The sequence below is a fragment of the Mesorhizobium sp. B3-1-9 genome, assembly GCF_006439595.1.
GTDB lineage: Bacteria > Pseudomonadota > Alphaproteobacteria > Rhizobiales > Rhizobiaceae > Mesorhizobium.
The window spans coordinates 171,596-402,281 of the sequence record NZ_VFTJ01000004.1; the positions used below are offsets into that span (position 1 = coordinate 171,596).

197 protein-coding genes, 3 tRNA genes and 7 pseudogenes (2 of these 207 cut by a window edge) are annotated in these 230,686 nt (G+C 63.4%); 117 read left to right on the top strand and 90 right to left on the bottom strand.

All coding sequences use genetic code 11. The annotated features are described in order from the left end of the window. The 6 genes from FJW07_RS09330 to FJW07_RS09355 form a co-directional block, all read left to right on the top strand. A protein-coding gene (locus FJW07_RS09330) for an FAD-dependent oxidoreductase (RefSeq protein ID WP_140855968.1) crosses the window boundary here: on the top strand, window positions 1-794 show its 3' end. Its footprint begins 1,672 nt before the window's first position; only the last 794 of its 2,466 coding nucleotides appear in the window; the start codon falls outside the window, past its left edge; it ends in the stop codon at window positions 792-794. 14 nt (window positions 795-808) lie between these two features. Continuing rightward, on the top strand, window positions 809-2,371 hold the full coding sequence (locus FJW07_RS09335) for a trimethylamine methyltransferase family protein (RefSeq protein ID WP_140654063.1): 1,563 nt from the start codon (window positions 809-811) through the stop codon (window positions 2,369-2,371). Between the two features lie 155 nt (window positions 2,372-2,526). Further along, window positions 2,527-3,492 (top strand): glycine betaine ABC transporter substrate-binding protein, encoded by a 966-nt coding sequence (locus FJW07_RS09340; RefSeq protein ID WP_181167159.1) that lies wholly within the window; start codon window positions 2,527-2,529, stop codon window positions 3,490-3,492. A gap of 106 nt (window positions 3,493-3,598) precedes the next feature. Then, a complete protein-coding gene (locus FJW07_RS09345) occupies window positions 3,599-4,633 on the top strand; it encodes a betaine/proline/choline family ABC transporter ATP-binding protein (RefSeq protein WP_140856231.1) in 1,035 nt (344 codons plus the stop codon). Continuing rightward, on the top strand, window positions 4,630-6,150 hold the full coding sequence (locus FJW07_RS09350) for an ABC transporter permease subunit (protein ID WP_210239867.1): 1,521 nt from the start codon (window positions 4,630-4,632) through the stop codon (window positions 6,148-6,150). The genes FJW07_RS09345 and FJW07_RS09350 overlap by 4 nt, the downstream gene beginning before the upstream one ends. A gap of 159 nt (window positions 6,151-6,309) precedes the next feature. Beyond that, window positions 6,310-7,257 (top strand): IS630 family transposase, encoded by a 948-nt coding sequence (locus FJW07_RS09355; protein ID WP_140855972.1) that lies wholly within the window; start codon window positions 6,310-6,312, stop codon window positions 7,255-7,257. Between the two features lie 6 nt (window positions 7,258-7,263). Here the strand turns inward: FJW07_RS09355 and glnQ are convergent. Further along, window positions 7,264-7,491: pseudogene (glnQ, locus tag FJW07_RS09360) on the bottom strand (glutamine ABC transporter ATP-binding protein GlnQ); the annotation flags it as partial. 4 nt (window positions 7,492-7,495) lie between these two features. Here glnQ and FJW07_RS09365 point away from each other — a divergent pair. Then, window positions 7,496-7,882: pseudogene (locus FJW07_RS09365) on the top strand (amino acid synthesis family protein); the annotation flags it as partial. Between the two features lie 282 nt (window positions 7,883-8,164). On the opposite strand, the gene guaA reads toward FJW07_RS09365, so the two are convergent. From guaA to FJW07_RS09385, 4 genes are all read right to left on the bottom strand, one after another. Continuing rightward, window positions 8,165-9,730 carry a glutamine-hydrolyzing GMP synthase gene (gene guaA, locus FJW07_RS09370; RefSeq protein ID WP_140855974.1) on the bottom strand — a complete coding sequence of 522 codons (1,566 nt, stop codon included), beginning with the start codon at window positions 9,728-9,730 and terminating at the stop codon, window positions 8,165-8,167. Window positions 9,731-9,800: 70 nt separating this feature from the next. Then, window positions 9,801-10,439 (bottom strand): 5'-methylthioadenosine/S-adenosylhomocysteine nucleosidase, encoded by a 639-nt coding sequence (locus tag FJW07_RS09375; RefSeq protein WP_140643946.1) that lies wholly within the window; start codon window positions 10,437-10,439, stop codon window positions 9,801-9,803. A 3-nt stretch (window positions 10,440-10,442) separates the two neighbouring features. Further along, on the bottom strand, window positions 10,443-10,904 hold the full coding sequence (locus FJW07_RS09380) for a PaaI family thioesterase (protein ID WP_140643944.1): 462 nt from the start codon (window positions 10,902-10,904) through the stop codon (window positions 10,443-10,445). Window positions 10,905-10,997: 93 nt separating this feature from the next. Then, window positions 10,998-12,287, bottom strand: a complete 1,290-nt coding sequence (locus tag FJW07_RS09385; protein WP_140855976.1) for an RsmB/NOP family class I SAM-dependent RNA methyltransferase — start codon at window positions 12,285-12,287, stop codon at window positions 10,998-11,000. 331 nt (window positions 12,288-12,618) lie between these two features. Between FJW07_RS09385 and FJW07_RS09390 the strand changes: the two genes are divergently transcribed. After that, window positions 12,619-13,296, top strand: coding sequence for an MIP family channel protein (locus tag FJW07_RS09390; protein WP_140643940.1), 678 nt, complete (start codon window positions 12,619-12,621; stop codon window positions 13,294-13,296). Between the two features lie 67 nt (window positions 13,297-13,363). Here FJW07_RS09390 and katG read toward each other — a convergent pair whose 3' ends face one another. Continuing rightward, the gene (gene katG, locus FJW07_RS09395) at window positions 13,364-15,577 is read right to left on the bottom strand and encodes a catalase/peroxidase HPI (RefSeq protein WP_140855978.1); all 2,214 of its coding nucleotides are present in this window, start codon (window positions 15,575-15,577) and stop codon (window positions 13,364-13,366) included. A gap of 174 nt (window positions 15,578-15,751) precedes the next feature. On the opposite strand from katG, the gene FJW07_RS09400 reads away from it, so the two are divergent. Beyond that, a complete protein-coding gene (locus FJW07_RS09400; RefSeq protein WP_140855980.1) occupies window positions 15,752-16,660 on the top strand; it encodes a hydrogen peroxide-inducible genes activator in 909 nt (302 codons plus the stop codon). 54 nt (window positions 16,661-16,714) lie between these two features. Here the strand turns inward: FJW07_RS09400 and FJW07_RS09405 are convergent, their stop codons facing one another. The 6 genes from FJW07_RS09405 to hisS form a co-directional block, all read right to left on the bottom strand. Then, on the bottom strand, window positions 16,715-17,782 hold the full coding sequence (locus FJW07_RS09405) for a calcium:proton antiporter (RefSeq protein WP_246680730.1): 1,068 nt from the start codon (window positions 17,780-17,782) through the stop codon (window positions 16,715-16,717). A gap of 130 nt (window positions 17,783-17,912) precedes the next feature. Beyond that, window positions 17,913-18,536 (bottom strand): poly-gamma-glutamate hydrolase family protein, encoded by a 624-nt coding sequence (locus FJW07_RS09410; protein ID WP_140855984.1) that lies wholly within the window; start codon window positions 18,534-18,536, stop codon window positions 17,913-17,915. A gap of 10 nt (window positions 18,537-18,546) precedes the next feature. Further along, window positions 18,547-20,313 (bottom strand): AMP-binding protein, encoded by a 1,767-nt coding sequence (locus tag FJW07_RS09415; RefSeq protein WP_140855986.1) that lies wholly within the window; start codon window positions 20,311-20,313, stop codon window positions 18,547-18,549. A 133-nt stretch (window positions 20,314-20,446) separates the two neighbouring features. Then, window positions 20,447-21,145 (bottom strand): ATP phosphoribosyltransferase, encoded by a 699-nt coding sequence (hisG, locus tag FJW07_RS09420; RefSeq protein ID WP_140855988.1) that lies wholly within the window; start codon window positions 21,143-21,145, stop codon window positions 20,447-20,449. Beyond that, window positions 21,142-22,260 carry an ATP phosphoribosyltransferase regulatory subunit gene (locus tag FJW07_RS09425; protein ID WP_140654038.1) on the bottom strand — a complete coding sequence of 373 codons (1,119 nt, stop codon included), beginning with the start codon at window positions 22,258-22,260 and terminating at the stop codon, window positions 21,142-21,144. The genes hisG and FJW07_RS09425 overlap by 4 nt, the downstream gene beginning before the upstream one ends. Window positions 22,261-22,438: 178 nt before the next feature. Further along, entirely contained in the window at window positions 22,439-24,034 is a 1,596-nt protein-coding gene (gene hisS / locus FJW07_RS09435; RefSeq protein WP_140855990.1) for a histidine--tRNA ligase, read from the bottom strand. 215 nt (window positions 24,035-24,249) lie between these two features. On the opposite strand from hisS, the gene FJW07_RS09440 reads away from it, so the two are divergent. Together FJW07_RS09440 and FJW07_RS09445 are read left to right on the top strand one after the other, a co-directional pair. After that, entirely contained in the window at window positions 24,250-24,477 is a 228-nt protein-coding gene (locus FJW07_RS09440) for a hypothetical protein (RefSeq protein WP_140654032.1), read from the top strand. 27 nt (window positions 24,478-24,504) lie between these two features. Further along, complete coding sequence (locus FJW07_RS09445) at window positions 24,505-24,888, top strand: hypothetical protein (RefSeq protein WP_140855992.1); 384 nt, start codon at window positions 24,505-24,507, stop codon at window positions 24,886-24,888. A gap of 40 nt (window positions 24,889-24,928) precedes the next feature. Here FJW07_RS09445 and FJW07_RS09450 read toward each other — a convergent pair whose 3' ends face one another. Further along, a complete protein-coding gene (locus FJW07_RS09450) occupies window positions 24,929-25,567 on the bottom strand; it encodes a DNA-3-methyladenine glycosylase I (RefSeq protein ID WP_140782637.1) in 639 nt (212 codons plus the stop codon). Window positions 25,568-25,776: 209 nt separating this feature from the next. Here FJW07_RS09450 and FJW07_RS09455 point away from each other — a divergent pair, with 209 nt between their 5' ends. Further along, window positions 25,777-26,517 (top strand): L,D-transpeptidase, encoded by a 741-nt coding sequence (locus FJW07_RS09455; RefSeq protein ID WP_140654028.1) that lies wholly within the window; start codon window positions 25,777-25,779, stop codon window positions 26,515-26,517. Window positions 26,518-26,890: 373 nt separating this feature from the next. Beyond that, window positions 26,891-27,811 carry a bifunctional 5,10-methylenetetrahydrofolate dehydrogenase/5,10-methenyltetrahydrofolate cyclohydrolase gene (locus tag FJW07_RS09460; protein ID WP_140782639.1) on the top strand — a complete coding sequence of 307 codons (921 nt, stop codon included), beginning with the start codon at window positions 26,891-26,893 and terminating at the stop codon, window positions 27,809-27,811. Here the strand turns inward: FJW07_RS09460 and glcF are convergent, their stop codons facing one another. The 4 genes from glcF to FJW07_RS09485 form a co-directional block, all read right to left on the bottom strand. Then, entirely contained in the window at window positions 27,812-29,137 is a 1,326-nt protein-coding gene (gene glcF / locus FJW07_RS09465) for a glycolate oxidase subunit GlcF (RefSeq protein ID WP_140643911.1), read from the bottom strand. Window positions 29,138-29,146: 9 nt separating this feature from the next. Further along, window positions 29,147-30,352, bottom strand: a complete 1,206-nt coding sequence (gene glcE / locus FJW07_RS09470; protein WP_140855994.1) for a glycolate oxidase subunit GlcE — start codon at window positions 30,350-30,352, stop codon at window positions 29,147-29,149. Between the two features lie 280 nt (window positions 30,353-30,632). Beyond that, on the bottom strand, window positions 30,633-32,129 hold the full coding sequence (locus FJW07_RS09480) for an FAD-linked oxidase C-terminal domain-containing protein (protein WP_140643904.1): 1,497 nt from the start codon (window positions 32,127-32,129) through the stop codon (window positions 30,633-30,635). 162 nt (window positions 32,130-32,291) lie between these two features. After that, window positions 32,292-33,614, bottom strand: a complete 1,323-nt coding sequence (locus FJW07_RS09485) for a DUF3422 family protein (protein WP_140855996.1) — start codon at window positions 33,612-33,614, stop codon at window positions 32,292-32,294. A 208-nt stretch (window positions 33,615-33,822) separates the two neighbouring features. On the opposite strand from FJW07_RS09485, the gene FJW07_RS09490 reads away from it, so the two are divergent. The 3 genes from FJW07_RS09490 (at window position 33,823) to FJW07_RS09500 (ending at window position 36,665) form a co-directional block, all read left to right on the top strand. Continuing rightward, on the top strand, window positions 33,823-34,626 hold the full coding sequence (locus FJW07_RS09490) for an FCD domain-containing protein (protein ID WP_140855998.1): 804 nt from the start codon (window positions 33,823-33,825) through the stop codon (window positions 34,624-34,626). 21 nt (window positions 34,627-34,647) lie between these two features. Continuing rightward, on the top strand, window positions 34,648-35,784 hold the full coding sequence (locus FJW07_RS09495; protein WP_140709099.1) for an alpha-hydroxy acid oxidase: 1,137 nt from the start codon (window positions 34,648-34,650) through the stop codon (window positions 35,782-35,784). 113 nt (window positions 35,785-35,897) lie between these two features. Then, window positions 35,898-36,665 (top strand): metallophosphoesterase, encoded by a 768-nt coding sequence (locus FJW07_RS09500; RefSeq protein ID WP_140856000.1) that lies wholly within the window; start codon window positions 35,898-35,900, stop codon window positions 36,663-36,665. A gap of 41 nt (window positions 36,666-36,706) precedes the next feature. On the opposite strand, the gene FJW07_RS32265 is transcribed toward FJW07_RS09500, so the two are convergent. Then, window positions 36,707-36,838 (bottom strand): hypothetical protein, encoded by a 132-nt coding sequence (locus FJW07_RS32265; RefSeq protein WP_263481599.1) that lies wholly within the window; start codon window positions 36,836-36,838, stop codon window positions 36,707-36,709. Window positions 36,839-37,130: 292 nt separating this feature from the next. Continuing rightward, window positions 37,131-37,829 carry a type 1 glutamine amidotransferase gene (locus tag FJW07_RS09510; RefSeq protein WP_140856002.1) on the bottom strand — a complete coding sequence of 233 codons (699 nt, stop codon included), beginning with the start codon at window positions 37,827-37,829 and terminating at the stop codon, window positions 37,131-37,133. Between the two features lie 85 nt (window positions 37,830-37,914). Between FJW07_RS09510 and FJW07_RS09515 the strand changes: the two genes are divergently transcribed. After that, window positions 37,915-38,550 (top strand): hypothetical protein, encoded by a 636-nt coding sequence (locus FJW07_RS09515; RefSeq protein WP_140856004.1) that lies wholly within the window; start codon window positions 37,915-37,917, stop codon window positions 38,548-38,550. A gap of 6 nt (window positions 38,551-38,556) precedes the next feature. On the opposite strand, the gene FJW07_RS09520 is transcribed toward FJW07_RS09515, so the two are convergent. Next, the gene (locus tag FJW07_RS09520) at window positions 38,557-38,952 is read right to left on the bottom strand and encodes a GFA family protein (protein WP_140643890.1); all 396 of its coding nucleotides are present in this window, start codon (window positions 38,950-38,952) and stop codon (window positions 38,557-38,559) included. Window positions 38,953-39,090: 138 nt separating this feature from the next. Here FJW07_RS09520 and FJW07_RS09525 point away from each other — a divergent pair, with 138 nt between their 5' ends. From FJW07_RS09525 to FJW07_RS09535, 3 genes are all read left to right on the top strand, one after another. After that, window positions 39,091-39,825, top strand: a complete 735-nt coding sequence (locus FJW07_RS09525; RefSeq protein WP_140856006.1) for a 16S rRNA (uracil(1498)-N(3))-methyltransferase — start codon at window positions 39,091-39,093, stop codon at window positions 39,823-39,825. Between the two features lie 206 nt (window positions 39,826-40,031). Beyond that, entirely contained in the window at window positions 40,032-41,405 is a 1,374-nt protein-coding gene (locus FJW07_RS09530; RefSeq protein WP_140709091.1) for a glutamate--cysteine ligase, read from the top strand. Window positions 41,406-41,507: 102 nt separating this feature from the next. Next, window positions 41,508-42,545: a DUF937 domain-containing protein gene (locus tag FJW07_RS09535; RefSeq protein ID WP_140856008.1), complete on the top strand. Its 1,038-nt coding sequence runs from the start codon at window positions 41,508-41,510 to the stop codon at window positions 42,543-42,545. Window positions 42,546-42,958: 413 nt separating this feature from the next. On the opposite strand, the gene FJW07_RS09540 is transcribed toward FJW07_RS09535, so the two are convergent. Next, window positions 42,959-43,183, bottom strand: coding sequence for a DUF1127 domain-containing protein (locus tag FJW07_RS09540; protein WP_246680719.1), 225 nt, complete (start codon window positions 43,181-43,183; stop codon window positions 42,959-42,961). Window positions 43,184-43,421: 238 nt separating this feature from the next. On the opposite strand from FJW07_RS09540, the gene FJW07_RS09545 reads away from it, so the two are divergent. Further along, entirely contained in the window at window positions 43,422-44,378 is a 957-nt protein-coding gene (locus FJW07_RS09545; RefSeq protein WP_140643877.1) for a LysR substrate-binding domain-containing protein, read from the top strand. Window positions 44,379-44,380: 2 nt separating this feature from the next. Here the strand turns inward: FJW07_RS09545 and FJW07_RS09550 are convergent, their stop codons facing one another. After that, the gene (locus FJW07_RS09550) at window positions 44,381-46,591 is read right to left on the bottom strand and encodes an EAL domain-containing protein (protein ID WP_140856010.1); all 2,211 of its coding nucleotides are present in this window, start codon (window positions 46,589-46,591) and stop codon (window positions 44,381-44,383) included. A gap of 119 nt (window positions 46,592-46,710) precedes the next feature. Between FJW07_RS09550 and xseA the strand changes: the two genes are divergently transcribed. After that, window positions 46,711-48,276 (top strand): exodeoxyribonuclease VII large subunit, encoded by a 1,566-nt coding sequence (gene xseA, locus FJW07_RS09555; RefSeq protein ID WP_140856012.1) that lies wholly within the window; start codon window positions 46,711-46,713, stop codon window positions 48,274-48,276. Between the two features lie 84 nt (window positions 48,277-48,360). Further along, window positions 48,361-48,561, top strand: a pseudogene (locus tag FJW07_RS09560) (P1 family peptidase); the annotation flags it as partial. A 111-nt stretch (window positions 48,562-48,672) separates the two neighbouring features. Here the strand turns inward: FJW07_RS09560 and FJW07_RS09565 are convergent. Continuing rightward, window positions 48,673-48,924, bottom strand: coding sequence for a DUF768 domain-containing protein (locus FJW07_RS09565; RefSeq protein ID WP_140856014.1), 252 nt, complete (start codon window positions 48,922-48,924; stop codon window positions 48,673-48,675). Between the two features lie 362 nt (window positions 48,925-49,286). Next, window positions 49,287-49,958 (bottom strand): FCD domain-containing protein, encoded by a 672-nt coding sequence (locus tag FJW07_RS09570; protein WP_140709083.1) that lies wholly within the window; start codon window positions 49,956-49,958, stop codon window positions 49,287-49,289. A gap of 224 nt (window positions 49,959-50,182) precedes the next feature. Here FJW07_RS09570 and FJW07_RS09575 point away from each other — a divergent pair, with 224 nt between their 5' ends. The 11 genes from FJW07_RS09575 to FJW07_RS09625 all read left to right on the top strand — a co-directional run bounded on the left by FJW07_RS09575 (window position 50,183) and on the right by FJW07_RS09625 (window position 64,112). After that, the gene (locus FJW07_RS09575; protein ID WP_140856016.1) at window positions 50,183-51,061 is read left to right on the top strand and encodes a fumarylacetoacetate hydrolase family protein; all 879 of its coding nucleotides are present in this window, start codon (window positions 50,183-50,185) and stop codon (window positions 51,059-51,061) included. Further along, the gene (locus FJW07_RS09580; RefSeq protein ID WP_140856018.1) at window positions 51,058-51,837 is read left to right on the top strand and encodes an alpha/beta fold hydrolase; all 780 of its coding nucleotides are present in this window, start codon (window positions 51,058-51,060) and stop codon (window positions 51,835-51,837) included. Before FJW07_RS09575 ends, FJW07_RS09580 begins: the two co-directional genes overlap by 4 nt. A gap of 52 nt (window positions 51,838-51,889) precedes the next feature. Beyond that, window positions 51,890-53,230: an amidohydrolase family protein gene (locus FJW07_RS09585; protein WP_140856020.1), complete on the top strand. Its 1,341-nt coding sequence runs from the start codon at window positions 51,890-51,892 to the stop codon at window positions 53,228-53,230. 44 nt (window positions 53,231-53,274) lie between these two features. After that, a complete protein-coding gene (locus tag FJW07_RS09590) occupies window positions 53,275-54,276 on the top strand; it encodes a branched-chain amino acid ABC transporter permease (RefSeq protein ID WP_181181582.1) in 1,002 nt (333 codons plus the stop codon). Then, entirely contained in the window at window positions 54,273-55,301 is a 1,029-nt protein-coding gene (locus tag FJW07_RS09595; protein ID WP_140782655.1) for a branched-chain amino acid ABC transporter permease, read from the top strand. Before FJW07_RS09590 ends, FJW07_RS09595 begins: the two co-directional genes overlap by 4 nt. 51 nt (window positions 55,302-55,352) lie before the next feature. Then, window positions 55,353-56,594, top strand: coding sequence for an ABC transporter substrate-binding protein (locus tag FJW07_RS09600; RefSeq protein ID WP_140653990.1), 1,242 nt, complete (start codon window positions 55,353-55,355; stop codon window positions 56,592-56,594). Between the two features lie 24 nt (window positions 56,595-56,618). Continuing rightward, a complete protein-coding gene (locus FJW07_RS09605; RefSeq protein WP_140856023.1) occupies window positions 56,619-57,404 on the top strand; it encodes an ABC transporter ATP-binding protein in 786 nt (261 codons plus the stop codon). After that, entirely contained in the window at window positions 57,397-59,616 is a 2,220-nt protein-coding gene (locus FJW07_RS09610) for an ABC transporter permease (protein WP_140856025.1), read from the top strand. Before FJW07_RS09605 ends, FJW07_RS09610 begins: the two co-directional genes overlap by 8 nt. Window positions 59,617-59,705: 89 nt before the next feature. Then, window positions 59,706-61,892, top strand: a complete 2,187-nt coding sequence (locus FJW07_RS09615; RefSeq protein ID WP_140856027.1) for a flotillin family protein — start codon at window positions 59,706-59,708, stop codon at window positions 61,890-61,892. A gap of 237 nt (window positions 61,893-62,129) precedes the next feature. After that, window positions 62,130-62,567: an SRPBCC family protein gene (locus FJW07_RS09620; RefSeq protein ID WP_140856029.1), complete on the top strand. Its 438-nt coding sequence runs from the start codon at window positions 62,130-62,132 to the stop codon at window positions 62,565-62,567. A 9-nt stretch (window positions 62,568-62,576) separates the two neighbouring features. Further along, window positions 62,577-64,112: an SRPBCC family protein gene (locus FJW07_RS09625; protein WP_140856031.1), complete on the top strand. Its 1,536-nt coding sequence runs from the start codon at window positions 62,577-62,579 to the stop codon at window positions 64,110-64,112. A gap of 409 nt (window positions 64,113-64,521) precedes the next feature. On the opposite strand, the gene FJW07_RS09630 is transcribed toward FJW07_RS09625, so the two are convergent. The 11 genes from FJW07_RS09630 to FJW07_RS09680 form a co-directional block, all read right to left on the bottom strand. Beyond that, window positions 64,522-66,402, bottom strand: coding sequence for a hypothetical protein (locus FJW07_RS09630; protein WP_140856033.1), 1,881 nt, complete (start codon window positions 66,400-66,402; stop codon window positions 64,522-64,524). After that, window positions 66,399-66,734, bottom strand: coding sequence for a putative quinol monooxygenase (locus FJW07_RS09635; RefSeq protein WP_226891957.1), 336 nt, complete (start codon window positions 66,732-66,734; stop codon window positions 66,399-66,401). The genes FJW07_RS09630 and FJW07_RS09635 overlap by 4 nt, the downstream gene beginning before the upstream one ends. Beyond that, window positions 66,731-67,792: a Gfo/Idh/MocA family oxidoreductase gene (locus FJW07_RS09640; protein ID WP_140856035.1), complete on the bottom strand. Its 1,062-nt coding sequence runs from the start codon at window positions 67,790-67,792 to the stop codon at window positions 66,731-66,733. The genes FJW07_RS09635 and FJW07_RS09640 overlap by 4 nt, the downstream gene beginning before the upstream one ends. Window positions 67,793-67,796: 4 nt before the next feature. Beyond that, window positions 67,797-68,651 carry a fumarylacetoacetate hydrolase family protein gene (locus tag FJW07_RS09645; protein ID WP_140856037.1) on the bottom strand — a complete coding sequence of 285 codons (855 nt, stop codon included), beginning with the start codon at window positions 68,649-68,651 and terminating at the stop codon, window positions 67,797-67,799. Beyond that, window positions 68,648-69,670 carry a zinc-binding alcohol dehydrogenase family protein gene (locus FJW07_RS09650; protein WP_246680720.1) on the bottom strand — a complete coding sequence of 341 codons (1,023 nt, stop codon included), beginning with the start codon at window positions 69,668-69,670 and terminating at the stop codon, window positions 68,648-68,650. Before FJW07_RS09650 ends, FJW07_RS09645 begins: the two co-directional genes overlap by 4 nt. After that, entirely contained in the window at window positions 69,667-70,482 is an 816-nt protein-coding gene (locus FJW07_RS09655) for an MBL fold metallo-hydrolase (RefSeq protein ID WP_140856039.1), read from the bottom strand. The genes FJW07_RS09650 and FJW07_RS09655 overlap by 4 nt, the downstream gene beginning before the upstream one ends. A 4-nt stretch (window positions 70,483-70,486) precedes the next feature. After that, window positions 70,487-71,695 (bottom strand): cytochrome P450, encoded by a 1,209-nt coding sequence (locus FJW07_RS09660; protein ID WP_140856041.1) that lies wholly within the window; start codon window positions 71,693-71,695, stop codon window positions 70,487-70,489. Window positions 71,696-71,790: 95 nt separating this feature from the next. Beyond that, window positions 71,791-72,810, bottom strand: coding sequence for a substrate-binding domain-containing protein (locus FJW07_RS09665; protein WP_140709047.1), 1,020 nt, complete (start codon window positions 72,808-72,810; stop codon window positions 71,791-71,793). 83 nt (window positions 72,811-72,893) lie between these two features. Beyond that, a complete protein-coding gene (locus tag FJW07_RS09670; RefSeq protein ID WP_140856042.1) occupies window positions 72,894-73,913 on the bottom strand; it encodes an ABC transporter permease in 1,020 nt (339 codons plus the stop codon). Further along, window positions 73,910-75,436: a sugar ABC transporter ATP-binding protein gene (locus FJW07_RS09675; RefSeq protein ID WP_140856044.1), complete on the bottom strand. Its 1,527-nt coding sequence runs from the start codon at window positions 75,434-75,436 to the stop codon at window positions 73,910-73,912. Before FJW07_RS09675 ends, FJW07_RS09670 begins: the two co-directional genes overlap by 4 nt. A gap of 37 nt (window positions 75,437-75,473) precedes the next feature. Then, on the bottom strand, window positions 75,474-76,409 hold the full coding sequence (locus tag FJW07_RS09680) for a 2-dehydropantoate 2-reductase (RefSeq protein WP_140856046.1): 936 nt from the start codon (window positions 76,407-76,409) through the stop codon (window positions 75,474-75,476). A gap of 184 nt (window positions 76,410-76,593) precedes the next feature. Here FJW07_RS09680 and nanR point away from each other — a divergent pair, with 184 nt between their 5' ends. From nanR to otnC, 3 genes are read left to right on the top strand one after another with little or no spacing between them, the layout of a single operon-like run. Next, window positions 76,594-77,307, top strand: coding sequence for a transcriptional regulator NanR (gene nanR / locus FJW07_RS09685; RefSeq protein ID WP_140653964.1), 714 nt, complete (start codon window positions 76,594-76,596; stop codon window positions 77,305-77,307). Between the two features lie 5 nt (window positions 77,308-77,312). After that, a complete protein-coding gene (gene otnK, locus FJW07_RS09690) occupies window positions 77,313-78,563 on the top strand; it encodes a 3-oxo-tetronate kinase (RefSeq protein ID WP_140856047.1) in 1,251 nt (416 codons plus the stop codon). After that, window positions 78,563-79,201: a 3-oxo-tetronate 4-phosphate decarboxylase gene (gene otnC, locus FJW07_RS09695; protein WP_140856049.1), complete on the top strand. Its 639-nt coding sequence runs from the start codon at window positions 78,563-78,565 to the stop codon at window positions 79,199-79,201. The genes otnK and otnC overlap by 1 nt, the downstream gene beginning before the upstream one ends. Before the next feature lie 115 nt (window positions 79,202-79,316). Here the strand turns inward: otnC and FJW07_RS09700 are convergent, their stop codons facing one another. After that, on the bottom strand, window positions 79,317-79,976 hold the full coding sequence (locus FJW07_RS09700) for a TetR/AcrR family transcriptional regulator (protein ID WP_246680721.1): 660 nt from the start codon (window positions 79,974-79,976) through the stop codon (window positions 79,317-79,319). 240 nt (window positions 79,977-80,216) lie between these two features. Between FJW07_RS09700 and FJW07_RS09705 the strand changes: the two genes are divergently transcribed. From FJW07_RS09705 to FJW07_RS09735, 7 genes are all read left to right on the top strand, one after another. After that, window positions 80,217-81,329 carry a sugar ABC transporter substrate-binding protein gene (locus FJW07_RS09705; protein ID WP_140782675.1) on the top strand — a complete coding sequence of 371 codons (1,113 nt, stop codon included), beginning with the start codon at window positions 80,217-80,219 and terminating at the stop codon, window positions 81,327-81,329. A 74-nt stretch (window positions 81,330-81,403) separates the two neighbouring features. After that, a complete protein-coding gene (locus FJW07_RS09710) occupies window positions 81,404-82,369 on the top strand; it encodes an ABC transporter permease (protein WP_140653956.1) in 966 nt (321 codons plus the stop codon). Window positions 82,370-82,376: 7 nt separating this feature from the next. Next, on the top strand, window positions 82,377-83,882 hold the full coding sequence (locus FJW07_RS09715; RefSeq protein ID WP_140856053.1) for a sugar ABC transporter ATP-binding protein: 1,506 nt from the start codon (window positions 82,377-82,379) through the stop codon (window positions 83,880-83,882). Between the two features lie 8 nt (window positions 83,883-83,890). Beyond that, complete coding sequence (locus FJW07_RS09720; RefSeq protein ID WP_140643808.1) at window positions 83,891-84,832, top strand: ABC transporter permease; 942 nt, start codon at window positions 83,891-83,893, stop codon at window positions 84,830-84,832. A 17-nt stretch (window positions 84,833-84,849) separates the two neighbouring features. Continuing rightward, window positions 84,850-85,872 (top strand): alcohol dehydrogenase catalytic domain-containing protein, encoded by a 1,023-nt coding sequence (locus FJW07_RS09725; RefSeq protein ID WP_281405329.1) that lies wholly within the window; start codon window positions 84,850-84,852, stop codon window positions 85,870-85,872. 65 nt (window positions 85,873-85,937) lie between these two features. Beyond that, window positions 85,938-87,434, top strand: coding sequence for an aldehyde dehydrogenase family protein (locus FJW07_RS09730; protein WP_140856057.1), 1,497 nt, complete (start codon window positions 85,938-85,940; stop codon window positions 87,432-87,434). Next, entirely contained in the window at window positions 87,434-89,038 is a 1,605-nt protein-coding gene (locus FJW07_RS09735) for a GMC family oxidoreductase N-terminal domain-containing protein (RefSeq protein WP_140856059.1), read from the top strand. The genes FJW07_RS09730 and FJW07_RS09735 overlap by 1 nt, the downstream gene beginning before the upstream one ends. A 46-nt stretch (window positions 89,039-89,084) precedes the next feature. Here the strand turns inward: FJW07_RS09735 and FJW07_RS09740 are convergent, their stop codons facing one another. Beyond that, on the bottom strand, window positions 89,085-89,906 hold the full coding sequence (locus FJW07_RS09740; RefSeq protein WP_140856061.1) for an aldo/keto reductase: 822 nt from the start codon (window positions 89,904-89,906) through the stop codon (window positions 89,085-89,087). A 112-nt stretch (window positions 89,907-90,018) separates the two neighbouring features. Here FJW07_RS09740 and FJW07_RS09745 point away from each other — a divergent pair, with 112 nt between their 5' ends. Further along, window positions 90,019-91,590 (top strand): acyl CoA:acetate/3-ketoacid CoA transferase, encoded by a 1,572-nt coding sequence (locus FJW07_RS09745; protein WP_140856063.1) that lies wholly within the window; start codon window positions 90,019-90,021, stop codon window positions 91,588-91,590. After that, entirely contained in the window at window positions 91,587-92,357 is a 771-nt protein-coding gene (locus tag FJW07_RS09750) for an enoyl-CoA hydratase/isomerase family protein (protein ID WP_140856065.1), read from the top strand. The genes FJW07_RS09745 and FJW07_RS09750 overlap by 4 nt, the downstream gene beginning before the upstream one ends. Before the next feature lie 214 nt (window positions 92,358-92,571). Here FJW07_RS09750 and FJW07_RS09755 read toward each other — a convergent pair whose 3' ends face one another. From FJW07_RS09755 to FJW07_RS09770, 4 genes are read right to left on the bottom strand one after another with little or no spacing between them, the layout of a single operon-like run. Then, window positions 92,572-93,432 (bottom strand): sugar phosphate isomerase/epimerase family protein, encoded by an 861-nt coding sequence (locus tag FJW07_RS09755; RefSeq protein ID WP_140856067.1) that lies wholly within the window; start codon window positions 93,430-93,432, stop codon window positions 92,572-92,574. A gap of 8 nt (window positions 93,433-93,440) precedes the next feature. Beyond that, complete coding sequence (locus FJW07_RS09760; RefSeq protein WP_140856069.1) at window positions 93,441-94,589, bottom strand: dihydrodipicolinate synthase family protein; 1,149 nt, start codon at window positions 94,587-94,589, stop codon at window positions 93,441-93,443. A 24-nt stretch (window positions 94,590-94,613) separates the two neighbouring features. Next, window positions 94,614-95,396 carry a 3-ketoacyl-ACP reductase gene (locus tag FJW07_RS09765; RefSeq protein WP_140653938.1) on the bottom strand — a complete coding sequence of 261 codons (783 nt, stop codon included), beginning with the start codon at window positions 95,394-95,396 and terminating at the stop codon, window positions 94,614-94,616. Next, window positions 95,393-96,538 carry an acyl-CoA dehydrogenase family protein gene (locus FJW07_RS09770; protein WP_140643787.1) on the bottom strand — a complete coding sequence of 382 codons (1,146 nt, stop codon included), beginning with the start codon at window positions 96,536-96,538 and terminating at the stop codon, window positions 95,393-95,395. Before FJW07_RS09770 ends, FJW07_RS09765 begins: the two co-directional genes overlap by 4 nt. A gap of 161 nt (window positions 96,539-96,699) precedes the next feature. Between FJW07_RS09770 and FJW07_RS09775 the strand changes: the two genes are divergently transcribed. From FJW07_RS09775 to FJW07_RS09795, 5 genes are all read left to right on the top strand, one after another. Continuing rightward, a complete protein-coding gene (locus FJW07_RS09775; protein WP_140653935.1) occupies window positions 96,700-97,716 on the top strand; it encodes an aldo/keto reductase in 1,017 nt (338 codons plus the stop codon). Then, window positions 97,713-98,192 carry a MaoC family dehydratase gene (locus tag FJW07_RS09780; protein WP_140782686.1) on the top strand — a complete coding sequence of 160 codons (480 nt, stop codon included), beginning with the start codon at window positions 97,713-97,715 and terminating at the stop codon, window positions 98,190-98,192. Before FJW07_RS09775 ends, FJW07_RS09780 begins: the two co-directional genes overlap by 4 nt. A gap of 379 nt (window positions 98,193-98,571) precedes the next feature. Next, window positions 98,572-98,964 (top strand): hypothetical protein, encoded by a 393-nt coding sequence (locus FJW07_RS09785; RefSeq protein ID WP_140782687.1) that lies wholly within the window; start codon window positions 98,572-98,574, stop codon window positions 98,962-98,964. 402 nt (window positions 98,965-99,366) lie between these two features. Continuing rightward, entirely contained in the window at window positions 99,367-100,071 is a 705-nt protein-coding gene (locus FJW07_RS09790; RefSeq protein ID WP_140782688.1) for a Crp/Fnr family transcriptional regulator, read from the top strand. A 369-nt stretch (window positions 100,072-100,440) separates the two neighbouring features. After that, entirely contained in the window at window positions 100,441-101,151 is a 711-nt protein-coding gene (locus FJW07_RS09795; RefSeq protein ID WP_226891962.1) for a response regulator transcription factor, read from the top strand. Window positions 101,152-101,252: 101 nt separating this feature from the next. Here the strand turns inward: FJW07_RS09795 and FJW07_RS32030 are convergent. From FJW07_RS32030 to FJW07_RS32035, 4 genes and pseudogenes are all read right to left on the bottom strand, one after another. Continuing rightward, window positions 101,253-101,384 (bottom strand): annotated as a pseudogene (locus FJW07_RS32030) (IS630 family transposase); the annotation flags it as partial. Window positions 101,385-101,436: 52 nt separating this feature from the next. Continuing rightward, window positions 101,437-101,694, bottom strand: a complete 258-nt coding sequence (locus FJW07_RS09800; protein ID WP_181167072.1) for a hypothetical protein — start codon at window positions 101,692-101,694, stop codon at window positions 101,437-101,439. Between the two features lie 257 nt (window positions 101,695-101,951). Further along, window positions 101,952-102,767, bottom strand: a complete 816-nt coding sequence (locus tag FJW07_RS09805) for a response regulator transcription factor (protein WP_140856071.1) — start codon at window positions 102,765-102,767, stop codon at window positions 101,952-101,954. Window positions 102,768-102,988: 221 nt separating this feature from the next. Further along, window positions 102,989-103,096, bottom strand: a pseudogene (locus FJW07_RS32035) (SDR family NAD-dependent epimerase/dehydratase); the annotation flags it as partial. A gap of 276 nt (window positions 103,097-103,372) precedes the next feature. Here FJW07_RS32035 and FJW07_RS09810 point away from each other — a divergent pair. From FJW07_RS09810 to FJW07_RS09845, 8 genes are all read left to right on the top strand, one after another. Next, window positions 103,373-105,220 (top strand): polysaccharide biosynthesis/export family protein, encoded by a 1,848-nt coding sequence (locus FJW07_RS09810; protein ID WP_140856073.1) that lies wholly within the window; start codon window positions 103,373-103,375, stop codon window positions 105,218-105,220. 192 nt (window positions 105,221-105,412) lie between these two features. Next, complete coding sequence (locus tag FJW07_RS09815) at window positions 105,413-106,675, top strand: GNAT family N-acetyltransferase (protein WP_246680724.1); 1,263 nt, start codon at window positions 105,413-105,415, stop codon at window positions 106,673-106,675. 121 nt (window positions 106,676-106,796) lie between these two features. After that, a tRNA-Asn gene (locus FJW07_RS09820) sits at window positions 106,797-106,881 on the top strand. A gap of 615 nt (window positions 106,882-107,496) precedes the next feature. Next, a complete protein-coding gene (locus tag FJW07_RS09825) occupies window positions 107,497-108,108 on the top strand; it encodes a 4'-phosphopantetheinyl transferase superfamily protein (protein ID WP_246680725.1) in 612 nt (203 codons plus the stop codon). Between the two features lie 92 nt (window positions 108,109-108,200). Further along, the gene (locus FJW07_RS09830; protein WP_140856077.1) at window positions 108,201-109,229 is read left to right on the top strand and encodes a thioesterase domain-containing protein; all 1,029 of its coding nucleotides are present in this window, start codon (window positions 108,201-108,203) and stop codon (window positions 109,227-109,229) included. A 35-nt stretch (window positions 109,230-109,264) separates the two neighbouring features. After that, window positions 109,265-111,286 carry a non-ribosomal peptide synthetase gene (locus FJW07_RS09835; protein ID WP_140856079.1) on the top strand — a complete coding sequence of 674 codons (2,022 nt, stop codon included), beginning with the start codon at window positions 109,265-109,267 and terminating at the stop codon, window positions 111,284-111,286. Between the two features lie 70 nt (window positions 111,287-111,356). Then, window positions 111,357-112,535: an acyl-CoA dehydrogenase family protein gene (locus tag FJW07_RS09840; protein WP_140856081.1), complete on the top strand. Its 1,179-nt coding sequence runs from the start codon at window positions 111,357-111,359 to the stop codon at window positions 112,533-112,535. A 406-nt stretch (window positions 112,536-112,941) separates the two neighbouring features. Beyond that, window positions 112,942-114,036 carry an IS4 family transposase gene (locus tag FJW07_RS09845; RefSeq protein WP_140856083.1) on the top strand — a complete coding sequence of 365 codons (1,095 nt, stop codon included), beginning with the start codon at window positions 112,942-112,944 and terminating at the stop codon, window positions 114,034-114,036. A gap of 96 nt (window positions 114,037-114,132) precedes the next feature. On the opposite strand, the gene FJW07_RS09850 is transcribed toward FJW07_RS09845, so the two are convergent. Then, window positions 114,133-114,978 carry a glycoside hydrolase family 16 protein gene (locus FJW07_RS09850; RefSeq protein ID WP_181167090.1) on the bottom strand — a complete coding sequence of 282 codons (846 nt, stop codon included), beginning with the start codon at window positions 114,976-114,978 and terminating at the stop codon, window positions 114,133-114,135. 619 nt (window positions 114,979-115,597) lie between these two features. Here FJW07_RS09850 and FJW07_RS32040 point away from each other — a divergent pair. After that, window positions 115,598-116,234, top strand: a pseudogene (locus FJW07_RS32040) (FkbM family methyltransferase). 239 nt (window positions 116,235-116,473) lie between these two features. On the opposite strand, the gene FJW07_RS31695 reads toward FJW07_RS32040, so the two are convergent. The 8 genes from FJW07_RS31695 to FJW07_RS09895 all read right to left on the bottom strand — a co-directional run bounded on the left by FJW07_RS31695 (window position 116,474) and on the right by FJW07_RS09895 (window position 126,279). Continuing rightward, window positions 116,474-116,638, bottom strand: a complete 165-nt coding sequence (locus FJW07_RS31695) for a hypothetical protein (protein WP_181175553.1) — start codon at window positions 116,636-116,638, stop codon at window positions 116,474-116,476. A 32-nt stretch (window positions 116,639-116,670) separates the two neighbouring features. Further along, window positions 116,671-118,008, bottom strand: coding sequence for a hypothetical protein (locus FJW07_RS09865; RefSeq protein WP_140659332.1), 1,338 nt, complete (start codon window positions 118,006-118,008; stop codon window positions 116,671-116,673). Between the two features lie 2 nt (window positions 118,009-118,010). After that, window positions 118,011-119,273 carry a glycosyltransferase family 4 protein gene (locus tag FJW07_RS09870; protein WP_140856087.1) on the bottom strand — a complete coding sequence of 421 codons (1,263 nt, stop codon included), beginning with the start codon at window positions 119,271-119,273 and terminating at the stop codon, window positions 118,011-118,013. Between the two features lie 15 nt (window positions 119,274-119,288). Further along, window positions 119,289-120,044, bottom strand: a complete 756-nt coding sequence (locus FJW07_RS09875) for a DUF1616 domain-containing protein (RefSeq protein WP_140856089.1) — start codon at window positions 120,042-120,044, stop codon at window positions 119,289-119,291. Next, window positions 120,031-122,007, bottom strand: coding sequence for a hypothetical protein (locus FJW07_RS09880; protein ID WP_140856091.1), 1,977 nt, complete (start codon window positions 122,005-122,007; stop codon window positions 120,031-120,033). Before FJW07_RS09880 ends, FJW07_RS09875 begins: the two co-directional genes overlap by 14 nt. Continuing rightward, window positions 122,007-123,152, bottom strand: coding sequence for a glycosyltransferase family 4 protein (locus FJW07_RS09885; protein ID WP_140659328.1), 1,146 nt, complete (start codon window positions 123,150-123,152; stop codon window positions 122,007-122,009). The genes FJW07_RS09880 and FJW07_RS09885 overlap by 1 nt, the downstream gene beginning before the upstream one ends. A 5-nt stretch (window positions 123,153-123,157) precedes the next feature. Next, window positions 123,158-123,958 carry a glycosyltransferase family 2 protein gene (locus FJW07_RS09890; RefSeq protein ID WP_140709935.1) on the bottom strand — a complete coding sequence of 267 codons (801 nt, stop codon included), beginning with the start codon at window positions 123,956-123,958 and terminating at the stop codon, window positions 123,158-123,160. A 623-nt stretch (window positions 123,959-124,581) separates the two neighbouring features. Then, window positions 124,582-126,279: a hypothetical protein gene (locus tag FJW07_RS09895; protein WP_140856093.1), complete on the bottom strand. Its 1,698-nt coding sequence runs from the start codon at window positions 126,277-126,279 to the stop codon at window positions 124,582-124,584. A gap of 81 nt (window positions 126,280-126,360) precedes the next feature. Here FJW07_RS09895 and FJW07_RS32365 point away from each other — a divergent pair, with 81 nt between their 5' ends. The 13 genes and pseudogenes from FJW07_RS32365 (at window position 126,361) to FJW07_RS09965 (ending at window position 146,086) form a co-directional block, all read left to right on the top strand. Beyond that, window positions 126,361-126,648 (top strand): hypothetical protein, encoded by a 288-nt coding sequence (locus FJW07_RS32365; protein ID WP_140856095.1) that lies wholly within the window; start codon window positions 126,361-126,363, stop codon window positions 126,646-126,648. Next, entirely contained in the window at window positions 126,649-127,806 is a 1,158-nt protein-coding gene (locus FJW07_RS09905) for a glycosyltransferase (protein WP_140856096.1), read from the top strand. It abuts the gene before it with no gap. A gap of 48 nt (window positions 127,807-127,854) precedes the next feature. After that, entirely contained in the window at window positions 127,855-129,423 is a 1,569-nt protein-coding gene (locus FJW07_RS09910; protein WP_210239868.1) for a GMC family oxidoreductase, read from the top strand. Between the two features lie 7 nt (window positions 129,424-129,430). Beyond that, window positions 129,431-130,330, top strand: coding sequence for an NAD(P)-dependent oxidoreductase (locus FJW07_RS09915; protein ID WP_140856100.1), 900 nt, complete (start codon window positions 129,431-129,433; stop codon window positions 130,328-130,330). 374 nt (window positions 130,331-130,704) lie between these two features. Next, complete coding sequence (locus FJW07_RS09920; RefSeq protein ID WP_210239449.1) at window positions 130,705-131,682, top strand: NAD-dependent epimerase/dehydratase family protein; 978 nt, start codon at window positions 130,705-130,707, stop codon at window positions 131,680-131,682. After that, complete coding sequence (locus FJW07_RS09925; protein ID WP_181182603.1) at window positions 131,682-133,607, top strand: HAD-IIIA family hydrolase; 1,926 nt, start codon at window positions 131,682-131,684, stop codon at window positions 133,605-133,607. The genes FJW07_RS09920 and FJW07_RS09925 overlap by 1 nt, the downstream gene beginning before the upstream one ends. Continuing rightward, the gene (locus tag FJW07_RS09930) at window positions 133,604-134,605 is read left to right on the top strand and encodes a GHMP kinase (protein WP_140659320.1); all 1,002 of its coding nucleotides are present in this window, start codon (window positions 133,604-133,606) and stop codon (window positions 134,603-134,605) included. Before FJW07_RS09925 ends, FJW07_RS09930 begins: the two co-directional genes overlap by 4 nt. Continuing rightward, the gene (locus tag FJW07_RS09935) at window positions 134,602-135,306 is read left to right on the top strand and encodes an SIS domain-containing protein (protein ID WP_140643725.1); all 705 of its coding nucleotides are present in this window, start codon (window positions 134,602-134,604) and stop codon (window positions 135,304-135,306) included. Before FJW07_RS09930 ends, FJW07_RS09935 begins: the two co-directional genes overlap by 4 nt. Window positions 135,307-136,715: 1,409 nt before the next feature. Beyond that, window positions 136,716-139,139: a glycoside hydrolase family 16 protein gene (locus tag FJW07_RS09945; protein WP_140856103.1), complete on the top strand. Its 2,424-nt coding sequence runs from the start codon at window positions 136,716-136,718 to the stop codon at window positions 139,137-139,139. 105 nt (window positions 139,140-139,244) lie between these two features. Then, window positions 139,245-141,887 (top strand): type I secretion system permease/ATPase, encoded by a 2,643-nt coding sequence (locus FJW07_RS09950; protein WP_181182604.1) that lies wholly within the window; start codon window positions 139,245-139,247, stop codon window positions 141,885-141,887. Then, window positions 141,874-143,298: an HlyD family type I secretion periplasmic adaptor subunit gene (locus FJW07_RS09955; protein WP_140856105.1), complete on the top strand. Its 1,425-nt coding sequence runs from the start codon at window positions 141,874-141,876 to the stop codon at window positions 143,296-143,298. The genes FJW07_RS09950 and FJW07_RS09955 overlap by 14 nt, the downstream gene beginning before the upstream one ends. A 156-nt stretch (window positions 143,299-143,454) precedes the next feature. Beyond that, window positions 143,455-143,730: pseudogene (locus FJW07_RS09960) on the top strand (phosphomannomutase/phosphoglucomutase); the annotation flags it as partial. Window positions 143,731-143,785: 55 nt separating this feature from the next. After that, complete coding sequence (locus FJW07_RS09965) at window positions 143,786-146,086, top strand: AGE family epimerase/isomerase (RefSeq protein ID WP_140856109.1); 2,301 nt, start codon at window positions 143,786-143,788, stop codon at window positions 146,084-146,086. Between the two features lie 733 nt (window positions 146,087-146,819). Here the strand turns inward: FJW07_RS09965 and FJW07_RS09970 are convergent. Both FJW07_RS09970 and FJW07_RS09975 read right to left on the bottom strand, forming a co-directional pair. Next, window positions 146,820-146,896, bottom strand: a tRNA-His gene (locus FJW07_RS09970). Window positions 146,897-147,235: 339 nt separating this feature from the next. Continuing rightward, window positions 147,236-147,700: a phasin gene (locus tag FJW07_RS09975; RefSeq protein ID WP_140709953.1), complete on the bottom strand. Its 465-nt coding sequence runs from the start codon at window positions 147,698-147,700 to the stop codon at window positions 147,236-147,238. 261 nt (window positions 147,701-147,961) lie between these two features. Here FJW07_RS09975 and FJW07_RS09980 point away from each other — a divergent pair, with 261 nt between their 5' ends. Further along, on the top strand, window positions 147,962-152,032 hold the full coding sequence (locus tag FJW07_RS09980; RefSeq protein WP_140856111.1) for a PAS domain S-box protein: 4,071 nt from the start codon (window positions 147,962-147,964) through the stop codon (window positions 152,030-152,032). Window positions 152,033-152,280: 248 nt separating this feature from the next. On the opposite strand, the gene FJW07_RS09985 is transcribed toward FJW07_RS09980, so the two are convergent. Next, on the bottom strand, window positions 152,281-154,239 hold the full coding sequence (locus FJW07_RS09985) for an acetoacetate--CoA ligase (protein ID WP_140856112.1): 1,959 nt from the start codon (window positions 154,237-154,239) through the stop codon (window positions 152,281-152,283). A gap of 266 nt (window positions 154,240-154,505) precedes the next feature. On the opposite strand from FJW07_RS09985, the gene FJW07_RS09990 reads away from it, so the two are divergent. Further along, window positions 154,506-156,383 carry an AsmA family protein gene (locus FJW07_RS09990; protein ID WP_140856114.1) on the top strand — a complete coding sequence of 626 codons (1,878 nt, stop codon included), beginning with the start codon at window positions 154,506-154,508 and terminating at the stop codon, window positions 156,381-156,383. A 34-nt stretch (window positions 156,384-156,417) separates the two neighbouring features. Here the strand turns inward: FJW07_RS09990 and FJW07_RS09995 are convergent, their stop codons facing one another. From FJW07_RS09995 to FJW07_RS10020, 6 genes are all read right to left on the bottom strand, one after another. Then, a complete protein-coding gene (locus FJW07_RS09995) occupies window positions 156,418-157,236 on the bottom strand; it encodes an ABC transporter permease subunit (protein ID WP_140643701.1) in 819 nt (272 codons plus the stop codon). Continuing rightward, the gene (locus FJW07_RS10000) at window positions 157,233-158,195 is read right to left on the bottom strand and encodes an ABC transporter permease subunit (protein ID WP_140856116.1); all 963 of its coding nucleotides are present in this window, start codon (window positions 158,193-158,195) and stop codon (window positions 157,233-157,235) included. The genes FJW07_RS09995 and FJW07_RS10000 overlap by 4 nt, the downstream gene beginning before the upstream one ends. A 9-nt stretch (window positions 158,196-158,204) precedes the next feature. Continuing rightward, window positions 158,205-159,344 carry an ABC transporter ATP-binding protein gene (locus FJW07_RS10005; RefSeq protein WP_140655377.1) on the bottom strand — a complete coding sequence of 380 codons (1,140 nt, stop codon included), beginning with the start codon at window positions 159,342-159,344 and terminating at the stop codon, window positions 158,205-158,207. Window positions 159,345-159,424: 80 nt separating this feature from the next. Continuing rightward, window positions 159,425-160,522, bottom strand: coding sequence for a polyamine ABC transporter substrate-binding protein (locus tag FJW07_RS10010; RefSeq protein WP_140655374.1), 1,098 nt, complete (start codon window positions 160,520-160,522; stop codon window positions 159,425-159,427). 337 nt (window positions 160,523-160,859) lie between these two features. Next, entirely contained in the window at window positions 160,860-161,840 is a 981-nt protein-coding gene (locus FJW07_RS10015; protein WP_140643692.1) for a DMT family transporter, read from the bottom strand. 210 nt (window positions 161,841-162,050) lie between these two features. Further along, entirely contained in the window at window positions 162,051-163,493 is a 1,443-nt protein-coding gene (locus tag FJW07_RS10020; RefSeq protein WP_140856117.1) for an XRE family transcriptional regulator, read from the bottom strand. Window positions 163,494-163,745: 252 nt separating this feature from the next. On the opposite strand from FJW07_RS10020, the gene aceA reads away from it, so the two are divergent. From aceA to FJW07_RS10035, 3 genes are all read left to right on the top strand, one after another. Further along, complete coding sequence (gene aceA / locus FJW07_RS10025; RefSeq protein ID WP_140856119.1) at window positions 163,746-165,035, top strand: isocitrate lyase; 1,290 nt, start codon at window positions 163,746-163,748, stop codon at window positions 165,033-165,035. A 54-nt stretch (window positions 165,036-165,089) separates the two neighbouring features. Next, window positions 165,090-165,332, top strand: coding sequence for a hypothetical protein (locus FJW07_RS10030; RefSeq protein WP_027168360.1), 243 nt, complete (start codon window positions 165,090-165,092; stop codon window positions 165,330-165,332). A gap of 290 nt (window positions 165,333-165,622) precedes the next feature. Next, window positions 165,623-166,006 (top strand): response regulator, encoded by a 384-nt coding sequence (locus FJW07_RS10035; protein WP_140655498.1) that lies wholly within the window; start codon window positions 165,623-165,625, stop codon window positions 166,004-166,006. A gap of 17 nt (window positions 166,007-166,023) precedes the next feature. Here FJW07_RS10035 and FJW07_RS10040 read toward each other — a convergent pair whose 3' ends face one another. Further along, on the bottom strand, window positions 166,024-166,731 hold the full coding sequence (locus tag FJW07_RS10040) for an HAD family hydrolase (RefSeq protein WP_140856121.1): 708 nt from the start codon (window positions 166,729-166,731) through the stop codon (window positions 166,024-166,026). Between the two features lie 242 nt (window positions 166,732-166,973). Here FJW07_RS10040 and FJW07_RS10045 point away from each other — a divergent pair, with 242 nt between their 5' ends. The 3 genes from FJW07_RS10045 (at window position 166,974) to FJW07_RS10055 (ending at window position 170,842) form a co-directional block, all read left to right on the top strand. Then, the gene (locus FJW07_RS10045; RefSeq protein WP_140647700.1) at window positions 166,974-168,407 is read left to right on the top strand and encodes a glutamine synthetase family protein; all 1,434 of its coding nucleotides are present in this window, start codon (window positions 166,974-166,976) and stop codon (window positions 168,405-168,407) included. 10 nt (window positions 168,408-168,417) lie between these two features. Further along, window positions 168,418-169,704 (top strand): FAD-binding oxidoreductase, encoded by a 1,287-nt coding sequence (locus FJW07_RS10050; protein ID WP_140856122.1) that lies wholly within the window; start codon window positions 168,418-168,420, stop codon window positions 169,702-169,704. 247 nt (window positions 169,705-169,951) lie between these two features. Further along, window positions 169,952-170,842: an SH3 domain-containing protein gene (locus tag FJW07_RS10055; RefSeq protein ID WP_140856124.1), complete on the top strand. Its 891-nt coding sequence runs from the start codon at window positions 169,952-169,954 to the stop codon at window positions 170,840-170,842. On the opposite strand, the gene FJW07_RS10060 is transcribed toward FJW07_RS10055, so the two are convergent. Together FJW07_RS10060 and FJW07_RS10065 are read right to left on the bottom strand one after the other, a co-directional pair. Beyond that, window positions 170,826-172,103: a Mur ligase family protein gene (locus FJW07_RS10060; RefSeq protein WP_348640180.1), complete on the bottom strand. Its 1,278-nt coding sequence runs from the start codon at window positions 172,101-172,103 to the stop codon at window positions 170,826-170,828. The genes FJW07_RS10055 and FJW07_RS10060 overlap by 17 nt on opposite strands. 147 nt (window positions 172,104-172,250) lie before the next feature. Further along, on the bottom strand, window positions 172,251-172,997 hold the full coding sequence (locus FJW07_RS10065) for an SDR family oxidoreductase (RefSeq protein ID WP_140856126.1): 747 nt from the start codon (window positions 172,995-172,997) through the stop codon (window positions 172,251-172,253). Window positions 172,998-173,302: 305 nt separating this feature from the next. Between FJW07_RS10065 and zwf the strand changes: the two genes are divergently transcribed. The 20 genes from zwf (at window position 173,303) to FJW07_RS10165 (ending at window position 196,512) form a co-directional block, all read left to right on the top strand. Beyond that, the gene (gene zwf, locus FJW07_RS10070; RefSeq protein WP_140856127.1) at window positions 173,303-174,772 is read left to right on the top strand and encodes a glucose-6-phosphate dehydrogenase; all 1,470 of its coding nucleotides are present in this window, start codon (window positions 173,303-173,305) and stop codon (window positions 174,770-174,772) included. Next, window positions 174,754-175,470, top strand: a complete 717-nt coding sequence (gene pgl, locus FJW07_RS10075; RefSeq protein WP_140856129.1) for a 6-phosphogluconolactonase — start codon at window positions 174,754-174,756, stop codon at window positions 175,468-175,470. Before zwf ends, pgl begins: the two co-directional genes overlap by 19 nt. A 59-nt stretch (window positions 175,471-175,529) precedes the next feature. Beyond that, window positions 175,530-177,353, top strand: coding sequence for a phosphogluconate dehydratase (gene edd, locus FJW07_RS10080; protein ID WP_140856130.1), 1,824 nt, complete (start codon window positions 175,530-175,532; stop codon window positions 177,351-177,353). 96 nt (window positions 177,354-177,449) lie between these two features. Further along, window positions 177,450-178,820: an IS1182 family transposase gene (locus FJW07_RS10085; RefSeq protein ID WP_140856132.1), complete on the top strand. Its 1,371-nt coding sequence runs from the start codon at window positions 177,450-177,452 to the stop codon at window positions 178,818-178,820. Between the two features lie 253 nt (window positions 178,821-179,073). Continuing rightward, on the top strand, window positions 179,074-180,732 hold the full coding sequence (fliF, locus tag FJW07_RS10090) for a flagellar basal-body MS-ring/collar protein FliF (protein ID WP_140856134.1): 1,659 nt from the start codon (window positions 179,074-179,076) through the stop codon (window positions 180,730-180,732). Between the two features lie 3 nt (window positions 180,733-180,735). Continuing rightward, window positions 180,736-181,362, top strand: coding sequence for a hypothetical protein (locus FJW07_RS10095; protein ID WP_140856135.1), 627 nt, complete (start codon window positions 180,736-180,738; stop codon window positions 181,360-181,362). Then, on the top strand, window positions 181,359-182,765 hold the full coding sequence (locus tag FJW07_RS10100) for a MotB family protein (protein ID WP_140856137.1): 1,407 nt from the start codon (window positions 181,359-181,361) through the stop codon (window positions 182,763-182,765). Before FJW07_RS10095 ends, FJW07_RS10100 begins: the two co-directional genes overlap by 4 nt. Next, on the top strand, window positions 182,762-184,216 hold the full coding sequence (locus FJW07_RS10105; RefSeq protein WP_140856139.1) for a chemotaxis protein MotC: 1,455 nt from the start codon (window positions 182,762-182,764) through the stop codon (window positions 184,214-184,216). The genes FJW07_RS10100 and FJW07_RS10105 overlap by 4 nt, the downstream gene beginning before the upstream one ends. After that, the gene (locus FJW07_RS10110) at window positions 184,213-185,568 is read left to right on the top strand and encodes a flagellar hook-length control protein FliK (RefSeq protein ID WP_140856141.1); all 1,356 of its coding nucleotides are present in this window, start codon (window positions 184,213-184,215) and stop codon (window positions 185,566-185,568) included. The genes FJW07_RS10105 and FJW07_RS10110 overlap by 4 nt, the downstream gene beginning before the upstream one ends. Beyond that, window positions 185,519-186,088 (top strand): lytic transglycosylase domain-containing protein, encoded by a 570-nt coding sequence (locus FJW07_RS10115; RefSeq protein WP_140856143.1) that lies wholly within the window; start codon window positions 185,519-185,521, stop codon window positions 186,086-186,088. Before FJW07_RS10110 ends, FJW07_RS10115 begins: the two co-directional genes overlap by 50 nt. Window positions 186,089-186,309: 221 nt before the next feature. Then, complete coding sequence (locus FJW07_RS10120; RefSeq protein ID WP_140707004.1) at window positions 186,310-186,978, top strand: response regulator transcription factor; 669 nt, start codon at window positions 186,310-186,312, stop codon at window positions 186,976-186,978. Between the two features lie 214 nt (window positions 186,979-187,192). After that, a complete protein-coding gene (locus tag FJW07_RS10125; RefSeq protein WP_140642151.1) occupies window positions 187,193-188,446 on the top strand; it encodes a flagellar hook protein FlgE in 1,254 nt (417 codons plus the stop codon). Window positions 188,447-188,475: 29 nt separating this feature from the next. Next, window positions 188,476-189,927, top strand: a complete 1,452-nt coding sequence (gene flgK / locus FJW07_RS10130; protein ID WP_140856145.1) for a flagellar hook-associated protein FlgK — start codon at window positions 188,476-188,478, stop codon at window positions 189,925-189,927. A gap of 3 nt (window positions 189,928-189,930) precedes the next feature. Continuing rightward, the gene (locus FJW07_RS10135; protein WP_140651588.1) at window positions 189,931-190,980 is read left to right on the top strand and encodes a flagellar hook-associated family protein; all 1,050 of its coding nucleotides are present in this window, start codon (window positions 189,931-189,933) and stop codon (window positions 190,978-190,980) included. Between the two features lie 31 nt (window positions 190,981-191,011). Next, window positions 191,012-191,359, top strand: a complete 348-nt coding sequence (gene flaF, locus FJW07_RS10140; RefSeq protein ID WP_140642159.1) for a flagellar biosynthesis regulator FlaF — start codon at window positions 191,012-191,014, stop codon at window positions 191,357-191,359. Continuing rightward, window positions 191,356-191,793: a flagellar biosynthesis repressor FlbT gene (gene flbT, locus FJW07_RS10145; RefSeq protein ID WP_140642161.1), complete on the top strand. Its 438-nt coding sequence runs from the start codon at window positions 191,356-191,358 to the stop codon at window positions 191,791-191,793. Before flaF ends, flbT begins: the two co-directional genes overlap by 4 nt. 1 nt (window position 191,794) lies before the next feature. After that, window positions 191,795-192,202, top strand: coding sequence for a flagellar hook assembly protein FlgD (gene flgD, locus FJW07_RS10150; protein WP_140856147.1), 408 nt, complete (start codon window positions 191,795-191,797; stop codon window positions 192,200-192,202). Window positions 192,203-192,430: 228 nt separating this feature from the next. Then, on the top strand, window positions 192,431-192,697 hold the full coding sequence (gene fliQ / locus FJW07_RS10155) for a flagellar biosynthesis protein FliQ (RefSeq protein WP_095766361.1): 267 nt from the start codon (window positions 192,431-192,433) through the stop codon (window positions 192,695-192,697). Window positions 192,698-192,851: 154 nt separating this feature from the next. Beyond that, window positions 192,852-194,756 carry an asparagine synthase (glutamine-hydrolyzing) gene (gene asnB, locus FJW07_RS10160; RefSeq protein WP_140856149.1) on the top strand — a complete coding sequence of 635 codons (1,905 nt, stop codon included), beginning with the start codon at window positions 192,852-192,854 and terminating at the stop codon, window positions 194,754-194,756. A gap of 112 nt (window positions 194,757-194,868) precedes the next feature. Beyond that, window positions 194,869-196,512 carry an MFS transporter gene (locus FJW07_RS10165; RefSeq protein ID WP_140856151.1) on the top strand — a complete coding sequence of 548 codons (1,644 nt, stop codon included), beginning with the start codon at window positions 194,869-194,871 and terminating at the stop codon, window positions 196,510-196,512. A 56-nt stretch (window positions 196,513-196,568) separates the two neighbouring features. Here the strand turns inward: FJW07_RS10165 and FJW07_RS10170 are convergent, their stop codons facing one another. The 10 genes from FJW07_RS10170 to FJW07_RS10215 all read right to left on the bottom strand — a co-directional run bounded on the left by FJW07_RS10170 (window position 196,569) and on the right by FJW07_RS10215 (window position 206,593). Next, window positions 196,569-196,937 carry a cupin domain-containing protein gene (locus tag FJW07_RS10170; protein WP_140706994.1) on the bottom strand — a complete coding sequence of 123 codons (369 nt, stop codon included), beginning with the start codon at window positions 196,935-196,937 and terminating at the stop codon, window positions 196,569-196,571. Between the two features lie 67 nt (window positions 196,938-197,004). Further along, window positions 197,005-198,390, bottom strand: coding sequence for an FAD-binding oxidoreductase (locus FJW07_RS10175; protein ID WP_140856153.1), 1,386 nt, complete (start codon window positions 198,388-198,390; stop codon window positions 197,005-197,007). Window positions 198,391-198,471: 81 nt separating this feature from the next. Then, window positions 198,472-199,584: an ABC transporter ATP-binding protein gene (locus FJW07_RS10180; protein WP_140706989.1), complete on the bottom strand. Its 1,113-nt coding sequence runs from the start codon at window positions 199,582-199,584 to the stop codon at window positions 198,472-198,474. Further along, entirely contained in the window at window positions 199,581-200,378 is a 798-nt protein-coding gene (locus FJW07_RS10185) for an ABC transporter permease (protein ID WP_140642175.1), read from the bottom strand. The genes FJW07_RS10180 and FJW07_RS10185 overlap by 4 nt, the downstream gene beginning before the upstream one ends. Further along, complete coding sequence (locus FJW07_RS10190) at window positions 200,378-201,247, bottom strand: ABC transporter permease (RefSeq protein ID WP_140642177.1); 870 nt, start codon at window positions 201,245-201,247, stop codon at window positions 200,378-200,380. The genes FJW07_RS10185 and FJW07_RS10190 overlap by 1 nt, the downstream gene beginning before the upstream one ends. A gap of 19 nt (window positions 201,248-201,266) precedes the next feature. Next, window positions 201,267-202,340 (bottom strand): PotD/PotF family extracellular solute-binding protein, encoded by a 1,074-nt coding sequence (locus FJW07_RS10195; RefSeq protein WP_140642179.1) that lies wholly within the window; start codon window positions 202,338-202,340, stop codon window positions 201,267-201,269. Between the two features lie 38 nt (window positions 202,341-202,378). Further along, a complete protein-coding gene (locus FJW07_RS10200) occupies window positions 202,379-203,047 on the bottom strand; it encodes an XRE family transcriptional regulator (RefSeq protein WP_140856155.1) in 669 nt (222 codons plus the stop codon). A gap of 353 nt (window positions 203,048-203,400) precedes the next feature. Continuing rightward, window positions 203,401-205,182 carry a chloride channel protein gene (locus FJW07_RS10205; protein ID WP_140856157.1) on the bottom strand — a complete coding sequence of 594 codons (1,782 nt, stop codon included), beginning with the start codon at window positions 205,180-205,182 and terminating at the stop codon, window positions 203,401-203,403. Between the two features lie 158 nt (window positions 205,183-205,340). Beyond that, entirely contained in the window at window positions 205,341-205,847 is a 507-nt protein-coding gene (locus FJW07_RS10210) for a cupin domain-containing protein (RefSeq protein ID WP_140856159.1), read from the bottom strand. Between the two features lie 17 nt (window positions 205,848-205,864). Further along, a complete protein-coding gene (locus FJW07_RS10215; RefSeq protein ID WP_140856161.1) occupies window positions 205,865-206,593 on the bottom strand; it encodes an NAD(P)-dependent oxidoreductase in 729 nt (242 codons plus the stop codon). A 62-nt stretch (window positions 206,594-206,655) separates the two neighbouring features. Here FJW07_RS10215 and FJW07_RS10220 point away from each other — a divergent pair, with 62 nt between their 5' ends. Further along, the gene (locus tag FJW07_RS10220; protein WP_140856163.1) at window positions 206,656-207,129 is read left to right on the top strand and encodes a MarR family transcriptional regulator; all 474 of its coding nucleotides are present in this window, start codon (window positions 206,656-206,658) and stop codon (window positions 207,127-207,129) included. Window positions 207,130-207,142: 13 nt separating this feature from the next. Here FJW07_RS10220 and FJW07_RS10225 read toward each other — a convergent pair whose 3' ends face one another. Beyond that, window positions 207,143-207,442 (bottom strand): putative quinol monooxygenase, encoded by a 300-nt coding sequence (locus FJW07_RS10225; protein ID WP_140642191.1) that lies wholly within the window; start codon window positions 207,440-207,442, stop codon window positions 207,143-207,145. 121 nt (window positions 207,443-207,563) lie between these two features. On the opposite strand from FJW07_RS10225, the gene flhA reads away from it, so the two are divergent. From flhA to FJW07_RS10260, 7 genes are all read left to right on the top strand, one after another. Beyond that, complete coding sequence (gene flhA / locus FJW07_RS10230; protein ID WP_140642193.1) at window positions 207,564-209,651, top strand: flagellar biosynthesis protein FlhA; 2,088 nt, start codon at window positions 207,564-207,566, stop codon at window positions 209,649-209,651. Beyond that, the gene (gene fliR, locus FJW07_RS10235) at window positions 209,648-210,400 is read left to right on the top strand and encodes a flagellar biosynthetic protein FliR (RefSeq protein WP_140783842.1); all 753 of its coding nucleotides are present in this window, start codon (window positions 209,648-209,650) and stop codon (window positions 210,398-210,400) included. Before flhA ends, fliR begins: the two co-directional genes overlap by 4 nt. Before the next feature lie 5 nt (window positions 210,401-210,405). Next, window positions 210,406-210,792 carry a hypothetical protein gene (locus FJW07_RS10240; RefSeq protein WP_140651559.1) on the top strand — a complete coding sequence of 129 codons (387 nt, stop codon included), beginning with the start codon at window positions 210,406-210,408 and terminating at the stop codon, window positions 210,790-210,792. A gap of 71 nt (window positions 210,793-210,863) precedes the next feature. Continuing rightward, window positions 210,864-211,433 carry a rod-binding protein gene (locus FJW07_RS10245; RefSeq protein ID WP_246680726.1) on the top strand — a complete coding sequence of 190 codons (570 nt, stop codon included), beginning with the start codon at window positions 210,864-210,866 and terminating at the stop codon, window positions 211,431-211,433. Window positions 211,434-211,441: 8 nt separating this feature from the next. Beyond that, window positions 211,442-211,861 (top strand): hypothetical protein, encoded by a 420-nt coding sequence (locus FJW07_RS10250; protein ID WP_140651557.1) that lies wholly within the window; start codon window positions 211,442-211,444, stop codon window positions 211,859-211,861. A gap of 31 nt (window positions 211,862-211,892) precedes the next feature. Further along, the gene (locus FJW07_RS10255) at window positions 211,893-212,423 is read left to right on the top strand and encodes a hypothetical protein (RefSeq protein ID WP_140706973.1); all 531 of its coding nucleotides are present in this window, start codon (window positions 211,893-211,895) and stop codon (window positions 212,421-212,423) included. Window positions 212,424-212,615: 192 nt separating this feature from the next. Beyond that, window positions 212,616-212,900, top strand: coding sequence for an SCP2 sterol-binding domain-containing protein (locus FJW07_RS10260; protein ID WP_140856164.1), 285 nt, complete (start codon window positions 212,616-212,618; stop codon window positions 212,898-212,900). A gap of 117 nt (window positions 212,901-213,017) precedes the next feature. On the opposite strand, the gene FJW07_RS10265 is transcribed toward FJW07_RS10260, so the two are convergent. Together FJW07_RS10265 and odc2 are read right to left on the bottom strand one after the other, a co-directional pair. After that, entirely contained in the window at window positions 213,018-213,542 is a 525-nt protein-coding gene (locus tag FJW07_RS10265) for an N-acetyltransferase (protein ID WP_246680732.1), read from the bottom strand. Window positions 213,543-213,882: 340 nt separating this feature from the next. Then, window positions 213,883-215,016 (bottom strand): ornithine/lysine decarboxylase, encoded by a 1,134-nt coding sequence (odc2, locus tag FJW07_RS10270; RefSeq protein ID WP_095817118.1) that lies wholly within the window; start codon window positions 215,014-215,016, stop codon window positions 213,883-213,885. A gap of 539 nt (window positions 215,017-215,555) precedes the next feature. On the opposite strand from odc2, the gene FJW07_RS10275 reads away from it, so the two are divergent. From FJW07_RS10275 to FJW07_RS10290, 4 genes are all read left to right on the top strand, one after another. Further along, window positions 215,556-216,752, top strand: a complete 1,197-nt coding sequence (locus tag FJW07_RS10275) for an amidase (protein ID WP_140856166.1) — start codon at window positions 215,556-215,558, stop codon at window positions 216,750-216,752. A gap of 2 nt (window positions 216,753-216,754) precedes the next feature. Beyond that, a complete protein-coding gene (locus tag FJW07_RS10280) occupies window positions 216,755-217,654 on the top strand; it encodes a LysR family transcriptional regulator (RefSeq protein WP_140783848.1) in 900 nt (299 codons plus the stop codon). Between the two features lie 122 nt (window positions 217,655-217,776). Beyond that, window positions 217,777-218,445 (top strand): DUF1007 family protein, encoded by a 669-nt coding sequence (locus FJW07_RS10285; RefSeq protein ID WP_140642208.1) that lies wholly within the window; start codon window positions 217,777-217,779, stop codon window positions 218,443-218,445. A 103-nt stretch (window positions 218,446-218,548) separates the two neighbouring features. Further along, the gene (locus FJW07_RS10290; protein WP_246680727.1) at window positions 218,549-219,736 is read left to right on the top strand and encodes a nickel/cobalt transporter; all 1,188 of its coding nucleotides are present in this window, start codon (window positions 218,549-218,551) and stop codon (window positions 219,734-219,736) included. A gap of 67 nt (window positions 219,737-219,803) precedes the next feature. Here the strand turns inward: FJW07_RS10290 and denD are convergent, their stop codons facing one another. From denD to FJW07_RS10310, 4 genes are all read right to left on the bottom strand, one after another. Next, window positions 219,804-220,778, bottom strand: a complete 975-nt coding sequence (denD, locus tag FJW07_RS10295) for a D-erythronate dehydrogenase (RefSeq protein WP_140856170.1) — start codon at window positions 220,776-220,778, stop codon at window positions 219,804-219,806. A 2-nt stretch (window positions 220,779-220,780) separates the two neighbouring features. Further along, a complete protein-coding gene (locus tag FJW07_RS10300; RefSeq protein ID WP_140642214.1) occupies window positions 220,781-220,987 on the bottom strand; it encodes a hypothetical protein in 207 nt (68 codons plus the stop codon). A gap of 51 nt (window positions 220,988-221,038) precedes the next feature. Then, a complete protein-coding gene (locus FJW07_RS10305) occupies window positions 221,039-222,040 on the bottom strand; it encodes a cation diffusion facilitator family transporter (RefSeq protein ID WP_181167049.1) in 1,002 nt (333 codons plus the stop codon). A 64-nt stretch (window positions 222,041-222,104) separates the two neighbouring features. Beyond that, window positions 222,105-222,791 (bottom strand): GNAT family protein, encoded by a 687-nt coding sequence (locus FJW07_RS10310; RefSeq protein ID WP_140856173.1) that lies wholly within the window; start codon window positions 222,789-222,791, stop codon window positions 222,105-222,107. Between the two features lie 82 nt (window positions 222,792-222,873). Between FJW07_RS10310 and FJW07_RS10315 the strand changes: the two genes are divergently transcribed. Further along, window positions 222,874-224,058 carry a pyridoxal phosphate-dependent aminotransferase gene (locus FJW07_RS10315; RefSeq protein ID WP_140651542.1) on the top strand — a complete coding sequence of 395 codons (1,185 nt, stop codon included), beginning with the start codon at window positions 222,874-222,876 and terminating at the stop codon, window positions 224,056-224,058. A 12-nt stretch (window positions 224,059-224,070) separates the two neighbouring features. On the opposite strand, the gene FJW07_RS10320 is transcribed toward FJW07_RS10315, so the two are convergent. The 3 genes from FJW07_RS10320 to FJW07_RS10330 all read right to left on the bottom strand — a co-directional run bounded on the left by FJW07_RS10320 (window position 224,071) and on the right by FJW07_RS10330 (window position 226,845). Then, window positions 224,071-224,832, bottom strand: coding sequence for an SDR family oxidoreductase (locus FJW07_RS10320; protein WP_140856175.1), 762 nt, complete (start codon window positions 224,830-224,832; stop codon window positions 224,071-224,073). Window positions 224,833-225,072: 240 nt separating this feature from the next. Next, the gene (locus FJW07_RS10325) at window positions 225,073-225,804 is read right to left on the bottom strand and encodes a tellurite resistance TerB family protein (protein ID WP_140642224.1); all 732 of its coding nucleotides are present in this window, start codon (window positions 225,802-225,804) and stop codon (window positions 225,073-225,075) included. 123 nt (window positions 225,805-225,927) lie between these two features. After that, window positions 225,928-226,845: a rhodanese-related sulfurtransferase gene (locus tag FJW07_RS10330; RefSeq protein ID WP_140856177.1), complete on the bottom strand. Its 918-nt coding sequence runs from the start codon at window positions 226,843-226,845 to the stop codon at window positions 225,928-225,930. On the opposite strand from FJW07_RS10330, the gene FJW07_RS31700 reads away from it, so the two are divergent. Further along, window positions 226,844-227,011 carry a hypothetical protein gene (locus tag FJW07_RS31700; protein ID WP_181182609.1) on the top strand — a complete coding sequence of 56 codons (168 nt, stop codon included), beginning with the start codon at window positions 226,844-226,846 and terminating at the stop codon, window positions 227,009-227,011. The genes FJW07_RS10330 and FJW07_RS31700 overlap by 2 nt on opposite strands. Beyond that, a complete protein-coding gene (locus FJW07_RS10335) occupies window positions 227,008-227,646 on the top strand; it encodes a 2-dehydro-3-deoxy-phosphogluconate aldolase (RefSeq protein ID WP_140856179.1) in 639 nt (212 codons plus the stop codon). Before FJW07_RS31700 ends, FJW07_RS10335 begins: the two co-directional genes overlap by 4 nt. 10 nt (window positions 227,647-227,656) lie before the next feature. On the opposite strand, the gene FJW07_RS10340 is transcribed toward FJW07_RS10335, so the two are convergent. Continuing rightward, entirely contained in the window at window positions 227,657-228,406 is a 750-nt protein-coding gene (locus tag FJW07_RS10340) for an SDR family oxidoreductase (RefSeq protein ID WP_140856181.1), read from the bottom strand. On the opposite strand from FJW07_RS10340, the gene FJW07_RS10345 reads away from it, so the two are divergent. Then, on the top strand, window positions 228,369-229,451 hold the full coding sequence (locus tag FJW07_RS10345) for an AraC family transcriptional regulator (protein ID WP_246680728.1): 1,083 nt from the start codon (window positions 228,369-228,371) through the stop codon (window positions 229,449-229,451). The genes FJW07_RS10340 and FJW07_RS10345 overlap by 38 nt on opposite strands. A 53-nt stretch (window positions 229,452-229,504) precedes the next feature. On the opposite strand, the gene FJW07_RS31705 is transcribed toward FJW07_RS10345, so the two are convergent. From FJW07_RS31705 to FJW07_RS10355, 3 genes are all read right to left on the bottom strand, one after another. Continuing rightward, window positions 229,505-229,681 (bottom strand): hypothetical protein, encoded by a 177-nt coding sequence (locus FJW07_RS31705; RefSeq protein ID WP_181167050.1) that lies wholly within the window; start codon window positions 229,679-229,681, stop codon window positions 229,505-229,507. Window positions 229,682-229,806: 125 nt separating this feature from the next. Continuing rightward, window positions 229,807-229,880: transfer RNA gene (locus FJW07_RS10350), tRNA-Gln, on the bottom strand. Window positions 229,881-229,977: 97 nt separating this feature from the next. After that, window positions 229,978-230,686: the end of a DUF882 domain-containing protein gene (locus tag FJW07_RS10355; protein ID WP_140856182.1), read on the bottom strand. 1,148 nt of this gene lie beyond the right edge of the window; the window shows 709 of its 1,857 coding nt (coding positions 1,149-1,857); the start codon falls outside the window, past its right edge — the gene reads right to left on this strand; the stop codon is at window positions 229,978-229,980.

The window sequence follows — 230,686 nt, forward strand, 5'->3', positions numbered from 1 at the left end:
ATGACGAGGATCTGCTGCGCTCGCGCGCCGCGGAATTTCCTGGCGTGACGATCGACAACGTCACGGAAAGACGGGGGGTGCTGGGGGTGATGGGGCCGCGCGCCCGCGACCTGCTGGCAAAGATCTGCGAAGCGGATCTGTCGAACACGGCATTTCCCTGGCTTTCCGCGCAGATCATCCGGGTGGCGGGCATCAAGGCGGCTGCACTTCGGGTCTCCTATGCAGGTGAACTCGGGTGGGAATTGCATGTGCAGCTCGCGCAATTCGGTAAGCTTTACGAAGCGGTCGCCAAGGCCGGCGCGCAGTTCGACCTACGTCCGTTTGGCATCTATGCGCTGAACGCGATGCGGCTGGAAAAAAGCTATCGCGGCTGGGGCGCGGACCTGACCACCGAGCGGACGCCGCTGGAGGCTGGATTGAGCGCTTTGGTCAAAGCCGAGGGGCGGACATTCGTCGGCCGCGCGGCGATGCTGGCACGCGTCGGCGACAGCTCCTGGACAATGGCGTTGCTCGAGATCGACGATGACGGTGAACGTCTGCCTTTCTACGCCCACGCGGTGATGCAGGCAGGCCGCCCCGTCGGGATCGTCACCTCCGGCGCACGTGGTTTCCGGACCGGCAAGACGCTTGCCCTCGCCTATCTGCGGCCCGGCATCTCGCCGCAGCAATTGACGGTTTCCATCCTCGGCCGGGAGTTCTCCGCGCGTGAGCTTCGCGAGGCGCCTTACGACCCAGCCAATATGCGGCTTCGCGGACTTCAGCCCGCCGAGCAGTCTGCCTTAACGCCCGCTTGATATCGGAGCAGACCATGGACAAGGAAGCGACGATCACCACCGAAACGCATGCTCCGAGAACCGGCGGCCGCGCAGGAAGGCTCGGCCAGCGCAGCGCGCGGCAGGCGCCGCGGCGCCCCTATATCCGCCGCAGGATCGGCACCTTCAACATCCTCGATGAGGAGGGGCTGAGCCTGATCGAAGCCAATGCCGACCAGTTGCTCAAGGAAGTCGGCATGGAATTCCATGACGATCCCGAGATCCTCGATATCTTCCGCAACGCCGGCGCCGACGTGCAGGGGACGAGGGTACGCTTCGAGCCCGGCATGTGCCGCAAGATCATCCGCGCCACCGCGCCTTCGCAATTCAAGCAGCATGCGCGAAATCCCGAGAACACGGTGATGATCGGCGGCGACAATACGGTGCTCTGCCCATCCTGGGGACCCCCCTTCGTGCATGACCTCGATCGCGGCCGCCGCTATGCGACGATCGCGGATTTTCGCGATCTGGTGAAAATGCACCAGATGATCCCGCATCTGCATCATTCGGGCGGCGTCGTCTGCGAGCCGGTCGACCTGCCGGCCAACAAGCGCCATCTCGACATGCTCTATACCCACATCCGTCATTCGGACCGCGCCTTCATGGGCGCGTTCATCGGATCGAAGCGGGCGCAGGACGCGGTCGACATGGCCAAGATCGTCTTCGGCGAAGAATTCGTCGCCAACAACGCCGTGCTTTATAACGTCTCCAACACCAATGCGCCGCTGGTGCTCGACGCTAACATGTCCGGCTCGCTGAAGGTCTATGCGCGCAACAACCAGCCGGTCGCCTGCACGCCCTGGACACTGGCTGGCGCGATGAGTCCTTGCACCGTCGCCGGCACGCTGGCGCAAGTGCTGGCCGAAGCGCTGGCCTGCCTCAGCCTCGTGCAGTTGATCAATCCCGGCGCGCCCTGCCTGATGGGGAGCTTCGCCAGCACCATCTCGATGCAGAGCGGCGCGCCGACCTTCGGCACGCCGGAGGCCGGCAAGATGGTGCTTGCGTGCGGGCAATTGGCGCGGCGCGTCGGCGTGCCGTTCCACACCGTCGGTTCGCTGTCGGCTTCCAAGCTTCCCGATGCCCAGGCCGAGCAGGAGGCGACCTGGGGTATATTGATGTCGATGTTTGCCGGCGCCAATGTCATCAACCATGCCACCGGCTGGCTCGAGGGTGGGCTAGTGACCGGCTTCGAGAAGACGGTCATCGACGCCGACCTCTGCGGCAAGCTCGCCAGCCTGTTCGAGGGCATCGATCTTTCCGTCAACGCGCAAGCGATGGAGGCCATCGAGGCAGTCGGGCCGGGCTCGCATTTCCTCGGCAGCGAGCATACGCAAGCCAACTTCCTTTCCGCCTTCTACCGGTCCTCCATCAGCGACAACAATTCCTTCGAGCAGTGGAACGAGGAAGGACGGCTGGATGCCGCGCAGCGCGCCAACCGGCAATGGAAGCGGCTGCTCGAGGACTACCACGACCCCGGCCTCGATCCGGCGATCGACGAGGCGCTGCAGGCCTTCATTGCCAACCGGAAGGCCAGTGAGCCCGATCAAGCCTATTTCTAGAGCGACCTGGCTTAGAGCACGTTGCGGAGCGCCAGCGACCTTATGCACTCCATCGATTTTCCTTATGTGGTGAAATTTGGGATGGATTGCCTGCATGTTCCGCTAACCTGATGGGTAGACTGAATGAAATCAGCGCAACCAAGTTGGGGAACACCATGAAAGGCTACCTGCTCAAGACCGCACTCGGCGTCCTTCTGCTGACGCCCGCGGCTTCTTCTTATGCTGCCGACGTGACGATGCCAGACCCGAATTACGCCACCGCGACGGCGGTCATGAACGTCATCAAGAACGCGGCCGAGCAGGAACTGGGGCTGGATGTCTCGACGGTGACGACCACCGCCGTTCCGGTGATCTGGGAAGCGATGAATCGCGGCAAGGGCGAGGTCGATATCTGGCCGGACGTCTGGTTGCCCAACCAGCAAGGCCTTGTCGACAAGTACGTCAAGGGCGCTGGCACCGTGAAGCTCGCCCAAAACGGCTACGAAGCCAAGCAGGGCTATTGCGTCACCCAGGTCACGGTCGACAAATATCACATCAAGGATGTCTCCGATCTCGCCAACCCGGACAACGCCAAGCTGTTCGACACCAATGGCGACGGCAAAGGCGAGATGTGGATCGGCGCGTCTGGCTGGCAGTCGACCAATATCGAGAAGGTCAGGGCGCGTGACTACGGTTTTGCCGATTTCTTCGACCTGCAGGTGACCGACGAAGCGGTGGCGGCGGCCTCGCTCGACCGCGCGGCGAAAGCCGACAAGCCATGGGTCGGCTATTGCTACAGCCCACACCAGAATTTCGCCCGCTACAAGCTCGCCTTCCTGACCGAGCCGAAGAACGACCCGGCGAAATTCGTCGTCGTGCAGCCCAACGACGATCCGCAATGGTTCGAAAAATCGAAGGTGTCGTCGGCCTATGCTGACACCACCGTGCATGTTGCCTATGCTGCCACGCTGGCGCAGCGCCAGCCGGACCTGACGGCGGCGCTGGAGCGTATGAGCTTCAACCCGGACGACATCTCGAAATGGGCATACGCTATCATCGTCGACAAGAAGCCGGCCGACGAGGTGGCCAAGGAGTGGATCAAGGCCCATCCGGGCGACGTGGCAAAGTGGTTCGGCCACTGAGCGGAGTGGCGCACGGCGACCATGGCCGGGAAGCGTAGGCGTGGACGCCGTGTCGGCCAACCTGAACCATAAGCGGAGCGGCTCGGCCGCTCCGCCCGCTATCGTCATGAACGGCGTCTGGAAGGTGTTCGGTCCGCGCGCGCCCGAGGCCATGGCATCCATCCTGCGCGACAGGCTGGACAAGGGGGACGTGGTCAAGCGGTTCGGCTGCGTCGTCGGCGTGGCCGATGTCAGTATCTCGGTCGCGCCCGGCGAAATCTTCTGCGTGATGGGTCTGTCGGGCAGCGGCAAATCGACCTTGATCCGCCATATCAACCGACTGCTCGAACCCTCCGCCGGCGAGATTTTCGTCGACGGCGAAAACATCATGACGAAGACGCCTGCCGAGTTGAGGACGATCAGGTCGCGCAAGGTCAGCATGGTGTTTCAGAGCTTCGGGCTGCTGCCGCACCGCACAGTGCGCGACAATGTCGCGCTGCCGCTGGAAATCCAGGCGGCGAGCAAGCAGCAACGATTCGACGTCGCCGAGGCAGCGCTCGCCAAGGTCAATCTCTCGGGATGGGGCGACCGCTACTGCCACGAGCTTTCGGGCGGCATGCAGCAGCGCGTCGGCTTGGCCCGCGCGCTGGCGGCGGATTCGGCTATCCTTCTGATGGACGAGCCGTTCAGCGCACTCGACCCGCTGATCCGGCGTCAGCTTCAGGATGAATTCCTGGAACTCTCGCGGTCGATGGGCAAGACAGTGATGTTCATCACCCACGACCTGGATGAAGCGATCCGTATCGGCGACCGCATCGCCATCATGAAGGACGGGGTCATCATCCAGATCGACACGCCCGAAGACATCGTGACGGGTCCCAGGCACGACTATGTGGCTAAATTCGTCGCCGACATTTCGCGGCTGAAGGTGATCACCGCCGGTCGCATCATGGAGCCCGTCAGCGGTTTCAGCGCAAAGAACCCGCAGTCGGACGTGAGATCTTTGCGCCGGGTGGTCGCGCAGCAGCCGCTCGGGGAACTGGTGGAACTCGCGGCCCAGGATGAGGCGCCGCTGGCCGTGACGGACGCAGAGGGAACAATTGTCGGCGTCGTCGACAGGCAGCTTCTCCTGGATGGATTGCGAAAGGGCGGACAATCGTGAGCGCCCATGATCCGCACGCCACTGGGCGGCTCGAACCGCCGACTGAAGACCGCCTGGTCGAAGAGTTCGCCGTTCAGAACCCGCATTATTATGTCGACCGCTTTTCCCGCATCCGGCGGGCGCAAAATTCTGTCTGGCCCTTCAACGTCGTAGCCGCGGTGCTCGGTCCGATCTGGGCGGCGGCGCGTGGCATCGCGGTGCTGTTCTGGATCGTCTTCTTTCTCGAAATGCTCGCGGTCGTTCAGGTCGGCATCGGCGCGGTCGGCAATCTCGGCGCGGCCGAGCAGGCGCGCGCCGAGCGGCTGACCAAGCAAGCTACGGCGCGGGCCGAACAGGCACAGGCGGCGCAAGCTTCAGGCGCAGACAATGCCGAGGGTTTGAAATTGTCGGCCGCGGCGTTGCAGAGAGCTGCGGACAAGGCAAGCGAACAAGCACAGGCGGCCGGGCAGAAAGCGCCTTTGCTCATCGGAACGGGCCTTTTGACGCTGCTTTTCGCGCGGATCATAAGCGGGTTCCTTGCCAACCGGCTGCTCGAGCGCCGCTTCGCCCGCTGGCGATCGAACCAGGCTTTGGGGCATGGGCTCAACTATCTGCTTGCGCTGTGCGCGTTTATCTTCTGCATCTTGGCCTATGGCCTCTCAATTTACCGTTTCGCCTGGGCAAACCCGGCCGGCTGGATCATGGCGGCGCCTTCCAATCGCGATTGGCAGGTTGGCCTGTCGTCGGGGCTGGACGGGCTGATGGAAGGGATATCGCATGCGGGCGAAGGCTTCTTCGGCGCAGTCACCGGCGGCATATCGCTGGTACTCGACGGTCTGTCCTACGCGCTGACCGGCATGCCATGGCCGGTGACGATGGCGGTCATCCTGATCCTCGCCTGGCAGTTGGCCGGGTCGCGGGTCACCATCTTCACCGCCGCTGCGCTCGCTTATCTCGCCCTGCTCGGCTTCTGGGAAAAAAGTCTCGAAACGGTGGCGCTGCTTGGAACCTCGGCGGTGCTTTGCCTGGTGATCGGAATCCCACTTGGCATCTGGTGTGGCCGCAGGCCGCGCGTCTACACCGCCTTGCGGCCGGTGCTAGACTTTATGCAGACCATGCCGGCCTTCGTCTATCTCATCCCGGTGATCGCGCTGTTCGGCATCGGCAAGCCGCCTGGTGTAATCGCCACGCTGATCTTCGGCACGCCGCCCGTCGTGCGGTTGACGGCGCTTGGCCTGCAAGGCGTTCCGCCGGCAATCCGCGAAGCTGCACAAGCCTATGGCGCCACGCGATGGTTCCTGCTGACGCGGGTCGACCTTCCTCTCGCCATGCCGTCGATCATGGCCGGCATCAACCAGACCATCCTGATGTGTCTTTCGATGGTGGTCATCGCGTCGCTGATTGGCGCCAAGGGGCTCGGAGAAGACGTACTCAACGCCCTGCAATACGCCGCTGTCGGCCAAGGTTTGCTCGCGGGCTTCGCCATTCTGCTCTGTGCCATGGTGATCGACCGCATCGTGCAGGGACGAGCCAGGTAAAGTCCACCATCAACGGTGCCGCGTAGCTATTCGACTGGATTCTGTCTTCTGCCTTCCCAGGAAGGCTAGAGCGTTTCATAGTTTGATTGAATCAGAAGGGATTCCCGCGTCGTCTGATTTGTGATTCAAGATGCTGGCTGGATTGGAGGCCAGCATCTGATGGTTCGACCTCTTTCCGATGATTTACGCGAGCGGGTTGTGGCGGCGGTTTTGAGCGGCGAGAGCCGCCGGTCGGCCGCCAAACGGTTCGGTATTGCAAATTCGACAGCCGTGAAGTTGTTGCAGCGCCATCAGGCAACCGGCTCGGTGGCGCCGGGCAAGATGGGTGGCCACCGTAGGCGGCTTCTGGAACCGCATCGAGCCTTCATCGTGGAGCGGATCAACCAGACCTCTGATCTGTCGCTGCATCGGCTGAAGGACGAGTTGGCCGCGCGCGGGGTCAAGGTCTCGCACAATGCGGTGTGGCAGTTCCTGCGCCGCGAAGGGCTAAGCTTCAAAAAAACGCTGTTCGCCCTTGAGCAGGCACGCGCCGATATTGCCCGTCGGCGCCAACGATGGCGATCTTGGCAGGCCGGCCTCGATCCCCAATGCCTGGTCTTCATCGATGAGACCTGGATCAAGACCAACATGGCTCCCCTGCGCGGCTGGGGGCCGAAGGGCAAGCGGCTGCGCGGCCTGGCTCCATATGGCCATTGGCGCACGCTGACTTTCCTCGGCGCGCTGCGCTGTGATCGGCTCGCGGCACCTTGCGTCTTCGACGAACCGATCAACGGCCAATGCTTCCGCGCCTATGTCGAGCAGCAGCTCATCACCGTGCTGAAGCCCGGCGACATCGTCATCATGGACAACCTGGGCAGCCATAAGTCGGCGGCCATCAGGCAGATGATCAAGGCCGCTGGCGCCAGGCTCTGGTACCTGCCGCCCTACTCACCGGACCTCAATCCGATCGAGCAGGCCTTCGCCAAGATCAAGCACTGGATGCGCCAGGCGCAGAAACGCACCGTCGAGGACACTTGGCGACACATCGGCCACCTCGTCGAAACCATCGAGGCAGCCGAATGCAAGAACTACTTCGAAAACGCCGGATGCGCTTCCGTCAAAACATGAAAGACTCTAGTGCTTCAATATCTGGCTGAGAAACAGCTTCGTCCGATCATGACGCGGGCGGCCGAAAAATGCGTCTGGCGTGCCCTTCTCGACGATCTGTCCGGCATCCATGATGAGGACGCGGTCGGCCACTGCCCGGGCAAAGCCCATCTCATGCGTCACGCACACCATGGTCATGCCGTCGCGGGCCAGTCCGGTCATCGTCTCCAGCACCTCCGAGACCATTTCGGGGTCGTATCGCCTGCTCGCGCTTATGCCGGCGGAACGTATCGAAAGCTATGGCAAGGCCGCGGCCGTCGGGGTCGCAGGCGAGATCGAGCACGCCTCGGCCATGATCCACACGCTGCGCTTCGGCAACGTGTTCCGCGACGCCGTCGGCGGCACGACCTACCTCGAATTCTGCAACACCCGCAACGCGCCAGGCGCGCTGCTGTCGCTGCCGATGATGGACAAGAGCGAGAACGGCCGGCGCTCGCATTTCATCACCGCCAACTTTCAGATCGCCGACGGCCCGGCCGCGGACGAGATCGTCATGGCCATCGGCGCGGCGGGCGGTGGCCGGCTCCATCCGCGGATTGCGGATCGCTTTCAGGACATGAAAGAGATGGAGGAGGCCGCTGGATAGCGCTTGTGCGCAATACGCTGGCGTTGTTGTTGATAGTCCGCTTCAGGAACGAGCAAGGCCCGCTTAAACGGCCGAGACGAGGAGCAAAGCGGACACGCCTTTACGCAGGCAATTCTACGCTACAGCGCTCGCACCATTCGAAAGCACTTTACGGGATGCGGGCCCAGATCGGCCTGCCATCTCGAGATTGAGATCCCCAGCCGAGCAAGAGTGAGACATGAAGGCAATTCATAGGGCAGCGAAAACCACCGCCGAAACTACGCTATTGCCGCCGTTCTCCCTCTACTCCCACTCGATTGTGCCGGGCGGCTTCGAGGTCACGTCGTAGACGACGCGGTTGATACCCTTGACCTCGTTGATGATGCGGGTGGCGGCCGCACCCAGGAAGTTCATGTCGTAGTGGTAGAAGTCGGCCGTCATCCCGTCGACGGAGGTTACGGCACGCAAAGCGCAGACGAATTCGTAGGTGCGGCCGTCGCCCATCACCCCGACCGTCTGCACCGGAAGCAGCACCGCGAAGGCCTGCCAGATCGCGTCGTAAAGTCCGGCCTTGCGTATCTCGTCGAGATAGATGGCGTCGGCCTCGCGCAGGATCTCCAGCTTCTCGCGCGTGATGCCGCCCGGGCAGCGTATGGCGAGGCCGGGACCGGGGAACGGATGGCGGCCGATGAAGCTTTCGGGCAGGCCGAGCTCCTTGCCGAGCGCCCTCACCTCGTCCTTGAACAGTTCGCGCAGCGGCTCGACCAGCTTCATGTTCATGCGCTCGGGCAGGCCGCCGACATTATGGTGCGACTTGATCGTCACCGACGGGCCGCCGGAGAAGGAGACGCTTTCGATGACATCGGGATAGAGCGTGCCCTGCGCCAGGAAATCGGCGCCGCCGAGCTTCTTCGCCTCGTCCTCGAACACTTCGATGAACAGGCGGCCGATGGTCTTGCGCTTCTTTTCGGGATCGGCCTCGCCTTCCAGCGCCGAGATGAAGCGGTCTGAGGCGTCGACCAGGATCAACGGCAGGTTGTAGTGCTGGCGGAACATCTCCACCACGCTTGCCGCCTCGTCCTTGCGCATCAAGCCATGGTCGACGAGGATGCAGGTCAGCTGGTCGCCGACCGCTTCGTGGATCAGAAGTGCGGCAACCGAAGAGTCTACGCCGCCCGAGAGCGCGCAGATGACCTTGCCCTTGCCGACCTGCTTGCGGATCGTTTCGACCGCGTGCTCGCGATAGGCGCGCATCGTCCAGTCGCCCTCGATGCCGGCGATGTTGTGGACGAAGTTCCGGAGCAGCCTGGCGCCGTCCGGCGTGTGCACCACTTCCGGATGGAACATGATGCCGTACATCTTGCGCTCGATATCGCCGAAGATGGCGAAGGGCGAGCTTTCCGACTTGCCGAGCACCTTGAAGCCCGGCGGCAGTTCGATGACGCGGTCGCCATGGCTCATCCACACCTGGTGGCGCTGGCCGGGCGCCCACAGGCCTTCGAACAGCGGGCTCTCCTTCTCGATCTCGACGAAGGCGCGGCCGAACTCGCGGTGGTTGGAGCTTTCGGCGACGCCGCCCATCTGCACGCAGAGCGCCATCTGGCCGTAGCATATGCCGAGCACCGGCACGCCGGCGTCGAAGACGACCTGCGGCGCGCGCGGGCTGCCGATGTCGGTGGTCGAGGCCGGACCGCCCGACAGGATCACCGCTTTCGGCTTGATGCGCTTGAAGGCCGCTTCGGCCGATTGGAACGGCACGATCTCGGAAAAGACGCCGGCCTCGCGGATGCGGCGGGCGATAAGCTGGGTGAACTGGCTGCCGAAATCGACAATCAGTACGGTGTCGGTGTGATTGGCTGTCGTCGTCATGGCGAGCCTTTAGAGAAAGAAACGAGTCGGCGCAATGGGCTCAGCGCTGCGGCTTTCCGTCCTTTTTGGCCTATCCCAGCCGGATCGCGCCGGAGACGACCGCCTGCTCCAGCAAGTCGATGGCAGCGGCCAGCTTCTCGTCGATCACGTGCAGATATTCCGTCCAGTCGTTGACGTGCCTGAGATCGGCCGCGCCGTCGGAAATGCCGCGCAGGCCGACCAGCGGCACGCCGAAGAGCTGGCAGGCGCGCAAGCAGGCGAAGGTCTCCATGTCGACCATGTCGGCATCGATGACGTCATAGGCGGCGCCGGAAATGATCGCGCCGCCGGTCGATAGCGAGGCGGCCTTGACACCCGGGATGACGAAAGGCAGCGGCACCGTCACCGGCAGGTTGAGGAAAGGCGTCGCGCCCTTCTCGAAGCCGAGCGGCGAAGCGTCCATGTCGCGATAGCTCACCGACACGACCTGGTAGATCTCGGCCTGTTCCAGCTTGCGGCTGCCGGCCGAGCCCAGCGAAACAACCAGGTCCGGGAGCGCTCCCTCGGCTTTCAACGCCGCAAGCTCGGCGCCCAGCCTGACACCGGCCTCGACCGGGCCGACGCCGGTCATCAGCGGCGTGAACAGGTTTTTCAGGTGCGGGCCGTATTCGGCCTCGACCGCCATGACGAAGAGAACCGCCTTGCCGGCAATCTGAACTGCACCCGCCATGGATCAGCCTTCTATCCCGTCGCGGCCGACCACCGTCATCATGGTGCCGGTCATGGTGGCGATCAGCTTGGCCTCGCCGTCGGCGGCGAAGGCATAGGCCTGGCCGTCGGCGACGATGATGGTGCGGCCGGGTTTGGTCACGGAACCGCGGAACAGGAACCGCTCGCCCCTGCCCGGAGCGAGGAGATTCACCTTGAACTCGATGGTCAGCACGCTGGAATTCTGCGGCATCAGCGAAAAGGCCGCGTAACCGCAGGCGGAGTCCAAAGCGGTCGAAATGACGCCGGCATGCAGGAAGCCATGCTGCTGGGTAAGTGAGGCGGAATAAGGCATCTCGATCTCGATGATGCCGGGCGTCACCAGCGTCAGCTCGGCGCCGATCGTGGCCATTGCCTCCTGCCGGGCAAAGGACGCCCTGACGCGTTCCTCGAAGTCGGGAGCGGGTACGATCTTGGCTGCTGCCATGGCGCTTTGCCTCATATTGCTGGCGAAGTTTATTGCAGAGCCCGGCAAAACAGGCAATCTTTTATGCTGCAGCGCAGCAAAAGCCGGTTGTCTTCAAGCAGCCCGGCGCAGGGCGTGGAAATAGAACCCGTCGGTGCCGCTCAACGCCGGTGACAGCGAGATGCCGCCGCCTTCGCTGATACGTGCGGCCCCTTCATGACCAGGGAAGCGGCCATCCCAGAGCTGACGATGATCGACCGGCGCAAAGCCTTCATGGCGCTCGCGGAAGGCCGCGACCTGCTCGCCGTTCTCGGCATCGAACACCGAACAGGTGATGTAGACCAGCAAACCGCCCGGCTTGACGAAGGCCTGCGCGGTGTCGAGGATCGCCTGCTGCTCTCCCTTGCGGGCATCGAGCTGCCTCTCGGTCAGCCGCCATTTGGCGTCGGGACGCCGCCGCCAGGTGCCGCTGCCGGTGCAGGGCGCGTCGATCAGCACGATATCCATGTGGTTGGCGAGCGGCGCAAGCTCCGCGGGCTTGCTGACGACCTGGACGTTGCGGTTGTGCGAACGGCGGATGCGCTCGAAGATCGGCGCCAGCCGCACCTTCTCCGCATCATGGGCGAAGAGCTGGCCCCGATTGTCCATCTCGGCCGACAGCGCCAGCGTCTTGCCGCCGGCGCCGGCGCAATAGTCGAGCACCTGCATGCCGGGCGCGGCGCCGGCAAGTGCCGCGGCAAGCTGCGAACCCTCGTCCTGCACTTCGAACCAGCCTTTCTGGAAGGCCGGCTCGGCCTGCACGTTGGGGTGCCGGCCGTCGCCGTCGATCGGCGGGATGCGGATGCCGTGCGGCGCGATCGCCGCCGGCGCGGCACCCGTGCCCTGGAGCTCGGCCAGCACCTTGGCACGATCGGCCTGGAGCGTGTTGACCCTCAGATCCAGCGGCGGGCGCTGCGCCAGGGCGGCGCCTTCCTCGACCCAGGCCTCGCCATAGGCTCGCTCGAGCAGCGGCGCGCACCAGTCCGGGATATCGGCCCGCACCACGTCGGGCGCGTCGGCCAGCCTGCGGCCGGCGGCTGCCTTCAGCTCGCCGGCGTCGAGCAGCGGCGGCGCGAATTTGTCGCCATCGAGCGCGTCGTTGAGCGACTGCGCCGTCTGGCCCCATTCCAACAGAAGCGCGCCAAAGCCGATGGCGCGCGGCGTGTCCTCGCCGAACAGCCAGCCGGCCGAGCGTTTGCGGCGCAACGCGTCATAGACGATGTTGCCGATCGCCGCGCGATCGCCGCCACCGGCGAAGCGATGCGACAGGCCCCAGTCGCGCAGGGCGTCGGCCACCGGCCGGTGACGCCGGCCGATGTCTTCCAGAATCTCTATCGCCGCCGCCAGCCTTCCGCCCAGTCGCATCCTGTTTTCCGTAGCTGTTTACAAATCGGGTCCAGCCCGCTCTTAAAGCCTTTCAGGCCAGGATTGAAACAGTTCCATTCGGTTTGCCGATGAAATGACGTTTCAAGACCGGACGATTTGGCCGAACGGTTTTTCCATGGCGAGAGGTGCGGCCGGGAAACAAGAACAATCGATCAGAACATGAAAGACTTCTAATGTTTTGATTGACGCCTGCAAGAAAGTCGGCCTGCTTAACCTCCCAGCTTTGCAAGTGTTGTCCACAGGAATACTCTTCCACCAGTGATTCGCGGCGCGGGAAACGCGGTTTGGCGGGTCCGACAAGGAGAGGGCAATGAAGACTTATCTGGCAGAAGTTCTCGGCACATTTTTGTTGGTGTTCATCGGCACCGCCTCCGTGGTCACGGGCGGTTTCGGCGGCGCGCTGCCGCTCGGACAGGAAGGCATCGGCCTGGCGTTCGGCATCGGTCTGATCGCCGCGGCCTATGCGATCGGCCCGATCTCGGGCGCGCATCTCAATCCGGCGGTGACGCTGGGCGTGTTCCTGGCGGGGCGGATGCCGGCCAAGGATGTCGTCCCCTACTGGATCGCGCAGGTCATCGGCGCCATCATCGCCTCGCTGGCGCTGTGGATCATCGTATCGGGCCAGGCTGGCGGCCACACCGGCGGCTTCGGCGCCAATGGCTGGGACGAGACGAAATGGGGCATGAGCTCGGCCTTCCTGTGGGAGCTGATCGGCACCTTCACCTTCGTCACGGTGATCCTTGGCGTCACCAACGCCAAGCACACCACCGCCTTTGCCGGCCTGGTCATCGGCCTGACGCTGGCGGGGATCCACTTCGCCATGATCCCGGTGACCGGCACCTCGGTCAATCCGGCGCGCTCGATCGGCCCGGCGCTGTTTTCGGGCGGTGCTGCGCTCAGCCAGCTCTGGCTGTTCATCGTCGCGCCGCTGATCGGCGGAGCGATTGCCGGCGTGGTCGCCAAGGCCGGCATCTTCGAGAAAGACTGATAGCTCTGGATAAATGCCAAAAAGGCGCGGGCATGACCCGCGCCTTTTTCGTTGGGAGGATGCGATCTTACTTCGTGGCGATGTCGAAGCGGTCGGCGTTCATCACCTTGGTCCAGGCCTTGACGAAATCCTTGACGAACTTCGCCTTGGCGTCGGCCGAGCCGTAGACCTCGGAGAGCGCGCGCAACTGCGCGTGCGAGCCGAAGATCAGGTCGGCACGGGTGCCGGTCCACTTCACTTGCTTGGTCTTGCGGTCGCGCGCTTCGTAGACCTCGTCCGAGCCCGGCTCTGAGCCGGCCGCCGGATCCCACACGGTCGCCATCGAGAGCAGATTGACGAAGAAGTCGTTGGTCAGCGTGCCCGGCCTATCGGTGAAGACGCCATGCTTGGATCCGCCGGCATTGGCGCCTAGCACGCGCAGGCCGCCGACCAGTACGGTCAGTTCGGGCGCCGTCAGCGTGAGGAGCTGGGCGCGGTCGACCAGCATCGCTTCGACCGACATCGGCAACCGACCGCGAGCATAATTGCGGAAGCCATCGACCTTCGGCTCCAGGGCAGCGAAGGAGGCGACATCCGTCTGCTCCTGCGAAGCGTCCATGCGGCCCGGCGTGAAGGGCACCGTCACCTCGGTGCCACCGTCCTTCGCCGCCTTCTCGATCGCGGCGACGCCGCCGAGCACGATGAGGTCGGCGAGCGAGACCTTCTTGCCGCCGGCCTGCGCGGCGTTGAACTCCTTCTGGAGAGCTTCCAGCTTGGCCAGCACCTTTGCGAGCTGGGCCGGCTGGTTGACCTCCCAGTCCTTCTGGGGCTCAAGCCGGATACGGCCGCCATTGGCGCCGCCGCGCTTGTCCGAGCCGCGGAAGGTCGAGGCCGAAGCCCAGGCGGTCGAGACCAGCTCCGAGACCGAGAGGCCGGAGGCCAGGATCTTGGCCTTGAGCGAAGCGATGTCGGCCTCGCTCACCAGCTCATGGTCGATCGCCGGGATCGGATCCTGCCAGATCAGCTCTTCCTTCGGCACGAGCGGACCCAGATAGCGCACGACCGGGCCCATGTCGCGGTGGGTGAGCTTGAACCAGGCGCGGGCGAAGGCATCGGCAAACTGTTCCGGATGCTGGTGGAAGCGGCGCGAGATCTTCTCGTAGGCCGGGTCGAAACGCAGCGCGAGGTCGGTGGTGAGCATCGCCGGCGCGTGACGCTTGGAGGGGTTGTGCGCGTCCGGAACGGTGCCGGCTCCGGCGCCGGCCTTCGGCGTCCATTGATGGGCGCCGGCCGGGCTCTTCGTCAGCTCCCATTCGTAATTGAACAGGTTGTCGAAGAAGTTGTTGCTCCATTTGGTCGGCGTCGTCGTCCAGATGACCTCGAGGCCCGAGGTGATGGCGTCGCCGGCGATGCCGGAGGCGTATTTGCTCGACCAGCCGAGGCCTTGCGCCTCGATGCCCGCGCCTTCGGGCTCGGCGCCCACCAGCGAGGCGTCACCGGCGCCATGGGTCTTGCCGAAGGTATGGCCGCCGGCGATCAGCGCCACGGTTTCCTCGTCGTTCATCGCCATGCGGCCGAAGGTCTCGCGGATGTCGCGCGCGGCGGCGATCGGATCCGGCTTGCCGTTCGGGCCTTCCGGGTTGACGTAGATGAGGCCCATCTGCACGGCGCCGAGATGGCCGCTCAGTTCACGGTCGCCCGAATACCGCTCATCCCCGAGCCACTTAGTTTCGGAGCCCCAGTCCACGTCCTGCTCCGGCTCCCACACATCGGCGCGGCCGCCGGCGAAGCCGAAGGTCTTGAAGCCCATCGATTCCAGCGCGACGTTGCCGGTGAGGATCAGAAGGTCGGCCCACGAAATCTTGCGGCCGTATTTCTGCTTGACCGGCCACAGCAGCCGGCGCGCCTTATCGAGATTGGCGTTGTCCGGCCAGCTGTTCAGCGGCGCGAAGCGCTGCTGGCCGGCACCGGCGCCGCCGCGGCCGTCGCCGATGCGATAGGTGCCGGCGCTGTGCCAGGCCATGCGGATGAAGAGCGGCCCGTAATGGCCGAAGTCGGCCGGCCACCAATCCTGCGAATCCGTCATGACCTTGGTGAGGTCCTTGACCACCGCATCGAGGTCGAGGCTCGCGAACTCCTTGGCGTAGTCGAAATCTTCGCCCATCGGGTCCGACAGGTTCGACTGCTGATGCAGGACGGCAAGGTCGAGCTGGTTCGGCCACCAGTCACGGTTGGTCCGGCCGGCGGATCCATGCGCCACTGGGCATTTGCCAGCGCTGTTATCGTCGGTTTTGGCGTCCATCTTAGTCTCCGATTCTGCAGAGGTTTTTGCCGAGGTTGAATTTTGCCGAGGTTGATTTTTCCCGAAATTCTCGGGGGCGGCCGCTGGCCGCGCCAACCTGGAATGATTCCAGACTAGGCCGGCCAGCCGATAAAGACAAATTGCCTTTCCTGTTTCATTTGATAGGATTTTCTTATGATTGGCCTCACCGTCCGACAGATGCAGTATTTCGACGCGCTGGCGCAGACGCTGCATTTCGGCCGTGCAGCGAAGCTTGCCGGCGTCAGCCAGCCGGCCCTTTCCGCGCAGATCGCCGAGATGGAAGAGCGGCTGAACTGCCTGTTGTTCGAGCGCGGCGGCAAGACGGTGCGCATGACCGACGAGGCGCTTGCCCTGCAGCCGCGTATCGAGCGCATTCTGGCCGAAATACGTGACGTCGAGACGACTGCCCGGCGCGGCCGCCCTACCATGGAGGGACGCTTCCGGCTGGGCATCATCCCGACGGTCGCGCCCTACCTCCTGCCGCATGTGCTGCCGGAGTTGAGAAGGCACTACCCTTCCCTCCAGCTCGAACTGCGCGAAGCGGTGACCGCGTCGCTGGTCGAGGACGCGACGTCCGGCCGGCTCGACGCCTTCATCGCGGCCTTGCCGCTCGATCAGCCGGCGATCGTCACCGAAGGGCTTTTTCCAGACCGCTTCTTCCTCGCCGTTCCGGCCGGCGATCCGGCCTTCGCCTCGCCACCGGTGCCACCGGAAAGCCCGGCGCTTGAGCGGCTGATGCTTCTGGAAGAAGGCCACTGCCTGCGCGAGCAGGCCCTGGCCGTCTGCGGCAATGTGCGGCCGGTGGCGATGGCAAGCTACGGCGCGACCAGCCTGACGACGCTCTTGCAGATGGTGGCGCATGGGCTCGGCGTCACGCTGGTGCCGGAAATGGCGGCAAGTGCCGCCGGAGTCATGCCGGATCTGAGGATCGTGCCGTTCCAGGAGCCGATGCCGCAGCGCATGATCTGCATGGCCTGGCGCAAGAACAAGGTGCGCCAGGACGAGTGCGCGGAACTGGCGCGGATCATACGCGGGCTGGATCGGGCGGTGCTGAGGATGTGAGGCGCCTTTCGAGGCGCTTTCTATCCCTGCGCCTGATGGCAGGCTGCAACCATTTCACGGCACAAAGATCAGGAACACATAGGTGAAAAACACCACGACGTGCACCATGCCGGTCAGGAACGTCGTTCTTTCGGTGCTGAAGCTTACGCTGCATATGAAAAGCGCCAGCACCAGAAGCACGGCATCGGACGCCGGGAGCCCCAAGGTCAGGCCCCTGCCCGTCAGCAGGCTGGCGGCCGCGACCGCCGGTATCGTCAAGCCGATCGTGGCGCAGGCCGAGCCCATCGCGACGTTCAGGCTGCGCTGCAGCTCATTCTTGAAGGCGGCGCGGATCGCCGAGATCGCCTCCGGCATCAAAACCAGTGCCGCGATCATTGCTCCCACGATGCTGTCGGCCTGGGTCACCTTATAGGCCGCGAGCGCATCCTCCACGCTCGCGGCGACCTGCTCTGCGAGCAGGACAATGCCGATGAGCCCGCTCAGCAGCAGCAGGGCGCTGACGAAAATGCTGTCGTGGGAGGCGGTTCGCATCGGAACGTCGTGCGCCTGTCCCTGGACGAAGTCCTCCCGGTGCCGGACGGTCTGGGCAAACACGAAGCTCGCATAGAGAAGCACCGAAAGGACGCTGACGAAACCAAGCTGAGCCGCCGAAAACGTGCCGGGACCCGTGGCCTGGGTGTAGGTCGGAAGAATAAGCGTCATCACGGTCAACGCGATCAGAACCGACAGGTAGGCGCTTGTCCCTTGCCGGAGGATCGCCTGCTTGCGATAGCGCCAGCCGCCAAGCGTGAGACATATCCCGACAACGCCAGTGGAGGTGATCATCACCGTCGAGAAAACGGATTCGCGCGCCAGCGTGGGGTTGTTTGCTCCATGCAGCATCATCGAGACGATGATCGACACTTCGATTGCCGTCACCGCAAAAGTCAGCACCAAGGTTCCGTAGGGCTCCCCTATGCGCCGGGCGAGCGCCTCGGCGTGGTCGAGCACCACGAAAATGGTGGTGAACATGATGGCGCTCGACAGCGCTCCAACCAGTATCCTGGCGTTCAGCGACCCTTCGTCGACCGAAAGGCCGCCGGCCCTGACCGCGAGAGCCATCGCCAGCGCGGCCAACGGCATCGTGTAGGAAGTCACCGACCGCCCGTAACCAGTCATTCAAGCCCCCGAACGCCACGCGTTTGCGCGAACTTAGCGGAAAAGAGCGTGGGGAGCACCTCTCATGGGCATCTTTGCCCGCCAAGCGCACGGTTCAAAACACGATTGAGGACCGGGCATCATTTCTGGCGTCGAATGCCTCGATGGCCTTGCGAACCGCCCCACAGAATCTTTCCAGAAGTTCCGACTCGTTCCCCATTCGACGGCGCAGCGAGAAGGGCACTTCCAGCTGTGCGCCTTTGCCCGTCAGTCCTCGGTTGACGATGTTCGAATCCTGGATACCCGGAAACGGATGGTTATCCTTTTTTGTCTGGAAGCCGGCCTCCTGCAGACGCCAGGCTATCTCTGAAACCAACGCGGCGTCCTTGCCGCCCATGTAGACTGTCGCGAGATCATCCCGATCCTGGCGACCGTGGATAGCAACGACAGTGGACTTCGTCCGCAACAGTTCCAGCGCGGTTGCCTCGTCAAAGTTCCTGGATGTTATGTGCAGCTCCCGGTTGCTTTCCGGCATGAGCCCTTCAAAGCAATACATATCGAGATCGTCCCCTGCTATCGTCTCGGTGATCAGGGAGGTACGGGGCTCGATCTTGCCGCCATGCGGGGCGATGACGATGGCACTGCCGGTTCGCGCGCCGCGCCGGACGACTATGCGATAATCTATGTTTTCGATTTTGGCGGCTTTCAGCGCCGCAAAATTTGGAAATTCGTTTTCCATAAATGCCGTTTCACGCCGTCTTCTGCGCTACCAATCCCAATTCCTCCACCATCGCCTCGCGCATCAGGAATTTCTGTGGCTTGCCGGTCACCGTCATCGGCAGCTCGGTGCGGAAGCGGATGTAGCGCGGTATCTTGTAGTGCGCGATCTGGCCGGCGCAGAAGGCCTTGATCTCCTCGGCGGTGGCGATCTGGCCGGGCTTCAGCACGATCCAGGCGCAGAGCTCCTCGCCATATTTGTCGTCGGGAATGCCGAAAACCTGAACTTCCTTGACCTTGGGATGGCGATAGAGGAATTCCTCGACCTCGCGCGGATAGACGTTCTCGCCGCCGCGGATGACCATGTCCTTCACCCGGCCGACAATGTTGCAATAGCCCTCGGCATCGATCGTCGCGAGGTCGCCGGTGTGCATCCAGCCGTCGGCGTCGATCGCCTCGCGGGTCTTGTCGGCGTCGTCCCAATAGCCCTTCATCACCGAATAGCCGCGCGTGCAGAGCTCGCCAGGCTCGCCGACCGCGGCGGTGGCGCCGTCGGTGCCGATCGCCTTGACCTCGACATGCGGGTGGATGCGGCCGACGGTGGAGACGCGCTTTTCCAGCGGATCGTCGACGCTGCTCTGGAAGGAAACGGGACTGGTCTCCGTCATGCCATAGGCGATGGTCACTTGCGCCATGTGCATGAGCGAGACGACCTTCTTCATCACCTCGATCGGGCATGGCGAACCGGCCATGATGCCGGTGCGCAGGCTGGAGAGATCGAAGCTGGAAAAATCGACATGGTCGAGCATGGCGACGAACATGGTCGGCACGCCATAGAGGCCGGTGCAGCGCTCCTGCGCGACCGCTTTCAGCGTCGCGCCGGCATCGAAGCCCTCGCCCGGGAAAACCATGGTGGCGCCCTTGGAGACGCAGCCCATCGTGCCCATCGACATGCCGAAGCAATGGTAAAGCGGCACCGGGATGCAGAGCCGATCGTCGACGGTGAGCCTGATCGCCGAAGTGACGAAATTGCCGTTGTTGACGATGTTGGAATGCGTCAGCGCCGCGCCCTTCGGCGCACCCGTCGTGCCGCTGGTGAACTGGATGTTGATGGCGTCGCCGGGCTTCAGGCCTTCGGAGATGCGGTCGAGGCTGTCATGTTCGTCACGCCCGGCCATGGCCAGCACATCGCCGAAATTGAACATGCCGGGCGAATTGTCGTCGCCCATCCGGATGACGATCTTCAGCGCCGGCAGTTTCTTGGCCTTGAGCTTGCCGGGCTCGGCGGCGGCGAGCTCGGGCGCAAGCGTTCCGATCATGCCGAGATAGTCGGATGTCTTGAATTGGGCGGCGGTGACGAGCGCCTTGCACCCAACCTTGTTGAGGGCATATTCGAGCTCGGTCAGCCGGTAGGCCGGGTTGATGTTGACGAGGATCAGGCCGATGCGCGCGGTGGCGAACTGCGTCACCAGCCATTCCCAACGGTTCGGCGACCAGATGCCGACGCGGTCGCCTTTTTCCAGACCCAGCGCCAGAAAGCCGGCGGCCAAGGCGTCGACCGCGTCCGAGAGCTCGCTCCAGGTGAAGCGCTTGTCCTGGCCAACGAAAACGGCGGCGTCGAGCGTGGCGTATCTGCTCACCGTTTCGGAAAACAGTTCGGGAATGGTCTTGTCGAGCAGGGGTACTAAGCGATCGCCCGATACATGCGCCTTGCCGCCCAGCGGGGCAATGAAGGTGCCGCTGGCGCCGCGCCCGCGCAGATTGGTGGCGTTCATGAGCTCGTCGAGTTTGATCGCCATCGCCGTCTCCTCCCGGGATGATCGAGCCTATCAGCCCGCAAAGGCGGTGGAAACCCGCCGAAGGTAGAGGTGGCTAAAGCTCTTTGACGCAATTCCGGACGGAAGACCGCTTCACACTTTTCCTGGAATTGCTCTAGGCGACCAGCGCGGCCATTTTTGCGGCAATGTCGCGCAACTGCGCCTCGTCGGCTGCATCTCGAGACTTTTTCGACGCCACCAGACAAGCCTGCGACTTCAGGATCGTGCCGTCGCCCAGCACCTTGAGGTGGTTGGCGCGCAGCGTCGAGCCGGTGGTGGTGATGTCGACGATGACGTCGGCCAGTCCCGCCGCCGGCGCGCCTTCGGTGGCGCCGAGGCTTTCGACGATGCGGTAGACCTGGATTCCGTGCTTGAGCGAAAAGAACTGCTGCGTCAGCCGCCAGTACTTTGTAGCTATCCGCAAGCGCCGGCCGTGGCGCTGGCGGAAATCGGCGGCGACATCGTCGAGGTCGGCCATGGTATCGACATCGAGCCAGATGTCGGGCACGGCGACCACGACATCGGCATGGCCGAAGCCGAGGCGGGCGACGATCTCGGCGCGCGCTTCCCAATCGGCGAGGTTCTCGCGCAAAAGGTCCTCGCCGGTGATGCCGAGATCGACCGCGCCCTGGCCGATCTCGCCGGCGATCTCGGACGCGGACAGGAAGGCCACCTCGACATCGTCGAGGCCGTCGATGCGGGCACGGTATTTGCGGTCGTCCTCAGGTAGCGTGACGGCCAGGCCGGCCTTGGCCAGCACTTCGAGCGACTGTTCCTTGAGACGGCCCTTCGAGGGGATCGCCAGCGTGATCATTTCGCGCTCTCCCGCAAGGCTTCGATACGGTCGAGCCAAACCGAAAAGCCGACGCCGGGGATCGGCTTCTTGGCGCCGAGCAGCGTCAGCAGCCGATCGTAGCGGCCGCCGCCGGCCAGCGGGCGGTCGCCGTCACCGGCGGCAATCTCGAAGACCAGGCCGGTATAGTAATCGAGCGGACGGCCGAAGGCGGCGTCGTAGCGGATTTGTGCCGCGGACAGGCCATGCGCCTCGATCGCCTCGGCGCGGGCGGCGAAATTCTCCAGCGCCGGTCCCAGCGACAGGCTGGCATCGGCGGCGAATTTTTCGAGCGCCGCGGTCGCGCCGCTGAGCGCGACGTCGATCTCGAGAAAACCTTTCAGCGCCGAAAACGCCTCGTCGGACAGCCGCACGCTGCGCAGTTGCGCTTTCTCGATCAGGCGCCGCGCGATGTCGGCAGGCGCGCGGCCGGACGATGCCGACAGCCCGGCCTCCTCGATGCCGGCAGAGATATGCGCGGCGAGGCCTTCCGCATCGCCGTCGAGCGCCAGCAAGGCGACGGGGCCGGAGAGCTGGCTGTTGCGCGGCGGATTGGCGAGGTCGGCAAGGGCTGCCTCCAGCATCGGCGCCGAGCCGAAGGCGCGCGCGAGCCGCATGCGCCAGCCGCGCGGCAAGCCGAGCGCAGCGAGCACGGCTTCGAACAAAGTCTGGTCGCCGAGCGTGATGGCAAGTGTCTTTCCGGGCAGCACCAGCGACAGCAGCGCATGCGCGTCGGCCAGCGAACGGGCATCGGCGGCGGCCGTGTCGCGGTCGCCAAGATCCTCGATGCCGGCCTGGAAGAACTCGTTGCCGCCCTCGCGGCGCTGGCGGAAGACTTCGCCCAGATAAGAATAGCGGCGCGGCGTGCCAGCCTGACTGGCGATGTGATCGAGGCAGACCGGAATGGTGAATTCGGGCCGCAGGCACAGCGTCTTGCCGGTCTCGCTTTCGGTGAGGAAAATGCGGCGGCGCAAATCCTCGCCGGCCATATCGAGGAACGGATCGGCCGGCTGCAGGACAGCGACTTCCACGGCGTGGGTGTCGCGGGTGGCGAAGAGTTGGACGATGTCTGCGGCGATGGCGGGACGGGTGGTCATGGATAGGTAGGGCGCGAGGCACCCCCCTCTGGCCTGCCGGCCATCTCCCCCGCAAGGGGGGAGATCAGCAGTTTTGGGCTCGGCTCCCATTCTCCAACGCTGGAGATTGGCGAAAGCATACGCGACATCCAATCTCCCCCCTTGCGGGGGAGATGTCCGGCAGGACAGAGGGGGGTGTTCAAGCGCCACCCTTCGCGCGATCAGCAGCCTGCGCCGCAAGTATCTTCTTCACCTCGCCAACCAGCTCCCCCTCCGCCACCGTCACCTGCGCCGGCCGTGCCGCCCGCCATTCGGCATTGTCGGTGATCTCGGCCGACATGCGGGCGCCTTCGATCAGGTCCTTGATCTGCAGTTCGCCCTTGGCACGCTCGTCGCCGCCCTGGATGATGGCGACCGGGCTGCCGCGGCGGTCGGCATATTTGAGCTGGGCCTTCATGCCGGCGCCGCCGAGATACATTTCGGAGCGGATGCCGGCGGCGCGGAGCTCCGCGACCATCTTCTGGTAGCGGCCGAGGCTTTCCGTATCCCTGTCCATGACCAGCACCACGACCGGGGCAATGACATCGGAGATATCGAGCTTGCCGAGGTTCTTCAGCGCCGTCATCAGGCGTGAGACGCCGATGGAGAAGCCTGTCGCCGGCACCGGCTCGCCGCGAAAGCGCGAGACCAGCCCATCATAGCGCCCGCCGCCGCCGACAGAGCCGAAGCGCACGATCTGGCCCTCGTCGTTGGGGATCTCGGCCAGCAGCTCGGCCTCGAAGACAGGGCCTGTGTAATATTCGAGGCCGCGCACGACAGAGGGGTCGATGCGGATGCGATTGCTCCCGTAGCCTGCGGCGCGAACCATGTCGTTGATCGCACCGAGTTCGTTTATTCCCTCTAAAGCCAGCGGCTCGTCAGAAAAAGCTAGGCGCAATTCGTCGATGGCAAACGCGTTGCTCAGTACGGAAGTCTTTCCGCCGTTCCCGACCTGCCGCCTATCGTCGTCGATGACTCCTTCAGAACCCATATTGTGGTCCCAGAAACCATCAGGATTTCCGAAGACCTCCATCATCCGGTCGATCTGTTGTTCGCCTAATCCGGCGCCTTTGGTGAAGTCGCCGCTTTCGTCCAGCCGTCCCTTTCCAAGCAGCGCTCGAACGCCGTCCGTTCCAACCTTGTCCAGCTTGTCGATAGCCCGAAGCACAGTCAGCCTGCGTCCGGCGTTCTCGTCGCCGCCGAGGCCGATGGCCTCCAGCACGCCGTCGAGCACCTTACGGTTGTTGACGCGGATGACGTAGTCGCCGCGCTTGATGCCGAGCGCTTCCATGACATCGGCCATCATCATCGCCATCTCGGCGTCGGCGGCGACGCCCGGCGTACCAATGGTGTCGGCGTCGAACTGCATGAACTGGCGGAAGCGGCCGGGGCCTGGCTTCTCGTTGCGAAACACCCAGCCGGAACGGTAGCTGCGATAAGGCTTGGGCAGGCGCTCGAAATTCTCGGCGACGAAACGCGCTGTCGGCGCGGTCAGGTCATAGCGCAGCGACAGCCATTGGTCGTCGTCATCCTGGAAGGAAAAGACACCCTCGTTCGGCCGGTCCTGGTCGGGCAGGAATTTGCCGAGAGCATCGGTGTATTCGATCATCGGCTGGTCGACCGGCTCGAAGCCGTAGAGCTCATAGACCGAGCGGATGGTCGCCATCATCTTCTCGACGGCGCGGATGTCTTCGGCGCTGCGGTCGGCAAAACCGCGCGGCAGCCGCGCTTTCGTCTTTTCCGATTTGTCGGCCATGGAGGTTTCCAGTCAGTGGTGACTTACTTCGAGCGCGCGTTTCCTAAACGATGCGGCTTGGAGCGGCAAGGGTTAGCGCCTTCTCTTCTCCCCTTGCGGGAGAAGGAAGAACTGAAACAAATCCCACCAAAAACGAAACAATTCCGCCACCGGCGCGGCATGCTGCCGACACAATCGACGACCATAAAGCGCGTCGAAACAAGGGGTTCGGGGCCATGACGACGGCTGAAGACATGATCGAGAGCGGCAGGTCGGCCAGGCTGCGGCCCGCCGGCAGCACCCTGAAGCCGGCACAGCAGCCGGCCGGGCCGTTCGAGGCTGCGGCGGCCAAGCCGAGCGCCCGCGACGCGCTGGTGACTGGCCTGCTGGTGATCTATCCGGCCTTCGCGGCCGTGGCGGCGATCATCGCCGGGCTGTTCCTGGCCGGCGCCGGCAGCGTCTGACTTTCATTCAACGATCGGGGGATCATCATGCAGTTGCGATTTGCAGGCGCGCTTGCAGGCGCGCTTTTCTGTGGCATGCCCGTTGCCGCCAACGCGTGCCAGCCGGGCGATGCCCGTCTTGCCGGCCATTATTACCTGAACGGCGTCATGGAAGTCGGTTCCGAGCTGCTTTTGAGGAAAGACGGCAGCTTCGAATTCGCGCTCGCCTATGGCGCCAACGACCAGTACGGCAAGGGCTGCTGGGTGAGGAAGGGCTCGACCGTCGAGGTCATCCCGGCCGGCCGCAGCTCCGCCTCCACGCATCACACGCCCGACGACAGCGGCTTCAGCGGACTGGTGCTGACGGTGTCCGGCTCGAGCCTTGTCTGGGACATCAACGGCAGCGGCCATAAGGGCAGGTTCGAGAAGTGAGCCTTCTCCTTCTACCCTTGTGGGAGAAGGCAAAAGCGCCCTACTTCGGCCTCTTGAGCCTCTTGCGCTCTTTCTCCACCTCCGCCCGGCAGTAGCAGCCTTCGAGATGGTCGTTGACCAGGCCCATGGCCTGCATGAAGGCGTAGACGGTGGTGGGACCGACAAAGCTCCAGCCGCGCTTCTTCAACTCCTTCGATATCCTGACCGACACGGCCGTCGTCGGATTGGCGCGCAGATGTGCGAGGTCGACGATTTCGGGCCGCTCCTGCGGATCCGGCTCGAACTTCCAGAACCACGCGGCCAGGGAGCCGAACTCGTCCACCATCTCGCGGGCGCGTTTTGCGTTGTTGATGGTCGAGACGATCTTGCCGCGATGGCGGATGATGCCGGCATTCCCGAGCAGGCGTTCGACATCCGTGTCGGTGAACGCCGCCACCTTGTCGAAGTCGAAACCGGCGAAGGCCTCGCGGAAATTCTCGCGCTTGCGCAGGATGGTCAGCCACGACAGGCCCGACTGGAAGCCTTCCAGGCAGATCTTTTCGAACAGCCGGCGATCATCCGTTACCGGCCGGCCCCATTCGTGGTCGTGATAGTGGAGATAGTCCGGCAGATTGCCGTGCCAGAAGCAGCGCGCCTTGCCATCGGGGCCGTCGAGAATGCCGGCATGTTCAGTCGCCATCGCTACCAAATCCGTTCGTTAACGCGCCTCGGCGCCAAGTTTACGGTGGCTTTACCAGATTCCTGAACCGGCCGGTAACCACACCAAAAGGTTTACTGACAAAGCGGCATTTTACGCATTCCGATTCATGCTTTGCTTGCCGCTGCGCGCCAGGATCGCGAAGCCGAGGCCCCCCGCCCGGACGAGTTCGACGATCAAGGTGCGTTCCGATGAAGACAGCGTTTTGTTCCCTGCTTGGCGCGGTGGCCATTCTTGCCGCAGGCGCCACGACCTCCCTTGCCAATGACCGCTATGCCGACATGCCGCCGGTCATGGTGAGCCCCGACCTTTCGGCGCCCTGGGTGCTGCAGCTTGGCCGTGCGCCGGGCATCGTGCGCCCGGCCCGGCAGGCAACGCAGCAGCCGCTGCGCCGCCTGTTCGAGGCGCAGCCCGACCGGCAGCGCACGGCGGCAGTGCAGCAGCCGGCCAAACGCATGGTGATGCGGCCACAGATCAACCCGATCTACCTGCCGCAGGAAGTCGCCTATGATGGGCCGGCGAAGCCGGGCACCATCATCATCGATACGCATCAGAACTTCCTTTTCCTGGTCGAGAAGAACGGCAAGGCGCGGCGCTACGGCGTCGGCACCGGCAAACCGGGCTTCGAATGGTCGGGCACGCACAAGATCACCGATAAGAAGGTGTGGCCGGACTGGCGTCCGCCGGCGGAGATGATCAAGCGCGAGGCGGCCAAGGGCCGCTACCTGCCGACTTACCTGGCCGGCGGCATCGAGAACCCGCTCGGCGCGCGCGCGCTCTATCTCGGCACCACCGAATACCGCATCCATGGCACCAACCAGCCCTGGACGATCGGCGGCGCGGTGTCTTCCGGCTGTATCCGCATGCGCAACGAGGACGTTGTCGACCTTTACGAGCGCGTCAATGTCGGAACCACGGTCGAGGTGATATAGTCGCAGCGAATCAGCCGGTTAGACGGCGCAGCGCTTTTAGTCTCCTGCTGTTGCCGCCAAGTCATAGTACGATCCCGCGGGATGTGCTTAAACCGATGACAGAGTTTACGGGGGACGGGCCGTGTGGGGATACGGCCGGTCGCGAAGGGGCAGCGCGGGCAATCGCGCTGCCCTTTTCATTTTTTGAGTTTTTCTTCTGATGCAGGGCGCGGTAAGTCGCCCCGAAAGCAGGCGGTTTCGCTTTCGGGGCTGATTTCCCGGCGCTCCTCTGCTATTGCAGCGCACAAAATCTTAGTTGTTACGCAATTCCAGACAGAAAGCCGCTCCCGCGCCTGTCCCCTGAATTGCTCAGAGAAGGCAAAAGGTGCCAGCCATGACCCGGACCGACGACAGCCGTTACCTGAAAGGCGGCCCGGTCGCCCAGCGCATCATCGCTTCCGTTCGCGAGGACGCGGCGATCGCCACGGCCGAAGGTTTTCCGCCTAAGCTGGTTTCGATCACCGTCGGCGATATCGCGGCGGTCGATGTCTATGTGCGCAACCAGCGCGCCAAGGCAGCCCTTGCCGGCATCGGCTTCGAGGAGCGGCGCTTCGCCGCCGACATCACCGCCGGCGAGTTGGAGGCCGCGATCCATGGCCTCAACGCCGACCCGCGCGTCACCGGCATCATCATCCAGCGGCCGGTGCCGGCGCATATCCCGATCAAGACGTTGCAGGCGGCGGTGCATCCGCTGAAGGACGTCGAGGGCATGCATCCGGCCTCGATCGGCAACATCGTTTACAACCAGCTCGACCTGGCGCCCTGCACCGCGGCGGCCTCGGTCGAACTGCTGAAGGAGACCGGCCTCGAGCTCAAGGGGCTCGAAGTGGTCGTCGTCGGCCATTCCGAGATCGTCGGCAAGCCGATCGCCTTCCTGTTGATGAGCGAGGGCGCGACGGTGACGGTGTGCCACCACATGACGCGCTCGCTGGCGGCCCATGCGCGCCGCGCCGATGCGCTGTTCGTCGCCGTCGGCAAGCCCAGGCTGATCAAGGCCGACATGGTGAAGCCGGGCGCAGCCGTCATCGACATCGGCATCAATTCCGAGGTCGGGCCCGACGGCGAAACCCGTATCGTCGGCGACGTCGATACCGACAGCGTCAAGGAAGTGGCCTCCTGGATCACGCCGGTGCCGGGCGGCGTCGGCCCGCTGACGGTCGCGATCCTCTTGCGCAACACCATGGTGGCGCTCAACCGCCAGCGCGCGCTCTACCGCGCGACCTACGGCGTGCCGGATCAACTCGCGGCGGAATAGTTATTCCGCGGCGATCAAACCGCTGTCGGAAACGCCTTCCGGCTTCGGACCGCCATAGGCCCAGTCGAGCAATTTGACCGTGTGCACCACCGGCAGCTTCGCGGCGGAGGCTATCTGGGTGATGCAGCCGATATTGCCGGTGGCGACGATTTCCGCGCCTGTCGCCTCGATGTTTTTCACCTTGCGGTCGCGCAGCTTGGCGGAAATCTCGGGCTGCAGGATGTTGTAGGTGCCGGCCGAGCCGCAGCACAGATGCCCCTCGCGCGGCTCGCGCACGACGAAGCCCGCCTTGGTGAGAAGCTCCTTCGGCTGGCGCGTGATCTTCTGGCCATGCTGCATCGAGCAGGCAGAGTGATAGGCGACGACCGTGCCCGGCTTGCGCAGCGGCTCCGGCAGATCGAGCGCGGCAAGATATTCGGTGACGTCTTTTGCGAGAGCCGAGACGCGCGCGGCCTTTTCGGCATAGGCGGGATCGAGGCGCAGCATGAAGCCATAGTCCTTGATGGTGGTGCCGCAGCCCGACGCGGTGATGATGATGGCGTCGAGCCCGCCCTGCTCGATGGCGCGCGTCCAGGCGTCGACATTCTGTCTGGCCGAGGCAAGGGCCTGATGCTCGCGGCCCATGTGATGGACGAGCGCGCCGCAGCAGCCCTCGCCCTCCGGCACCACGACCTCAACGCCCAATCTTGTCAGCAGGGAGATGGTCGTATCGTTGATCGCCGGATCGAGCACGGATTGCGCGCAGCCGGTGAGAATCGCTACACGACCACGTCTTGCGCCTTTCCCGGCATGCGTGCCGGGCGAAGCCAGCGGCGATGCCGGCGGGATCGACGCGGGTGCAAGCTTCAGCATCGCCGCGACCGGTTTCAGCGCCGGCAGCTTTTCGAACAAGCCGATGAACGGCCGGCCGAGCCCGGCAAGCTTCAACGCGGCGCGGAAGCGGGTCGGGCAAGGCAGCACGAAAGCCAGCATGGCGCGCGTCAGCCGGTCGAGCAGCGGCCGCTTATAGGTCTCCTGGATATGGGCGCGGGCATGGTCGACCAGATGCATGTAGTTCACGCCAGAAGGGCAGGTGGTCATGCAGGCAAGACAGGACAGGCAACGGTCGATATGGGTGACGATCTCCTTGTCCGCCGGCCGGCCGTTCTCCAGCATATCCTTGATGAGGTAGATGCGGCCGCGCGGTGAATCCAGCTCGTTGCCGAGCGTCACATAGGTCGGACAAGTGGCGGTGCAGAAGCCGCAATGCACGCATTTACGCAGGATCTTTTCCGATTCCGCGACATGCGGGTCGGCCAGCTGCGCTGCTGAGAAATTGGTCTGCATGTCGCGGTCCTAACCCATGCGGCCGGGGTTGAGAATCTGCTTGGGATCGAACTCGGCCTTCAGTCGCGCCGACAATGCCGCAAGATGCGGCGGTTGCGGCTCGAACACCGGTAAGGCCGCACGATGCGGGGCGGACGCCCGCACCAGTGTCGCATGGCCGCCGCCATGCTTGCGGATCAGTCCGCGCAGCAGCTCAGCCTCCGGATCGTCCTCGCGCATCGACAGCCACACCAGGCCACCCTGCCAGTCGTAGAAGGCATCGACCGCCGCCTGCATGCGCAGAGCCATCACCATGTGATGTGCCTCAGACGGCGCCATCGACACGCGCCAGACTGGCCGCGCGCCGCCATCGGCGAAGGGTGCGCAGTCGCGGATATCGCGCCAGATCGTCTTCGACGCCTCGCCCGCGATCTCTTCGAGCGGACCCGCCTTGCCGAGCAACTGCTTCAACGCCTCGATGCGGTAGACGACCGAAGGCCCGAACCCCTCGACCCGCAGCAGCGTGGCGGCATCGCTGCCGTGCTTGCCGCTGGCGACCTTCGCGGCGATGCGCTCCGGCAGATGCGCAGCGCTCGACACTTCGGCGCTGGAGCCGAGCGCCAGCGCCATGGCCGCGACGGCCGCATCGTCGAGCAGACCGCGGATGGCCAAGGTCACTTCTGTTTCGGCCGCCGGCAGGACCTTGAAAGTCACGTCGGTCAGCACGGCGAGCGTGCCCCAGCTTCCCGCCATCAGTTTTGAGAGATCGTAGCCGGTGACGTTCTTGACCACGCGGCCGCCCGATTTGAACGCCTCGCCGCGCCCCGAAACAGCGGCAACGCCAAGGATATGGTCGCGCGCCGCGCCCGACTTGAGACGTCGCGGTCCGCACAGGTTCGAAGCCAGCACGCCGCCGATGGTGCCTTTACCCGGCTCGCCGCCGAGCAACGGGCCGTAGTCCATCGGTTCAAACGCAAATTGCTGGCCGTTTTCGGCAAGCAGTTTTTCGAGTTCGGCGAGCGACGTGCCAGCGCAGGCCGACAGCACCAGTTCGGCCGGCTCGTAGAGTGTGACGCCGGTGAGCTTGGAGAGGTCGAGTGTATGCTCGGTCTGCAGCGGACGACCGATGCCGTGCTTCGAGCCGTGCCCGAGGATTTCCAGCGGCGTTTCTTCCGCCGCTGCCCATTGGACCGTGGAGAGGATTTCGGCGGAAGAGGATGGAGTGAAGGTGGTCATGTTGCAAAGGCCTGGCTCCTCGCCCCCGCAAAGCGGGGGAGAGGTGGCTCGGGCGAAGCCCGAGACGGCGACAGGCCGCGTTCCTTCGCGCCCCCCTCTGTCCTGCCGGACATCTCCCCCACTTGGGGGGAGATCAGCTGTCATCGCAGCCTTCGCCAATCTTCGACGTTGCGAGGGAGGCGCGGCGGCAAAAATTGCCAATCTCCCCCCAAGTGGGGGAGATGTCCGGCAGGACAGAGGGGGGCGCGAAGGAACGCAGTCATCCGAAATTGACCGCCCATCAAAACCTCGGAATATCCGGAAACGCCACCTGTCCGCGATGCACATGCATCCTTCCCAGTTCCGCACACCGGCGCAGTTGCGGAAAAACCTTGCCGGGGTTGAGCAGATGGTTGGGATCGAAAGCGCATTTCACCCGCATCTGCTGGTCGAGGTCGACCTGGTTGAACATTTCCGGCATCAGGTCGCGCTTCTCGACGCCGACGCCGTGTTCGCCGGTCAGCACGCCTCCGACCTCGACGCAAAGCCGCAATATGTCGGCGCCAAAGCTTTCGGCCTTGTCGAGTTCGCCCGGCACATTGGCGTCGTAGAGGATCAGCGGGTGCAGATTGCCGTCGCCGGCGTGGAAGACGTTGGCGACGCCTAACCCGTACTTCTCGGAAAGGTCGCGCATGCCGGCAAGCACCCTCGGCAGTTCCTTGCGCGGGATGGTGCCATCCATGCAGTAATAGTCGGGCGAGATGCGGCCGACCGCCGGAAAGGCCGCCTTGCGGCCGGCCCAGAAGCTCAGCCGCTCCTGTTCCGACTGCGAGATGCGGCAGGTGGTCGAGCCATTGCGATAGGCGATCGCCTCGACCAGTCCGATCAGGTGATCGACCTCGACACTCGGGCCATCGAGCTCGACGATCAGCAGCGCCTCGACATCGAGCGGATAGCCGGCATGGACGAAATCTTCCGCCGCGTGGATCGCCGGGCGGTCCATCATCTCCATGCCGCCCGGGATGATGCCGGCGCCGATGATGTCGGCGACGCACTGGCCGCCCTCTTCACTGGTCGGAAAGCCGATCAGCAGCGCGCGCGCCGTCTCCGGCTTCTTCAGGATGCGCACCGTCACCTCGGTGACGACGCCGAGCAGGCCTTCGGAGCCGGTCATGACGCCGAGCAAGTCATAGCCTTCCTGGTCGAGATGGCTGCCGCCGAGGCGCACCACCTCGCCATTCATCAGCACCATCTCGATGCCCAGAACATTGTTGGCGGTGAGCCCGTATTTCAGGCAGTGCACGCCGCCGGAATTTTCCGCGACGTTGCCGCCGATCGAGCAGGCGATCTGGGAGGATGGATCGGGGGCATAGTAAAAGCCCTCCTGCTCGACGGCGGTGGTGATACCGAGATTGGTGACGCCGGGCTGGGCGACCACGACGCGGTTCGGATAGTCGATCGCCAGGATGCGGTTGAAGCGGCTCATCACCAGCAGCACGGCATCTTCGAGCGGCAGCGCGCCGCCCGATAGCGAGGTGCCGGAGCCGCGCGGCACGACGCGAATGTTGCGCTCGTTGCAGTATTTGAGGACGCGGGAGACCTGCGCCACCGTCTCCGGCAGCACCACGACCAGCGGCAGTTGCCGATAGGCAGTGAGGCCGTCGCTTTCGAAGGCGCGCATTTCATTGGCTGCGTCGACAACCCCCTCGCCCGGCACGATGATGCGCATGTCGTCGACGATCTCGGCGCGACGGCGCAGCGTTTCGGCATCTGGCTTGGGCATGGCTAGGCCGGACATCGGGCAGCCTCATCTGGCTTTGACTGGTCAAAATCTTTTACCAGCCTGACGCACCCGTTGCAAACGCTGCTTTGGTCGCGCTCCACGCCAACCCTAAACGCAAGCTTCCGCAGCGGCAATCTGCCGCTGCGGCCTGGGTCGCGCTAGATGAAGCTTGGCCGCTTATTCGCCTGGATGCTTCGCCGGCTCCGAATGCATCTTGCGTACGCGGCGCACGCCCCACCATACAAGCAGGATGGCGACCGGCACGGAGGCGGCAGTGACGACTTCGGGCGCGAAAGCGTGCCCGAAGATCGAGGCGCCCTTGGCGACATAGCCGATAAGGCCGACGACATAGTATGAGACGGCGGCGACCGAGAGGCCTTCGACCGTCTGCTGCAGGCGCAGTTGCAGCCGGGCGCGGTTGTTCATCGAGGCGAGCAGGTCGCGGTTCTGCTTCTCCACTTCGACGTCGACCCAGGTGCGCAGCAGCGTGGTGGCGCGGGTGAGTTTCCGCGACAGGTTCGCCTGGCGCTCCTCGACCGAGCGGCAGGTGCGCATGGCCGGCGCCATGCGCCGCAAGAGGAAGCCCGCCCAGGTGTCGTAGCCTTGCACCGGCTCTTCATCCAGCGCTTTGAGCCTTTCGGTGACGATGCCGTCATAGGCGCGGCTGGCGCCGAAACGATAGAGGCTGGATGCTGCATCGGCCTCGAGCTCCGCGGCAAGTTCGGTAAGATCGGCAAGCAGCGTCTGGCTGTCGCGGGTTTCGACCGCCTTCATTTCCAGCGTGGTCTGCGCCAGGCGGTCCTCGATGCGACGGGCGCGGCCGGACAGCGTCAACGCCATCGGCAGGCCAAGCATGGCGAGCGTGCGATAGGTCTCGATGTCGATCAGGCGCTGCGACAAGGCGCCGGTGCTGGCCGGCGTCAGGCCGCGATCGAGCACCAGCATGCGCGTCAAGCCGTCGCCGTCCTGGCGGAAATCAGTGATGATGGCGGCGGCGCCCCGCTCGACCAGCGAATAGCACAGGCTGGTCGGGTCGAAGCCGGCAGCCAGTCTTTCGCTCGCCTGCGTCCATTTGCGGATTTCGAGGCGGATGCCCGAAATCACGGTGCCCGGTGGCGAAAAACCGTTGCCGAAGGGCGAATCCTCCTGCGCCCGGCCGTTTTCGGCCAGCGGCCCTTCCCAAAGATAGGTCGAGAATTCCGTATGCCGCTCCCAGCGCAGCGTGCCCTTGCCCCATTTCATGGCATGGTGGCGCGCATTGCGCTCGGGCGCGGCGATACCCAGCCGCCGCGACAGCTCCGAAAGCACGGCATGGTCGACAGCGGCGCCGCCCTCGGTCATGAAGGAAAGCTGGATCAGCACGCGCGGTTTTTCGATCAGCGGGTGCGGACGCGCATGGACTTCGCCCAGCGCGCCAGGTCGCCCCTCATGCGCCGGGAAGCCCATCACGCTGCCTTGGGCGCGCGGCTGGAATTCGAGTTTGGACGTCTCGTCCGACACGGCTGGTCCCCCTGGTTTTCGACCCATCGTGCAATCCGGTCGTCTTGCGGCAATCGGCGGGACGCGTAAACAGCAAATATTGGCGTCCGGGGAGGCTGACGCGCGGCGAACTCTGCGACCAGACGGGACGAATTGGATAAATAATTTGACCAGTTGGCGACAGAGGCTTTAATCTGGATCATCTCCGTCCCGTTCTCCAGGCGTCCCTTTGAGCGACATTTTCTCCAGGATCGAGCATTCGCGCACCGCCGACGAGGTGGTGCAGCAGATCGAGAGCCTGATCCTCGAAGGCGTGCTGCGCACCGGCGACCGGCTGCCCGGCGAGCGCGAGTTGGCGCGCCAGTTCGAGGTGTCGCGGCCGATCCTGCGCGACGCGCTGAAGGTGTTGGAAGGGCGCGGGCTGCTGACGACCAAGGCCGGCGGCGGCACGCATGTCGCCGACGTCATCGGCCAGCTCTTCACCAAGCCGGTGACGGACCTTATCTCCACGCACCGCAAGGCGGTGACGGACTATCTGGAATACCGGCGCGAGATCGAGGCGGTAGCGGCCGAGTATGCGGCGCGCCGCGCGACGCCGGAGGATCTGGCCCTGCTCGACCGCATCATGGCGCGCATGGACGAGGCGCACCGGACCGGCGACTTCGACGACGAGGCGGAAATCGACGTCGAGTTCCACCATGCGGTGTGCGAATGCGCGCACAACATCATCCTGCTGCACACGCTGCGCTCCTGTTACCGGCTGCTCTCCGAGGGCGTGTTCCAGAACAGGCTTCTGGTGTTCGGCGTGCCCGGCGCGCGCGAGGCACTGCTCGAGCAGCACCGTGCGATCCATATCGCGATCAAGACCGGCGATCCGATCGCGGCGCGCAAGGCGGCGATGGACCACATCACCTATGTCGAACGCTCGATGGCGGAAGCCGAGCGCAGCGGCGACTGGCAGCGCGTGTCCAGGCTGCGCCTCAGACAGCGCTCGGACGCCGGCGACATCGAACCCACACGAAAACGCTCCTAAGCACAGATTAGCGGGACAACCATGAGCGAAATCCTCACCATCGCCGACCTCAAGGACCTGGCACGCCGCAGGGTGCCGAAGATGTTCTTCGATTACGCCGATTCCGGCGCCTGGACGGAGAGCACCTACCGGGCCAACGAAGAGGATTTCGGCAAGATAAAGTTCCGCCAGCGCGTGCTGGTCGACATGAGCAACCGCTCGCTGGAATCGACCATGATCGGCGAGAAGGTGGCGATGCCGGTGGCGCTCGCCCCGACCGGGCTTACCGGCATGCAGCATGCCGATGGCGAGATGCTGGCGGCGCAGGCGGCGGAAGCGTTCGGCGTTCCGTTCACGCTATCGACCATGAGCATCTGCTCGATCGAGGATGTCGCCTCGGTGACCAAAAAGCCGTTCTGGTTCCAGCTCTACGTGCTGCGCGACAAGGATTTCGTGCTCAATCTGATCGACAGGGCCAAGGCGGCGAAATGCTCGGCGCTGGTGCTGACGCTCGACCTGCAAATCCTGGGACAGCGCCACAAGGATATCCGCAACGGGCTTTCGGCACCGCCCAAGATGACGCTTGCCAACATCATCGACCTTGCGCTGAAGCCGCGCTGGTGCCTGGGGATCGCCGGCACACCGCGCCGCACCTTCCGCAACATCGTCGGCCACGCCAAGGGCGTCGGGGACGTCTCTTCGCTGTCGTCCTGGACGAATGAGCAGTTCGATCCGCAGCTGTCGTGGAAGGATGTCGCCTGGATCAAGGAGCGCTGGGGCGGCAAGCTGATCCTGAAAGGCATTCTGGACAAGGAAGACGCCTTGATGGCGGCGCAGACCGGCGCCGATGCCATCGTGGTCTCCAACCATGGCGGGCGTCAGCTCGACGGCGCCGCCTCCTCGATCTCGGTGCTGGAAGAAATCGCCGATGCGGTCGGCGACAAGATCGAAGTCCATATGGACGGCGGCATCCGCTCCGGCCAGGATGTGCTCAAGGCGCTCTGCCTCGGCGCCAAGGGCACCTATATCGGCCGGCCCTTCCTCTACGGCCTCGGCGCGATGGGCAAGGACGGCGTCTCCAAGGCGCTCGAAATCATCCGCAAGGAAATGGACATCACGCTGGCGCTCTGCGGCAAGCGCCTCGTCACCGACATGGGCAAGGATCAACTTCGGCGCTAGCGCGCGGCGAGCGCCTCATCGCGGACATGGCAAGGATAAGCTGCAGCGCTAGGGCGTTGTTCATCGATTGGTCCTAGCTTGCGCGCGGCGACCAACACGAAAAGACAGGTTCCTTGACCGAAACCGGCATCCACTACCTCGACGCAAGCGGGCCGGAAGGCATGCGGCTTTACGCCATCGGCGATGTGCATGGGCGGCACGACCTGCTCGCCGCCATGCACCGGCGCATCGAGAGCGAACTGGAATATGCGCCCGCGTCCGACTGGCGCATCATCCATCTCGGCGACTATGTCGACCGCGGGCCGGATTCCAGAAGCGTCATCGATTTCCTGATCGAGGCGCAGAAATGCGATCCGCGCAACATCATGCTCGCCGGCAACCACGACATCGGCATGCTCGAATTCCTTGCCGAAGCCGAGCCGGACGGCCTGTTCATGAATTACGGCGGCGTGCAGACGGCGCAGTCCTATGGCGTGGATCTGCTGCGCGACGGCCATTGGTTCGGCAAGGCGGAAGCGATCGCACGGGGACATATGGCCCTGGTGAAAGCGGTGCCGCGCAGCCATGTCGACTTCCTGCAATCGCTGGCTTTTTCGGTGAGTTTCGGCGACTTCTTCTTCTGCCATGCAGGGATAAGGCCGGGCGTGCCGCTCGACGGTCAGAGCCAGCAGGACCTGATCTGGATCCGTGACGCCTTCCATGACCACCCCGGTCTCTTTCCCAAGGTGATCGTGCATGGGCACACGCCGGTACCCGAGGCCGAGGTCAGGGCCAACCGCGTCAATGTCGACACGCTTGCCTGGAAATCCGGAACGCTGAGCGCGCTCGCCATCGATGGCGGCGACAAACGCATCATCGCCGTGCAGGGGAAAGCGCTTTAGGCGCGATCCCGGCGCGGACGTGCCTCAGATTTTGTCGGGATCTAGTTCAGCGAGGCGGTGACGCCGTAGCCGTCGACGGCCCGGTGGTTGGTCGCTGCGTCGGCGGCATAAATGCCCAGGCCGCAGAGCACGATGGCAGACAGCATGACAAAAGACAGGAGAGCTGCTTTCACGGACGTCATCTCTGGTTAAGCTTTCTGCATCTGGGCACGAGGCGGTTACCAATGCGTTGAAACGATAAAATGCGTCTCAATGTTTCGACGATTTCGCGCTTCTAAGCAGATTCTGTATCGCCGGTGTGTCGGCTGGATCACACAAAAGGTTCATGGCGGTTGCACCGACGATACAAAGCGCGCCCTCTTAGGCGAGCGGCAGGACACAAACCAAGAAAGAAGAATGTTGTCCCCAGGCGGAAACCAGCAAGCGTGCCAATTATGCCACGCCTCGTCCAAGGATGGGCTTGGATCAGATCGTGGCCACCCAGGCGCGGGCAATTGCCAGCCCGGCAGCGTCGGCGTCGGCGCCATTGCGGGCGAGCTCGTCGTCGAGCCGGTCGTTCCAGTCGGGATGGCGCTCGGCGATCATTGCAGCGAAGGACGTGCTCCAGTCACGCACCATCGGCGTATCCGCCTCGAAGTGGAACTGGAAGCCATAGACGGCGCGGCCGAGGCGGAAGGCCTGGTTTTCGGCGACTGAGCTGCCGGCCAGCCGCACGGCGTTTTCCGGCAGGCCGAACGTGTCGTCATGCCATTCGAAGATCGGGAATTTCTCGGGAAGCGCCGCCAGGACCGCGTCCGATTTGGCGGCCGGCGTCAGCGACACCTTATGCCAGCCGAACTCGGTGGCGCCGCCGATCTGGTTGGCGCCGCCAAAGGCGCGCGCCACAAGCTGGCTGCCAAGGCAGATGCCGAGCACCGAACGATCCTTGTCGGCGAAATCGCGGGTCAGGTCGAGCAATGCAGGGAAGTAGGGGCAGATCTCGTCGTCGAGCGCGTTCTGGGCGCCGCCCAACATCACCATGGCGTCATGCTCGCTGCTGTCCTGCGGCAGCGCTTCGCCGTGGTAAGGCTTGCGCAGATCGATGTCGGCGCCGGCTTCCACAAGGGCCGCGCCGATCTGGCCAAGGCCCTCATTGTCGAAATTCTGGACGACCAAAACCCGCATCGAAAACCTGCTGACGTGAAAATGCTGGGGCGAGCGATATCATGCGGCCCGTGTTTCAGCCAAGATGCGCAGCGGAGAGAAAGCTATGCCACTGCAGAACCGGGTCGATCCCTTCGGCGCTATCCACGCCGTGCCGGAACGTGGCCTGTTCACCGGCAACCGCGGCATCATCCATGACCCCGAGACCAGGACGCTTCTGAAGAAGCGCTGGGCCCTGCCGGCCTGGATCATCTGCGTCTGCCAGTTCCGCAATGTGCGGCGCGAGCCGATGGGCCGCAATCGGCCCGGCGGCAAGGCCGGCTGGACCGAGCTCTTCTTCCTCGACGAGGTGACGGCTTTGGCCGCCGGCCATCGGCCCTGCTTCTTCTGCCGGCGCGAACGGGCGACCGATTTCGTGAGCCGCTTCGGCGAAGCGTTCGGCATTGAACTCCCCCGCGCGCCGATGGTCGACAAGCGGCTGCACAAGGAACGGCTGGCCTCGGGCGGACAGGGGGCAAGGCTCGATCCCGCATCGCTCGCCAGCCTGCCAGGCGGTACCATGATCGCCGTGGGCAACAAATGCTACGCGCTGCTTGATGGTTCAGCCCTGCCCTGGAGCTTCGGCGGCTATCAACCGCCGATCCGGCTGGACGCGCCGGAACTGGCCAATCCGATCATGATCACGCCACCGACAACCGTCGCCGTGCTCCGCGCCGGATATCGACCCGTCTGGGCGGGCTGACCGCGGTTATTTCAGATCCGATTGCGACACCATCGGCACCGCCGGCAGATCGTAATAGTCACCGGCCGATTCCGGATAGAGCTGGCGTTCCATCTTAAGACCTGTCTTGCCGTCGATGGTCCCGGCCCAGACAGATATGAAAGGACTGCCGAATCGGCGCCAGAACAGGTTGCCGCCGCATACGGAACAGAAGCCCCGCTCGGCATGCTCCGACGATTTGAACCAACGCAATGTATCGCCCGTGATAGCCGCCGACGCCTGTTCGACCTGGGTGGCGGCCGCGAAATGACCGCTGGCCTTCCTGCATTGGTTGCAGTGACAGGCAACGATCGGACGCAATTCGCCACGCAACTCGTATTGAATGGCGCCGCATAGGCAACTGCCACGTGTAATCTTGCTCATTGATCCCTGGATCCCTCGCAATTTCCTGGCTCGCAGCTTCTATGATCGCAAGGCAAACCGGCGTTGGTGTTCCGACCTTCGCGTGTCGTCTTTTCCGTACGACTTGACGCCGGGGGGAGCCTCGCTCATTGCTCGGCCATGCGCGCCAATTACAAGATGCAACGCCTGTTCGTGCCGGACGATCTCGGGCCCGGCCTCGAATTCGATGCCGGACAGCAGCAGAGCCATTATCTCGCTCATGTGCTGCGGCTCGGCGAAGGCGCCGAGGTCCTGCTTTTCAATGGCCGTGATGGCGAATGGTCGGCTTCGATCGCCGCGAAGTCCAAGAAGGTGGTCCGGCTGAAGGTGCTCGAGCTGCAGCGGCCGCAGCCGCCGCTGCCCGATCTCGTCTATTGTTTTGCACCGCTGAAGCAGGGCCGGCTCGATTACCTGGTGCAAAAAGCCGTCGAGATGGGGGCCGGTGAGTTGCAGCCGGTCATCACCCAGCACACGCAGGTGGCAAAGCCCGGCATCGATCGGCTGCGCGCCAATGTCGTCGAGGCGGCCGAGCAATGCGGAATCCTGGCGGTGCCGGAGGTGCGCGAAGCGGAAAAGCTGGAACGGCTGCTTGCCAATTGGGACAAGGAGAGGCGTCTGATCTTCTGCGACGAGGATGCCTCGACCAACAATCCACTGCCGGCCTTGCAAGCGGTAAGTGAGAAGAAACTTGCGCTTCTGGTCGGACCCGAGGGCGGATTTTCCGACGACGAGCGCAAGATGCTGAGAGCCTTGCCTTTCGTCACCGCCATTCCGCTCGGACCACGCATCCTGCGCGCCGATACGGCGGCGGTGGCAGCGCTTGCCGCGATCCAGGCGACGATCGGCGACTGGTGATCAAATCCTGTTGAGGCCTGGCTCAGGATTTTTTGCTTGATCGGCTGCTGACATTTCGTCCATCTAGCGCCGGCGGCCGTCCGGCCCCTGCAGCACCGCGCCTCCTTTTCGAGGAGCAGAGGGCGCTGTAGCATTTGAAGTCTTGCGCAGGACGTCCAGCGGAAATCGGTGCCGGTTTTCGGATATCATGCGCACGGAGGGGCTAGATGGCGCGCGACACAACCGATACCCAGCCCATCGAAGGCATCGACGAACTGGTTGGCTATCTGGCCGCCGGCAACAAGCCGCGCGACAAATGGCGCATCGGCACGGAGCATGAAAAATTCCCCTTCTATGTCGATGGCAACGCGCCTGTGCCCTATGGCGGCGAGCGCGGCATCCGCGCCATCCTCGAAGGCATGCAGGAGAAGCTCGGCTGGGATCCGATCATGGATGCCGGCCGCATCATCGGCTTGGTCGAGCCGACCGGCCAGGGCGCGATCTCGCTGGAGCCCGGCGGCCAGTTCGAGCTTTCCGGCGCGCCGCTGGAATCGATCCACCAGACCTGTCGCGAGGGCAATGCGCATCTGGCGCAGGTGCGCGAGATCGCCGAACCGATGGGTATCCGCTTCCTCGGCCTTGGCGGCAGCCCGAAATGGTCGCTTGCCGACACGCCGAAAATGCCGAAGTCGCGCTACGAGATCATGACCCGCTACATGCCGAAGGTCGGCACCAAGGGCCTCGACATGATGTACCGCACCTGCACGATCCAGGTGAACCTCGACTTCGAGAGCGAGACGGACATGCGCCGCAAGATGCAGGTGTCGCTGAAGCTGCAGCCGCTGTCGACGGCGCTGTTTGCCAACTCGCCCTTCACCGAGAGCCGGCCGAACGGCCTGCAGAGCTGGCGCGGCGACATCTGGCGCGATACCGACAACCAGCGCTCCGGCATGCTCGAATTCTGCTTCTCGCCCGATTTCGGCTTCGCCGACTATGTCGAATGGGCGCTCGACGTGCCGATGTATTTCGTCATCCGCGACGGCCATTATCACGACATGACGCGCTACACGTTCCGCCAGTTCATGGAAGGCGCCGCGCGCAACGAGATTCCCGACGGGCTGCCGACGATGGGCGATTGGGCAAATCATCTCTCGACCCTGTTTCCCGACGTGCGCCTGAAGCGTTTCCTCGAAATGCGCGGCGCCGACGGTGGCCCGTGGCGGCGCATCTGCGCCCTGCCCGCCTTCTGGGTCGGGCTGCTCTATGACGAGCAGGCGCTTGACGCCGCCGAGACGCTGACCGCGAGCTGGACCTACGAGGAAGCGCTGGCGATGCGCAACGCCGTGCCGGAGCAAGGCATCGCGGCGCCGTTCCGCAACGCCACCTTGCGCGATGTCGCCCGCGACGTGCTCGCCGTCTCGCGCATGGGCCTGAAGAATCGGGCCAAGAAGAACCGCGACGGCTATGACGAGACGTCGTTTCTCAACACGCTCGACGAAGTGGTCGCCCGCGGCACGACCAGCGCCGAGGAGATGCTGTCGGCCTACCACACGCGCTGGGGCGGTTCGATCGAGCCCGTGTTCATGGAATATGCGTATTAACCGTCCGGCATGCGCCGAGCGGTTGGGCGCCAAAAGCCGCTTCAATCGGTGATGGAAACGAACTAGGCTCTCCGATGAGGATATTCTCGAAGGAGAACCCAAATGCCTTCCCTGTTCGACATTTTCGCCCAGGCCCAGAACGGCGCCGGCATGCAGGCGCTGGCCCAGCAATACGGGCTTTCGATGCAGCAGACGCAGGCCGCGGTGCAGGCGCTGTTGCCGGCCTTCTCGCAAGGGCTGCAGCGCAACACCGCCGATCCCTACGGGATGGGCGCGTTCATGACGGCGATGGCTAGCGGCCAGCACGCCAAGTATTTCGAGGACGCCACGAGGGCCTTTTCGCCGCAAGGCATCGATGAGGGCAACGGCATACTCGGCCATCTGTTCGGCTCGAAGGACCTGTCGCGCGCCGTGGCGAGCCAAGCCGCGCAGGCGACGGGCTTGAGCCAGCAGGTGCTGCAGCAGATGCTGCCGGCCATGGCTTCGATGATGATGGGCGGGCTGTTCAAGCAGACCAACAATCAATTGAGTGGGGGGCAGATGCAGGCCGCCGGCGGTTTCGGTGGCGGCAACAATCCGCTTGGCGAGATCATCGAGCAGATGATGCGGCAGAGCGGCGTTGCGCCGGCGCCGCAGCAACGCCAGGCGCCGCAGCCCGCGCCCAATCCCTATGGCGAAAACCCGCTCGGCAAAGTGCTGCAGGACATGTTCGGCGGCGGCGCGCCGCAGCCGCAAAACCAGCCCCAGCAGGCGCCCAGTCCGTACCGCGAAAACCCGCTCGGCAAGGTGCTGCAGGATATGTTCGGCGGCGGCACGACGCAGCAGCCGCAGCAGACTCAACCACAGCAGACGCAAAGCCCCTATGGCGACAACCCGCTCGGCAAGATCTTCGAGGAGATGCTGCGCCAGGGCGGCGGTTTCGGCCTGCCGGGTGGGCAGCCGGCACCGCAGCCGCAGCAGAGCCAACCGCAGCCAAGTGCGCCGCAACAGCCGCAGACCAACCCGAGCGGCCGGCCGCGAAACCCGTTCGACGATATCTTCGGCAAGATGTTCGAGACCGGTGCTCAGCAGCGCGACGAATATGAAAAGAATGTCGGGACGATCTTCGATCAGTTCAAACGCGACATGGACCGGCGCTAGGTAGCGCGTCGACGGCGAGGTCGTCATCCACGGGCGGAGCGACGCGAAGCGGAGCGTAGACCCGAGGATCCATGCCGTTACCTTCGCCGAAGGGTGCAGCGGAGCAGAATTCTGCACAGTACATCAACGTCACGGCATGGATTCTAGGGTCTGCGCGCGTCGCTTCGCTCCTTGCTCCGCCCTAGAATGACGAACTAAAGAAAAATGCCCGGTCCTGGAGGAGGAACCGGGCAATGTGCAGGCTGGCCGGCGGGGAACCGGCAGGGAGTGTGGGAGCCTGCATGAGACTTGGTCGCGCCGAGCCGTGAAAAGGTTCAACGCGACCGGAAATCCAGGCAACGCGGCCGTTCAGGCTACCTGACGAGCGAGATCCTCGATGGTGTCGGCGCGCTCGCTGGCGATGGCGCGCAGCTTCACCGTCGGTCGCGGCCGAAGGGCACGGCGACGGCGACATGGAGGTCGGCGCGGGTCAGGCCGATATCGGCAAGCTCGGCGTCCGACATCTCGCCCAGGCGATAGAAGGCGCGGCGATTTTTCCAGGCGACATAGGCGTTGGCGAGAGCATTGAGCGCACGCGTCGCAACGGCCGGACGCGTGGTGATGCGCGGGGTCTCGGAAGCGAATTCAATCGTGGTCATGTCAGTCTCTCCTTCCAGGAGTCGAGCGGACGAAACCAGGCAAGCGGCGCCTTGGGAGAAGCGCCGTTCCGGTTTCCATTCATTGACGTGATGCATGTCGTTGCCGCCAAACCCGGGGGCCACTTTTGGGCGACATGCACTGCTTTCATGTGGACGATGCCAATTTGCCATCGCGCGATTGATTAATCCAACGAATGTTTTTAATCTGTAGCATCAACATCAATGATAGGTTGGACCGATGAAAGCGCCGCTCGACCTCGATCAGTTGCAGACCTTCATCTCGATCGCCGACACGGGAAGCTTCACCCGCGCGGCCGAGGAGGTCCACCGCACGCAGTCGGCGGTGTCGATGCAGATGCGGCGGCTTGAGGAGCGGATCGGCAAGCCGCTGTTCGAAAAGGACGGCCGCACCAACAAGCTGACCGAGGAAGGCGACCGGCTGCTTTCCTATGCGCGGCGGCTGATCCACCTCAACCGCGAGACTCTAGCCGCCTTCGACGACCAGCGGCTGGAAGGCACGATTCGCATCGGCACACCCGACGACTATGCCGACCGCTTCCTGCCCGAGATCATGGCGCGCTTCTCGCGCTCCAACCCGCGCGTCGAGCTGACGGTCGTCTGCGAGCCGACGCCGGGGCTGGTCGAGCACATCAAGCGCGGCAATCTCGACCTGGCGCTGGTGACGCACAACGACACGCGCGGCCAGTCGGAGGTGGTGCGGCGCGAGCCGCTGTTGTGGGTCACCTCGGCCAACCACGCCACGCATGAGCAGGAAACCCTGCCGATGGCGTTCGGGCGGCCGAACTGCATCTGGCGGCGCGCCGCGGTCGACGTGCTCGACCGCCAGAGCCGCGAGTACCGCGTGCTGTTCTCCAGCTTCTCGGCCACGGTGATCACCGCGGCCGTGCTTTCCGGCCTGGCGGTCTCGGTGCTGCCGGAATGCGCGCTCCGGCCAGGCATGCGCGTGCTCGGCGAGGCCGACGGCTTCGGCCAGTTGCCGGACTGCCGCATCGGCATCATGCGCGGCCAGACCTCGCAGCCGGAAATCGTCGACGCCTTGGCCCGCCATATCGCCGAGAGCCTCGACAACATTTCCGTGCCGGTCAGCGAGGAGGCGGGAAGCTTCGATTTCGCCGCGCTCGCCTTCGCCAAGATGAAGCGGGTCAAGGCGAACCAGATCATGCCTGGCTGGTAAAGTCAGGCGCGAGCTGCCGAAAGTTCCCGGTCGGCGGACGAAACACCCGGCAGCGCAAGCAATTGGCCGGGCTCCAGCGGCGGCGACAGCAGATAGCCCTGCAACTGGTGGCAGCCCATGCCGACCAGCAAGACTTTTTGCACGTCGGTCTCGACGCCTTCAGCGGTCACCTCGACCTTGAGCGCCATTGCCAGCTCGATCAGCGTCTTGACGATTGCGCGGGCGCTTTCGTCCTCGTCGAGCAGACGCACAAAAGAGCGGTCGATCTTCAGCTTGTCGATCGCCTGACGGCGCAGATAGCTCAGCGAGGAATAGCCGGTGCCGAAATCGTCGAGCACGATGCGCACGCCGGACTGGCGCAGCGCGGCAATCACCGTGCCGATCGCGTCATCGTGCTCGAGCAACACGCTTTCGGTGGTCTCTAGCTGCAGGCGGGACGGGTCGAGCCCGGTTTCGCTCAGGATCTCGGCGACCTCTTCGGCAAAGCCGATGTTACGCAGCTGCATCGGAGAGATGTTGACGGCGATCCACGGCAATTCGGTCGTGACGGCGAAGCGGCAGGCTTCGCCCAGCGCCCATTTGCCGAGCTCACCGATAAGGCCGCGCTCTTCGGCAATCGCGATGAATTGCGCGGCCGGCAAGGCACCATGCACTTCATGCCCCCAGCGGATCAGCGCTTCGGCCCCCAGTATGCCGCGGCCGTCGGCCGCGAATACCGGCTGATAGGCGAGCTTGATGCCACCTTCGCCGTCGAGCGCCTTGCGGAGTTCGGATTCGACCTTGCGCTTGCGCAACAGGAGATCGTCCATGTCGCCGGCAAACAGCTCGTAGCGGCCACGACCGTTCTTCTTGGCCTCGTAAAGGGCGATGTCGGCCTTGCGCAACAGGTCGTCCGCGTCGGCGTCCGATCCGGACGACAGCGCGATGCCGACGCTCGCGCTGACGAAGACCTGGTCGTCGATCAGCCGGAACGGCTCGCGCAGCTTCAAGAGCAGCCTTTCGGCGATGTCCTCGGCGCTTCCGGCGTCGGGAACGTCAAGCAGGATGACGGCGAATTCGTCGCCGCCGAGTCGCGCGACGGTATCGACTTCGCGGATCGTGTGCTTGAGCCGCGCCGCCGTCTGACGCACGAGCTCGTCGCCGGCCGGATGGCCGAGCGTGTCGTTGATATGCTTGAAGCGGTCGAGGTCGAGGTAAAGCAGCGCCACGCGCGTCCTGTCCTGGCTGGCGAACAGCAGCGTGCGCCGCAAGCGGTCCTCGAACAGCGCCCGGTTGGGGAGGCCGGTGAGCGTGTCGTGGAAGGCGAGATACTGCGCCTGGTCCTGGCTGGTCTGCAGCGCGGCCGAGGCGCGACGCAACCTGCGCAACAGGAAGACCAGCACACCGCCCGCCAGGAGCAGCGCGATCGCCAAGGCAGGAGCGATCTCGCGCACCAAGGCAAGGCCGGGCCGCAGCTGGTCCCAGCCGATATAGCCGAGGATGACGCCGCGCGAATCGACCAGCGGCACGGCGGCTGGGCCAGCCGGCTGTGACAAAGGCACCAGCCGCGCGCCATCAAGCAGGTACTTTCCGGCGATCTTGCCAATCACCGCGTCGTTGATGAATTCGACCGACACATGCAGGCACTCGGTGCCGCGCGCCTGAGTGATCCTGTCCGAGCTCGGCACCAGCGGCATCACACTCAGGATCGCCGGCTTGCCGTCGAGCGACACCAGATCCCCGGCCATCATCTTCGCAGGCTGGCCGTACGCATCGGTCTGCGGCGGCCCAGCCAGCATGCGACGCAGTTTTTCGATGATGGGAAGAAGCGTGGGCTGGTCCTCGCCATAGGCGGAAGCGTCGACCACCTTGCCCTCGCGCATGGCGTGGATCGCATGATTGGCGGCGTCCAGAATATAGACCCGGTTGTGACCGTAGTAGGTGTACATCCAGACACTGAGATTCTCTTCGATCCAGGTCTGGTTGCCTGCCCTCACATTGATGATCGCGTCATCCCAGACCGAAACGCTTTCCTGCTCCCGCTGAACAGACGCAATCTGGTCCTTCAAACCATCGGCGATGAACATCTTTTGTCGTACGAGCGAGGCATCATCGGCCTGGCTGGCCGCGTAGAAGCCGAAGCCTACGACGATGACCAAAGCGAAAGCGGCGAGCGTCAGCACGGTCAGCGTGACCTGACGGGTCAACGGGCTGCTGTTTTGGCGTACGCTCATCAGGTCCCCGGCCGGCTCTTCTGGGCCTGTCAAAGCAAATCGGGCTTAAGATCACGTTATAATATTAGCGCGGTTTCTCCGCGCTTGACGCGGGCCGATAAGCGTTCCCCAATCGCCAAATGAGTGAAACAGCAACCGAATCACGCAGCAACGCCACCGAATACACGGTGAGCGAGATTTCCGGCGCGCTGAAGCGCACTGTCGAGGACGCCTTCGGCAATGTGCGGGTGCGTGGCGAGATTTCCGGCTATCGCGGCCCGCATTCGTCCGGCCACGCCTACTTCGCATTGAAGGACGACCGAGCGCGGATCGATGCCGTGGTCTGGAAGACCACCATGGCGCGGCTGAAGTTCCGCCCCGAGGAAGGCATGGAGGTGATCGCCAGCGGCAAGCTGACGACCTATCCCGGCAAATCCAACTACCAGATCGTCATCGACAATCTGGAGCCGGCGGGCGCAGGCGCGCTGATGGCGCTGCTCGAAGAGCGCAAACGACGGCTGCAGGCCGAAGGCCTGTTCGATGCCGGCCGCAAGCGCCGGCTGCCGTTCATGCCGCGCGTCATCGGCGTCGTCACCTCGCCGACCGGCTCGGTGATCCGCGACATCATCCATCGCATCAAGGACCGGTTTCCGCTCCATGTGCTGGTCTGGCCGGTGAGGGTTCAGGGCGACACGACCGCCAGGGAAGTCACGGCTGCGGTCAACGGCTTCAACGCGTTGACATGGGAGGGACCCATCCGTCAGCCCGATCTGTTGATCGTGGCGCGCGGCGGCGGCAGCCTCGAAGACCTCTGGGGCTTCAACGACGAAGGGCTGGCGCGGGCCGTTGCGGCGTCCGGCATCCCGGTGATCTCCGCTGTCGGGCACGAGACCGATACGACTCTGATCGACTTCGTCGCCGACATGCGCGCGCCGACGCCGACGGGTGCGGCCGAGATCGCCGTACCGGTCAGGGCGGACCTGGAGGCGACGCTCGCCAGTCTCGGCGCGCGGCTCAACGCCTGCGCCTCGCGGCATCTGGAGCGCAAGCGCCAGGCGGTGCGCGCGGCGGCGCGGGCACTCCCCTCGCCCGACCAGTTGCTGGCGCTGCCGCGCCGCCGTTTCGACGATGCGACGAGCCGGCTCGGCCGCGGGTTGACGGTGAATATCGAGCGCAAGCGAGCAACGCTGGAGCGGCAAAGGCTGACGCCGGCGACCCTGTCGCGGCGCCTCAACGAAGCGCGCACGCTGACCGGCCGCGACATTGCCCGGGCGCGGGCCGCGTTCTTCGCCATCGTGCGCGAGCGCCGCGCACGCTTTCAGCGCAATTCTACGCGGCTGTCGCCGGCGCCGATCGTCCGACGGCAGAAGCTGCAGGCCGACGCATTGGCCGGACTGTCGCGCAGGCAGGACCAAGCGACGGCGCGGCGGCTCGACCGGCTGCGCGCGGCTCTCACCCAGGCGGACCGGCTGCTTTCGACATTGTCGCACAAAGCCGTGCTGGCGCGCGGCTTCGCGCTGGTCAAGGACGCTGACGGCGCCGTCATCAAGCGGGTCGCGGAGGTGGCGCCCGGCGTGGCGCTGCAGCTGGAATTCGCCGACGGCAATGCCGAAGCCATCGCCACCAGCGGCGGCGCACGGCCGAAGCTGGCCGCGAAATCGCCCGCGAAAGCCAAGGAGCCGGGCAATCAGGGCTCGTTGTTCTGAGGTTTCCATAAGCAACCACGGCCCGCATCTTCGCGCGCCATCGGGCAAGCCGCGCCTGCGCTCCTTCAGTATCGCGCTCCGGAGGCCGCCCAGGCGGCTTCCAGCCGCATCGCCCGCGCGGAGTTCATCCCGGATGTCGACATCGACCCGTTCTTCGACGCGGTCGTGCAAGATGTCGAGGAAGCGATCCTCAACGCATTGATCGCCAATGAGGATATGACGGGACGCGACGGCAATTTCGTGCCGGCGCAGCCGAAGACGTGGCTGAAGGAAAAATTCGGATAGAGCGTTTCACGGAAACGCTCTATCTTTTTGTTTTTACGCAATTCCGGATGGAAAACCGTTACACACTTTTCTTGGAATTGCTCTAAGAGCCGGCCTGTGGCAGGCGGCTGTTTATTCCGCCGGCTTGTCGGGCTTCGCTTCGCTGGTGCCCTCTTCGGCGGCTTCCTCGAGGCGCGACGCGATCAGTTCCTGGATGTCGCCGACCTCTTCCTGGATGTCCTCCAGGAGAATGCCTGCCTCGGCAGCCTTGGCGCAGCACTCCTTGGCAAGGGTCTCGGCCTGCTCGATCTTGATCGGCGAATGCTGGCGTTGGACTTTCTCGCCAATCCATCCGCGCAAGAACTCGATCGCATGTTCACTCATACTGCTTCTTCCCTAGCGGCTAAGCCGGTTGGTAGCCATGAACGTCCGCCCCCCATTCGAGCCGAGTCGGCCTCGACCGGCAAGACATCTTGCCCGTGGTTCGCGAAACCGAAGGAATGGAAGGGTTGAAGGTGCACGTTCAGATCGTTGAGAATGATGGGATTGTTGGCCGGGATCGACAGAAGGCCGCCGTTGTTGTTTTTGCTGGCTTTTTTCTATGTTCGACAGCGCATTTGTATCACGATGGGTAGCACAGACTGTGTCACAGCTTTCCGGTCAACGTTGCCCCGGCTTTAGCTGGAGCAGGCGCTATATAGTGGCATCCTCATGCGATGTCGACTCGGGGTCCTTCATCGGGGCGGCTACCTCCCCAGAAGATTGCGCTCGACGGTCCTCAGATGCGTCAGCATCGCGTTGCTGGCGCCTTCGGAGTCGCGCGCCAGCAAGGCATCCAGGACGAGCTGGTGCTCGCTGCAATAGGTGGCGCGGCGCTCCTCCGAGAAGGAACGCTTCTTCATCTCGAACCACGGCCGCTGATTGCGCAGGACGCGCATGAGATTGTGGATCTCCTTGAGGAAGTCGTTGCGGGAGCATGCGAAGATGCGGTGATGAAATTCCGCGTCCCAGTGCTCGAACGTCGGCATGTCCTGGGATGCGCAGGCGATCTTGTGCGCCTCGCGCACGGCGTTCAATTCGCCGGCGCTTGCGTTGGTCGCGGCGAAGGATGCCGCCGCCGGCTCCAGCAACTGCCTGATCTCCATCATGTCGGCCGGGCTGGTCCCTTCCATCCGCGCGACGGTCGCGGCCATGGAATCGGGATTGGCTGCCGTCAAAAAAGTTCCGCGACCAACATGCCGTACGACCGTGCCGTCATCCTCGAGCAGGCCGACGGCGCGGCGCACGGTGTTGCGCGCCACACCGAACTCGCTCGCCAGGTCACGCTCGGGCGGCATACGGCCGTTTTCCATCCATTCGCCCAGCGAAATCCGTTTCTTCAAGGCGATGGCGATGTCGTTGGCAACCAGCTTGGGCATATTTGGCAGCGTTTATCTGATCCAATGATGAACCATTCATAGCAGCTTTTCGTGCGCCCGTCCATCATGCAGGCCTGCAAACAGGCCCACATTTGTACGGCCGCGAGCGTTGGAACTATTTCAAGCGGCCAATCCGAATCCGGCTTGCGGCCTAAGCCAATTGGCGCTAGCGTGTTTCAAAAGAGCAGAAAATTGGCTCAAAATTGGTTCACGGGAGGAAATTCATGCGGGTCGCGACTTTCTCGCTCGCCGGCGAAAGGCGGGTCGGTCTCGTCGATCTTGCCGCCCAGACTGTCGCCCCCTTCGATTTCCCCGTCGAGCGCGCCGAGACCGGATTGCTGGCGTTGATCGAACGCAACGGAGCCGGCCTGCCGCGCACCCTCTCCCCGGTCCCGCTGGCGGGCGTTGAGATCGAAGCTCCGATTCCACAGCCACGCCGCAACATCTTCTGCGTCGGCAAGAACTATTACGAGCATGCGCATGAATTCGCCCGCAGCGGCTTCGATTCCAGCGCCGGCGCCGGCGCGGTGCCAAAACACCCGATCATCTTCTCCAAAGTGCCGGAATCGGTCGTCCCCAATCACGCCAGCGTGTTGATCGACTCCTCCGTGTCGACAGCGATCGACTATGAGGCGGAGCTCGCCGTCATCATCGGCAAGGGCGGGCGCGGCATCTCGAAAGAGGAAGCCCTCGACCACGTCTGGGGCTACACGATCGTCAACGACGTCACGGCGCGCGACCTGCAAGGCAAATACAGCCAGTGGCTGATCGGCAAATCGCAGGACACGTTCTGTCCGATGGGTCCATGGGCCGTCACCAGGGACGAGTTCGATCTCGCCAGCGCCGGCATCCGCTGTTTCGTCAACGAGGACCTGCGCCAGGACTCCAGGATATCGCTGCTCATCTTCGATATCCCGACCATCATCGCCACGCTGTCGCAAGGTATCACGCTCAAGCCGGGCGACATCATCGCCACCGGCACGCCCGTCGGCGTCGGCATCGGCTTCGACCCGCCCAGATATCTCAAGCCCGGCGATGTCGTGCGCATCGAGATCGACGGCATCGGCACGCTGGAGAACCGCTTCGTGGAGAGGCCGCAATGACGACCGTGACCGTCGGCCAGGTCGTCGGGGAAGTTACAGGCGAAGGCGCGGCCGTGGTGATGATCCACGGCCTCGGCGGCACCTCGAACATGTTCCAGCCGCAGATGGGGGCGCTGTCGGGCTACCGCGTCGCCCGGCTCGACCTGCCGGGGTCGGGCCGTTCGCCGCGGCCGATCGAGCCGCTCACCATCGAAGGGATGAGCGAAGCCGTGATCCGCGCCATGGCCGGCATGGGCGTAACGTCGGCGCATTTCGTCGGCCATTCGATGGGCACCATCGTGTGCCAGCAGATTGCGGCGACACAGCCCTCCTTGGTAGCTTCGCTCGCGCTGTTCGGCGCTTTGGCCGAACCTGCTGAAGCGACCCGGCAAGGCTTGGCCAACCGAGCCCGTCTGGCGCGCTCCGGCGGCATCGCCGACATCGCCGATCAGATCGTCGCCAACGCGATCTCGGCGCACACCAGGGAGACATCGCCCGCGGCAGCGGCCTTCGTGCGGGAATCGATCACCCGCCAGGACCCCGAATCCTATGCCCGCACCTGTGAGGCCCTGGCCAAGGCGACAGCTGTCGATGCGCGCCGGATTTCAGCGCCGACCCTGGTCGTCACCGGCGATGCCGACACGGTCAATCCGCCAGGCGTCGCCCAGGCGCTTGCCGACAAGATCAAGGGAGCCGTATTCTCCTCGCTCGATCGGTGCGGACACTGGGCCACGGTGGAAAGTCCGCGCGAGAGCAGCTCGAAGCTCGCCGATTTTTTGAGACGGGTTGATAGGTGAGGATTTCGGATCGGGCGTAGACTTACGCGCTCGGCAAGTTGGGAGGCTTGTTATGGCAGACGAAAACTGGGCCGGAAACGGGTCGGGAAGCACGCTCTTCACCAATGTGCGCGTGCTGGACGCATCAGGTGAATATCCCTACACCGGCGAGGTGCTGGTGCAGGGCAACCGCATCAAGCAGATCACAAAGGGCTCGTCCCGCTTCGGCTCCTCCGCGTCGTCTTCCTACAATGGCGGCGTGCCAGGGGGCGTCACCGTGATCGACGGCATGGGCGCGACGCTGATGCCCGGCATGATCGACGCGCATCTGCATCTGTCCTGGAACAACGCGCCCGGCATCGATCCCATCCAGATGATGGAGATCGAGGAGCACATGTTGGTCACCATGGAGATGGCCAAGCTGGTGCTCGATGCCGGCTTCACCGCCGGCCGGGGCGCGGCCGCCGCCAAGCCGCGGCTCGACGTCGTCGCCAAGAAGTTCATCAACCAGGGCCGGTTTCCCGGACCGCGTTACCTCGCGGCGGGACCGGAGATCACAACGGTCGGCGGCCTCGGCGATTCCGCGCCCTCGCATATTCCGCATGAGGGCCTCAATCTCGGCATCGTCGTCTCCGGTCCGGAGGAAATCCGCCGCACGGTGCGCCAGCTGATCAAATACGGCGTCGATTCGATCAAGCTCAACCTATCCGGCGAGAGCATCACCGGCATGGGCGCCGAGGAGACGCCGATGTCGGAAGAGGAGGTCGCCATGGCCGCCTCCGAGGCGCGTTGCCGCAACAAGGTCCTGTCGGCGCACGCACGCTCTTCTGGCTCGGTCAAGCAGTGCGTGCGCCACGGCATCCAGAACATCTACCACGCCTCCTTCGCCGACGAGGAAGCGCTCGACATGCTCGAGGCGGTCAAGGACAAGCATTTCGTGGCGCCGGGCATCGCATGGCTGATCAACACCGCGCGGTACGCCGAGCAATGGGGCATCAAGCCCGGCTCGCCGCTGTCGCTCGAATATGAGCGAGAGCTTGAAATGTGCGTCGACACGATGAAGAAGATGCACCGGCTCGGCATTCGCGTGTGCATCGGCGGCGACTACGGCTTTGCCTGGACGCCGCAAGGCACCAACGCCAAGGACATCCAGACCTTCGTCGAGATGCTCGGCTTCTCGCCGATGGAGGCGATCCAGGCCGGCACCAAATATGGCGGCCAGATCATGGGCATGGGCGACGAGCTTGGCCTGATCAAGGAAGGCTACCTCGCCGATATCCTGTTGATCGACGGCGACCCGATCTCGGACGTGCGCATCCTGCAGGACAAGAACCGCATCCTCGCCATCATGAAGGACGGTAAGTTCCACAAGGCGCCGCGCATGAACGAGCAGCGCCGGCGGCTGACCGCATGAGCATACTCGACCAGCCATCGTCCTCGCCGCTGTCGGGCGGCGGCATGACACGCCGCCAGGCCTGGGGCCTGGTCGGCCTGCTGGCGGCGGCGATCGTTGCCTGGCTGGTCTTCGCCGTCTGGCCCGCCTGGCTGAACGCCATCCTGATCTCCAAGAAGGCCTTCGTCAGCGCCATCCTCAACGGCCTGACGCTCGCCGGCCTCTATTTCCTGGTCGCCAGCGGGTTCACCCTGATCTTCGGCCTGATGCGCAACATCAACCTGGCGCACGGCTCGCTTTACCTGCTCGGCGCCTATATCGGCTACGAGGTCACCAGCCGCACCGGCTACTGGCTGCTCGGCGTCGCCGCCGGCTTTGCGGTGCTGGCCATCATCGGCGTCGCCATGCAGGTTTTCGTCTTCCGCCGCCTGGAGGGCGACGACCTCCGACAGACCCTGGTCACCATCGGCATCTCGATCGTCGCCGCGGACCTGATGCTGGCGGTGTGGGCCGGCGGCACCTACCAGATCGCCACGCCGGAATGGCTCGACGGCGCCTTGACCCTGCCAGTCATCACAGCAGTGCGCTCGAACGGCGCTTCGGTTTTCCTGACCTATCCGCTCTACCGCGTGGTCGTGCTGGCGGCGGCGATCGTCATCGGAGTCGGGCTCTGGCTGATGCTCAACAGGACCCGCGTCGGCATGATGATCCGCGCCGGCGTCGACGACCGCGCCATGCTGTCGGCCTCGGGCGTCAACGTGCATGCGGTGTTCGCCATCGTCTTTGCGGTCGGCGCCGGGCTTGCCGGTTTCGCCGGCGTGGTCGGCGGATCGGCCCTCTCGGTCGCACCCGGCGAGGACGTGCGCTATTTGCTTGCCTCGCTGGTCGTGGTGATCGTCGGCGGCATGGGCTCCATTACCGGCGCGGCGATCGGAGCGCTGCTCATCGGGCTGGCCGAGCAGATCGGCCTGGTCTATTTCCCGACCTACGGCGTGGTGCTCACCTTCGTCATCATGGTGGTGACGCTGGCGGTGCGGCCGCAAGGCATCATGGGGAAGGCGAGATGAGCCTGACCACGGTCGCCGACGGCGCGGTGCCGCAACAGAACTGGCTGGACAAGATCGGCGCGGGTCACGTCATCCTTGCCGTCGCGCTCGTTCTCTATCCGCTGGTGGCATCGGATTTCTTCCTGACGCAGATCGCCGGCTACTCGATGATCTTCGGCGTCCTGGCGCTGTCGCTGATGCTGCTGGCCGGCTATGGCGGAATGCTCAGCCTGGCGCAGATCACGGTAGCCGGGATTGCCGCCTACGCCGTCGCCATCCTCGGCAGCAACAATTCCAACGTGCTGGGCTTCGGGTGGCCCTGGTGGATCGTCGTCCCCTTCGCGGTTGCCGCGGCCGCGGTGTCGTCGGCGCTGATCGGCTGGATCTCGGTGCGCACGGAAGGCATCTACACGCTCATGATCACACTGGCGATCGCGACGGCGACCTTCTACTTCGCCCAGCAGAACTACGCGATCTTCAATGGCCATTCCGGCTACGCCGGCATCCACGCGCCGGTGTTCTGGGGCATCGACTGGCGTGACCCGAAACCCTTCTATTACCTCTGCCTCGGCCTTGCGGCGCTGTCCTACGCGGCAGTGCTCTACGGCTCCCGCTCCACCTTCGGCATGACCTTGCAGGCGATCCGCGACAATCCGCGAAGGATGCGGGCGCTGGGCTATCATGTCACCGCGCACAAGGTCTTCGCCTGGTTCCTGGCAGGCATCCTCGCCGGGCTGGCGGGCGTGCTTCTGGTGTGGTTCAACGGGCGCGTCTCGCCCGGCACTATCGGTGTCGACGTGGCGATCGACATCCTGATCATCGCCGTCATCGGCGGCCTGCGCCATCCGATCGGGCCGTTCGTCGGCGCGATCGTCGTCATACTGATGCAGACCTTCGCTATCGACATCGTCGGTGCCGAGCGTTTCAACACGCTGATCGGCCTGGTGTTCCTGGCGATCGTCTTCGTCTCGCCGGATGGAATTCTTGGGTTGTGGGGGAGGATCAAGCCACATCTTGCCCAGGGATCCTTGCGCGCCGGCCCCTAGCGGCTGGCGCGGATGAAGCACTGCTGACCAATCAAACGGGAGGAACCGAAAATGCACAGACGTACACTGCTGGCCCTGGCGCTGTTCACCGGGCTGACCGCGCCTTCGATGGCGCTCGCCGCCGACGACACGATCAAGATCGGCCTGCTCGCCACTTTCGAGGGGCCGTTCACGGTGCTCGGCGAGGACGGCGAACGCGGCGCCATGACGGCGGTCGCCGAGACCAACGGCACCGTCGCCGGCAAGAAGATCGAGATCGTCAAGGGCTCGTCCGACGCCTCGCCCGACAGCGCCGTGCGCGCCGCGCGCAAGCTTGTCGAGCAGGACGGCGTGAAGGTGCTGGTCGGCCCGCTTTCGGGCGATGAAGGCCTCGCCGTCAAGGACTATGCCAAGACCAAGCCGGACGTGACGTTCATCAACGGCACCTCGGCAGCGCAGGACACGACGCTGCGCAATCCGGCCGAGAACTTCTTCCGCTTTTCCACCGACGGGGCGCAGTGGATGGCCGGCCTCGGCACCTATGCCTTCAACGACAAGGGCTACAAGAAGGTCGCCACCGTCGCCGAGGATTACTCCTTCCCCTACACGCAGGTGTTCGGCTTCATGGCCGAGTTCTGCAAGGCCGGCGGGCACGTGCCGTCGAAATCCTGGGTGCCGATCGGCAACAAGGACTTCTCCTCCGTCATCGCGGCGATTCCCGAGGATGTCGACGCCATCTATGTGGCGCTCGGCGGCGCCGACGCCGTCAACTTCCTGACCCAATACCAGCAGGCCGGGGGCTCGGCTCCGCTCATCGGCGGCTCGATCACCGTCGACCAGACCGTGCTGACTTCGAAAGGCAAGCTGAAGGATGTGCTGAAAGGCACGCCGTCTGCCGGACCGACCGCCGACACCAATGACGCGCCCGCCTGGAAGACGTTTGTCGACGCCTACGAGAAGCAGCCGGGAGCGTTCCCGTCCCCCTCGCTCTTCGCCCATGGCTACTATGTGAACATGAAGGCGACGCTGCTGGCGCTCGACCAGGTTGGCGGCGACGTCTCCGACGGCGGCAAGAAGTTGCGTGAGGCCTTGTCGAAGCTTTCCTTCGACACGCCGACCGGCAAAGTGTCGCTCGACAAGAACCGCAACGCCGTCGCCGACATCTTCTTGACCGAGGTTACCGAAGGCTCGGACGGCACTCTTCTCAACAAGCTGGTCAAGGTCGTGCCGCAGGTCAATCAGACGCTGGGCATTCCCGAGGACGAGTTCATGAAGCTCGGGGCGGTCAACCGCGACAATCCGAGCTGCCCCTAACGGCACGCGCCAAGAGCATCGTCAGTGACCGAAAACCTGGCCGCGAACCGTCTGCAAAGCACCAGTGCCTACGCGCTGGAGCTCGATGGCGTGGCGCGGCATTTCGGAGCGCTGGTGGCGCTCTCGGGCATCGATATGAGGATCGCGGCCGGCGAGCGGCGCGCGGTCCTCGGCTCCAACGGCGCCGGCAAGACCACCCTGTTCAACGCCGTGACCGGCGACTTCCTGCCGACTGCCGGACGCATCCGTTTCTTCGGCGAGGACATCACCGACCTGCCGCCGCACGAGCGTATCCGCCGCGGCCTGCGCCGCACCTATCAGATCTCGCAGCTGTTCAAGGGGCTGTCGGTCCTCGATTCCATCTTTCTCGCCTGCCGAGGCGTCTCGCGCCAGCGGTTTTCGCTGCTGAGGCCCACCGCCGCCGACGTCAACATGGTGCAGGCGCGATCGATCCTCGAGGCGGTTCATCTCGAAGCCCATCGCGACGCACTGGTGGCGACGCTGAGCCACGGCCAGCAACGCCAGTTGGAAATCGCGCTGGCGCTCGCCGGCGCGCCGCGCTTCATCCTGTTCGACGAACCGGCGGCGGGTCTTTCGCCGACCGAGCGGCGCGACCTCGTCGCCATCCTCAACGCGTTGCCGAAGCATATCGGTTTCATCATCATCGAGCATGATCTCGACGTCGCCCTGCGCGTGGCGGACTACGTGTCGATGATGCACAATGGGTACCTGTTCAAGGAAGGCACGCCGCAGGAAATCGAGGCCGATCCGGAGGTCCAACAGATCTATCTCGGAGGCAAGCATGGCTGAACGCCCCGCCGGCAAAAGCCCCAGGGCGGTGCTGAAGATAGAAGACCTGCAGGTCTTCTATGGCGAGAGCCATGCCTTGCAGGGGATTTCGCTGACGCTGGAGAGCGGCGTGCTTTCCGTGGTCGGCCGCAACGGCATGGGCAAGTCGACGCTGTGCAATACCATCGTCGGACTGAAGCGCGCGCGCTCCGGCTCGATCCGCTTCGACGGCCGCGAGACCACCGCGCTCGAACCGCACGAGATCCACCGCCTCGGCGTCGGCTATGTGCCGCAGGGGCGGCGCGTCTGGCCGAGCCTGACGGTCGACGAGCATCTGCGCCTTGCCGGCGGCAATCGGCGTGACGCGAGTTGGACGGTCGAGCGTGTCTACCAGACCTTTCCGCGCCTGGCGGAGCGCCGGCACAATGGCGGATCGCAGCTGTCGGGGGGCGAGCAGCAGATGCTCGCCATCTCGCGCGCGCTCCTCAGCGACCCGAAGCTTCTGGTGATGGATGAGCCGACCGAGGGGCTGGCGCCCATCATCGTCGACCAGGTCGAAAAGATGCTGGTCGACCTTGCCGCCGAAGGCGAGATGGCGGTGCTCGTGATCGAACAGAACATCGGCGTCGCGACCGCTGTCTCCAGCCAGGTCGCGATCATGGTCAATGGCCGGATCAACCGGCTGATGGACGCGGCCGCGCTCACCGTCGACCGCGACCTGCAGCAGCGGCTGCTCGGCGTCGGACGCCATGCCGAGGAAGCGCCTGTCACGCCGACGGAAGCGGCACAGGCAAAGGAGCAACTGGCGGCCGTCTATCGCGTCGACCGCGCGTCCGCCGGATCGCTCGAGCCGGCGGGGGGCGACGGCGTCTATCGGCCCGTCACCCAATTGCCCAACCGCTGGAACGTGCCGGTCACCGAATTGAGGCAGGCGGCCGTCGACAAGACGGCGCCCCAGGACGACCCGAGGAAGGTCTTCGCCATCCCCTTTGCCGAGCGCATCGGCAAAACCGTGCTGGTCGTCGGCACGTTCGACACCAAGGGCAAGGAATTGCGCTTCGTCGCCGACCGGCTGAAGTCGCTCGGACTGCCTGTGCGCACCGTCGACCTGTCGACGTCGGGAAAGCCGTCGAGCGCGGACGTGCCCGCCATGCAGGTGGCCGGCATGCACCCGCGCGGATCCTCGGCCGTCTTCACCGACGATCGCGGCGACTCGGTCAGCGCCATGGCGGAGGCTTTCGCGCGCTGGATCGAGCGCGAGCCGCGCATCGGCGGCGTCATCTCGGCGGGCGGCTCCGGCGGCACCACGCTGGCGACGTCGGGCATGCGGGTTCTGCCTGTCGGCATTCCCAAGCTGATGGTCTCGACGGTGGCGGCAGGCGACGTCGCCAAATATGTCGGGGGCGCCGACATCATGATGTTCCATTCGATCGCCGATGTTCAGGGGTTGAACTCAATCACCGAGCAGGTGCTGTCCAACGCCGCCCACGCCATGGCCGGCATGGTCGCGCAACTGCCCAATGCCGAGGCGTGGGACGCCAGGCGCAAGCTGGCGCGCCCTGCCCTCGGCATCACCATGTTCGGTGTCACCACGCCGGCGGTGCAGGCGGTGACGAAACGGCTCGAAGCCGACTATGACTGCCTCGTCTTCCACGCCACCGGCATCGGCGGGCGCGCCATGGAGAATCTCGGCGACTCCCGGCTGCTGTCGGCTTTCCTCGATCTCACCACGACCGAAGTGGCCGACATGATCGTCGGCGGCGTCTTCCCGGCGACCGAGGATCGTTTCGGAGCGGCGATCCGCACAAGGCTGCCCTATGTCGGCTCGGCCGGCGCGCTCGACATGGTCAATTTCGGGCCGCGCGAGACCGTGCCGGAAAAGTTCCGCGGCCGCAAATTCGTCATTCACAATCCAAATGTCACGCTGATGCGCACGACCCGCGACGAGAACCGGGCCTTCGGCGAATGGATCGGCGGGCGGCTCAACGCCATGGACGGACCGGTGCGCTTCCTGCTACCCGAGGGCGGCGTGTCGCTGCTCGATGCGCCTAGCCAGCCCTTTCACGATCCGGAAGCCGACAACGCTCTGTTCGAAGCGATCGAAAAGACCGTTCGCCGGACGCCCCAGCGCCATGTCGAGCGGGTGCGCGCCAACATCAACGACACGCCCTTTGTCGATGCGGTGATCAGCGCGTTCCACGCGATCACCCCGAAGCTGCAGAGGCGGGCATGAACAGTTGGACTTTACCGGACGGCGGACGGATCTTCGAAATTGGTGCCGGGCGCCTGGCACTGACCGGATTGTGTAGGGGAGAATAAATCATGGACGCGCAGAGCTTTGGCGCTTTCCTGTTGTGGCTGATCGTTGCCGCGGTCGTCGTGGTGATCGCCGTCTACATCTTGCGATGGCTCTATCGCCGCTCGACCAAGGAGACGGCGTTCGTGCGCACCGGCTTCCTGGGCGAGAAGGTGGTGGTCAATGGCGGCGCCTTCGTCATTCCGGTGCTGCACGAGATCACCCCGGTCAACATGGGGGTGCTGCGCATCGAGGTTCGCCGCGAGGACGCGCTGGCGCTGATCACCAGGAACCGCATGCGCGTCGATCTCATCGCCGAGTTCTTCGTCCGCGTCGGCGCGAGCCGCGAGTTCGTCGCTGCCGCGGCGCAGACGCTCGGCCGCCGCACGCTGCAGCCCGACAGCCTGCGCGAACTGCTGGAGGGCAAGTTCGCCGGCGCCATGCGCACCGTCGCCGCGCAGATGACGCTGGAAGAGATGCATGAGCTGCGCGGCGACTACGCCGACAAGGTCCGCGCGCTTGCTTCGGATTCGCTGGCCGCCAACGGGCTGGAACTGGAAAGCGTCGCCATCGTCGACCTCGACCAGACCAGCCTCGAATATTTCGATCCGTCCAACGCCTTCGATGCCGAAGGCCTGACGCAGCTGACGGAGTCCATCGAGACCAGGCGCCGCATGCGCAACGAGATCGAGCAGCGCACTTTGGTCGACATCCGCAACCAGAACCTCGACACCCAGCGCAAGGTGCTGGAGATCGAGCGCGACACCGAATATGCGCGCCTTGAACAGGAGCGCGAAGTCGAGATCCGCCGCGCGGCGCAGCGCTCCGAGCTCGCCAGGGAACGCGCCGTACGCGACCAGGAAGCCGAACAGGCGCAACTTTCCGCGCGCGAGGCGGTGGAGAAATCGCGTCTTGCCCAGGAGCGCAGCATCACCGAGGAACGCATCCGCAGCGAGGAAGACACGCAGCGCCGCGAGATCGCGCGCCGCCGCGCGCTCGACGAGGCCGAGATGAAGATGCGCGAATTGACCGAGCGCGAGCAGATCGCTCTCGGACTTGCGCTGGAGAAGGCGCGCATCGAGCGCGAAGGCGCGCAGAGCGGGCTCGAGATCGAACGCAAGAAGGCGCTCGAAATAGCCGAGCTCGAACGCCAGATCGCGCTAGCGGAAAAGGCGCTCGAAGTAACCAGGGCGGAGGCGGAGAAGCGCCGCGCCGAGATCGTCGAGAACCAGGCAACCGAGACCGCGCGGATCGAGCAGGAACGTGCCGTCGACGAGGTGCGGATCGCCAGGGAACGCCATCTCGAAGCCCTGCAGATCGCCAAGCGTCAGGCCTTCGAGGAAGCCGAGATCTCGGCTGGAGAAGAGGTCGAGCGAGCCCGCATCACCACCGAGCGCGGCATCGAGGAGACTCGCCTTATCAAGGAGCGCGACCTTCGTCAGCTCAGCGTCGACCGCGACCAGAAGATCGAGATCGCCGAGATCCAGAAGGCTATCGACATCGCCAAGAAGACGCAGGAACGCTCCTCGGCGATCGCCGCGTCGGAAGCCGTTCGCGCCAAAGCCATCCAGGCCGAGGAACAGGCCCTGACCGCCCGCGAGCGCGAGATCGCCGAGCGCCGCAAGCTGACCGACCTGATCGGCGCCAGCCGAGAGGCGGAGCGCGAGGCCCTTCGCGTGACAGCCGCCGCCGACGCCGAGATGAAGGCCGCAAAGAGCCTGGCGGAGGCACAGAAGATCGCGGCCGTCGCCGCCGCGGAATCGGAAAAGATCCACGCCCTTGCCGCCGCCCAGCGCTACGAGGTCGACGCGACCGGCCATCGGCAGATCAACGAAGCGGAGAACCTTCTTTCCAGCGAGGCGCGCGCCGGGCGCCTGCGCGGCAAATTGCTGGATCACATGGAAGGCATCATCCGCGAGAGCGTCAAGCCGATGGAGAAAATCGACGGCATCAAGATCCTGCATGTCGACGGTATCAACGGTGGATCTGGCGGCAACCGCAACGTCACCGACGAGGTGATCGATTCGGCGCTGCGCTACCGGGTGCAAGCGCCGATGATCGACAATCTGATGAAGGAGATCGGCATCGAGGGCGGCTCGCTCGGACGGATGACCGACGTGCTGCGCGATGCCAAGGACATTTCGAACCTCGCCCGCGATAAGAAGGGCAAGGGCAAGGCCGCCAAGGACGATGATGACGACCGCGACCATTGAGGTGACGGCGGTGTTTTCTTGCCAAGCGGTTCCCCCACTCCGTCGCTGCTTCGCAGCGCCACCTCTCCCTCCTCCGGAGGGAGAGGAAAGGAGCCAGTTGGAATCGCCTCGCGCCTTTCCTCTCCCCCGTCGATCGGGGGAGAGGTGTCGAGCGAAGCTCGACGGAGTGGGGGTCGATCTGGCGCGGCGCAAGACAATAAATGCTCGGACCGCCATGCCCACGGCCGGCCCGCAAGCATGACCAAGGTCTATGTCTCCTCGGTCATCCCGGCTCCGGCCGCGGACGTCTGGAAGGTCGTGCGCGACTTCAACGGCTTGCCGGACTGGGCGCCTTTCGTGGCCGAGAGCCGCATCGAGCAGAATGCGCATGCCGACCGGATCGGCTGCATTCGCAGTTTCAGGCTCAAGGACGGCGGACGGATCCGCGAACGACTGCTGGCGCTGTCGGACTACGACCTCTCCTGCAGTTACGCGATCCTGGATAGCCCGATGCAGGTGGAGAACTATGTCGCCACCTTGTCGCTGACGCCGATAACCGACGGCAATTTGACGTTGGCCGAATGGCAGGCCGAGTTCGATTGCGCCCCCGAGCGCGAGGCCGCGCTGACGCAGCAGATAGGCAGCGGCGTGTTCCAGGCCGCGCTTACCGCGCTGAAGCAGCGCTTCGGACGCTGACCGCCGCGAATGGTCCAAGTCCGCCAGAGCACGATCATTGATGCCCCGATCGAGGAGGTCTGGGCCATCCTGCGCGATTTCAACGGCCACGACCGCTGGCACCCGGCCATCGCGTCGAGCGAGATCGATGGCGGCGAGCCGGCCGACGCGGTTGGCGCCGTGCGCCATTTCCGTCTGGCCGACGGCGGCGAACTGCGCGAGCAGCTTCTGGCGCTGTCCGACAAGGAGCGCCGGCTGAGCTACTGCCTGCTCGAGGCGCCGCTGCCGTTGATGGGCTATGTCGCGTCGATACGGCTGAAGCCGGTGACCGACGGCAACGCCACCTTCTGGGAATGGCGCTCCGAATTCCACCCACCGGCGCATCGCCGCGACGAACTGGTGAAGCTGGTCGCCGAAGATATCTATCGTGCCGGCTTTGCCGCGATCCGCAATCTCCTCGGGCGCCGCGACGCCGTCGTGCCGGCCGAGGCAAGGCCGTCGCCGGCAATCATGCCGTCGAGGCCGACAGGCGTGGCACCCCGTTCGATCCCCGCGCCGTCGATCCTAGCACCGCCCCGGGACACACAAGAAACGACGCGCGCGATCCTTGTCGAGCGCTATGGCGGACCGGAGGTTCTGCAGTTGAAGGAAATCGCATTGCCGCCGCCGGCGTCCGACGAGGTGCGAATCCGCCACACGGCGATCGGCGTCAACTTCATCGACGTCTATTGCCGCACCGGCTTCTTCGATCTGCTGCGGCCGCCGGGCGTGCCGGGCATGGAGGCGGCAGGTGTCATCGAGGCTGTCGGCGCGGCAATATCCGGCCTGTCGGTCGGCGACCGTGTCGCCTATGCCTGCCCGCCGGTCGGCGCCTATGCCGAGCGCCGCAACATGGCGCCCGATCTGTTGGTGCGGCTGTCGGACGACATTTCTGACGAGGTCGCCGCCGCGAGCCTGCTCAAGGGCGTGGCAGCCAGTTTTCTCCTGCACGACGTCCATGCCGTTCGGCCAGGCGAGGTCGTGCTCATCCACGCCGCCGCCGGTGGCATCGGCCAATTGCTGGTGCAATGGGCACGCCATCTCGGCGCCACCGTGATCGCAACCGTGTCGAGCGATGACAAGGCGCGCATCGTCGAGCGTCTTGGCGCGCACCATGTCATCGTCTATTCCCGGGAGGATTTCAGCGAGGCGGTGATGCGGCTGACCGCCGGCGCAGGCGCCAACGTCATTTACGATGCCGTCGGTGTCGATACTTTCGCCGGCTCGCTCGCGGCCCTTGCCACACGCGGTCATCTCGTCAGCTTCGGCCAGGCATCGGGGCCGGTCGGCGCCTGGGACATCGACCGCCTGGCCTCGAAGTCGATCACCGTTTCGCGGCCCAATTATGCTCATTACACCGACACGCCCGAGAAGCTCGCGCCACATGTCGGCCGCTTCTTTACGGCATTTCGCCAGCGCGCCGTCAGGATCGGGCAGCCAGCGTCCTACGAGCTGGCCAAAGCCGCAGACGCCCATCGAGACCTGGAAACCCGCAAGGCCAGCGGGGCGCTCGTTCTGTTGCCGTAGCCACCCACGGCCGGTCAGAGCGATGGGAAGCTGTTGACGCGCCGGTGCGCATCGGGTTTTCCGACTTCCATTTTTCGAGCGGGTTCTGCGATTCCATTCGGCGGCATAAGCGCCGAGAGTGGTGAAATGCACGCCCGCGCAGGCTTTCATGCGCTGGATCAGCCGGTCGAGCATCATGATGCGATGGCCGCGGCCGATGAATTCGGGATGCATGGTGAGCGTGTAGATGCCGCCCTTGCAGTTCTCGAGCGCATACTGAAAGTCATCCCACCCGATTTCCTCGATGTCGGGCGGATTCGAATAGCCCTGGTTCCAGCCGGCAACGACCTCGAAGGCTGGATAATCGTCCAGCCCCCCGGTGACGGGAAGCTCGACGATATCGGTCGCCGGGCCGAATTTGTAGGGCTCGTCAAGGCCCCCTACCTCGTCTCCCGTGTCGGGCAACCTGAAAAGCGACAGAGCGGTATGGTCCTACTGAGTGGCTGGCCCGATGAGAATTCACCAGTTCCGGACCGTCGCAAGTGACGCCTTGAAGTTTTGCCGTCGGGGCCAACGCAATCTCGATCGGCGCCGACGTTAGATTTGCCGCCAGGATGCGGATTTCGTCGGCGAGCTGAAAAGCGACGGCCGCCACTGCCGAATGATTGACCGAGACGTTGTAGCGCTGGGTTCCTGCTGCAGCCACGAGTTGGGCATGGATGGCCTGTGACGGTCGCGGGGTGCCATCCTCATTCAAAAGCCCGAAAGGTCCGGTGGGTGCTGCCAATATCAATCGATCGGCGGCTGCCGCGGCTGCCTGGGTCGCCACGCCGACGGCAAAGGCGGCACCGAACAATGCTTGCTGGCGCGGGTCGATGCGGGCGGCAGGTATCCGGACAAGATCAGGATTGGCCGCAACTGACTGTCCGTAAGGATTATGTCGCATACCGATCGTGCACGGTCCCAGCCAGATCGACTTGTCAGGACATAAATGCCGCGCCGTCTCCATCACGGCTGAATAAACCGTCAGGGTTTCCATGACCGACTGCTCGTCGGCGGCATGCACGATCGCGCTGTTGCCGAAGAAGACAAAATCCGCATCGCCGCTCGGCGGATTGCGGTTGAATTCGGTGAACAGGGAGGGAGTTCCCGCGCCTATCAGGCAATCGATGCCACTTGCCTTGAGCGCATCGACCAGTTCGCCGACGGGCCGTTCACCCGCCGGCAAATCGTTCGTGGGCCGCGTCTTGAATTCGCGCCGGGGCGAAACCAGCAGCGCGCTGGGTTTGACTTTGGACAAACGAAACGCACCGGCAATGGCCGCTGCTTCTGCTGAGGGATCGACCGTTTCAACAATCGCCTCGACCGCCAATCGGGCGCCGAGCGCATCCGCAAGGTCGGCTGATTTGCGAAGCATCCGAGCGTCATGCCCGCGCGCGCTGTCGAAGCGAACAATGATCTCCGGAACCGGCCCAAGCAAAGATGCGCTGGCCGTCGCGTCAGGCAAATCGTCTGGATCGAGGAACAAAGCAATAGACGGCATGCGTCCAGCCGGTCCGCCAAGCGTCAGAGTTACAACGCCGCCGGTTGTCTTTTGGGTTGCCGACGCATCGGCGCGCACGGAAACAGTGATGCACTGACGGTCCTGCGTATCTTTGCGAATGATATATGGACGGGGTTTTGAAAGTGGCCGGATATAGGTCTTGAAAGAGGCGTCCGTCCAGTTGCGCTGGTCCTCCATTTCGAAGGCATCGCCTTCCATGGTGACGGTGCAGGTCATGCCAGGCGCCGGGTAATGCGTCAGCGCCGAGATGTCGAATGCAGGCTGATCCGGACTGATCAGAGAGGGAAAAGTCGTATCTTCGATCATTCCGTTGCTGTGCCGGATGGACAGCTTTCCGCCCGCTGCCTCGGCAGGGTGAAGCACGACGAAGCCTGTGCGGTTTGTCGGAAAATCGGTGAGTGCAACACCTTCGGCCTCCAGGCTGAGTTCGCCCGAAGCGTCGCCGGTAATCGTCATTCGATAAGCAAAGCGGCCTTGCGGACCGCTGCAGAATCCATCGTAGCCTACTTTGAAGGAGTCCCCTTCCGTCGCCACAGAGACATTGGAGAGCTCGGCCTTGTAAGTCCCCCAGGATGAATCGCGCGCGAGATAGTTTATCGCTCGAACCACCTCGACGCCGGCAAAGGAAATCGTCCGCAGATTGCCGTCCTCAAGGATAGCGGTCAGCGATCCGGCAGTCAGAAGCCGTCGTTCCGGCAGGGGCTCGTCGGTGCCGTAAAGCGCCAGAGGATCCGGATCGGCTGTCACAGCTTCGCCTGCTTGAAGTTCTCATCGACCTTGTATGTCACGACCGTCTTGCTGCTCACCATGTCGCGCGTGCTGGCATCGAAGCTGCGATAGTGCTCGGAAGCAAGATGCAGGTCGAAGGCTGCGCGATCACGATAGATCTCGTAGAGGAAGATCTGCGACGGTTTCTGGGGTCCCAGCGGTGTCAGCACATCGAAGCGCAGGCATCCCGGCTCAAGCTCGACAGATGACGCCGCATTCTCCGAAACGAGCCGGTAGAACTCGGGAAAGGTCCCCTCGACGAGCTCGAAAACAACGGTCAGCGCAAAGGCCGCTTCGGAAAGCATGCTCATCCAGGCTCTCCGTTGTGAATGGGATTCCATTGCATGGGTTGAATGGCGCGCCGTTCGTCCGCGGCGCGATAGGCGGCGTCGACCAGCGCGTATGTCTTGAGATTGTCCTCACCGCTGGTTTCGGCCGGGACGCCACGCTGCAGACAGTCGAGAAAATGGCCGCATGCGCCGATCACGCCTTGCTGGGCGACATGCCAGGGATGACCGGTCCAGGTCAGGAGCGGCGCGCCAGCATCTTGCGTCCAGGTCTTGCCATCGCTCGTCACCGTTATCCTGCAGCCGGCTCCAAGCGAAATCGCGCCCTTGGGACCTTCAACGACCAGCAGCGTTTCAGGAAAATGATCGGGCAGACGTCGCGACTCGTACGTGCATTCCACAACCGACACCGCGCCACTTGCATGGCGCAGCAGCATGGTCGCCGTATCCTCGGCGCGAACGCGCGGATTGCGCTTCTGGGTTTCACTGGAGATGTGCTCGACCTCGCCGAGGAAGAAGCGCGCAAGGTCCAGCATGTGGATGCCGACATCAGCAATCGCCAGCCGCTCCTCGTCATAGAAATAGGGCTGGGTCTTGTAGACATCGAAGCCGGTCCTGAAGCGAATCCTCGCCCAACTCGGCGTTCCGATCGCGCCGCTGTCGATCACCTTGCGGACCACGCGCATCGGCGCCTGGAACCGGAAGTTCTCGTGCACTGCAAGCCATACATTTGCCTTACGGGCCGATTCGACGATCGCAACGCAGTCTTGCCAGGTCGACGCGAACGGCTTCTGGACGATCGCGGCAACGCGATGCGCGATGGCGATCTCCGCCAACAGCCTGTGCGTGTCATGGCGCGTGACGATATCGACCACGTCGAGACGCTCAGCCTCGAGCATGCTTTCGGCGTCCGAGTAAAACGGCACGCCGAACTGCTCCCCAGCCGCGCGCGCCTTGCCGGCATCGACATCGCAAACGGCAGCGAGTTGCGCTCCCGTTTCGGCGAGGTCGCGCCAGGAATGCAAATGGTTCTGCGCGAAGAAGCCGCAGCCGATCACACCAATGCGCAAAGGGCGGGCCATACCTCTATCCGGCCACGATCGGCGTTCTGAGCACGCCGATGCCAGTCGCCTCGATCTCGACGATATCGCCCGCCTTCATGAAGATCTGCGGCTTCTGGAAGGCGCCTACGCCAGCCGGCGTTCCGGTCGAGACGAGATCGCCGGGCTCAATCGGCACATAGTGTGAGAGGAAGGATATCAGCCGCGGCAGCGAGAAGAGCCAGTCGGACGTGCTGCCATTCTGCAGCAGCTTGCCGTTGAGCCGGGTCTTCAGCGCCACATCATCCGGCCTGGTCAGTTCATCGGCAGTGACGATGCAGGGGCCGATGGGCGCGAAGCCGGCGAAATTCTTGCCGATGGTAATCTGGTTGTCCTTGAATTGAACGTCGCGGGCGGAGATATCGTTGAGCAGCGTGTAGCCGAAGACCGCCGGCATCACATCGGCCTCCGCGGCCTTGTGCAGGCGCTTGCCGATCACGGCGGTGAATTCAACCTCGTAGTCCATCTGTTCGGTTCGAACCGGCTTCTCGACCGCCACGTCCGGCCCGACGACCGATGACGGCAGCTTTGCGAAGAAGAACGGCTCGGTTGGCATCTTGGCGTTAGGATTTTCCTCGGCATGCCCTTTGTAGTTGATGCCGGAGCAAAGAACCTTGCCGGGGCGGATGGGGGCTTCGAGCATGACATCGACAAGCGCATAGCGCGGCGCCTGGGTAAGTCCGCCGCGAATTTTGTCGAGCGCAGACTTGCCGCCCTGCACGATGTCGAGCACCGAGGCCGCTAGCCCGGCTTCGGTGAGGCACACCACCTCCTCGCCGTCGAGGACGCCGGCGTGGTGGTGATGCCCCGCCTTCTTATGGGAGAAAGTCACGAATTTCATACGGCCTCCGAAACGAAGACAGCCTTGTGCAAGGCCATCGGATTGTCAGCGAGTGTTTTGAAAACGGTGGGTGCCTCGGACAGCGAGAAGCTGCTGGCGATCTTGGGATAGTGGATCTTGCCCGACGCAAGCAGATCGAGCGCCTCGGGAAAGCAATCGACGGACGCGCGCGACCCGAGGATCGTGACTTCCTTGCGGGTGAAATCCAGGCCGGGAAACGTGACGCCCTGCCCTTTCTTGACGAGGCCGAGGATGACGATACGGCCGCCGGCGGCGACGAGGTCGATGGTCTGTTCCATCGCTGGCGCCGCACCCGTCGCCTCCATGACGACCGGCATCCCCTCGCCGTTCGTGATCTCAAGCACGCGCTCGAGCAGGCCCGCGCCGCCGGCGATCGGAGTTGCACCCATGTCCGCGGCGGTGGACAGCCGCTCCGCCGAAAGGTCGGTTGCGTAGACTTTGGCGCCGAGCGCCCGCGCGACCTCGACGATCGCCAGACCGATCGGACCGACGCCTAGAACGAGGACCGTGTCGTCGGCGGTGACCATTCCACGCCGGCAACCCTGGACGCCGATGGCGACCGGCTCGGCGAATGCCGCCTCGAAATCGGTCAGCCCGTCCGGCACAGGGTTCAAATTGGTCGCGGGCGCGGTGACGAAATCGGCGAAGCCGCCCTCGCGATGCACACCGATAATGGCGAGGTTGGCGCAGCAATTGCGCTTGCCGACCCGGCAAGGATAGCAATGGCCGCAGCCTATGAACGGGTCGACGACGACACGCGTCCCGACCTTCGGACCGGCGGTCCCTTGACCGTAAGCCTCGACCGTGCCGGCGATCTCGTGACAGCCGATGCGCGGGTAGATCACGTAAGGATTTTTGCCGGTGTAGATGTAGAGATCGCCGGCGCACAGGCCCGCTGCCCTGACGCGCACCAGCACCTCGCCCGGTCCAGGGAGCGGCTTCGGCACATCGGCGATGCGGATCGACCGCGGCTGATCGAAAATGGCGGCCTGCATCATGCCGCCTTTGCGGGGCGCACCACCCTGCCTTCGGCGTCGAATTCGATCCAGTCGCCGGCCCGAAGCAGATAGGGGTCGGCGATAGGCTCGCCGCGCGCCCTCGCCGCGCCGTGATGCTTCATGTAGTCGGCGACATCCTTGTCGCCGTCGAGGGTGATGTAGTGGCATGGCAGCACGGTCTCGAGCCCGAGCCATTGGGTCGCAAGGACCCCCTCGTAGGGGCTCATCTCGCCCGTCAGCATTTCGCCAGGCATCGGATTGAGATGCAGGACCTCCTGCGGATTGGCGATGCCGATGCATCCGACATTCGGCTTGTAGAGTTGGCCCTGCAGCTTCAGGTCGGAGAAGATGGCTGTGTCGCCATAGTGGTAGAAACGCAGCCCGTCGGCATAGACGATGAAAGCCATCGGCACGCCTGATATGAAGGAATTGTCCTTCAACCTGATCTGCGACCAGTGGTGACATTCGAGCGGCTGTATCTCGATGCCCGCCACCTTGACACGGATGCCCCAGGTGGTTGCACGAATCTGGTTTGCGGGGATGCCGCGGTCCATCAGCCAGGCCTTCACCTCGCCGCCGCAGACGACCGGGCATCCATATTTGGCAGCGATTTTGTCGGTGTCGCCCAGATGATCGAAGGCCGCATGGCTAACGATCACCAGATCCACGTGGTCGAATTCGGTGGATTTGGTTGCGGCGCCGGGGTTCTGATCGAGAAAGGGATCGCACAATATGCGCATGCCGTTCTCGGTCAGAATCTCGTAGGCGGCGACGCCGTGGAAGCGGATGCGGGTCGTGGGTCGAAGCGTCATCGGTTCAACTCGTCTTTCTCGTGTCGATCTTGAGCGGCAGGCAGGAAAGTCCGTGCCGATCGCCGCGTGTCTTCCAGCGAAGCTCTTTCGTCGTGTCAGGCGCAAGGCTCAAGCGAGCTTCGATCAGCGTCTCAAGTGTCACCGCCATTTCCATGCGCGCTACACCCGCACCGGCGCAAAGATGTGGGCCGGCCCCGAAAGTGAGATGCTTGTTCGGATTGCGATCGAGGCGCAGCTCGTTCGGCGCTTCGAATACCGATGGATCTCGGTTGGCCGAGCCGAAACCGAGCGCCACAATATCGCCCTCGCGTATGTTGCGACCGTGCAGGCACAGGTCGTGCGAGGCGTTGCGGCCGAAAATCTCGATCGGCGAGGAATAGCGCAGGAACTCCTCCACCGCGGTGGGAACGAGCGCTGGCTCCTCGGCAAGCCGCTCCAGGGCCTTCGGGTGTTCGGCGAGCCAGTGCAGCATTACCGAAAGACCATCCGCCGTGGTCTCGAAACCTGCGCCGAAGACGACGGTCATGAATGAGCGTATCTGATTGTCGTCCAGCCGTTCGCCATCGATCTCGGCCGCAATCAGCATGCTGATGAAGTCGTCGGTCGACTTGGAGCGCCGCGCCGCGATCAGCTTCTCGATATAGGCGTTGAGTTCACGGCTCGAAGCCGCGCCGGCTGCAGGGTCGCTCATGTTGAACATGCTGGTGATCCAGCCGATCCACCTGTCCGAATCTTCCAGCGGCACGTCGGTGAAGGCCGCCAGCGAGGCGACGGCAACCGGCACGCAGAATTCGGCAACGATCTCGGCCTGTCCCTTCGCAGCCATCTTCTCGAAGAGGGACCGGGCCAGCGCCCTGACGCGCGGCGTGATGGCGGCGACACGTTGTGGGGCAAAGACCGGATTGACCAGCGCGCGGTAACGCGAGTGCCGCGGCGGATCGACTTCGATCGGCAGCTGGGGTTCGGTGCGCGGCGTGATCACGGGAATGGCCGTCACGCCGGGAACGCTGGATGTGTAGTCGCGCCAATTGATTGCCGCGGACCGCACGTCGTCATAGCGGCTCAGCAGCCAAAAACCTCCGTGCCTGTTCGACCGGGCCACCGGACATTCGCGCCGCAGCCTGTCGAAGGCCGAGAATGGATCGGCGACGAACGCAGGATCGTGGATGTCCACGTCGTCCGGTATCGTCTGTGGTGTCACTGTTGCGGCCATGGTCGCGACTTGATCGGGTTGGTTCGCTTCAAAGGTGCCTCCGGCGGCAGGGGTGAACCGCCGGAGGAAGGGGCGACAGCCCTCGTGGAGATCGACTACTTGACGCCGAGCGCGGCCGTCACCTTGTCGACATTGTCCTTGGTGACGAGGAGTACGCCGGTGTCGAGCGTATCGGGGACCGGACGACCGCCATCGGCGGCGCCAAGGCCGGCGGACTTCAGACCGTTGTGATTGTAGTCGTGCAGGATCTTGACGGCGTAGTAGATGAAGAGCTCGCGGTTCTGCACCACGATGCCGTCGACCCAGCCTTGCTTGGCTGTCTTGAAGAAGTCGGGCGTCTGCTCCATCGCGGTCACCTTGATGTCGCCTGGATTCTTGCCGGCCTCGCGCAATGCGGTGACGATGCCGGCGCCGGATTCCGAGTCGAAGCCGGCGATGCCGGCGATGTCCGGATTGGCGGCCAGGATCGCGGCCGTCACCTGCGCGGCCTTCTGCGCGTCGCCGCCGTCGTCTTCGTTGGAAACGATGTTGTACTTGCCGCCGCCATTGGCCTCGATGTAGGCCTTGAAGCCAGCGACCGCCTCACGCATGTTGCCGGCATTGATGATCGACATCATGGCCAGCTTGCCGCCGCTGGGCAGCTTCTCCATTATCTTCTTGGCCTGCGCGACGCCGACCTGTGTCCAGTTCGTGCCGATGTAAGCCAAGCGGCCCGAGTCCGGCAGATCGCCGTCGTCGACGACGGTGGGCACACCCTGTTCCAGGCACTTCTTGACCGATTCCGTCAGAGACGGATCCCAGCCACCCACCACGGACACGCCATTTGGCTTCTGCGCGCAGACCTGGTCGACTGCGGCGATAAAGCCCGGCAGGTCAAAATCGGTCGGCCCGGCAACGACCACTTTCACGCCGAGTTCCTCGGCGATCTTCTTCATGCCGACATAGTCGTACTGCACGAAGAGCGGAAGGTTGGCCTTGTTGGAAATCCAGTAGTAGGTCTCCTTGGCGTCGGCTGGGCCAAACGATGATTCCTGCGCGCGCGCAGGTGCCGTCACGGCCGATGCAAGCGCCGTCATGCCCAAGGCGATCAATGTCGATTTCAGCATAGAGCCCATTCCTGTTTCCTCCTGATTGGGTTCTGATCCCAGTTTTTGCAGTTCCCCCGGCTCTGGCCGGATTTCCCCCGCTTGCTGCCCGATCAGGCGCGGCCCGCGGTCTTGAAGCGGTCGAGCGAGACGGCGAACAGCAGGACGAGACCGACGACCAGTCCCTGCCAGAACACGCCGACCGCATTGATGATCATGGCGTTCTCGATCAGGGCGATGAAAAGCACGCCGAGAATGCCGCCCAGAACCGTGCCCTCGCCGCCCTTGAGGCTGGCGCCGCCGAGCACCGTCGCGGTGATGACCTTGAGCTCGATGCCGACGCCGGCATTGACGACCGCGCTGTTCAGCCGCGCCGCCCCAAGCACGCCGGCGATACCCGCCAGCGCACCCATGATCACGAAGCCGATGAGAATCAGCCTGTCGACGCGGATGCCCGACAATTGCGCCGCACGAGGATTACCGCCGACGAAATAGAACTGGCGGAAGAAGCGGGTGCGGGCGATCAGCCAGCCGCCGATCAGGACAAGAACCAGCATTGCCCAGAACGGCGACTGGATGCGCAAGATAGGATCGGCGGCGCGGCCATACTCGGCGAAGCTGTCCGAGATCGGGGTGACGCCCGTTCCGGCCGTCACATAGGTGAGGCTGCGGTAGATGGTCAGCGTGCCGAGCGTCGCGATCAGCGCGTTGATGCCGATGCGGGTGACGATCAGCCCGTTTATCAGCCCAGCCACAGCCCCGACCACGACACCGATGAGGAGAGCCGCCTCGGCGGGCCAGCCCCACCAGCCCGCGACAACGCCGGCCCATACGCCGGCCAGCGCCAGCGTCGAGCCGACCGAAAGATCGAACGTGCCCGCAATCATCAGGAGCATCATGCCGCAGACGAGGATGCCGACGGGCGCGAGGTTCAGAAGCACGGCCCGCATATTCGGTCCGGTCGGGAAATTGTGCGGATAGACGATGGTCATCGCCAGCGCCAGCAGCACGACCAGAACGAACAATGTCAGCTCGCGCGAATTGGCCAGCCGGCGCACGATGCGCAGCGGCAAGGCCTCGCGCTGCTCCACCGACGCCTGCGCTTCGTTGCGGGAAATCTGTGCCAAGCTCATGCTCCAACCGCTTCCTTGCGTACGTCCGCCACGGACGATGTGAACCGGGTCGCCAGCCGCAGAACCTGCTCTTCGGTCGCGCCTTCGCCGGCGAGTTCTCCGACTGTTCGGCCTTCGGCCATCACCACGATGCGGTCCGCGAGCGCGAGCACCTCGGGCAGATCCGAAGAGACGACCAATAGCGCCACGCCCCGCTCAGCGAGGCCACGCAGGAGGCGATAGATTTCGGAGCGGGCGCCAACATCGACGCCGCGCGTCGGCTCGTCGACGATGAGCAGGCGGGGCTCCATGGCTAGCCATTTTGCCAGCAGCACCTTCTGCTGGTTGCCCCCGGAGAGCTCGCCGACGATCTTGTGCACGCTCGGCGTCGAGATGCGCAGCTCGCCGATGAAGTTGCCGGCCAGCGCCTCGGCCTTCCTGTTGGAGAAATTGACGCCCGACGAGACCTTCGACAGGACCGTTGCGGCGATGTTGTTGACGAGATCCATTCCCAGGAAGAGGCCCGAGGTCTTGCGATCTTCCGGCACCATGCCGATGCCGGCGTGCTTGGCATCCCACGGTCCCTGCGGGTTGATCGGCGCGCCTGCTATGCGGATTTCGCCGGCCCTGCGGGCCCTGGCACCGAAGATGGCCTCGCAGAATTCGCTCCGCCCTGAGCCGATCAATCCGGCCAGGCAGACGACCTCGCCCGCACGCACGGTGATCGAAGCCGATCGCACAAGCGGCGGCGCGGAGATCTCATTGGCCTCAAGAACGATCGGCCCCACTTGTCGTGGCGAAGCCGAGCGCGCGAGATGGACCTCGCGCCCGACCATGAGCCGGATCAATTCGTCCGTCGTGGTCTCGGCGACCTTTCGGGTGCCCGCCAGCCGCCCATCCTTCAGCACAGTGACCGAATTGCAGAGCGAGAAGATTTCGGCGAGGCGGTGGGATACATAGATGACCGAAACGCCGTCCCTGGCCAGCTGACGCACGATCTCGAACAGCTTTTCGGTTTCGGTCAGGGTCAGGGCCGCCGTCGGCTCGTCAAGGATCAAAAGCTTCAACTCGCGCGACAGCGCCTTGGCGATCTCGACGATCTGCGCCTGGGCCGGCGACAAGAACGCCACCTTCATGGCTGGATCGATGGCAACGCCGAGTTGGGCGATGAGAGCGTGGGCTCGTTCACGCATCAGTCTCACATCGACCTGGCCGAGCCATTTCGTCGGCTGCCGGCCGGCAAAGATGTTCTCCGCGACCGAGAGCTGCGGCACCAGCGAGCCTTCCTGATGGACGATGCCGATGCCGAGCTCGCCGGCCGCTTTCTCATCGAGTTCGCCGAGAGCGACGCCATCGAGGCGCACCTCGCCGCTGGTGCGGGCATAGACACCGGCGACGATCCTGCCGAGCGTCGACTTTCCGGCGCCATTCTCGCCCAGAAGAGCCCGGATTTCGCCGGGCTCAACCGTCATCGATACATCGTCGAGCGCCCTCACGCCGGGGAACGATTTCGAGAGCTGCGAGACTTCGAGGCGCGCCGCCATCTCAAGCCTCAAACGCTGAACGACAAGGCCGGCATCGTTATGCCTTTGCCTGAAGATAGTGGGCTTGTTTGGCCTGGATCATCCAGACCATCGTGTCGTTGACCGGCGTCGCCACACCGATGCGCTTGCCGGCATCGACGATGGCGCCGTTGATCACCTCGATCTCCGTCTGGCGCCTGGCCTCGACGTCCTGCAGCATCGAGGCCTTGCCGCCAACCGCCTTCTCGAGCAATCCGGTGATGGCCGCCCAACGTTCGTCGTAATCGAGCGAAATGCCTTGCGCATTGGCAACGGCCACGACCTCCCTAAGGATCGCGGCCATCAGCGACTTGGTCGCGTCAAAAGCGACCAGTTCGTGCGACATGAAATGCAGCAGGCCGGCGACCGGCAGCGTGCAGGCGTTCAAGGCAAGTTTCTTCCAGACCTCGTCCAGGATGCGTTCCGATTTCGTGGTTTCGATCTGCGCGGCGCGGAAGGTTTCGATCACCTTGTCCAGACGCGGCGTCGTCTTGCCGCTCAGCTCGCCGATATAGGTCATCCCCACACCAGGATGCTTCACCCTGCCGGGACCAAGCAGCGTGCCGCCGTGATAGGTCAGGCCGACAAGCACCTTGTCTTCGCCGACAATGCCGGCGATGCGCGGTGCGTTTCCCCAGCCATTTTGCAGGCTGAGCACCGCGGTAACGCCCGAGATCATCGGCGCCGCGGCGCGGACCGCGGCATCGGTGTGGTAGCATTTGACGAAATTGATGATGAGGTCGACGGGCCCGACCTTGGAAGGCTCCGTGCTTGCGGGAACGCGGATGATCGGCTGAGTGCCGTCCTTCTCCTCGATCGTCAGGCCGTTGTCGTTGATTGCCGCCACGGCAGGCTTCGACACATCGATCAGCGTGACGTCATTGCCGGCGCGGGCTAGGTATCCGCCAAAAATGCCGCCCATCGCGCCGCCGCCGCCCAAAATGGCGATCCGCATGTCTTCTCGCTCCCTGACCCGCCACGGGGTTTTTTGGCAAGGCCGTGCCATCGCTTCCGATCGTTGTCGGAAACGCGCTTTCGGCGAACGAAGCCGTTCGCCGATCCGGCCTTGTTTTGGTTTATCTTGCCGTCATCCTTGCAAGCAGTTGCATGGTTGTCAAGTATGATGGTATGAAAGGTCTATGGTCGACCCTCTCGTCATAGAACGCAAGAAGCTCTTCGAGCACGTAGCCTCGCATCTCGAGGCGCAAATCCTGTCCGGCAAACTGAAGCCCGGCGATCAGCTGCCGCCCGAGCGCGACCTGCAGATGCGCTTCGGCGTCGGCCGGCCGGCAATCCGCGAGGCTCTGATCTCGCTGCAGAAAGCCGGGCTCGTCGAACTCACCAACGGCGCGCGCGCCAAGGTACTGATGCCGACCGCCTCGCATATCTTCACCGGCATGGCCCCGGCGGTGCGCCAGATGCTCTCGACCGAGGAGGGGCATCGCTACTTCCAGGGCGCTCGCCTGTTCTTCGAAGTCGGGTTGGCGCGCGAGGCAGCCCGCCACGCGACGGCCACGGACCTTGAGGCGCTGGCGGCTGCGCTCGAAGCCAATCGCAAAGCGATAGGCAACCGCGAGCGGTTTACCTCGACCGACATCGCCTTCCATTTCGAACTGGCGAAGATGGCGCGCAATCCGGTCTTCATCGCGCTGCACGACCAGATTTCGGAATGGCTGAAGGAACAGCGCACCGTCACGCTTGCCGCCAAAGGGCAGGAAAAGACGGCTTTCGAGGCGCACAAGGCGATCTATGAAGGCATCGCCGCGCGCGACCCCGACCGCGCCGAGCAAGCCATGCGCACGCATCTGGAGCAGCTTGCCGTGACCTTCTGGCAGCAGCGCACGCACGACTGACGGCCATGCGGATCGGCGTCATCGGTGATGACTTCACCGGCTCGGGCGATATCGCGAACACGCTGGCCAAGGCCGGGGCACGGACGCTGCAGTATATCGGCACGCCCGCACATCCGGCACAACCGGACATCGATGCGGCAGTCATCTCGCTGAAGACCCGCTCGATCGCTGTCGACGAGGCGGTCGCGCAATCCATCGCCGCTTGCCGTTGGCTCGTTGCAAATGGCGCCGAGCAGATCGTTTTCAAATACTGCTCGACATTCGATTCGACTCCGCAAGGCAATATCGGGCCGGTCGCTGCGGCGCTGCTCGATGAACTGGAGGCGCCGCTGGCACTCGTCTGCCCCGCCTTTCCAGCGAATGGGCGCACGGTCTATCAGGGCCATCTCTTCGTCTGGGACAAGCTGCTTAGTGAATCCGGCATGGAAAGCCATCCGCTGACGCCGATGACGGACGCCGATATCCGGCGCTGGCTGGCGCGCCAGACAAACCTGAAGGTTGGACATCTTCCGTTGCACGCCGTCCGATCACAGATGCTGGGCAAGGCGCTTACCGACGCCGAAGCCGCCGGCGAGCGGCTGGTTGTCGCCGACACGATCCTCAACGACGACCTTGTCAAGCTCGGCCGCGCCGCCGCCGGTCACAAGCTGGTCACTGGTGGATCAGGCATCGCTCTCGCGCTACCGGGAAATTTCGGCATTCGCGCCAGCCGCGCCTCCAAGGGCTTCCAGGGCGCGCATGGTCCGGCGCTGGTTCTGTCCGGCAGTTGCTCGGCGGCGACACGACGCCAGGTTTCGCTCTACCGGCAAACGCATCCGTCCATGGAACTGAGCGCCGAGGCTTTGAGCAACGACGGCGACGCGGTCGCAAAGCAGGCGTTTGCTTTCATCGAAAAGCACAAGGACGTTGCTCCGCTGGTCTTCTCCTCCGCGGATCCGGCGGTTGTGTCGGCGGCGCAGGCTCGATATGGCGGCTCGGAGCTTGCTGGCCGGTTCGAGTATTTTTTCGCCTCGCTGGCCACGCAAGCGGCAGCAGCCGGCTTTCGCCGCATGATCGTGGCTGGCGGGGAGACGTCCGGCGCGGTTGCCTCAGCGCTGGGGCAAGGACCGATGCGCATCGGCTCCGAGATCGACACCGGCGTGCCCGTGCTGGTTCTCGACGGGCCGCCGCGTCTGGCGCTGGCGTTGAAGTCGGGCAATTTCGGCGCCGATGATTTCTTTCAACGCGCCCTGAACATGCTGAAAGGCAGCAGCTGATGACACTGGAAGAACAGCAGCTTCGCGACGAAATCTGCCGCTGGGGCCGGTCGCTCTTCAAGCGCGGCTATACCGCCGGTTCCTCAGGCAATCTGTCGGCGAGGCTCTCCGACGGTTTTCTTGTGACGCCGACCAATTCCTGCCTGGGATATCTTGAAGCTTCCAAGCTCACAAAACTCGATTGGAATGGTGTCGCCGTTTCGGGGGACGCGCCGACCAAGGAAATTCCGCTGCATATGGCATTCTATGAGTCGCGATCACAGGCCGCCGGCGTCGTGCATCTGCACTCGACCTATGCCACAGCGCTATCTTGCCTCGAGGACACCGATCCTGAGGATACGATCCCACCCATAACCCCCTATATCGTGATGCGGGTGGGGCGTGTGCCTCTCATACCCTACACACATCCTGGATCGGCAGACACCGGTGCCTTGGTACGAGCACGCGCGCCCGACCATGCCGCAGTTCTTTTGGCCAATCACGGCCCGGTTGTCTCGGGCCGCAGTTTTCGCGATGCGGTTTTCGCGGCCGAAGAGCTTGAGGAGACCGCAAAGCTGGTTCTGCTGACAAGAAACATGTCCGTGCGTCGCTTATCCGACGATCTGGTTGCCGAACTCAATCAACGCCGAAAATCGTGAATGCCCGACTGCGCTTAGCCTTCGCACGCACTGGCCCGATCAGCCTCATGCCGCCTCTTTCATCGTCAAGCTGGAGGGCGGAACATCTCGACGCCGTCAGCGTCCACAGGCAGTGTCACGCGCTCACAAGCCGCATAATGGTATCGATATTAAACTCCAAGCGCTGATCTAGGGCGCCCTTGTCCATCAGGTCGCGCTCGAAAATAATTGAGCCCGTGAAGCGGTTCGTCAGATAATAGTATCCGATGGCAGCGATCGTAATATTCAGCTGCACGGGATCGATCCCCGCACGAAAATCCCCGCTGCTCACGCCCCTCTCGAGGATGCTTGACACCATGGCGACGAATTTGCGGCTGGCGGTCTTGATCAGCTCGGACTTCTTCACATGCTTTGCGCGGTGAAGGTTCTCGCTGTTGACCAAGGTGATAAACTCGGGATTCTTCAGATAATATTGCCATGTAAACCGCACGAGGCGTTCAAGGGCATCCCTGGGTTCGAGGTCGTCAAGATGAAGTTTCTGCTCGGCTGTGCGGATGTCCATATAGGCGTTTTCCACAACCGTCTGAAAGAGACCGTCCTTGCTGCCGAAATAATGATAGATCATGCGCTTGTTGGCATTGGCCTTCGCCGCAATGACATCGACGCGGGCGCCGCCGAGCCCGTTCTTGGCGAAATCGCTCTTTGCCGCTTCCAGGATGCGAAGCTTGGTCGCCTCGGCATCCCGAAGCCGCTTCTTCTTGGCGACATTGCCTGATTTGTCGGACGTTGCGTCCACTTTGGTCGCTCCCTTGATTCCAGTTCCAGCGTGTAGGCGACGATCGATCATACGCTGAAAGTCATTTCAATTGTTCGAGAAGTCAACAGGCCGCGCATTGCGCCGACGCTTGACTCTCGCCTGTTAAGGAAGTAACTAGATGGTGCATTAAGCGACCAGGGGAGCGGTTTGGACGGCCAGACTCTCGACGTTGCTCAATAGGTGCCCGCGCCTGCGGGTGGTTGCCAAATGGGAGGTAGCATGTCGACTTTCATCAAGGATTTCATCGAGCGCGAGACCATCAACCGGCGCAATTTCCTGCTCGCCACGGCTGCCGGCATGGGAGCCATGGCCGTGCCATTCGGCTTGGGCGGCGGCGGCGCTCAGGCGGCTCTCACTGACCCGGCGATCGCCTGGTCCTACCGCGACCGCGCCTCGGCTTACTGGAACTCGATCGTGTCGGGTGGAGAGGCTTTCGTGGAATCGCTCGGCAAACCGAAGGATTCCCTCGTCTCGCTGATCAACGAGGGCTCCTCCGAAAAATCGCTGGCCGACATCAAGGCGTTTCTTGCCAAAACCAACGGCAAATGCGCTATCGCCTGCGACGCCAACGACAGCCCGAACGCACGTCCCGTGGTCGAGGCGGTGCGGGATGCCGGCGCCTACATTTCCACTATCTGGAACAAGACCGACGACCTGCATCCCTGGGACATCGGCGACAATTACGTCTCGCATATGACTTGGTCGGACGAGAAGCCGGCCGAGCAGACGGCGCGTATTCTGTTCGAGGCCATGGGAGGCAAGGGTGGCGTCGTGCATCTGGGCGGCATTGCCGCCAACAATCCGGCCATCGAACGCCTCAATGGCTTGAAGAACGCGTTGAAAGATTTTCCCAACATCGAGCTTCTCGATGCCCAGCCCGCCGATTGGGACACGACCAAGGGTACGGAGTTGATGGCATCTTTCCTGACTCGTTTCGGCGACAAGATCACCGGCGTTCACTGCGCAAATGACAATATCGCGTATGGCGTGATCGAGGCCCTGCGCGCCGAAGGCATCGAGGGTATGCCGATAGTGGCCTATGACGGAAATCCGGAGGCGGTGAAGCTCGTCATGGACGGCAAGCTCCTGGCAACCGTCTTCACCAATCCGCACTGGGGCGGCGGCATCACGGCGGCGCTCGCCTACTATGCAGCGACCGGCGCCTTCAAACCCTCCGAAGAGCCGAAGGAGCACCGCGAATTCTACGGCCCGACGATCCTGATCTCCAACAAGGATGCCGCGGACTTCAAGGCCAAATATCTCGATACCGTTCCGTCCTACAACTGGAAGGACTTCTGGGGTCCGGGCAACGGGCAGATCAAGTACAAGTAATACGAAGCTCGATCGGGCGGCCCTTTTTCAGGGCCGCCCCCTCCACAACGGCACGCCTGGACGGGAGGCCGAAGTTGCCACGCATCCTCACGCGGGAGAACGCGATCCGCTGGGCACCTTTGCTGGTGCTTCTCGCGCTCATAGTGCTGTTTACGGCGATAAACCCTTCGTTCCTGTCGCAGCGCAACTTCGCGCGCATCGCGATCGCGGCTACGCCCGCGCTCATGGTGGCGGTCGGCGTGACCTTCATCATCGTGATGGGTTCCATCGACCTCTCCATGGAGGGTGTCGTTTCCCTGACGGCGGTCCTGTTCTGCTTCCTGATGCTGGCGCTCGGCGGAACGCTCGCGTCGGGCGGCTGGATCGCAATCCCGGTCATTCTTGCCGTCGGAGCCGCGGTCGGCCTGGTCAACGGCCTCATTCACGTCAAGCTGAAAATACCATCCTTCATGGCGAGCCTCGCGCTCGGATTCGTCGGCACGGGCGCCGCGATCCTGCTGACTGGCGGCGACATCGTCAAATTCAATGATCCGACATTCCGCGCCCTGCTGACCTGGCGCATTCTCGGTTTCCCGCTGATGGTTTATGTCGCGGGCCTGTGCCTCGTTCTTGCCTGGTTCATCCAGGCCCATACCCGCCTTGGACGCTATTTCTACGCGGTCGGCGGCGGCGAGGAACTCGCCCATGCCTCGGGCGTGCGGGTGCGGCAGGTGAGGATGGCGGGGTTTTCGCTTGCCGGCTTCTTCTACGCGATAGCCGCGATCCTGCAGGTGGCGAAGCTCGGCCAGGCCGAGTCGGTCACCGGATCCAATTTCATGTTCATGTCCATCACTTCGGTCGTGGTTGGCGGGGTGGCGCTGTGGGGCGGCGTAGGTGGAGTGTGGAACACGCTCGTCGGCGTCCTTATTGTCGCGGTGATCAACAACGGCATGGTGGTCATCGGCCTGCCCGACTTCCTGCAGGCCGCCGTTCTCGGACTGCTCGTCATCATCGCGGTCATCCTGTCGACGGACCGGCGTTCGGTCGCGTTCGTCAAGTGAGGGCGCCATGTACGAATTGAGAGCCGTCGAAAAGAAGTTTCCCGGCGTCAGGGCGCTGAAATCCGTCGACTTCTCCATCAGTCGCGGTGAGATCGTCGGGCTGGTGGGCGAAAATGGTGCCGGCAAATCCACGCTCATGAAGGTGATTTACGGCGCCTATCAGCCCGATGGCGGCGAAATCCTCATCGATGGCAAGCCTGTGCGGTTCAGCGGCCCCCGCGATGCGATGGAAAGGGGCATCGGCATGGTGTTCCAGGAGCAATCGCTGGTCACCAACCTGCCGGTGATGGAAAACATCTTCCTGGGCTATGAGGACCAGTTTTCGCGCTTGGGCGTGGTCAACTGGAAGGCAATGGCCAAAGCCGCCAGGAAGCAGCTCGCCAAGGTCAAGCTCGATATCGACCCGCGCGCGGTCACCTCAAGTCTTTCCTTCGCGCAGCGCCAGCTTGTGGAACTGGCCAAGGTGCTGACCCTGGAGGAACGGGTGCAGGGTCATCTGGTCGTCCTGCTCGACGAGCCGACCTCGGTGCTGGCGGAGGAAGAGGTAAAGCTGTTGTTCAAGCTCGTGCGGGAGCTGACGGCGCGCGCTTCATTCATCTTCGTGTCCCATCGCATGGACGAGGTGATGGAGCTCTCGGACCGCATCTACGTGATGAAGGACGGTCAGGTGGTCGATGTCGTCTCGCGCGGCGCGGCGACGCCGGAGGCGATTCAGCACAAGATGGTCGGCCGCCACGTCGACAAGGAATATTATCGTGAGCAGCGGCAAAAGCCCTACGACGCAACGACGCCTCTGGTCGAGCTGTCGGATGTCAGCCTGCCCGGACGGGTCCGCGACATCTCGCTGACGCTGCATGCCGGCGAGGTGCTGTGCCTGGTCGGCACCGAGGGTTCCGGCCGCGAAGCGATCCTTCGAACCATTTACGGCATGCGCGCGCCTATCAAGGGCACTCTGAAGGTCAAAGGCGAGATCATCCCCAGGCTGACGGCTCGCGGCGCGGTGGAACGGGGCGTCGGCTATGTACCGCGCGAGCGCAAGGTCGAAGGGATCGTGGCCGGCATGAATGTCTACGAGAATATGACGCTCTCGCAAATGCCGCGTTACGCTCGGATGGGTTGGCTCGACGTGGCCGACGAGCGTGCCCTTGCCAGGACGTGGATCAGCAAGCTCTCCATCAAGGCAAGTTCAGAATACGCCGATTGCGGCAACCTCTCCGGAGGCAACCAGCAGAAGGTCGTGCTCGCCAAATGGCGGTCGGGCGGCTCCGATATCATGCTTCTCGACCATCCGACCCGAGGCCTGGATATCGGCGCCAAAGAGGATGTGTACGATATGATCAGGGAGATGTGCGACGATGGGGTCGGCGTCATCCTCGTCGCCGACACGCTCGAGGAGGCGATCGGCCTTTCCCACACCATCGTCGTCATAAAGGACGGTGAGATCCAGAAGCGCTTCAACTGCGTTCCCGGCTCCAAGCCGACGCTCTACGACCTTCTGCACTACATGATCTGAGAGGCCACATGGACATCCAACGCCTCAAGCCACACTTCCCCTGGATCACCCTTCTGGTCCTGGTCACGATCGTCGGCATCGCCGATCCGAGCTTCCTGAAGCCGGCCAATCTGCTGAGCCTTGCAGGCGACATCGTGCCGCTGTTCATCATGGCGCTGGGACTGACCTTCGCGATCTACATCGGCGGCATCGACCTGTCGGCTCAGTCGATGGCGAACATGATCACCGTGGTTGCCTCGGTCTATCTGGCGTCGCTGGGCATATGGGTTGCCGCGCTGTGCATCCTTGCAGGCTTCGCGCTGGGCACCCTCTCCGGCTACCTGACCACCCGCATGTACGTTCCCTCCTTCATCTCGACGCTGGCCGTCGGCGGCGTGTGCTTCTCGGTGGCGCAATGGCTGTCTGGCAATCGAGCCCTGAACATGGACGCAACACAGCGCAACGAAACCTTCGGCTGGATGATCGGTCGAACCGGCATCGTGCCGCACGAGCTCTTCATCGCGCTCGGCCTGCTGGCAATCTGCCTGATCATAGAACGGCGCACCATCCTCGGCAGGGCGCTGAAGGCCGTGGGCGCCGGCGAACTGGCCGCGGCCGCGTCCGGCCTCAACGTCGCCCGCTACAAGATCCTCGCCTTTGCCATATCGGGAGCGCTGGCCGCAGTGGCCGGGCTACTCTTTTCCGTCAAGCTGTCGGGCGGCGCGCCGACGATTGCCAACGGCTTCCTTCTGCCGGCCATCGTCGCGGTGCTTGTCGGCGGGACGCCGCTGACGGGCGGCGTCGGCGGTGTGCTCAACACCGCGATCGGCACGCTGATCGTGGCGGTCATCCGCGCCTCGATGCTCTACTTCGGCATCGCCGCGACGCAGCAGCAAATGGTCTTTGGTCTAGTGCTGATCGTCGCGATCGCTTTGACCATCGACCGCTCCAAACTTCGCACCGTGAAGTGAGACACGCCATGGCAACAATGCGCGCGGCCGTTCTGACAGCTCCGCACCGTTTCGATCTGCGTGAGATCGCCATACCGGAGGTTGGCCCCGACGACGCCTTGATCCGCGTCTCGCGGACCGGCATATGCGGCACCGACATCCATATGTTCAACGGTCACTATGCCGCCGACCGGCTGCCGCTCGTGCCTGGCCACGAATTTGCCGGGACCGTCGCCGCGACGGGCGAGCGTGTGAAGCATATCAAGCCAGGTACGACCTGCGTCGCGGACGTCAATATCGGCTGTGGTGAGTGCTATTGGTGCCGCCGCAACGAGATTCTAAACTGCCCCTCGATGACGCAGGTGGGCATCGGGCGCGACGGCGCGTTCGCCGAATATGTTTGCGTGCCGGCGCGGCTCGTCATAGAGGCGCCGGACCATGTGCCGGTTCAGGTGCTTGCCCTGACGGAGCCTGTGTCCTGCGTGGTGCGCGCCGCGCGCAAGGCGCGCGCGAGTTTCGGCCAGTCAGTCGTGATCCTCGGAGCAGGACCGATCGGCAATCTGCATGTCCAGATGATGCGCTTGTGCGGCGCCGCCCCAATCATTGTCGCGGACCTGTCGGAAGACCGTTGCCGTCTTGCCCTTGAAGCCGGTGCGGATGCAGCCGTTGCCGATCCTGCCCTGCTTAAGGCAGAGGTCTTGAAAAGGACCGGTGGACGGGGGGCGGACCTGGTGATCGAGAGCGTCGGCTCCGCACGGCTCTATGCGCTGGCCTTCGAGCTCATCCGCAAGGGCGGCCATGTCGCTTTCTTCGGCCTTACCGGGCCGCACGACACGGTGCCGGTCGATATCCTGCGCACCATCCTCGAGGAGAACAGTCTGAAGGGCTCGGTGGCCGGCATGGGAGAAGACATGCACGACGCGCTGACACTTTTGTCGCACGGCCGCTTTCGGACCGAGGCGTTCACACGCGCGACTTTCCCGCTCGATGACATCCAGCGCGCCTTCGAGACCCTGGCCGAGCGGCCCCAGGACCTCAAGACGCAAATCGTATTGAACTAGGCGCCGGCGCGTTCCGCCCGCAACGGATCGCGGACGGCCGGCGCACGCCAGAACGGAGGCATTCCATGCTCGATTTCACTGACCGCGCAGCCCTCCCGGATGCACCGCGCGAATTTGGTTTCTGGTCGGACGGATGCTGGCGCAAAGGCGGCGCCATGTTCGAGCGCCGGTCGCCGGGCCACGGCGTGCCGGTGACGCTTACGCCCAGATGCACGGTGGACGACCTCAATGCCGCCGTCGCCGCGGCGCGCCGCACATTCGAGGATCGCCGGTGGGCCGGACTGCCAGGGGCCGACCGGGCCGGCGTGCTGCTGAGGACGGCCGACATTCTGCGCCGCCGTCGTGATGAAATCGCCTATTGGGAAGTCCTCGAGAACGGCAAGCCGATCTCCCAGGCGCGCGGCGAGATCGATCACTGCATCGCCTGTTTCGAGGTCGGCGCGGGCGCCGCGAGGCTGTTGCACGGCGACAGTTTCAACAGTCTCGGCGACGGCCTTTTCGGCATGGTGCTGCGCGAGCCAGTCGGCGTGGTCGGGCTGATCACACCATGGAACTTCCCGTTCCTGATCCTTTGCGAACGCGTTCCGTTCATCCTCGCCAGCGGCTGCACCGTGGTCGTCAAGCCTTCCGAGGTCACGTCCGCGACGACGCTTTTGCTTGGCGAAATCCTTTCCGAAGCCGGCGCGCCGGACGGCGTCTATAATGTCGTCACCGGATCGGGCCGGACGATTGGTCAGGCTTTGAGCGAGCATCCCGATGTCGACATGCTGTCTTTTACCGGATCGACATCCGTCGGACGCTCATGCGTCCATGCGGCTGCCGACTCGAACTTCAAGAAGCTCGGCCTGGAGCTGGGTGGCAAGAATCCGATCATCGTCTTTGCGGACAGCGACCTCGAGGATGCGGCGGACGGCGCGGCTTTCGGCATAAGCTTCAACACGGGCCAGTGCTGCGTGTCGTCGAGCCGCGTCATCGTGGAGCGCCCGGTCGCTCGCGAGTTTGAGGAAATCCTTGCCGCCAAGATGGCCAAGATAGTCGTTGGCGATCCGCTGCAGACGAAGACGCAGGTCGGACCCATCACCACCGATGCGCAGAATTCAACCATCCTGAGCTATATCGACAAGGGCAAGGCCGAAGGGGCGACGCTTGTCGCCGGCGGGCAGGCCCTGGATCTTGGCGGCGGCCAGTATATCGCGCCAACGTTGTTTTCGGGGGTCACACCCGGGATGTCGATTGCTCGCGACGAAATCTTCGGGCCCGTCCTGTCGTCCTTCCATTTCGACACGGTCGAGGAGGCCATCAGTCTCGCGAACGATACGGTGTATGGCCTGGCTGCCAGCGTGTGGACAAAGAACATAGACAAGGCGCTGGTGGTGACGCGGCGCGTGCGCGCCGGCCGGTTCTGGGTGAACACGATCATGGCCGGAGGGCCGGAGATGCCGCTCGGCGGGTTCAAGCAGTCCGGATGGGGAAGAGAGGCCGGAATGTACGGCGTGGAGGAATACACACAGGTGAAGTCCGTCCACATCGAGATGGGCAAGCGTGCGCACTGGGTCAAGTGATGACGACAGGTTTCGACTATGTGATCGTCGGCGCAGGCTCGTCGGGTTGCGTGCTTGCCGCGCGCCTGTCCGAGAATCCGGCTGTAAGGGTTTGTATCATCGAGGCCGGCGGCAAGGACAGCCATCCCTACATCCATATGCCGGTCGGCTTCGCCAAGATGACCACGGGGCCGCTCACCTGGGGGCTGGTGACGGCGCCGCAGAAGCACGCCGACAACCGCGAAATTCTTTATGCCCAGGCGAAGGTTCTCGGCGGCGGTTCGTCCATCAATGCCGAGGTCTATACCCGCGGGCACGAGACCGACTACGACCGCTGGGCGAACGAGGAAGGCGCGGACGGCTGGGCGTTCAAGGACGTCCGGAAATATTTCCTCCGTTCCGAGGGCAACAGCATACTCTCCGGCAAGCTGCACGGCACCAACGGACCGCTCGGCGTATCGAACATACCAGATCCGAACGTCGTCTCGCGCGCATTCGTCCAGAGCTGCCAGGAATACGGGCTGCCCTATAATCCGGACTTCAACGGCGCGAAGCAGGAAGGCGCCGGCATCTACCAGATCACAACGCGCAACAACCGCCGCTGCTCGGCTGCCGTGGGCTACCTCAAGCCTGCCCTGACACGCCCGAACCTGACGCTGATCACAGGAGCCCTGGTCCATCGCATCGTCTTCAAGGGCCGCCGGGCCGTTGGCGTCGAATGCTCGGTCGGCGGCTCACTGAAGGTCATAAACGCCGACAGCGAAGTGCTGGTGACCTCGGGGGCGATAGGCACGCCGAAGCTGATGATGCTGTCAGGCGTCGGCCCTGCCGATCACCTTCGTCACCATGGCATCGAAGCGACCCAGGATCTTCCGGGTGTCGGGCAAAACCTTCAGGATCATTTTGGCATCGACATCGTGGCCCAGCTGAAAGGCCACGATTCACTCGACAAATACAACAAGACGCACTGGATGCTGTGGGCCGGTATCCAGTACACGCTGTTCAGGACCGGGCCGATAACGTCGAACGTGGTCGAGGGCGGCGCCTTCTGGCATTCCTCGGGGAACCATGCGGGAGCGGTTCCCGATCTGCAGTTCCATTTCCTGGCGGGAGCCGGCGCGGAGGCAGGCGTGCCGTCGGTTCCGAAAGGATCGTCCGGCATCACATTGAACAGCTATACGCTGCGCCCGAAATCGCGCGGAAGCGTGACGCTCCGCTCGCCGGATCCACGCGACAATCCAATCGTCGACCCCAATTTCCTCGCGGAGCCCGACGACCTGAGAATATCGATCGAAGGCATCAAGATCAGCCGGGAGATCTTCAATCAGCCTTCGTTGCGCAAATTTATCAAGGAGCTCCGTTTCCCTGACACAAGCGTGCGCTCGCAGTCAGACCATGAAGCCTATGCGCGACGCTACGGTCGGACCTCGTATCACCCGACTTGCACGTGTAAGATGGGGAAGGATGCGATGTCCGTGGTCGACCCTCTCCTGCGAGTGCATGGGTTGGATGGCATCCGCATCTGCGATAGCTCGGCAATGCCGTCCTTGGTCGGCTCAAACACCAATGCAGCGACAATCATGATCGGCGAGCATGCGTCGGACCTGATCCGAGGCAACCGCTAGCATTTGCCAGTCACCTCGGATCTGCTCGCTCTCCCTGTTCGCGCGCTCAGGTGTCGAAATCCGGGGCATAAGGGATCAGCCGCTTCCCAACGACGCGGAAACCGACGGCATTCATGGCGTCGATGCGGCCCATGTCGATACTCGACAAGGTGAAGTCCATCACGTCGAAATTCGAGCGGATGTTGCCTGGCTTGGTGGACATCGTGTTGATCGGCAAACCCTTCTGCAGGACCCAGCGCAACACGACCTGGGCGGCCGACTTGCCGTATGTGGCGCCGATATCGGCGAAAAGCGGATGCTTGAAAACCTCGCCGCGCGCGACCGAGCAGTAGGACGATAGAGGGATGCCCGTCTCACTCGCGGCCGCCAGCAGCTTGCGCTGGTCAAGAAGCGGATGGAATTCCACCTGATTTGTTACGAGCGGCACGCCGGTGATCTGCCTCGCCTGCCGCATCATCGCCGCTGTGTAGTTCGAAATTCCGATGGTGCTGGCGAAACCCCGTTCCTGCGCCTCCTGAAGCAGTTCAAGTGAGAGCTTGATGTCGTCTCCTGGCGTCGGCCAGTGAAGAAGCAGAATGTCGACACGATCCAACTTCAGATCCCGCAAGGACTGTTCGACGGATGACATGAACCGCTCTTGCGAGAAGTTCTCCACGGTGACCTTTGTCGTGATGCAGAGCTCGTCCCGAGCTATGCCGCTCTCGGCCAAGGCGGCGCCAGTGTCGGCTTCATTGCCATAGGCCTGGGCCGTGTCGAAGGCGCGGTATCCCGTGTCGATTGCCGCCGCGATCGCGTTGCGCAGCGCATCGCCCTTGAGGGGAAAGGTCCCGAACACTCTCTGGTTCGCCTTCTGGAACATGATATTCATCGAAATCCTCCCACTCATTGTGGTCAGCCCGGAGCTTGCCTTGAAAGCCGCGGGCGGTTATACCAACGATATAACTGTTTAGTTACTTATTCAAGCTTTGTGGAGAGGAAACGTGAGCAAGGTCAGGTCCGCAGCGGAGGCCGTCACCCAGATTCGCGACGGAGCGGTGGTAGCCGTCAATTCGTCGTCCGGTCTGCTGTGTCCGGACGCCGTGCTTGAAGCGCTCGGCAAACGTTTCACAGTCGAAGGGGCACCCCGTAACATCACCACCATCCATCCGATCGCCGCGGGCGACATGTTCGGCACCAAGGGCGTCGACCACATCGCCTTGCCGGGATTGATCAGCCGCATCATCGGCGGCTCATATCCATCGGGGCCTACCAATGCCGAGCCGCCGCTGATCTGGCAGCGCATTCTCGCTGGCGACGTGGCGGCCTGGAATTTCCCCTCAGGCGTCGTCTTCGACATGCTGCGCGAGGGCGCGGCGCACCGACCGGGTGTGTTGACCAAAGTAGGCATGGACACCTTTGTCGATCCGGCACTCGAAGGCGGGGCCATGAACGACGCGGCACGGAAGTCACCGATCGTGCAGCGCGTGGAGTTCAACGGCGAGACATGGCTCCACTTCCCACCCCTCAAGCCGGACGTGGCGATCATCCGGGCGACGACGGCGGACGAGAAGGGAAACCTTACCTTCGAGCAGGAAGGGGCAACCCTCGGTGCGATGGAGATGGCGCTTGCGGCGCGCAATTGCGGCGGCATCGTCATCGCCCAGGTCAAGCGCGTCGCGGCTCAAGGCACGCTGCGGCCGCATGAGGTGCGGGTCCCCGGAATCCTGGTGGACTTCATTGTCGAAGCTCCGGATCAACTGCAGACCACGGGAACCGCATACGATCCAGCCATATCGGGCGAACTGTTCCGACCCCTGCGCACATTCCGTACGCCTGAATACAATGTCTCCAAGGTCATCGCACGCCGGGTCGCGCAGGAGCTTCGAGCGGGCTGGGCCGTCAACATCGGATTCGGCATCTCCGCCAACGTGCCTCGCATCCTGATCGAGGAGGGCCTGCACGGCGCCGTCACCTGGGTGATAGAACAAGGTCCGGTGGGCGGCGTGCCGCTGCTCGATTTCAAATTCGGCTGCGCCTCCAACGCAGAGGCCTTCGTCGCTTCCCCGCACCTTTTCACATACTTCCAGGCCGGCAGCTTTGACTGTTCCCTGCTGTCGTTCCTCGAAATCGGATCCGACGGATCCGTGAATGTCTCGCGGCTTTCGTCGACGCCGCACCGCACCGCCGGCGCCGGAGGCTTCGTGGACATCACCTCGCGGGCGCGTAAGATCGTGTTCTCGGGCAATTTCAATGCAGGCGCGAAGATGCGGCTGGAAAACGGAAATCTGGTCATCGACAAGGAAGGCAAGGTCGCCAAGATCGTGCCGAAGGTGGATCAGGTCAGCTTCTCGGGCGCGCGCGCCCGCAGCCAAGGCCAGGACGTCACCTATGTAACGGAAAGATGCGTCATCCGGCTGGCGGCCGACGGCTTGGTCGTCACCGAAATAGCGCCGGGGCTCGACCTCGAACGTGACGTCCTGCAGCAGACAGCCACACCGCTCTCGGTCTCCCCCCAACTGAAGGTGATGGACGAGGCACTGTTTCTTGACCAGCCGATAGGGCTGCGGTTGTGAGCGCCCCCCGTCTCGACCTGAGCGTTGACGGACCCGTCGCACGGTTGACCATCCGCAGGCCTGAAAAGCTGAACGCGCTTGACGCGGCGATGGTCGATGCGCTCGTCCCGCTATGCAGGTCGGTGGAGCGTTCCGCAGCCAAGGTTCTGATCCTGATCGGCGAAGGCGACAAGTCATTCTGCGCGGGCGGCGATGTCGCCGCCTGGAGCGCCCTCGGTCCAGCGGAGTTCGCACGCCACTGGATCCGCGAAGGCCACGCCGGCTTCGACGCTCTCGCCAGGCTTTCGCAGCCGGTCATTGCCGTCCTGAACGGACACTGCCTCGGCGGAGGCCTGGAGCTGGCGGCCTGCGCCGACTATCGGATTGCGGAAGGCCACGCCCGTATCGGCCTGCCCGAGACCAGCCTCGGAATCATACCCGGCTGGTCAGGGACCCAGCGCGCGGCCCGTCGTTTCGGCCCGCAGCTTATCCGGCGCATGTCGATCTTCGGTGAGGTCTATTCCGCCGACGAGGCGTTGAGACTGTCGCTTGTCGACAAGGTGGTCGATAAGGGGCGCGGCCTGGCAGCGGCCGAGGACCTTGCCGCGGTCGTTGCAGGCAGGTCCGCTACCGCGGTCGAACTGACCAAGATGCTCATCAATGCCGTTGAAGGCGAGGAGCGCGAGCGCGTGCTGGACGCCCTTGCCGGGCGTATCGCCGCCGGCAGCGAGGATCTTCGGCAGGGCCTGGCGGCCTTCCGACAGAAGAGCCAGCGGCCGAAAGACTAAAGCGCGTCGCGCTGAAGCGGATTCAGGCGACGCGCTTTAAGGCTTTATTTTCATGCATGTCGTTATCGCAAAACCGCTGCACACTTTTGCGCGACATGCATTAATCTCGGGACCGATCTGAGCGCGGCAGAAGGCTGTTTCGCAGGCGGTGGCTGACCACGCAACAGTCCCCCTTGCCCAGGGCGGGGTTGCGAGCGCTGTCAAACCTTCGTCTTCAACAGACGGAGCGGAAGCGCTCCACGCATGCGTTCAGGACGTCCCCGGGATCACGCTTCCACCAGTCTTGCGCCGAGAACACCTCCACCTCGCACGGCCCGTCATAGCCAGCCGCTTCCACCGCCGCGCGGATCGCCTTCAGGTCGGCCACGCCGTCTCCCATCATGCCGCGGTCGAGCAGCACGTCGCGGGTCTGCGCCAGCCAATCGCAAAGGTGATAGCCGAAAATGCGCCTCGGCCCGACCCGCAGCAATTCGTCGGCCAGCGTACGATCCCACCAGACGTGGTAGACGTCGACCGCAACGCCCACATTGGGTGCATCGACGGCGACGCAAAGGTCGACCGCGTCGCGCATCGTCACCAGGCAGGATCGGTCGCCGCCATAAACCGGATGCAGCGGCTCGATGGCGAGGCGAATGTTTCTGACAGCCGCGTAGGGCGCCGCTTCGGCAACACGATCCGCAACCAGCTTGAGGCTTTCGCCGATGCCTTTTGTTCCCGGCTCTACCCCGCCGGCGACGATGGTCAGAACAGGCGCGCCGAGGCCGGCAGCCATATCGATCGCAGCCCGGAAGTCATCCATTACCGCCTCGCGGTCGGGCAGCGCCAGGAGGCCGGTGAGATATGGCGCGCGGCACAGCCCGACCACCCTCAGACCGGCGGCGCGAACCTGTTCACCTATCTGAATGGCGCGATCGCCGAGTTCGCGGCGCCAGAAGACGATGCCGCCGAAACCGCGTTCGGCGCATGCATCGAGCACGCGCTCGATCGACCAGCCCGCACCGTACCCGTCGAGGTTGTGGCCAAGCGTTGCCGTATTCAGCGCCAATGCGGAATGATCCTTCGCAAAATCGCGCATGGCGCCGATCAGAGACCGTAAAGGGCAAGCAGCTTGCGCATGCGCCCAGCTGCGAGCTCGGGATCTCCAAGAAGACCGCATCCGTCGGCCAGCTTGAACACCTCCACGAAATAGGGCAGCGGCCGCATCGACTGAGCGCCTCCGAGCATGATGAAATGGTCCTGGAAGCCGTTCAGCCAGGCAAGGAAAACGACCCCGGTCTTGTAGTATTGCGTGGGCGCGCGGAAAATCAGCCGCGCGAGCGGTACGGTCGGATCCAGCGTGGCGTGGAACCCTTGGGTATCGCCCAGACCGAGCCGGTCGATGGCGTAGGCGGCGGCCGGCGCCAAAGGATCGAAGATACCAAGAAGGGCATGCGAGAAGCCCTTCTCGTCGCCCGCGATCAGCTCCGGATAATTGAAGTCGTCACCGGTATACATCTTAACGCCGGCAGGCAGACGACGGCGCATCGCGATTTCCTTCTCCTTGTCGAGAAGCGAGATCTTGGTGCCGTCGATCCTGGCGATGTTGTCCCCGATGATCGCCAACACCGTCTCGAGCGCATTCTCGAAGCGGTCAGCCCCCCAATAGCCCTTGAGGGCCGGATCGAACATCTCTCCCAGCCAGTGCAGGATCACCGGGCGGTCACAGCGCGCAAGCACGTCGCGATACACCGATATGTAGTCGTCCGGCGAACGCGCCACGGCCGCCAGCGCCCGGCTGGCCATGACTATCAACCTGCCGCCGACCTTCTGTATGACCTCGATCTGTTCGAAATAGGCTCGGCGGACATCGTCGAGCGAGCGTGCATCGGCCGGTCCGAGCTGATCGGTGCCGGCGCCGTTGAAGACGAGTGCGTCCGGCAACTCCTCCTTGGTCCTGCGGATGAGCTGCAAAGCCGAGGGCCAGTCGAGACCCATCCCGCGTTGCGCGGTGTCCATTGCTTCGGCGATGCCGAGGCCGAGCCCGTCGAGGTGGCGCCTGAATGCCATCGTGGCCTTCCAGTCGATGGCGGCGGGGCCGCCGGGATCGCTCACGCTGAAAGGATCCGCCACAACATGGGCCGCCGACAGCACGGTGCGTGGCGCATCGGGAGGCAACCGCGTGGCCGGAATCGCTTTGCCCTGCAGCCGATAATCGGAAAGTCTGCCTGTGGTGTCCGGCAGTTGGATGATCATGGCGTTCTCCCTGGCGCTGCGCAGTCAGAACCGCGGCACCAACATACCTGCATCGACGGCAATGACATGGCCGGTCGTATATGGCAGCTCGCCTGTGGCGAGCGTCGCCATGACGCGGCCGACATCTTCCGGCTTGCCGAGGCGGCGGATCAATGTCAGCCCCTCCTCGTCGATGCGGCGTCGGTAGGTTTCGCTGACCGCCGTGGTCATCGCCGTCTCGATCAGACCAGGCCTGATGTCGTAGACGGCGATGTTCTCGCGGCCAAGGCGGACCGCGAAGACTTGGCTCACCATGGCAGATCCCGCCTTCGATACACAATATTCGGCCCGGGTCTCCGCCACCGCCGTGGCATTGGAAGAGGAGACGTTGATCAGGCTGTAGAAGCGGCCGTCATCGCGCCTGCGGGCGACAAGCCGCCTGGCCCAGCATTGCGACAGGAAGAATTGCGCCTTCGTGTTGATTGCCTGACAGCGGTCATAACTCTCTTCCGTCACATCGAGCGGATCGCCACGCGAAATGACCGACACGCCGGCATTGTTGATCAGCGTCGACAGCGGCCCGATGGCGGCCTCGACGGCGTCAAGCATGCTTTCGTGCGCACTCAGATCGGCGACATCGCCCGCGATGCGCGCGACCGGAACGCCGAGCGCGGCGACCGCGGCTTCGGCGGATTTCAATTCCTCGTCGTCGGCCGGGCCATTGAGCGCCACGCCGAATCCGCGCCGTGCGAGCTGCAATGCCGCTGCAAGCCCGATGCCGCGGCTCGATCCCGTGACGAAAGCCGCATGGCGCGATCCGGCACTCACGCCCGGGCTCCATGCTTGAGGAGTTCGCGGGCGATGATCATGCGCTGGATCTGGTTGGTGCCTTCATAGATCTGCGTGATCTTGGCGTCCCGATAGAGGCGCTCGACCTCGAAACCGCGTATGTAGCCGGAACCGCCGAAGACCTGCACGGCATCGGCGGTGCGCGCCACGGCTATGTCTCCCGCGAAACATTTGGCGATCGAGCAGGCCTTGGTTGCATTTTCCCCCGCATCGATCTTCTCGGCGGCGCTGCGCACGAGCAGACGAGCCGCCTCGATATCCTTTGCCATGTCGGCAAGCAGCCATTGCACGCCCTGGAAGTCGGCAATCGGCTTGCCGAACTGACGCCGCTGCTGGGCATAGTCGACCGCTGCCTCGAGCCCGGCCTGCGCAATGCCGACGGCCAGCGAGGCTATGCCCACACGCCCCTTGTCGAGCACGCTCATCATCATGTGGAAGCCGCGGCCTTCTTCTCCCAGCAGCGCTTCAGGACCCAGAACGACGTCGTTGAAATTGAGCGCGCCGACCTGGCTGGCCCGCTGACCCATCTTATGTTCCTTCGGCCCGCGCTCTATTCCGTTGGCATGCAGATCGACGATGAAGATCGACATGCCGCGATGGCCCGCATGCTTGTCGGTGCGCGCCAGCACGAAACCGACGTCGGCGACCGGTGCGTTGTGGATCCAGATCTTGCCGCCGTTCAGTCGCCACCCGTCCCCGTCGCGCCTTGCGGTGGTGCGTATCCCGGAAACATCGGTGCCGGCTTCAGGCTCGGTGATGCAGTAGGCAGCCTTCTTCTCGGCGCGCATCGCAGGCCCCAGCCACTGCTGCCGCTGCGCCTCGGTGCCATGCTGAACAAGCAAGGTGCTGATCAGTTCGACGAGGCCGCATTGATCGGCGACGGACGCATAGCCGCGCGACAGTTCCTCCATCACCAGCGCATAGGTAAGCGTGTCGAAGCCGGGGCCGCCCATGGCCTCCGGGACGCCTATCCCGAAAAGACCGAGCTCACCCATCTGCTCATATATCTCGCCGGGAAAGCGCTCATCCCGATCGAGCGCCTCGGCAACCGGACGAATGACATCCTCGGCAAATTGGCGCGCCATCTCGCGCACCTGCTGCTGCGTTTCGCTCAGCGGCACGGTCGACCTCCGTATGTAACTATCTAGTTACTACTATGCCGGAATCGCCGCCGACGTCAAGCGGCGGACTTTTGCATCGCGAGGCGTTGCCGTGATCAAGTGCTTGCGGCGTCGCGTGAACTTAAATATAAATAACCAGATGGTTACTAATGGAGGATATCATGAAGCCGTCTGGCAAGCGTGTATTCGGCCGGTCCGGGCTCGAGGTTACGGCCTTCGCGTTCGGAACCGCTCCGATCGGAAATTTCCTTCAACCCATAGAGGAGCAGACCGCGGATGCCATGATCCAGACCGCATGGGATGCGGGCGTGCGCTTCTACGACACCGCGCCGATGTACGGCCACGGCCTCTCGGAACTGCGAACCGGGCATTCGCTTCGGTGGAAGAAGCGCGACGAGTTCGTCCTCGCCAGCAAGGTGGGCCGGATGCTGAAACCGGCAAAGCGCTCGCAGATCGACTTCGCGCCGTGGTCGAACGCCGCGCCGAACACCATGAATTTCGACTACTCCTACGACGGCACCATGCGGTCGTTCGAGGATTCGCTGCAGCGCTTGGCCCTCGAACGCATCGACATGCTTTTTATCCACGACATCGATCGGTTCACCCGCGGGGACGAGCAGCCGGAGGTCTTCCGGCAGGCGATGGATGGCTGCTGGAAGGCGCTGGAGAAGCTGCGTTCGGAAGGCCTTGTGAAGGCGATCGGCGTTGGCGTTAACGAATGGGAGGTTTGCCACGAAGCCCTGAAGCAGCGCGACTTCGACTGCTTCCTGCTGGCAGGTCGCTACACGCTTCTCGAACAGCAGGCCCTGGACGCTTTTCTCCCACTTTGCGTCGAACGTGGCGCGGCGGTGCTCGTCGGCGGGGGATTCAATTCCGGCATCCTGGCCACGGGTGCCGTTCCCGGCGCCAAGTACAACTACTCACCCGCGCCAAGCCACATCGTTGAAAAAGTCGCGAAAATCGAAGAGGTCTGCCGCGCACACGGCGTGCCGCTGCCGGCCGCCGCCTTGCAGTTCGTGGTAGCGCATCCGGCCATCCCCTCCTTCTGCGCTGGCACCCGCACCGTCCAGCAACTCGAGCAGAATCTCTCCTGGTTCAGCTACTCTATCCCGGGCGATTTCTGGAAGGACCTGAAGAAGAAGGGACTGTTGCGAGAGGATGCTCCGGTGCCGGCATGAGTGTCGAGCCCAAGGGAAAATCGCTCACAGGCTTCGGGTTGAGCTACGAAGACGTGGAGATCGGCGACCATTTCGAAACGCCTTCCCGAGAAGTAACGGCAACTGTCATCGAGGCATTCGCGGAAATGACCGGTGACCGGTTCGAAATCCATATGAGCGACGTGGCGGCGCGGCGGCACGGCTTCCCGGCCCGTGTAGCTCATGGCTTGCTCGTGCTGTCTCTTGTCGATGGACTGAAGAACAATGCCGTCGCCCGGTTCAGGGCGGTAGCGTCGCTCGGCTGGACGTGGCGGTTTTCAGGCCCGGTGTTCGCCGGCGACACCATCAAAGCGGAGGTAACGGTCGCGGACAAGCGGACCACGCGCAATCCGGCCCGCGCAGTCCTTCGCCTGCGTTTCGTCGTTCGCAATCAGTGGGGTGGGATCATGCAGGAAGGCGAGAACCAGCTGATGATCTATCGGCGAGACATGGCTTGAGGAATCCCGCTTCTGCATCCTCAAGGGTGCAGGCATGCTGTCTGCTTGTCGAGCGTGCGCTCGATCGCGTTGCCGAGATTATTGTAGCGCATCAACCCAAGGCGAGCGGTCGGAGCCGCCGCTATACAGTGACATGGTCATGCGATGTCGGTTCTCCTCGCTTCCCTGCTTCTTTCCGCCGCGCCGCCGGGAGCCAAAGGACGTAGCTGGACATCCCGCTGCAGAAGGATGGCCGCAGATACTCCTTCCGAAGGAACCCGTGTACGGCAGGCCCGGCGGTAAGCATTAAAGCTTAGTCAGGGCGAATGCCCGGAGACTTCGCCACCATGTAAACTCTATTCTCACTCGGATCGGCCGTCTGGGCGCTAGGCGCGAAAAGATGCTTGCCAAAAGTCGCGAGGAACTGGCTGACGAGACCGGGCGGGTTGGTTTTGCCGGTGATCACAGGTTGCTGCCAAAGTTGGCCATCTCTTCGGGCGCGCAGGGCGGTGCTGATAGACGAAGACGGCGATTTGCTTGGCGTTTCAACGCAAGAAGGGGAAACGGTATGGCCAGGCAGATTATGCGTGAGACGTTGGGAGCCAAGGAGGTCCGGCAGCTCAAAGAAGTTTACGACCGCGCTCGGGCCGTCCAAGCCAGGTACGCAGAATCCCACCTTGCAGGCAGGGCAGCAAAAACGCTGATCGATGCCTTCGAAGCCCCCACCGATCCCGACGATACGGCTCTCGATCCTCAATGGCTGAGCAAGGCCGCCCCCAAGGGGAACGCCTGAAGACCAAAACGTTATCATGCATTCGAAGACAGCGGCTGCGGCGGCCCAGTAGCTGGCCTGCCGACCTCACATTTTCGAGGCTCGGCGGGCGAATTCCCAATTGCAACTTTCTGCAAACGGCCAAATGCGCGTTTGGACGCGAAATGCGCAAGCCAGGCGGATGTAAATGCCGCCTCGCCTGAAGGCCGCACTATCGCCGGCGAAGACATCGGCCTTCGATTTCTCCACCGTGGGGGGCTGATACGGAACTTCGAAGTCGCAGCGGCGTTGCAGACGTCGGAGAAGAGTTCTTTTCCGTCGGGCATTGCAACCATACCCAGCTCACTGTGAAGTCGCTCACATCTGGCTTTCAAGAATTATCTATTGTAGGTTGTGGTAGAGTTGGAGAAACTGGGGATCTCCATGCAGACGCTGTCGCAATTCATAGGCCCACGTCCGGTTGGGGGGACATGGTCGAAGACTGAGTGGGCCAACAACGATTTTCTCGGTGTTGCCGCCAGAGCCTACAAACCCCATTCGATCGTATGTCGCCAGGATGACGACGACGATACGATATTCATTGTAAAGTCAGGCTGGACCCTGCTCTACCGCGGGTTGCCGGACGGAGAACGGCAGATCATCGACACTCCCCTTTGGGGAGACATTGTCGGCTTCCGCTCCGTGGACGGGCCCCGGTTCGCTTCGCTAGCCTCCATAACGGATGTGACCGTTTATCCAATACCAAGGAAGGCCCTGGTCGAGGGAATCATGTCCGAAGCTAGCTTCGGCAGCAGGATTGCCCACTCCCTGGCACGGATGAATGCCATTCTAGCCGAGCACCTGGTGAATGTCGGGCGGCGCAACGCAATGAGCCGGACCGCCCATTTCCTGCTCGAATTGGAGGAAAGGCTCTCCAACGTTGGCCTGTCGGCCCACGGGAAGTATGACTGCCCTCTCACTCAGAATGAGCTGGCGGACATCCTCGGAATGACCCCCGTTCACGTGAACCGGACATTGAGGGAGCTCCGCAGTGCCGGTCTCGTCTCATTCAAGGCTGGCCATGTCGAGATTCTTAACCGCAAGAACCTCGTAAAATCGGCCGGATTTGAGAAAGAGTACCTCAGCTAGATCTTCTGGCGGATCCAGCATGCTCCCGCGATTGCCTCCTCGGTTCAAGCAGGAGGCACAACGGCGTGCCTGGGAACCAGCGGCGCAGCGTCTTCAAGGCCTGGTCGGCTTCGCTTATTTGGAATTTTACTAAAAATTAACCTAGGTTAGCGACCGCTAATAATCTCACCCTAGAGTAACGTTAGCAGTTCTTCGCTGGGTAGGCGGGAACTGCTGTGTGGTCAGAATGAAGCGATCCAGCCTTAAACTGGACGGGTGGGATTGCTTTTCCAAATTCTAGAATAAGGGGTAGTCGGCCGCGCGAGGCGGCTGGTATGCAAAAGGGCTGGTAGTATGAGCTCCTCAGCTGGACTGGTTAATTACAACTCTATGAATCAACCAACGGTTTCGAGCAACGGAACCGAAAATGCTCGTCATGAGCAATGCCTTCTCATACTGGATGGAAGGGCCTTGGACCGAGAATGCCTTGCATCGGCCCTCGTAGACCACGAACTCGGCATGGCGGTCGCCGCCATGGGTTCAATCGAAGAATGGCGCATGAAGAAGGGCTCAGCCCCTCCCCTGGTCGCCATACTCTTCAACCTTGGCGGTCGGAAGGCCGCCGATCATGCCACGGCAGACGAGATCAGGCGCATATCGTCTGAGTTCAAATCGATCCCCGTAGTTGTCCTGGCGGACAATGAGGACCTTGCACAGATATTGGCAGCTCTCGAATGTGGCGCACGAGGCTACATTCCGACCTCAGTCGGTATCGATGTGTGTGTCGAAGCGATCAACCTTGCTGCAGCCGGAGGTATCTTTGTCCCTGCAAGCAGCGTTCTCTCCATGCGGCATCTGATCGAGTCAGACAGCCGCGACACGCAGCCTTTGTCGAGAATGTTCACTCTAAGGCAAACCGAGGTCGCCCAAGCGCTCCGTCGCGGGAAGGCGAACAAGATCATCGCCTATGAGCTGAACCTGCGTGAAAGCACCGTGAAGGTGCATATACGAAACATCATGAAGAAACTGAAGGCGACCAACCGCACGGAAGTCGCCTACAAGGTCAACGATCTCTTCACGGAAGGAACTATGCGGAAGTGACGATCCCAAGTCGAGGGACCTCGTTGCAGTGATTGGAGCGGAGTGAAATTGCCTCCGGTCATCAGGCGGGCGGGATCAACCCGTTCTTGATGTTGGACCTACCGCGCCCGCCGGCGCGCCGCGTCAACACGATCCTGCTCAGCTGCAGTCAGCGCCTTTTTTTGTGCGGCGTGCACGAATTCGCAGACCGAGCGATGGTCGACCTTCAGGCCGCGTTTGCCAAATTCGGCCACCGGAAGCTAACCGCGCGCCGGGTTGCGGAAATCCGCTGATCAATCAAGGGCATTAGGGGAAGGTATGTCTGCCCACCCAGCTTACGGCTTCCTCGATCGTATCGAAATTCTTGTGCTGACCGCTCAGCAACCCGAAGCCTGTCTCGAGGAACCATTTGCCCTTTGTGGAGTAGGCTTCCTCGTCGATCCGAGTAAGGACTGCAACCAGTTGGTCGAATTTCCAGACCAGGAGCCCAGATTCTCCGCCCTCGACCGTTCCAATTCGGGCTTCGTTGAGCGAAAATCCAGGAGCAATTTTTGCGTTGCCCACCTTAATGCATCCCCTCAACTTCAAAGAAGGATAGTGAGATCTGTTAGCTTTGAATGGGCTGCTTCCGTAATGTCTTCGCTGTAAAATGTCCCGACGAGACATACAAATTTTTGTTAGCAGATCGTCGGGCGAGTTCAAGCGCTTTCGCTCATGATCCACCGTTAGTTTTTCGCGAGAGAATTTAACTGCCAAAGAATTTGGCCTGCCCGAGCTGAGAGCCATGGCGAAATACTCGGGTTCCCGCAACCTGGAGGCGATCACATCGGATGAGTGCTCTCGAGAAAGCGGTACCCCTTTTGCGCTTCAATTAGCTCTTGCGGATCATGAGAGGGCTGAATTGCGATCTTTTCATTCCCTGACAGGCCATTGCCGGCGGAGGGAATGAGCAAGCCATGATTCATCGCCCAAACTGCAGCCTGAGTACGGTTGCGGACCCGTATCTTTCGAAGGATGGCCTTGACGTGTACCTTCACCGTAGCTTCGGCGATGTCAATCTTGCGCGCGATGATTTTGTTAGACTCCCCTTCGATTAAAAAATGAAGAATATTCTTTTCACGATTTGACAAAACCGACAACTCTGTCTCCTCGTCCTCCGTTTTAAGAGCCACTTTTGCCAAATCATGTGCCGCATCATATTTCATGCTAGGCCAAATATCTTGAATAAACATCGACGTTTCTGCAGGCAGCACCGTCTGCCCAAGCATAACCAATTCGATGGTTTTGATGAAGGTTTCGCGAGCAGCGGCTTTTGTCAAATACGCGTCAGCTCCCGCACGAAAGGCTGAAACTATATCGTTCGATCGACAGTTATCGGCTAGCGCAACGACATGACTGGTCGGGTAAATTGCTTTAAAGTCTGCAATTTGTGCGAATCCAGCGTTGGCATCAGTACCGCCGACATCCATGATGAGCAAGATGGATCGGTTCTGGGGAAGTGGCTTCTGCAGAAGATCGTGAACACAGTCTGCAGAGGAAAGAATACGAAACTTTTCTGCATCGAGGATTCGAATAAGACCCTCTCGTAGTAACTCGCTCGTTCCCACAAGCACTGTTATAAAAGATTGTCTTGTCATCGCAGCCTTCCTCTGATCTGTGGCGCTCGACCTCTCTTATGGCCCGTTTGATGTACGAACCCGGCACTCGACGCGCCAACCGCCATGGTTTCTTTTCAGCCTATATTACCTTACGCCACGAAACCCCCATGCCAAGATACCCTCTTTAGGCGCCAAAATACCCTCTTTAGGCTTAGGGCAGCATCGTCGAGATCTATCCGGATTCTCAAACCCGAAACCCTCGATCGGGTTTGCGGCCAGGAGCCGTGGATGGTGATCGGCCCGTTCTCCAAGGCTTGGACGATGAAATTGGAGATGGCCCAGCCGTCCTGCGATTGCATGTTGGGGCCGCAGGCGGTTCGAGACGCTCCGTCGATAGACCAATATTTCCGGTTCTTCGCTGCGTTCGATCGCCTTGTCTCGTTTGCCCGTCAAAGAGGTTCTCCTGCGGCGCGGTAATCTGCTCATTGAACGAGTTTGTGCAAGGCGGTGTTTATCCCGAAGGAGTGCCCACAAAGGGATAGTTGTGCCGCTGGCGGTGAAGGGTCACGATAAGGCAGAGCCTTGCTCGGCTCGACCAGTTCGGGACGGGATGGCCACCATTGAAAAAGCGAAAGACACACGCCATGGCCATGGATACAAAATACAACTCCGAACCCGTCACTTCCTCCTCGTCGCATTTGGCCCGGAGCGGCATGAAAGGCGTCCTGTTTGTCATGGGGCTCTCTGGCGTCGCCGCCCTGGGAGCAGGCGCGATCAGAAACTGGAAGGCCATCGAGGATGTCTCCGGCCCCGTGATGCAGAAGGTCGAGGAGGTCTCCGGACCCGTGATGCTGAAGGTCGAGGAGGTCTCCGGAACCTTGGCACAGAAGGTCGAGGAGGTCTCCGGAATTCTGGCACAGAAGGTGTCTGCTGCTATCGACAGCTGGCAAGATCAACCGGCCCAAGCCACGGCCGAACCCTCCCGCGCGATCGTGCCGTTGGCCGCCGCTCTGATCGAACCGAGCGCCGCGCCTACCGTCCTCAGTACCGAGCGCTCCAAAACTCTCAGCACGGGACCGGATGCGTCTACCGCAGCGTTGATCGAAAGGAGCGCCGCCCCTGCCGTCGCCACCAATTCCGAGCGCTCCAGAACGCTCGGCATGGCGCCAGACGTGCCAACAGGAGGCCTATTCGGCGTCGGCGATCGCCTCAAGGTCGCGTTCTACGAGCGAGTCGACGTCGAGGAAGACAAGTGGGCGGGCGCGTCCTCGGGCTCGGCGCTGGGCGGCATCCTGCAGCGTCCGGAACTGAGCGGCGAATATACCGTCCAGGAGGACGGCACGATTTCCGTGCCCTTGCTTGGCTCCATTGCGGTCGCCAACCGGTCGGCGCAACAAGTACAGGCCGACCTGGTGGAAACCTTCGAACAACTGCTTGGCCGCAAGGGGCTGGTCAACATCGTGTCGCTGGAGCGCTCGCCCATTTACGTGCTGGGGCCGGTCAAGAATCCAGGCTCGTTCAAGTACGCGCCCGGCATGACGATCCTACACGCCATCGCGCTCGCCGGCGGACTGAACCAGGGCCAGAGCGAGCCGTGGCAGAAGATCGAAGCCGTGCGTGAAACCCAGAAGCGGAGCGGGGCGATCGACGCCATGGTGAAACTGCTCGCGCGCGGGGCGGTCCTGGAGGCCGAGCGCGACGGTACGGCGCCCAAGATCCCGTCCCAGTTGCTGGAATTGGCCGGCGCGGTCGAAGCCGCCAACCTCGTCAATGAGCAGAGCGACCGTCGTAGTGCCCTCGCCATGGCCCGCAAATATCGCGAACGCGCGACCCTGACTGCGCTGGAGGCGGCCAAGCAGGATGTCGTCGCGTATGGACACATGGAATCGCTCGACGAACTCGTCAAACTGCGCCAGGAGCGCGTCAACAGTATGCGCACGCTCGTGGACCGCAAAGTTCTCAACGTGACGATGATGGACCAGGCCCAGAGCGAGTTGTCCGACGCGGAACAGCGTCGGCGGGACGCCCGCAACCAGTACGCGAGCGCCAAGCAGCGCGTCGCTTCGCTGGAGGCTGAGGTGTTGCAAACCCGTGCCGACCTCAGGAACGATCTGGAGGTCGAGCTTGAGACGACGGAGAGCCAGATCGCGGCCAATGTACGCGATTTGAACGCCAGCGAAGGCATCCTGTACACGTTGCCGGTGACCCGCGCCCAGTTTGCGGCCCAGTTCGCGACGAACGCGAACAGGGTGACCTATCAAATCGTGCGGCAATCGACAGCCGGGCCGGTCAGCATCGAGTCCGCCGGGATGACCCTGTTGCGGCCAGGTGACCTCGTCAACATCATCGTGGGCGAAAGCCAGCCAGGAGAGCCAGCCGGTTCGCCGGTCCCAACCTCGTCGCCGACCGGCGACAGCTTGCCGGCCGCGAGCACTCTCAACGACGTAGGGCCTGGCCGCGTGCTGGCGGATCAGGTGATTAGTCCGAATTGATGCCTGGCAAAGGATTTTGCCCCGGACATGGCAATTCGCCTCCGGCGGCCGCAACGCTAGTAATCCAGGGCGCGTCCCGCTGGAATCATAACGTGGGGCGTTGGCGAAGTATTTAGCCAATGGCACGGCGTCGAAGACCGAAGCTGCCCTCTCTAGCGACGGCCTTAGTCGTTTGTTTTTGGCCTTGCTTCAATGTTTTGGCCTGAAACTATTCTATTGGCAAAGTATTTGAAAGACGGGGGCATGTCAGAATCTGGCGACATCTCGGTTGTCGATGCGAAGCGCTATCGTGTTGCTTCAGACGAGCCTGCCATGCCTCAGGATACGGTCATCGACGTTAGCGTGGAGATCTTGCAGAACATCGCGAAACTTGAGACCGATTGGAAGGAGCTCGAAGCGCGAGCAACTCACTCATTCTATCTGTCCTGGCTTTGGATCGGAACTTGGCTGCGGCATCTCCCGGCGGGGGCGCAACCCCACGTTTTAGTCGCTCGGACGTCAAGCAAGATCGTCGGCCTGGCGATTATTTGCCGGCGGAGGGCGTGGAGTTTCGGGCCGCATGCGCGAGCGCGTTGGCTGCTCAATGAAACCGGAGACGTTCATTTCGATCGATTGTTCATCGAGTACAACAATATTCTTGCGGAGCGATCCTTGGCCGATGCCACCAGAGTGGCATGCCTCGAGGCTTTGGCACATCACTTGCGCTACTCCGACCAGCTGGTGCTCTCCGGAATTGATCCGGACTTCGAGTTGGCCGCTTGTCGCACCGCGGGTCGGGCTGGGTTCCTTACCGAGGTCAAAGCGGAAGATACGGCACGGTGGATTGATTTCGCCAAAGTCCGGCAGAAAGGCGGAAATTACCGCGCCACATTGGGCCGCAATACTCGCCAAGCGGTAAGCCGTGCCATGCGGTTATATGCGGAACGCGGCCCCATTGAGTTCCGGACGCTGGAAGCGACATCGGAGGCGCTCGCCGCGTTTGATTTGCTCGCCGAGCTTCATCAGGCGCGGTGGAGACACAAGGGATCCTTTGCCAATCCGAGCTTCCGTCGTTTTCACGAGGACCTCATTGCGCGCGGAGTTCCCACGGGGACCGTCCGCATCTCACGGACGCTAGCTGGGGATCAGACAATTGGAGTCTTGTACAATTTCGTGCATGACGGTCGTGTTCTCAACTATCAAAGCGGCTTTCTGTTTGAGCGCGACGGCCGACTCAAACCCGGGCTTGTCAGCCATGTGCTGGCCATTGAGGACAGCTTCGGACGCGGGGAGCGCGGCTACGATTTTCTGGCAGGCGCCGCCGGGCACAAGTCACACCTGGCCAATGCCGAGCATCCTTTGACGTGGATCGCAATAGGCAGAGACAGTCCAGAGCGCCGCATCGAGGCAAAGCTGCGCGGTGCCAAGCGGGTGCTAGGGACCATTGCCACTCGCATGAGACAGGCCGCGGCTTGAAGTGTCGAGCAAAATAGGAGTTGCCACTTTGTATCAAGTTTTTTGGGCAGGCTCTTGGACCATCGATCGGCAGGTTCGGCAGGCGAGGACAAAGGAGAGGTTGGATTTGTCTAATCTATGTTTCAGCGTGGCGGAATTGGTAGACGCACCGCACTGTTGATGCGACGCCGGAAGGCTTGTAGGTTCGACTCCTACCGCTGGAGCCATAGATTCCAAGTGGCCGCGTAGCCACCATGGCCGATCAATCAGTCAGAAGAGGTAATCCGAATTGGACCTTAACTGACGGTGGCATCGCAAGCGAAGCGGAGATTGCTTTGATCTGACGCATTCCGCATCCAAGTAAACTGCTCTTTGGCCAGCAGCCTTATTCCTCAGAGCAGGAGATCAATGGGGCGCGAGTTCATCGTCAAGATAGGTATCAAGATAAGTTCGGCCGTTTCGCCTCGACAGACCCCTCGCGAGCAGCAGCATGTCTGGGTCTTTATAGCACATCCATACATCAAAATATCCACCGGCCGCTCCTTGCTTTCGCTCTTACGTGATTGTTTCATCGGGATTCCGCATGAACGAGCGTTCCCAGCGATCGGGATCCACGTATGACTTCTGAGTGCTGCCCCGTGCTCGACTTTATCCAACTTTCCGGCGCGGGCGGGGACGATCGCCATGGCGCATTTGGCGCGAGCTGGAATTTTCACGCTGTCTCGGCTCGGCCGGGACATCGATCAATTCGACCCAGATTCGACGTCAGTCAGCCTCTTGTGGAGCCGGCACCGCCCCCCTCAAACTCGTTGGATAAAGTCGGGCTGAGACCCGGGATCATAATGCCGGTTCTCGACAAAGATGGTTTGGAGGTCCTGGCATTCATGCTCGATGCTGAGCAGGACGTCATCCGCGAGATAGGCGTTTGCCTCAACGAAGAGGAACGTCGGCGCGCCGAGGGGTTGAGACTGGAGCGGGACCGCCGCCGCTTTGAAGCTACCCGTGGGCTGCTGCGACGGCTCCTCGCCTCCAAACTGGGAATCTTGCCGTCCGACATCGAACTGGAATATGGACGCCTGGGCAAACCCCGCCTCTCGCACCGCATGCCTGCTCGCGATTTGCGCTTCAGCGTCTCACGATCCGGAGATGTCGCGGTCGTCGCCCTCTCGACCAGGGAGGAGGTCGGGGTGGACATCGAGGCAGTTCTGCCGGTGCCCGAAGCGGACGAGATCGCAGCGCTCTGCTTTTCCGCCTCCGAATACGGGTCCTACACCGCCCTTGCTCCGCAAGGCCGGCTGGAAGGTTTCCTCCGGCGCTGGACCCGGCTGGAGGCTATCTCCAAGGCCTTGGGATGCGGTTTAGGACAGCCCCTTTCTTGGGAGGAAAGGGATTGGGCTGTCCATAGGTTCGTACCGAAACCCGGGTACATCGGGACCGTGGCAGTCCGGAATTGAGTGGTAGTCCGGAATTGAAATGTCGGCGATGCCATCATTCACCTACGATGCACTGCGGATAAGCGAGGAGGTCAACCAACTCGAGAGGCCCTATGTCGGCGGACTTGATGCAGATCCCGGAGCTTCTCGCAGACCTCGCGGTCAAGGACATCAAGGTCTGGGTAGAGGGCGACCGGCTGCGCTGCAACGCCCCAGTTGGCTCACTGACTGCCGAGTCTTCCGACCAGTTGCGTAACCGGAAGGGCGAAATCATCGCGTTTCTGAACATGGCCACGGCTGCAGCCCGGCAACAGCCAGCAATCATTCCCCTGCAGTCTCGCGGAACACGCACGCCCATTTATGCCGTGCCCGGGCATATCGGGGCGCCCTTCTCATTCTCGGACCTGTCGAAGCACCTGGGTGGCGATCAGCCGTTCTACGCACTCCAACCGTCTGGCTTCGATGGGCAGAGCGAACCGATGGAACGCGTCGAAGATATCGCGGAGTATTTCGCCCGCCAGATCGTCGCATATCAGCCCACCGGTCCGTACATCATCGCCGGTTACTGCTCCGGCGCTGCAACCGCTCTCGAGCTGGCGAAAATCCTGCGTCAACGCGGAGCGGAGGTCCCGTGCATGGCGCTCTTTGGCCCCCTACACCCCATCATCTTTAAGGAATTGCCGCGTCAGCTATATTTCTTTGCCAGTCGCACCGCCGATTCATTTCTGCGAGAGATAGCAAAGCTGCCGACATTCGGCGCTCGTCTCCGGTATTTCGGCAGGCGTCTCGGGAACCTTGGCGGGCGCGTCGGCGCCCTCGTGACCCCCGTTCGCAAAAGCAAAGAGCCTGTCACGGCAGATCCGGTGCTGGCGAGCAGAGCTCGACTCAAATCCACGGCGATCACGGCTTTGCGGCGGTACATCCCCACCCCGTATTCGGGTCGAGTATGCATATTCCTTCCGAACAAGGCTTGGATGCGATCGGGTGCGGCGCCGCGCCAATGGCTTCGAGTGATGCCCCAAGCCGAGTTTTATTTCGGGCCCGAGGACTGCAACGATAGCCGTATGCTGGAGGAGCCGGACGCACCTGCCATCGCAGAGCTCTATCGCCAGGCAACCCGAAGGGCTGAGCGATTGACGTGATTGATTTTTGATTTCTGCAATGGAGAGCGTATCTCATGAATGAAGTCCTACCTATCGTGGCGAAGGGCGTAGCACTTCCCCTGCCGAAAGATGCTGAACATCAGGCGCTGGTTGTCGAGTACAACGCCACGGCGGCGCCCTACCCGTCGGACAGGACGGTCATCGATCTCTTCCGCGACCAGGCGAGGCGTAGTCCCAACGCCGAAGCGATCCGTTTCGGTGACGCAATGCTGACGTACCGGCAGCTCGACGAACGCTCCAACCAGATGGCCACGCATCTAAGTTCGACCGGCGCTGGGCCAGGTCGGATTGTCGTTGTGTTCATGGAGCATTCCATTGAGGTCGTCGTCGCGATCTTGGGCGTCCTGAAGTCCGGCGCGGCCTATGTGCCGGTGGATGCGGCAACGCCCAAGGGGCGTCTCGCAACGATCCTGAAGGACATTGCCAACGGGACCGACGGGCGGGCGCCGGTGGCGATCACACAGGCGCGCCTTCAATCCGTCATTTCCCCGAACCTTGCAGACATTTTCGTGCTCGACGCCGATTTCGGGTCGATTTTGACTCAGCCGGACTCGACCCGACCGTCCGCTGCCACTCCGGACAGCGCCGCCTATATCATCTTCACCTCCGGCTCGACCGGCACGCCCAAGGGCGTGGTGATCGAGCACCGGAGCCTGGTGAACTACATCTGGTGGGCCGCTCGGGTATACGGTTCCAGCGAAGGTGACGCATGGCCCCTTTTTTCATCCCTCGCCTTCGACCTGACCGTTACCACGCTCTTTACGCCACTCGTCACCGGCGGCCGCATCGTGGTCTATCTCGGTGATCCCGGAGTCCAGAGCATGGTCGTGCTCAAGGTCATCGACGACAATGCCGTCAATATCATGAAGCTGACGCCGGCGCATCTCGCGATGATCCGCGACCGCAATCTCGAGACCACAAGGCTGCGCAAGTTCATCGTGGGCGGCGAGGATTTCAAAACTGAATTGGCTCGCGATATCACGAACGCCATCCCCCACCCCATCGAAATCTACAACGAGTACGGACCAACCGAAGCCACGGTTGGCTGCATGATTCACCGTTTCGACATCGACCGGGATCAATCCGCATCGGTGCCGATCGGCGTTCCGGCCGCCAATGCGGGCATCTACGTCCTCGACAAAGCACATCAGCCCACCGCCTCCGGCACCATCGGTGAGATGTTCATTGCCGGCGACGGTCTCGCGAGAGGCTATTTCAATCGCCTTGACCTGACCGACGAGCGTTTCCTTACGGTCCCCGATCCTAGAGATGGGTTTTCGAAGCTGCGGCTGTACAAGACGGGGGATCTCGCCCGCTGGAACTCGGAAGGGCGCCTGGACTTTCTCGGCCGCGCCGATCATCAGGTGAAGATTGGTGGCGCACGTGTCGAGCTGGGCGAGATAGAAGCGCGGCTTCTCAAGCATCCACACGTTCAGGAATGCGCTGTCATCGCCATCGCCAACTCGACGACGACACCAGCGACACCAACGATGGTCCAAATGGGCGATGTCGAACCGCTAGCGGCCGAAGACGGCATCGCGCGACTTGTGGCTTACTATGTCTCGTCGAAACCCCTGACCGTCGCGGACCTGCGCGCGCACCTCGCCGAAGAGCTCTTAGGATCCATGATTCCGACGCACTATGTCTGCCTCGAACGGATGCCGCTCACGTCCAACGGCAAGATCGACCGCTCGTCGCTTCCCGAGCCGATCGCGGAAAACTTCCAGCCTGCGCAAGAATTCGCCGCCCCGTTGACGGAGACCGAGAAGACGCTGGCCGCGCTGTGGTGCGATCTCCTTAAGGTCGAGGCAATCGGCCGTCGCGACAACTTCTTCGGCCTGGGCGGGGAGTCGCTCCTGGTGATGCGGGCGGTGTCGCGCATGCGGAAGATCTTCGGCGTCGACGTGCAGCTTCGCAACCTCTTTGAGCGCCCGACGCTCGCCGAACTGGCGGAAGTGATCGACGGAATGCGTTGGATGGCAAATTCCAAAGGCTCCCCACTCTCGGAGGGACCGAGAGAGGAGGTCGAACTCTAGCTTGCCGGAATGCCCCCGACCTTGGGCACCAATCCAGGCGGTGCCTTTGCATTGGACGCATGCAGAGCGGATGAAGATGATGGACAAAGCTTGGGTATCGGCACGAGAATCCGGACTGCCTTGGATGGCGGCGGAATATGAGCTCTTGCGCGACCAAGTGCGCCGGTTCGTGGATGAGGAAATCAAGCCGTGTGCGGATCTCTGGGAAGAGAACGGATTCATTCCTCGTCCGATCCTGCGCCGCATGGGCGAGCTCGGCTTCTTCGGCATCCGCTACCCTGCCGAGTACGGTGGTGCCGAGATGGACGCGGTCGCATCAACGGTCTTCGCCGAGGAGCTCGGGCGCTCGACCTATGGCGGCGTCGCCGATGCAATGCTGGTCCATGCCGACATGGCTTCCTTGTATGTCTTTCACGACGGCACCAAAGCCCAGCGGGCGCGCTGGATGCCGGGCATTATCAGCGGCGAGGTGATCACCGCGGTCGCTATAACGGAGCCGGATGCGGGCTCGGACGTGAAGGCCATCCGCACGCGTGCGCTGCGAGATGGCGACTCCTATGTGCTCGACGGTACGAAGCTCTACATCACGAATGGCGTTCACGCGGATCTCTACTGCGTCGCAGCCAAGACTGATCCCTCGGCAGGAAGCCACGGGATCACGATGTTCCTCGTCGAAAAGGGGACGCCAGGCTTCAGTGTCGCCCGCGAGCTGGACAAGCTCGGCTGGCGCTCCTCCGATACGGCGGAGCTCGTCTTCGACGGTTGCCGCATCCCCGCCGAGAACGTGCTCGGCGCGGAGGGACAGGGCTTCTACTCCATAATGCGCAACTTCCAGAATGAGCGCCTTGTTCTTGCAGGCATGGCGACAGGGATGGCCGAGGCCGCGATCGATATGACCCTCTCCTGGGTAAAAACGCGCCGCGCATTCGGGGGCGTCCTGTGGGACATGCAGGCGATCCGTCAACGTCTTGCGATGCTCTCTGCGAAAGTGGAGGCAAGCCGTGAGTTTCTCTATGCCACCGCTTGGCGCATGGCGGCGGACGACGACTGCCTGCGCGAAATCTCGATGTTGAAGGCCATCTGCGGCGAACTTGTCAACGAGGTGTTGTATGCATGCGTGCAGTTCCACGGCGCTATGGGCGTTATGCGAGAGAGTCCGATCGAGCGCATAGCGCGGGATGCACGCGTCCTATCCATCGCCGGCGGCGCGACGGAGGTGATGCTGGAGGTGGTCGCGTCGTTGTCGTGAGCCCAATGGGGACATCGCTCCCTGGCGTTGATTGTAGGAGGGCTGCGTTAAGGGCTCTTCGGACGGCGGGCAGGTTGATGGGGTCTTTCGGCTGTTTTTCCCAACCGCTCTCAGGCGGCGCTGAGTGGTATGAGCACCTGTCGATGCAGGCCCCGCCAGGAGCCACGTCACGTCTGGAGCGCCGATCCGGCGCCCACCGACGGCTTGCAGCTGCTGCGCCGGCCCGTCCCGCCGCTCGCCGCTTAATGCATGTCGCGCAAAAGTGTGCAGCGATTTTGCGATAACGACATGCATGAAAACAAAGCCTTAAAACGCGTCGCCTGAATCCGCTCACAGTACACGACGCAAGGGTGAGGACGGCTTGAAGTGATTTGATTGGAGGATTCTTCGCCAAAAGGATCCGCCGATGCCGATCACGATTCACACCGCCCTCATCGAGACCCTAAGCCGTCATTTTGCACTGCGCAATTCGCGCCTGGAAACACTCGCGGTTCTGATCATCGGCATGGTTCAAGGCCGCACGGTCAATCTGAGCCATGTGGCGAGCCAGTTTCCGGGGGCCGCGCAACACGGGTCGAACTATCGCCGCCTGCAGCGCTTCTTCCAGTCGATCCGGCTGGATCAGGCACTCGTCGCGCAGCTCGTCGTGCGCATGCTGAACCTGTCGCGGCCCAAATGCCTGGCGCTCGACCGCACCAGCTGGAAGGTCGGCTGCAAGGACATCAACATTCTCATGCTGGCCATCGTGACGCGACGCTTTCGCGTACCGCTGCTGTGGACGGTGCTCGACCACCAGGGCAACAGCAACACGCACCAGCGCATCGAGTTGATGCGGCGCTATCTCGACCTGTTCGGCGCGGCTTCGATCGAACTGCTGCTCGCCGACCGCGAGTTCATCGGCGCCGATTGGGTCAAATTCCTGATGCAAAACAAGGTCCCGTTTGCCATTCGCGTCAAGGTCGGCCAGTGCGTCGCCCTGGCCGATGGAAAGCTCTGGACACTCCAGACCCTGCTGAGAAAGCGCCGCAAGAGCCGCAGCGTCACGACGCTTGAGGCCGGCCTGCCGGCTGCATCCGTCCGTTTATCCTTCGCTGCCAAATGGATCGACGGCAGAAAAGGCCAGCAGGGCGAATGGCTCATCGTCATGACCAACAGCCAGGACGCCAAGGCCGCCATCATAGCCTACAAGAGCCGTTGGGCCGTCGAATGCCTGTTCGGCGATGCCAAGACCCGCGGCTTCAACATCGAAGACACCAGAATGACCGCGCCAGACAAGATCGATACCCTGACAGCCATTCTCGCCATCGCAATCACATGGGCCTATCGATGTGCAACCCAAACCATGGGTATGAAGGCCATCAAGCGAAAGGCCCACGGCCGACGCGAAAAGTCATGGTTCCGCATCGGACTAGACGCCCTCAGGGCATGGATCAACTTCTCACCCCAAAACGCGCTAACCGCATGGCTCAGCACTTTCCCTAAGACCATCAAAACCCAATGAGTCGTGTACTGTGGAATCCGCTTCAGCGCGACGCGCTTTAGTTCCTGCTCCGGTCTGTCGAGCGGTGCGTAACGCTCACCTTCGTGTCGTCAAGCCTCAATGCTGTCGGTCCATGCTCAGGCGGTAGACCTGAACGTCGGTCACCTCCAGTACGAGCGTTGCCGGCGTCGAACTGTCGTAGGCCGTGTGCCAGCCAGACGCGCTGCTGTTGGCGATACTCAGACTAATGAGCAGGGTCATGGCACCGGCCGGCACGTTCTTAGTGACGGTTCGCTTGAGCACACCATCGAAATAGAACTTGATTGACACGCCCGGTATGTACTCCATGCCCCAGACGTGATAGCCGGCCGACAGGTCCACACCAGCATCGAAGAACCGCTGCTCGTTGGTGGCAGCCAACAAAGCGTTTGCCAGCACTGCGTTGGCCGACACGGAGCTGCTGAGGAACCCGCCCTCCTGCGTGTCGATCTCGGCCCCGCCCTCGAGATGCCAGAAGCCTGGCCATCCGCCAGTGCTGACGTCCGGTTGCTTCATGCGTATCTGGGCGTAGCCACCGGCAAACGTGAACTTGCCGTGCGTGCAGATAGCGCCCGACTTCCACGTGTACCCCGCGAACCGGTTGCTTCTCGTCGCAACGATCTTCAAGCCTGATGGACCAGTGCTGATCTGAGCCGGGTCGAAGTACTCGGCGTCGAACCCGCCAGCGTTCATCGCGGAGTACGGCGACGGCACGCTCTGCTGCCAGATACCGTTCTGGTCCGCGATCGCAGGTATCCACTTCGTGGAATCGAGCGAGTGCCCGGTGAAGGTATCCTCGAATATCAGCTGACTGGTAGTGTACCCAGCTGGCGGGGGCAGCGACGACCCACCGCCTCCACCACTCGTGTCGCACGAGACGATCATGAGCGTTATCAATGAAATGTACTTCGAGATACTTTTCATATGCCCCCCTCGTAACGAGGGCTTGACCAGGATGCGATTGCAATGGTCACCGCCGCTCACCAATCCTAAAGCGAAATGACGAGGACCGGATAATCGACCGTGACCAAAAGAGGATACCTCGACTATATTGCGGCGCGGCAGATGGGCCTCGATGCGACCATGGGGCCACGCCAGCCGGTGATGCGAGGAAGTGCTCCTGATGTTCGTAGTTGGGAAACCTCCGGCTTGTGGCGGTGGCGGCATTATCCAGCCAAGTGGTCTTGGGGCGGCGTGTCGATGCTGATCTTCGGGGTGGTACCTCTTTAATTCCGCGATCAGACCTTGATCGAGTGATAAGGTCTGCAAAACTGAACGAAGATCGTTGTGATGCCGCCGTCCGAGTCGCCCCCTCCGAGCGGGCCCCTCGACAAGCCACTGGCAATAAATCCTGCACCGGTGTCATTGGATGGTTCCTGAATGCTCATAGTTTTGCTGAGAGATTCGGGCTATCAAGCTGTATGTGCTGACCGCCAAGCTCGGCCTGCAGCGTCTTCCGATTTTCCACCGCGCCTATCTTGCGCTTTATCCCCTCTACAAAAGGTATTTTGAAGCAGGCCCGATCGATCAGCTCAGGGAATTCGTGCCAGGCGGATCGCTGGTCATCGACGTCGGCGCCAATGTCGGCTTCTTCACGCTCCGCTTTGCCGAATGGGTCGGCGACAGCGGAAAGGTGATCGCCATCGAGCCGGAGGATCAGAATTACAGCGGCCTGATTTCCGCGATCGAGCACGCAGGGTTCCTTGGCCGCGTTGAGGCGCTGAGGGCGGTCGCCGCCGCCGAGCCCGGCACGACCTTTCTCGAAATCAACTCGCTTTACCCGGCCGACCACAAGCTTTCCCGGAACGGCGCCGGTCACCGCCGTGACGCTCGACGGGCTGCTTGCGGACAAGGGACCCCGGCGCCCGGCGCTCGTGAAAATCGATGTGCAGGGTGCCGAACTGCTGACGCTTCAGGGCATGATCGAGATCCTGAGGTTCGCCCGGCCGGCCCTGTTCGTCGAACTTTCCGACCAGGGATTGAACAAGTTCGGGGCGGTTTTGGTAGTCCTGCGCCTCTTGTCGGATAACGGATACGAGGGATACCTGCTGACCCGGACCGGGCGCCGAAAGGCAAGCCAATCCGAGATCGAGGCCAGAACAACCGGAACCAAATCTGCCGATGTGCTGTTTCTTCCTGACAGGCCGGCGAACAGCGCTTCGCACAGCGCCTTGAACTGAACGCCGTTCGTTAGCCTCTTTCGGAAACCGGCTTCCCCGCTGCGAAGCTTCGTCGTACTTCTGAGTGACGGAGGAATCGTCCGAGAATTTCATCGCGACTTCCATGGCGGCCTTGGCAGCGCCTTGGTAAGGTAGCGCTGGATGTTGGTTTCCCGGTCGCGCTTGCTCGCTCACACTTGCTGGCTCAGGGATCCTTGCTGGCTCAGGGATCGCCTCGAATTGCGCCCTCTGCTGGTCATTCAGCGTGGCATAGAATCCTCAAGCGCGGCGCGCACCGATTTGACGCCATTCAGCATCACATCAAACCGCTTGCGGACCCCAGCCCTTCGCGCCGGCGACGTCATCACATCACTTTCGGCAATTGAAGCTTCGACCGCGTCGCTCAGGCTTGCGCGTTCGAGCATCTCAAGTGCGTCCGCACAACGCGATCCGTCTTTCAAGTCTGGAGCGGCGACGGGGGCGATTCTTCGTGCACGAGGCCGGCGGCAGAACCAGATTTTATGGCGAAGGCCAAAGTCAAGGCCGCGCACACGCCCTCGATGCTGGTGGCGAGCGTCCAGCCCAGAACCAGGCCTTCAAGTCCACCGAGCCTCGCTCCAGCTATCACCAAGCCCAGCTCCAGCAATCCGCCAAGCGCGAACCAGGGAGATGCCTTGCGCATCCTGTCGCCCAACCGCGCCAGCGTACAGGCATGAAATTTAAGCGCTGTTCCCAGCAGGCTGAAGCCAAGGAAGCGCAGGCTCGAACCGGCGATTTCAGCATAGGCCGGATTGAAGACCGCAAGGATCCTCTGCGAATAGGTGAAGATGAAAACGGCGCAGACCAGCGAAAAAAGCAATGACGCCATAACCGATACAAGGATGTCGTGTCTGGATTGTTTCGGGCTCGCTCTCACCACGGGGAACAGGACTGTAGCCATGGCCGCGGGAATCAACGAGGCGATGGTGACCAGCATCCATAGGGATACGAAAGCGGCATTGATGGCCGGAGACAGGAGAACGAGCACAACGTAGGGCATGATGATGCCGGGAGCCTGCAAGGCCACGTCGAGCACGTAGTGGTCGAAGACCTTGCCCCGCAGCGTACGGAGCAGTTGGAAATCGGGAGACCCAACGAGGCGACGCGCACCGCCCCGGGTCAACAGGTCCACGCCGATGATGGACGCCAGAAGACCGGCCACCCAGCTCAGAAGAAGCGCGGTATGGGAGGTGTAGCCGCCAACCGCGGCGGTGGCGATCAGCATCAGCTTCAACGTGCAGAACAGCACTTGCCGGATCATCCTGCTGGTGGCGCGCAGGGTGCCCAGGAACGCCTGGTCGACCAAGATGGCGAGAACGGTCAGACCGCAGCCGAGGACGAACACAACACCCACGAACCAGCCGCCGATCAGCTCGGTAGAGCTGCTGAAACACGCATGCCCGAAGACGAACAACAGGGCCAGCCCGACCCCCAGTGTCACCCCGACGCACGCTGCCGCGGCCACCAGGCCGCGTTCCTTGCCGGGATTCCGGACGATCTCGCCCACCAGCATGGTCCCGATTCCTGCCTCGCCGAGCGTGCCGATAAGCCCCATCACGGACAGGAGGGCAGATGTGTAGCCGATCACCTCCGGCGGGAACAGCCGCGCTGCAAGCCACCAATAGACAAACCCGAGACCGGCCGCTGCAACCGTTCCGGTTGCCATGGCGCCGGAATTCATCACGAACGCGGCGCTCTTTCGAAGCTCTCGGCGCACGCGAGCAACGGCCGTCCAGGAGTGGTCTACCGACGTCATTGCTATCCCGAACCTTGCTGTGCCGGCACCGCGGATCTTCCGGGGGCTGGGCGCAGGACGTCCCGGTACACCTGCTCGATCCGGTTCACGACCACTCCGGCCTTGAGGCGCTCGATCCGGGCGAGGCCTGTCGCCTCCAGGCGGGCGAGCAAGGCGCGGTCCTCGATAAGTGTCTGCATTGCGCTGGCGAGGGCGCGCGCGTCACCGCTCGGCACGAGAAGGCCTGTTTCGCCATGATCGACGATATCCGGCATGCCGCCGATGTCGGTTGCAACAACTGCCTTTCCGGACGCCATCGCTTCCATGATCACTGTCGCGCAGGCTTCTGGCCCCACCGACGGCAGCACGCCGAACAGTGAGCGCCGCCACGCATGCATGATGGCGGAATGCGGCCACATGCTGAAGACTCGAACGTTCGGCGGAAATTTGGTTGGCGTATCGGCGACCTGGCGCCCGATCAGGACAAGTTGTGGCGCCCGCTCCAGACTGGCATAGGCCTGCAGGAGAACGTCAATGCCCTTGAGGCGCGTCAAGTCACCGACGAACAGGATGAATCCATCCCCGGGAAGCTCCCGCAGGCAGGCATCTTCTGGGCCAAGCACCCCGACATCGTCGGGCACGAAGTTGGGGATAACGTCGTAAGGGGCGTGGCCTTGGGTGAGTCCGTTGTGACGGGCCACCGCTTGGCTCACCGCGATAAAGCGGTCCACCACGCGCCGAGCGGCGAAGCTCGACGCCCAATTACCCAAGGTGGTCACAGCTGCCTTCACCGCTCCGTAATGCCCAGTGGCACAAGGCAGGCACTTGGCCGCCGCGGGGCCACTGCAGAGCTGGGCGCCCAAGTGCATGAAGTTCTTCTTCGCGCAGACAAGGCCGTAATCATGGAACGTAACCACGAGGCGTGCCCCACTCAGACCTTTGAGCGGCAGGAAGGACGCGTAAATCCAGTTGTGGGCGTGAACGATGTCCGGCTCCTCCTGGGCTACCAGCCGCTTCAGGGCAAGCACCAGTTCGGGATCCGGGAAGGGCGGCGCATGGCGGCGCTCGGGATCGGCGTGAAGGCCCGACAGACGCTGGAGCGTGCCGCGCAGGCGATGCACGCGGACCGCGCCGTCAAGCTCAGTTTCGGGCGATCCGGCATGCATCGAGGTCCCGACGCTGACATGATGGCCCCGCCGCGCCAGCGCCGCGCCCAGATTGCGGACGTGCCGCTCCTCTCCCCCGATTACCGGAGGATAGAATTGCGATAGCAGCAGGATGCGCATGATCGAGCCTTCATTTCAGAAGCGCGGCACTAGCGTCGAAACGCTGCGATACAGCCGGTTGTCTTGCGGTCGATAGAGCCGGGCTTCGGCCCTCTGGCGGATTGCTGCGGCGGGCACTGGGATTTCTCGCGCCCAAGTATCGCCCGGCGCGACGGCGACCGATCGGAAAACGGCGAACGGTTGCCCATCAAGGGTGATTTCCACGTCGAACCGCTGAGTTTGGGTCTCGGCGCTCCTGATGCCAACCGTGATCCGGTCGCGCTCGCCACTGGCTGATGGCAACAACCAGAACTCGGTGTATTTGAATTCCCGGTGGGCCGCTTCGTCTCTGACGGCAAACGCATAGGCCCCGGTCGCCACAAGCACCGCCAGCATGAGCACGGCCCCCTGCCAAACCCGGACCCGCGCCAGAGCCGGCCAAGCTGGCAGATCGGGAGTGTCGCGGCGGACGGCGGCCAGTGCAGCGGCGGCCGTCACGATCCAAAACCACAGCGCCCAGCCGAGCGGCGTCAGGAAGCCTGCGGCGTTCAGTGCAAAGCCTCCAACGATGCCGACGGCGAGGCTTGCTCCGACCGCGTAGACGATGTGTTGCAACGCGGAGGTCGTACTGACGCCGATGGCCCGCAACACCGTGTGGCCCGGGACGAGGAACACCACGGGTGCGCCCAGGGCAACTCGGAGGAGCGCGCTGTCGCTGAAAGCAACGGCCGCCACCGCGGCCCCCGCCCAAAGGTATGCGGCCAGAAGGTCCCGCTTGCTAATGGTTCTCATGCAATTCCCTCACGTCGTAGATGACGATCCAGCCGTTGTCGTAGATGCGGGTGACGCCCTTGACGTCATTGAACTTAAGGAGCGCTGCACCCGAGAGCGGCGTTCCCTGCCGCCGTTGCCACGGCTGAAAGTAAAAGCCGAGCACTGGCGGAGCCGTGCTCAGGCGCCGGTCAACCAGCAGGAAATCGATGTTGCTTCCCGCCAAAGCCCAAAACTCCCCTGGCCCCAATGTCTCGCCTTCGAATATGCTCGCGGAATCGATGCCTTCTCTGATCTTGACCCTGACGTCCTGCCGGCCGTAGCTCGCAAGCAGAATGCTGTTGATGCGGTCGGAGATGAAGCGGTTGCCGGCACCGAGCCATTCCTTGGCCCAGCGTGCCGTTTCGATCCCCATGGGCTCGATTGATTCCTGATCGGCCGCCACTCTATAGCGCCCATCGATCGGATTGATCGTGGAGCTCGCGACGCCGCCCAGGACGATGACCGCCAGAGCACCGGCGGGCGCGATGCGGCGCCACCCGCGCGGCGCGCGGCCCTGCCAGAAGTGGACGATGCTCACCGCGACGACCAGCCCAACGCCGATGAACACGAACGTTCCCATGCGGTTGCCGATTTCCCATCCGCTGGCGGTCAGTCGGAAGGCCACAGAGATCGGGAGCCCGAAGGCCAGCAAGGTGAGGAGCAGGAGGCGGCTGTCACGCCAGCGGCATTTGAGAATGTCCCGGATCGGAAGCCAACCCGGCCGCGCACCACCGAGCGCTGCGATGGCGAGTGACCGAAAGAATCCCGTTGACAGTCCGAGTGCCAGCAGCAGGAGCGCCAGCAAGGTGGTCAGTTGCAGGTAGAAGGCCTTGGCCGGCGCTTGAAGATGTTCCGACGCCGGGGTGGCGGTGCCAAGGATCATGCCGAGCAATGACTGGAAGCCGGCCCCGATCACCGGACCGAGATAGCCTGCGAGAGGGATGCCACGGAACTGCATCCACAGGAGCGGCAGGACTATGGCCAGGATCGCCGTGAGACCCACGCCGATCCTGGCCTCAATCCGCATGGGATCGTGACGGCGCAAAGCTTCGAGACCCGCCAGCGCTCCGAAATAGATGGCGGCGAAGGCGGCCGAGACGTGATGTGTGACCGCGAGGCTTGCCAGCAGCAAGGCTATCAGCCCCAGCGACTTGAGCCTCAGTCTCCCGACGAGATCCTTGGACGCCGCTTCGACCGCGAAAGCCAGCACACACAGCACGATGCCGAGGCTCTGGTAGGAGAAACTTGAGTCGAACAGGAAGAAGGTTGAGCAGCCCATGTAGGCCAGACAGGCGATAGCCGCGATACGCGGCGATCCGACGATGCTTTCGAGGAACAGAAACAGGGCACCGATGAACGTGCCCTTGAGGATGGCCAATAGGAGCATTCCCGCCACTAACAAGGGCAGTCCCGTCAGATCGACGATCGCCGTCGTCACGATTTCCAGGGCGGGATACGTTGGCCCGATCGGGAAAAGCGGGTTGGGCAGAAACAGCCGGCGAGCAGTGATGAGATCTTCGGCTGCGATCCAATGCAAGAACTCGTCGTAACCGCTGAAGCTCGTCGGGGAATAGACCTTCTTGCAATAGAACAGAGCTTCGACAAGCAGGAACAGGAGGAACAGGCGCTCACCTCGGGCTGTCGTCGGCCAAGCGATGCGGAGGCTGGTCGGAACGACCAGGAGGACCATACCGGACCAAAAGAGCGCGGGCGCCACGTCATAGCCCCGGCGCCCGGCTGCGTGCCCGGCCACGACCAGGAGCAGAGCCGTGGCGACGGTCAGGCACAGTATCGCGATCCAACCGTATTTGGCCCGTTGCGGCGGGGCATCGGCGCTGCCGCCGTGAAGATCGGGACCGATAACGGCCGATAAGAGCCGTATCCCGGCCTGGAGTGGTTTGATCCTGGTTCCCGCGGTGAAATGAACCTGCGTCATCAGCATCATACCCTCGTCGCGGGAGGCCAGGATGTCACGCCGCCGGGGGCCGAGCGAACCGTGGATCGGCTGCTCAGGACATCACAATAAACGTCGCTCAGTGCTTGCGCGCAGGCATCCCAGTCGGGCAGCGCCAAATCCGGGATCTCCCGATGGGCCTCCAGTTCCTCGGCCATGGCGGCGGCCAGCTCTCGCGGATCGGCGTTGCGCGGAATCGCCCGGCACAGGCCATTGGCGGCCAGCTCCCGCAGACCGGACGTGTCGCTGACGAGGACCGGGCGGCGCAGCGACAGGGCTTCCATCACGGCGACCGGATGGGCTTCGTATTCGCTGAACAGCACGAACAGCGCGGCGCTCGCCAATAGATCTGCCATTTCCTGCCGCTCCGAGGCGCGGATACCGGCAATTGTGACCCGCCTCTCGAGGCCGAGCGTCGCGACGAGGCGCCGCAATTCTCCCTCGTACGGGCCAGTACCGACGATGTGCAGTCGCACGTCCGGTACCCGGCGGATCAGTTCGGGCAAGGCTGCGATCGCCCGGTGGTGGCCCTTATAGCGCTCCAGCCTGCCGCCCGAGACGATCAGGTGCGGATCGACCTTGACGCCGGGGCTCGGAGCCGGCATCGCGGCGCCGTTCGGGATGACGGCAAACCGCTCCCGCGGCACGCCCATCCTCCGGCTGAAGAAGTCGGCTTCGAATTCGGAGACGCCGATCAGCCGCGCGGCCCGGGCTACCAGCGGCCGGAGCAGCATATGCTGGGTGCTGCGTATGGCGTTGCGCAGCCGGGAGGAATGCCCGCCGCTGTGGAAGGTCAGGACGAACGGCAGCTGCCCGCGGACGGCCGCGAGCAGTCCGATCGGCACCACGAAAGTGCTATAACCCTGGAAGTGGATCAGGTCCCAAGCCCCGCGCCGGATCGCGGTATAAATGCCGGGTGCCACATAGAGGTCCAGTTCCCTTGGCCAGGCCGGCACGCGCCGCACACGCATGCCGCGCACCTCCTCCTCAACCGGCAGCTCCCCCGAGGGATCGGTAGTGAGCACGTCGACCGCGTGGCCACGCGCTGCCAAGCGGGGACCGACTTCCTGGATGTGAGTTTCAGTGCCGCCCATGAAGGGGTAGCAGCGAGCGGCAACCATCAGGATTCGCATCAGGCTTACCCGCCATCATCACAGGCTGTCGCGCCCCGCCCGTGTTGTTGGTACACCCACTCACGCAAGATGGTCTTGAGGACGCGCCAGCCGTCTGGGATGGCGCGCAGATGGCTCACACCGCTGATGCGCGGAGCCTCGAAACTCGCCACCTCGACGATATTGAGGTGGTTCTTCAAGGCCCGCACGTTGATGAGGGTCTCGATCTCGAACCCATCGCAGTCGCAATTGAGCGTGCTGACGTGCTTGGTCCAGAAGGCGATGTATCCGTAGCATAGATCGGAGAACCAACCACCATAGAGGAGCCGCACGAACAGGGTCAACCCCCTGTTGCCGAACATCCGGAACAGCGACATGTCGTCGGTGCCGGCGCCCTGGATAAAGCGTGAACCCTTGACGAGATCCGCGCCGGCCATCAGCGCACTGACAAAGACGATCGCCTCCTCCGGGACCATGGAGCCGTCAGCGTCCAGCATGACGATGATGTCGCCTGTGGCTGCCCGGAATCCCGCTTGCAGTGCGGCGCCCTTGCCCCGGCGGGGCTCCATGACAACCTTCACGTCCTCGCGTAGGCGGCGCGCGACCGCGACGGTGTCGTCGGTCGAACGGCCATCCACGATGATGATCTCGTGCGCCCAGTTGGGGATGCGCGGCAGAAGCCAAGGGAGGTTCTCGGCCTCGTTGAGCGTCGGCACGATGAAGCTTACTCGGGGCAGAGCCAGCGATTGCCGCAGCCCGAACTTAATTGGGTCAGGCGGCGATACGGCACTGACGGGGGTGAGTACACTGGAGAGACCGGCATTCATGGCAGCGCTGCACGGTCGAGCGATGGGCCGCAGGGGGCGGGCTGGAAACGCGCCAAGACTGCCGACAGGCGCCCGGCGCGATGATGGGCCGAAGGATAGGTTCCGGAAAGGAACCGACACAGAATTGCAGCCACGCCCCCGGGTGCAACTGTTCTAATCATACGCAGACTCCCAGACATGCTGAAAAGATCAGATGAAACAAGAACGTGAGTTAAGTGAGCATTGCTGATGGGACCCCGCAATGGAAGCTCCAATAGATGGTTAGAAAGCACCATAGGTGATTAGCTCTTTGTGGTTATCCCTTCAGGTTAGCTCGGGGCCAAGCAACCAAGGCAGATGGCACGGTGGCGGCACGATCACCTTCACCAGTTGCGTCGTCAGCGCTGCCAGACGTGAGGAACCGACAGCAGCGCGATGCCTTCACGCCAGCGAGGACAATCATCGACCTGCGGCCGGGATCCCGGGCGACAGGCTCTCCGAGCAAGCAGTGTAGAATGCGGCGAACATCGCCGGCGCGATGAACCTCGCGCGCAACGCCGACATTGCCATTGGCCAGAACTGCGAGGCTCCGCATGTGGGCTCGCTTCTTCATTCGGCCGTGATTTCCGGGCTACCCCTTAATCTTACGCGCGAGAAGGGTCGAGGCCGCCCGGCCCTTCGCGGGCGGCGTCGTGGGCCCGATCAACTGGCCACGCCAACTGTCCCGGACGAGAGAGGGGCCACCCATGCGACGTTGAGGCCGGCACCTCGGGTGCTAGCGGCCGATACGAGGTCGTGACCTGGCGCAAACCACGGACATGACCGAACAGGTCGATCACCTCCAGGCCAGACCGGCGGTTGTAGGTGTGACACCCGAACGCTTCGGACCAAATGCCACCGACCGGGGTCTGGGCAAACGCCGACGCGCCGAGCGCATCGATCCGGCAGAACGTCACCGCGCCGCCATAGCTGCGAGCGCAGTCCTGGACCGGGCGTAGCAGGCGTCCGCCGTGTTGGATGACAGCGCCTGCGGGGCGGCTGAGCGCAGCATCGAGCAGGACGGGGTTTGCGGCATGGGGCGTCCAAGGCCCCGTCAGGCTCTCGCCATGGTAGAGGCTTAGGACATCCCAGGACGTGGACCTCCACAGCCTTGGGCTGACGAAAAACCAAAAGCCGCCCTCATGGCGCAGCGGCGTGGTGTCGTAGCCCTCAATGCCTTCCAGGAGGCAGGCCTCCCGCTTCCACCGGTACGGGAATTCGACTGCCCTGTAGAGACTGACATTCCTTGCCGCCCCCGATTCTGGGATCATCCAGACCTGCCCGTCCTGCTCGAACACGAACGGGTACGAGAGGTGGTGCGGCTCCTCCAAGACGATCTGAGGTGCGCCGGCGGTCCCGCTCCGGTCAGCTGTCACGACCGCAATGCACCCCCGGTTCTTTGAATAGAGGTACTGTTCGACGAAGATGAAATCCTGCCCCAGATACCGGAACGGGAATGGGTCGGCAAGGAAGCTGCCGGTGTCTCCGGTGAGCACGCTGAAAGCTGCTTCGCCTTTGTCGAGCAGACTCGCCGCCTGGTCGAAGCGCCAGCCGATCCCCCACGATCTGCCGCCTCTCGCCAATCTGTCCAAGAACGCGATTGCCTTCGATGCCGCCGTGCCAGTCTCCCATGCAATGGCCGAAAGCGCGCCGAGCGAAGGCGCGGCCGTCGGCGGACCGGGGACACCGGACGGAGCTGAACTGGTTTCCTCGCGCAAGGCTTTTAGAATCAGCGCCACAGCGCAGGAGAGGACGCTGTCGAGACCGGCTGCGAACACTTTACGGTCCACACTGGCCGGACGCGCCATCCACGGCTGCGACGGGCGCGCCGTATCGTAGAGGTCAACGACAAGGTCCTGATCATTCGCCAAGGCCGTCATGACTCCAATCTCGCTCGGTAGCCCGTTGAAGAGTGGAGTGAGCACGCGTCGTCCCGACGGGAGCGGCTCTTCGCCGCTCAAATTGATCACCACATCCACTTGGTCGGCCGGCGGCGGCGGCAGGGATCGCAGCTCCGCCTCGACGGAGCCGGTGACACCGTTGACACGGTAACCATAGAGTAGTCGTTCGAGTTCGATCAACAGGCGGAAGATCAACGGCAGCGGGCGGCAGCCAGCCGCGAAAGCGCAGGAGACATCGTTGCCGGGCACTTCAGCAAGCGCCTCCGCCAGCCACAGATGCCAGCGCAGCAGCCGCGACGGATCGAGACTCAAGCAAATGCGCATTGTTGTTCTCACGGCGAATTTCAAGCAGACGACAGCTTTGACGAGCACCCGCAGCCAGATGCCACTATGCCCGATCAATGCGGGGCTGTGCGAGGCCAGAGGAGGTAATCCTTAGGGGCCGTTGCACTCGGCGCCCGGCGAGAGCCACATGCAGGGATGATGGCTGGCTGGCAACGGGCGAAATACTGGCTGCGCAATGCTTCCGGAACGAACTTCACGTTGGACGGCAAGCCGTTCTTCGTGACCGGCGTAAACAACCACTATCTGACCTACGGATCGCAGGACGAGGTCACCCGCGTTCTCGCCAGCGTCGTGATCTGTGCCGACCACACTCGATCGTTCGGACGATTTGAACGACGACGCCGCGGCGGTGCGCCGCCGGACCATCGCCCGGTTTATCGAAGAGTTTGGGAAAACATTGGCAGCTCAAGTCGGGAGAATTCCTAAATGCGTATTGCGCAATCGGGTCCACCGATCGGCGTTGGCCAGGAAAGCCACGTCCGCAACCCAAGTATCGGTCTCGCCCGCCGCAAACCTGACGTTGCCGCTGCCACAACCGGTCAGCCTGGATCGCGAACCGAGCAGCCCGAGGATGACGTAGGCAGCGAGCGCCGGCAGATTCCCCCCACCATCTCGGTGATTATCTGTGCCTACACTGAGGAAAGATGGGAGCTGATGCTCCAGTCGGTGGCCTCGGCACAGGAGCAGACCTTGCAACCCTGCGAGATCATCCTATGCGTCGATCAGCCCTTGTTCCGCCGTTGTGCCGCGCAGTGGGCTGATTTCGCCGCATCCACCCCCCCGGTACGGGTGATCCAGAACAAGCATGACGGGCATCTGGGGTCGGCGCGAAACACCGCAGCCGAAGCCGCTGCCGGAAATATCCTGGCGTTCCTGGATGACGATGCAGCGGCCGACAAGGACTGGCTCGAGATTCTCACCGCCCCGTACCAGGATGAGCGCATCGGCGCTGTCGGCGGGCGCCCCATACCGGTTTTCGAGACCGGCCGCCCGGCCTGGTTCCCTGTGCAGTTCGACTGGGTGTTCGGATGTGCTTATGATGGCCTTCCGACCAGCCGAGGCCCTTTGGCCCGCCTCATAGGAGCCAATATGTCGGTGCGGCGGATCTTCCTCGAGCAGGTGGGAGGGTTCCATTCCGACAGGCACGACGACATGGACATGTGCCACCGCGTGGCGCACATCAAGGGCAGTGAGGCGGTCATCTATGAACCGGCGGCGACCGTCCGCCACTTCGTACCCGCCTCACGGGCGACCTGGAAGTACTTCTGGCGTCGCTGCTTCTTCGTCAACAAGGGGAAGGTCGAGGCCTTTGCCCAGATGGGCGACGCCGCCACGCTGAGTGCAGAGGCCCGTTTCGTCTGGCATGCGCTGACCAAGGGTGTGCCGAGGGAGATTTTGCAAGCGGCCAAGGGTGACGCCGCCGGACTGGCCCGGTCCGCAGCAATAGTCGCTGGCGTGGGGCTGGCCGCGGCAGGCCACGTCGCCGGCCGGATCGAGCTGGTGCGGCGCTTTCGCCGGCGGCGCCAACAGGCAACCAAGCAGATACTGGACACAGCCGCGCAAGGCGGTGGCCGCGGGAAGTAGATGCCGTCTTCGATAATCATTGGTTCGGGTCCGGCTGCAGCCGCCGCCGTGTTGGCGCTGTCCGAGAAACCGGACGAGAAGATAACCGTGTTCGATCCGGGCACCGTGCTGGAGGCGGAGACGCAGGAGGTGATCTCCAGGCTGTCCAAGCTGCGTGTCGACGACTGGGACGAGGAGGACGTCCGCCGGATCAGCCTGCAACCCAAGCGGCTCCAATCCGATTCGCTGCCTGAAAAGAGAAGCTACGGATCCGATTTCCCTTTTGCCAACAAGGGTCAGCTCGACGGCGTCCACTCCGAGGGTAGAGTCAACTCGGCTGTCATATCAAGCGCCTACGGGGGGTTCAGCAATGTTTGGGGGGCCCAGATCATGCCCTTCAGCGCCGCCACGTTGAAGGGATGGCCGTTCGACTTCTCGGATATGGAAGAGCACTATCGGACGATCCTGGGTCACATTCCTTTCGCTGGAGAGTCCGACGATCTCGAGGAGTGGTTCCCGCTCATCGGATCCCCGGACCCGCTTCCGCCGCTGGCGCCGCGCACGCAGATGGTCCTGGCCAACTACGACAGGCACCGCGATCGAGTGCGCTCCGCTGGAATAACGATAGGCCGCGCCCGGCTCGCCTTCTCGGCGCCCGAATGCCAGCCCTGCGGCCTATGCATGACCGGGTGCCCGCGGTCGCTGATCTTTTCGGCCTCGCACAGCTTCGATCGCTTCAGGCGCAGCGGGAGGATCGACTACCATAGCGGGCTGCTCGCGGCGCGAGTCGACCAGGAGGGTGCCACGGCCGTCGTGCAGGCCCGGGAGCTGTCCAGCGGCCGGATCCAGCGATTCACAGCCGACCGGGTCTTCGTGGGCTGCGGAGCAATCGGGACCACCCGGCTGATCCTGGGCTCGCTCGGATCTGGCCAGCCGGTACATCTTTCGGAATCGGCCCAGTTCGTTCTTCCAATGATGTCCATGAAGCCGACCCCCGACCCACGCACAAGGCGCGAGTTCACGCTCAACCAATTCACCATGGCCATCGTCCAGGACGACGAGGGCTTCGATGTCTCATTGATTCACTTCTATCCGTTCAACCAGGCATACCAAGATGCGCTTCCCGGCTTCCTCCAACACCGCGCTGCCGCCTTCGCAACGGATCGGCTCCTGAGCCGGTTGACGGTAGGCCTGGGCTACTTGCCATCCTGGGCGTCACCCAAGGTCCGGGTCAGCGCCCAGGTGTCCGCAGCTCCTGATGAGCTACCCCAGATCACCCTCACTTCGGAGGGCTTCAGCGAGGCCAAGGTCAGGGGCAAGAACGTGCCTCCGATGCTGCCTGACGTAATTAAGCGGATCCGCAGGGCTGCACCCTACCTTGACCTGTGGCCAGTCACGCCGCAGATGCTGTGGTCGGGCGGGGCCAAGAGCTACCACTTTGGCGGCAGCTTTCCCCATGCCAGAGAGCCGGATTGCGGACGTGCGACGACAGACCGCCTCGGGCGGCTGGCGCGCTGGGACCGGATCCATCTCATCGACGGATCGGTTTTCCCGAATGTTCCAGCTACCACCTTTACCCTGACTGTGATGGCCAATTCCCATCGCATCGCCTGCGAAGCGATGCAACTGACGGGTTGAGCGTTCCATGCGGGTCGGTATCACCGGGGCCAACGGATATGTCGGGACCATCCTGCGCGCCGCCTTCGCCGAAGAAGGGCATGAGGTCATCGGCTTCGCCCGTTCGAACCGGGTGACCTCCGAATCTGCCGCCGGCGTCGCCGAGTGGCGCCCATACGAGATCAGGCGCCCGCCATCGGGGGCTGCTCTCAGCGACCTGGATGTGCTCATCCACGGTGCATGGGACCTGACTCTCGTCAGCGCCGGTGAAGTGTGGGGTGTCAATGTGTCCGGCTCGCAGCACCTGCTCCGCAATGCCGCCGACGCAGGGGTTCGCCGGGTCATTTTTATCTCCTCGATGTCCGCCTATAAGGGAACCCGGCAGTTGTACGGTCAGGCGAAACTGGCCTGCGAGCGCACGGCCAGCGGCTTGGGAGGGGTCTCCACCCGCCTCGGACTGGTGTACGGCCCCGGTTGGGGCGGAATGGCAGGCGCGCTCCGTAAGCTCACCAACCTGCCGATGACACCTCTCATCGGGGCACGTTCCCATCAGTTCACCGTGCATGAAGTGGATATGGCGGCCGCCATGGTGCGTATTGCCGAGTCGGACATGCCCCTGCCGGAACCAGTGGGGCTGGCCCATCCGGAACCGGTACCATTTCGAAGGCTCATGCAAGAGATCGCAGCGTCACAAGGCAGAACATTGCGCGCCGCTCCCGTTCCCTGGCAGATCGTCAGTGGGGTCCTAAAGGCAGCTGAGACCCTGCATGTCCCCCTGCCCTTCCGATCCGACTCCATCCTTGGGCTTGTTCACCCGGCGGCGGAGGTTCCCGGCGTAGAACAGCTCAAGCAGCTCGGAATCGAGTTTCGGAGCTTCTCGCTGGGCCGCGACCGACCCTCATCAGGGACGTTGCGTCGATATCCCTGATCGAAGACCCGTCTCGATGCGCCAGCGACACGGACGGCGAAATTGTGCGGTTCGGCACGATCGCAAGGATCCGCGGCGTCGACATCTGCGCGAACTGCCGCGCACGCGCTCCGCGTGAACAGACCGTGAGCGCCTCGACCGTCCTTGGGATGGTCGTTGGCGTCGCCGCAAAGGCAAGCGCGGTGCGATTCAGTCCGGATCTGCAAAATGGGGCTACTCCTGAGGAATGATCGCGGATCGGAGAGAACCATGCGATGCTTGAGAAAGACGCATGAGACGCATGACCTTAACGACGAGCGAAGAGCTTAACGCCCAGCTCGGTCGAACTCCCGGCCCCAGCGAAAGCTTGCGCACTAGAGGAAGGCGCAATCCCATTGGCTGAATCGCGCGCTATTTTTGTATCGGGAGTTGCGGGCTTTGTAGGAAGCAGGCTTGCAAAGATCTTTGTTGATCGTGGATATCCGGTCTTTGGCTTTGACAACCTGTCGCGCGGTTCTCGCGAGAACCTGAACGAGCTTCTCACGCATGAGAGGTTTATTTTTGAGAAAGTGGATCTCTCAGACGCGGGTGCGGTGAGAAGCCGCTTTATGAATTGTCACAGACGCATTCCGATTTCCGAAGTCTGGCACATGGCTGCCAATTCCGACATTCCTGCGGGAATCGCCGATGCCTCTGTTGATCTACGCGATACCTTTCTATCGACGTTCAACGTGTTGGACGCAATGAAGGAAGCGGGGGTTCCGTTCCTTGCTTTTGCATCCAGCTCAGCCGTGTACGGCGATTTGGGGGAGGCTCCGATTAGAGAGGATGTCGGGCCGCTGCTGCCGATTTCCAATTACGGTGCCATGAAGCTCGCGTCGGAAGCGCTAATCAGCGCTGCCGTCGAGAACTGGTTAGCTCGGGCGTTGATCTTTCGCTTTCCGAACGTGATCGGTGTCCCAGCAACACATGGTGTCATTCTGGATTTCGTCAGAAAGTTAAGGGTTTCACCAAGCAAGCTGAATGTTTTGGGATCGGGGCGGCAACGGAAGGCATATCTTCATGTCAATGATCTGATTGATGCGATTGTCTACTTGCGTGCAAACGCATCCGAGCGGCTTGGCTGCTACAATATCGGTCCTGAGGACAAAGGGGTAACCGTTAGCTTTATAGCGGAAACGACTGTCGAGGCTGTCGCACCGGGCGCGGGGATCGAATACGGATTTGAAGATCGCGGTTGGACGGGAGATGTTCCTCGATTTTCCTATGACATAGCAAAACTCCGTGCGCTCGGTTGGCGGCCCCAGCTTGGTTCGGCTGACGCTGTTCGAAAAGCCGTCGTAGAAATCGTGCGGCAGGAAGGACACCCGTGATGCAGGCCCAGGCCGTTGTACTTGCGGGTGGTCGAGGGACGCGGCTCAGGGGCCGGATAGGTGATTTGCCTAAGTCGTTGGCCAACATTGGTGGCAAGCCACTTCTTGAGCATCAAATCGTCCTCGCCAAGCAACACGGGATTGAGAGGATCTTGATCCTGGTGAACCACGCAGCCGAGCAAATCGTGGAGTTTTGCAATCAGCGCAAAAATTGGGGGATTGACGTTCGTTGCATAGATGACGGTGCGCCGCTTGGGACAGCTGGGGCAGTTTTGGCCGTTTTGGATCTGCTCGACGACGACTTCCTTACGATCTACGGCGACACGATGCTCGACATCGATCTGACCCGCTTTAAGTGCTTCCATGAAAAGCACAAGGCGGCGGCAACCGTTTTCACCCATCCGAATGATCACCCGCATGATTCCGATCTGATAGAAACGTCGGAAGACGGCGTGGTTACCGCGTTCCATCCATATCCACGCGACCCGGGTTGCTATTATCCAAACAAAGTCAGCGCGGCTCTTTACTACATTCGAAAACAAGCTCTTCTCCGTTGGCGCGCGGCAGCAACTCCGCTCGATTTCGGCAAGGACCTGTTTCCCGAAATGCTTCGGGCCGGCGCGGAAATCAGAAGCTATGGCAGCCCCGAGTACATAAAAGACGCGGGAACCCCGGCGAGACTCGACAAGGTTTGCGCCGACTTTGAATCGGGCCTCATAGCTCGGGCTTCACTCACCTCTCCGCAGAAAGCGGTCTTTTTGGACAGGGATGGGTGCATCAATGTTGACCATGGACACATCGATCGTCCCGAACGCTTCGAACTGATTGAGGGGGCCGCGGCCGCGATCGCCAGTTTCAACCGGGCCGAATACCGGACAATCGTCGTCACCAACCAACCCGTTGTGGCGAGGGGCGATTGCTCTGTACGAGACCTGCGGATGATCCATAACAAGATGGAGACTGAGCTTGGCCGCCGTGCAGCTTTTGTCGATGCCATCTATTTCTGCCCACACCATCCAGACCGCGGCTTTATCGGTGAGGTGGAAGCGCTGAAGGTCCGCTGCAATTGCCGCAAACCTTCTACCGGGTTGGTTGATGAGGCGGTCCAAACATTCAATATCGATCGCAGTCAGTCCTGGATCATCGGCGATTCCTCTACGGACGTTGCTCTCGCAAAACGATCTGGCATCAGGTCGATCCTGGTCGAGACGGGCGCAGGCGGGTTGGACAGCAAGTATCATGTAATGCCCGATTATACCGTCTCGGACTTGTTCGAGGCTGCCAAGTTCATTCTCACTGGTCACCCGATCTTGATAGATACAGCATCTGATCTGATCGCACATGTGAAGCCGGGGGACGTCTGTTTCGTGGGGGGCCTCTCCCGGAGCGGAAAGAGCGTCCTTTCCAGCGCCATCGCGGAGGTTCTTCGCGGGCGCGGCTTTGATGCGCAGGTCGTTGCTCTTGATCGCTGGATACGGTCCGTCGCCAATCGCGAACCAACGGTGATGGGTCGCTATGATGTGAGCGAGATCAGGAAGGTTCTAAGCCGCTTGGTGGGAGTTCGTTCTCGCGAGACGCACGATCTGCCCTACTACGAAAAGCTGGGCCGCGTATCGCATCCGAAATCAGAAAAGATAACTATTTCTCCGGAAACCGTCCTGATCGTGGAAGGAGCCGTCGCTCTCTCGCTCTCCGATGTGGTTTTGCGCAGTCGTGCACACACGTTCTTCGTCGATATCGATGAGGAGCTGAGGAGGTGCCGAGTAACGCGAGAATACTCGCGGCGAGGTGCGGATCGAGAGGCTGCAGCGAGTATCTACCGTTCGCGCCAGGAGGATGAGGCACCGATCGTGCTGGCATCGCGAACGAGTGCCAATCATTGCGTCCGATTGCGGGCGATCGAGCTGATTGAGGCGGTCGGATGATTATCAGTCAGACGCCACTTCGAGTCAGCTTTGTGGGAGGTGGCAGCGATCTTCCTGCCTTCTATCGGCAGGAGGGTGGCGCCGTCCTAAGCGTTGCGATCGACAAGTACGTTTACGTTAACGTGAACCGTAAGTTCGATAACGGCACTCGAATCGCCTACTCAAAAACAGAAGAGGTAGAGAGCGTCGAGAATATCCAGCACCCAATTGTAAGAGCTACGATGGAATACCTCGGGATTCGCGGAGGTGTCGAGATAACAACCATCGCCGATATTCCATCGATGGGAACAGGACTTGGATCATCGAGCTCTTTTACTGTTGGCCTTCTGCATGCGCTGAACGCGTTTCGAGGGCAGTATGTTTCGAAGGCAAAGCTCGGTGCTGACAGTTGTTGCATAGAGATCGAACTTTGTGGCGCGCCCATTGGAAGGCAAGATCAATACGCGGCCGCCTTCGGCGGGTTGAATCTTATCGAGTTTCACTCTGATGATCGCGTCTCGGTGTCGCCGCTCATATGCCCACGTGATTTTATCGCTTCCATCGAGAAGCAAGTTCTTGTGTTTTACACCGGCATGACGCGCAGCGCGTCAGACATTCTCGTCCGACAATCGGAGGGCATCGCAAGGGCACCGGACAAGCGAAAAGCGCTGAGGCAGATGGTCGAGCTCACGTACCGCCTTCGTGATGAACTGCATCGATGTAACCTCAACGCCTTCGGCGAAATCCTCCACGAGAACTGGCTCTTAAAAAAGAGCCTCTCCGAAGAAATCACGAACGATGCGATCGATGGCTGGTACCGAGCTGCGTTACGGGCAGGTGCCACGGGCGGCAAGCTACTCGGAGCAGGCGCAGGAGGTTTTCTCCTGTTCTTCGCGCCTCTCGACCGCCACGACGCAATCAAAGTGGCTCTCGGGGAGCTAAAGCACTTTCCTGTGAAGTTTGACTTCGCCGGTAGTCGCATCGTTCATTATCAACCAACATCGGAGGCCACCCAATGAAACATTTTGGCGGCAGTGCTCAATCAACCGACATCCGAGCCAACCCAAAAAATCTTGACGGCAGCGCTCAAGCTTATTTCAAGAAACTTGAGATCGTCCTGGCTTCGTTGGACCACCAAAGCTTCGATAATGCGGTGGCCTTGGTCGCGCAGGCACAAGAGGACGGCAAGCAGATAATCACGCTTGGAAATGGTGGCAGTTCACTCACGGCGCTACATTTCATTACGGACTGGAATAAGAGCATCTATCTCTCTACGAAGCTTCCTTTTCGTGGCCGAACGCTGGTCGACAATGTGGGCCTCACATTCGCGTACGCGAACGATGTTTCTTTCCAAGATGTGTTCGTCGAGCAGCTGAAGAACATCCTGAACGAGGGCGACCTGGTTATCGCAATTTCGGGAAGCGGAAACTCAGAAAACGTTTTGCGCGCTGTTCGATACGCCAATGATCATGGCGCAGTTACGTTAGGTCTTTGTGGATATGGCGGAGGAACACTCCGGCAGATCGCCCAACACGTGGTTTGGGTCAATGTGAATGACATGCAACTAGCGGAAGATATACATTCTATGTTCGGGCATGTCGTTATGCAGCGTCTTTGTTTTGCAAGTACACAAAAGTGGAGCGATCGGCGACAACAGCGCCGCGCTGCTGGAGGTCTCAATACAAATGGAACTGGCGCCGAGACGAACTGGCAATCCTGATCGAGAACAAGCGATGCAGCACTATCGGCTCTACGTTCTGGACGAACGCGGCCAGTTCAAGGGCGGGATCAACCTTGCCTGCATAGACGACGTTGCGGCGAAAGAGCAGGCCAGGCGGTTGGCAGAGGGCCATGAGGTGGAGCTTTGGCGATTGGTCGCGCGGTTCAAATTTGACAATCCGCGGGGCGGTCCCGGGGCGACGAAGCGCCCTCGCGCCGTAGCGCCACGTTCCAGCCATTTCAACAAGCCACCCAAACGATCGCACTCTCCCCTTGGATGCGGTTGCACGTCTTGGCGCTGTTCAGATCTTGAAAAACACGATGCCGATGAGGCATCGTTGGCGTTGCGATCGAACGGCTGTCCAGCGCTATAGAGACCGCGCCCGATAACGGTGCCAGGCCTTCCGCCTTCGATCATTGAAAGCGGATGACGCGGGCATCGCCGCTGCGTGTTGGCGACGTCGCTCAGCAACACGTGTAGAGACTGGAGCGTGATCAACGGCGCAACGGCTGACCTCGGCCAAGCGCATCGGCGCGCCAACGGTGGTCGAACATCCGGGTCGGCAGCTCCAGCAATAGGCTCGACGGCTCGTCCGCCATGCAGCATCGGAAGACAATCCCGCCCACCCCTCTCGACGACCTCAAATGCGAACGGCCCGCTCGAACCAACGGGCGCCCAGCGAGCGCAACATCTCAGCGGACGGACACGGTTTTGGTAGGGCGTCCGCAAGGCCGTCTCGGTGCGGCCGTTCGATCACTTTCTATATTAGGACGTGTTTATAAGTTACATTAGGAATGTGTTAATAATACCGCACCGAGCCTCATTCTCGCCGCAAATGGTAGTATGGTCGCTCATGTCACGTACATCGTCCTCAAGTGATCAATTCACGCAGGTACAGATGGTGTGCGTGCGTAAATTAGAATGCGGAAATGCCTGTGTTTGCTTAGGGGCGCGGGTGGAATGAAAACAAAAAAAGACGCAATGAACTAAGGAACTGCTGTGCTTATACTAGATAGCACGCTCGGTGGCACGTCCACCGAGAGGGATGCGCTCAACTTTTATCCGGCTGCGGCTCAAACCGTTGAACTCCTTTCGCGCGTTGGTAGCGACACCGTTTATGGGCTCAAAGGCGAGCGCCTGACGAGCATTTCCGTCGACAAAAGTCGCCTTCGATGGTGGGTTCAACGTTGAGCTCGCTCGACCAGGATGTCTGGGGCGAGGACATCCAAATCTCCGCTACTTTGTAATCAGTCCGCGTTGTCTAGCTGCGAGTTTGAAATCCGTTCGCGTTGCCTGGCTGCGAGCTTGAAATCAGTTCGTTGCCTAGCTGCGAACATGCGACATGTCGCGCAGTTGGCGATGCGCGGCAGTGGAATTCTCTGTTTTCAACGCCAAAGAAGGATCACGGAATGGCTCTCTCCGCACCCGTAGGCTTTGCCTCTAGCGACCTCGTCTATCAGGAAAACTTCTCCGGTACGGCGCTCGGCAGCGATTGGCACACCTACATCACAAGCAAAGCCGCCAACGGCTGGCCATGGAATACCAACGGGTCGGGAGGAAGTACGCCGGGCGGCCCGTATAATGCCGATTACGATGTGCCGAGCCAGGTGTCCGTGAGCAACGGAACCTTGGATCTCACGGCGATCCGACAATCCATCAGCGGTGTCAATCAGGGGGGGACGGCACAGACATTCCCGGTCACGTCCGGCGCCGTCAGCAGCTACGGCAACTTCGAATTCAACGGGGGCTACCTTCAGATCAGTATGAAGGCGCCGAGCGGCGACGGCGCATGGCCGGGCCTTTGGCTGATGCCCGGCAATGGCTCGGGCAGCGGCGACAATTTCGAGCTCGATATACAGGAGGGTGGATTTACCGGTTCGGGACCGGCGGACCAGAATTTCTCCTGGCACCTCCACGGGCCGTCAGGGTGGGTCGGCGACACCATCGACAGCGGCATCGACCTCACGGCCGGCTTCCACACCTATGGCATCTACTGGGATCCTGGCAAATCGATCACCTGGTATCTCGACGGGAAGCAGATGGCGCAAGTGACCAGCGCACAGGTCGCGATCCCGGATGAACCGATGCAATTGATGATGAACAATGGGGTCGCGAATTCGAACGCGTCCGGATGGCATACGGCGCTGGATAGCTCGACCCCTTCGTCGATGCAGATGCAGATCGACCAGGTCCAGCTCTATCAAAAAGCGGGCAGCGGCGAGACCGTCACGGGTGCCAACGTCAGTCCCCAGACGATATCGTCAACCTCCACGACGCCGTCAACGACCCAGCCGGCAGTGACGCAGCCGGCAGTGACGCAGCCGGCAGTGACCCAGCCGGCGGTGACGCAGCCGGCAGTGACCCAGCCGGCGGTGACGCAGCCGGCAGTGACGCAGGTCGCCGCTTCACCGGCAACGGGGATCGAGCATACCGGCGATGCCATCACGTTGACGGTCGGCTTTAACAAGGCGGTGACCGTCACGGGTACGCCTGCACTGTCGCTCAATGACGGCGGAACGGCCAGCTATGTCGGCGGCTCGGGCACGAACGCGCTCACCTTCCGCACCACCGTCGCGCCGACGGACACGAATACCTCGGCGCTCGCCATTACCGGAGTCAATCTTCCGAGCGGCGCGAGCATCAAGGATGCATCTGGTATTGCGGCGAACCTCTCGGGCGCAGTGAAGACGTTCTCCGGTCTCCAGATCGATCCGGTCTTGCCGGCGGTGACGCAGGCCACAGCCTCGCCGGGAACCGGTACCGAGCACGTTGGAGACGCGGTCACGCTGACACTCGGCTTCAACGAGGCAGTGGCGGTATCGGGCACGCCGACGCTATCTCTCAACAATGGCGCGACCGCCACCTATGTGGGCGGCTCCGGAACGGGCGCGCTCAACTTTCGCACAACTGTCGCGTCGACGGACACCAATACCTCGGCGCTCGCCATCACCGGGGTCAATCTACCGAACGGTGCGAGCATCAAGGACGCGAGCGGTGTCGCTGCTAATCTTGCGGGCGCGGTGAAGACGTTCTCCGGTCTCCATGTCGCGACGTCATCGACAGCCCCATCGACCCCAACCACAACGCCAACGACGCCAACGACCCCAGCCACTCCAACCACCCCACCATCGATCGCGCCGGTCCTCACCATCGCGGATCCGACGCTCAACGTGAGCGGGCTGGGCGGTACGGTCGACCTAGGGGTCAAGGTGACAACGACCGACCCCAACGATGTCGTGACCGTGAAGGTGACGGGCTTGCCGAGGTACGAGAGGATCACCGACAAACTCGACGGCAAGACGTTTGCCGGCAAGAACATCACCTTGACGGCCGCGCAGGTCGACAGCGGATTGACGCTGCAATCGAACTATAAGGGCGCGGCTCATCCGGTGGCGACACTCACGCTGACTGCAACGGCGAAGGATCCGGTCACCGGCGCCGTCGCGACAGCCTCGCCACGGACCATCGCCGTAACGGATCCTCGGCCTTCGGCCACCACGACTTCGCCGCGGGTGATCGCCCAGACGGATCATGAGCATGCTCCCGCTACGTCGCTAGGGTCCTCGGCAACCCGGGGCCTTGCGCTGCTGCACGAGCATAAGAACCTGGTCGCCGGCCCCACTACGACCTTTGCGCCGCGAAACAGTGCCATGGCGGATCATCCGCTTGCGACCGGCACAGCCACGGCGTCCCTGGCAAGCCAGAGTTTTGCGGTGCTGAACCAGTATCTGGCCGGCCACTCGGGCCACGTCGACCCCGGTCAGATCGTGGCGTCCTTGTCGAATGGAGCCAACTGGAATCACGACTCGTACCTGACCAGACCGCAACATTGATCGCCTCCGCACCCAGGGGCTTCAGCGCCTGGGTGCGGCACCGTCAAGTTTGTGCTGAGAAGGAACATCGAACGCGGACGCGTATCCGCGAAGGGTTAAGCCGGAATGGCGATGCAGAACGAGAATGCCCACGCCGCAGACTTTGGATTTCGAGCCTTGGCTCTGTTCCTTCGCTTTCATGGCGTAAACGCTAAGCCCGACCAGATCCGCGATCGCTGTGGCGGCGGCGGTGCAATCGGCATCCGCGCGATGCTTCGTTGCGCCCGAGAGTTCGGGCTTAAGGTCGGTTCGCGCAAGACACGGTGGAAACAACTTGCGGGTATCCGGTTGCCCGGCCTCGCTTCACTGCATGATGGCGGATTTCTGCTTCTCGGAAAGGTCAGCGACAAAGGCGCGGTTGTGCTGCATCCGCCCTCGTCAAATGCGAAGCTGATCACCCGCGCGGAATTCGAAGCAATCTGGGACGGCCGTTTGATCTTGGCTGGATCACAGAGCATTGCGCAGCGGGCGCTTCATGCCCTTATTGGCCGTGGGCGTGATCTGGCACGGCGCGCCTGCGATATCTTGATGCGTGCTCGTTTCGCCGATCAAGGCGATAAGGCCGCCCAGGCGGCGAGCACTGCATCTGAGAGCGGCGATGACTCAGGGCTCATCGCCTTGGCGATATTGCTGCGTTGCCATGGCATCGCGGCCGAGCCTGACCAAATCCGGCATCGCATGGGCGCGGCGCGAGTGGGTGTTACCGAAGTCCTGCGCTGTGCAAAAGATTTCGGACTCAAGGCTCGGGCACAGAGGACGAGCTGGAATCGGCTTGCGATTACTCCGCTGCCGGGAATCGCCGTGCTTCGGGACGGTGGATTCCTGATCCTCGGCAAAGTCGTCGACGACAAGCTCCTCGTTCAGCGCCCATCGTCGCCGCAACCCATTACAATGACCCGGGCCGAACTTGAGTCCATATGGGACGGCGACATCATCCTGATGACCCGGCGCGCAGCCCTGACGGACCTGTCGCGGCGGTTTGACATCGGCTGGTTTCTCGGCGCGGTCCACAAGTACCGCCATCTTCTCGGCGAAGTGCTGATCGCGTCATTCTTCCTTCAGATCTTTGCCCTCATCTCGCCGCTGTTTTTCCAGGTGGTCATCGACAAGGTGCTCGTGCATCGAAGCATGAGCACGCTCGACGTCCTGGTCGCGGGCCTTATCGCGCTGACCGTTTTCGAAACTGTTCTCGGCACGCTGCGCGTCTATCTGTTCGCGCACACGACGAACCGCATCGACGTCGAGCTCGGCGCCCGGCTGTTTCGTCACCTGATGGCGTTGCCGATCGCATATTTCCAGACACGCCGCGTCGGGGATTCAGTCGCACGCGTCCGCGAGCTCGAGAATATCCGGCAGTTCCTGACGAGCTCGGCGCTCACGCTTGTGATCGATCTCATCTTCACCGTCGTTTTCATTGCGGTGATGTTCTATTACACGACTCCGTTGACGCTGATCGTCCTGTCGTCGTTCCCATTCTACATCGGCATTTCTGCGGGAGCTGCGCCGCTGTTTCGCCGGCGCCTTGATGAGAAGTTCGATCGCGGCTCGGAGAATCAAGCTTTCCTGGTCGAGACCGTCACGGGCGTCGAGACGCTGAAGGCCATGGCGGTCGAGCCGCAGATGCAGCGCCGCTGGGAGGAGCAGCTCGCCGCCTATGTGACCGCAAGCTTCCGCGTGCTCAGCCTGAACAATACGGCGAGCCAGGCGGTGCAGATGATCAACAAGCTGGTCGTCGCCGCAACCCTTTACTTCGGCGCCAAGCTCGTGATCGGCGGCGGCCTGACCGTCGGCGAACTCGTCGCATTCAATATGCTGGCCGCGCGCGTGAGCATGCCTGTGCTGCGGCTCGCGCAGATCTGGCAGGATTTCCATCAGGCCCGCCTGTCGATCGATCGTCTCGGCGATATCCTCAACACCATTCCCGAGCCAAGCTTCAATCCCGGCCGCGCCGCACTGCCGGCGATCCGCGGGCAGGTGACATTCGAGCACGCGACTTTCCGCTACCGAGTCGACGGCCCCGAGGTGCTGCACGATGTATCGTTCAGCGTCGAGTCCGGTCAGGTCATCGGCATCGTGGGCTCCTCGGGCTCGGGCAAGAGCACCATCGCCAAGCTGATACAGCGGCTCTATGTGCCGGAGAGTGGACGCGTGCTGGTCGATGGCGTCGATCTGGCGATGGTCGACCTAACCTGGCTTCGACGCCAGATCGGCGTAGTCTTGCAAGAGAACGTGCTCTTCAACCGATCCATTCGCGAGAACATCGCGCTCGCTGATCCGGCTATGCCCATGGAGCGCGTCATTGCAGCGGCCTCGCTTGCCGGCGCTCACGATTTCATCCTGGAGCTGCCCGAGGGCTATGACACCATCGTGGGCGAACGCGGCAGCAGTCTTTCCGGCGGGCAACGCCAGCGTGTCGCAATCGCCCGGGCACTCATTACCGATCCGCGCATCCTCATCCTCGATGAGGCGACCAGCGCCCTGGATTACGAAAGCGAGCGCGCCATTCAGCAGAACATGAAACGAATTTCTGCCGGCCGAACCGTCTTCGTCATCGCTCATCGGCTCTCGACCGTGCGCCACGCGAACCGGATCATCACGATCGAGCATGGACGCATCGTCGAGGATGGCACCCATGATGACCTAATCCGCTCGAACGGGCGCTACGCAAACCTACACTATCTGCAAGCTGGCATCCATGACGTCCGCTAGCCGAAACATCGTCCCATTTCCGAGAGCCCAAGTTCGCCGCCGGGAGCACGAAGTTGCGTTCCTGCCGGCAGCGCTCGAAATCACCGAAACGCCGCCGTCACCGATCGGCCGCGCGATCGCGGCGAGTATCGTCGCTGTCTTCTGCGTCGCGCTGGTGTGGGCATCGTTGGGCAGCATCGATATCGTCGCAACCGCGACGGGCAAGATCGTGCCAGACGGGCGCAGCAAGCTGATTCAGCCATTCGAGACGGGCGTTGTCCGCGCCATCAACGTACGCGATGGACAGAGCGTGAAGGCCGGCGACGTGCTGATCGAGCTGGACCCGACCATGACGGAAGCCGACCAGCAGCGCCAGAAGAGCGATCTTCTTTCGGCCGAACTCGACGTCGCCCGGCTGCGCGCGGCGCTCGCGGAGAATCCGCTCGCGGCCTTCCGGCCGCCGCAGGGCGCGGGCGCCGGGGAGATCGAGATGCATCGTCAATTTCTGATCAGTCAGGTCGGCGAACAGAACGCCAAGCTCGCGGAGATCGAGCGCCAGCAGAATCAGAGGGAAGCAGAACGATCGACTACTTTGGCAAGCGTCGCGAAGCTCCAGGCGACGACGCCCGTGCTGCAGGAGCGAGTCGACATTCGCAAGAAGCTCGTCGACAACGCGCTTGCTTCGAAGGTCGACTATCTCTCCGAGTATCAGGAGTTGGTCGGCCTTCAGCAGGATCTCAACCTGCAGCAGAGCCGGCTGCGCGAAGCCGATGCAGCCATCGCGGTGCTAAGGGAGACGAAGGAAAAGACCGCCGCGGAGTATCGGCGCGCGACCTATGACGCACTCGCGAAAGCCGACCAAAGGGTTGAGAGTGCCGAGCAGGAGGAGATCAAGGCAGAGCAGCGCACGAAGCTCCAACGATTGACCGCGCCGGTCGACGGCGTCGTGCAACAACTCGCCATTCACACGGTGGGAGGCGTGGTTACGCCTGCTCAGCCACTGGCCGTGGTGGTTCCGAGCGAGAGCCATCTCGAAATCGAGGCCATGCTCTCCAACCGAGATATCGGATTCGTCCACCCGGGACAGAAGACGGAAATCAAGGTCGACACATTCAACTTCACCCGCTACGGGCTTCTTCATGGAGAAGTGCTCAGCGTGTCACCGGACGCCATACCTCGCGAGAGGCAGAGCGATTCGAACGACCGCGTATCGGGCGCAGAGCAGAGCGACAGTGAGCCGAGGGGTCAGGAACTGGAATATGCCGCACGCGTTTCGCTTGACCGTGCGTACATGCAGGTGGACGACAAGCTCGTCAAGCTCGGTCCGGGCATGGCGGTGACGATCGAGATCAAGACCGGCGCGCGCAGTATCATCGGCTACTTTCTCTCGCCGCTGGCGAAATACAAGCAGGAAGCGCTGCGAGACCGTTAAAAAGCGCACGAGACATCCTTGCGGCCGTCGGCAGGCATGCTTCAATTGTATGAGGGGGTGTGAACCGGGGCATTTGGGCTACCCCCAATTCATGAAGAGAGCCTGGACCCGGCTGCATGTTAGGATCGTACCGCACGCAATTGCGGATCAGAAACCGTGACGCTCAACATAGTCGGCCAGGCCAAGTCGAACACAGTCGCCTTCGAAACCAGTGCTCTCATCAGGGCCACTGGCTTCCGCGAATACGACGCGCGTTGGTGGTTCGGGCATCCGGGCTCCGAGCAAGAGCCCGAGCGCAACTTGATGGAGGTACAGGCGCTCGGCATGGGGCCCGGCACCATGATCCATCGAATGGGCGTAGGCCCTGACATCGTCACCGGCCATGACTTCCGCGGTTATTCCGTGGCGTTCCGGGCTCTCGATTCTGTCCTGTGCCGCAATCCAGAAATCGGCGCCTACAATCAGACATTCTGAGAGGAACTGGACCATGCCGGGCCGGATCGTATGTTTTGTCATGAGCGGGGGCGTTGGTTCACGGCTTTGGCCGCTCTCGCGCGAAGACAATCCCAAGCAATTCCACGACCTTTCCGGCGACGGATCCATGCTTGCGAAGACCGTCCGGCGTCTCAAGGCCCGGCCCGGAGGTGAGACCCCAATCTACCTGATAGCGTCCGAGCGGCATGCCGATCGCGTTATTTCCGACATCGGTCCACTCGGCTTGGACGGCGGCAGACCGATTTTTGAGCCAGTTGGCCGCAATACCGCCGCGGCAGTCGCTATAGCCACCCTGCAAACGATCTTCGAGCATGGCGGTGACGCGCTTGTGCTCGTGGTCCCCTCCGATCATGAGATATCAACCGAGGCGCAATTCTGGGAAACGGTCGAGGTGGGCCGGCCTGTGGCCGAGTCAGGACGCCTTGTCATATTCGGCATCAGGCCGACACATCCGGAAACCGGGTACGGTTACATCGAGGTTGCGGCAAATGCCGACGGCGTGGCCGCCGTTGCGCGCTTTGTCGAGAAGCCCAATGCCGAGACAGCTCGCCAATATGCGTCGTCGGGAAGGTTCTATTGGAACGCCGGCATCTTCCTGTTTCGCGCAGACACGATGCGGCGAGCATTTCTCGAGTTCCGGCCAGACATCTGGGACAGCGCCGAACGGGCCCATAAGACCGCACGGGACGACGTTTCGGGCATCTACCTGCCACAGAGTTTCTACTCGGCTGTCCCGTCGACCTCGATCGATTACGCCGTCATGGAGCATGCCCACGATACCGCGATGGTTACGGCCTCCTTCCGCTGGAATGATCTTGGATCGTGGCAGTCGCTGCTCGAAGCCAGCCCGACCGACAGCGACGGCAACGTCGCGATGGGGGACGTCGTCGCGATGGACTGCAGCAGTTCCTACCTTCGAAGCCAGGGCAGGCTGCTGACCGTCATTGGAATGAAGGATGTAGCCGTGGTGGCAACGCCAGACGCGGTATTCGTCGCCCCCGTCAGCCACAGCCAGAACGTCAAGAAGGTTGTCGAACAGTTGGAGAAGAGCGGACGACTCGAGACCAAGTTAACAGCGTCGGAAGACCGGGTCATCGTCAGCGGGTCATGGCGCAAGCGCGTCGAGCACTGGCTTTTCAACGAAACCCTGCCGGTGTGGTCCACTGCAGGCGTTGACGACGTGTATGGCGGATTCCATGAGTCGCTCGGTTTTGACGCGAGGCCGCTACGCAAGCCCAAGCGCACGCGGACGATGGCTCGTCAGATCTACGCTTTCGCGGTGGCCAAGGAACGCGGTTGGCCTGGACCCGCCGACAAACTTATCAACCACGGGATCGACTTCATCGCGAAATACGGTCGCACCGACCGCGGCGGCTGGGTACGCACCCTAAATTGCAACGGCAGCGTGGCTGACCCGGCGGAGGATGCCTACGACCAAGCCTGCGTGCTGCTGGCGCTTGCCCATGCTCATCGATGCGGCCACCAGGACGCCCTGCGGCTTGCACAAGAGACATTTCATTTCATCGACACGCATCTCGAGGACGGCAGCCTGAACGGCTTCCTCGAGAGCCCCGTCTGGAGCGGGGCGCGGTTCTCGAACCCGCACATGCACATGCTGGAATCCTTCCTTGCCTGGCATGGGGTCACGGGCGAGCGCGCATATCTGCGTCGCGCGGCACGCGTCATCGATCTCTTCCGATGCCATTTCTTCGACCAGGAGAGCTGGACAGTTGGAGAACGCTTCGACGTCGATTGGCTGCCGTTGCCGGGGGACGATGGACAGTGGACCGAACCAGGGCACCATTTCGAATGGGCCTCTCTCCTCGTCGATTTCGCGCGGGCGAGCGGCCAGAAGGACTTGGTAGCATATGCGAGAAAGCTCTATTCCTCGGCGGTTGCCAGCGGTTTGAACCGGGCCACGGGTCTGGCCTATGCAGCCGTCTCGCGCCACGGACTGCCCCTCGACCGGCTTTCGCGAAGCTGGCCGCAATGCGAGGCGATCAAGGCGGCAGTTGCCCTTGATGGTATTGGCGGGCCTGATTTGAAACCCGAGATCGAAGCGCGCGTCGCCCGGCTCTTCAGATGGCATATCGATCCCGCACCGCTTGGCTTATGGGTCGACAGGATTGATGAGCGCGGAAGGTCAGTGGCGACGGAGGTCCCCGCGAGCATCTTCTACCACCTGGTCACGGCGTTGATGCAGTATCTGGACAAGACCGGGGGACAGGTCGAAGCTTTCCCGCTGCCGGTTTCGGAAGTAGGCAAGTCCTCGCTTAGGCAGGTCTACGCCTGACTTGACGGTTCGTCATGCGGAACGCGGCGGGTAGCTTGGCCGTGACAATGGATTCGCTGGGTCGGCTCTGGTCTATTTGTCAGAGAACGCATTGCCCACGCTGCGTGCACGGCCATATAGGCAGGACGCGACTTAAAAGCGCGTCGCGCTGAAGCGGATTCAGGCGCTTTAAGGCTTTGTTTTCATGCATGTCGTTATCGCAAAACCGCTGCACACTTTGCGCGACACGCATTAGTCAGACGTAATCCAAGGCACAAACCTTGGCGGCTGGCGCTCATTGTTTGCGCAGGAATTCAAGTAGCCTTGGCCGAGCTGAGACTGACGCAACAAAGCATCCTTTTGGCTAAATTAGCAATTTCATGAATAGGGACTAAAGGTCGTTCTAGCCGGCACCGCCCAAAACGCTGGTCAGGCCCAGCGGCCGTCCAAGTCACCCCCGCGCCTGCTGGGCCGCTCCTTAACCCGCCGGCTATTGAAATTGCCGTATCAACTGAACGAGCGACAAACCGTTTGACGGCTGCAAAAAGCTCGAAGCGGTGATCTGATCCGCAAACCGTCCTGTATGCACGCCGTTGCCGCCGTTTACCGCATGCATCGATCGCAGGCATTCCGGCCTCATGTAACGGAGCTATGTGTGGGGAAGCCAGGTCGAGGAGCAGGAAACGTTGGAAGGTGGACAGAAGCGACAATCGGAAATTCGTTAGCAACATAAGTGACTTAGCGAATAGCCCGATGGTACCGTTGGCTGGGATCGAACCAGCGACCTCCGGATCCACAATCCGGCGCTCTAACCAGCTGAGCTACAACGGCGCGCTTGCCTAAGCGGGATCGAGGAAGCTTCTTTCTCCGCGATCCGCTCTGTCGTTCGGCGATGCGTCAAATACGGGCTATCGGATTCTAATTCAAGGGCTTTGATAAGGGAAAGGACGGGTTTCCTCATCCGCCGTCGTCAAGGCAAAAGAAAAGGCCGGCGGGAGGAGGTGCCGGCCTTTTCCTGTTACGAGCCAGCGGGAGGAGGTGCTGGCTGGTCACCCCGGAAACGGAGGGAGGAGGTTCCATCCCCGGGTATCTGGTTGTTCAACCCTATCGCACGACTATTTGTCTGACGAAATGCGACGTTTTGATGCATTGCAGGGTTGTGCGCGAAAATCAGGCAGCCTTGGCGTCCTTCATCGCCTTCTCAAAGGCGCTCTTTACCGGCTTGGAGACGTCCTCGACCGCCTTGGTGGTAACGGCCTGGAACTCCTTGGCCTGCTCGACGGCCATTTCGACGCGCTTGCGCAGGAAGGAGGTCTGCAGCTCGACGACTTCCGAAAGGGTCTTGGCGCCGACCAGGGCTTCGAGGTGCGAGAAGCTGGCCTCGGCATTGGCGCGCAGCGCAGCGATGGCCTTCAGCGAAACGTCGCTGGACACGGTCTTGGCGGTCTCGTAAGTCGACTCCAGAACCTTCTGGGTCTCCTCGGCGCCGGTCTTCAGCTTGGCATAGGCTTCCTTCGACTGCTCGACGCCCTTCTCGGCGAAGGCGCGGATCTGATCGGAGGCCTTGGAAGCGTCGAAGCTCGGGAATTCAACGTTCTCGATGGTCTCGGCAGTCTTGGCAGTGGTCTTGGACATTTTCCAACCTTTCGGGGCAGCGGCTTTGACAGAAAGCCGTCTCGTTCATGTATGATGGCAATATAAAGGGTTTTTTGTGCATTGCAATATCTTTGTTGCACCGCACCATAAAATCTTCCCCGACGTCAGCCATAGGGCCGTTAACCAAGAGCCCAGAGATTTCGACCCATGCAAGCCTAGGCTTGTGGACCTTGGGGCCACAGGCTTTTATTAACAAAGCGTTAACTGAAAAAATGCCCGCTCCGGAGGGTTGGCCAGCGCATGCCGCCTGAAAACTACTCCTTCCTCGACGTTGCCGTACTCGACGCGGTGCGCCAGCGCTTTGCCGCCGGCGACGCGCTGGCCATTTTATCGACCGACCTCGAACAGGTGATCTGGGCGAACGGACCGGGGGCGTCGATGTTCGGCTATCCGGATATCGAGGCCATCATCGGCGCCTCAGCGCGGCTGCCGTTGGTCGCGCGCCGGCAGATCATGGCGACCAGCGGCTTTCCCAACATCGGCAGCGATCGCGCCATCACGGTGAGGCTGGCCACCGGCATGGTGAGCCGCGCAGCCGGCTTCCTGGCCAGCGCCGTGACGATGCCGGACGGCGAGACGGCAATCATGCTGGCGGTACCGGCGGCGCAGACCAGTTCGCGCAGCGCCAGCGAAATCGCCAGCCGTGCAATCGGCGGCTTTACCGAGGCCGGGCATTTCATTGCCTTCGTCGACGCCCAAGGCGATGTCGAAGCAGCCTCGGACGGCTTTGCGGCGCTCGGCATCGAGCCGCGGACGCTGGCTGCCCTGGTTGCGGATGTGGCAAGCAGCGGCGACCGCGTCGTCAAACGCCTCGTGCCGGGCACCAACACCTCCTATCCGGCCGGGTTTGCACGGCTCACCGATACGCGCCATCTGCTGGTGGTGATCGACGAGGACCAACTCGACGACTCCGGTGGCGGCCAAGACGATCAGCCGGTCGCCGACCGGGGCGATCAGACCGGCGATCAGCAAGTTGCGGCGCCCGAGGCGGTTAACGCCCCGCCGCCAGGTGAAAGCCCGGCAATCGAGCCCGAGCCTCAGCCTGTCCAGGACAACCCAATGCCTATCGTGGCGGCCGGCGAAGGGGCCGAGCCAACGCCGGAGGCTCCCGACGGCGACGCACGGCCCGACGCGGAGAGCCGGACCCTGGCGGACCAGCGGTCTACCCGGACCGACCATCAGGCCGACGCCGCCGACACCAGCCGGCAGGCCGCCGATGCCCGCGCCGGCCAGCACGATCATTGGTACTTCAATGCCGGCAACGAGGACACCGGACATGCTCAACCGGCAGCGCCGGCGGAGGAGGCACCGGAGGGCGCCGCCACGGCCAAAGGTCAAGGGCAGGATGGCGGCGAAACCGCCGCACGCGAAACCGCCACACCCGCCCAGCCGACCCCGCCCCGCGACATCGACCGCTCCGCGCCGCCATTGCGCTTCGTCTGGCGCACCGACGCCGAAGGCCGGTTCAGCGCGCTGTCGCCCGAATTCGCCGACATCGTCGGCCAGCCTGCCGCCGATGTGATCGGCCGCCGCTTCAAGGATGTTGCAGCCACTTTCGGCCTCGACGCCTCGGGCGAGATCGCCGGCCTGCTCGACCGGCGCGATACCTGGTCCGGCCGCTCGGTGCTGTGGCCGGTGGCCGGAACCGGCCTGAAGATCCCCGTCGATCTGGCGGCGCTGCCCGTCTATGGCCGCAGCCGCGCCTTCGAGGGGTTTCGCGGCTTCGGCGTCGCGCGCAGCGCCGACGCCGTGGCCGATCCGGAGGCGCTTGGCGTGGCCCTGGTGCCGAATGCCGCACCAGCCGGAGCCGTTGCTGCCGGGGCCGAGCCGTCGGTCGAGCAGCCAGGCTCGGAACAGACCGAACAGCCGAAGCCTGAAGACCCCTTCCAGGGCGAAGTGCCGGCATTGACCATCGTGCCGAAGCCGGAGCGGCGCTTTGCCGACAAGGTGATAAGGCTGGCCGAGCATCGCCAGCCGGCCAACGACAAGCAGCCGGGAAGCGACACGCCGGCAAATCAGAGGAGCCTGTCGATCCTCGAGCGCAGCGCCTTCCGCGAGATCGGCGAGCGGCTGCGCAAGGACAGTTCCGCCCCTGCCGAGGAACGCGCCGCCGAAGCCTACAAGCAGCCAGATGCGGCCGCCGCCGGCGAGGGCGCGGCGACGGTGAAGGAACCGGCCAACGAAGCGAGGGCCGACGCAAACCAGCCGCTTGCGCCCGGCACAGCGGCGGACGACGGTTCCGAGCGGGAAGCGAGCTTGGCATCCGCAGCGCAAGCCCCGGAAGCCGATGACGCGAAGGCAGATGCGGAGACCGCGGAAGCGGAGACCGAAGCGGGAGACCAGGAAGACCTGGCGCGGCTCGATGGCATCGATGGCGCCGCCGAGGCAGACGACACCGGCCAGGCCGAGACCTCGGCGGTTTCCGGCTCGCTGCTCAACTATGCCGATGGCGAGAAACCCACGGAAGACGCCGGCGTCGCGCCGGTTTCCCAGCCCGAGCAGGCAGAGGGCACCCGTCAGGCCGACGAATCTGCTTCCACGGAACCGCGGCAGCCGGTCGAACAGCCTGAGGCAGAGCCGGTCGCGGCCGGGCAGTCCGGCCTCGACGCGACGGCCAACGACGACAGCATGACCGCCGACGATTTCCGCGATGCGCAAGACAATGAGGATTGGGCAGGCTCCGACGCGAATACCGCGGCGGCGGCGGAAGAACAGCCGGAAGAAGCGGCAGCGCCGGCGCGGCCGCGCCTCGACGTGCCGCCGCTCAAACTGTCGGGTTTCGTGCCGTCCGCTTTTTCAACCGGAGAGGAAGCCAAGGCGCCCGATACACCCATCCTCGCCAGGCTGCCGGTGCCGCTGCTCATCCATTCGGGCGACGTGCTGCATTATGCCAACGAAGCCTTCCTCGAACTCACCGGCTACGGGGCGCTGGACGACCTCGCGGATGCGGGCGGCCTGGGCGCGCTCTTCGCCGATCCATATGCCGAGGACACCGCGGCGGACGAAAGCGACCACTCGCTGAAGCTCAAGACCCGCAACGGCCAGGAATTCCCGATCGATGCGCTGCTGCGCTCAGTGCCGTGGCGCGGCGGCAAGGCGCTGATGCTGGTGGTGCGGCGTTCCGGCGAGGACGACGCGGCGCATTTCACCGCCGCCAATGACGAACCGGCGCTGCAGCCGGACGTGCCGGAACTGAAGTCGCGCATTGCGGAAATGCGCACCATTATCGACACCGCCACGGACGGCGTCGTGCTAATCGGCCGCGACGGCGACATCCGCTCGATCAGCCGGCCGGCGGAGGCGCTGTTCGGTTTCGACAGCGACGAGGTCGCCGGCAAGCCCTTTGCCTCGCTGTTCGCCATCGAGAGCCAGCGCGCGGCGCGCGACTATCTCGCCGGCCTTTCGGAGCCGGGGGTGGCGAGCGTCTTGAATGACGGTCGCGAGGTCATCGGCCGCGAGGCGCAGGGACGTTTCATTCCGCTGTTCATGACCATCGGCCGGTTGCCCAACGACAGCGGCTTCTGCGCCGTGGTGCGCGATATCACGCAATGGAAGCGTGCCGAGGAAGACCTGACGCAAGCGCGCGCGGTGGCCGAGCGCGCCTCCTCGCAGAAGACGGATTTCCTGGCCCGCATCAGCCATGAGATCCGCACCCCGCTCAACGCCATCATCGGCTTTTCCGAGCTGATGGTGGACGAGAAATTCGGCCCGATCACCAACGACCGCTATCGCGACTATCTGCGCGACATCAACCGCTCGGGCAACCATGTGCTCGACCTCGTCAACGACCTGCTCGACATCTCGAAGATCGAGGCCGGTCAGCAGGAGATGGATTACGAGGCGGTGTCGCTCAACGACACGCTGGCCGAGACGGTGGCGATGATGCAGCCGCAGGCCAATCGCGAACGCGTCATCATCCGCTCCAGCTTCGCCTCGCGGTTGCCGGAAGTGGTGGCGGACCTGAGAAGCGTGCGCCAGATCGCCCTGAACGTCCTGTCCAACGCCATCCGCTACACCCAGGCCGGCGGCCAGGTGATCGTCTCGACCGCTTACGAAGCCTCGGGCGATGTCGTCATGCGCGTGCGCGACACCGGCATCGGCATGACCCAGGCCGAGATCGAGCAGGCGCTGAAACCGTTCAAGCAGATCAACGCGTTGAAGCGCGGACGCGGCGACGGCACTGGCCTTGGCCTGCCCCTCACCAAGGCCATGGTGGAGGCGAACCGCGCCCGTTTCGCCATCACCTCGACGCCTGGCGAAGGAACCCTGGTCGAGGTCGCCTTCCCGTCGACCCGCGTGCTCGCGGAGTAACCTGCCGACGAGCCGCGCCAAAGAAAAAGGCGTCCTGGGGGACGCCTTGAGAAATGGGATGCTGTCACAACGGGGGCTTGAGCTGAACCTCAGGGACGAGGAACGGGATTTCTCCCTCAAGTTACACGCGACTATCGGGGTCGTCCCTTAACAAGTCCTTACCGGGTGTCAAAAAAATTTACGAATGTGTACCACCCGTGAAATCTAGGTAAATTCGCCGGACAGATTTCGTTAACCACGGCATGCCGTCAGCCCGCAAGCTGCGGCAGGTCGCGGAACAGCTCCAGCGCCTCGGGATTGGCGAGCGCTTCCTTGTTCTTCACAGTGCGGCCGTGGACCACGTCGCGCACCGCGAGCTCGGTGATCTTGCCGGACTTGGTGCGCGGGATGTCTGTGACGGCGACGATCCTGGCCGGCACGTGACGCGGGCTGGCGCCGGTGCGGATCCTGGCGCGGATGCGCTTTTCCAGATCTTCGTTGAGGGTCACGCCAGCAGCCAGCCGCACGAACAGCACGACGCGCACGTCGTTGTCGAAATCCTGGCCGATGCAGAGCGCCTCGAGGATTTCCGGCATCTGCTCGACCTGGTTGTAGATCTCGGCCGTACCGATCCTGACCCCGCCCGGATTGAGCGTGGCGTCGGACCGGCCGTGGATGATCATGCCGTCATGGGCCGTCCATTCGGCGAAGTCGCCATGGCACCAGACATTGTCGAAACGCTCGAAATAGGCCGCGTGATATTTCTTGCCTTCGGGGTCGTTCCAGAAACCGATCGGCATCGACGGGAAAGCCCTAGTGCAGACAAGCTCGCCCTTCTCCTGCCGGATCGACTTGCCGTCGTCGTCCCAGACGTCGACCGCCAGGCCAAGGCCTGGGCCCTGGATCTCGCCGCTCCAGACCGGCTCGGTCGGCACGCCGAGCACGAAGCAGGACACGATGTCGGTGCCGCCCGAGATCGAGGCCAGATGCACGTCCTTCTTGATCCCGTCATAGACGAAACGGAAATCCTCCGGCGACAATGGCGAGCCGGTGGAAGAGATGGTGCGCACGCTCGACAGATCGTGGCTCGCGATCGGCTTCAGACCGGCCTTGCGCACCGAATCGATGAATTTGGCCGAGGTGCCGAAATAGGTCATCTTCTCGGCATCGGCGAAATCGAACAGCACATTGCCGTCGGGGTAGAAGGGCGAGCCGTCATAGAGCAAAAGCGTCGCACCCGAGGCGAGGCCCGAGACCAGCCAGTTCCACATCATCCAGCCGCAGGTGGTGAAATAGAACAGGTGATCGCCGTCGAGCAGGCCGGCATGCAGCCGGTGCTCCTTGACGTGCTGGATCAGCGTGCCGCCGGCCGAATGCACGATGCATTTCGGGATGCCGGTCGTGCCCGAGGAGAACAGGATGTAGAGCGGATGGGCGAAGGGCAGCCGCTCGAAGCTGACAGTCCTGGCGGCAAAGGGCGAAAGCGCCTCTTCGAGCGCGGCTGCCTTGTCGATGGTGGCGGCGACATCGCTCGAGGTGCCGAGATAGTCGACGATGAGCACCTTGCGGACGCTCGAGAGTTTCTCGGCCACGGCGCGCACCTTGTCGGCCACCTCGATTGCCTTGCCGTTGTACCAATAGCCGTCCGGCGCGATGAAGACGACCGGCTCGATCTGGCCGAAGCGGTCGAGCACGCCCTGCTCGCCGAAATCGGGAGAGCATGACGACCAGACGGCGCCGATCGAGCTTGCCGCCAGCATCGCCGCGATCGTCTCGGGCATATTCGGCATCATGGCGGCGACGCGGTCGCCGGCCTTGACGCCGAGCGACAGGAAGAGCTGCTGCAGCCGCGAAATCAGCGCATGGAGCTCGTTCCAGGAGAGCCGCCGCTCGACCTTGTCCTCGCCGCGGAAGACGATGGCCGGGCCGCCGCCGGTCTTCTGCAAAAGGTTCTCGGCGAAATTGAGCCTAGCGTCGGGAAAGAAGCTGGCGCCGGGCATCTTCTCGCCGTCGACGAGGTGCCGCTCGCCCTTGTCGCCGACAAGCCCGCAGAAATCCCAGACCAGGCTCCAAAAGGCTTCGCGGTCGTCGATCGACCAGCGATGGAGTTCGGCATAGCCGGAGAACGACAACTCGGCCTTCACTTGCGCGGCCTTCATGAACGCGGTCAAAGGCGCTGCGTCGATCCGCTCCTGCGTCGGGGTCCACAAAGGTGTGTCGGCGGCCATGATCGCTCCTCCCAAAGCGCGTCGCGTTCGAGCCAATTAAGCTCATCGTCGCATCTGCCATCGTCCCAGAAACGGCGCGCGATTGCGGATCGGGATCGTGCAGACCGCTTATGCATATTGCAGCGCAGCAGAGCAAGATTTTGTTCGGACGAGCCCCGGCTGTCGCTGCGCAAATGCCATCGCAAGGCCATAAAGACTTGAAAAGCGTCGGCGCTCGGTTACACCCGTCGGGCGATTTTGTCGGCAATGAAAGCATGCGGGGCGAAATGCCATCATCTCTGATCCGGCGCGGGGTGTGGGCGATCGGCCTTGCCGTGCTTATCATCACGCTCGCGGTCGCGGCGCTGCCGCTGATTGCCTCGACCCGCATCGTGCGCGACCGCATAGCCTGGGAATTGAGCGCCTGGAGCGGCTTCAGGGTGACGATCGACGGCTCGCCGCGCATCGAGGTGTGGCCGAAGTTCCGCGCCATCCTGAGCGACGTGACGCTGTCGCAATGGACCGAGACCGACGCGCCGCCGGTGGTCGAGGCCGATCGCGTGGAAGTCGATCTGTCCGCCATGGCGGCCTTGCAGGGCAACGTCGCCTTCTCGACCGCGAGGCTGGTGCGCCCGACGATCAGGGTCCAGCACATGGCGAGCGGCTTCTATCTGCCGCCGCTTCCGACCGGGGGGCGCATCACGCGCTCGATCGATACCGCGCGCGGCGTGGTCACCGCCAACCCGCAGAAGCCGGATCTCGGCAAATTGCCGTCCGATCCGTTCGGCACCGTCGAGTTCCGCGATGGCCGCGTGGTGACTTCGGTCGACGGCAAGGACGCCGAAGTCCTGAGCAGCCTGAACGGCCAAGTGAACTGGGAGGCGATGAACAGCGAAGCATCGCTGACAGCGACCGGGATCTGGCGCGGCGAAAGCGTGCAGCTCGATTTCTCCTCGACGAAACCGCTGGTGCTTTTTGCCGGGGGAGCCGCGCCCGTCACCCTTTCCTTCAAGGCGGCGCCTGCGACATTCTCCTTCGACGGAACGGCCTCTATCTCGGACAATGCCTATCTGGACGGCCAGGCGAAGTTCGCCGCGCCGTCGCTGCGGCGCGTGCTGGAGTGGTCGCAGGCAGGCATCGCGCCCGGTGCTGCTATCGGCGCGGTCTCGATCGCGAGCAAGGTGAACGCGTCGGCGGGGCGTGCGAAATTCGAGAACACCACCGTCACGCTCAATAACAATCCGGGCATGGGAGCGCTGGATTTCTCCTTCGCCGAGGGCAGTCCGGTGATAGCCGGCACGCTCGCCTTCGACACGCTGGACCTGAGATCCTTCCTGTCGGCTTTCACGCCTGTCGCGCCCACCGGCGAGGCCGGCCCGGGCGACATCGACACGAGCTTCGCCGACCGCATCAACCTCGACCTCAGGCTGTCGGCGGCCCATGCCACGGTGGGACCGGTCCAGCTTGCCGACGTCGCGGCCACCGCGCAGGTCAAGAACGGCCTTGCCGTCTTCGACATATCCGACGCGTCGGCCTTCAACGGCAACATCCAGAGCAGCCTGCGTTTCGACCGCAAGCCAGAAGGCACGCAGGTCGAGATGCGGCTCCTGGCATCGGATGTGGATACGGGAGCCTTTGCCACAGCGGCGGGAATGACGCGGCTGGTGCCGGCTGGCACCGGGACGGTGTCGATCATCCTCAAGGGACCGGGCAAGGCCTGGAACTCCATCTTCGAGAATGCCGACGGATCGTTCTCGGCGACTTTCGGGCCGGGCACGCTCAACGGGCTCGACCTGCCGGCCTTCCTCAAGCGCAACCAGCAAGGCGGCTTCTTCGCGCTCGACGACGTTGCCAATGGTTCGCTGCCGATCGACGGCGCCGAGATCAAGGCGAGCATTTCGAAAGGAGTGGCGCGCCTCGACAAGGCCGAGATCAATTCGCAAAAATACAAGATCTGGCTATCCGGCATCGCCTCCTATGTCGGACGCGGGCTGGCGCTTTCGGGCGGAGTGGTGCCCAACGGGCAGCCGGCACAGCAGCCCCAGGCCAACGGCCAAGCGGCCAGTCCGGCTCCCGCGCCGCCGAGCCAGTCGCTGTTCTTCGTCGGCGGCAACTGGAGCGCGCCGTTCATATCGCCGATCGCTCCCGGCGTTTCGGGCCAGTAGATGCGGGGGAGCAAAGCGCCCTCGCTCCTATCACTCAACCGCGCTGCGCGGCCTGCTCGTCGAGCTGGCGCTGGATCTCGCGGCGCTTGTTGGCGATCGAGGCGATGATGACGCCGATCGCCACCACCGCGATCAGGATGGTGCAGGCGGCGTTGATTTCCGGCGTCACGCCGAGGCGCACCTGGCTGTAGATCTTCATCGGCAGCGTGGTGGCGCCGGGACCCGAGGTGAAGCTCGCGATGACCAGATCGTCCAGCGAGAGCGTGAAGGCCAGCATCCAGCCGGAGATGATCGCCGGCAGGATGACCGGCAAGGTGATCTGGAAGAAGGTCTTCACCGGCGGCGCGCCGAGATCCATCGCCGCCTCCTCCAGCGAACGGTCGAAGGAGACCAGCCGCGACTGCACGACGACGGCGACGAAGCACATTGTGAGCGTGATGTGGGCGAGCGTGACCGTGAGGAAGCCACGGTCAAGGCCGACAGCGACGAAGAGCAGCAGGAGCGACAGCCCGGTGATGACTTCCGGCATCACCAGCGGCGCAAACACCATGCCGGAAAACAACACCCTGCCGCGGAAGCGCGTGAAGCGCGTCAAGGTCAGCGCTGCGAGTGTGCCGAGCACGGTCGCCACCGTCGCCGAGATGACGCCGACGCGCGCCGTCACCCAGGTGGCGTCCATCAGGCCCTGATTGTGGAAAAGCGACACGTACCATTTGGTCGAGAAGCCGCCCCAGACGGTGACGAGCTTCGATTCGTTGAAGGAAAAGACGATCAAAAGCACGATCGGCAGATAGAGGAATGCAAAGCCCAGCACGATCGAGGTGATGTTGAAGCGGCTCCAGGTCGAGTTCATCTGCCCTGCTCCTGTGCCTTGGCCTGCGCCTGCTGGAAGAACATGATCGGGATGGTCAGCACCAGAAGCAGGATGACGGCCACCGCCGATGAGACCGGCCAGTCGCGGTTGGAGAAAAATTCGTTCCAGAGAGTCTTGCCAATCATCAGCGTCTGCGAGCCGCCGAGGAGGTCGGGAATGACGAACTCGCCGACCGCCGGGATGAACACCAGCAGGCAGCCGGCGACGACGCCGGGCAGCGACAGCGGGAAGGTGATCTTCCAGAAGGCGCCGGTCGGCGGACAGCCGAGGTCCTGCGCGGCCTCGATCAGCGAATAATCCATCTTCTCCAGCGAGGAATAGAGCGGCAGCACCATGAAAGGCAGATAGGAATAGACGATGCCGATGAAGATCGCCGTGTAGGTGTTGAGGATCACCAGCGGCTGGCTGATCAGGCCCGTGGCGAGCAGGACCTGGTTGAGCAGGCCCTCGGGCTTCAGGATGCCGATCCAGGCATAGACGCGGATCAGAAACGAGGTCCAGAACGGCAGGATCACCAGCATCAGCAGGGTCGGACGGATCGTCGCCGGCGCCCGCGCCATGCCGTAGGCGATCGGATAGCCGACGATCAGGGTAAGTATCGTCGAGATTCCGGCGATGATCAGGCTCGTCACATAGGCGTTGAAATAGAGCGCGTCCTGGGTGAGCCAGGTGTAGTTATCGAAATTGAGCTCGCGGACGCCGGCGAAAAATCCCGAAACGCCGTCCTTGAAGCCGAGCACCGGCGTATAGGGAGGCATCGAGATCGCCGTCTGCGACAGCGAAATCTTGAAGACGATGATGAACGGAACGAGGAAGAAGAACAGCAGCCAGAGATAGGGGACGATGATGACGAGGCGGTTGACGAAGCCTTTCACCAGCCTCGCCGGCAGTGTTGTGGTTTCAGTCGATGGAGCGGCAGTCGCTGCGATATCCGTCATCTCAGCCTCCTACCTGGCCAGCACGACGCCGGCATCGGGCCGGAAGGAGACCCAGGCACGGTCGTTCCAAGTGAGCGGATCCTCGGTCACGCGCGAGGCGTTCAACGCGCTTGCCCGCACGATCTGACCGTCGTCCAGCCTGATGTGGTAGACGGTCATGTCGCCGAGATAGGCGACGTCATAGACCTCGCCTTCGAGCGCGTTGACGGCATCGGCCGGCTTTTTGGAGGAAACCCTGATCTTCTCCGGCCGGATCGCGAAGACGATGTCGGAGCCGGCAGCGGCGTTGCTGCCATTGTCGACGACGATCTCAGCGCCGGTCGCGCCGGTGATGCGCGTGGTGCTTGCCGTGCGTTCGGCAACCTTGCCTTCGAACATGTTCACATTGCCGACGAAGTGCGCCACGAAGCGCGAGGCCGGCGCCTCGTAGATTTCCGCCGGTGTCGCGACCTGCATCACCTCGCCCTTGTCCATGATAGCGATGCGGTCGGCCATCGTCATGGCCTCTTCCTGGTCGTGGGTGACGACGACGAAGGTAAGGCCGAGTTCCTGCTGCAGGTCCATCAGTTCGAACTGCGTTTCCTCGCGCAGCTTCTTGTCGAGCGCGCCGAGCGGTTCGTCGAGGAGCAGAACCTTCGGCCGCTTGGCGACCGAGCGGGCAAGCGCCACGCGCTGGCGCTGGCCGCCCGAGAGCTGGTGCGGCTTGCGCTTGGCGAATTGCTCGAGCTTGACGAGCCTGAGCATCTCGGCGACGCGCTTTTCGACATCGGCTCCGGGCATGCCTTCCTGCTTGAGGCCGAAGGCGATGTTCTTTTCCACCGTCATGTGCGGGAACAGCGCGTAGGACTGGAACATCATGTTGACCGGCCGTTTGTAGGGCGGGATGCCGCGCAGGTCCTGCCCGTCGAGCAGGATGCGGCCCGCCGACGGCTCCTCGAAGCCGGCGAGCATCCTGAGCAGGGTCGACTTGCCGCAGCCGGACGCGCCGAGCAGGGCGAAGAATTCGCGCTCGAAGATGGTCAGCGACAGGTTGTTGACGGCGGTGAAGTCGCCGAACTTCTTGGTGACCTTGTCGAACTGAATATACGGCTTGGCGTTCGGGTCGTTCCATGGCGCGAAATCCCTGCGGATGCTGCCAAGCGATTTCATGGTCCCCACTCCGTACTTTCTTAAAAATTCCCAAAGGAAAGCGACCCCGGCAGTTGGCTGCCGGGGTCGTGTCTCAATGCTTACTGGCCGGTGACGATCTTGGTCCAGGTGCGCGTGATGATGCGTTGTGTCTTGGGATCGTATGGCGCAACGGTATACAGCTTCTTCGTCGTCTCTTCGTCTGGATAGACCGAAGGATCTTCCAGGATCGCCTTGTCGATGAACTGCTGCGAAGCCTTGTTGCCGTTGGCGTAGAGCACGTAGTTCGACGACTTGGCGATGACTTCAGGCGTCATCATGTAGTTGATGAACTCGAGTGCGTCGGCGACATGCGGCGCATCCGCGGGGATCGCCATCTGGTCGAACCACATCTGGGCGCCTTCCTTCGGCACCGAATAACCGATCTCGACGCCCTGCTTGGCTTCCTCGGCGCGGTTGCGCGCCTGGAAGACGTCGCCCGACCAGCCGATCGCCATGCAGATGTCGCCGTTGGCCAAAGCGTTGATGTATTCGGACGAATGGAACTTGCGGATATAGGGCCGGACCTTCAGCAACGCTTCCTCGGCCTTTGAAATGTCATCGGGCGAGGTGCTGTTGGGATCGAGCCCGAGATATTTCAGCGCCGCGGGAATGATGTCGGCTGGGGAATCCAGCACATAGACGCCGCAATCCTTCAGCTTGGCCAGCTTGTCCGGATTGAAGAACACGTCCCAGCTGTCGATCTTGTCGGTGCCGAGCGCGGCCGTCACCTTCTTGACGTTATAGCCGAGGCCGACCGTGCCCCACATGTAGTTGACCGAATATTCGTTGCCCGGATCGTATTTGGCGGTGCGCTCGGAGATGACGTCCCACATGTTGGAGATGTTGGGCAGTTTCGACTTGTCGAGCTTCTGGAAGACGCCCGCCTGGATCTGGCGCGCCAGGAAGTTGGCGCTCGGCACGACGACGTCATAACCGCTGCCGCCGGCAAGCAGTTTCGTCTCCAGTATCTCGTTGGAATCGAAGGTGTCGTAGACGACCTTGATGCCGGTCTTCTTGGTGAAGTCGTCGATGATCGAGCTGTCGATATAGTCCGACCAGTTGTAGACATTGACGACGCGGTCTTCGGCATGGCCGCTTAAGGTGAAAAGCGTCAGAAATGCCGAGGTCGCCGAAAGCCATAGAGCTTTGCGGATCATGGTGTTCTCCTTTGGTGAGTGTTCCCTCGCCGGCTCGTCGCGATATGGCGGGGCGGCGTTGGTTTAAGACTATTGAGCTTTCCGGAGAGCGACAAGCGTGAACTGTCGACGCCAGGCTCGGTAGCGACATCAGGGTTCGAGACAGTTTGGCCTTCCCGGCAAGGCACCCGGGCGGCGTCAGCGGCATTGACCGCGGCGTATGCATAGCTATCACGATGCTGTCCGGTCCCGAGCGGGCCGGCGGAGACACTTGGCAAGATACGCCTGTCTTGTTGTTGCCGTAATTGCAGCCTGCCCGCCCGGCAACTGGGTTGTCAATGGGGAAGGCTGCCTATCGTCAATTGGGCGACGGCAGGCCGGTGACGCCGGGACGCGCCGGCCGCGTCTGGCGCTTGAACTCCAGGCCGATATGGACGAGCAGCGCCGTGACCACGACCGCGCCGCCGATGATGGTGCGCACCGACGGCATTTCGGAATGGACGAGCCAGACCCAGATCGGCCCAAGGATCGGCTCGAAGGTGCCGAGCAGCGCCGCGATCGCCGCCGGCACCAGCCGCGCGCCCATGGCGAAAAAGGCGAGGCCGACGCCAAGGTTGATGACGCCGAAGGCGAAGAGAAAGCCCATATCCCGCCCCGAAACCGCGAACGCCGAGGCCTGGGAAGCGGCGAAAGCGCCGGCGAAAAGCGCCGCGAGACAATTGGCCGGCACCATGCGCACATGGGCAAAGCGCCGGGTGATAACGGTCGCCACCGAGAACATGACCGCGATCAGCAGCGCCAGGCCGTCGCCGATCGGCGAGACGGCGCCGCCCAGGGATTCGGAGACCATGATGGCGACGCCGGCGATGACGGCGGCAATCGCGATCCAGGTCGCCGGGCTTACCCGTTCGCGAAACAGGAGCCAGGCAAGAAGCGCCGCCAGCAGCGGCACGCCGGCCTGCATCAAGAGGATGTTGGCGACGGTCGTGTAGGCAAGTGCCACCACGAAGCTGGTCGAGGCGGTGGCGAAGCAGAAGGCGACGCCGAGGCCGGGCAGGCCCATATGCCGGAAGAGGTTCAGGGTACCGCGCCAACCGTCGCGGAACAGCATGAAGGCGATGAGAAAGGCCACGGCCCACAGCGAACGCCAGAACACCACGGTCCAGCTGTCGCCGACATGGATGAAACGGGCGATGGTGCCGCCGAAGCTCCACATAAGCGCCGAAAGAAAGACCAGGAGCATGCCGATCCGCTCCTCGCGCGGCGAGACGGCTGGCAAAGCGACTGGCGACGGGGCGACAGGCGACGGGACGACGGGGGACGGGGCGGTATCGGTCATGGACATGACTTGTCAGCGAGTTGCGTTCGACACGATGCACCAAGTACAACAGGGATTCTGTGTCTCAAACGACGGGACTGTGTCTCAATCGCGTAGCGCAAAGTACAAAGCCATGCGTGATCCAGCATTCGCTCAAATGTAGGACAACCTCTCCGCGGTTTACTTCGACACAGTCAGACCCCAGACCGATGCGCAGGCTCGGGCGACATATCATCCCTGAAAATCGAAGGCGCTGAGGCCCGTCACCATCTCGTCGAGGCCGAGCGGGCGCGTCACCGGCGGCTCGGCGCGCGCAAGGCAGCCTACGCGCTCGCAAAGCCGGCAGGCGGGGCCTACCGGCGTGGCGAAGCCTTGCCCGGACTTGCCGGCGGCTCCGGCCGGCAGCGCCGCGCCGTAGACGATCTCGTCTCGGAAGCCGATATCGCAGCCGAGCAAGAGCGCGGTGCGACGCGGCCGTTCGGAGAAGGCGCCTTGTGGACCTTCCAGCGTGCGGGCGATGCACAGGAACTCGGCGCCATCGGGCATTTCCAGCGCCTCGACCAGGACCTGGCCCGGCTGCGAGAAGGCCGCATGGACCGGAAGCTTGGGGCAGCCGCCGCCGAAGCGGCTCTGAGGGTAGCCCTGGCTGCCGGCCTTGCGGAAGCGGTTCCCGGCATTGTCGACTTCCAGCATGAAGAACGGCACGCCCGATGCGCCCTGCCGCTGCAGCATGGTCAGTCGGTTGGCCGCCTGTTCGAAAGAGACGCCGAAGCGGGAACGCAAGACGTCGATGTCGTAGCGGGCGCGAACGGCCGCCGCATGGAAAGCCTGATAGGGCATCATCAGCGCATGCGCGGCATAGCGGCCGAGCTCGAAGCGGGCGAGCCGCCGGGCCTCGTCGGTGCCGAGCTTCAGCGCCTGGAGCTCGCCCGCGATGGCCACCGACATGCGCATCAGGCTCGCCTCCATGGCGATTTCTCGCAGCTGGTCGAAAGGCGACAGCCGCTCGGAGAGGAACAGGCGCTGCGAATGGCGGTCGTAACGGCGGCGCCAGTTGGGCATGGTGGCGACCGGCAGCACCTTGACGACGATGCCATGCTCGCGCCTCAGCCAGGCCTTGAGCGCGCCGGACAGGTCGTCGCCGGGTTCGAGCACCGATGTGAAAGCTTCCGCCTCCTCCTCCAGCGAAGCGAAGTGGTTCGGCCGGCGCTCGAACACTTCGTGGACTTCATCGGCAGGCAGGCGCGTGCCGGACAGCGCGGTTGCCCTGCCCTCCTTGGCCAGAAGCTGGTTGAGGTCGGACAGGCGCTCAGCCTGTTCGCGGTAGGCGCGAAACAGTTTTGCCATCGCCGCCGAGGCGTTCGGCGCGGTCTCGGCGAGATCGATCAGTTCCTGATCGCCAGGCAGTTCGCCGGCAAGAAGCGGATCGCTGAACGCTTCGCGCAACGCCGCGATCGAGCCCTTCGTCTCTCCTTGCAATTCATGCGGATCGACCTTGTAGACAGAGGCCAGCTTGAGAATAAGCTGCACCGTCAGCGGGCGCTGGTTGCGCTCGATCAGGTTGAGGTAGGACGGCGAGATGCCCAGTCCCTCGGCCATCGCCGTCTGGGTCAGGCCTCTGGCGTTGCGCAGCCGGCGCAGTCGCGGACCGGCGAAGATCTTCTGGTCGGCCATCCGTGCCATCCTTGACAAGAATTTACATGGATATCGAGTCCGGTGTCCGTTACGCCGTTTTTACAATCGTGACAAATTTACAGAGATAGCCTGTCAATGACAACACAGCTTTTCCTTTATTTTCAGTGCCGAATGGTGGTTTTTCTGGGCGCTTTTCGCGCTGCAATGTAAATGATGTCACACGCAGACATCGCAAGGCTATAGGATTGCGATGTCGCGCTGAAGCAGTTTCCAAACGATCCGGAGTGACCAATGACCGATTTTTACAACCTCGTCCCCTCCGCGCCGGAGGGCCGTTTCGACGACATCGAGCGTCCCTATTCGCCAGAGGACGTGAAGCGGTTGCGCGGCTCCGTGCAGATTCGCCAGACGCTGGCCGAGATGGGCGCGAACCGGCTCTGGAAGCTCATCCACGAGGAGGACTTCGTCAACGCGCTGGGCGCCATGTCGGGCAACCAGGCCATGCAGCAGGTTCGGGCCGGACTGAAGGCGATCTATCTCTCGGGCTGGCAGGTGGCCGCCGACGCCAACACCGCGTCGGCGATGTATCCGGACCAGTCGCTTTACCCGGCCAATGCGGCGCCGGAACTGGTCAAGCGCATCAATCGCACCTTGCAGCGCGCCGACCAGATCGAGACGTCCGAAGGCAGCGGGCTATCGGTCGAGACCTGGTTCGCGCCGATCGTGGCCGATGCCGAAGCCGGCTTCGGCGGCCCGCTCAACGCCTTCGAGATCATGAAGGCCTTCATCGAAGCCGGCGCCGCGGGCGTCCACTATGAGGACCAACTGGCGTCGGAAAAGAAATGCGGCCATCTCGGCGGCAAGGTGCTGATCCCGACAGCGGCGCATATCCGCAACCTCAACGCGGCGCGCCTTGCGGCCGACGTCATGGGCACGCCGACACTGGTCGTGGCGCGCACGGACGCCGAGGCGGCGAAGCTTTTGACCTCCGATATCGACGAGCGCGACCGGCCTTTTGTCGATTACGATGCAGGCCGCACGGTCGAGGGCTTCTACAATGTGCGGAACGGCATCGAACCTTGCATCGCGCGCGCCGTGGCCTATGCGCCGCATGCCGACCTGATCTGGTGCGAGACCTCGAAGCCCGATCTGGCGCAGGCCAGGAAATTCGCCGAGGGCGTGCACAGGCATCATCCTGGCAAGCTGCTCGCCTACAATTGTTCGCCGTCCTTCAACTGGAAGAAGAACCTCGACGACGCGACGATCGCGAGGTTCCAGAAAGAGCTCGGGGCGATGGGCTACAAGTTCCAGTTCATCACGCTGGCCGGCTTCCACCAGTTGAACTTCGGCATGTTCGAGCTGGCGCGCGGCTACAAGGACCGGCAGATGGCCGCCTATTCGGAACTGCAGGAGGCCGAGTTCGCGGCGGAGGCCAACGGCTATACCGCGACCAAGCACCAGCGCGAGGTCGGCACCGGCTATTTCGACGCCGTGTCGATGGCGATCACCGGCGGCCGGTCTTCGACCACCGCCATGCATGAATCGACCGAGCACGCCCAGTTCAGGCCGGCGGCCGAGTAACGGATAGCAACCAGAGGAAACGCCCGCAGGGCATCTACATCGAGGAGAAGAGCAATGGCATCGATAAGCCGTGTCAAGGAAAGGGCAGAAGAACAATCGAGCGCGATGAGCGTCGACCAGCAGGCGACGATCCGCATGCTCGCCAACGATCTGCACCGACTCAACCAGTCGGTCATGAAGGCAGTCGAGGCCGGTGTCTCGGTGGAACTGGTCCGCTCGGCCAGGCACCATGGCGGCGACGGCAACTGGGGAGACCTTTTGATCCCGGTGATCGTTACCCAGCAGAGCCACACTTGACGTAACGTCAACAGTCTCGGCGATAGTCTCCCGCGCGCTATACGTTCGGGAGACTATCGTCTTTTTTCGGTTTGCCTTCACCGTCAAGTGGTACGACTTGCTCTGAATCTCGGATTTCTTGCTATATTTTCGACCTCGACCGTTTCAGCTTGACACCGGCCGCGATCTCACCCAATTGTGCCTCAGGTTTCAACCCTGCATTGAACCAGAGTGTCAGCCCGCCGATGTGTCCCCCCGACCGTGACGACCACTCCGAAAAACGCTCGAAACCGGCAGCCCGGACAGGCGCGATCGCTGCGGACTTTTCCAAAGTGCTCGTCGTCGGAAAATCGTCGATCAACCGCGTCGTGGTGTCGAAAATCGTCGAGAAATCGGGACTGAAGCCGATCTCGGAACCGCCCGAGGCTGCCGAGAAGACGCTGACCGGCCAACTGCCCGGCGCCGTCATCCTGGACGGCGGCCCGGACAACAAGGATTGCGACCGGCTGATGTCGGCCATCGACGCGCTGCGGCGCGCCTCCGGCAAGCCGTTGCCCGCGGTGATCCTGCTTTCAACCCGAAGTGGCACGCCGGAAAGTCTCGGCCTGTCGAGCGTGATCGATGCGGTGGTTGCCAAGCCGATTACGCCCGAGAGGCTGCAACCGGTGGTCGATCGCCTGGTCGGGCGCGGCTAAGGCCCCCCTAAAGCTGGTCAGCCTGCAGCGGCGATGCTTTCGATCAGCGCGGGCAGTTCGCTCAGGTCAGCGATCTGCCGGAAACGCGGCGCCGCGACCGGCGCTTCGGCGTGCTCGGCCGCCCAGGTCAAATCGTGCGGGACATAGATGCCCCAACCGCCCGCGTCGATGGCCGGGATGACGTCCGACTTCAACGAGTTGCCGACCATCATGCTCCTTTGCGGTCCGTCGCCATGGCGGCTGAAGATGCGGGCATAGGTGGCGGCGCTCTTGTCGCTGACGATCTCGACGGCGTCGAAAAGCTCGCCCAGGCCCGATTGCGCCAGCTTGCGCTCCTGATCCATGAGGTCGCCCTTGGTGATCAGCACCAGGCGATAGCTGCCTGCCAGCTTCTCGACCGTCTCACGCGCATGCGGCAGCGGCTCGATCGGGTGGCTGAGCATGTCGCGGCCGGCAGCCAGGATTTCCGCGATCGTCGAGGCCGGAACGCGGCCTTCGGTAACCTCGATCGCCGTCTCGATCATAGACAGCATGAAGCTCTTTATGCCGAAGCCATAGACGCCGAGATTGCGCTTTGCGGCTTCAAGCAGGTTCGCGGAAATCCGGCTTGCGTCGCCGTGCTCGGCAAGCATGGCGATGAAGCGCTGTTCGGTCATGCGGAAGAACTGCTCGTTCTGCCACAACGTGTCGTCGGCATCGAAACCGATTGTGGTAAGAGCGGACATTGCGACGTCATCCTCCTCACGAACGCGTGGTGTAGACGCGTTTGCCGGGCACTGCTAGCTCTAGCTGGGGTGCATGCTGAATTCGTGGAAAGGCGAGCTGGAGCGTATCCTGGAAAGCTCCCAGGACAGCGATCCGATCCAGCTCGTCATGGCGCTTCGAGAACTCGCGTAAACCGCCTCCCCTTCCCTTCCCCCGTAGCGCCCGGCTATAGTTCGAAATCCGCAACACAATCTGGTGAATGATGCCGCCTGAAAAAAAGGAAGTCCGTCCGTCAAGCCGGGGGGGACGCGCCCGCACGCCTGCATTCCTGAAAAACCAGCGTGGTGTGAAGAACTGGAAGGAAGCCAGCGCCTGGCTCGAATGGCGCGGCATCGAGGACATCGAGTGCATCACGCCCGATCAGGCGGGCGTCGCCCGCGGCAAGATGATGCCGTCCAAGAAATTCACTTCCAACACCTCGCTGGCGCTGCCTTCGGCCGTGTTCATGACGACGATCTCCGGCGGCTATCCCGAGGACGGCAACGGCTTCCATTATCCCGAGGACGACGGCGACCTGAAGCTGCTGCCCGATCTTTCGACGCTGACCGTCGTGCCCTGGGAAGAGGATCCGACGGCCGCGGTCATCTGCGATCTCGTTCACCAGGACGGCCGCTCGGTCGAGTTCACGCCCCGCAACGTGCTGAAGCGCGTGCTGGCCGCCTATGACGAGCGCGGGTTGAGACCGGTGGTGGCGCCCGAGATCGAATTCTACCTGGTGCGCAAGAACCCCGATCCGGACTATCCACTGACGCCGCCGGTCGGACGTTCGGGACGGCCGATCGGCGGCGGCGCCGGCTATTCGATCGCGGGCGTCAACGAATTCGACGAACTGATCGACGACATCTACCATTTCTCGGAACGGCAAGGCCTGGAGATCGACACGCTGATCCATGAGGAAGGCGCCGGCCAGCTCGAGATCAATCTGCGCCACGGCAATCCGATCGAGCTCGCCGACCAGGTCTTCATGTTCAAGCGCACCATCCGCGAGGCGGCGCTGAAGCACGAGATCTACGCCACCTTCATGGCAAAGCCGATCCAGGGGCAGCCGGGCTCGGCCATGCATATCCACCAGTCGGTCGTCGACAAGAAGACCGGCAGGAACATCTTTTCGGCCGAGGACGGCTCGGAGACCGATGCGTTCTTCCACTTCATCGGCGGCATGCAGAAGCATGTGCCGAACGCGCTGGTGATGTTCGCGCCCTACGTCAATTCCTATCGCCGGCTGACGCAGCAGGCTTCGGCGCCGGTCAACAACAAATGGGGCTACGACAACCGCACCACCGCCTTCCGCGTGCCACGCTCGGATCCGGCGGCGCGACGCGTTGAAAACCGCATCCCGTCCTCCGACGCCAACCCCTATCTGGCGCTGGCGGCCTCGCTTGCATGCGGGCTGGTCGGCATGAGCAACAAGATCAAGGCGGAACCGCCGGTGCTGACGACCGCCAATGCGGATGAAATCGACCTGCCGCGTGGTCTTCTGGAGGCCGTCGGCCTGTTCGAGGACGATAAGGAGCTCGGCGCCATCCTGGGCAAATCCTTCGCCGCCACCTACACCGCGATCAAGCGCGCCGAGTTCGAGACCTTCATGGAAGTGATCAGCCCGTGGGAGCGGGAGTATCTCTTGTTGAACGTATAGGGCACTGATCATGCCCTATCAGTCTCCCATTTCCCCGGGCCGCTCGTGGTACGAGGATACGGCCGGGCCTCGGCCCGAATACCCTTCGCTAGATGGTGATCGCCAATGTGACGTCGTCATTATTGGCGGCGGCTTCACTGGCCTCTCGGCAGCCGCGCATCTCGCCAAAGCCGGCGCGAATGTCGTGCTGATCGAGGCCTATCGCTTCGGCGACGGCGCGTCGGGGCGCAATGGCGGCCAGCTCGGCACCGGCCAGCGCGCCTGGGCGGAGGAGTTGGAGGCCGAATACGGTCTCTCGCGCGCCAGGGCGCTGTTCGACATGGCGGAAGAAGCCAAAGCGCATCTTCTGGACTTCGCCGCCGCCAACGCAATCGACATCGACTACATGCCGGGCCAGCTTTCGGTGGCGCACAAGCGGCGCTATGTCGACGACTACAAGCGCCACGCCGAGATCATGGCGAACCGCTTCGGCTACCCGCATGTCAGCTTCATGGACGCGGCGGAGACAGCGGAGCGGCTCGGCTCGACACGCTACTTCGGCGGGGCCCGCGACATCGGCACCGGACACATCCATCCGCTGAAGCTGGTGATCGGCACGGCGAGAGTGGCTGCGGCCTCCGGCGCGCATCTCTTTGAGCAGACGCCGTCCACCGGCATCGCTTCCAATGGCGGCAAGGTGACGGTCACGACGCCCAGGGGCACGATCGCAGCCGACAGATGCCTGATCGGGGTCAATGCCTATGGCGGCAACCTGGAGCTGGTGAGTGCGGCTCACATCATGCCGATCGGCTCCTTCATCGGCGCGACCGTGCCGCTCGGCGCCGCTTCCAAGGTACTGCCGGGCGGCGAGTCGGTCGACGATTCCCGTTTCGTGGTGCGCTATTTCCGCAAGTCGAAAGACGGCCGGCTGTTGTTCGGCGGCCGCGAGGTCTATGCCGTCAACGATCCGAAGGACATCCATATCCACATCCGAAAGCAGATCGCCGAGCTCTACCCGGACCTCAAGGATGTCGAGATCACGCATGGCTGGGGCGGCTATGTCGGCATCACGGTGCCGAGAAAGCCGTTCGTACGCGAAGTGATGCCGAAGGTGATTTCGATGGGCGGCTATTCCGGCCACGGGGTCATGCTGTCGAACTTCTTCGGCAAGCTCTATGCCGAGGCCGTTGCCGGCAACCGCGACCGCTTGAAATTGATCGAGGATCTGAAAATTCCCGCCTTCCCGGGCGGTCGGCGTTTGCGGGCGCCGCTCTTGTTCCTGGCGCTGAACTGGTTCGCGCTACGCGACAGGATTTGAAGCCGGCAGGCCAGCCGAAGCCACCGATTCGAGGCTGGCGGCCTCCACGCGGCAGGTTGTGGAAGCCTTAACAGGCGCGCGGAATTTCGCAAATTGGCTCACTCATGCCATAATCAGCAGTATTATGGGCGAAAATCCGGGGATTTCGCGGGCCTGCCCGCAAAGATTTCGGGACCGATGCCGATCGAAGCCAATCGTTACGGCAATGATCGAAAGAACGTCGGCCCGCTTGTTGGAGGTGGTTTGAGTGAACGAGCCCTTCAGTTTCGGCGCGCCGGAACGGCAGCGCTTTACAATGCAGTTCGGCTATAACGTACGGCCATCCTTCTGGCAGAAGGTACAGTCGAACGCGCATCTGGTCATTGCAGCGGTCGGCACCGCCGCGCTGCTCGGCGTGGCCGCGGTGGCGCTGTGGCTGTGCATTCCGGGCAGTGACCGGCAAGTGACTGCGGTAAATGCTGCGCAGATCGTTCCGACAATTCCGGTGAAGACCACGAAAGTCGCTCCGGCGGCAGCGGCGGTCACTGTGGCGACGGCGCCGCAGGCCGCGCGCAAGGGGGATGCGGTAACGCCCACGACGGCGGCCCGCGAAGCCAACATTCCGGCCTTGGCATCAAACAACCCTCGCTGGACGGCTTCCGATGCCAAGACGCCACCTGCCCCGGCCGAGAACCAGCCAGCTCCATTCAAGCAGGCCGCCGACGCGGCCCCCGCGCAATCGACCGATACGGCCTTTGCCGAGGCCGATGCCGAGAACGACGCTTCGGACGCGCTGTCGCAGGTCGCCGGTTCCGCCAGCGAGACAGCAGCGGCAGCGAAGAAGCCGGGCGACACGATGGACGGCGCCCAAACCGCCGCCATTCCCGAAGCCAAGCCGCAGGTTCCAGATCCGCAACCGGCAGCGACGGACAGCTCGGCACAGCCTGAGCCGAAAGCTCAAAGAGCCAGCGCGGCCGCAAACGGGCGCGTCTTGAGGGCTGTGACCATGCGCTCAGGCCCGAAGAAAGGTGCCGCCGCAATCGCCACAGTGCCGGCCAAGGCATCGGTGCAGGTGATGAATTGTAAGAAATGGTGCGAGATCGTCTATAACGGCAAGCACGGCTGGGTCTACAAAAGCTACATCAAGACCGGCGCATAAGGCCCAATCCGCCAAGCAGCCGTCCGAGCCGACCTTTCCTGCGCTCAAGCCTGAGATCCGCGATGAAGGACTTGTGGTCTTGGAACGGCACTTCGTAGAGGCCGCAAGTCTGGCAGGCCTCTTTCTTGCCGCACGCCGGAATCCAGCACCTGATGTCGTGCGTCCAGGCCAGCGCGATCCTCTCCAGATGAAGGTTGGATGAACTCTTCAGCAGAATCAGTTCTCCGGGGACGGCGGTCTGCTTGATGTGATCGGAGACTTCTTTCGGGGTGCGAAGCTCCACGAAACGGCCGCTGTCGCGGTCGGCCTGGCTGGCGCGTGAGCGGTGGGCATTGTCGCCGGTATAGATGACCTCGTCGGCGACGTCGCGCGCGGTACCGTAAGCGGTGCCATACTTTCTCGACGAACCGGTGTAGTCGGAAATCTGTCCGACGACGATCCGTTTACGAACGGCCGTCGCTTTGGCCATCATCTCGAACGCAATGTTCAGCGAATGCCAGGGCGCTTTGGCAGCATCGACGATGAACTGTGGACCCCGATCGGTCACCAGCACCGTGCAGCGGTTGGCCAGAGGTTCGAAGGATGCGGTCCTTGCGGCGATTTTCTCCGGTGGAACACCAAGTTCCAGCGCCGTGACGACGGCGGGGGCTGCCGGCAGCCAGAAGTGCTCGCCGGGGAATGGTGTCTGCATGTGTATGTCGCCACCGTGCCATCGAAGCGAAAATCTGAGCAGGTCCGGATAGGCGGCATGGATGTCTGTTACACGATAGTCCGCGGCCTCGGACTGACCGAAAGTCGCGACGCGGCACCTTGCGCCCGAAGCCATGTCAAGCACATGTAGGTCGTCGGCGTTCAAGATCGCGAGTCCGCCGGGCTCCAACGCATCGACCAGCGCCCGTTTTTCCCACGCAACAGCTTCCAGCGTCCTGAACTTGCCGACATGCTCCAGCCGGATCATCGTCACGAGCGCGACGTCCGGCTTCAGCATTTGCGCCATGCCTCGGATCGAACCGGGCTCATACGCGCCGGCTTCGAAGACGACGTAGTCGACTTCGCCCGCGCGTTTCTGCGCTTGTAGAGCGTGCGGACCAGTGCGTTGAGCGTGTTGGCCAGAACTTGCGTATGGACCGTGCCGTGACCGGCCAGGATATGCCCAAGCAAGCTGGTTGCCGTCGATTTGCCGGAACTGCCGGTTATCCCGATGAAGACAGCCTTGCTTTGGGCACGCGCACGGTTTGCCCGATAGCGACGCAATCGCCAGCCCAGATCATTGCGAATTTCACGCAGCCTGACCTTAACCACGCGCCAATTCCCCTACCCCCGATCCGTTATCGTTTTGACGGACCATGAAGTCAAATGGGACTCGGCTTTACCGCGCATAAAGCTGCCATGCGCCACCTGAAGCGGCTCAGATGCAGCGGCCGCCGTCGACCTCCAGCGCCACGCCGGTGATGAAGGCGGCTTCATTCGAGGCCAGCCACAGCGCCGCGTTGGCGATATCGAGCGGCGTCGAAAGCCGGCCTAGAGGGATCGAGGCGCGGAATTTCTCGCGGATCTCCGGCGTGTCGGCGCCCATGAACTTCTCCAGCATCCCGGTCTCGCCGGCGACCGGGCAGAGGCAGTTGACGCGGATGTTCTTCGGCGCCAGTTCGACCGCCATCGACTTGGTGGCGGTGATCGCCCAGCCCTTGGAGGCGTTATACCAGGTCAGGCCTGGCCTTGGCCGAAGCCCGGCCGTCGAGGCCGTGGTCAGGATGACGCCGCCTCCCTGCCGGTCCATGATCGGCACGACGGCAAGCGCCGCGTGATAGATCGCCTTCATGTTGACCGCGGTGATCAGGTCGAAGGTTTCCTCATCGACGCCGAGCATGTCGCCGTTGCGATGGGTGAAGCCCGCATTGTTGACCATGATGTCGATGCGGCCGAAAGCGCTCTTCGCGGCATAGATCATCTCGTCGAATTCGGAGCGCAGGGAAACGTCGGTCTGGGTCCAGATCGCGCTCTCGCCGATCTCTTCGGCCACCCGCTCGGCGCCCCTGGCGTTGAGGTCGGCGACGACCACGCGCGCGCCCTCTTCGGCAAAGCGCTTGGCCATGCCTTCGCCGAAGCCCGACGCGGCACCGGTGATGACGGCGACCTTGTTTTCCAGACGCATGCTTTTCCCGCTCATTGGATTCCGCAGCTTGACGCGACTTTCCACCTGCCGCCCGGCCCACCGCGAGCCAGGCTACATCTCCCTTAGCTTTCGTCACATTCGCGTTCTATGCTGCAGCCGCGAACGCTTCCGGAAGCCATGGCTTGCCCGACGGGCCTGCCGGCGGCGTGAGTGTCGGGAAACATGTGGACCGATGCAAGTGCAAGCGATTGGTCCTCGCATGTGACACCATGGCACTGGAAAATTTAAATCGATTAGAATATACCAACCACGCTGCCGGCGCCCGGCATCAAATCGGACTGACCATGACCAGCCAGATCATCCCTGTCGATCCCTTCGACTTCATCATCTTCGGCGGCACCGGCGACCTGTCGGAACGCAAGCTCCTGCCATCGCTCTACTATCGCCAGTGCGGCCATCAGTTCTCCGAGCCGACGCGCATCATCGGCACCTCGCGCGCAAAAATGACCGATGCCGAATTCCAAGCCTTCGCCAAGAAGGCGATATCGCAGCATGTGAAGCCGTCCGATATCGACGCCAAGGAGCTGGAGAGCTTCCTGGCCAGGCTTTCCTATGTCTCGGCGGACGCGACGACCGGCACCGGCTTCGACAAACTCAAGAAGGCAATCGGCGACAGCGACCGCATCCGCGCCTTCTACCTCGCGGTGGCGCCGGCGCTGTTCGGCGACATTTCGCACCAGTTGAAGGAGCACAAGCTGATCACGCCGAGCTCGCGCATCGTGCTGGAGAAGCCGATCGGCCGCGACCTCACCTCGGCGCGGGCGCTCAATGACGCGGTGGGTGACGATTTCCACGAAAGCCAGATCTTCCGCATCGATCACTATCTCGGCAAGGAAACGGTTCAGAACCTGATGGCGCTGCGCTTTGCCAACGCGCTTTACGAGCCGTTATGGAACTCGGCCCAGATCGACCATGTCCAGATCACGGTCGCCGAAACAGTGGGGCTCGAGGATCGCGTAACCTACTACGACAAGGCAGGTGCGCTGCGCGACATGGTGCAGAACCACATGCTTCAGTTGCTCTGCCTGGTCGCCATGGAGACGCCGTCGTCGATGGACGCCGACGCCGTCCGCGACGAGAAGCTGAAGGTGCTGAGGGCGCTGAAGCGCATCAACGGCAATGAGGCGCCCAAGCACACGGTGCGCGGCCAGTATCGCGCCGGCGCCTCGGCGGGCGGTCCGGTCAAGGGCTACGTCGAGGAGCTCGGCAAGGACAGCAACACCGAGACCTTCGTCGCCATTAAGGCCGAGATTGGCAACTGGCGCTGGGCCGGAGTTCCGTTCTACCTGAGGACTGGCAAGCGGCTCGCCACCCGCGTCTCGGAAATCGTCATTGAGTTCAAGCCGATCCCCTATTCGATCTTCGGCGAGAGCGCCGGGCCGATCTTCGCCAACCAACTGGTGATTCGGCTGCAGCCGGACGAAGGCGTCAAGCAGTACATCATGATCAAGGACCCGGGACCGGGCGGCATGCGGCTGCGCCAAATCTCGCTCGACATGAGCTTCGCGCAATCCTTCCAGGGACGCGCGCCGGACGCGTATGAGCGACTGATCATGGATGTGGTGCGCGGCAACCAGACCCTGTTCATGCGCCGCGACGAGGTCGAAGCGGCCTGGAAGTGGATCGACCCGATCCAGAACGCCTGGGAAGGCGCCAGGCAGGAAGCTCAGGGCTACACGGCCGGAACCTGGGGGCCGTCGGCCTCGATTGCCTTGATCGAACGTGACGGACGGACATGGCACGAGAGCAATTGAGCGAAGTCCGTTACGGCTGGAACGGCTTTGCCGATCGCCAGGACCTGGCGACGGCGCTTGCCGGGCAGATTGCCGACCGGCTGAGCGGCGCCATCTCGGAACGCGGCACCTCGCTGCTCGCGGTGTCCGGCGGCACCACGCCGGCGAAGCTCTTCGCCGCGCTGTCGACCGCGCCGATCGCCTGGGACAAGGTCATCGTGACGCTGGTCGACGAGCGCTTTGTGCCGCCGTCCTCGCCGCGCTCGAATGCCGGGCTGGTGGCGGCGAACCTGCTCCAGAACAAGGCAGCCGCGGCACGCTTCGTGCCGCTCTACCATGAGGCGGCAAGCATCGAGGACGCAGCCGCGGCGGACAGCGAAGCACTGCAGGCGCTGCCCTGGCCGCTCGACGTGGTGGTCCTCGGCATGGGCGGCGACGGCCATACCGCCTCGTTCTTTCCCGATGCCGGCAACCTCGAGGAATTGCTCGACCCTGCCTCGCGGCGGATCGTGCTGCCGGTGCACGCGGCGAGCGGCGGCGAGCCGCGGCTGACGCTGTCGATGGCGCGCATCGTCGCCGCCGGCTTCGTCGCGCTCCATATCGAAGGCGAGGACAAGCGCGCCGCGTTCAACGGCGCGATGGGTCCTGGCGCCGAGAAGCCCATCCGCAGAGTGCTCGAGGCGGCGCCGAGACCAATAGAGGTGTTCTGGGCACCCTGATTGCAACATGACGGCCCGACGGCGCTGGGAGGACGTTGCCGGGCTCGAAAGGACGGACCATGACAGCCAGACGCGATATCGAAGCCATCACGGAACGCATCCGCCACCGTTCGAAAGCCGGCCGCGAAGCCTATCTCGGCCGTATCGCGGAGGCTTCCAGCCGGACCGCAAACCGCGCGGTGCTGGGCTGCGGCAACCTTGCCCATGGCTTTGCCGTGTGCAGCCCCTCCGAAAAGATCGCGCTGGGCGGCGACCGCGTGCCGAACCTCGGCATCATTACCTCCTACAATGACATGCTGTCGGCGCATCAGCCCTTCGAGACGTTCCCGGCGCTGATCAAGGAAGCCGCGCGGGAAGCGGGCGGCATTGCTCAAGTCGCCGGCGGCGTGCCGGCGATGTGCGACGGCGTCACGCAAGGCCAGCCCGGCATGGAGCTGTCGCTGTTCTCGCGCGACGTGATCGCGATGGCTGCGGCGATCGGCCTGTCGCACAACATGTTCGACTCGGCCGTGTTCCTCGGCGTGTGCGACAAGATCGTGCCCGGGCTGGTGATCGCGGCGCTCACCTTCGGCCATCTGCCTGCCGTCTTCATCCCCGCCGGGCCGATGACGACGGGCCTCGCGAATGACGAGAAGGCCAAGATCCGCCAGCTTTATGCCGAAGGCAAGGTCGGCCGCGCCGAACTGCTCGAGGCCGAGTCCAAATCCTATCACGGGCCGGGCACCTGCACCTTCTACGGCACAGCCAATTCCAACCAGATGCTGATGGAGATCATGGGCCTGCACACGCCGGGCGCCTCCTTCGTCAATCCCGGCACGCCGCTGCGCGATGCGCTGACGAGGGAAGCGGCGAAGCGGGCGCTGGCGATCACCGCGCTCGGCAACGCCTATACGCCGGTCGGTCGGATGATCGACGAGCGCTCGATCGTCAACGGCGTCGTCGGCCTGCATGCCACCGGCGGCTCGACCAACCACACGATCCATCTGATCGCGATGGCCGCCGCCGCGGGCATCGCGCTGACCTGGCAGGACATTTCCGACCTGTCGGAGGCGGCGCCGCTCTTGGCGCGCGTCTATCCGAACGGGCTTGCCGACGTGAACCATTTCCATGCCGCTGGCGGGCTCGGCTTCCTGATCCGCGAGTTGCTCGACGAAGGCCTGTTGCACGAGGATGTGCAGACGGTGTGGGGCGAAGGCCTGCGGCCCTACGCCGTCGAGGCGCGGCTTGGCGAAGACGGCAGTGTCGTGCGCGAGGCAGCACCTTCGCAGAGCGGCGACGAGAAGGTGCTGGCGCCGTTCAAGAAGGCGTTCCAACCGACGGGCGGCCTGAAAGTGCTGGGCGGCAATCTCGGTCACGCCGTGATCAAGACCTCTGCCGTGAAACCGGAACGCCGTGTCATCGAGGCGCCGGCAAAGGTGTTCGACAGCCAGCAGGCGCTGAACGACGCCTTCAAGGCCGGTACGCTGACCGGCGATTTCATCGCCGTCATCCGTTTCCAGGGCCCTAAGGCCAACGGCATGCCGGAACTGCACAAGCTGACCACGGTGCTCGGCATCCTGCAGGATCGCGGCCAGCGCGTCGCGCTGGTGACCGACGGGCGCATGTCGGGTGCTTCCGGCAAGGTGCCGGCGGCGATCCACGTGACGCCGGAAGCGGTCGAGGATGGACCGATCGCCAGGATCCATGACGGCGACGTCATCCGGCTCGACGCCGATGCAGGCACGCTGGAAGTGCTGGTGCCGGGGACGGAATTCGCGCTGCGCCGCACGGCCGAAGCCGATCTCATCGGCAACGAGTTTGGTTTCGGCCGTGAGTTGTTCGCCGGCTTCCGGCAACTGGTCGGCCGAGCCGACCATGGCGCCGCCGCTTTCGGCAACGCCTGATCTTCTCGACTTCAATAAAAAAGGGCGGCTCGAGGCCGCCCTTCAGACTGCTGACAAACCTCTGGCATTTGCCGGGGGTTTTTGATTCACTGGGTCATGTTGAAGCGACCCGCCCCTGAACAGACCGCGCTCGAGATGGTGACGTTGGATCAGCTGGTTCCGGCTGACCACCTGTTGCGCAAGATTGATCGCGCGATCGACTTTTCCTTCATCCACGATCTAACAGCGCCGCTCTACTGCGCCGACAATGGCCGACCGCCGCTCGATCCGACCTTGATGTTCAAGGCGCTGTTCCTCGGCTACCTGTTCGGCGTGCGCTCGGAGCGGCAGTTGGTTCGCGAGATCGAGGTCAATGTCGCTTACCGCTGGTTCCTGCGGCTGAAGCTGACGGACAAGGTGTTCGACGCCTCGACGCTGTCTCAGAACCGTCGGCGTCGCTACCAGGACGAGACGATCGCGCAAGGCATCTTCGACAGGATCGTCGAGCAGGCGATCCTGGCCGGGCTGGTGGACGGCACGGTGCTCTATAGCGACAGCACGCATTTGAAGGCCAACGCCAACAAGGGCAAATACGACCTTGCCATGGTCGCCAAGTCGCGGGCCGACTACTGGGGCGATCTCGACCGGGCCATCGATGCCGAACGGGCGCTGCATGGCCAGAAGCCGCTGAAGCAGAAGCAGCGCAAGCCGCCGGTGAAAGAGACCAAAGTCTCGCGTGCCGATCCGGAGGCCGGCTACATGGTGCGCGAGGGCAAGCCGAAGGGCTTCTTCTATCTCGATCACCGCACGGTGGATGGCCGTTGCGGCATCATCACCGACACGTTCGCCACGCCGGCCAACGTGCATGACTCGATCGTCTATCTCGGCCGGCTCGACCGCCAGGTGGAACGCTTCGGCTTCAATGTGGCGGCTGCGGGGCTGGATGCCGGCTACGCCACGCCGGGCATCGCCAAGGGGCTGGAGGACAGGAACATCAGGGGCGTTGTCGGCTATCGCAACCCGACCCCGCCGAAACCCGGCAAGATGAGGAAGAGCGACTTCGTCTATGAGCCGGACCTGAAGGGCTACCGTTGCCCGCAAGGCCAATTGCTCACCTACGCCACCACCGATCGCGCCGGCTACCGCCAGTACAAGAGCGATCCCACCATCTGCCGCGACTGCCCGCTTCTGGCCTCCTGCACCTCAAACGCCAAGGCCGAGCGCACCATCACCCGCCACGTCTGGCAGGATGCCCGCGAGCGGGTCGATGCCAACCGCTCGACAGCTTGGGGCAAGGCCATCTATCGGCGCCGCAAGGAGACGGTCGAGCGGTCGTTCGCCGATGCCAAGCAGCTCTTCGGCCACCGCTACGCCCGCTTCCGAGGGCGAACCCGCGTCGCCTGCCAGTGCCTGATGGCAGCCGCCGCCCAGAACATGAAAAAAATCGCAATCAGCCTCTGGCCAACCCTCAAACCAAGCCCCGCATGAGGCTCGGCGCCTCCTGTCAAAATCTCCTGACACCAACTTCTCAAAACTCTTCAATCACATAAAACAAAACCCCGCCGAAAATCGACGGGGTTCGTCAGCAGTCTGAGGCCGCGCCTGAGGCGCGGCCTTTTTCGTTGCTCGATAAGACGCCGGCTCGACGCTTTGCGGGCTCTTCGGCGGCACGCCTATCATCCTCGCACAAGCTTCGCGGTCTAGTCTTCCGGCGGACAGTCATGCTGGGAGCGGTTGAATCGTGCCGGAACAGATCCAGAGCGTCATCGCGAATTTGAAGAGCTTCGGCGTCAGGCGTCTGGCGCTTATGGGCGGCATCGCGGCCCTGGTCATGGCCGTCATCGGCATCGCTTCCGTCTATCTCAACCGACCGGCCTATGAGACGCTCTATGTCGGCCTCGAGCGTTCCGACGTCAACCAGATCGGCCTGGTGCTGGCCGACGCCGGCATCGGCTTCGATGTCGGCTCCGACGGCACCTCCGTTCTGGTGCCGGCCGGCACCACCGCGCAGGCGCGCATGCTGCTTGCCGAGAAAGGCCTGCCGACCAGCGCCAATGCCGGCTACGAGCTGTTCGACAATGTCGGCTCGCTCGGCCTCACCTCCTTCATGCAGCAGATCACCCGCGTGCGCGCGCTGGAAGGCGAGATCGCGCGCACCATCCAGTCGATTTCCGGCGTCAAGGCGGCGCGCGTCCACATCGTCATGTCCGAGCGCGCCAATTTCCGCCGCGACGAGCAGCAGCCCTCCGCCTCGGTGGTCATCCGCTATGCCGGCAACGATGCCGAGAAGAGCGCCATGTCGATCCGCCACCTCGTCGCCGCGGCTGTTCCCGGCCTCTCGGCCGACAAGGTCACCGTGCTCGATTCCAACGGCAACCTTTTGGCCGCCGGCGACGACCCGTCCAACACGAGCGCCGCGCGTACGCTCGGCGTCGAGCAGACGGTCGAGGCGCAGGTCGGCGACAACATCCGCCGCGCGCTCACTCCTTATCTCGGCCCAGATAATTTCCGCGCCAGCGTCAAGGCCGACGTCAACACCGACACGCGCCAGACCGAGGAGACGATCTTCGATCCGAACTCGCGCGTCGAGCGTTCGGTGCAATCGGTGAAAACCAACGAGGCCAGCAACCAGAAACAGGCCTCGACCCCGACCAGCGTCGAGCAGAACCTGCCCGAGACGCAAACCACCAGCACCGAAGGACCGCAATCCACCTCGCAGAACGACCGCAAGGAAGAGATCACCAACTACGAGATCAACTCGAAGAAGATCGCCACCGTCTCCAACGGCTACACGGTCAACAAGATGTCGATCGCGGTCGTCGTCAACCAGGACCGGCTGAAGACCATCCTCGGCAAGGACGCCACGCCGGACCAGATCGCCAAGCGCGTCGCCGATATCCAGAAGATGGTGGCCTCGGCGACCGGCTTCGACGACAAGCGCGGCGATGTCATCGACGTGTCAGCAGTCGAGTTCATCAACGGCCTCGACGGCGAGCCGATCGATCAGCCCGGCATCCTCGCCTCGATCGGCACCTATACCGGCACGCTGATCAATGCCGGCGCCTTCATCGTTGTCGTTTTTCTGGTGGCCTTCTTCGGCCTGAAGCCGATGGCCGCCGCGCTGACGGCGTCGGCGAAGCCTGCGGCCATTGCCGGCCCGAGCTTCGACGACGTACAGCGTTCCTTGCCGACACCGGACGCGCCCGTCGCCGCAATCACCGCCGAAACCCCTGCCGGCGCCCTGCCCGGCGCGCGCGCCGGCGCAACCCCGCTCGACGACCTGCGTCAGAAAATCCGGCCGGCGCCGCAGGAGCGGCTGGCTCGCATGGTCGACCTCAACGAGGAGCGGACCGCGCAGATCCTACGCAAATGGGCTGCCGCCCCGGAAGCCGTGGGTTAGGCCATGGCCTCGGCGCTCTTCGATCTCCTGCCCGATTTTGGTTCGCGGACCCCGCGTGCCAGCCAGCCGCCGTCCGCGCGCGCCGCCGAGCATATGCCTGCCGCCGCGCCGCCGCCGCAGGCCGATATCGGCGCGCTGATCGCCGAGGCGGTTGCCGATGCGGAGGCGTCGCTCGAGGCACGCCTTGCGCTTGCCCATCGGGCCGCGCTCGACGCCGAGCGTCAGGCCAGCGACGATGCGGCGAAAGCTTTCCTTGAGAGCTTCGGCGGCGATCTCGGCGCTGTCGTCGCCACGCGCATCGAGGCCATGGAGCAGCGCGTTGCCGAGCTTGCCGGCGCGACCGTCGCGCGTATCCTCGGCGGCCTTCTCAGCGACGACCTGCAGCAGCGTTCGCTCCTGGCCCTTTCGCGCGTGATCGGCGCCGCGGTCGCCGACGGCGAGGCCGTGCGTATCGGCGTCCGGGGGCCGCTCTCGCTGTTCGAGCCGCTGAAGGCGACGCTTGGATCCCGCGCCGCCAATCTCGACTTCACCGAGGCGTCCGGCTTCGAGCTGACCGTCACCATCGACGAAACGGTGTTCGAAACGCGTATCGCCGAGTGGTCGGCGTCCTTGTCGGAGGTCCTGTCATGAGCGCCGTCGACCATGCCGACCCCCGGCACGAGATCATCATCGTCAAGCGCAATCACGACGGTCATGACGACGCTCACCATGGTGGCGTGTGGAAGATCGCCTTCGCCGACTTCATGACGGCGATGATGTGCTTCTTCCTCGTCATGTGGCTGATCAACGCCGCCAACGAGCAGACCAAGGCAGCCGTCGCCAGCTATTTCAATCCGGTCGAGCTGATCGACCGCAATTCCAGCCGCAAGGGCCTGGAGGACCTCGGCGATGGCCCGAGCAAGGTCGGGCTGACCGCGGACAACCCGCAGCAGGGCGCGACCAAGGCGGGCGATAACGGCAAGGGCGGCGCCGGTTCCTCCGAGCGCCGGCAGACCAAGGACGGGGCGCAGGATGCCCAGCTCTCCGATGAGAAGCTGTTCGCCGATCCCTATGCGGTGCTGGCGGAGATCGCCGCCGATACGGGCGTGATGCAGAACGTCAGCGCCAAGGGTGAAGGCGGCGCCCAGACGGCCGGCCCGGCAACCGGTGCCTCCGGCGGCGAATCCTATCGCGATCCGTTCGCGCCGGATTTCTGGTCGCAGCAGGTGGCGGCGCCTGACGCCGAGGCAACCGCCGAGCGCGCCAAGATCGATGGCGATCCGGTCGTCAAGCCTGGCGACAAGGTCGCCACCGTCGCGGTGCCGAAGGTGAAGGCCGTTCCGGCCGCCCCTCCGCTGACGGCCGCGCCGCAGGAGCGGCTGGCCGCTCCGGAAGGCACCGACACCAAGGGCGAGCAGAAAGCCGCGCAAAGCAAGGCCGGAAAGCTGTTGAGCGAAGGGAAGAAGAGCGAGAAAGCCGGCGACGACAAGCGCGAGATTGCGGACACCGACACGAAGGCTGAAGCGGCCAAGGCGGAAAAGACCGAATCCGAGGAGGCCGCCGACAAAGGTGACAAGGCGCCGAGCAAAGCCGCCCTTCAGCAAGCGGCGGATATCAAGAAGGAACTCGCCAAGGCATTCCTGCCGGGCGAAAAGCTCGCCGACGGCGTCTCGGTCGAAGCCACCGACAAGGGTGTCGTCATTTCGATCACCGACCAGCTCGATTTCGGCATGTTCGAGATCGGCTCGGCCATGCCGCGCCGCGAGCTGGTGCTGGCGATGGAAAAGATCGGCCGCATCATCAACGAGAAGAAGGGCACCATCACCATCAGCGGCCACACCGATGCGCGACCGTTCCGCAGCGACGCTTACGACAACTGGCGGCTGTCCACCGCGCGCGCCCATTCGGCCTACTATATGCTGGTGCGCGGCGGCGTCGACGAAAGCCGCATCACCGAGGTCGCAGGCTTCGCCGACCGGCAGCCCAAGATCGCCTCCGATCCGATGGCTGCCGCGAACCGGCGCATCGAAATCCTGATGGCGGCCGGCGGATGAGGGCCAGGACCGTCATCGGCGGCGCGATAGCGCTGCTGCTGTTAGGCGCGGGGTCGTCACCGGCGGCTTTCGCGCAGGATGCGCTGCAGCCCTATCAACTGGTGCGTTCGCTGCAGCTGGTCCAGGATCGTATTGCCGGCGGCGATCACGCTGCGCTGCCGATGCAGGCAAAACTCCTCGAAATGATCGACGCCCGGATGCGCGACGCGAACGCCGAGGATTTCAAGGAGCCGAAGAACTTCCGCGCCTTGCTCGTCTATGGCATGAGCGGCGGCAATCCGGTGACGGTCGCGGCGGCGGCTTCGCGCGCGGTAACCGACCCGCAAAGCCTGGCCCTCGCCAAAGGCGTCGTCGCCTATCTGAGCGGGCAGCCGGCCGAGGCGATCGAAATGCTGAAGCCGATCGATCCGATGAGCGTGCCCGCCGATCTCGGCGCCTTCCTGGCGCTGGTCAAGGGCTCGCTGCTTGCGGCCGACGACCCGTCGGCAGCGCTTGCGCTGCTCGACGAAGCACGCCTGCTCAGCCCCGGCACGCTGGTCGAGGAGGCTGCGCTTCGCCGCTCCGTGGGCATCGCGGCCGCGCAGGGCGACGCAGCACGCTTCGCGCTGGCTTCGACCCAGTATGTCGTGTCCTTTCTTTATTCGCCCTACGCCAGCCAGTTCGCCGATGCCTTTGTTTCCGGCGTCATCACGCTGCACATGGCCATCAGCCAGGACAAGATCGCCGATATCACCTCGATGATGGATCCCGAGCGCGAGAAAGTGATCTACCTGCGCATCGCGCGCCGTGCCGCGATCGACGGGATGACGGAGCTCTCGGCTTTCGCCTCGGCCAAGGCCGAACTGGGCCGCAACGGCGACGGCAACCGGGATGATCCGCGCACCCAGCTCTATTCGAGCCTCTCCACCATGACATCGGCCAATGTCGATGAAGTACGCGCCAAGTTGGGCAAGATCGATCGCGGCAAGCTTTCGCAAGGCGACCGCGACCTGCTCGACGCCGCGCAAGCTGTCGCGGGCGAAGTGATGGCGCCGGTGAAAGCGGCCGCCAATGCTGGACCTAAGCCGGCAACCGTTGCGAAAAGTGACGAGGCGAAATCGGCGACGGAGGCCTCGGCCGATCCGGCCAATGCGGACTTGCCGCCGGTGGAAGGAGCGATGCCCGACAAGCCAGCGGTCGCTGCAAACGATCCGCCGGTCGCGGCGAGCGATCCGCCAGTCGCTGCAAGCGATCAGGCGAAAGACACGCCTTCGCCGCCCGCTGTCCCGCAACCGGCGCAAGCATCGGCCGAAACGCCGGCGTCCACTCCGGCACCGATCGACGCCGCGCCGGTGGTGCAGGCATCGGCGCCGGCGACGACCGATGCGCAAGACCCAATCGATGCGGCGGTGACCAGCACGCGGCGTCAGCTAGACCAGATCGACCAGTTGCTCGGAGCAGCCCCCAAATGACCAGCGTCAACCAGACCCTGCCGGACTTTGCTTCGACCCAGCCCCGGCAGCACTCGACCGGCGGCGAGGACAAGGATCAGAATTTCGGTGACCTGGTGCATGGGCCCGAGAAGACCGATCGGCCACAGGACAAGCACGCGACCGGACCGGTGATGCCGGACGCGCATCCGGCAAGGCGCGAGGCGGCCAATGCCGGCAAACAGGAGCCGAACCAGGACCCGCAGAAGGGAAAGACCGGCTCGCAGCAAGCAACCACGGGAAAGTCCGGGAAGACCACCGCCCAGGCCGATCAGGCAAAGCCGACGGCGGACAAGGATTCCACGGCGCAAACCGACGAGTCCGCGCCGCTGCAGGATCGCCTGCCATTGCTGATGGCGCTGAGCGACATGAAACATTTCGCGCAATCGTCGGGCAAGGGTTCCGCCGATGGTGAAGAGGCCGCGGGCGACGGAACATCGTTGAAATTGCGGCTGCGCCCAGGCAAGCGCGAGGCGGTCGACGATTCCGCCGAGCCGCGGTCGCGATCCGCTCGTTTGATGGCGGCTGAAGATCACGGGCCCGACTTCGGGCAAAAGCCGGCGAAGGCGGACATGGCTCTCGACATGGCGGGCCGCAACGATACGATCCTGCCGAAGCAAGGGAATGAACCGCAGGCCGACAACCCGGTACCGCCGCAAGGTTGGCGGCCGGCTTCCGCCTCCAAGGCATCGCAGCAATCCCAGTCGAGCACGCAGCAGACACCGGCCAAGCCGTCTTCTTCCGCCACACGGATGGACGTCGTCAGCCAACAGAGCTTCCCGGCGCCGGCACAAAACCCGATCGGCCAGACGGCATCGGCGCTGGTTGAGGCGCTTGCCTCCGACAACGGCGTCCAGCAGGCCTTCGCAAGCGCCTCGGCAGGCTCGCAGACGACCAATTCTGTTGCCGTTCCGACACATGTGCTGAAGATCGAGCTCCACCCCTCGGAGCTCGGGTCGGTTATCGCCAGCCTGCGGCTCTCGGGGGAGCAACTTTCGATTGAGATGAAGCCCGAGACACACGAGGCATACCGCCGCCTCACCGCCGACAGCGACGCCATCGTCAAGTCCATGCGCAGCCTCGGTTTCGACGTCGACAAGGTTACCATCCTGCAACCCTCGATAGCGGCGCATGCGGCCAGCCGCGCCGACGCAACCAGCGCCATGCCGATGTCGACAGGCCGCGACCAGCCTTCGTTCCAGCCCGGGAACTCGGGCGGCAACGGCGCGGGCGGCGGCCGGCAACCGGGAAGGAACGATGGCAATGGCGCACAGGAATTCGGTCATGCAGCTTCGCCTCTTCGCGAGCGCGCTGACGACGATATGTATATCTAGTTTTGCTGCCGGCACGGCCAGCGCCGCCGCCAATTCCTGCGAGCCGGAGATCCTGCGCGCCGCCGATCGCTACGGCGTGCCTGCCGGGATCCTCTACGCCGTCGGCCTGACCGAGACCGGAAAGAAGGGCAGCCTTCAGCCTAATGCTTTGAATATAGAAGGAAAAGCTGTTTTCCCTCGCAGTCGCGGCGAAGCGCTCGCCGCATTCGAGGACGCGCGTCGCGAGGGCAAGACGCTGATCGATCTCGGCTGCATGCAGATCAACCATCGCTATCACGGCGATCATTTCCGCAGCGTCGAGGACATGCTCGATCCGCATCAGAATGTCGACTACGCGGCGCGCTTCCTGGCGAGCCTGCATGCCCGGCACATGACCTGGTCGATGGCCGTCGCTCGCTACCATGCCGGCCCCGACAACGACCCGGCACAGAAGGTCTATGTCTGCCGCGTCATCGCCAACATGGTCGCCACCGGCTTCGGCAAATGGACGCCGAGTGCCAGCACTTTCTGCAACCAATAGTTGTCAAATTTCGGATCCAGTCGACCTTCGCCAGCCTATCCGCCGGCGCCAATGTTCGTCTGCCAACAGTTGGCGCGAGCACACCCGCACAACCGCTTTTATTACGGCTCCCAAAAAAACTCCCAAGAAAATAGCTACAAGAAATGATGGTTTTTCAGGATTCGTCGAGCCGGGTAGCCCTTTCCGCACGGGGCAAGTGAAATGATTCGGAGGGCGGGCCGATGATCGTGATCGTTGACGAGCGAGAGCTCGTGACAGAGGGCTACTCTTCACTTTTCGATCGCGAGGGCGTGGCCACGGCCGGCTTCGCCCCAGGCGAATTCGGCGAGTGGGTGAGTTCCGTCGCCGACACCGATCTCAGATGCGTCAGGGCTTTTCTCATCGGCGACTGCCGCGATGGCGCGATATCGCCGCGCCAGATCCGCGACCGCACCGGAGCGCCGGTGATCGCGCTCAGCGAACATCACTCGCTGGAACATACGCTGCGGCTGTTCGAAAGCGGCGTCGACGACGTCGTCCGCAAGCCAGTGCACATCCGCGAGATCCTCGCCCGCATCACAGCCATCCGCCGCCGCGGCTCCGAAGAGGCCGCCTATACCGAAGTCGGGTCGATGCGTATCTTCATGGACGGTCGCGATCCGGAGATCAACGGCGAGCCGCTGCCGCTGCCGCGGCGCGAGCGGCGCATCCTGGAATATCTGGCCAGCAACCGCGGCCGGCGCGTGACCAAGACCCAGGTCTTCAACGCCATCTACGGCATCTTCGACGAAGAGGTCGAGGAGAACGTGGTGGAGAGTCACATCTCAAAGCTGCGCAAGAAGCTGCGTGAGAAGCTCGGCCACGACCCGATCGATTCCAAGAGATTCCTCGGCTACCGGCTGGTGTTTTGATGGCCGCCCTCAAGCATGATCCCGAACCGAAGGTCAGCGAAAGCAAAAAGTGGGAACCGGTTTTCGGACAAAGGTCATGCTCCAACAAAGAGTTAGAGCGTGATGGCGATTCAACGAAGCGCCATCACGCTCTAGGCACATCCCGCACCAGCCTCGCGCAAGACACGAGGCATAATTTTATGGCCTCCTACCCAGGCACTGCGGAGATCGATCGATGAGCCTCTACGGAATGATGCGGACCGGCGTTTCCGGTATGAACGCGCAGGCCAATCGCCTCTCCGCGGTGGCCGACAACATCGCCAACTCGGACACCACGGGCTACAAGCGCTCTTCGGCCGAGTTCTCTACCCTGATCATGCCCGGCACCGGGGGCGCCTATAATTCCGGTGGCGTGACCACGACGATCCGCTCGGCCGTCGGCACACAAGGCGTCATGACCTACACCACCTCGGTGTCCGACCTTGCCGTCAACGGCGACGGCTTCTTCGTCGTCCAGGATGCCAGCGGCACCCCCTATCTCACCCGCGCCGGCTCCTTCGTTCCGGACGCGCAAGGCCGGTTGGTCAATGCCGCGGGTTACCAGCTCATGGCCTACAGCTACGCCAATGGCGACCCGGCCGCGACCGCCAACGGCTTCGAAGGCCTCGTGCCGGTGCAGATCTCCGACCAGCAGATGACGGCGACGCCGAGCACCGAGGGTCTCTTCTCCGGCAACCTGCCGGCGGGCGCGACGCCACCCTCCGGCCCGCTGCCGTCCACCAATGACCCTAACGCCGAATACACGTCGAAAACCTCGCTGGTTGCCTATGACAATCTCGGCAACAAGAAGCTGCTCGACGTCTACTTCACCAACACCGGCGCCGGCACCTGGCAGGTCTCGGTCTTCGACCAGTCGAAGGCGACCGCGGGCACCTCTTTCCCCTATACGGGCGGCGCGCTGGGATCGGCCAACCTCACCTTCGACACCACGACAGGCAAGCTTACCGGCGCGACGGACAGCGTCTCGTTCACGGTACCGGGCGGCTCGACGCTGGACCTCGATCTCTCCCAGCTGACGCAGCTCGGCACCGGCTTCACCGTTGCCGACGCCAAGGTCAACGGCAACGCGCCGAGCTCCATCCAGAAGGTCCAGATCGGCCAGGACGGCATCATCTACGCGCAGTTCGAGGACGGCTCGACCAAAGCGCTTTACAAGATCCCGCTGGCCGACGTTCAGAGCCCCGACAACCTCACCGCAATGCCCGGCAACGTCTATGTGCAGAGCACCGACTCCGGCGCCGTCCACATCGGCTTTGCCAATGAAGGCAAGCTCGGCTCCATCGTCTCCGGGGCGCTTGAAAACTCCAACGTCGATATCGCCGAGGAACTGACCAACATGATTGCGGCGCAGCGCAGCTACACCGCCAATTCCAAGGTCTTCCAGACCGGCTCGGACCTGATGGATGTCCTCGTCAACCTGAAGAGATAAACGACGGGCGCCGCCCGTGAAAGATCAGCATGTCGCTTTCCTCCGCACTAAGCATTGCCCAATCGGCGCTCCTGGCCACGTCCAAGCAGACCAGCGTCGTATCGCGCAATGTGGCCGACGCGTCGAACCCGGACTACACACGCCGCATCGCCGTGGTGACCAGCACGGCGCCCGGCGCCCGGGCGGTGGAAATCCAACGCGCCGCCAATGATCTCCTGTTCCGCCAGAACCTTTCGGCGCTGTCGGCATGGAGCGGCCAGAGCGCGCTTTACAACGGCATGGATCAGCTCGATCTGTCGGTCAACGGGGTCGACAACGCGTCGTCCCCCTCGACGGCGATCGCCAACCTGCAGCAGTCCCTGCAGCTTTACGCCACGACGCCATCGAACCAGAACCTCGGCACCAGCGTCGTCGACGCCGCCAAGCAGGTGGTGAATTCACTGAACAGCGGCACCAAGGCGATCCAGGACTTCCGCACCCAGGCCGACAGCCAGATCGCCACCGCCGTCGACGATCTCAACTCGCTGCTCAGCCAGTTCCAGGACGCCAACAAGGCGGTCATCTCGGGCACTCGCTCCGGCACCGACGTGTCCGACGCGCTCGATCAGCGCGACGCCATCCTGAAGAAGATATCGGAATACGTTCCGGTCTCCACCTTCACGCGCGGCGACAACGACATGGTCATCACCACCAAGGACGGCACGACGCTGTTCGAGACCGTGCCGCGCTCGGTGACCTTCACCCCGTCGGCCGGTTATACGGCCGGCACGCCCGGCAACACCGTCTATATCGACAACGTGCCGGTATCGGCGGGCACCGGGGACACAACCACCGCCGACGGCAAGATTGCGGGCCTTCTGAAGCTGCGCGACGGCGTCGCCTCGACCATGCAGAGCCAGCTCGACGAGATCGCGCGCGGCCTTGTCACGGCATTTGCCGAGACCTCGTCGTCGCAGCCTAATGCTGCGGGCCTGTTCACATGGTCGGGCGCCCCGGCAATTCCGGCCGCTGGCACCCTGGTCGACGGCCTCGCCGGCACGATCAGCGTCAACGCCGCCTTCGATCCGAGCGCCGGCGGCAATCCCGCGCTGTTGCGCGACGGCGGCGCCAATGGCGCGGCCTATGTCGTCAACACCGGTGGCGCATCCTATTCGGACCTGCTGATCGGCTACGGCAACAAGCTCGATCAGCCGATGGCCTTCGACAGCTCGGCCGGCATCACCGTCAGCTCGGGCGTCTCCGACTACGCGGCCAATGCCATCGGCTGGTTCGAAGGCGTGCGCCAGCAGGCCTCGGCCAATGCCGACAGCAAGCAGGCGCTGGCGGCGCGCACGGCCGAGGCGTTGTCCAACGACACCGGGGTCAATGTCGACCAGGAGATGTCCCTGCTCCTCGACCTCGAGCACACCTATCAGGCCTCGGCGCATATGATGAAGACGGTCAGCGACATGCTGGACTCGCTGATGGCCGCGGTAGGATAATCCATGAAAGCGACAGGCGTTTCCTCAGCTGCCATTTCCAACGCGCTGCGTTACCAGCAGGCGAAGATGCAGGCCGACCTCATCAAGGCGACCAAGGAATCGCAGACCGGCACCGTCGCCGATGTCGGCCTGGCGCTTGGCAGCCGCACGACCCAGGCCGTCACCTTTCAGCGCGACCTCGACCGGCTGAACGGCATCGTCGATTCCAACGCGCTCGTCTCAGCGCGCCTGACATCGACCCAGGATTCGCTCGGCCAGATCGCCGGTGCCGCGCAGAGCTTCTTGTCGGCCCTGACCAGCGGTGTGTCGGGCGACTCCTCGACCAGCATCCTGCAGACCGCCGGCGCCTCGGCGCTGCAGCAGATGACAGGTATTCTGAACACCAGTGTCAACGGCGAATATCTGTTTGCCGGCACCAACACCGACGTCAAGCCGGTCGACGATTTCAACGCTGCCGGCTCGCCGGCCAAGGCTGCGTTCGATGCCGCCTTTTCGAGCTATTTCGGCTTTACCCAGACAGATCCGGCGGCGGCCAACATCACCGCCGCGCAGATGGACGACTTCATCACCACCCAGGTCGAGCCGCAATTCCTAGGCGCCGGCTGGCAGGCCAACTGGTCGAGCGCCACGGACGACCAGATCACCAGCCGCATTTCGCTCAACGAGACCACCCAGACCTCGGTCAGCGCTAACGAGCAAGGCATCCGCAAGCTCGCCATGGCGGCTACCATGGTCAGCAGCATGCTCACCGGCAGCATCAGCGAGGCCGCCCAGAACGCCATCGTCAGCCGCGCGCAGGCGCTGGTCGGCGATGCCATCGGCGGCATCACTCAGATACGGGCCGAGACAGGCATTGCCCAGCAACGCGTGTCCGATGCCAGCGACCGCATGAAGACCCAGGTCGATCTCTTCGAGAAGCATATCGTCGATCTCGAAGGCGTCGATCCGGCCGAAGCCGCGACCCGTGTCGCCGATCTGACGCAGCATATCGAGACCTCCTTCGCCTTGACCGCGCGTCTGCAGCAGCTCAGCCTGCTGAACTATCTGACTTGAACACATAAACCGGAACGCCAGAGCGCCGACGATGTATCAATTCTCCTACGCCGACATCCAGACCGACTCCGTCGCCGATGCCAAGGACCGGGAGCGGCAGTTGCTCACCCGTTCGATCGACATGCTGGCCGCCGCGGCAGCCGTCGGCACCGAGTCGATGGAAGCGGTCGAGGCGCTGCACTTCACCAACCGCATCTGGACCACCTTCGTCCAGGATCTCGGCTCCAGCGACAACGCCCTGCCCAAGGAGCTGCGCGCCAACCTGATCTCCATCGGCCTGTGGCTGCTGCGCGAGACGGAAGACATCCGCCAGGGCCGCACCAACAATTTCGAAGGACTGATCGAGGTCTCCCAGATCATCCGAGACGGCATCCAATGACCAACACGCTGAAGATCTCGCTGAAGCCCAACGAGAAGATCTATGTCAACGGCGCGGTCATCCGCGTCGACCGCAAGGTCACCATCGAGCTGATGAACGACGTGCAGTTCCTGCTCGAAAGCCATGTCATCCAGGCCGACCAGGCGTCGACGCCTCTCAGGCAGCTCTATTTCATCGTGCAGATCATGCTGATCAACCCGGTCGGCGCCTCCGAGGCGCGCGACATGTTCCGCCGCTCGCTGCCGATGCTGATCGCAAGCTTCGACAACCAGGACATCTGCAAGGGCCTGAAGCAGATCGACCGGATGGTCGGTGAGGATGATATCTATGAGGCGCTGAAAGCGATCCGCGCCCTCTATCCGCTCGAGCGCAGGGCGCTCGAAGACAATGACGACATTCCCGAAACGCCGCGCGCATTGGCTGTAGGAGCATAAGATGGCCGTGGACATGACGACAACGATCCCGGTTGGCGCCAACCAGGCCAGCCAGCAGACCTCGAAGACGGCGGTGGATTACCAGTCGTTCCTGAAGCTCCTGATCGCCGAGATGAAGAACCAGGATCCGACCAAGCCGATGGATTCGACGCAGTATGTCGCGCAGCTCGCCACCTTCTCCCAAGTCGAGCAGTCGGTGCAGACCAACACCAAGCTCGACCAGATCATGCAGTCCTCGGCCTTGTCGCAGGCCGACGCGCTGATCGGCCGCTCGATCACCTCGGCCGACGGCAAAACCACCGGCACGGTGGCGTCGGTGACGCTCTCCAGCAGCGGCCTTATCGCGGTGCTGCAGGACGGCACCCAGGTCTCGGTCGGCGCGGGTGTGTCGATCAAGCCGGCCGCCTAATGCATGTCGCGCAAAAGTGGCCTCGGTTTTGCGACAACGACATGCATCAAGCAACGACCTAAAGCGCGTCGCGTGTACCCGTTTCGACGCGACGCGCTTTAAGCAGGTCTTCCGAAAGGGGGGCCGGTTTCGGGATAAAGACATGCTTAAAATCAAAAAAGCTAAAGCAGGTCGCGTGAAACCTTTTTCACGCGACCTGCTTTAGCCGGCTTCGCACAGGGGCAGCCCATGAACGAGGCCGACGCCCTCGATATCGTCCAGTACGCCGTGTGGACGGTGCTTACTGCTTCCGCCCCCGTGGTGCTGGTGGCGATGGTGGTCGGCATCGGCATCGCGCTCATCCAGGCGCTGACCCAGATCCAGGAAATCACGCTTACCTTCGTGCCGAAGATCGTCGCCATCATGCTCGTGGTGGCACTGACCGGCCCGTTCATCGGCGGCCAGATCTCGGCCTTCACCAACGTCATCTTCGAGCGCATCGAACACGGCTTCTGACGCGAAGCCGCAGCGAGCGTCTGGCGGCCTGTTCGCAAGCCGCGAGATCGCTTGCGGCGGCGTTTCTTGCAGCTAGATTGTAGGCGCGACGGCGTCGGCCGACGTCTCAGGCGATTCAGGAAGCGATGCATCAGGCAAGAACGGCCGGCGGGCCATGTGCGGAATAGCCGGCGTCTGGCGAAAGCGCGATCCGATCGGCAGCGGCGATCGTCGCGACGTCGCGCGCATGATGCAGGCATTGGCGCATCGCGGTCCCGACGATCACGGCAACTGGAATAACGCCCGCCTGGCGCTCGGCCACCGCCGGCTGACCATCATCGATCCATCGCCCGCCGCGCGCGAGCCGATGCTGACCGCGTCCGGCGACGGCGTGCTGTGCTACAATGGCGAGGTCTATAATTTTCGCGCGCTGCGCAAGACGCTGCAGGCGGAAGGCCTGACGTTCCAATCGGTCTCCGACACCGAGGTGGTGCTTCAGGCCCTGCATCACTGGGGTCCGCAAAAAGCGGTGCCACTGTTCGACGGCATGTTCTCCTTCGCCTATTTCGATGCCCGCGACGGCGCCCTGTGGCTTGCCAGGGACAGGCTGGGCATCAAGCCGATGTCGGTCGCCGAAATCGGCGACCGCGTGCTGTTCGCCTCCGAGGACAAGGCGATCCTCGCCTGCCACGACTTTGCGCGCCGGATCGACACGCGCGAGCTGACGCTGCGGCTTGCCTGGCAGAGCCGCGATTCGAGCTACAGCGTTTTTGACGGCATCGAGCGGCTCCCACCGGCAAGCCTTTGGAGGATCACCGGAGACGGCATCGACAGGCGCCGCTTCTGGCACGTCCTCGATGTTCTCGATACCACGCGCATCGCCGGCGACAGGACGTCCGACGCCGAGCATATGGCGACGCTCCGGACACTGCTCGAGGAAAGTGTCGAGCTGCATTGCATCGCCGATGCCAGCCTTGCAACCGCCTGCAGCGGCGGCGTCGATTCCGGGCTGATCACCGCGCTTGCCAAGCGCTTCAGGCCGGAGATGCACGGCTACGTCATCCACCAGAAGCTCGGCCGCAGCGAAGCGCCGGACGCCGAGCGCACCGGTCGCCATGTCGGCGTCAGCCTGCGCCGGGTGCCTTTCGACAAGGACCGGTTCCTCGAGCTCTGGCCGCGCGCGGTCTGGCACCTTGAAACCGACGGCTGGCATGCCAGCCACGCCGCGTTGCTGGCGCTTGCCGAGCAGTGCCGCGCCGACGGCGTCAAGGTGCTGCTGACCGGCGAGGGTTCCGACGAGCTCTTCGGCGGCTACAAATGGCAAGCATCCACGATCAGGGTCTGGCGCCAATCCTGGCTGCAGCGTCTGTTCCGCTCGAAGGCCAGGCAGGACCGCAAATTCGCCGAATTGCGCCGCGCGCCGTTTCGAAACTCGATCGGTCGCGGCTCGCCGACGGACCGCACCATGGCGCTCAGAGCCCTGTCGCCCGAGCTGAACTTCCTGCAGACAAAGCTGTTCGACAGGCTGGAAGGCGTCGCACCGGCCAGCGACCGCGCCTTCCTGGCAAGCTGTTTCTACGACCTCTACTCGCATCTGCAGGACCTGCTGCACCGGCACGACCGGCTGAGCATGGCGGCGTCCGTCGAGCTCAGGGTGCCGTTCCTCGAAAACCGGCTGATCGACTTCGCCCTTCACCTGCCGCGCCGGCAGAAATTACCGCGACGGAACCGGCAAGTGGCTGCTGAAAAAGGCCGCCGAGCGCCATCTGCCGCGCGAAAACATTCGCGCCGCAAAGAACGGCTTCGAGATGGCCGGGGCTTTTTCAGGCGGCACGCAGGGCCTGCTGCGCGGCGGTGTGCTGCGCGACGCAATGAAATGGTCTGCTTCCGAATTGGACGACCTGATCGACATGGCAAGAAGCCAGGAAACGTCGCGCCTGCGTCTCGTCGGCATGGAAATGCTGCTCAGGCTTTACATGAATGGCGAGACGACAGGCGGCCTGACCGAGGCCCTGCATGCCGAGGCGAGAAACGCGAAATAGCCAAAAGTTGGTCCAGACCGGCCAGATGCTTGGTTTAAAGCTTCGCCGACGCATTTTCGCCTTTGCCTTCCTGTTGTTGGGCCGCACTCTTTGGCGAGTCGCCTGCCCTTCCGGGTGCGGCGAGCCTCTACAGCGGACGAAGGCGCAACCATGATCGACGACGAGCCGGAAAGCGAACGCGTCTCCGCGCTGGCGCCGTTCCGGCACGGCATCTTCCGCACCGTCTGGTCGGCCAGCCTGGTGTCGAATTTCGGCGGCCTGATCCAGGGCGTCGGCGCCGCCTGGATGATGACCACGATCGCCACCTCGCCCTACCAGGTGGCGCTGGTCCAGGCCTCGACCACCTTGCCGATCATGCTGTTCGCGCTCGTTGCCGGCGCCATCGCCGACAGCTTCAACCGCCGCAAGGTGATGCTGGTGGCGCAGACCTTCATGCTGGTCGTCTCGGCGCTGCTCACCTTGTTCACCTGGCAAGGCTGGATGACGCCGTGGACGCTGCTTGCCTTCACCTTCCTCATCGACAGCGGCACGGCGCTGAACAGCCCGTCATGGCAGGCCTCGGTCGGCGACATGGTGCCGCGCGCCAAGGTGCCGGCGGCCGTCGCGCTCAACTCGCTGGGCTTCAACATCACCCGTAGCGTCGGCCCGGCCATCGGCGGCGTGATCGTCGCCGCAGCGGGTGCGGCGGCCGCCTTCGCCGCCAACGCCGTCAGCTATATCGGCCTGATCGTCGTGCTCGCCCGCTGGAAGCCGGCGCTGCCCGAGCAAACCCTGCCGCGCGAGTCGCTGGGCGCGGCGATGGGCGCCGGCCTGCGCTATGTCGCCATGTCGCCCAACATCGCCAAGGTGCTGGTCCGCGGTCTGGCCTTCGGCTTCAGCGCCGGCGCGGTGCTGGCGCTTCTTCCCCTGGTGGCGCGCGACGTCGTCAAGGGGGACGCGCTGACCTACGGCATCATGCTCGGCGCCTTCGGCATCGGCGCGGTCGGCGGCGCGCTGATCAGCGTGCGGCTCAGGCAGCTGCTGTCGAGCGAGGTGATGGTGCGCATGGCCTTTTGCGGTTTCGCCCTATGCGCCCTCAACGCCGCCGTCAGCCACAATGGCTGGCAGACGTCGGCGGGCCTGCTCATCGGCGGCGCCTGCTGGGTGATCGCGCTCTCGCATTTCAACGTCACGGTGCAGATGTCGACGCCGCGCTGGGTGGTCGGCCGCGTGCTGTCGATCTACCAGACGGCGACCTTTGGCGGCATCGCGCTGGGCAGCTGGATCTGGGGCGTCGTCGCCGACGCGCATGGCGCCGAGACCGCGCTGATTGCCGCGGCGGTCGCGATGCTCGCCGGCAGCGCCATTGGCTTCGCCCTGCCGCTGCCGCGGCAGACGGTGCTCAACCTCGATCCGCTCAACCGTTTCAAGGAGCCGATGCTGGCGCTCGATCTCAAGCCGCGCAGCGGCCCCATCGCCATCATGATCGAGTACGTCATCCGCGAGGACGACGTGCCGGAATTCCTTGCGACCATGGCCGAGCGCGGCCGTATCCGCCGCCGCGACGGCGCGCGCAACTGGACCTTAGCCCGCGACCTCGAGAATCCCGGTATCTGGATCGAGCACTACCACACGCCGACCTGGGTCGAGTATATCCGGCACAACCGGCGCGCCACCCATGCCGACGCCGTGGTCGGCGAACGCATCCGCGCGCTGCACAGCGGCGAGAACCCGCCGCGCGTGCGCCGCATGATCGAGCGCCCGACCACCGCCGGCACGACGCTCGTCTCGCCGAAAGGCCCGATCGATCACTGACGGCACGTCGTTCGAAGCACGCTTCCGGCAAACGACGTGCGCCGAAGGGTCAGGGATCAATCGGCGCTCTGGATCATGTAGAGCTTGCGGGTGGTCTCGTGGATGCGCCACTCGCCCTTCCATCCCTGCGGCAGGACGAGAAGGTCGCCCGGCCCCAGCTCGCGCATCTCGCCATCGGCGCGGCTCACCTCGGCGCGGCCGCAGATGATGTGGCAGATCTCCGACGAGTTCGTGCGGTCGGCGGTGAACCGTCCGGGCGTGCATTCCCAGATGCCGATATCGATGGTTCCGTCCGGCGATTGGAAGAACGACCGTGCGGCCTCCAGCTGATCCCCTTCGAAAGAGGTCGGCTTCGGTGAAAAAGCGCCGATGTCGGCCTTGGCGAGGTCGTGGAAAGTCGAGAGATCGATCAAGCTGGTCTCCATGGGTCAGGGCAATTCCAGCGGTCTGGAATTGCGCGAAAACGAACGATTGGGCGGACGCCGAACCGCCCTAGTGGCCAGTCAGGCTGTCGGCCAGGGCGGCCAGCTTCGAGGTATGCGAAAGCCCGGCGGCCTCGCGGTTATCGGCGATGCGGTAGAGCTGGTACATCGAATGGACGCCCAGCCAACGGAACGGCTCCGGCTCCCATGGCCGCACCTTGCGGTTGACCCAGGGCAGCCGCGTCAGTTCGGTGCTCTCGCCGAGCACGAGATCGCTCAGCGTGCGCCCCGACAAGTTGGAGCTGGACACGCCGAGCCCGACATAGCCGCCGGCCCAGCCGATGCGCGTCGCGGGATCGAGGCCGACCGTCGTGCACCAGTCGCGCGGCACGCCGAGCACGCCGCACCAGGCATGATCGATGCGGCATCCGGCGGTCTGCGGCAGCAGCGTCGTCAGGATCGCGTGCAGTTGGTCGATCGTCGCCTGCTGCGTCTGCCCGTTGACGTCGGTGCGCGACCCGTAGCGGTAGGGCACGCCGCGCCCGCCCATGGTGATGCGCCCCTCGCGCGTGCGCTGGGCATAGCAATAGGCATGCGCGGCATTGCCGAGCAGCTCGTGCCCCTCCCAGCCGATCTTGCGCCAAAGTTCCTCCGACAGCGGCTCGGTGACGATCTGCGCGCTGTTGAGCGCCAGCCAGGTCCGCTCCTCTCCTGGAATGCCGGCCGTGAACCCTTCCGTGGCGCGAATGACGGTTTCGGCCCGCACCGTGCCCCGGTCCGTTGTCACAACGCCCTTGGCGATCGCCGTCACCGTCGTCTTTTCGTAGATCGAAACACCGAGACGCTCGACCGCCGCCGCCAGCCCGCGCACCAGCTTGGCCGGCTGCACGCGCGCCTGGCCGTGGATGACGAAGCCGCCGAGTACATTGTGGATGTTGATGCGCGCGCGGGTCGCAGCCTGGTCTAGCAGTTCGATGCGTTCGGGGTCGGCATCCCAGGAGCGGATCGTCTCGAATTCCTCGCGCACCCGCTCCAGCTGCGCCGGATTGGTGGCAACCGTCAGGTTGTCGACGCGACGGATGTCGGCATCGATGCCTTCTTCCGTCGCCACCCGGATCACCTCGTCGACACAGCCGGCCATCGCCTTCTGCATGGCGGTGACGCCTTGCCGTGTCGACGTCTTCAAATACTTCTCGCGCGACCAGCCGAAGCCGCCCGACAGCCAGCCGCCATTGCGCCCCGAGGCGCCGAAGCCGGCAAACTCGCGCTCGATGAGCACGATGCGCAGCGATGGCTTCGCCTTCTTCAGATAGTAGGCTGTCCAAAGCCCGGTATAGCCGGCGCCGACGATCGCGACATCGGCCTCGATGTCGCCGGGCAAAGGCGGTCTCGGCGCCGGGATATGACCCATATCCGCATACCAGAACGAGATGTCGCCGTTGCGCTTGACTTGCATGGGATGGCTTCCGCTAGAGCAATTCCAGGAAAAGTGTGAAACGGTTTTCCGTCCGGGATTGCGTTAAACCAAAGAGATGGATCAGGTGAGCGTTGTGTCGGCCGTGCTGTCGTCGGGCAGGAGTTTGGCATCGGCGCCGTCGAAGCAGAGCTCGACCTTCTCGCCGAGGCCAAAACTCTCGCCGGCGAGCGGCGAGCGCACGATCGCGGTCGAGCCGTCTGCGAGCTTCACTTCGTATTTCGACCCCGAGCCGAGATAGATCGCCTCGGCGATCGTCCCCGACAACCGGTTCGTGCCGGCGGCATCCTGGCCCGATCGGCGGATGGCAAGCTTCTCCGGCCGCAGCAGCATGACCGGATTGGCTTCGCCGGCCAGCCGACGCGGCGCGGTGACCGTCTCGCCGGCGACGCTTAGAGCCGTCCCGGTGCCGTCGCTTTTCGCCTCGCCGCGCAACACGGTGGAATCGCCGATGAAGCGGCCGACGAAGAGCGTCGCCGGTTCGTCATAGAGCTGGCGGCCGGTGCCGACCTGCTCGATGCGCCCGCGATTGAAGACGGCGATGCGGTCCGACAGCACCAGGGCCTCTTCCTGGTCGTGCGTGACATAGACGAAGGTGGTGCCGAGCTCGCGATGGATGCGCTTGATCTCGAGCTGCAGCCATTCGCGCAGCTTCTTGTCGAGCGCGCCGAGCGGCTCGTCCATCAGGAGCAGCGGCGGATCGAAGACGATGGCGCGTGCAAGCGCGACGCGCTGCTGCTGGCCGCCGGACAATTCGCTCGGATAGCGATGCGCGAAGTCGCCCATCTTGACCATGTCGAGCGCTCTCGCGACCCGCTTCTTGCGCTCGTCCTGCTTGATGCCGCGCAATGTCAGCGGATAGGCGACGTTGCGGCCGACCGTCATGTGCGGGAACAGCGCGTAGTGCTGGAAGACGACGCCGATATTGCGCTTGTGCGCCGGCACGCCGACGACGCTCTTTCCCCCGACCAAAAGCTTGCCGCTGGTCACGTCGGTGAAGCCGGCGATCACATTGAGCGTCGTCGTCTTGCCAGAGCCGCTCGGCCCCAGCAGCGTCATGAACTCGCCTGGCTCGATCCTGAGCGAGACACCGTCCAGCGCCTTGAAGGACCCGTAGGCCTTGCTGACCATGTCGAGATCGATCGCGGCGCCGCGATTTTCCGCTCTCGGGTTCATAGGCGTCCCTTCCGCTCGCGGCCAAGGAGGAGCATGCCGCCGCCGATCAGGATCGTGGTGGCGAACAACAGAATGGTGCCGACGGCCGCGACCGTCGGGTCGGCATCGCGCGTGATCGAGGAAAATATCTGCACCGGCAACGTCTTGAGATAGGGGTTGGTGATGAAGAGCGACACCACGATCTCGTCGAAGGACGTGGCGAAGGCGAACAGCAACCCCGACAGGATGCCGGGCAGGATCAGCGGCAGCGTCACCGTGCGGAACGTGGTCAGCGCGCCGGCGCCGAGGCTTGCCGCCGCGGTCTCAAGCCGCCTGTCGAACACTTCGAGATTGGCCGAAACCGCGATCAGCACGAAGGGCAGCGCCAGGATCGTATGCGCAAGCACGAAACCGGTCAGCGTGCCCACGAGCTGCGCATCGAGATAGACAGCATAGATGCCGATGGCCAGAACCACGCCCGGCACGACCATCGGCGTCAGCATCAGCATGCGCAAGAGATTGGCCGGTCGCGCCTTCATGCGGTCGAGGCCGAAGGCGGCGAGCGTGCCGAGCACCGTCGCCAGCACCGCCACCAGCGAGGCGACCTTGAGCGAGTTGAGGAAGCTGGAAGACCAATCCGGGTTGGTGGCGAAATTCAGGTACCACTGCCAGGAAAAGCCCTGCGGCGGAAAGGCAAGCGACTTGTTCTCGTTGAACGACATCGGCACCACGACCAGTGTCGGCGCCACCAGCCATATCGCCACCAGCAGGCAGACAAGCCCGAGGATGACGCGCGTGAGCGGCTTCATCTCCATCAGCGTCGCCCTGCTTCCCGATGCCTCGACCGCATCACCGGCGCCGCAAGCGCGAGCAGCACGAAGGTCGCGACCAGCAGCACCACGCCCATGGCGCCACCGCGTCCCCATTGCAGCAGGCTGAGCACCTGCGTCTGCACCAGCGTCGACAGCATGGTCGAGCGCGGTCCGCCGAGCAGCGCCGGCGTGATGTAGAAGCCCAGCGCCAGGATGAAGACGATGATCGCGCCGGCATAGACGCCTGGCAGCGACAGCGGCAGGTAGACCGTGAAGAACGCGCGCGACGGTCGCGCTCCGAGACTCCGTGCCGCCTGCACCAGCCTGAGATCGATCCCCTTCATCACCGAATAGAGCGGCAGGATCATGAACGGCAGGAGCACCTGCGCCATGCCGATCACCACGCCCGTCTGGGTGCGGATCAAGCGGATGCCGTCGAAACCGGCCGATCTCAGCAGCGAGTTGATGACACCGGAATCCTGCAGCAGGATCACCCAGGAAAGCGTGCGCACCACGCCGCTTACCCAGAACGGGATCAAGACGCAGAGCACAAGGACGAGCCGCGCGCGTGGCCCGACGGCGGTCATCAGATAGGCGTAAGGGTAAGCGCAGAGCACGCAGACCACAGTCACCCAGGCCGAGATCGTAAAGGTGCGCTGGAGCACCGTCAGATTGACGGGTGCGCCGAAGAACCAGGCATAGTTCTGCAGGCCCCATTGCGGCTCCGACAGGCTGCGCAGCACGATGGTGATCAGCGGATAGCCGATCACCGCGGCCAGCAGCACCAGCGCCGGCAGCGTGAGCGCGAACGGCCGCCATGCCCAGCCCGCCCGTTGCGGGGCGGAAGGCGTCGTCGGTTCGAGCGCGCTCACGGACCTCTCCTTCAGCCGGTCAGTTGCCGGCCATCAACGCCGACCACTTCTCCTGCGCCACCGCGAAGTTCGGGACCCAGAACTTGAAGTTCTGCTTGTAGCCCTGCTTCTGGCGCTCAGGCGTGTTGGTCAGGAAGGCGGCGACGGAGGCGTCGACCTTGGGCTGCGCGTCGCTGTTGATCGGCGTGTAGGACGTCTTCTCCGCCAGGATCTCCTGCGACTGCTTGCCGAGATAGGCGTTGAGCAGCGCGTAAGCGGCATCCGTGTCCTTGACGCCGACAGGGATCGTCATCTGGTCCATCACCACCAGCCAGTCCTGCCATGCGGGCGCATATTTGGCGCCGTTCTTGACCGCGGTCATGGCGCGGCCGGTCCACATCATCAGCATGTCGGCTTCGCCGGACTCCGCCAATTGCTGCGATTCAGCGCCCGTCTTCCAGAAGATGGTGTCGGGACCGAGCTTGCGGACCACGTCGATGGCCTTGTCGATATCGGCCACCGTCATCGCCTTCGGGTCGCCGCCGGCGACCTTGAAGGCCTGTTCCAGCAGCCCGCCGGTTGGGCTGCCGGAGCCGTCGATCCCGCGCACGCCCGGGAACTTTTCCGTGTCGAAGAAGTCGGCCCAGCTCTTGGGCGGATTATCCTTGTACTTCTCCTTGTTGTACATCAGCACGACGCCGTAGTTCATCGCCGGCACCGAGCATTCGCCGACCTGGCCTTCCGGGATTTTCGAGACGTCGAGCTTGGTCAGGTCGAGCTTCTGGAACAGCTTGCCGCAATAGACGTAAGGCGGCAGGTCATCGGTATCGACGACGTCCCAGGTGACATTGCCGGATTCGACCTGCGCCTGCAACTTGGCGATCTCGGTCGGACCGTCATTGAGCAGCTTGACGCCGGACTTGTCGACGAACTCCTTCAGCGCCGCCGCCTGTCCGTCCTGGTAGATGCCGCCATAGGAGACGAGCGTCAGGGTCTTGCCTTTCAGCGAACCCTCCTTGACCTCGCCCGCCACAGGCTTGTCCTGCGCAAAGGCGGCGCCGGTCAGAACGCCAAGCGCCAGAACGGCGCCGATGCCATATCTCGATTTCAACATAACGATAACTCTCCCATTCATGCCCGCGTTTGGATCAGCTACCTGGCGGCGGGCGGTTTCCAGGTCGTGTATTGGTCGAGCTCGGCGCGCGCCGAGGTCGGCGGCGCGATGATCCACATCACTTCGGCCCGGCCGCTGCCGATGTTCTCCGTGCGATGCGGGGTGGACGTGGTGTATTCGACGCTGTCGCCCTCCTCGAGGACATGGCTCGCCTCGCCGAGCGACACCTCGACGACGCCGCGCAGGACGATCAACATCTCATGCGCATCGCCATGCGTGTATTGGTCGGAGCCGGTCGAGCCGCCGATCTCGAACTCCCCGACATAGACTTCCATGTCGCTCAGCGGGGGCCGCGACAAGAGCATCTTGCGGCACCCGTCGCTGGGCGGCAGGCTGGGCCGCTCGCTGCGCCGCAGCACGCCGTGGCGATTTTGAGCCGTGCTTTCGGCAAACAGCAGCGCGACGCTGACGCCGAGCGCCGAAGCCATCTGGTTGAGCGATGCCGTGCTGGCGCCGGTCAGGCCGCGCTCCAATTGGCTGATGAAGCTGGCGCTGGTGCCGGTCGCCTCGGCCAGGTCGCGCAACGAAAGGCGGCGGGCAAGGCGCAGGCTCTTGAGCCGCATGCCGAGCACCTCTTGCGCGGCTGTTGCGACCGAACCGTTCCTGTCCCCGGTTGAAGCCTGGCCCTTATCGGTAGCCTTGGGCATCTCGTTTGTTCTCCACTGAACATTTTGTACAGTGAGACTGTACAAAGCGCAAGCAGCAAGAATCCGTCGCTGCAGGCGGCTTCATAATGGGAGCGAACCGATACTCACCCTTCTGGAATTGAGATCAATTTACCGGCTTGGAATTGACAGGCTGCGGACCTGCCGGCGGCCAAGATCTCGCGGTTCCCCCCGTGACCCGTCTGGTTGAGCCTTCCAACGTCGTCATCCTCGGGTCTGCGCGTCCGCTTCGCTCCCGCTCCGCCCGTGGCTGACGAACTTTAGACGTCTCGGCTAATCTCCGGGGCTGCGATGTGCCGGGGTAGTATGCACCGGCAAGATTCCTGTGCTGAAAACTAGCCCTCGCCGGCCAGGTCGCGGCGCGCCTTGTCGAGCTCTTCGGCGTAGCGGCGCATCAGATGGCTCTCGGTGAGCAGGCCAAGCACGATGCGCTCGTCGAAGTCCTCGACCACCGCCAGTTCTTCGGCCCCGGTGCGCTGGAAGGTCTCGGCGGCGGTCTGGACGTTCATCGACGGCACCAGCACCGCATCCTTGAACTGGGCGAGCGCGCTCACCGGCGTCTCGCCATCGGAGGGATCGCTGTGCAGTTCCGGCACAAGCAGCATGCCGACATACTGGTCAGCCTGTTCGACGGCGATGACGCGCTGGCCGGAGCCGAGCGGGATCTCCTTGCGGAATTCGGAGAGCGTGGTCAAGGCGGGAATGGTGCGGACGTCCTTGCGCATCATCGAGCCGACGGTGAGGCTGCGCATCCAGCCGACGTCATGGGCGCTGCGGATCGTCTCGCCGCGCAGATGGAAACGCCAGGTCGAGAAGGAGTAGCCGAAGGTCTCGCGCACCAGGATCGCCGACATGATCGAGGCGGCCAGCACCACGCCGGTGAGGGTCAGGTCGCGGGTCGATTCCAGCGCCAGGAACGTCATGGTCAGCGGGCCGCCGACGACGCCGACCGCAAGCGAGGTCATGCCGACGACGGCGGCGACCGCCGGGTCGATGCCGACGGATGGCGCGGTCAGCGCCATGACGCCGGCGAAGACCTTGCCGAGCAGCGCTCCCAGGAACAGCGAAGCGAAGAACAGGCCGCCGCGGAAGCCCGAGCCGAGCGAGATGGCGGAGGCCGCCAGCTTCATCACGAAGACGCTCGCCACCACCGGCAGCGCATAATTCATGGCGAACTCGCGATGCAGCGCGCCATGGCCGCTGGAGAGCACCTGCGGCGTGACCAGCCCGAGCAGGCCGACGAAGATGCCGCCGATGAACGGCCGGACCGACGCGTCGATCGACAGCCGCACGAAGAGACGCTCGACGATGCTCACCAGATGCATGATGGCGATCGAGGCTGCCCCGCCGAGCAGTCCGAGCAGCAGGAACGGCACATACTCGCTGGCGGTCAGATTCGGCAAACCTGACAGCTCCAGCGGGAACGGCACGCCGCCGAACATTTCCGCCGTCAGCGAGGCGGCGATCGCCGCCGTCATAACCGGCGCCACATTGACGACGGAGTAGATGCCGATGACCAGTTCGAAACCGTAGAAGGCCCCGGTCAGCGGCGCGTCGAAGGCGGCGGCAATCGCGCCGGCCGCGCCGCAGCCGACCAGGATGCGGACGTCGTTGCGGCGCAGCCGGAACGCGCGGGCAAGCCGGGAAGCTATGCCGGAGCCGATCTGCGTATAGCCGGCTTCCAATCCCACCGAGGCGCCGAAGCCGCTGGAGATCATCGTCTGCGCCACGATGATGAAAGTGTCGGTGAGCGACATGCGCCCGCCATAGAGCGCATTGGCCTCGATCGGGTCGACCGGAGTGCGGAACTTGCGCTTTCTCAGCCAGATGACGGAAAGGCCGAGCAGCAGGCCGCCGATCGCCGGGAACATCGCCTGCACCGGGTCGGCGAGCGAGAACATCGCCGAAAGGCGGCCGCCCGGTTGCACGTCGAACAGCAGCCAATGCATGCCTTGCACCAGCGCGCTCATGCCGGTGACCAGCGCGCCCGCGATGGCGCCGACCATGCCGGCCATCAGCACGATCGCAATGCCGCGCGCCTCGAGCACGGGGATCGAACTGATCAGCACCGCGCGAAGCCGGCGGGCATAGACTTGTGGGTCGTTTCTGGCAGGCAACGGAACGGCTCGCCGGTATGCGAAAGATAAACAACTGCCGTGCCTGATACGCGCGGCGGCCTTGCGTGGCAACCGCAATGCCGACCGCTTGTGGCGCCATTTTGGCGTTGCGCGAATTAGCGTTAAGAAGGCTTTCCGTCGCGATAAAGGCGATAGATTTAGTTGGGTAATGGAATGGTCAGCGGGCCGCAGTCGTCCTCCGCGACGAAGATCGCCAGCAGCTCCGCCGGCTCGGTGGCGCTGGCGTTCTCGGCGAAAGAATGGATCGCGCCTGGCGCTTCGAACCAGGTCTGGCCTCGAGTGTAAGTAACAGCCGGTCCGCCTTCCATCTGCGAACGCAGCGCTCCCTTGATGACGAAGGCAGTGACGGAACCGGGATGGCGATGTCGCGGCGTGTAGGCATTGGGCGGGAATTCGACCAGCGCCGTGGTGATCGAATGCCGCCCAGGCACATTCGGCAGCTTTTCGCAGGAGAGCGGCTTCACCGTGGTGGTCGGGCGCGCCGTCGCCCCCTCCCCGGCATCAGCCCCCATCATGTGGACATGCACGCCCATTCCGTCAGCGGCGGTGGATGCCCTGTTGCTCCGGACTACGGCCATGCCAAGCAATCCCGCAGCGATGGCGGCGACGCCGATCAGGCCGCGTGAAGAAACATCTTCGATCATGACGGCAACTCCCTCGCTTACTCGGCCAGGCGAAAGCCGGCGCGCCAGCCGAGCTCGGCGACAGCCTTGTCGGTCGTGATATGGCCGTTCGGCTCCGCGACATTGAAGACGCCCTGCGTCCCCCGCTCGACGGCAAGCAGAGCCGCGTTGGCGGCGGCATCGACATGCACCGCCGGGTCCGAGGCGGCTGCCGCGCCGGTGCCTGGCCCGTAGAGATGACCGTAGCGCAGCACGATGCCGGCGATCGGCGAAGCGCCGAGCACCTGCTTCTCCAGCGCAATGACGCCGCCGACGCTGACGGCCCGGCCGCCTTCCGCGCCACTGTCCAAAGGATCGGTTTCGTCGTGTGGCTCGGGTCCCGGGGCGTAGGCCCAGGCGAGGCTTTGCGCGATCAGCCGCTTCGCACCGGCAGCCTTCGCCGCTTCGACGAGGTTGCGGGTTCCTTCATCGCGGATGCGGGCGTTCCGAGCGATTGCCTCGGCCATTTTCGATGGATCGAGCCCGGCCGGGAGGTCCGTGAGCTGGTGGATGACGATCTCCGGCTTTGCCGCCAAGACAGCCTCGCGCAATCCGCTCGCATCGAACACATCGACCACCACCGGATCGGCGCCGAGCGCTCGAATATCTTCTGCTTTTGCCGCTTGACGCGTCGTCGCCGTCACCTGATGCCCGGCCGCCACCAGCTGCGGCACCAACCGGCGGCCGATCGCGCCCGAGGCGCCCGCAAGAAAAATGCGATACCCCATCGTCTTTCGCTCCTTGACGCGATAATATCAGAATACGAACAACATATAAGAGCTATGATATTATGCGCAAGGGGGATCCATCCATTCCGTCCGCCGGTGAAGGCAAGCGCGGCGAGCAAGGCTATCTGGGCTATCTGCTGCGCCAGGCGGCTGGCGCCTACCGCTTGAAGGTGGAGCGGGCGCTGGATGAATTCGGCGTGACGCAGGCGCAGTTCGCGGCCCTCACCATGATCTCCGCCTATCCTGGCCTATCCAATGCCGATCTGGCCCGGCTCGCGGTGCTGACGCCGCAGACGGTGAGCGTGATTGTCGGCAATCTGGAAAAGGCCGGTTCCCTCCTCCGCCGGCCGCATGCCGTCCACGGCCGTATCCAGCATCTCGACCTTTCGGACAGCGGCCGCGCCTTGCTGAAGAAATGCCGTGAGCGGGTTTATAAATTGGAAGGCGAGCTCACCGCCGGCCTCTCCGCCGAGGAGGAGCGTGCCGTGCGGCGCTGGCTGGTCGCCGTCGCAACCGCGGATGCGGCACAGCCGTAAATGCCTCTGACGATCAGGTCGGCGCGCCGCCGTCCGTTTCGTAAAGCGTGAGCTTGCGGTCGCCGATGCCGAGTTCCGCCCAGCTCGCGCGCCATTCGGCGATATGCGCCGATTTGAAATGCGCTTCGAGCGCTGCGCGGTCGCTCCAGGCCTCCGAGACATGGATGAGCCCGGCATCCAGCACGTCCTGCGCGTAGGAATAGCCGAGGCAGCCCGGTTCGGCACGGCTCGCCAGGATCATGCGTTGCATGGCTGGCTTTGCCTGGTCGAGCCTGTCGGCTGGCAGCCGGATCGTGCCGGTGATCAGGAGCATCTGCCATCCTTTCCCAAGATCGTGGCCAGGTCCCGTAGCCACTCTCCCACCTTCGCGCAAGCTTGGAGAGTTACGGTCAAGGGCCTGCCCTGTGCGTGGCGGCCCTGGATTTGAGGACGATATGGCGATCAGCGAAACACTCCCGTCCGGCCTGGCGGTCAAGAACGGCCGCGACATCTTCTTCGCGCTGGGCATCGTCTTCATCCTGGCGGTGCTGTTCCTGCCGATCCCGGCCTTCCTCATCGATATCGGCCTTGCCTTCTCGATCGCGCTTTCGGTGCTGATCCTGATGGTGGCGCTGTGGATCCAGCGGCCGCTAGACTTCTCGTCCTTCCCGACCGTGCTGCTGATCGCCACCATGCTGCGCCTGTCGCTCAACATCGCCACCACCCGCATGATCCTGTCGCACGGCAACGAGGGCACGCATGCCGCCGGCTACGTCATCTCGGGCTTCTCCAAGCTGGTGATGTCGAGCGACTTCGTCATCGGCCTCATCGTCTTCATGATCTTGATCGTGGTGAACTTCATCGTCATCACCAAGGGCGCCACCCGTATCGCCGAAGTCGGCGCGCGTTTCACGCTCGACGCCATCCCCGGCAAGCAGATGTCGATCGACGCCGACCTTTCCGCCGGCATGATCGACGAGAAGACGGCGCAGCTGCGCCGCCGCGAACTGGAGGAGGAATCCTCCTTCTTCGGCTCGATGGACGGTGCCTCGAAATTCGTGCGCGGCGACGCCATCGCCGGCCTGATCATCACTGCCATCAATATCGTCGGCGGCATCGCCATCGGCTATCTGCGCCACGGCATGGGTCTTGGCCAGGCGGCCGACGTTTTCATCAAGCTGTCGGTCGGCGACGGCCTCGTCACCCAGATCCCGGCGCTCATCGTCTCGCTCGCCGCCGGTATGCTTGTCTCCAAGGGCGGCACGCGCGGCTCAACCAACCAGGCGGTGTTCGGTCAGCTCGGCGCGCATCCGCGCGCGCTTTACGTCGCGGCCTCGCTGCTGGTCATCCTCGGCCTGATGCCCGGCCTTCCGCTGTTCCCCTTCTTCGCGCTTGCCGGCGGCATGGCCGGCCTCGGTTACATCATCCCGCTGCGCCAGGGCCGCGAACGCGCCGCCGCCGAAGCCTTGAAGACGCAGGAGAAGGCGAACAAGGTCGAGGAGGAGAAGAACTCGGTCAAGGCCTCGCTGGTCACCGCCGAGATCGAGCTTCTGATCGGCAAGCAGCTTTCGACCAGGCTGATGGTGGCGCATCAGGAACTGGTGTTCCGCATGTCGAAGATGCGCAAGAAATTCGCCCAGCAATATGGCTTCGTGGTGCCGGAGGTGCGCGTCGCCGACGACTTCGCCATCCCGCCGAAGAGCTATCAGATCAAGGTGCACGGCACTGTGGTCGCCGAATACCAGATGCGCGTCGGCGAGATCATGGTGCTGCTCGGCACGCGCGGCGTGCCGGAGATCCCCGGCGAGGAAATCCGCGAGCCGGCCTTCGGCATGCGTGCCTATTCCGTGCTCGAAACCTTCGCCGAGGACCTGAAGCGCGAGAACTTCACCTTCGCCGACAACATGTCGGTGCTGCTCACCCATCTTTCGGAAGTCATCCGCAACAACCTGCCGCAGCTTCTGTCCTACAAGGACATGAAGGCGTTGCTGGAGCGGCTCGATCCGGAATACCGCAAACTTGCCGACGAGATCTGCACCTCGCACATCTCCTATCCCGGCCTGCAGGCGGTGCTGAAGCTGCTGCTCGCCGAGCGCGTCTCGATCCGCAACCTGCATCTGATCATCGAGGCGATCGCCGAGATCGCGCCGCATGTGCGCCGCACCGAGCAGATCGTCGAGCATGTGCGCATCCGCATGGCGCAGCAGATCTGCGGCGACCTCTCCGAAGGCGGCACGCTCAAGGTGCTGCGCCTCGGCAATCGCTGGGATCTCGCCTTCCATCAGAGCCTCAAGCGCGACGCCAAGGGCGAGGTGCGCGAGTTCGACATCGATCCGCGTCAGCTCGAGGAATTCGGCCAGGACGCCACCAAGGCGATCCGCAAGCATCTCGAGGCCGGCGAGCGCTTCGTGCTCGTCACCGCGCCCGACGCGCGTCCCTATGTGCGCATGATCATCGAGCGGCTGTTCACGACGCTTCCCGTTCTCAGCCATGTCGAGATCGCCAAGGGCGTCGAGATCAAGGTGCTCGGGACCATCTCGTGAACGCGCTCTCGCAAGGCGTCGTCATCGCCGCCTTCCTCGCCTTCTGCCGTATCGGCGCCTGCTTCATGCTGATGCCGGGCCTGTCGAGCGCCCGCGTGCCGGTCCAGATCCGGCTCTTCGTGTCGATCGCCGCCACCGGCGGCCTGCTCGCTTTCCTGTGGGACCGCATCTACCCGTTCGTCGATCCGCGCCCGCAGGTCCTGGCGCCCATGATCGTCTCCGAGTTGCTGGTCGGCGGGCTGATCGGCGCCATGACCAGGCTCTACATGGAGGCACTGCGCTTCATGGGTTCGGCCATCGCCATGCTGATCGGCTATGGCGGCTCGGGTGGGCCGGCGATCGAGGAGCCGGAACCGCAGGCGGCGCTCGCCGCCATCATCTCGTTCTCGGCGCTGCTCCTGCTCTTCGTCTTCGACTTCGACCACGAGATCGTCAAGGCGCTCGTCGCCTCCTATCAGGTCGCTCCGGTCAACGTGTTCTTCAACCCGCAGGCGGCGCTGGTCGACGTCACCGACACTGTGTCGGACGCCTTCTTCCTGGTCATTCGGCTCGGCAGCCCTTTCGTCGCCTATGCCATCCTGGTCAATCTGACGATCGGCTTCGTCAACAAGCTGACGCCGCAGATCCCGGTCTATTTCATCTCGCTGCCCTTCGTCATCGCCGGCGGCATGATCATCTTCTATTTCGCCGTCGGCACCTTGCTGTCGCTGTTCGTCGACGGCTTCGTCGACCTCACGCTGGCGAGATAGGCTCAATGACCGCGCGAAAGGACCGCCTGAAGAAACTGGTCAAGGTGCAGCAGCAGTTGAAGGCGCTGCACGAAACCCGCCATGCCGGCTTCCTCGCCGCCGCCGTCAAGGCCGAAGCTGAGGCCAGGGACCTGATCGAGCGTTTCGACACCGGCGCCTCGCTGGGCGCTCTCTTTCCGGAAATCTATCATCGCCGCATCACCGGCGCGCTCGAGCGCCAGAAAAAGAACCTGGAAGACGCCCGCCAGGAAGCCGCGTTGATCGCCACCGCGACGGCGCGCACCAATATGGTCGAGCGTGCCTACAAGGACGTGCGCCGCCGCGACGAGCGCGAGCGCTCCGACCGCGAGCGGCTCGATCTCATCACGCAGAAGCGAGTGGACGAAGGCTGACCTCCCGCAAGCCTGCCACAAGCTTGTTCAGTCATTGTGCGGATGACAAAACCGGCAAAGGGCGGACTTTCTTGGCCATTTCCCCACCCAGCGACATCGTCATGGACGTCGCCCGCGCAGCGGAACCGGCCGATGTCGAGGCCGCGCGCGCGACGCTTGCCAGACGAGCGAATGGCGCCTCGGCACCGTTCGCTCTCGATCCATCGGCGACGGTCGATGCCGGCTCCATCCTCTCGCGCGCGGCGGCCGACAAGGCGGAAGCCGCCAATCCGGCGAAGAAGTTCCAGCGCTTCGAGGCGATGGTGCTGACGACCTTCATCCAGAACATGATGCCCAAGGACACCGAGGGCGTTTACGGCAAGGGCCTGGCCGGCGACATGTGGAAGTCGCAGCTGGCCGAAAAGGTGGCCGATGTCATGGCCGCGCATGGCGGCATCGGCATCGCCAAATCGATGCTCGCCGACCATTATCTCGATGGCAAGCACAAGGTGCCGGTTGGCCCTGTTGCCGGGGGGCAGCAGAAAACCGAGATCGACCAGCAGACCCGGCTTTCGACCTCGATGATCGAGGAGCTTGAGCGCAAAGCCGCACGGTCGATGACCGGCGACGACACAACCATAAAAACGGACATCAAGATCTAGGGACCTACATGGCCGACCAAACGGACCTTTCCAACCTTCCCGCACGCACCAACGCAATGGAGGCGCCCGCCGCCGCACGACCCGGCAACCTCGCCGCCATCATCGGCCGTATCGAGGAAGTCGTGGACGAGGAGACCGCCGGCATCCGCAGCGGAACGGCCTATGACCTCAAGGCCTCGAACGCGCGCAAGAGCCGATACCTCTACGAGCTGAACCGCGCCTTGAAGGGCGCCAACGAGATCGAATTCCTCGAGCAGCATCGCGAAGGCCTGCTGCGGCTACGCCAGAAGCTGGCCAGGAACGAGGCGGCGATCCTCGCCCATCTCAACGCGGTCAACGAGGTCGCCACGCTTCTGAGGAACGCCATCCAGCGCGCCGATGCCGACGGCACCTATTCGGCCGGCGAGTTCGGAATGGCGCGAGCCTGACAAAGATGATCAAGGCGCAAGGACAGACCCGGTGATAAAGTTCATCGCCGCCGCGCTGTGGATCTGCGCCGTGACGCTCGGCGCGGTCTTCTATTCCTTCCAGGCGGCCGGCCAGCGCGGCACGGCCGAACCGCCGAAGCCGATGCTGGGCGGCCTCGACTACGTCAAGACCGACATGATCTCGGTGCCGTTGCTGCGCGACGGCACGATCGACGGCTATTTCCTCACCAAGCTGGTCTACACGGTGGAGCCGGAACAGATAAAGAAGCTGTCGGTCCCGGCGCAGGCGCTGATGACCGACCAAGTCTATTCCTATCTCTATTCCAACCCGCAGATCGATTTCACCAAGAAGGAATCGATCGATCTCGACGTCTTCCGCAAGTCGATCCGAGACACCATCAACAGCCGGGTCGGCGTCGAGCTGGTGCACGAGGTGCTGATCGACCAGGTCAATTTTCTCTCCAAGGACGATATCCGCGACAACGCGCTTCGCCGCCGCAGGAATGCCGGCGAAACCGCGGCGGCGATGACCAAGCCCTTCCAGGCAGCGCCGGAGCATTGACCGCCTGGCCGCCGTCCGGCGGCGATGGGCATGGCCCAGCTCCCCTACGCGATATGACGCAAGGTGACCGCGTTGACGTTAACGTCAACTCGAAGCTATATGCGCCTGTGGTCGCGCTGGAGCGCGGCGCGTCTACCTCGCCCAGCGGCCAAGCGCCGGTGCGCGTCAACGCAACCAACGAGGAGAACCGCCATGGGCGTTCAGGAGATTGCCGACAAGATCAGGTCGCGCGTGGCAAGCGCCGGCTTCGAGCATTCCGTCAAGTTCGACACTGGCAGCGACGGCGTCATCGTCATCGACGGCGCGACCGTCTCGACCACCGACGCGCCGGCCGACTGCACGATCAAGCTGTCGCTCGACGATCTGGATTCGCTGATTGCCGGCGACCTCAACCCGACCATGGCCTTCATGGCCGGCAAGCTGAAGGTCGAAGGCGACATGACCGTCGCCATGGCGCTCAGCCAGTTGCTCGGCTAACCTTCGCAAAAAGCAAAACGCCGCCCGATGGGCGGCGTTCTTGTTTTGTCGGACCTAGAGCAATTCCAGGAAAAGTGCGTAACGGTTTTCCGTCCGGAATTGCGTGAAAACAAAGACTCAAGCGACAAAGCCCGGCACCTGTTCCTTGATCTTGCGGCCGGCGGCCTTGATCGTGCCCGTGGCGCCGTCCAGCGCGCCTTCCTTCAGCTCCAGCGCCAGAAGCCGGTGCCGCTCATAGGGGCCGGGCATGGCAAGCGCTCCGGTGCGGTCGGCCGAGAAGCCGAACCGTCCGTAATAGGGCGCGTCGCCGACGAGCAGGATCGCGCCATGGCCAAGCCGCGCGGCTTCGGCGAGCGCATGCCGCATCAGCGCCGAGCCGATGCCGCCGCTCTTCAATCCCGGCTCGACCGCGAGCGGGCCAAGCAGGAGCGCCGACGGACCGCCCTCGCCCAGCCTCACATCCCACAGCCGCACCGTGCCGACGACCGCGCCCGAGGGATCGCGGGCGACAAAGGCCAGGCCTTCCGAGGGCCGGCGGCCGCGCCGCAGCTTCTCGGATGACTTCTTCCTGCGCTTCGGCCCCATGGCGCGGTCGAGCAGCGTTTCGCGCGCCGCGACGTCGCCCGCGCCTTCGCCAAGGATGACGAAGGCAGGCGCCTGGGCGGCCCCCTCGTCCGGCGCGCCGCGCGAGCCAGCCTGTGCCCGGAGGGCCAGGGAGGACGCCAACGCATTTTCAGGCGAAGTGGAAACCGGTTCGCCGTAAGAAAATGCGCCAAGAAGCACTGCCGTCGAGCCATTCTCCCCTGCGGAGAAAAGCTCAGCCGACGGTCCGGACGAGGGGGCAATTTCAGTGGCCGCGAAGGCCGATTTGGTCAGGTATTCCATGTCCGCGATCCTTCACGAGCGGAGATCTGTTCCACAAGCGAGCCCGGGTGGGCGACGGCGCCCACCTGGGATGATCTGAGCGGCCTTTGCGAGCCGCTCAGATCACGTAGGATCGGAGGGGCTCGAAGCCGTTGAAGGCAACCGCCGAGTAGGTGGTCGTGTAGGCTCCGGTGCCTTCGATCAGCACCTCGTCGCCGATGGTCAGCGACAAGGGCAGCGGATAAGGCGTCTTCTCGTACATCACGTCGGCCGAATCGCAGGTCGGGCCGGCGAGCACGCAAGGCGCGGTCTCCGAGCCGTCATGGCGGGTGACCAGCGGATAGCGGATCGCCTCGTCCATCGTCTCGGCGAGACCGCCGAACTTGCCGATGTCGAGGAACACCCAGCGCACATTGTCGTTGTCGGCCTTCTTCGAGATCAGCACGACTTCCGACTTGATGACGCCGGCATTGCCGACCATGCCCCGGCCCGGCTCGATGATCGTTTCGGGCAGCGCGTTGCCGAAATGCTTGCGCAGCGCCGAGAAGATCGCCTGGCCATAGGCCTGGGCCACCGGCACGTCCTTCAGGTAACGGGTCGGGAAACCGCCGCCCATGTTGACCATCTTGAGCACGATGCCTTCCTCGGCGAGCGTCGCGAACACCTTCTTGGCGTCGCCCAGCGCGCGATCCCAGGCCGTCAGGTCGGTCTGCTGCGAGCCGACATGGAACGACACGCCATAGGCGTCGAGGCCGAGACCCTTGGCATGGCGCAGCACGTCGACGGCCATCGCCGGCACGCAGCCGAACTTGCGCGACAACGGCCACTCGGCGCCTTCACCGTCGGTCAGCACGCGGCAGAACACGCGCGAGCCGGGGGCGACGCGGGCGATCTTCTCGACCTCCTCGACGCAGTCCACGGCGAACAGGCGGATGCCGAGCTGGTAGGCGCGTGCGATGTCGCGCTCCTTCTTGATGGTGTTGCCGAAGGAAATGCGGTCCGCCGGCGCGCCGGCATCCATCGCCATCTCGACCTCGGCAACCGATGCGGTGTCGAAGGACGAGCCCATCGCAGCAAGCAGGCGCAGGATTTCCGGCGCCGGGTTTGCTTTCACCGCATAGTAGATCTTGGAATCGGGCAAGGCCTTCTCGAAAGCGCGGAAATTGTCGCGCACGACATCGAGGTCGACGACGAGGCAGGGGCCGTTCGGACGTCGGGTGGCGAGGAAATCAAGGATGCGCTGGGTGGCCATCGGGGTCTCTCCATAACGCCTTTCGGCGCGCAATAAGGCTGCGGGACGCGGGCTGTCGGCCTCGCGAACACGCGGTGGACAAAGGCGGGACGGAAATCCATGGAACCAGCCGGTGGAGACCCCGGAACCATGAAACGCCGTCTCGCGGCGGTGAACCTTGGCCTTGCCCGGCCTCGGTTCGCTTTGTCTGCCTTGGCTTGGATGGGAAACCCGTCCGCACTGCCGGCAATGAAGGTGTGCCTCTTTAGTAACCCCGGTCTTTGGACAACCGGAAGAGAACCAGAAAGGCCCGCACCGTCGTTGCTTCAAGGTGTCCTCGGTCTTGTGGTTGGCCACTGACCGACTGGAGGGGTTGGCTCCAGTTACCTTACCGATTGCCCTCACCATTCGAGGATCGGCGGACACCCACAGGCACGTGCGACTTTGGGCAAGCGCGATATAGGAGCGAAGGGTTTCACAATCAATAAAAATCGTAAGCGCAGGTTGTAAAATTTCTGGCATCGAACAATGTTTGTCGCACTGTATCCGGAAATCGAACGATGCCAGGAACTCAAGGACCGCTGAACGCCTTCCTCGATCTGCGCCAAATGCCTGTGGCGAATGCGGAATTGGGCCCGCTCGCCGGCCTGCGCCTGGCCGTCAAGGATATCTATGACGTCGCCGGCTACCGCACCGGCTGCGGCAACCCGCAGAGATTCGCGGAGGCCCATGCCGCCTCGCGCACGGCGCAAGCGGTACAGACGATCCTCGATGCTGGCGCGCGATTCGTCGGCAAGACCCAGACCGACGAGCTGGCCTTCTCGCTGTTCGGCCAGAACGCGCATTTCCCTTACCCGGTCAATCCCGCCGCGCCCGAGCGCGTCACCGGCGGCTCCTCCTCCGGCTCGGCGGCCGCGGTTGCCGGCGGCCTGGCGAACATCGCCACCGGCTCCGATACCGGCGGCTCGATCCGCGCGCCGGCGAGCTTCTGCGGCCTGATCGGGCTGCGCACCACCCATGGCCGCATCCCGCTCGACGGCGCGATGAAGCTGGCGTCGAGCTTCGACACCTTCGGCTGGTTCGCCGACGACATCGAAACCTATGAGACGGTCGGCAAGCTTTTGCTCGGCCGCGATTCGCACCAGCATCCACTCAACCGCCCGCTGTCGATCCGCTGGCTGGATGCCTTCGTCATGGGGCCGGTGGAAGCCGCCGAATATGCACGCATGAAGGCGCTGGCCGCCGGCGTCATCGGCCAGCCCGTGGAGACCGAATACACCTTTGCCTCGTTCCCCGACGAGCTTTACTGGTGCTTTCGCCGCTTGCAGGCCTTCGAGGCCTGGCGCGAGCATGGTCCCTGGATCTCGGCCGGCGGCCGCCTGAGCCCCGGCGTCGAGGAGCGTTTCGGCTTCGGCCGCACCATCGACGCCAGGGCCGCCGCGGCCGAAGCCGCGCGCCGGCTGGCGTTCCGGGCCGAGTTCGGCGCGCTGCTCGGCAACAACGGCTTCCTCGTCCTGCCCACCGTTCCCGGCGCGGCGCCGCTCGCCGCGGGCACGCCGGAACAGTTCCAGGCCTATCGCGAAAGGGCGCTGCATCTTTTGTGCCTTTCCGGTCTTTCGGGCTTTCCGCAGATCACCTTGCCGATCGGCTCCGTCGACGGCGCACCCTTCGGCCTGTCACTGCTCGGGCCTTCCGGCAGCGACGTTGCCCTGATACGGCTCGGCCGCAAGATTCTCGACGCGGCACGAAAGGTCTGACCATGGATACATTGACGCGCATGCGCGCCTTCATCGACGTGGTCGAGGCGGAAGGCTTTTCGGCCGCCGCGCGCAAGATCGGCCGCTCCAAGGCGCTCTTGTCGAAATATGTGCGCGAGCTGGAGGACGAGCTCGGCGCGCTGCTGCTCAACCGCACCACGCGCCAGTTCTCGCTGACCGAAGCCGGCCACACCTATTATCAGCGCGCCTCCGAAATCGTGCGCGAGGTCGACAACCTGGCCGAGGCGGTGCGCCAATCTTCCGGCGACGTTCGCGGCAGGATCAAGCTGTCGGCCGCCCGCACCTTCGCCGACGCGCCGATCGGTCAGTCGCTGGTCGACTTCGCCAAGCAGCACCCCGACATCGTGCTCGACATCCATCTCGACGACCGCTTCGTCGACCTTGTCGAGGAAGGTTTCGACCTTGCCGTGCGCATCTCGCGGCTGGAGAATTCCTCGCTCATCGCCAGGCGGCTGGCGCCGTTTTCGGTCAGGCTTTGCGCGTCGCCGGAACTAATCGCCAAACATGGCAAGCCGACACGTCCGCAGGATCTCGCCAACATGCCCTGCATCGTCGACACCAACGGCCGCTCGCTGGCCAACTGGCGCTTCAAGGGCGAGGGCGAGGACTCTATCAGCGTCGCCGTTTCGGGCCCGATCGAGGTCAACAGCCCGATCGTGGCGAGAGCCGCCGCGCTCTCCGGTCTTGGCTTTGCCATGCTGCCGGATTTCATCGCCGCCCCCGACGTCGCGTCCGGCAAGCTGGTCACCGCGCTCGACGACCGTATACCGGCCGGCACCGGCATCTTCGCCGTCTACCCGCACCGCCGCTATCTGCCGGCCAAGGTGCGTGTCTTCGTCGATTTCCTGGTGCAGTGGTTCAAGACGCGCGACACCGTCTGATGCATGTCTCCCGGACGCATGCAACGGCGCGCGTCGAAAAGAAGCTGAGGCGCGTCCCAATTTCGCCCGCTTTCTGTCAACTCTGGGGCTCGCTCCCGAAATCGATGGAATCGCGGCCCGGAATGCATCTGAAACGGCAAGCAACCATGCTGGCTTCGGTCGTGGCGGCGACATTCGCAGCGGTCGAGCCGGCCGAGGTGCACCCGCATGTCTTCGCCGAGGCCCGCCTCGACGTCATCCTCAGCCAGGATCACCAAAGTGTGACGGCGCTGCGCCACCTTTGGCGCTTCGATGACCTGTTTTCGAGTACAGTGATGATGGAGTTCGACAAGAACTCCGATCTGAAGCTTGACGACAAAGAGCTCAAGGAAGTGGCCGACACCGTCCATTCCTCGCTGGCCGAGTTCAACTACTTCCAGCTCGTCACCCAGAACGGCAAGGACGTGCCGATGGTCCCGCCGCCGCATCTGATGGCGAACTTCGACAACGACCAGCTGATCATCCTGTTCGAGTCGCAGCCGAAGACGCCGATCAAGCTCGCCGGCAAGATCGACATCGGCGTCTACGATCCGACCTTCTATACGGCGATCGACTTCACCGACGACACCAACCTCACCGTCGAAGGCCTGCCCTCGACCTGTACCAAGAAGGTCATCCGGCCGGATCCGGACGAGGCGATCAAGGAAAACCAGAAGACCCTGACGGACGCGTTCTTCAACGATCCGACAGGCACCGACATGAGCAAGATCTTCGCTACCAAGCTCGAATTGGACTGCCCGCCGGAAGGATGATTTGGTGATGAAACCATCGCTGCGCGCAAGCAGGCTCCGCAAAAGTGCCCTACGGTTTTGCGATCGGAACCTGCGACAAACAAGGGACTCTAGGCGGATATTCGTGGGGCATCCCACGAATATCCGCTTAGCGCTCGGCCTGCTGGCCCTGGTGATCGCCCATTTGCCCGTCGTCGCGCATGCGCAAAGCTCGCTCGGCATCGGCACCAATGACGGCATGGCGCCAACCACCACGGGGCCGTTCGCCCATATCCTGATGTGGATCAATCTCCAGCAGCAGGGATTCTACCATTCGCTCGCCGCCGCCATGAAGGCGATGCGCCAGGACGGCAGCAAGCTCTGGCTGCTGATCGGCCTGTCCTTCGCCTACGGCATCTTCCATGCCGCCGGCCCCGGCCACGGCAAGGCGGTGATCTCCTCCTATATGATCGCCAACGAAGTCGCGCTCCGGCGCGGCATCCTGCTTTCCTTCGTCTCGGCGCTGCTGCAGGGCCTGACGGCGGTGGTCGTCATGATGCTTGCCTATTTCGTGCTGCGCGGCACCGCGATCTCGATGACCGACGCCGCCTGGTTCCTGGAAATCTCCAGCTTTGTGCTGGTCACCTTGTTCGGCGCTTGGCTGCTGTGGCGCAAGCTCGGTCCGTCGGTGCTGCGCCTGTTCGGCAGAGCGCCCGCCTACAGCCTGTCGGCGGCTCATGCCGGCCATTCGCATGGCGGGCAGTCCCATGCGGGGCACGCCCATTCGCATGCGGCCCATTCCCACGCACATGCGCACGCCGCGCATTCCCGTACCATGCACGTGCATGACGATCATGATCATCATGACCATTCGCATGCGCACGCCCATGATCACGGCCACCATCACGCCGCGCATGACCACGCCCATCACGACCACGGCCCGGGCGAAGTCTGCGAGACCTGCGGCCATTCGCATGCGCCGGATCCGGCAATGCTGTCGGGCGACCGCTTCGACTGGCGCACGGCCTGGTCGGCGGTCGCCGCCGTCGGCATCCGCCCCTGCTCCGGCGCGCTGATCGTGCTGAGCTTCGCGCTGCTCAACGGGCTTTGGCTCGGTGGCCTGCTGTCCGTGCTGGCGATGTCGATCGGCACTGCGATCACCGTCTCGGCGCTGGCGACGATCGCCGTGCTGGCCAAGAACTGGGCGGTCTATTTCGCCGGCGACGGACGCATCGGCAACCGCATCCATTCGATCGTCGAGATCGGCGGCGCCGCCTTCATCTTCCTGGCCGGACTGCTGCTTCTGTCGGCCAGCCTGTCGGGCGGCGTCTGATCAAAAGCAGTGGCCGAAGCCGGGTTGATCTGCGGATCAGCTCAGCATCACCTGGTATCGACAGACATCAGGCGATCTTCCCGCCCAGCTCATCCTCGATATGCGCGCGAATAATTTCGTCGAAATTCTTCTCGGCGGCAAAGCCGAGTTCCCTCGCCCGCCTGGCTTCGAACCGTGTCGGCCAGCCTTTGACGATCGCCCAGACGATCTCGTCGGGCTGCTCGCGGATCCGCTTCACGACCTCGGCGCCGGCGATGCGCTCAAGCGCCTCGATCTGCTCGCCGACGGTGACGGCGACGCCCGGCATTGTGAGGTTGCGGCGCGGTCCGACCTTGTCGCCGTCGATTTCGGCAGCATGGATGAGGAAATTCACCGCCGAGCGCGGGCTGGCATGGGTGTGCAGCACCGAGCGCGGCACCGGCAGGATTGCCTCCTGGCCAGCGAGCGGCTCGCGGATGATGCCGGAGAAGAAACTCGACGCCGCCTTGTTCGGCTTGCCGGGGCGGACGCAGATCGTCGGCAGCCGGATGCCGATGCCGTCGAAGAAGCCGCGCCGCGTATAGTCGGCAAGCAGCGCTTCGCTCATCTGCTTCTGCGTGCCGTATGAAGTGAGCGGCGTCGGATGGAATTCGTCCGGAATGACTTCCGGGAACGGCGCGCCGAACACGGCGATCGACGAGGTGAAGACAAGGCGCGGCGCAAACGCCGCCAGCCGCACGGCGTCGAACAACGCGCGCGTGCCGTCGAGATTGACGCGGTAGCCGAGGTCGAAATTGGCCTCCGCCTCGCCCGACACGATGCCGGCCAGATGGAAGATCACATCCGGGCGGGGAGCCACGAGAGCGGCCATGGCGCCGGGCGCGGAAAGATCGCCGGTGTGGATCGAGACATCCACGCCCACGAGCGCCGGCGCCTGCGGCGCCACGATGTCGTGCAGGTCGAGCGCCGTGATTTTTCGCCCGCGCAAGGCGCCGTCCCTGGCCAGGCGCGCGATAAGCTTGCGGCCCACCATGCCGGCGGCGCCCGTGATCAGTATTCTCATCTTCAGAGACCTTTCTTGCGCTGGCTGCGTCCGCGCAGCCACAGGACGACGAACAGTCCGACCATGAAGACCACGGCGATAACGGCCGCCAGCACCGTCGATACCTTGCCAGCGGCCAGCATGATGACCGGCAGGAAATAGGCGGCGAGGCCGAACACAACCAGTATCACCGCCGCGGCGGCCGCGGCGTTGCGGGTGTCACGATCCATCAGCGGGCGTTCTTCATGTCGAGGCTGCTCGGTTTTGTCATCAGGCCGCGGTCAGTGATAGTGCCGGCGATCGCGCGGCGCATCATGTGCATGGTCGTGATCATGATGATGATCGTGCTCGTCATGGCTGTCCGCGCATTGGCCGAATTCGGGTTCGACGGTGGCATGCTCGATACCGTGCTTGGCCGCAAGCCGTTTCTTGATGGCGCTCACCGCTACATGCGCATCGACGCCGTCGTTCAGGCAAGCGTGCAGCGTCGCCATGTTGGAGGTGCCGTCGAGCGACCAGACGTGCATGTGATGCACCTCGCGCACGCCCTTGACCGCGCCTTCGATGTCCCTGGCGATCACGTCGCGGTCGAGCCTGGCCGGCACGCCTTCGAGCAGGACGTGGGCCGCCTCGCGCATCAGCGACCATGCCGTCGACAGGATGAGCAGCGACACCAGCACCGACAGGATCGGATCGATCGGCGTCCAGCCCGTCGCCAGGATGATGATGGCGGCGACGATGGCCGCGGCCGAGCCCAGCAGATCGCCCAGCACATGCAGGATGGCGCCACGCATGTTGAGGCTCTCGCGATCACCGCCATGCAGCACGAAGAAGGAGGCGATGTTGACCAGGAGGCCTGCCACCGCGACCACCAGCATCGGCCCGCCCAGCACTGGCGCCGGGTGCATCAGCCGGCCCCAGGCCTCGTAGACGATCCAAAGCGCGATGACGAAGATGGCGATGCCATTGGTGTAAGCGACCAGCGTCTTCACCCGTGCGAAGCCATAGGTGAGACGGCCGGTGGCAGGACGCCCGGCGAGATGAAAAGCATACCAGGCAAGGGCGAGCGCGATGGCGTCAGCCAGCATGTGCCCGGCATCGGCGACCAGCGCCAGCGACCCGGTAAGCCAGCCGCCCAGCGCCTCGGCGACCATGAAGCAGGCGGTCAAACAGGTAGCGATCAGCACCCGCTTCTTGTCGGTTGAGCCATGCACATGCCCGGCGCCATGGCTGTGGCTATGACCGGCCGGGCCGTGGTCGTGCGAAGCATGGTCATGCGCCATCGCCAAACTCCTGTCTGCCGACCATGGTCCTGAAAACCGGTTTCCCGGCTCTCAGGATCATGATCTACGCGCCGAACTCGGCGCGGAAATCTTCAAGCCGCCGTTTCTGGCTTCCCTGGGCATCGAAATTTGCCGGATCGAGCCAGGCCTCATAGGCTTTTCGGAGTGTCGGCCACTCCTTGTCGACGACCGAATACCACGCCGTATCGCGGTTTTCACCCTTGACCACGAAATGCTGGCGGAAGATGCCCTCGAACTTGAAGCCGAACCGCTCGGCCGCGCGCTTCGACGGCTCGTTGCGGTTGTTGCACTTCCACTCGTAACGGCGATAGCCGAGCTCGTCGAAGACGTATTTCATGAACAGGAACTGCGCTTCGGTCGCCGCCGGCTTGCGCGAGATCAACGGTCCCCAATAGATGTTGCCGATCTCGATGACGCCGTTGTTGGCATCGATGCGCATCAGCGTCTGTCGTCCGGCGACCTCGCCGCTTGCCTTGTCGATGACGGTGAAGAACAGCGGATCCTCAAGCGCCTCGGCCTTGTCGAGCCATGGCTGGAAGGCAGCGCGGCTTTTCGGCGGATAGTCCGGCAGCCATGCGAAGCGCCCATCGATATCGGCGACGGACGAGGTTTCATAGAGGCCATCGCCATGCTTTGCCGCGCTGAACGGCTCAAGGCGCACATAACGGCCTTCGAACACCTTGCGTTCCGGCCGCGGACGCGGCTGCCAATTCTTCAGATCTTCCGACACCGGCCACTCCAATCCGTTGACTTTTACCTGCGGACCGTCACAAAAACGCTCGCTCACAGAAAGAACCACAGGGACGGGAAAAATGCTCCACACGATCGCGGCCTTCGACCGTCTCGGCGAGGAAAATGCCTTCGCGGTGCTGGCGAGGGCCACCGCGCTCGCCCATCAGGGACGCGACATCGTCAACCTCGGCATCGGCCAGCCCGACTTCAAGACGCCGCAGCACATCGTCGAGGCGGCGATCAAGGCGCTGCGTGACGGCCACCATGGCTACACGCCTGCCAACGGCCTTTTAGCCACCCGCGAGGCGGTCGTGCGCCGCACGCTGACCACCACTGGCGTCGAGGTGTCGCCCGAGAATGTGATGATCCTGCCGGGCGGCAAGCCGACGATGTTTGCCGCGATCCTGATGTTCGGCGAGGCGGGCGCCGAGATCCTCTACCCCGATCCCGGCTTTCCGATCTACCGCTCGATGATAGAGTTCACCGGCGCCACGCCGGTGCCGGTGCCGATCCGCGAGGAAAACGGCTTTGCCTTCTCGGCGGAAGAGACGCTGGCGCTGATCACGCCGAAGACCAGGCTGCTCATCCTCAACTCGCCCGCCAATCCGACCGGTGGCGTCACTCCGCGGGCCGAGATCGAGAAGCTGGTCAAGGGCCTGGAGAAGCACCCCCAGGTCGCTATCATGTCGGACGAGATCTACGACGTCATGACCTATGACGGCGAGACTCACTGCTCGCTGCTGAACTTCCCCGAAATTCGTGATCGGCTGATCGTGCTCAACGGCTGGTCGAAGACCTGGGCGATGACCGGCTGGCGCATGGGCTGGTCGATCTGGCCGAATGGCGACAAGGGCGCGCATCTCTACGACAAGGTGCGCAAGCTGGCGGTCAACTGCTGGTCCTGCGTCAACGCGCCGAGCCAGTTCGCCGGCATCGCGGCGATCGACGGCCCGCAGGACGATGTCGAGAAGATGATGCGCGCCTTCGACAACCGCAGGAAGATCGTGGTCGAGGGGCTGAACGCGCTCCCGGGCATTTCCTGCATCACGCCGAAGGGCGCCTTCTATGCCTTCCCCAACGTCTCGAAAACCGGCTGGAAGGCCAAGAAGCTCGCTTCGGCGCTGTTGGAGGATGCCGGCGTGGCGTTGATCGGCGGCCCCGATTTCGGCGTTCTCGGCGAAGGCTATATCCGGCTTTCCTATGCCAATTCCGAGGAGAACATCCTGCGCGCGCTGGAACGGATCGAGGCTTTTCTGAAAAAGTGACCCGTCGGGCGTTCACCCGCGCCCGACAAACGGCATCTTCGTCGCCATCACCGTCATGAACAGCACGTTGGCATCGAGCGGCAGGCTCGCCATGTGCAGCACCGCATCGGCCACGCGCTCGACATCCATCACCGCTTCGGCGGCGATCGAGCCATTGGCCTGCGGCACGCCGACCGTCATCGGCTGCGCCATCTCGGTCAGCGCATTGCCGATGTCGATCTGGCCGCAGGCGATGTCGAAAGGCCGGCCGTCGAGTGCCAGCGTCTTGGTGAGCCCGGTGATCGCATGCTTGGTCGCCGTATAGGGCGCGGAGCCGGGGCGCGGCGCATAGGCCGACACCGAGCCGTTGTTGATGATACGGCCCCCCATCGGCTTCTGCCGGCGCATGGCGCCGAAGGCTGCGCGGGCGCATAGGAACGAGCCTGTGAGGTTGACGCCGACGACGTCGTTCCAGACCTCGACCGGGATTTCGTCGATCAGCGTCGACTTGTAACCCATGCCGGCATTGTTGAAGAGCAGGTCGACGCGGCCGAAGGCCTCGAGCACGGTCTCGAACATGTCATCCACCTCGTCGGCCTTGCTGATGTCGCAGGCGACGGCCAATGCCTTGGCTTGCGTCTTCCCCGCCTCGGCGATCGCCTCCTCCAGCACTTTCTTGCGGCGGCCGCAGAACACCGTGTTCCAGCCTGCCTTGAGCAGCGCCGTCGCGACGCTCTTGCCGATGCCGGTGCCGGCGCCGGTAACGATGGCGGTCTTCTGTGCTATGGCTGTCATCGTCGTCCTCCCGGTCATGGATGGAAGAACGTGGCATCGCAAATGCCATGGGTCATGGCAAGCAGCTGTTGGTGATAAAGAAGAGGTCAACAAAAAGGGCGGCCATTGGCGACCGCCCCGATCTGAACCGCGCTTGGGAGGAGGAAAAGCCGGTCCGACTGGTTAGAATGATGCGCTTGCTGGGTTAACGAGAAGTTAACGGACGGCAAGGCGTCCCCGAAGGACGTTTACCACGCCGAATCACCACGGTGAATTGGGCGCCGTTCCCGCCGGCACCTTTGCCGCCGAAACCGTCGCCTCGACATGATCGACCAGGGCGTCCGGCAGGCCGAGGCGGCCGGCGAGCAGGTCGAGATAACCGCGCTCGGTGCGCGTGTCGGGATCGATGGTAAGCCGCGACGCGGTGTAGAGCTCGAGCTTCTGCGCATCGGTCTTGGCGCCGGCGACCAGCGTGTCGAGATCGAGCGGGCTTTCGAGTTCGGCGAGCAGGAATTTTTCCGCTTCAGCGCCGATGCCGGCGAGCTTGAGCTTGTCGGCGATCTTCCTGCGCTCGTCGTCATCGACATGGCCGTCGGCCTTCGCCGCCGAGATCATCGCCCTGACCAGCGTCAGCGTGAACTCGGCTTCGCCTTGCGGCGCCTGCGAGGGATCGAAGGCGGTATCGGCGGGCGGCGGCAGCAACTCCGGCTCGCCGGACGCCGGCGCCTGGGCCGGCTCCGCGCCGTTCTTGTAGTTCTGGTAGGCCTTGTAGGCGAGGCCGCCGATCGCCGCCAGGCCGCCGAGCTTGATGGCCGCGCCCGTCACCTGCCGGCCGGTGCCGGTGCCGAGCAGCACGGCGGCAAGCGCGCCGGCGGCGAGCGGATTGTCCTTCGCCATCTGCACCGCCTGCCCCGCCTTGTCGCGGACGGTCGATCCGGTGCCGGGAATTTGCGAGCCGAGAAGGTCGTCGAGCAGCTTCTTGGGGTCGAGCATTAATGCCTCCAGAATTGGCCCGGCCGAAATGCGCGCGGGCACGGTTTCGGACCGGCAAGAGGTAGGCCCCGCGCATTGACATTACAATGACGAGGCGAGTTTTACGCGCAAGGGCGTGTGGCTCTAGCTTCCGATATGGTGCTTGCCGCCGCGCGCTTGCGCAAGTTCGACCTGACGGTGGCGTTCGGCGTAGCGCTCGCGATCCGCATCGGACCGCATTTCGAAGCAATGCGGGCATGAAACGCCGATCGCGTATTTCGGCGACAACCTGTCCTCGACCGTCAGCGGGTGCCGACAGGCGCGGCAGAGTTCGGCTTCGCCCTCCGCGAGACCGTGCGAGACGGACACCCGTTCGTCGAACACGAAACATTCGCCTTGCCAGAGGCTCTCCTCGGCCGGGACGTCTTCCAGATATTTCAGGATGCCGCCCTTGAGATGAAAGACGTTTTTGAGGCCGAGCGACTTCACATAGGCCGTCGCCTTCTCGCAGCGAATGCCGCCGGTGCAGAACATCGCCACCTTGCGGCCCTCGAACTCTCCACGGTGCTGCTCGACCCAGGCCGGGAATTCGCGGAAGCTGGTGGTCCTGGGATCGACCGCGCCCTGGAAAGTGCCGAGCGAAACTTCATAGGCGTTGCGCGTGTCGATCACCAAGGTATCGGCATCGGAAATCAGCGCGTTCCAGTCGGCCGGCGCGACATAGGTGCCTGCGCTCGCCGCCGGATCGATATCCTCGACGCCCATGGTGACGATCTCGCGCTTCAACCGCACCTTCATGCGGTGGAACGGCATTTCGGCGGCGCTGCTGTATTTGACTTCCAGTCCGGCAAGGCCTTCGATGGCCTCAAGGTGACACATCAGCGCGGCGATCGCTTCCTCGCTGCCGGCGACGGTGCCGTTGATGCCTTCATGCGCCAGAAGCAACGTGCCCTTGATGCCGCGTCCGCAACAGAAGGCCGCGAGCGGCGCGCGCAGGGTCTCGTATCCATCGAGCCGCGCGAATTTATAGAGCGCCGCGACGTGGACCGGCTGAATTTCCATGGCTGTTGTCATGGTCATGCCACTAGACCGTGGTGAAAGCGGTTTCAAGGCTCAAAGGGCCCACGGCGATCCGCTGCGCGGCATCGCGACACGCCTGCCTTCGTGGACTTGGCAAATGCCTTCTGCTAATCGGTTGAAATCGATCGAAATGGAGACCAGCAAATGACCAGCAAGACCGAAAAGCTCCTGTCGCTTCTCAACGGTCAACCGGTCATCCCGGTGCTGAAGATCGCCAATGTAGCGGATGCGGTGCCGCTCGCTCGCGCCCTTTCGCGCGGTGGCCTGCCGGCGATCGAGATCACGCTGCGCACCGCCGACGCGCTGGAAGCGATCCGCCGCGTCGCTGCCGAGGTCGAAGAGGCGATCGTCGGCGCCGGCACCATCCTCGATGCCAAGCAGTTCGATGAAGCAGCCCGCGCCGGCTCGAAATTCATCGTCAGTCCCGGCATCACCAGCCAGCTTCTCGACGCAGCCAAGGGCAGCCCCGTGCCGCTGCTGCCCGGCGCCATCACGCCCGGCGAGATCATGGCCGCGCGCGAAGCCGGCCTGCGCTTCCTGAAATTCTTCCCGGCCGAGCAATCCGGCGGCATCGCTTCGCTGAAAGCCTTCGCTTCGCCGCTCGCCGCCGTGAAATTCTGCCCGACCGGCGGCATAACGGCCAGGAACGCCGCCGACTATCTGAGCCTGCCCAACGTCATCTGCGTCGGCGGCTCCTGGGTGGCGCCCGACGATCTCATCAAGGCCGGCAAGTGGGACGAGATCGAAGCGCTGGCGCGTGAGGCGAGCAAGCTCAAGAAGTAAATCAGCGCCCTCACCAGGGCAGCGCGCCGTTCTCGTCGAAATAGCCGCCCGTCGGTCCGCCCGGCTCCAGCGTCGCCAGCCGCACGATGATCTCGGCCGCCTGCTGCACCGTGCGGCCGCCTCTGTGCGCATTGAGGTCCGTGGCGGTGTAGCCGGGAGCGGCGGCGTTGACCATGATGCCGCGAGGCGCGAGTTCCCGGGCGAAGGACAGCGTGACGGCGTTGAGCGCGGTCTTCGAACTGCCATAGCCCATGACATTGGGCGACTGGCTGTTGCCGGCCGCGCGCGCCAGCGATCCGAGATAGCTGCTCACCATGACGATCCGTGCAGCGGGCGCCGCCTTGAGCAGCGGCAGGAACGCCTGGGTGACCCGCACCGGACCGAAGACGTTGACATCATAGGTGGCTTTCATCTCCGCGACATTCTCGCGGCTCGGCGGCCGCTCATAGCGGCCGTCCGGACCAAGCGCGTCGACATAGCCGGGCGCAATGCCGGCATTGTTGACCAGCACGTCCAGGCCGGGCGCCTGCGCCGCGACTGTCTTGACAGCAGCCGCCACGCCGTCGTCGCTGGTGACGTCGAGCTCGAGCCACTCGATGTCGAACCCTTCGGCGCGCAACGCCTGCGCCGCAGCCTCCCCGCGCCCCGCGTCGCGGGCGCCGAGCCACACTTTGTAGTCCAGTGCCGCCAGCCGCCTGGCGGTCTCGAGCCCAATACCTTTGTTGGCGCCGGTCACCAGCGCATTCTTTTGCGTCGTCATTCCAGGTCTCCTTCTTGGCGACCTAGACTGGCGTCAACCGACCTGCTTCGCGCGCCGGATCCTCGCATCCTCTTGCCTAATCCTCTCAACTGGATGCGCGGCTCCGCGTCACTTGGTTGCACGGCTTGCATGGATCGGCAATGCTGAAACGATGAATGAAGCGCTTCAGGAATTGATCGCACTCGCCAGCCGACATGCGCGCGGACGGCGGACGAAGACGGCCATTCCGCGCGTCACCATCGGCCGCAGCGAGGTGCCGACGCCGCCGCTGCCGGAGCTTTGCCAGCCGACCACGCTGTTTGTCTTGCAGGGAACCAAAACGGTCCTGATCGGCGACCGCACGCTTGCCTACGGCGCCGGCAGCTATTTCGTCTATGCGGTTGAAACCCCCGCGACCAGCCAGTTGCTCGAGGCGAGCGTCGCACAGCCTTACCTGGCCATCGCCTTCTCGCTCGATACCGAGCTGATCGCCGGCCTGCTCATCGACCACAAGCCGGCGATCGACTGCGATAGCTTCGTGACCAATCAGCTCGATGACTTGCTGCTCGACGCATGGCGCCGAATGCTGCGGCTGCTCGACAAACCAGCCGAGATTCCTGTTCTCGCGCCCATGCTCGAACGGGAGATCGCGTTCAGGCTCCTGCAAGGCCCGCAGGGCGAGAAGCTGCGTCAGCTCGCCCGTGCCGATGGCCGCCTTTCGCAAATCCGCCGCGCCACCGCCTGGATCCGCGCGCACTACAACGAGCCGATCGATGTGACGCAACTGGCCGAGCTGTCGCATATGAGCAACGCCGCCTTTCATCGCCACTTCAAGGCGGCGACGGCGATGAGCCCGATCCAGTATCAAAAGCAGCTCCGCCTTCTGGAAGCGCGCCATCTGCTGATCGCGCAACCGGGCAGCGCGGCGCATATCGCCTTCACCGTCGGCTACGAAAGCGCCTCCCAGTTCAGCCGCGAATATGCGCGCCAGTTCGGATTGCCGCCCGCGCGCGACGCCGCGCGGCTCCTGGCCAGGGGCGAAGCGGCCACGCTGGAAATTGACTGAGCACCAAAAAACCGGCCGGCTTGCGCCGGCCGGGATTAGTCTTGCAAACGCAACTATCTGCAGACCCTGACCTTCTCGACCACCTTGTGGTGGTGGCGCCAATGCGTCACCAGCTTGGTCACGCAATGATGTCGTCCGGTCTTGACGATCACGGTTTCGGCTTGCGAGGGAGCGACGACAGCCGATGCCGCGGCCAGCGCCAGAACTGACGCCAATACAATCTTCTTCATGAATATCCCCAGTTTGGAACGAACCCCTTTTAACCCATCATTGGGCGCGGCGCTCCAACCTCACGGTAAGTTTAGCCTGGCGTGAAGATGCGCATACCGAACGCCGACCGAGGCATTGCCATGTCTGGTTCCCGCTCATGGATTCGAACCACGATTCACGCCTTCAAAGGGCGCTGTCCTACCATTAGACGAAGCGGGAAGACCTTCTGGCCTAACAGGCAGCGGCGCATGCCATGAAAGACAAAAGTCGCGCTGACGGGCCAACGCGGCTTTGCGGTGGTCACGCTGACTCGTCACTATTTCGTTTGGAAGCGCGCGACCGAGAGGAACTTCACCGCGTTGCCGGTGAACCGGCTTGCGTCCGGCACCCCGCCATCCGCCTGGAAGCCGGCCGTATACACTTCGCTCGGCGGCGTATGCACGATGTTGTAGGCATAGCGCGGCGCTGTCGTCGGGTCGGAAATCGAGGCGATGTTGACGCCGTTGCCCAGCGCCCAGCGCGCGGCTTGCGGCGGCGTCGCCACCACCATGGCCTTGGGCCCGGGCTTCAGATCGTGGGCGGACGCCCTGCCTTCCTTGGCCGTCGTCTTCACGCCGGCGCCGATCGCCTTTGCCGGATCGGTCCCGGCTGGGAGTGCGGCGATGGCCTGACGCGGCGAGGCCGCATCGACGCCCGACGGATCGTTGAACGCGGAGCGCGGTTCCGGTTCGGTCAGCGACGCGAGCTGGTATTCGGCGCCGCCGCCATCGGCCCCGACGGTTGCATTGGCCTGTTCGAGAACGGCTTTCACCTCATCCTGCTTGCCGGGCTGCGGCCGTGCCGTCGGCAGCACCGAGAACGCGTCGGTCGCGCTCTTGTCCTGCGAAGCGGTTTCGGCCAGCGCCAGAAGCACATTCTTGTCCTTCGGCGCGAGTTCCGCCGGCGTCGAGCGGTCAGGACGCCAGGTCGGCAGCGGGATGTTGTTGACCGCCACCTGCGCCGGATCGGTGCTCGCGGCCTCCGCG

What these genes read in the sequence shown, in the direction of transcription:
- FJW07_RS09335 (WP_140654063.1), top strand. Translation starts at nt 809, where the DNA reads ATGGACAAGGAAGCGACGATCACCACCGAAACGCATGCTCCGAGAACC.
- guaA (WP_140855974.1), bottom strand. Translation starts at nt 9,730, where the DNA reads ATGACGACGACAGCCAATCACACCGACACCGTACTGATTGTCGATTTC.
- FJW07_RS09840 (WP_140856081.1), top strand. Translation starts at nt 111,357, where the DNA reads ATGAAGATGATGGACAAAGCTTGGGTATCGGCACGAGAATCCGGACTG.
- FJW07_RS10315 (WP_140651542.1), top strand. Translation starts at nt 222,874, where the DNA reads ATGCTCCACACGATCGCGGCCTTCGACCGTCTCGGCGAGGAAAATGCC.
- FJW07_RS10000 (WP_140856116.1), bottom strand. Translation starts at nt 158,195, where the DNA reads ATGACGGATATCGCAGCGACTGCCGCTCCATCGACTGAAACCACAACA.
- FJW07_RS09985 (WP_140856112.1), bottom strand. Translation starts at nt 154,239, where the DNA reads ATGGCCGCCGACACACCTTTGTGGACCCCGACGCAGGAGCGGATCGAC.
- FJW07_RS10320 (WP_140856175.1), bottom strand. Translation starts at nt 224,832, where the DNA reads ATGACAGCCATAGCACAGAAGACCGCCATCGTTACCGGCGCCGGCACC.
- FJW07_RS09665 (WP_140709047.1), bottom strand. Translation starts at nt 72,810, where the DNA reads ATGGGCTCTATGCTGAAATCGACATTGATCGCCTTGGGCATGACGGCG.
- FJW07_RS09965 (WP_140856109.1), top strand. Translation starts at nt 143,786, where the DNA reads ATGCCGGGCCGGATCGTATGTTTTGTCATGAGCGGGGGCGTTGGTTCA.
- FJW07_RS09905 (WP_140856096.1), top strand. Translation starts at nt 126,649, where the DNA reads ATGCGTATTGCGCAATCGGGTCCACCGATCGGCGTTGGCCAGGAAAGC.
- FJW07_RS09565 (WP_140856014.1), bottom strand. Translation starts at nt 48,924, where the DNA reads ATGAGTGAACATGCGATCGAGTTCTTGCGCGGATGGATTGGCGAGAAA.
- FJW07_RS10020 (WP_140856117.1), bottom strand. Translation starts at nt 163,493, where the DNA reads ATGGCCGACCAGAAGATCTTCGCCGGTCCGCGACTGCGCCGGCTGCGC.
- FJW07_RS10325 (WP_140642224.1), bottom strand. Translation starts at nt 225,804, where the DNA reads ATGCTCGACCCCAAGAAGCTGCTCGACGACCTTCTCGGCTCGCAAATT.
- FJW07_RS09615 (WP_140856027.1), top strand. Translation starts at nt 59,706, where the DNA reads ATGGACGCGCAGAGCTTTGGCGCTTTCCTGTTGTGGCTGATCGTTGCC.
- FJW07_RS09440 (WP_140654032.1), top strand. Translation starts at nt 24,250, where the DNA reads ATGACGACGGCTGAAGACATGATCGAGAGCGGCAGGTCGGCCAGGCTG.
- hisS (WP_140855990.1), bottom strand. Translation starts at nt 24,034, where the DNA reads ATGGCCGACAAATCGGAAAAGACGAAAGCGCGGCTGCCGCGCGGTTTT.
- flbT (WP_140642161.1), top strand. Translation starts at nt 191,356, where the DNA reads ATGACCAACACGCTGAAGATCTCGCTGAAGCCCAACGAGAAGATCTAT.
- FJW07_RS10300 (WP_140642214.1), bottom strand. Translation starts at nt 220,987, where the DNA reads ATGGATCGTGACACCCGCAACGCCGCGGCCGCCGCGGCGGTGATACTG.
- FJW07_RS10045 (WP_140647700.1), top strand. Translation starts at nt 166,974, where the DNA reads ATGCCGCCTGAAAAAAAGGAAGTCCGTCCGTCAAGCCGGGGGGGACGC.
- FJW07_RS09535 (WP_140856008.1), top strand. Translation starts at nt 41,508, where the DNA reads ATGCCTTCCCTGTTCGACATTTTCGCCCAGGCCCAGAACGGCGCCGGC.
- FJW07_RS09925 (WP_181182603.1), top strand. Translation starts at nt 131,682, where the DNA reads ATGCAGGCCCAGGCCGTTGTACTTGCGGGTGGTCGAGGGACGCGGCTC.
- nanR (WP_140653964.1), top strand. Translation starts at nt 76,594, where the DNA reads ATGGTCGACCCTCTCGTCATAGAACGCAAGAAGCTCTTCGAGCACGTA.
- FJW07_RS09610 (WP_140856025.1), top strand. Translation starts at nt 57,397, where the DNA reads ATGGCTGAACGCCCCGCCGGCAAAAGCCCCAGGGCGGTGCTGAAGATA.
- FJW07_RS09385 (WP_140855976.1), bottom strand. Translation starts at nt 12,287, where the DNA reads ATGCGACTGGGCGGAAGGCTGGCGGCGGCGATAGAGATTCTGGAAGAC.
- FJW07_RS09875 (WP_140856089.1), bottom strand. Translation starts at nt 120,044, where the DNA reads ATGAGAACCATTAGCAAGCGGGACCTTCTGGCCGCATACCTTTGGGCG.
- FJW07_RS10275 (WP_140856166.1), top strand. Translation starts at nt 215,556, where the DNA reads ATGCCAGGAACTCAAGGACCGCTGAACGCCTTCCTCGATCTGCGCCAA.
- FJW07_RS09345 (WP_140856231.1), top strand. Translation starts at nt 3,599, where the DNA reads ATGAACGGCGTCTGGAAGGTGTTCGGTCCGCGCGCGCCCGAGGCCATG.
- FJW07_RS09775 (WP_140653935.1), top strand. Translation starts at nt 96,700, where the DNA reads ATGAAGCCGTCTGGCAAGCGTGTATTCGGCCGGTCCGGGCTCGAGGTT.
- FJW07_RS09640 (WP_140856035.1), bottom strand. Translation starts at nt 67,792, where the DNA reads ATGGCCCGCCCTTTGCGCATTGGTGTGATCGGCTGCGGCTTCTTCGCG.
- FJW07_RS09625 (WP_140856031.1), top strand. Translation starts at nt 62,577, where the DNA reads ATGGTCCAAGTCCGCCAGAGCACGATCATTGATGCCCCGATCGAGGAG.
- FJW07_RS09400 (WP_140855980.1), top strand. Translation starts at nt 15,752, where the DNA reads ATGATTGGCCTCACCGTCCGACAGATGCAGTATTTCGACGCGCTGGCG.
- FJW07_RS09425 (WP_140654038.1), bottom strand. Translation starts at nt 22,260, where the DNA reads ATGACCACCCGTCCCGCCATCGCCGCAGACATCGTCCAACTCTTCGCC.
- FJW07_RS10305 (WP_181167049.1), bottom strand. Translation starts at nt 222,040, where the DNA reads ATGGCGCATGACCATGCTTCGCACGACCACGGCCCGGCCGGTCATAGC.
- FJW07_RS10195 (WP_140642179.1), bottom strand. Translation starts at nt 202,340, where the DNA reads ATGTTGAAATCGAGATATGGCATCGGCGCCGTTCTGGCGCTTGGCGTT.
- FJW07_RS09510 (WP_140856002.1), bottom strand. Translation starts at nt 37,829, where the DNA reads ATGCGGGTTTTGGTCGTCCAGAATTTCGACAATGAGGGCCTTGGCCAG.
- FJW07_RS09595 (WP_140782655.1), top strand. Translation starts at nt 54,273, where the DNA reads ATGAGCCTGACCACGGTCGCCGACGGCGCGGTGCCGCAACAGAACTGG.
- flgK (WP_140856145.1), top strand. Translation starts at nt 188,476, where the DNA reads ATGTCGCTTTCCTCCGCACTAAGCATTGCCCAATCGGCGCTCCTGGCC.
- FJW07_RS09785 (WP_140782687.1), top strand. Translation starts at nt 98,572, where the DNA reads ATGCTTGCCAAAAGTCGCGAGGAACTGGCTGACGAGACCGGGCGGGTT.
- pgl (WP_140856129.1), top strand. Translation starts at nt 174,754, where the DNA reads ATGGCACGAGAGCAATTGAGCGAAGTCCGTTACGGCTGGAACGGCTTT.
- FJW07_RS10240 (WP_140651559.1), top strand. Translation starts at nt 210,406, where the DNA reads ATGACCGCGCGAAAGGACCGCCTGAAGAAACTGGTCAAGGTGCAGCAG.
- FJW07_RS09520 (WP_140643890.1), bottom strand. Translation starts at nt 38,952, where the DNA reads ATGAGCAAGATTACACGTGGCAGTTGCCTATGCGGCGCCATTCAATAC.
- FJW07_RS09600 (WP_140653990.1), top strand. Translation starts at nt 55,353, where the DNA reads ATGCACAGACGTACACTGCTGGCCCTGGCGCTGTTCACCGGGCTGACC.
- FJW07_RS09480 (WP_140643904.1), bottom strand. Translation starts at nt 32,129, where the DNA reads ATGTCCGGCCTAGCCATGCCCAAGCCAGATGCCGAAACGCTGCGCCGT.
- FJW07_RS32365 (WP_140856095.1), top strand. Translation starts at nt 126,361, where the DNA reads ATGGCTGGCTGGCAACGGGCGAAATACTGGCTGCGCAATGCTTCCGGA.
- FJW07_RS09680 (WP_140856046.1), bottom strand. Translation starts at nt 76,409, where the DNA reads ATGCGGATCGCCATTTTGGGCGGCGGCGGCGCGATGGGCGGCATTTTT.
- FJW07_RS09915 (WP_140856100.1), top strand. Translation starts at nt 129,431, where the DNA reads ATGCGGGTCGGTATCACCGGGGCCAACGGATATGTCGGGACCATCCTG.
- FJW07_RS09975 (WP_140709953.1), bottom strand. Translation starts at nt 147,700, where the DNA reads ATGTCCAAGACCACTGCCAAGACTGCCGAGACCATCGAGAACGTTGAA.
- FJW07_RS09865 (WP_140659332.1), bottom strand. Translation starts at nt 118,008, where the DNA reads ATGACGTCGGTAGACCACTCCTGGACGGCCGTTGCTCGCGTGCGCCGA.
- FJW07_RS09580 (WP_140856018.1), top strand. Translation starts at nt 51,058, where the DNA reads ATGACGACCGTGACCGTCGGCCAGGTCGTCGGGGAAGTTACAGGCGAA.
- FJW07_RS09825 (WP_246680725.1), top strand. Translation starts at nt 107,497, where the DNA reads ATGCCGGTTCTCGACAAAGATGGTTTGGAGGTCCTGGCATTCATGCTC.
- aceA (WP_140856119.1), top strand. Translation starts at nt 163,746, where the DNA reads ATGACCGATTTTTACAACCTCGTCCCCTCCGCGCCGGAGGGCCGTTTC.
- FJW07_RS09460 (WP_140782639.1), top strand. Translation starts at nt 26,891, where the DNA reads ATGACCCGGACCGACGACAGCCGTTACCTGAAAGGCGGCCCGGTCGCC.
- FJW07_RS09645 (WP_140856037.1), bottom strand. Translation starts at nt 68,651, where the DNA reads ATGAAATTCGTGACTTTCTCCCATAAGAAGGCGGGGCATCACCACCAC.
- FJW07_RS09950 (WP_181182604.1), top strand. Translation starts at nt 139,245, where the DNA reads ATGGCGATGCAGAACGAGAATGCCCACGCCGCAGACTTTGGATTTCGA.
- fliQ (WP_095766361.1), top strand. Translation starts at nt 192,431, where the DNA reads ATGAACGAGGCCGACGCCCTCGATATCGTCCAGTACGCCGTGTGGACG.
- hisG (WP_140855988.1), bottom strand. Translation starts at nt 21,145, where the DNA reads ATGATCACGCTGGCGATCCCCTCGAAGGGCCGTCTCAAGGAACAGTCG.
- FJW07_RS10110 (WP_140856141.1), top strand. Translation starts at nt 184,213, where the DNA reads ATGACCAGCGTCAACCAGACCCTGCCGGACTTTGCTTCGACCCAGCCC.
- FJW07_RS09730 (WP_140856057.1), top strand. Translation starts at nt 85,938, where the DNA reads ATGCTCGATTTCACTGACCGCGCAGCCCTCCCGGATGCACCGCGCGAA.
- FJW07_RS09720 (WP_140643808.1), top strand. Translation starts at nt 83,891, where the DNA reads ATGGACATCCAACGCCTCAAGCCACACTTCCCCTGGATCACCCTTCTG.
- FJW07_RS10280 (WP_140783848.1), top strand. Translation starts at nt 216,755, where the DNA reads ATGGATACATTGACGCGCATGCGCGCCTTCATCGACGTGGTCGAGGCG.
- FJW07_RS09780 (WP_140782686.1), top strand. Translation starts at nt 97,713, where the DNA reads ATGAGTGTCGAGCCCAAGGGAAAATCGCTCACAGGCTTCGGGTTGAGC.
- FJW07_RS09835 (WP_140856079.1), top strand. Translation starts at nt 109,265, where the DNA reads ATGAATGAAGTCCTACCTATCGTGGCGAAGGGCGTAGCACTTCCCCTG.
- FJW07_RS09870 (WP_140856087.1), bottom strand. Translation starts at nt 119,273, where the DNA reads ATGCGCATCCTGCTGCTATCGCAATTCTATCCTCCGGTAATCGGGGGA.
- FJW07_RS09495 (WP_140709099.1), top strand. Translation starts at nt 34,648, where the DNA reads ATGAGCGAAATCCTCACCATCGCCGACCTCAAGGACCTGGCACGCCGC.
- FJW07_RS10135 (WP_140651588.1), top strand. Translation starts at nt 189,931, where the DNA reads ATGAAAGCGACAGGCGTTTCCTCAGCTGCCATTTCCAACGCGCTGCGT.
- FJW07_RS10260 (WP_140856164.1), top strand. Translation starts at nt 212,616, where the DNA reads ATGGGCGTTCAGGAGATTGCCGACAAGATCAGGTCGCGCGTGGCAAGC.
- xseA (WP_140856012.1), top strand. Translation starts at nt 46,711, where the DNA reads ATGAGTGAAACAGCAACCGAATCACGCAGCAACGCCACCGAATACACG.
- FJW07_RS10225 (WP_140642191.1), bottom strand. Translation starts at nt 207,442, where the DNA reads ATGCTCCTGATCACCGGCACGATCCGGCTGCCAGCCGACAGGCTCGAC.
- FJW07_RS09575 (WP_140856016.1), top strand. Translation starts at nt 50,183, where the DNA reads ATGCGGGTCGCGACTTTCTCGCTCGCCGGCGAAAGGCGGGTCGGTCTC.
- FJW07_RS09995 (WP_140643701.1), bottom strand. Translation starts at nt 157,236, where the DNA reads ATGAACTCGACCTGGAGCCGCTTCAACATCACCTCGATCGTGCTGGGC.
- FJW07_RS09405 (WP_246680730.1), bottom strand. Translation starts at nt 17,782, where the DNA reads ATGCCGTTGGCCGCGCTGGCGATGGCTCTCGCGGTCAGGGCCGGCGGC.
- FJW07_RS09390 (WP_140643940.1), top strand. Translation starts at nt 12,619, where the DNA reads ATGAAGACTTATCTGGCAGAAGTTCTCGGCACATTTTTGTTGGTGTTC.
- FJW07_RS09725 (WP_281405329.1), top strand. Translation starts at nt 84,850, where the DNA reads ATGCGCGCGGCCGTTCTGACAGCTCCGCACCGTTTCGATCTGCGTGAG.
- FJW07_RS09410 (WP_140855984.1), bottom strand. Translation starts at nt 18,536, where the DNA reads ATGGAAAACGAATTTCCAAATTTTGCGGCGCTGAAAGCCGCCAAAATC.
- FJW07_RS09540 (WP_246680719.1), bottom strand. Translation starts at nt 43,183, where the DNA reads ATGACCACGATTGAATTCGCTTCCGAGACCCCGCGCATCACCACGCGT.
- asnB (WP_140856149.1), top strand. Translation starts at nt 192,852, where the DNA reads ATGTGCGGAATAGCCGGCGTCTGGCGAAAGCGCGATCCGATCGGCAGC.
- FJW07_RS09445 (WP_140855992.1), top strand. Translation starts at nt 24,505, where the DNA reads ATGCAGTTGCGATTTGCAGGCGCGCTTGCAGGCGCGCTTTTCTGTGGC.
- glcE (WP_140855994.1), bottom strand. Translation starts at nt 30,352, where the DNA reads ATGACCACCTTCACTCCATCCTCTTCCGCCGAAATCCTCTCCACGGTC.
- FJW07_RS10220 (WP_140856163.1), top strand. Translation starts at nt 206,656, where the DNA reads ATGCGCAAGGGGGATCCATCCATTCCGTCCGCCGGTGAAGGCAAGCGC.
- FJW07_RS09790 (WP_140782688.1), top strand. Translation starts at nt 99,367, where the DNA reads ATGCAGACGCTGTCGCAATTCATAGGCCCACGTCCGGTTGGGGGGACA.
- FJW07_RS09590 (WP_181181582.1), top strand. Translation starts at nt 53,275, where the DNA reads ATGACACGCCGCCAGGCCTGGGGCCTGGTCGGCCTGCTGGCGGCGGCG.
- FJW07_RS09815 (WP_246680724.1), top strand. Translation starts at nt 105,413, where the DNA reads ATGTTTTGGCCTGAAACTATTCTATTGGCAAAGTATTTGAAAGACGGG.
- FJW07_RS09990 (WP_140856114.1), top strand. Translation starts at nt 154,506, where the DNA reads ATGCCATCATCTCTGATCCGGCGCGGGGTGTGGGCGATCGGCCTTGCC.
- FJW07_RS09660 (WP_140856041.1), bottom strand. Translation starts at nt 71,695, where the DNA reads ATGGCCGCAACAGTGACACCACAGACGATACCGGACGACGTGGACATC.
- FJW07_RS10065 (WP_140856126.1), bottom strand. Translation starts at nt 172,997, where the DNA reads ATGCGTCTGGAAAACAAGGTCGCCGTCATCACCGGTGCCGCGTCGGGC.
- FJW07_RS09570 (WP_140709083.1), bottom strand. Translation starts at nt 49,958, where the DNA reads ATGCCCAAGCTGGTTGCCAACGACATCGCCATCGCCTTGAAGAAACGG.
- FJW07_RS10005 (WP_140655377.1), bottom strand. Translation starts at nt 159,344, where the DNA reads ATGAAATCGCTTGGCAGCATCCGCAGGGATTTCGCGCCATGGAACGAC.
- flaF (WP_140642159.1), top strand. Translation starts at nt 191,012, where the DNA reads ATGTATCAATTCTCCTACGCCGACATCCAGACCGACTCCGTCGCCGAT.
- FJW07_RS10015 (WP_140643692.1), bottom strand. Translation starts at nt 161,840, where the DNA reads ATGACCGATACCGCCCCGTCCCCCGTCGTCCCGTCGCCTGTCGCCCCG.
- FJW07_RS10330 (WP_140856177.1), bottom strand. Translation starts at nt 226,845, where the DNA reads ATGGAAATTCAGCCGGTCCACGTCGCGGCGCTCTATAAATTCGCGCGG.
- FJW07_RS09715 (WP_140856053.1), top strand. Translation starts at nt 82,377, where the DNA reads ATGTACGAATTGAGAGCCGTCGAAAAGAAGTTTCCCGGCGTCAGGGCG.
- FJW07_RS10180 (WP_140706989.1), bottom strand. Translation starts at nt 199,584, where the DNA reads ATGAACCCGAGAGCGGAAAATCGCGGCGCCGCGATCGATCTCGACATG.
- FJW07_RS09650 (WP_246680720.1), bottom strand. Translation starts at nt 69,670, where the DNA reads ATGATGCAGGCCGCCATTTTCGATCAGCCGCGGTCGATCCGCATCGCC.
- FJW07_RS10105 (WP_140856139.1), top strand. Translation starts at nt 182,762, where the DNA reads ATGAGGGCCAGGACCGTCATCGGCGGCGCGATAGCGCTGCTGCTGTTA.
- FJW07_RS09830 (WP_140856077.1), top strand. Translation starts at nt 108,201, where the DNA reads ATGTCGGCGGACTTGATGCAGATCCCGGAGCTTCTCGCAGACCTCGCG.
- FJW07_RS09340 (WP_181167159.1), top strand. Translation starts at nt 2,527, where the DNA reads ATGAAAGGCTACCTGCTCAAGACCGCACTCGGCGTCCTTCTGCTGACG.
- FJW07_RS09355 (WP_140855972.1), top strand. Translation starts at nt 6,310, where the DNA reads ATGGTTCGACCTCTTTCCGATGATTTACGCGAGCGGGTTGTGGCGGCG.
- FJW07_RS10175 (WP_140856153.1), bottom strand. Translation starts at nt 198,390, where the DNA reads ATGCAAGTCAAGCGCAACGGCGACATCTCGTTCTGGTATGCGGATATG.
- FJW07_RS09515 (WP_140856004.1), top strand. Translation starts at nt 37,915, where the DNA reads ATGCCACTGCAGAACCGGGTCGATCCCTTCGGCGCTATCCACGCCGTG.
- FJW07_RS09620 (WP_140856029.1), top strand. Translation starts at nt 62,130, where the DNA reads ATGACCAAGGTCTATGTCTCCTCGGTCATCCCGGCTCCGGCCGCGGAC.
- FJW07_RS10170 (WP_140706994.1), bottom strand. Translation starts at nt 196,937, where the DNA reads ATGGAGACCAGCTTGATCGATCTCTCGACTTTCCACGACCTCGCCAAG.
- FJW07_RS09735 (WP_140856059.1), top strand. Translation starts at nt 87,434, where the DNA reads ATGACGACAGGTTTCGACTATGTGATCGTCGGCGCAGGCTCGTCGGGT.
- FJW07_RS09545 (WP_140643877.1), top strand. Translation starts at nt 43,422, where the DNA reads ATGAAAGCGCCGCTCGACCTCGATCAGTTGCAGACCTTCATCTCGATC.
- FJW07_RS09525 (WP_140856006.1), top strand. Translation starts at nt 39,091, where the DNA reads ATGCGCGCCAATTACAAGATGCAACGCCTGTTCGTGCCGGACGATCTC.
- FJW07_RS10210 (WP_140856159.1), bottom strand. Translation starts at nt 205,847, where the DNA reads ATGATCGAAGATGTTTCTTCACGCGGCCTGATCGGCGTCGCCGCCATC.
- FJW07_RS09795 (WP_226891962.1), top strand. Translation starts at nt 100,441, where the DNA reads ATGAATCAACCAACGGTTTCGAGCAACGGAACCGAAAATGCTCGTCAT.
- zwf (WP_140856127.1), top strand. Translation starts at nt 173,303, where the DNA reads ATGACCAGCCAGATCATCCCTGTCGATCCCTTCGACTTCATCATCTTC.
- FJW07_RS09550 (WP_140856010.1), bottom strand. Translation starts at nt 46,591, where the DNA reads ATGAGCGTACGCCAAAACAGCAGCCCGTTGACCCGTCAGGTCACGCTG.
- FJW07_RS09850 (WP_181167090.1), bottom strand. Translation starts at nt 114,978, where the DNA reads ATGAAAAGTATCTCGAAGTACATTTCATTGATAACGCTCATGATCGTC.
- FJW07_RS09675 (WP_140856044.1), bottom strand. Translation starts at nt 75,436, where the DNA reads ATGGCGGCGCGCCTCGAAGTCTCGCAGCTCTCGAAATCGTTCCCCGGC.
- FJW07_RS10115 (WP_140856143.1), top strand. Translation starts at nt 185,519, where the DNA reads ATGCAGCTTCGCCTCTTCGCGAGCGCGCTGACGACGATATGTATATCT.
- FJW07_RS09980 (WP_140856111.1), top strand. Translation starts at nt 147,962, where the DNA reads ATGCCGCCTGAAAACTACTCCTTCCTCGACGTTGCCGTACTCGACGCG.
- FJW07_RS09935 (WP_140643725.1), top strand. Translation starts at nt 134,602, where the DNA reads ATGAAACATTTTGGCGGCAGTGCTCAATCAACCGACATCCGAGCCAAC.
- FJW07_RS09755 (WP_140856067.1), bottom strand. Translation starts at nt 93,432, where the DNA reads ATGCGCGATTTTGCGAAGGATCATTCCGCATTGGCGCTGAATACGGCA.
- FJW07_RS10185 (WP_140642175.1), bottom strand. Translation starts at nt 200,378, where the DNA reads ATGGAGATGAAGCCGCTCACGCGCGTCATCCTCGGGCTTGTCTGCCTG.
- FJW07_RS10215 (WP_140856161.1), bottom strand. Translation starts at nt 206,593, where the DNA reads ATGGGGTATCGCATTTTTCTTGCGGGCGCCTCGGGCGCGATCGGCCGC.
- FJW07_RS09455 (WP_140654028.1), top strand. Translation starts at nt 25,777, where the DNA reads ATGAAGACAGCGTTTTGTTCCCTGCTTGGCGCGGTGGCCATTCTTGCC.
- FJW07_RS31700 (WP_181182609.1), top strand. Translation starts at nt 226,844, where the DNA reads ATGGCTGTTGTCATGGTCATGCCACTAGACCGTGGTGAAAGCGGTTTC.
- glcF (WP_140643911.1), bottom strand. Translation starts at nt 29,137, where the DNA reads ATGCAGACCAATTTCTCAGCAGCGCAGCTGGCCGACCCGCATGTCGCG.
- denD (WP_140856170.1), bottom strand. Translation starts at nt 220,778, where the DNA reads ATGAGAATACTGATCACGGGCGCCGCCGGCATGGTGGGCCGCAAGCTT.
- FJW07_RS10010 (WP_140655374.1), bottom strand. Translation starts at nt 160,522, where the DNA reads ATGATCCGCAAAGCTCTATGGCTTTCGGCGACCTCGGCATTTCTGACG.
- FJW07_RS09945 (WP_140856103.1), top strand. Translation starts at nt 136,716, where the DNA reads ATGGCTCTCTCCGCACCCGTAGGCTTTGCCTCTAGCGACCTCGTCTAT.
- FJW07_RS09585 (WP_140856020.1), top strand. Translation starts at nt 51,890, where the DNA reads ATGGCAGACGAAAACTGGGCCGGAAACGGGTCGGGAAGCACGCTCTTC.
- FJW07_RS09805 (WP_140856071.1), bottom strand. Translation starts at nt 102,767, where the DNA reads ATGACAAGACAATCTTTTATAACAGTGCTTGTGGGAACGAGCGAGTTA.
- FJW07_RS09885 (WP_140659328.1), bottom strand. Translation starts at nt 123,152, where the DNA reads ATGCGAATCCTGATGGTTGCCGCTCGCTGCTACCCCTTCATGGGCGGC.
- FJW07_RS10285 (WP_140642208.1), top strand. Translation starts at nt 217,777, where the DNA reads ATGCATCTGAAACGGCAAGCAACCATGCTGGCTTCGGTCGTGGCGGCG.
- FJW07_RS09530 (WP_140709091.1), top strand. Translation starts at nt 40,032, where the DNA reads ATGGCGCGCGACACAACCGATACCCAGCCCATCGAAGGCATCGACGAA.
- FJW07_RS09955 (WP_140856105.1), top strand. Translation starts at nt 141,874, where the DNA reads ATGACGTCCGCTAGCCGAAACATCGTCCCATTTCCGAGAGCCCAAGTT.
- otnC (WP_140856049.1), top strand. Translation starts at nt 78,563, where the DNA reads ATGACACTGGAAGAACAGCAGCTTCGCGACGAAATCTGCCGCTGGGGC.
- FJW07_RS10340 (WP_140856181.1), bottom strand. Translation starts at nt 228,406, where the DNA reads ATGACGACGCAAAAGAATGCGCTGGTGACCGGCGCCAACAAAGGTATT.
- FJW07_RS10120 (WP_140707004.1), top strand. Translation starts at nt 186,310, where the DNA reads ATGATCGTGATCGTTGACGAGCGAGAGCTCGTGACAGAGGGCTACTCT.
- flgD (WP_140856147.1), top strand. Translation starts at nt 191,795, where the DNA reads ATGGCCGTGGACATGACGACAACGATCCCGGTTGGCGCCAACCAGGCC.
- FJW07_RS10200 (WP_140856155.1), bottom strand. Translation starts at nt 203,047, where the DNA reads ATGCCCAAGGCTACCGATAAGGGCCAGGCTTCAACCGGGGACAGGAAC.
- FJW07_RS10250 (WP_140651557.1), top strand. Translation starts at nt 211,442, where the DNA reads ATGGCCGACCAAACGGACCTTTCCAACCTTCCCGCACGCACCAACGCA.
- FJW07_RS09670 (WP_140856042.1), bottom strand. Translation starts at nt 73,913, where the DNA reads ATGAGCTTGGCACAGATTTCCCGCAACGAAGCGCAGGCGTCGGTGGAG.
- edd (WP_140856130.1), top strand. Translation starts at nt 175,530, where the DNA reads ATGACAGCCAGACGCGATATCGAAGCCATCACGGAACGCATCCGCCAC.
- FJW07_RS09760 (WP_140856069.1), bottom strand. Translation starts at nt 94,589, where the DNA reads ATGATCATCCAACTGCCGGACACCACAGGCAGACTTTCCGATTATCGG.
- FJW07_RS09890 (WP_140709935.1), bottom strand. Translation starts at nt 123,958, where the DNA reads ATGAATGCCGGTCTCTCCAGTGTACTCACCCCCGTCAGTGCCGTATCG.
- FJW07_RS10095 (WP_140856135.1), top strand. Translation starts at nt 180,736, where the DNA reads ATGGCCTCGGCGCTCTTCGATCTCCTGCCCGATTTTGGTTCGCGGACC.
- FJW07_RS10040 (WP_140856121.1), bottom strand. Translation starts at nt 166,731, where the DNA reads ATGTCCGCTCTTACCACAATCGGTTTCGATGCCGACGACACGTTGTGG.
- otnK (WP_140856047.1), top strand. Translation starts at nt 77,313, where the DNA reads ATGCGGATCGGCGTCATCGGTGATGACTTCACCGGCTCGGGCGATATC.
- FJW07_RS10050 (WP_140856122.1), top strand. Translation starts at nt 168,418, where the DNA reads ATGCCCTATCAGTCTCCCATTTCCCCGGGCCGCTCGTGGTACGAGGAT.
- FJW07_RS09635 (WP_226891957.1), bottom strand. Translation starts at nt 66,734, where the DNA reads ATGAGCATGCTTTCCGAAGCGGCCTTTGCGCTGACCGTTGTTTTCGAG.
- FJW07_RS31705 (WP_181167050.1), bottom strand. Translation starts at nt 229,681, where the DNA reads ATGAAGAAGATTGTATTGGCGTCAGTTCTGGCGCTGGCCGCGGCATCG.
- FJW07_RS09705 (WP_140782675.1), top strand. Translation starts at nt 80,217, where the DNA reads ATGTCGACTTTCATCAAGGATTTCATCGAGCGCGAGACCATCAACCGG.
- FJW07_RS10030 (WP_027168360.1), top strand. Translation starts at nt 165,090, where the DNA reads ATGGCATCGATAAGCCGTGTCAAGGAAAGGGCAGAAGAACAATCGAGC.
- FJW07_RS09880 (WP_140856091.1), bottom strand. Translation starts at nt 122,007, where the DNA reads ATGCTGATGACGCAGGTTCATTTCACCGCGGGAACCAGGATCAAACCA.
- FJW07_RS09450 (WP_140782637.1), bottom strand. Translation starts at nt 25,567, where the DNA reads ATGGCGACTGAACATGCCGGCATTCTCGACGGCCCCGATGGCAAGGCG.
- flhA (WP_140642193.1), top strand. Translation starts at nt 207,564, where the DNA reads ATGGCGATCAGCGAAACACTCCCGTCCGGCCTGGCGGTCAAGAACGGC.
- FJW07_RS09930 (WP_140659320.1), top strand. Translation starts at nt 133,604, where the DNA reads ATGATTATCAGTCAGACGCCACTTCGAGTCAGCTTTGTGGGAGGTGGC.
- FJW07_RS10335 (WP_140856179.1), top strand. Translation starts at nt 227,008, where the DNA reads ATGACCAGCAAGACCGAAAAGCTCCTGTCGCTTCTCAACGGTCAACCG.
- FJW07_RS09375 (WP_140643946.1), bottom strand. Translation starts at nt 10,439, where the DNA reads ATGGCGGGTGCAGTTCAGATTGCCGGCAAGGCGGTTCTCTTCGTCATG.
- FJW07_RS09415 (WP_140855986.1), bottom strand. Translation starts at nt 20,313, where the DNA reads ATGGCGATCAAACTCGACGAGCTCATGAACGCCACCAATCTGCGCGGG.
- FJW07_RS09655 (WP_140856039.1), bottom strand. Translation starts at nt 70,482, where the DNA reads ATGACGCTTCGACCCACGACCCGCATCCGCTTCCACGGCGTCGCCGCC.
- FJW07_RS10100 (WP_140856137.1), top strand. Translation starts at nt 181,359, where the DNA reads ATGAGCGCCGTCGACCATGCCGACCCCCGGCACGAGATCATCATCGTC.
- FJW07_RS09740 (WP_140856061.1), bottom strand. Translation starts at nt 89,906, where the DNA reads ATGAATATCATGTTCCAGAAGGCGAACCAGAGAGTGTTCGGGACCTTT.
- FJW07_RS10085 (WP_140856132.1), top strand. Translation starts at nt 177,450, where the DNA reads ATGTTGAAGCGACCCGCCCCTGAACAGACCGCGCTCGAGATGGTGACG.
- katG (WP_140855978.1), bottom strand. Translation starts at nt 15,577, where the DNA reads ATGGACGCCAAAACCGACGATAACAGCGCTGGCAAATGCCCAGTGGCG.
- FJW07_RS09380 (WP_140643944.1), bottom strand. Translation starts at nt 10,904, where the DNA reads ATGGCAGCAGCCAAGATCGTACCCGCTCCCGACTTCGAGGAACGCGTC.
- odc2 (WP_095817118.1), bottom strand. Translation starts at nt 215,016, where the DNA reads ATGGCCACCCAGCGCATCCTTGATTTCCTCGCCACCCGACGTCCGAAC.
- FJW07_RS10125 (WP_140642151.1), top strand. Translation starts at nt 187,193, where the DNA reads ATGAGCCTCTACGGAATGATGCGGACCGGCGTTTCCGGTATGAACGCG.
- FJW07_RS31695 (WP_181175553.1), bottom strand. Translation starts at nt 116,638, where the DNA reads ATGCTCGAACGCGCAAGCCTGAGCGACGCGGTCGAAGCTTCAATTGCC.
- FJW07_RS10165 (WP_140856151.1), top strand. Translation starts at nt 194,869, where the DNA reads ATGATCGACGACGAGCCGGAAAGCGAACGCGTCTCCGCGCTGGCGCCG.
- FJW07_RS09845 (WP_140856083.1), top strand. Translation starts at nt 112,942, where the DNA reads ATGCCGATCACGATTCACACCGCCCTCATCGAGACCCTAAGCCGTCAT.
- FJW07_RS09810 (WP_140856073.1), top strand. Translation starts at nt 103,373, where the DNA reads ATGGCCATGGATACAAAATACAACTCCGAACCCGTCACTTCCTCCTCG.